Raw genomic sequence first — 228,972 nt, forward strand, 5'->3', positions numbered from 1 at the left:
GCACGCTGTTGAGTTCTCAAGGAACGGACGCTTCCTTTGTACTCACCCTCTCGGGCTTTCCTCCGGGCTTTCGTTCTGTTCTGTTCTTGCGTTTCAGACTCTATCAGAGTCTGTCTCGCTTGTTTTCCGCCTTCCAGGTCATTCGCTTTCGCGTTTTCCCTTTCCGGCGATTCCGACTCTATCAGAAGTTTTCCACCGGATTTCCCGGCTTCAGTTTCCTGAATGAAGAGTTGGATGTGCCCACTCGGAATTCAATTCCTGGGGGGCGAGAAAGACTTTAAACCATCGCTGCCGAACTTGTCCAGTTCGAGGCAACCGTTCGAATCTACCTCCCCGCAGCCACCGTGTCAACAGTGTTTGCGGGACGACGAGGAGACTAGCAGCTCAGCAGGGCCGGACGCACATCAGGCCGCGGTGGGGAGCGTCGCCGTCTGGTCGGCCTGCTCCACGTCGCCCGTGTCGCCGGCTCGGGCCGCGCGGCCGCCCAAGACGTAGACGTAGAGCAGGAAGGCCGCCTCGGCGGCCACGCCGATGCCGATGCGGGCCCAGGTGGGCAGGCCGGAGGGGGTGACGAAGCCTTCGATCAGGCCCGAGAGGAAGAGCACCGCCGCCAGGCCGATGGCCATGCCGAGGGCGGCGCGGCCCTGTTCGGCGAGGGCCACCCGGCGGGTGCGGTGACCCGGGTCGATGACCGTCCAGCCCAGGCGCAGGCCCGTACCGGCGGCGACGAAGACGGCGGTCAGTTCGAGCAGTCCGTGCGGGAGGATCAGGCCGAGGAAGACGTCGAGGCGGTCGGCCGAGGACATCAGGCCGATGCCGACGCCCAGGTTGAGCATGTTCTGCCACAGGATGTACAGGACCGGCAGGCCCAGGAAGCCGCCCAGGACCAGGCAGATCGCGGCGGCCTGGGCATTGTTCGTCCAGACCTGGGCCGCGAAGGATGCCGCGGGGTGGCTGGAGTAGTACGTCTCGTACCCGCCGCCCGGCTTCGTCATCGCCTTCAGGTCCTCCGGAGCCCCGATCGCGCTCTGGATCTCCGGGTGGGTGGCTATCCACCAGCCGACGAGCACGCCCACGGCCGTGGAGATCAGAGCCGTGGGTATCCACCAGCGGCGGCTGAGGTAGACGGCCGCCGGGAAGCCCGACGTGAAGAACCGGGCCGCGTCGCGCCAGCCGGACCGGCGGGTGCCCGTCACCGTGGCGCGGGCGCGGGCGACGAGCTGGGTCAGGCGGCCCGTGAGCATCGGGTCCGGGGTGCTGGACTGGACGAGGGAGAGGTGGGTGGCGGTGCGCTGGTAGAGCGCGACGAGCTCGTCGGCCTCGGCTCCCGTGAGGCGCCGGCCCCGGCCCAGGAGCTGTTCCAGGCGGGCCCACTCGGCCTGGTGAGCCGCAACGAAGACGTCGAGATCCATGCGGTTGGCGCTCCCCTGCCCCTGGTCCCTACCGGTTTCTCCTACTGCTTGCCTCGTCAGCTTGGCAGACTGGAGGCAGATGGGGCGGGGCAGGTCATGTGAAGGGTTGTGCGTCGGTGAGCGATCTGGTGACGGGGGACGCGGTCGTCCTGGGGCTGCGGCCGGCGAGGCTGCCGAGCCGGGCGCTGGCGATCCTGCTCGACCTGCTCGTGTACGTCGCCGGGTACCTGCTCATTTCCATCGGGCTCGTGCTGGCCACCGCTTCGATGGACGGGGCGGCCCGGGCGGCCGTGTCCGTGGCCTCCTTCGTCCTCGTGCTGGTCGGCGTGCCGATCGCGGTGGAGACGCTGAGCCACGGACGCTCGCTGGGCAAGCTCGCGTGCGGGCTGCGCGTGGTGCGTGACGACGGTGGGCCGATCCGCTTCCGGCACGCGCTGGTGCGCGGGGCCTTCGGCGTCTTCGAACTACTGATGACCTTCGGGTCCGTGGCGTGCATCGCCTCGCTGTTCTCCGAGCGGGGAAGGCGGCTCGGGGACGTGTTCGCGGGGACGCTGGTCATCCGGGAGCGGGTGCCGGGGGCGCGGGTGATGCCCGTGCCTCCGCCGCCGCCGTGGCTGGCCGGGCGGTTCGGCGGGCTGGACCTGTCCGCGGTGCCCGACGGGCTGTGGCTGGCGATCCGGCAGTACCTGACGCGCATGAACCAGCTGGATCCGCAGGTGAGTGCCTCGATGGCGGCCCGGCTCGCGGACGATCTGGTGGCGCGTACGGGGGCTCCGCCGCCCGTCGGGGTGCCGGCCGCCGCCTTCCTGATGGCCGTGGTCCACGAACGGCAGTCGCGGGACGCCGCGCGGGCCTTCCGGCAGCAGCCGGCTCCCGGGGCGGCTCCCGTGCCGTACGGGCAGCAGGCGCCGGTGGTGATGCCGGCCGTGGTGGCGCCGGCGGTGGCGCCCGTCGCCGCTCCCGTGGCTCCGGTGGCGCCCGTACCCGTACCCGTATCCGAGCCGCCCCGAGCGACCGGGTTCGCGCCGCCCGCCTAGGTCGGTGCGTCGGTGAAGGCCGACGGCGGGGTCTCCAGGTGTTCGAGTTCGATGCCGGGGGCCGAGAGGACCACGTCGCCGGCGATGTGGACCGTGTGCACCTCGCCGGTGTCCAGGGCCGTGACCCGGTACTCGTCCACCAGGAGCGGGCCGCTGTCCGTGGGGTGCTCGGCGCGGTCCAGGAGCGCCCAGGCCTGGTCGGTCGTACGGGCCGCCAGGACGGGGTCGGTCAGGGCGACCAGGCGGACGCGGGTGGCGGGACCGCCGGGGGTCAGGCGCAGCAGCCGGGCCGTGGCGACGAGGAAGGCCGGGGAGGTCCCGGTGAAGCCGGCGGCCCCGGGGACGTTGCCCTCGGTGGCTTCGGCTCCGGCGGGGTCGGTGCGCACCCAGGTGATCCCGTCGATGGCGGCGCCGCGAACCTGCCAGCTGGAGGCGTTGACCTCCAGGCGGATGGGGCGGCCCAGTTCGTCGACGGCCAGGTCGACGGAGCCGCGGTGCGCGCCGTCGGGCGCCGTGAACTGGGAGACGTAGCGCCAGCCGGAGGGGCCCGGGGCGCAGTGGAAGTGCTCCTCGCCGAGGGGGGTGTGGTCGTGCGGGTCGTGCAGCGCGTAGCGGCCTCGGGGCATGGGGCGTCTTCCTGGGTTCGGGCGGGTACGGGGCAGGCCCCCGGCACGGATGCCGGGGGCCTGACGCGTGGTGCTGCGGGGGTGCCGCTGATCCGTGGGGATCAGTAGCGGTAGTGGTCCGGCTTGTACGGGCCCGCGACGTCCACGCCGATGTACGCGGCCTGCTCGGGGCGCAGCGTGGTCAGGCGGACGCCGAGCGCGGCGAGGTGCAGGCGGGCCACCTTCTCGTCGAGGTGCTTGGGGAGCACGTAGACGTTGGTGGGGTACTCGGCCGGCTTGGTGAAGAGCTCGATCTGGGCCAGGGTCTGGTCCGCGAAGGAGTTCGACATCACGAAGGACGGGTGACCGGTGGCGTTGCCCAGGTTCAGGAGGCGGCCTTCGGACAGGAGGATGAGGACCTTGCCGTCGGGGAACTTCCAGGTGTGGACCTGGGGCTTGACCTCGTCCTTGACGATGCCCTCGATCTTCGCGAGGCCGGCCATGTCGATCTCGTTGTCGAAGTGGCCGATGTTGCCCACGATGGCCTGGTGCTTCATCTTGGCCATGTCGGCGGCCATGATGATGTCCTTGTTGCCCGTGGTCGTGATGAAGATGTCGGCCGTCTCGACGACGTCGTCCAGCGTCGCGACCTGGTAGCCGTCCATGGCCGCCTGGAGGGCGCAGATCGGGTCGATCTCGGTGACGATGACGCGTGCGCCCTGGCCGCGCAGGGACTCGGCGCAGCCCTTGCCGACGTCGCCGTAGCCGAAGACCACGGCCGTCTTGCCGCCGATGAGGACGTCGGTGGCGCGGTTGATGCCGTCGATGAGGGAGTGGCGGCAGCCGTACTTGTTGTCGAACTTCGACTTGGTGACGGCGTCGTTCACGTTGATCGCCGGGAAGAGCAGGGTGCCTTCGGCCATCATCTCGTAGAGGCGGTGGACACCGGTGGTGGTCTCCTCGGTGACGCCGCGGATCTCGGACGCGAGCTGCGTCCACTTCTGCGGGTTCTCGCCCAGGGTGCGGTTGAGCAGGGTGAGGATGTTCGCGTACTCCTCGGAGTCCGCCGTCGACGGGTCCGGGGCGGAGCCGGCCTTCTCGAACTCGACGCCCTTGTGGACGAGGAGGGTGGCGTCGCCACCGTCGTCGAGGATCATGTTCGGGCCGCCGGTGGGGGTGTTCGGCCAGGTCAGCGCCTGCTCCGTGCACCACCAGTACTCTTCCAGCGTCTCGCCCTTCCAGGCGAAGACAGGGACGCCCTGCGGGTTCTCCGCGGTGCCGTTCGGGCCCACCGCGATGGCGGCGGCCGCGTGGTCCTGGGTGGAGAAGATGTTGCAGGAGGCCCAGCGGACGTCGGCGCCGAGGGCGACGAGGGTCTCGATGAGGACGGCCGTCTGCACGGTCATGTGCAGGGAGCCGGTGACGCGGGCGCCGGCGAGCGGCTGGGTGGCCGCGTACTCCCGGCGGATCGACATCAGGCCGGGCATCTCGTGCTCGGCCAGGGTGATCTCCTTGCGCCCGAAGACGGCGAGGGAGAGGTCCGCGACCTTGAAGTCGGTGAATGCGGCAGTCATATGGTGCTGCTCCTCGTGAGGGTGGAGAGGTGGGTACGGCTGAGCCGCGCACCGTCCGCTGGACGGCGCACAAGGCGCTCAGTCCGTCGGGGGTCCTCTCTCCCCTCGGCCGGCCCGAAGACCGCCCGACCGCCATCAGCAGCGACGCCTGACACTGATGACGAATCTACACCGATCGGCCGAGCGGGGCCCAGGCGACTTGAGGCCGCGGTGGGCAAGTCTCGGCCGGGGTTCGGGGCCTCTGGCGGAGAATTAGGGGCCTTTCGGACTTTTGATCAAGCCCTTACATGGACGAGGATGCCGTTGGGACGAGTTGTAGGCGCGATCCCGCAGGACAACGCATGTGTCGTGAGGAGATTCCAGTGACCAGTCCGGCAGGCCCTCCCGAAGGCGGGGACGCGAGCGGGCGCAAGCCCGTGAAGATCGTCGCCGTTACCGCGTGCCCCACCGGTATCGCGCACACGTACATGGCGGCGGAGAAGCTCCAGCAGGCTGGCGACCGCCTCGGCGTCTCGATCAAGGTGGAGACCCAGGGCTCGATCGGGGCCGAGAACGTGCTCTCTGACAACGATGTCAGGGAAGCGGACGCCGTCATCATCGCCGCCGACAAGGAAGTGGACCTCGACCGGTTCGCCGGCAAGCGGGTCCTTTCCACCGGTGTCGCGGACGGCATCCACAAGCCGGAGGAGCTGATCCAGCGCGCGCAGAGCGCGCCGGTGCAGTCCGGGACGGCGGCGGCGTCCGGCGGAGGTGGCGCCGGCGGCGGCCATCAGCGCAGCCAGGCGTACAAGGCGCTGATGAACGGCGTCTCGCACATGATCCCGTTCGTGGTCGTGGGCGGCCTGCTGCTGGCCATCTCCCTGTCCCTCGGCGGGCACGCGGACGCCAAGGGCGGGCTGGTCATTCCCGACGGGACCTTCTGGTTCTACGTCAACAAGCTCGGCGTGACCGGCTTCTCGCTGATGCTGCCGATCTTCTCCGGCTACATCGCCTACGCACTGGGAGACCGGCCGGCCCTCGTACCCGGCATGATCGGCGGCTTCCTCGCCGCGGACGCCGTGCACATCTACGGGGCCGACGCGAACGCCGGCTTCCTGGGCGCCATCGCGACGGGCTTCCTCGCGGGCTATCTGGTCATGTGGATCAAGAAGGTCAAGGTCCCCAAGGTCATCCAGCCGATCATGCCGATCATCGTGATCCCGATCGTGTCGACCGTGGCGTTGGGCCTGTTCTACATCTACGTGATCGGGCAACCGATCTCCTGGGTCTTCACGCACCTGACCAGCTGGCTGAACGGGATGACCGGCTCCAGCGCGATCGTGCTCGGCACCATCATCGGCCTGATGATCGCCTTCGACATGGGCGGTCCGGTCAACAAGACCGCGTTCCTCGTCGCCGTCGGCCTCATCGGTACCAACAACCACGTCATGGGCATGGCCGCCGCGGCCATCCCCGTCATGCCGCTCGGCCAGGGCCTGGCCACGCTGCTGCGCCGCAAGCTCTACAGCGACGAGGAGAAGGAAACCGGCCTCGCCGCCCTGTTCATGGGCTTCTTCGGCATCTCCGAGGGAGCGATCCCCTTCGCCGCGGCCCGGCCGGCCCAGGTCATCCCGGCGAACATGCTCGGTGGTGCGGTGGCCGGTGCGATCGCCGGTGTGGCCGGGGTCCAGGACTCGGTGCCGCACGGCGGTCCGATCGTCTCGCTGTTCGGTGCGATCAGCGGCGTCGCGATGTTCTTCGTGGCCATCGCGGCCGGTGCGGTCGTGACCGCGCTGACCACGAACGCCCTGATCGAGTTCAAGCTGCGCCGAGAGGGCGTGATCGGCGGCAAGTCCGCGGGCCTCGCGCCGGAGCCGGCCCTGGTCGGCGCGGGCGCCCCTGTGGGCGGTGGCGGCGGTGCGGGCGCCGTCGCGACCGCCGCCGCGGGTGCGGGCGCCGGGACGGCCGTACGGACCCAGGCCTCGGCCCCGGCCCCGGTGGCCGCCGGCGGACCGCCCGAGGTGCTCTCCGGGTACCTCACCGAGCGGACCGTGAAGACGGAGTTGTCCTCGGACTCCAAGGAGGCGGCCATCCGCGAGATGGCGGAGATGCTGGCCACGACCGGCAACGTCACCGATGTGGACGAGCTCGTACGGGTCGCCCTGGCCCGTGAGGCGCAGGGCACGACCGGCCTCGGCGAGTCCATCGCCATCCCGCACGCCAAGACGGACGCGGTGACCCGCCCGACGGTGGGCTTCGCCCGGTCCGACGAGGGCATCGAGTGGGGCGCGCTGGACGGGACGAAGGCCCGGCTGGTCTTCATGATCTCCGTGCCGGAGGCCGCGGCCGGGGACGAGCACCTGCGGATCCTGGCGCTGCTGTCGCGCAAGCTGATGGACACCGGTTTCCGGGAGCGGCTGCAGGCCGCGCCCGGCAAGCCCGCGATCCTGGACGTGCTGCGCGAGATCCAGTAGCCGCGCGGATCCTCCGGAACGCCCTTCGGGCCCCGTATCCCACCTCGGTGGTACGGGGCCCGAGGGCGCTGCGTACGCTTCGCCAGCCGACAAGGGGCTTTGGCGAAGGGAACGGACATGGGGCGGGATCAGCGCAGGCCGGGACGGCGAAGAGGGATCTGGGCCGTGGTGCTCATGGTGCTCGGCGCGGTGCTGTTCGTGGGGGCGGGCAGCTGGACCAGGTTCGTCCTCGCGGACGACTACCGGATGTCGATCCTCCCGTCGGAGTCGATGAGGCCCGCCTACTCCGCCGGAGACCAGGTCTGGTTCGACCGGGTCGCTCCGGGGGAGGTCCGGCACGGGGACGCCGTGGTCTTCGCGGCCCCTGCCTCGTGGGTGAACGGGGCAGGGATCCAGGAGGGCCAGCAGGTCTTCAAGCGGGTGGTGGCCCTGGGTGGGGACCGCATCTCATGGGCACCGGGTGAGGCGAGTCTGACGCTGAACGGGAAGCCGCTCGTCGAGCCGTACCTCATGGATGCGGCCGTGCCGGCGACGATGGCCTTCGATGTCACGGTGCCCGAGGGGCGGATGTTCCTGATGGGCGACCACCGCTCGAACTCCTTCGACTCCCATCTGCGGGTCCGCGACGAGGGCCAGGGAACCGTGCCGGTGTCGGCCGTACGGGGGGTCGCGCTGGCCGAGATACCGGACGCGGCGGCCGTCGTCGGGCTCGTGGGCGTGTTCGGCGTGCCGGTCTTCCTCGTCGGTGGCGGGCTCGGCATCGGCTCGCTGGTGGCGCGGCGGCGGGCCGCCAAGGCGGCGCGGAACGCTGCGCCCACCGGTCCGGGGCAGCTGTCGTGGTCGTACGAGGCCGCGTCCTCCGACTGAGTCCGCGCGTGACGCGAGAGAGGCCCCCCTGCGTGCGTGCAGGGGGGCCTCTCTCGCGTCGGGCGCCGGGTCAGTTGCCCGGGTTGGTGCCCTTCGCCGCGGCCTCGGCGTTGAAGATGTCGGGCTCCAGGTAGATCACGCGGGCGATCGGGACGGCCGCGCGGATGCGGGCCTCGGCGGCGTTGATGGCATTGGCCACCTCGGTCGCGGTGTCGTCGCTCTGCACGGAGATCTTGGCGGCGACCAGGAGCTCCTCGGGGCCCAGGTGCAGGGTGCGCATGTGGATGATGCCGGTCACGACGTCCCCGTCGACGACGGCTGCCTTGATCTTCGCGACGTCCTCGGTGCCGGCGGCCTCGCCGAGCAGCAGGGACTTGGTCTCGGCGGCGAGCACGATGGCGATGACGATCAGCAGGATGCCGATGCACAGGGTGCCGATGCCGTCCCAGACGCCGTTGCCGGTCAGCAGGGCGAGGCCGACGCCCGCCAGGGCGAGGACGAGGCCGATGAGGGCGCCGAAGTCCTCGAGGAGGACCACGGGGAGCTCGGGGGCCTTGGCGCGCTTGATGAACTGGCCCCAGGAGAGGTTGCCGCGGACCTCGTTCGACTCCTTGATCGCGGTGCGGAAGGAGAAGGACTCCGCGATGATCGCGAAGAGGAGGACGCCGACCGGCCAGTACCAGTGCGTGATCTCGTGCGGGTCGTGGATCTTCTCGTAGCCCTCGTAGATGGCGAACATGCCACCGACGGTGAACAGCACGATGGAGACGAGGAAGGCGTAGATGTAGCGCTCGCGCCCGTATCCGAACGGGTGCTCCGGAGTCGCTTCGCGCTGGGCCTTCTTGCCGCCCAGCAGGAGCAGGCCCTGGTTTCCGGAGTCCGCCAGCGAGTGGACGCTTTCCGCGAGCATCGAGGACGAGCCACTGAAGACGAAGGCCACGAATTTGGCCACCGCGATGGCCAGATTGGCGGCGAGTGCCGCCACGATCGCCTTGGTACCGCCCGACGCACTCATGGTTGCGATGTATCCCTTCCTCGGTGCGGCGCCCCGGGCCGGGGCGCCGCGCTACGGCCGCAGATTCTCACAGCCACCGAGAGGGACGGTACGTCAGACCACCACGGTGGCGCGGAAGACGGTGCCGGTTCCGGACAGTTCGACCTTTTCGCCCGCCGGTACGAAGACCGATTCGCCTGGGGCCAGGGTCAGTTCACCGGACTTCGTGGAGTTCGCCTTCGGGGAGCCCGCCGTGCACAGCAGGATCTGCGCGGTGGCGTCGGGGAGCACCCGGGGCGCGCCGCCGGGGGCCAGGACGAAGCGGGAGAGCCTGAACTCGTCGATGGGGGTCTCGTAGACCTCTTCGCCGTTGCCCTCCGGGCGCAGGATGCCGGGGTCGCCGGGCTCGAAGAGGACGATCTTCAGCAGCTCCGGCACGTCGACGTGCTTGGGGGTGAGCCCGCAGCGCAGGACGTTGTCGGAGTTGGCCATGAGCTCGACGCCGAGGCCGTCGAGGTAGGCGTGCGGGATGCCGGCGCCGAGGAACATGGCTTCGCCGGGCTGGAGTTGCACGTGGTTGAGGAGCATCGCGGCGATGACGCCCGGGTCGCCCGGGTAGTGGTGGACCAGTCCGGCGTACGGGGCGTACGGGCCGCCGAGCCGCTCGGCGGCGGCCGCGGCCTCGGTGACCGTACGGGCCATCTCGGCGCGGTCGGCGGTCAGGACGGCGGTGAGCACCTCGCGCAGGGCCGCCTCTTCGGGGTGTGCCCGCAGGAGGTCGGCGTAGGGCTTCAGGGAGTTGACCCCGAGGCCCTCCAGCAGGGCGGCGGCCTCCAGCGGCGGGCGGAACCCGGACAGGCCCTCGAAGGGGGTGAGGGCGCAGACCAGCTCGGGCTTGTGGTTGGCGTCCTTGTAGTTGCGGTCCGGTGCGTCGATCGGGACACCGCGCCGCTCCTCGTCCTCGAACCCGGCCTTCGCCTGGGCGAGATCGGGATGGACCTGGAGGGAGAGCGGGGCGCCGGCGGCGAGGAGCTTGAAGAGGAAGGGGAGCCTGGGGCCGAACTTGCGGACGGACGCGACTCCCAGTTCACCTTCGGGGTCGGCCGCGATGACGTCCGAGAGGGCGCGCTCGCCCGCTCCGCGGTCGAGGCGGGAAGGGGCGCCCGGGTGAGCGCCCATCCACAGCTCGGCCTGGGGTTCGCCGGTGGGCGCGACTCCGAGGAGCCCGGGAATCGCGGTGGTCGATCCCCAGGCGTAGGGGCGGATCGTGTTCGTGAGGCGGTCCATCGGTCGTCTTCCTGGGTGAGAGGCGCGCGTGCGTACGCCTCAGCTGTGTCCCCCGGAGGCCAACGCCAGGTAGGCGGTGGCGAAATCCGTGACGGCGAGGAGTTCGGCGAGCTGTTCCAGCTCGGTGCCCTCCTCCGGTTCGAGCTCGCTGATGGCCGTGTCGTGGCTGAGGGCGAGCTCTCGTGCGGCAGGGGCGGCTGTCAGTCCGCCTGCGGGCCTGTCGCGCAACAGGACGATGCGTGCGCGAAGGGCCTGCGGTTCTTCCACTCGGTCGCGGAAGAAGTCGTCGGGGTCGGCGCCGGCGGCGAAATCGCCGGAGAGCAGGACCCCGTGGGCCGGGAGGGCCTCGGGAAGGTCGGCGGCGAGTGCGGGGCGCCCGGCGAGTTCGGCGAGGGTGGCCGCGAAGCGGCGTCCGGCGGGGCCGGCGGCGGCGCCCTCGCTCCAGATGAGCGGGAGGGAGTCGGCCAGCTCCGAGGCCAGGGTCTTGGCCGGGTTGGAGTAGGTGACGATGGCGGGGCCGCAGCGTTCGGCCGTGCGGTCGAGCCGGTCGGCGACGAGCTGCAGGGTCTGCGGGGCGGCGGTGATCAGGCCGACCCGGTCGAGGAGCACCAGCAGCGGGGTCAGCAGGGCCCAGAGGGCGCCGGGGCCCGCCGCGGCCGACTCGTCGTACTCCTGGTACGGGGCCTTGGCCATCGGTACGAGGAGCCCGTGCGCGCCGTCCACCGCTTCGCTCAGCGGCGAGCGCTCGGGGGCGACGGCGACGACGGTGGAGCCGCGCCGGTAGGCCTGCTCGGCGAGGACGGCGAGGCCGGGCTCGGTTCCGTCGGTGGTGGCGATGAGCAGCAGGTCGACGGGGCCGGCCCAGCCGGGCAGGGTCCAGCGCAGGGCCCCGGCGGCGTGCGCGACACCGGTCGGGTGCAGCCGGATCACGGGCGCGGAGGCTCCGGCGAGCGCGCCGAGCAGATCGGCGACCCCGGTGGCGGCGGTGCCCGGCCCGGCGATCAGGACCGCGCGGGGGCGGCCGTCGGGGCGCAGGTCGCCGAGACCGGCCTCGGCGGCGTGCCGGGCCGCGGTGCGTACCCGTGCGCCCGCGTCGGCGGCGCCGCGGAGCAGACCGCGGCGGTCGGCGCGGGCGAGATCGTCAGGTGCGTCGAGGAGCGACTCGTCGAGCATGGCGGCCTCCGGCTCATTCTGTGACGTGTCCAGCGGTGACGGAACCTGTGTGGGACGGAACCAGTCTCAGCGTTTGCGCGGGGTGGCGGTAGGAGGCTCAGGCGGGGCGGCGTGCCTCGTCGACGAGGAGGACCGGGATGCCGTCGCGGACCGGGTAGGCGAGACCGCAGTCCTGGCCTCCGGTGCAGATCAGCTCCGGGGTCTCCGCGTCGGCCGACTTGTCCTCCAGCGGCGAGTGGCAGGCGGGGCAGGCGAGGATCTCCAGGAGGCCGGCTTCGAGCGGCATGTGCGGTTCCCTTCGGGGGTGTGGATCGGGCCTGGTCAGCCTACCGCCGAGTCATCTCTGGTGACGGGTTGAGGACGACCTCTGGTGGGTGGTGGAGCGAGTGCGGGGCCGCTCCGCGGGCCGGACCGGATGCACGGCTCTGCCGGCTGGACGGCCGGCAGGGCCGGACGGGCCGGGGCCCGGCATCAGGCGCGGATCAGCGCCAGGACCTCGTCGCGGACCTTGGCCAGCGTGGCCTCGTCGCGGGCTTCGACATTGAGGCGGAGCAGGGGCTCGGTGTTGGAGGCGCGGACGTTGAACCACCAGTCGGCGCTGGTCGCGGTGAGGCCGTCCAGTTCGTCCAGGGTGACGCCCTCGACGGCGCCGTAGGTCTCCTTGACGGCGGCCAGGCGGGCCTTCTGGTCGGCGACCGTCGAGTTGATCTCGCCGGAGCCCGCGTAGCGGTCGTAGGAGGAGACCAGGTCCGAGAGGGGGCCGTCCTGGCCGCCGAGGGCCGCCAGGACGTGGAGCGCGGCGAGCATGCCGGTGTCCGCGTTCCAGAAGTCCTTGAAGTAGTAGTGCGCCGAGTGCTCGCCGCCGAAGATGGCGCCGGACTTGGCCATCTCCTCCTTGATGAAGGAGTGGCCGACGCGGGTGCGGACGGGGGTGCCGCCGTTCTCGCGGACGACCTCGGGCACGGACCAGGAGGTGATCAGGTTGTGGATCACCGTGCCGGTGCCGCCGTTGCGGGCCAGTTCGCGGGCGGCGACCAGGGCCGTGATGGCGGACGGGGAGACGCCCTCGCCGCGCTCGTCGACGATGAAGCAGCGGTCGGCGTCGCCGTCGAAGGCGATGCCGAGGTCGGCGCCCTCGGCCAGTACGCGGGCCTGGAGGTCGACGATGTTCTTCGGGTCGAGGGGGTTGGCCTCGTGGTGGGGGAAGGTCCCGTCCAGTTCGAAGTACATGGGGACCACGTCCAGCGGGAGGCCCGTGAAGACGGTGGGGACGGTGTGCCCGCCCATGCCGTTGCCCGCGTCGACGACGACCTTCAGCGGGCGGATGGCGGTGAGGTCGACCAGGCCCTTCAGGTGGTCGGCGTAGCCGGTGAGGGTGTCCTGCTCGGTGATGGTGCCCGGGACGGTGCCGGCGGGGATCGCCGGGGCGCCCTCGTCGGTCCACTTCTCCGCGAGCTCGCGGATGGTGGAGAGGCCGGTGTCCTGGCCGACCGGGGCGGCGCCGGCCCGGCAGAGCTTGATGCCGTTGTACTGCGCCGGGTTGTGCGAGGCCGTGAACATCGCGCCGGGCAGGTTCAGCTTGCCGGAGGCGTAGTACAGCTGGTCCGTGGAGCACAGTCCGATGAGGGTGACGTCGACTCCGCGCGCGGCCGCGCCGCGGGCGAAGGCGCCCGACAGACCCGGGGAGGAGGGCCGCATGTCGTGGCCGATGACGATCGCCGAGGCGCCGGTCACCTCGACGAAGGCGGCGCCGAACAGTTCGGCCAGCTGCTCGTCCCACTCGTCCGGCACGACGCCTCGTACGTCGTACGCCTTGACGATGTTCGAAAGATCGGTGGCCACGGCCTGCCCTCCTGAAGGTCATGTGCGGTGAAGCAAACCTACCGTGGACACAGCGCGGCTTTTCAGATCGACTGAATGTCAGGAATCGGGCGAACGCAGGACGCGGAGGTGTCCGCGACGGGTCTCCCCGGTGGTGGGACCGCCCTGACCCGCGCCACCCGCTCCGGCCGCGCGTTCCGGCGGACGGGCCGCCTCGCGCACGGCGTTGGCGAGGGCTTCGAGGTCGTCACCGGTGGGACGCGAGGGCGCCGACCCGTCGGTGAGGCGTACGACGTCCCAGCCGCGCGGAGCGGTCAGGCGCTCCGAGTGCTCGGCGCAGAGGTCGTAGCAATGGGGTTCGGCGTAGGTGGCGAGCGGGCCGAGAACTGCGGTCGAATCGGCGTAGACGTACGTCAGAGTCGCGACGGCAGGGCGGCCGCACGCGGTGCGCGAACAGCGACGTACAAGGCTCACGACGTTGGACCGTACCGCACTCTTGACCGGGCCGCGACGACTCGCCCCCCGACGCTCGCCCGTGTCGCCCGCGTGTCGCCCCCGTGTCGTCCGATCTCCCCCGCCCCGGCGTGGATCCGCGGGCTACCCTGCGGGGGTGACGGACAGCACCCTGCCTCCCCCTCCCGTGCCCCCTGCCGCCTCCCTGCCCGGCGGGTCCCCCGCCGGTGAGCCACGGGTGCGGCGGCGCGACCGGCACGGGCGCGGGATGCGCGGGCCGGTGGCTCCTCCGCAGGTACCGCTGTCGGCGAGCCGGGGGGAGCTCTTCGGGGACCTCGTACGGGACTCCGTGGAGCGGCTCGAACGGCGGTGGCCGCAGCTGTCCGAGGTGGAGTTCATGATCGGCGACGTGCCGGGGGCGCCTGGCGGCGCGGAGACGGGCTGGAACGACGAGGCGGTGCCGCTGGGGGCGCTGGCGGAGGCCGGGAGTGGGCGGCCGGCCCGGATCGTGGTGTTCCGGCGGCCCGTGGAGATTCGGGCGAAGTCTCGGGACGAGCGGGCGATGCTGGTGCACGAGATCGTCGTGGAGCAGGTCGCGGAGCTGCTTGGGCTGTCGCCCGAGACGGTGGATCCGCGGTACGGGTCGGACTAGGGTCCGGGCCCTTGGCGGGGCGGCCCGCCCTCGTCTTTCTGGCCCGGCCTCGTCTTCCTGGCTTGGCCTTGCCGTGATGGCCCGCGCTTGCCGTGACGGCCCGCGTCGGCGGTGCGGGGGGTGGCCCTGCGGGGGCTGTCCCCTACCCGCCCTTCCACCGTTCCCCGGGCTCTGCCCGGACCCGCGCCTCAAACGCCGGCGGGGCTGGGTGGGGCCCCGGCTCTGCCCGGGCCCCCGCCTCAAGCGCCGGCGGGGCCGGGGAGGGGTACCGGGCTGCGCCCGGACCCTCTGGGGCTCCGCCCCGGAACCCGGTCGAGGACCGGGTTCGGCTGGATCGGCTCCGCGCCTGGAGCCCGGTCCTCGACCGCGGACGGCTGGATCGGCTCCGTGCCCGGAACCCGGTCCTCGACCGCGGACGGCTGTTAGCGGGTCAGGACCGTGAGGTCCTGGGTGGCCTTGGGGACCGAGACCGTGGAGTGGTCGTCCGTGAGGGTCTGGATGGTGAACATCGGGATTCCGTCGCGCGGGATCATCAGGGTGCGGGACGCGTGGACGGGGCCGCCGGAGAGGGTTTCCACCGTGAGGGCGTAGGCGCCCTTGCCTCCCGTCGGGGCGAGCGCCACCGTTTGCGTGGTGCCTCCCTTGACCTTGACCTCCTGGGAGGCGGGTTCGCCGCCCTCCGTGCCCGGGGAGGTCGTGACCTTGACCGTGGCGTCGGCGCCGGCCGGGGCCGTCAGGGAGAGCAGGGTGGCGTTGGCCTCGGGGCGGTTGTCCGCGACGGTCGCCCGGGTGCCGACGGGGGCGGACGCCTGGATGAAGGCGACCTCCTGCTTGGCTCCGGTGCCTCGGACCACCCGGAGGGCCGCGACCACGGGGACCTCGGACTTCTTGGGGTCGGCCGGAGAGAGGACCAGGGAGCCCGCCTCGCCACGGGTGACGTCCTTGAGGTCGAGGCTCGCGGTCATGCCGGCCTTGACGTGGAACTGCTCGCTGCCGGCGGGGCTGATCGAGCCGGTCGGCCCGGCCAGCTTCACCTTGAGGTCCGCGTCCTCCTCGCCGGGGACGAAGGCGACCAGCCGTACGGAGGTGGCGTCCGCCGGGATGCCGGGCAGGACCAGGCTCCCCGCCGGGTCCACGGAGGCGGGCAGCCAGTCGGCGCCGACGCCCTCCTCGCCCACCTGGGCGGTGGCTCCGACCCGGCCGGCGCGGGTGGTCACGTGGGCGGTGACGTCCGCGAGCTGCGCGCCGGGGGCGAGGGAGGCCAGGGAGATGGCCTTGCTGGACTTCGGGTCGATGCGGATGTTCTCGCTGATGCCGGCTTCGGCCTTCACCGCGCCGTCCGGGCCGAACAGCTTGATGTCCACCACGGCCGCGGTGTCGTCGGGGTTGGTGAGGTGGACGTAGTCCTCGCGGCCCTTGGCGGTGCTCACGCCGGGGAACCAGAAGTCGGTGCCGGGCGTGGTGCAGCCGACGCCGAGCAGGCCGCGGGTACGGCCCACCGAGACCATGGTGGTCTGCTGCGCGCTCCAGCCGGGGGCGAGGAACCCGTCGGCGACGCCGCTGAGCGCGGGGGCCTCGGCGCCGGAGGCCTTGGCGCCCACGGGCTTGCCGGGCTCCTTGAGTTCCAGGACCGGCTTGGCCTCCTTGGTCGCGCCCAGCAGCCGGGCCGTGCCCTTGCCGCCCGGGGACGCCGCGCCCGGGGTGATCGCCGTGTACAGGGTCTCGGCGATGTCGGAGGTGCTGGGAGCGTGGCACACCAGGAGGGACCGCTCGACCGGCATCCGGGCCGCGGGCTTGCCTCCGGCAGCCGTGGAGGCCCCGTCGGCGGCCGGCGCGGTGAGGGTGGCGAGGCCGGTGACGGCGGCCAGGGCGGCCGTGACGGCGGCGAGCGTGAGGGGGACGCGCTGCTTCACTGCTGGGGGCTCCCGTCCGGACGCGGGGCGTGCTGCCCGTCGTGCTGTCCGTCGTGCTGGCCGTAGGCGTCGTAGCCGGTCTGGGGGTCGGGCTGCTGCTGGTAGGGCGGGTACGGCTGCTGCTCGTACGGCTGGTACGGCTGCTCGTACGGGGTGTCCGTCGGGTGGCCGGTGTACTGCTGCTGCTCGTACGGGTACGGCGCGTACTGCTGCTGGTCCTGGGCGGCGTCATAGGCGTAGCCGCCCTGGCCGCCCTGGTCCCCGTAAGCCGGCTGCTGGTAGGCGTACGCGTCCTCGGCGTACGTCTGCTGCGCCGGGATCTGCGCGTACGGGTCGGCCGCGACGGCCGCGTCGGCCGGGGCGGGCCCGGACTGCGGGTCCGGCTCGGCCTGCTCGCGCAGGCGGCGGGCCCGGCGGCCCCCGCCGGCCTCCTCGGCGGCCGGGGCCTCCTCCTCGGGCAGGTCGTCGTCGAGGCGGGCGCGGCGGCCCGGCAGGGCCATCACCAGGAGCACCAGGGCGAGCAGGCCCTGGGCCCAGTGCCAGGCGGTCCGGGTGAGGGCGTCCTCGTGGACGAGGTCGAGCCGGCCGGCGTCCGCGGGGAGTTCGAAGCCCTGGGCCCAGCCGTCGACGGTCTTGGCCTTGAGCGGCTTGCCGTCGAGGGTGGCCTGCCAGCCGGCGTCGGCCCGGTCGGCGATGCGCAGCACGCGTCCGGCCTGGCCCGCCGGGATCTTGGTGTGCGCCTCGACGGGACCGGAGGCGACGGGGATGGGCGCCTCGCCGGGCTTGCCGGAGACGATGACGGCGCGGGCGACCTGCCGGTCGACGCGCCACAGGGCGCTTCCTTCGAGCTTGCTGAGGCGGCTGAGGCCGGGGGTCGCGTCCAGGACGCGGCCGATTTCCTGCGGGGCGCCGTCGCGGACCAGGACGTAGCGGATGGCGAAGCCGCCGAGCTGGTCGGTCTGGTCGGCGCCGGAGCCGGCGACGAGGCTGGAGACGACCTTGTCGAGGCGGGTGTCGCTGCCGGCCCGGGTGGCGAGTTCGGAGTCGCCGAGGCGGCCGCCGGAGCCGCGGACGAGGCTGTACGAGAGGACGGCCGGGGTGTCCGCGGCGATGACGAGGGTGCGGGCCTGGTCGCGGGTGCCGCTCTCCTCGGCGACGAAGGCGGGGACCTGGACGGGGTCGCGGCGCTCCAGCGGTCCGGCGGCGCCGCTGAGCATCCAGCCGGCCGCGCCGACGACCGGGCCGACGGCGGCGGCGAGCGCGATCAGGGCGGCGAGGGGCTGGCGCCAGCCGAAGCTGCGGGCGGCGACGCGCACCTTGGCCCCGTCGGCGCCGATGAGGGCGGCGGCCAGCAGGGCGAGTCCGTAGACGAGGGTGGCGGGTCCGGCCCAGGTGGTGCGGTTGACCAGGACGGCCAGGACGAGCGCGGCGAGCGCGGTGGCCCAGGCGGTGCGTACGGCGAACTGCCGGTCGGCGCGCAGCAGCGCGGCCAGGGCGGCGAGGACGACGCCGAGGAGGATCAGGCCGCCGGCGGTACGGGGGCCGCCGGGGCTGATGCCGAGCAGGTCCAGGGCGGTGGCCGAGCCGGCTCCGTAGGGCAGTCCGGCCTCGCGCAGGAAGCTCGCGGGGTGCGTGAGCAGGCTCAGCGACCAGGGGGCGAGCACGAGGACGGGGACGCCGAGGGTCGCGAGGAGGCGGGGGCCGTACGTCTTCCACTGCGCGCGGCGCAGGACCAGCGCGGCGACCCCGAGGAGGGCCGCGAGCGGCCAGACGACGGGGGTGAAGGCGGTGGCCAGGGTCAGCAGGAGGGTGTAGGTCCAGGCGGAGCGCCAGCTGCCCCCGCCCTCCCCGTCGGCGAACCCGAAGGCGGAGACGGCGGAGCGGGCGATGAGCGGGAGCAGGATCGCGAGGACGGCGGTGCCGATGCGGCCGCCGGCCAGGGCTCCGGTGACGGCGGGGAGGAAGGCGTAGGCGACGGCGGCCCAGGCGCGCAGCAGCCGGGATTCCACCAGCGGCCGGGAGGCGAAGTAGGCGGTGAGTCCGGCGAGCGGGACCGAGCAGACGAGCAGCAGGGTCAGGGCGGCGTTGGTGGAGCCGAGGAGCAGGGTGGACAGGACACCGAGGACGGCGAGGTAGGGCGGCGCTCCGGCGGTGGTGCCGGTGCCGACGGGCTGCCAGTCGTCGGCGTAGACGCGCCAGAGGTCGAGTCCCCCGTCGGGGGCGGGCAGCAGGGCTCCGCCCATGAGGGAGCCGCCGCCGAGGAGCGAGCGGCAGGCGATGAGGGAGACGAGCAGGAGGAGGCCGAAGAGGACGGGCGCGGGCTTGCGCGCGATCCGCTTGAGGCGCGCGAACTGTTCGATGTCCAGGTAGTCGGCGTCGTCCCCGCCGGGTCCCGATTCGACGGCTCCGCCGTGCCGGCCGGCGGCGCCGCTCTCGGTGTCGCCGCCAGCGCCGAAGTACTCGGCGAGCTGTTCGGCGTTGGCGCGCAGGCTGGCGCCGGGCGGCGGGAAGAGGGGGCGCAGTTCCTTGGCGGTGACGGCCGCGCGGCCCCTGCGGCGGCGGGCTCCGAGGATCCGGCCGGGTCGGAGCAGGGTGGCGAGGAGGCCGGTGACCTCGTCGACGGCCTGTCCGGGGGCCTTGCCGACGAGGTAGGCGAGGGTCCGCAGGACGGTGCCGAGGAGGATGCGCAGCAGGACGTACGGGAGGGCGCGGCCGGGGCTGTTGACCAGCATCGTGTAGACGGCGCCGGCCTTGTCGACGCGGTGCGGGCTGGCGGCCGAGCGGCCGACGCAGTCGACGGTGCGGCGTTCGCGGGCGGAGGCCTCGGCGTGCCGCAGGACGGCGTCGGGGGCGACGAGGACGGCGTGGCCGGCGCTCTGGACGCGCCAGCACAGGTCGACGTCGTCGCGCATGAGGGGCAGGCGGCGGTCGAAGCCGCCGAGGGCGTCGTACACGTCGCGGCGGATCAGCATGCCGGCGCTGGAGACGGAGAGGACGGGCTGGACCTGGTCGTGCTGGCCCTGGTCCTGTTCGCGCCGGTCCAGGCCGGTCCAGCGGCGGCCGCTGCGGGCGATGGTGACGCCGACTTCGAGGAGCTGCTTCTTGTCGTACCAGCCGCGCAGCTTGGGGCCGATGACGGCGGCTTCGGGGTTCTCGTCGGCGACGCGCAGCAGTTCGGCGAGGGCGTCGGGCTCGGGTGCGCAGTCGTCGTGGAGCAGCCAGAGCCACTGGACGGGTTCGCCGTGGGGCAGGTCGGGGAGGTCGTACGTGTCGTCGCGCCAGGTGCGGCTGACGGGATCCCAGCCGGAGGGGCGCTTGAGGTACGGGAGTTCCTCGGGGGTCAGGGTCCCGGCGGTGCGGGCGGCCTCGTCGACGGCGGCGCCGAAGCCGGTGCGGCGGGCCAGGTGCAGGACGCGGGCCTCACCGAGGGCCTCGCCGAGCAGGCGCGCGGAGTCGTCGGCGCTGCCGGTGTCGGCGGCGATGTGGCTCTGTGCGGGGCGTTCCTGGCCGAGGAGACCGGCGAGGGTCCGGGGCAGCCAGCGGGCGCCGTCGTGGGCGACGAGGACCGCGGTGACGACGTGCCGGGGGAACTCTGGTGCGGCGGCAGCCTGATGGGAGGCGCTCGACTGGCTGTGCAGGGACATCGCGGTACGGGCCCTCCGGCCGGGGGTCCGGGGGTGGTGTGCCCTCGGAGGCTGCTGGACAGCGCCCCACCCTAACGGCTGGGAACACAGCGGTCCGCCTCCTGCGGGGAAGGTGCGGGAGGCGGACCGTTTGCTCTGAACATCGCCGTGCGGGTCGTGCCGTTCGTCGTGCTGCGTTTTGTACCGGTGCGTGCACTTCGGCCACTGCCGTGCGTGAGGCCGGGTGCACAGGCGGCTATGCCTTCGGGTGGGCCGGCGGATCCGGGGGATCGGTCGGGTCTGCCGTCGGCTATGCCGTCGGGGCTGCCGCTGGACATCTCGCTGGTCATGTCGCCGGATATGTCGTGGGCCGTGCCGCGGGACCTGCTGTGAGCCCTGCCGCGGGCCCTTCCGTGGGCGCCGTTGTGTGCGCGCCGTGGGCGCTTCAGACGGCGGCCTTCTTCAGGCGGCGCCGCTCGCGCTCGGACAGGCCGCCCCAGATGCCGAATCGCTCGTCGTTGGCGAGTGCGTACTCGAGGCATTCGGAGCGGACCTCGCAGGCGAGGCAGACCTTCTTCGCCTCGCGGGTCGAGCCGCCCTTCTCGGGAAAGAAGGACTCGGGGTCGGTCTGGGCGCAGAGAGCCCGTTCCTGCCAACCGAGCTCTTCGTCCGCCTCCTCGACCAGCAGTTCCTGAACCAGCTCGGTCATGTGCGCCCCTCGCTCTGTCTGTGCGTCCCCGTGGTCATGCCGTCACTCATCGCTACGTAACGACACGAGTGAAATTACAAGTGCGGGGCTCCGGCGCAGTCAAGCCGAGATCTGCTATTGGGCCCCTTATTCACTCTGCGGAACCAAGCCTATGCAGAAAGTGTTCAAATCGCCAAAAATCGTGACACATGCCACAGGCGTCACAACCGGCACTCCCTCCCCCGTAGTCGACGCGTCACTCTGTGGTGGGGTTCCGATCCGGCCGAAGAAGCGGCACAGATCACATTTCAGCCACAGAAGGACGTCGTACGGCTTTGCGGGTTTGAGAGCCGCCACAGCGGGGTGCGGCAGGACTCGCAGCGCCACATCCCCTGGCACCGACTGCACAAACCTTTCTCCGGGCACGGTAACCGGATGAGGTGAAACTTTTCTACCAAATCGGACATTGGGTTGACAGTCCGACCCCCCACCGGGTCTTCTTGTACGCATGTCAGCGCTCTCGGCAGTCACCCGGACCCCCATTCGTGGGTTCCTGTGCGCTGCCCAGGTTCGCTGTTGCTGTTGCAGCTGTTGATGCCTCGGGAGCTTCGGCTCCCCTGAGCTCCAGCTCGCCCCCACAGCAACCGCCGCACGACTGACATCCGTCGAGGAACCCCCCGATGAACAGCACCCTGAACGCCACCCCCACCGCCGCAGCCATCGCCCCGGCGCCCGTCGAGAGCGACCTCCAGATCGCCGGTGACATCCTCTCCGTCCAGCACCTGCTGCAGCCCGCCCGCGAGCACCCGGCCACCGTCGCCGAGTTCGTGGGCCTCGCGCGCTCCATCACCGCCGACCGCTCCGAGTGGGAGCACCTGGTCCGGTACGACGCCACGACCCGCTGGTACCACCGGCTGCGGACCGGCCCCGGCTACGAGGTCTGGCTGCTCAGCTGGGTCCCCGGCCAGGGCAGCGGCCTGCACGACCACGGCGCCTCCTCCGGCGTCCTGACCGTCCTGGACGGCGAACTGACCGAGCACACCGCCCGCGGCCGGCTCGCGCTCGGCGCCGGCTCCCAGCGCGTCTTCGCCCCCGGGTACGCCCACGAGGTGCAGAACGACAGCCTCGAAGGCGCCGTCAGCCTGCACGTGTACTTCCCCGGCCTGACCCAGATGCCGATGCACAGCTGCTCTCCGGCCCGGCCCGAGGCCGCGGCCGTCTGATCCCCGGCGCCCTGTCCGGCTGATCACCGACGCCCTGTCGCCTGATCACCGACGCCCTGTCGTCTGATCCCCGACGCCGCCTGACAGACTTCGCGGTATGCGCATTGTTGTTCTGGCCGGCGGCATCGGCGGCGCCCGTTTCCTCCGAGGTCTCCAGTCCGCGGTTCCCGACGCGGACATCACGGTCATCGGCAACACCGGTGACGACATTCACCTGTTCGGGCTCAAGGTCTGCCCCGATCTGGACACCGTGATGTACACCCTCGGCGGTGGCATCAACGAGGACCAGGGCTGGGGCCGCACCGACGAGTCCTTCACCGTCAAGGAGGAACTCGCCGCGTACGGGGTCGGACCCACCTGGTTCGGCCTCGGTGACCGCGACTTCGCCACCCACATCGTCCGTACGCAGATGCTCGGTGCGGGCTACCCGCTCAGCGCCGTCACCGAGGCCCTCTGCGACCGCTGGCAGCCCGGGGTCCGGCTGCTCCCCATGTCCGACGACCGGGTCGAGACCCACGTCGCGATCACCGACTCCCAGAGCGGCGAGCGCCGGGTCATCCACTTCCAGGAGTACTGGGTCCGCATGCGTGCCGCGGTGGACGCCGAGGCCGTCGTACCCGTGGGCGCCGAGCAGGCCAAGCCCGCGCCCGGCGTCCTGGAGGCCATCGCGGCCGCCGACGTGATCCTCTTCCCGCCGTCGAACCCCGTGGTGTCGGTGGGCACCATCCTCTCCGTACCCGGCATCCGCGAGGCCGTGGCCGCCGCCACGGCGCCCGTGGTGGGGCTCTCCCCCATCGTCGGGGGCGCCCCCGTGCGCGGGATGGCCGACAAGGTGCTGGCCGCCGTGGGCGTGGAGTCCACCGCCGCGGCCGTCGCCCTGCACTACGGCACCGAACTGCTCGACGGCTGGCTCGTCGACACCGCCGACGCGGACGCCGTCACCGAGGTGGAGGCCGCCGGCATCACCTGCCGGGCGGTCCCGCTGATGATGACCGATCTGGCCGCCACGGCGGACATGGCGCGGGCCGCGCTGGAACTGGCCGAGGCCTCCCGGTGACCGCCCCGCACGGGCCCTCGTACGAGGTCCGGGCCATCGGCGGGATCCCCGAGGTACGGCCCGGCGACGATCTGGCGGCACTGATCGCGGCCGCCGGGCCGGAGTTGCGGGACGGCGACATCCTGCTCGTCACCTCGAAGATCGTCTCCAAGGCGGAGGGCCGGATCGTCCGCGCCGATTCGCGCGAGGAGGCGATCGACGCCGAAACCGTACGGGTCGTCGCGCGCCGGGGGACGCTGCGGATCGTGGAGAACCGGCAGGGGCTGGTCATGGCCGCGGCCGGGGTCGACGCCTCGAACACCGAGGCCGGCACCGTCCTGCTGCTGCCCGAGGACCCCGATGCCTCGGCCGTCGCGATCCGGGCCGGGCTGCGGGAGCTGCTCGGCGTGGACGTGGGCGTGATCGTGACGGACACCTTCGGGCGGCCGTGGCGCACCGGGCTCACCGACGTGGCCATCGGCTCGGCCGGCGTCCGGGTCCTGGACGACCTGCGCGGCGGCACCGACGCCCACGGGAACCCGCTGAGCGCGACGGTCGTGGCGACCGCCGACGAGCTGGCCGCCGCGGGCGACCTGGTCAAGGGCAAGGCCCTGGGCCTGCCGGTGGCGATCGTGCGCGGGCTGGACCACGTACGGGGCGAAGGGTCCTCGGCGGCCGACCTGGTCCGCTCGCCGGCCGACGACATGTTCCGGCTGGGCACCTCCGAGGCGGTACGGGAGGCGGTGACGCAGCGGCGTACCGTACGGGCCTTCACGTCCGAGCCGGTGGACCCGGGCGCGGTGCGCCGCGCGGTCGCGGCGGCCGTGACGGCCCCGGCTCCGCACCACACGACGCCCTGGCGGTTCGTGCTGCTGGAGTCGGCGGGCGCGCGGCTGGAGCTGCTGGACGCCATGCGGGACGCCTGGATCGAGGACCTGCGGCGGGACGGGAAGTCCGAGGAGTCCATCGCGAAGCGGGTCCGGCGGGGCGACGTCCTGCGGGCCGCGCCCTATCTGGTGGTGCCCTGCCTGGTCACCGACGGCGCGCACGACTACGGGCACGCGCGGCGGGACGCGGCGGAGCGGGAGATGTTCGTCGTCGCGATGGGCGCGGGCGTGCAGAACTTCCTGGTCGCGCTGGCCGGGGAACGGCTGGGCTCCGCGTGGGTGTCCTCGACGATGTTCTGCCGGGACGTGGTGCGCAAGGTGCTCGGCCTTCCGGAGGACTGGGACCCGATGGGGGCGGTGGCCGTCGGGCACGCCGCGGTCGCTCCGGCGGAGCGGGCGGCGCGGGCCGCGGAGGAGTTCATCGAGGTCCGCTGACCCTGTGGGCCGGGCCCGAGATCCGAAAGAGACGGCCTAGAGCTTCCCGATGTCGCCCCGGGGCATCCGGGGAACCCGGCGGGGCGGGGCGGCGCCGGCCAGGAGGACGAGGCGGGCCGCGCGGTGGCGCTGGCCGGCGTAGGGCGCGAGGAGCTCCAGCATGGCGGCGTCGTCGGCGTCCCGGTTCCCGGCCAGCGCGTAGCCGATGATCCCGGGCAGGTGCAGGTCCCCGGTGGTGACGGCGTCGGGCGCGCCGTTGCTGCGCTGGAGGGTCTCGGCGGAGGTCCACGGGCCGATGCCCGGGATCGCCTCCAGGCGGGCGGCGGCGGCCGGCAGGTCCATGGCGGTCGCCTCTTCGAGGCGGGCGGCGAGGCGGGCCGCGCGGACGATGGTGGCGGAGCGCTTGGAATCGACGCCGGCCTTGTGCCAGTCCCAGGAGGGGATCAGGGTCCAGGTGCGGGGGTCGGGCATGACGTAGAGGCCCGGGCCGTCCGGACCCTGGCCCGGAGCCGGGCCCGGAGCCGGCTCGCCGTACTGGCGTACGAGGCGGCGCCAGGCGCGGTACGCCTCGTCGGTGGTGACCTTCTGCTCCAGGACCGTCGGGATCAGGGACTCCAGGACCAGGCCGGTGCGGGTCAGGCGCAGGCCCGGGCGGCGGCGGTGACTGGCGTGCACGAGCCGGTGGCGGGGGACGAAGGCGGCCGGGTCGTCGGCGGACCCGAGCAGCTCGGGCAGCCCGTCCAGGACCCAGTCGGCACCGGGCCCCCACGCGGTGGCGCTCGCTTCGGCCCCGTCCAGCGTGACGCGGAGGGTGGCCGGGCCGGCGGGGGTCCGGGTGGCCCGCCAGACCGTGCCGGGTGCGGTGCGGAAGGTGGGGTCGGCGGGGCCGCGCCTGAGCGGCCCGAGGGTGAGCCCCAGATCCACCGGGCCGCCGCCGGGTGGGGCCCAGGTGCGGGTCTTGGGGCCGGGCCCGCGGTCGCCTGCGGCTTGGCCGCGCGTCCGGCCTGCGCGCTCGCCTGCGGCCGGGGTGGGGGGCTGGGGCGTGGCCGTGCCGGTGCTTTGGCCTGGCGCCTGGGCCGCGCCCGTGCCGGTGCCGGTGCCTTCGCCCGGAGCCTGGGCCGCGCCCGTGCCGGTGTCTGGGCCCTGGGCCTGCTCCGGTGCCGGTGCCGGTGCCGGTGCCTGGGAGTCGGTGGCTCCGGTGTCTCGGGCGGGGCCCGGGGGTGGTGGGGGCACCGGGGTGCGGCCGCCGCGGATCGCGGTGCGGGTGAGGGGGTCGTAGCGGCCGGCCATGCCTTGAGCGTAGCCCTGCGGGGCTGTCCCCTACCCGCCCTTCCACCGTTCCCCGGGCTCCGCCCGGACCCCTGTCCTCGGACACCGGGCGGCTGGATGGGCCCGGGCGGCCCGGAGGGCAGTACCGGGCTGCGCCCGGACCCCTCTGGGCTGCGCCCGGACCCCTGGGGCTCCGCCCCCGATCCTGGTCCTCGGACACCGGGTGGTTCGATGGGCCCGGGCGGCCCGGAGGGGGGTACCGGGCTGCGCCCGGACCCCTGGGGCTCCGCCCCAGACCCCGGTCCTCAAACGCCGGACGGCTGAAATGGCGCGGGCCTGCCGGAAGGGGGTCCCGGGCTACGCCCGAACACCGGACGGCTGAAATGACGTGGGGTACCGGGCTGCGCCCGGAGGGCCGCTCCGGTCCCGCCGGGTCGTTTCAGCTCGCCGGCGTTTGAGGCGCGGGGGTCCGGGGCCCGCCCCGGCAACGGCGCCGCACGCGGCAGGGGTCCGGGGCTCAGCCCCGGGGAACGGGCGAAGGGCGGGTAGGGGACCCAGCCCCGCAGGGCCAACCCACCCGCACCCGCCCACCAGCCCCGCCACGGCCGGCCATGGCGCCACCGCCGACCAGCCACCGCCGGACGGAGTCCGGCGCAGCGGAGCGAAGCCCGCGCAGCGGTGCGAGCGGCGCGTCGAAAAGGTGCCCGGCGCAGCGGCGCGAAGCCGGGGAGGCCCGCCAGGGCCGAGCCGCGCAAGCGGCGCGTTGAGAAGGAGTGCGGCTGAGCTCAGGGGCGGCCCTGGAGTTTGGCCGAGGCGGTTCGGGTGGGGGGGAGGGCGTTGTAGAGGAGGCGGCCGGGGCATTCCGTGGCGAAGCCGTCGCGGTGGCCCGAGATGACGTTGAGGCGGACGTTGCTGCCCTTCGCGTAGAGGTTGCCGCCGCCCGAGCGCAGCGTGGTCTTCGCGCGGGGGTCCGCGCCGAAGAGGCCCAGCTTCCAGGCCGTGAGGCGGGCCACCGCGTCGACCGCCGCCTTGGGGGTGGCCGTGGAGGTGAAGGTGCCGATGACGGCGACGCCCATGCTGTCCGTGTTGAAGCCCATGGTGTGCGCGCCGAGCACCGCCTTGGCGACGCCGCCCGCCCGGCCCTCGTACACGGTGCCGCACTTGTCGACGGCGAAGTTGTAGCCGATGTCCCGCCAGCCGCTGCTGACGACGTGGTAGCGGTACAGGCTCCGCAGGACCGCCGGGGCGTCCTTGCAGGCGTAGTTGTTGCCGGACGCGGTGTGGTGGACGAAGGCGGCCTTGACCGTGTTCGTGTAGACGAAGCCCTTCTCGCGCAGGCTCTCGTCCGCGCCCCAGCCCAGCCGGGTGACGATCTTCGGGCGCGGCCCGATGTACGGGGCGGCCGCGAGCGCCTCGTCGGCGAGGACCGCGTCGGCGGTGGAGTCGGCCTTGTTGAGGGCGGGGATCTCCTGGGCGCCGAGGGGGGCCATCGGCACGTTGGCGGAGGAGGACTCCGCCATCTCCATCGTCATGCCGGGCAGGAGGGCCAGCTCGCCCTTGTCGTCGTCGTCGACGACGGGTGAGGATTCGGCGTTGCCGTTGCCGTTCTTCGCGTCCGAGTGGGGGCGGGAGGACTCCCCCGGGTCCACCAGTTCGATGCGCATGCCGCTCGGGAGCCCGCTGCTCGCCTCGCGGTCACCGTGTTCCGCCTGGACGCGGACCTCGATGCCGTCGGACTGTCCGACCCACAGGGGGGCGGTGCTGCCGCGGACCCGGCCGGTGCCCCGTTCCGCCGTGTCGGGGTCGGCGGCGTGTTCGCTGTTGTGGGTGTCGACGTCCTGCCATTCGGACCAGTCCGAGGTGGCCACGGAGCGGGTGCGGACCTGGACGCGGCCGTCGAGCCGGGTGCTCGCGTCGTCCCAGACGACGCCGACGAGCGAGAAGGTCTTGACGTCGCGCGCCGACAGGCCGCGGGTCTCGGGCAGCCGGGGCGAGGTGCTCATGCCGGGGACCCCGGAGGCGCGGTTCGCCGCGGGTCCGACGGGGACCAGCGGCAGGGACTGGGTGGATCCGGCGATGGCCGACGGGGCCGCGGAGGCGGACGGGACCGCCCCCGCCGATTGCCGCGCCGCCGCCGGGTGGGCGAGGGCCGTGGAGGGGAGCGCGAGCGGCAGGGCCAGTGCGGCAGCCGTCGCGACGCCGATGGAGGAAGCAAGGAATGCACGCATGGAAAGGATGCTGGGGACTGTCGGAGGCCGGCGCCATCCGAGAACTGACGTGCCGTCCGGTCCCGGTACGGATACCCCTCCTCCGTACGGGGGATCGTGCTGCGGCCGTACGGAGGAGGGGCGCGGGCTCCCCCGCGTAGGCTCTGGTTCGTGAACGCCACTGACCGCACCCCTGCCGACCTGCTGCGATCCGCGCTCGCCGCCGATCCCGGCCGCCCGCTCGTCACCTTCTACGACGACGCCACGGGCGAGCGCGTCGAATTGTCCGTCGCCACCTTCGCCAATTGGGTGGCCAAGACCGCCAATCTGCTCCAGGGCGACCTGGGCGCCGAGCCCGGTGACCGGCTCGCCCTGCTGCTCCCCGCGCACTGGCAGAGCGCCGTGTGGCTGCTCGCCTGTGCCTCGGTCGGGGTCGTGGTGGAGGTCGGCGGGGATCCGGGCGGCGCCGATCTCGTGGTGAGCGGCCCGGACACGCTGGAGGAGGCCGCCGCGTGCTCCGGCGAGCGGGTGGCGCTCGCGCTGCGGCCGCTGGGCGGGCGCTTCCCGCAGCCGCCGGCCGGGTTCGCCGACTACGCCGTGGAGGTGCCGGGGCAGGGCGACCGGTTCGCGCCCTTCCAGCCCGTGGACGCGGACGGCCCGGGCCTGGTGGTCGGCGGCGAGGAGCTCTCGTACGCCCGGATCTGCGAGCGGGCCCGTGAGGACGCGGAGAAGCTCGGCTTCGGCGAGGGCGCCCGGGTGCTGTCCCGGCAGGGCTACGACAGCTGGGAGGGGCTCTCGGCCGGGCTCTACGCGGCCCTGGCCACGGGCGGCTCCGTGGTGCTGTGCCGCAACGCCGAAGGGCTCGCGGACGCGGCCCTGGCGCAGCGGATCGAGAGCGAGCGGGTCACCCACACGGCCTGATCCGGCCCGGCACCGCCGTCACCCACACCGCCCAATGCCGGATCTGGGCGATTTGTCACCCACATGGCCCTGTACACGGCCGTGCCCCCGGGCCGCATCGAGCACCCGGGGGCAGGATCGGCACAGGCCGTACTCACCCGTACGGCCCGTACCGGTTCGGGTGAGGGGACGGAACGCGAGTGAGGGACAGCGCAGGCATACCGGGCGGCACCGATGCGGCCGGAGGCGACAAGCCTCCGAACGTCCGCAGGCGGCGCCGGCTGCTGCGCTGGATCGGGCTCGGGACCGGCCTGCTCGTCGTCGCCGGAGCGGGCACGGGCTGGTGGATCTACTCCAAGCTCGACGGGAACATCGCCGAGGACACCTCGGCCGCCGCCGAGCTGCGGCGCTACGAGAAGGAGCGCCCGGCCCACCTGGCGGGCGGCGCGCAGAACATCCTGCTGATCGGCTCGGACTCGCGCACCGGCGCGGGCAACGCCCCGTACGGGCAGGACGAGGGCACCCAGCGCTCGGACACCACGATCCTGCTGCACCTGCCGGCGGACCGGAAGAGCGCGACGGCGGTATCGGTGCCGCGGGACCTGATGACGGAGATACCGGCGTGCCTGAAGCCGGACGGCAGCCGGACCAGGGAGCAGTTCGCCCAGTTCAACTGGGCCTTCGAGTGGGGCGGGACCGCCTGCACGATCCGTACCGTGGAGGCGATGACCGGGATCCGGGTCGATCACCACATGGTGCTGGACTTCAGCGGCTTCAAGAAGATGGTGGACGCCATAGGCGGGGTCGAGGTGTGCCTGCGGCGGCCGGTGGACGACACCGAGGCCAAGCTGAAGCTGCCGGCGGGCCGGCAGACCTTGCAGGGCGAGCAGGCGCTGGGCTTCGTACGGGCGCGCCACAGCCTGGGCAACGGCAGTGACACCGAGCGGATGGAGCGCCAGCAGGCGTTCCTCGGGTCGCTCGTCAAGAAGGTGCAGAGCAACGGGGTGCTGCTCAATCCGGCCCGGCTCTACCCACTGCTGGACGCGGCGACCTCAGCGGTGACGACCGACCCGGGGCTGGCCTCGCTGCGCGGGCTGTACGAGCTCGTCCGGGGCGTCCGGGACATCCCGACCGAGCAGATCAAGTTCCTCACGGTGCCGCGCCGGCCGTACGCCGCCGACCGCAACCGGGACGAGCTGCGGCAGCCGGACGCGACCCAGCTCTTCCAGCGGCTGCGGTCGGACCAGCCGCTCACCATCGCCCCGCCCGCGGCCACGCCCCCGCCCGCCGCGGCCGCGGCCGACGACGAGGCGGACGGCAACGGGACGGACGGCAACGAGGCCGACGGAAACCAGGCGGACGGCGCTACGAGCGGGACCGGGGGCCGCCCGGGAACCGCGGAGCCCTCCACTCCCGTCCCCACCTTCACCGGCACCACGGCCGGAGTGGCCGACTGCCGGTAAAGCAATCCCAAAAGCCGGTGTCCGGGCCGAGCTTGTTGGGGCGATTGCCCCGTTGTAAGTGCGTGGAATTCATCACCAGCATGGTTTGCGGCGAACCTGTCCGGATAAGGTGAGCGATCCGGCGCCCGGCCAGCACAGAGGCCGTGTGCCAGCAGCCGGATCGTTGACCGTGCGCCTGGGGGAGGCGCGTCGCGAAGCACCGACGGAGGATTCGAGCAAACCGTGGATGCGCAAAGCCGTGGACGGGCCGACGAGATCGACCCCGCAGACCAGTGGGTGCTGAACCCCCGCACCGGCAACTACGAGCTGCGACTGGAGCAATCCGCTCCGCAAGCGCCCTCGCAGCGGCGCGCGCCCGGCACGACACCACCACGCAGAACCCCCGGCTCCCCGGCTTCCCCCGCCGGTCCCGCCGTTCCCGGACCGCGCCGCGGTGACGCCCCGCCCGGAGGCCGGCGCGGCGGACGTCCCCGCAGGGGCGGAGGCGGCGGGGGGCGCAAGAAGATCCTGGTCGTCACCGGCGGAACGCTGGCGTTCCTCCTGGTCGGCGGGTCGATCGCCGGGTACCTCTATTACGACCACCTGAACGGCAACCTCAACGTCACCGACGTCGGTGACGCGGGTACGAGCGGCGGGTTCAAGAAGGACCAGCCGATCAACATCCTCGTCATCGGCACGGACAAGCGCAGCGGCGCGGGCAACGAGGGGTACGGGGACGCGGGCAGCGTCGGGCACGCCGACACCACGATCCTCTTCCACGTCGCGAAGGACCGCTCCAACGCCACCGCGCTGTCCATCCCGCGCGACCTGATCACCGATGTGCCGACCTGTCCGACCAAGCAGCCGGACGGCTCGACGAAGGACATCCCCGGCGAGCGGGGAGCCCGCTTCAACACCAGCCTGGGACAGGCGGGTCGCGACCCGGGCTGCACGATGCGCACGGTCAAGGAGCTCACCGGGATCCAGGTCGACCACTTCATGATGGCCGACTTCAACGCGGTGAAGAACCTGAGCACGGCGGTCGGCGGCGTACCGGTCTGCGTGGCGAAGGACGTGAACGACAAGGACTCCAAGCTCAAGCTGACGGCGGGCGAGCACCGGCTGCAGGGCGAGCAGGCGCTGGCCTTCGTACGGACCCGGCACGCCTTCGGCCAGCGCAGCGACCTCGACCGCATCAAGACCCAGCAGCAGTTCCTGGGTTCGATGATGCGGGAGATGAAGTCGAAGGAGACCCTGACCAGTCCGCAGAAGTTCCTCTCCCTCGCCGAAGCGGCCACCAAGTCGCTGAGCGTGGACTCGGGCATAGGGTCGATCGCCAAACTCACCGATCTCGCGGGCGAGTTGAAGAGCATCGACCTCAAGAACATCACCTTCACCACGCTCCCGGTCATCGACAATCCGGCGGAGCCGGTCGGCTCGAAGGCCACCGTGGTGGTCAAGCAGGCGCAGGCGGAACCCCTGCTCCAGATGATCCGGGGCGACGTCTCGCTGACCGAGGTCGAGAAGAAGGAACAGGCCGCGAAGGACGCTGCCGCCTCGGACGCGAAGGCCAAGCTGGACGCCCTGATGCAGGGTCCCCGCGCGGCGGCCAAGGACGTCCGGGTGGAGGTCTACAACGGCGGCGGACCGGCCGGATCCGCGTCCGGCACACTGACCTGGCTGCAGAACACCAAGGGGGTGCTCAAGTCCACGAACCTGGGCAACGCGCCCGCCAAGGTGGCGGCCACGCAGCTGGAGTACGCGCCCAACCAGGCGGATCAGGCAAGGGCGTTGGCAGACATGATGGGCCTGCCGGCGACGGCGCTGAAGATGGGCACGGCCGACGCCGAGCCCAAGACGGCGATGAAGCTGACGCTCGGTGCGGACTTCAAGGGGGCGGGGGTCTCGTTGACGGCTCCTCAGCAGGCGCCCGACGGCGTCCAGCGGGTGGAGGCGGACAAGTCCGTCTGCGCCAAGTGACCGGACGGGGGGCCGACCGGCGCCCCGCGGTCGCGCAATGACGTACCGGAACCCGTCGGACCGGCACAATACCGAAACAGACTGATCGTGATGATCGTGATGGGGGACGCGTGAGGCACAGCAGCGTGCAAGGGGAGGGGGCGCCGGGCCGGGCCGGCGACGGCATATCCGGCGCCGGCACCCGTCCGACGGCCACCAGTGCCGTACCCGCACCGAGGTCCGGCTCCGGCCGGGGCGCGGGCGGCGGCCAGCGGCCGACCCGCCGCAGGCGCCGCCGCGCACTGCGCTGGGCGGCCTCCATCGTCGCGCTGCTCATACTCGGGACGGCGGCGGCCGGTTACCTCTACTACCGCCACCTCAACGGCAACATCCGCAGCGGACAGCGCCTGAGCGGCGACAGCGGGGTCGCCAGGAGCGAGGCCGACGCATCGGGCCGGCGTCCGATCAACATCCTGATGCTCGGCTCCGACGTCCGTGACGAGGAGAACGCGAAGCTCGGCGGCGGCTGGGACAACATCGGCGACCCCGCCCGGGCCGACGTGCAGATGCTGATCCACATATCGGCCGACCGGAAGAACGCCTCGGTGACTTCCGTTCCGCGCGACACGCTCGTGGACGTCCCGGAGTGCACCGACCCCAAGACGGGCGAGAAGCACAAGGCCTCCAAGATGATGATCAACGAGAGCTTCGCGAACGGGGGTGCGGGCTGCACCCTGGCCACCTGGGAGAAGATGACCAACGTCTACATCGACCACTGGATGACGATCGACTTCGTCGGGGTCGTGAGCATGGCCGACGCGATCGGCGGCGTCGACGTCTGCGTCAACCAGAACGTCTTCGACCAGTCGGCGCCGGGGTCGGGCGAAGGCGGCTCCGGTCTCAAGCTGAAGGCCGGCACCACCAGGATCCAGGGCCAGCAGGCGCTCCAGTGGCTGCGTACCCGGCACTCCTTCGGCAGTGACATCGGCCGGGCCAAGGCGCAGCACATGTACATGAACTCGATGATGCGCGGGCTCAAGAGCCAGAACGCCTTCACCGACCTGCCCCGCCTCACGGGCCTGGCGGAGGCGGCGACCAAGGCGCTGCAGGTGTCGGAGGAGATCGGGACGGTCAAGAAGCTCCTCGACCTCGCCCTGCTGCTCAAGGACGTGCCGATCAACCGCATCACCTCGACCACGATCCCGGTGCTGCAGGCTCCCAGCAACAAGGACCGGCTGATCCTCGATCCCAAGGACGCCCCGAAGGTGTGGGACCTCCTCCGCAAGGACGTCGCCATGGACAAGAACGGCGACCCGGCCCCCGCCGCGAGCGCGTCGACCCCCGCGCCGAGCACGCAGCCGTCCTCCGCGCCGCCGGCCTCCGCCCCCGCGAAGATCGCCGTACAGGTGGTCAACGGCACGGGCGTCGGGGCGCAGCCGGTGCCCAAGCGGGCCACGACCGTCGCGGGCCAGTTGGCCGCCAAGGGGTTCACCCTGGCCAAGGCGGACGGCGCGCTCATCCCGGAGAAGGCCACGGTCGTCCGCTACGCCACCGACGCCCAGGCCGCCGACGCGCAGAGCGTCGCCGCGGCCCTCGGCATCCCGGCCACCTCCGTACAGAAGTCGGCCGCGGCATCCAAGATCACGGTGCTGGTGGGGGCGGACTGGCGGGAGGGCGCCGTCTACCCGCAGCAGGCGCCGCCCACGGCCGGCGACATCCCGGACTCGGCCGACGCGCTCAACGCCACGGACACCAGCTGCATGGACATCTACAAGCCGTACCGCTGGTGACCTGAGAGGCCGGCGGCCTCGAACACCGAAAGGGGTGACCCGGTCCGACGAGGACCGGGTCACCCCTTTCGTGTGTGTTCCGTGCCGCTACGGGAGCTCAGAGCCCCGCGGTGTCCCGGCTCACCGACGGGCGGCGGCTCGCGATGACCTTGGCGGCGAGCGAGCGCGGGCTGGTCAGGAAGCCGTAGCCCCAGCACACGTGCATGGTCGCCAGGGCGACGGGGATGCGCAGCCGGGCCTTGAGGGACAGCCCCTTGCCGGCCGGGACGGAGCCCGCGGTGATCGCCGCGAGGTAGCCCGCCGGGAGGACGAAGGCCCACGGGGTGACGGCCGCGCCGACGACCAGGCCGGCGGCGATCGCGCAGACGGCGGCCGGCGGGGCGAGGTAGCGCAGGTTGATGGAGCCCGCGTGGTAGCGGGCCACCACGTGGCGCCAGCGCCCGTAGTCCTTGTACTGCTTGGCGAGCGCCCGCACCGAGGGGCGCGGCCGGTACTGGACCTTCAGCTCCGGCGAGAACCAGATCAGGCCGCCGGCCTCGCGGATGCGGAAGTTCAGCTCCCAGTCCTGCGCGCGGATGAACTCCACGTTGTATCCGCCGGCGGCCTCCAGGGCCTCCCGCCGGAACACCCCGAGGTAGACGGTGTCGGCGGGGCCGGCCTTGCCACCGGTGTGGAAGGCCGCGTTGCCGACGCCGATCTTGGAGGTCATCGCGGCGGCGACGGCGTCCTCCCAGGGGTTCTCGCCCTCGGCGTGCATGATGCCGCCGACGTTCTGCGCGCCCGTCTCCTCCAGGAGGCGGACCGCGGTGGCGATGTAGTTCGGGGAGAGCATTCCGTGGCCGTCCACGCGCACCACGATCGGGTGCCGGGAGGCCTGGATGGCCGCGTTGAGGGCGGCGGGGGTGCGGCCGGTGGGGTTCGGGACGGTGTGGACGCGCGGGTCTTCCCGTACCAGCTCGGCGGCGATCTCGTCCGTACGGTCCTTGGACGGCCCGAGGGCGATCACCACTTCCATCTCACCCCCGTACTCCTGTCCGAGGATGTGGTGGACCGAGTCGCGCAGATGGCGCTCCTCGTTGAGCACCGGCATGATCACCGAGACTGCGGGCTGCTGGGCGGGCATGTGGTCCTTCAAGGTCGGGTATCGGTGTCACGTTACCGCGTACGGGGGAACCGGGTGCGCGCCGGATGAGCAGTACGGACAGCAGCTGATCGTATGGGCCTACTGTTCTGACGAATCTGCCGATCGTGCGAGGTGTCCCCCGTGCCCCAGCCGCACCGTCCCACCCGACCCGCCCTGCCCGCCCGGTCCGCCCGGCCGTCGCAGCGCGCGCCGCGGCCCGGCGGTCCGGCCGGGCCCCGGAAGGGCGGGGACCGGCCGCAGGACAGACCCCGCTGGGGCGTCCGGCTCGCCGCGGGGCTGTCGGTGCTCGTCCTGGGCTCGGGGGCGCTGGGGCACGCCGTGATGACCGGGCTGGACACCGGTATCCAGCGCGTGGACCCCTTCAAGGACATGAAGAACCGGCCGCAGGCCGGGCACGGGGTGAACTTCCTGCTCGTCGGCACCGACGGCCGCGACAAGATCACCGCCGAGGAGAAGCGCGAGTACCGCCTGGGCGGCGCGCCCTGCCACTGCACCGACACCGTCATGCTCGTCCACCTCTCGGCGGACCGGGCACGGGCCAGCGTGATCAGCCTCCCCCGGGACAGCTTCGTGGAACTGCCCGCGCACGTGGACGGCTCCAGCGGCAAACCGCACGGGGCGCACCCCGTGAAGCTGAACGCCGCCTACGCCGAGGGCGGGCCCCAGCTGACCGTGCGCACCGTCGAGAGCATGACCCGCGTGAAGATCGACCACTACCTGGAGGTCGACTTCACCAGCTTCATGAAGACGGTCGACGCCATGGGCGGCGTGGAGATCTGCACCGCCAAGACCATGAAGGACCCCAACACCGGCCTCGACCTGCTCCCCGGCACCCACCGGCTCAGCGGTGGCCAGGCCCTGCAGTACGTGCGCTCGCGCCATGTCGACGGGGCCTCGGACCTGGGGCGGATGCAGCGCCAGCAGCGGTTCATCGCGGCCCTGATCAAGCAGGCCACGGGCGGCGGGGTGCTGCTCAACCCCGTCAAGTTCAAGCAGGTCAGCTCCACCCTGCTGAGCTCGGTCCGGGCCGACCGGGGCTTCGGCTCCGAGCAGATGCTGGCGCTCGGGCAGGCGATGCGCGATTTCACCCCCTCCTCCTCGGAGTTCGCCTCCGTGCCCGTCGGCAACCCCTCCTTCCCGGTCAAGGGCATCGGCTCCACCGTGAAATGGGACGAGGCGAAGGCCGCGAAGCTCTTCCAGGCACTGCGCGACGACCGGCCGCTGTCCCCGGCCCCCGCCCCCGGCAAGCCGGTGCGCCGGCAGCCGGCGGTGCCGGTGGACGTGCCTCCCGGGCAGGTCCGGGTCCAGGTGGAGAACGGCACCCGGATCGACGGGCTGGGCACCCGGGTGGACTCGGCGCTGCGCGCCACCGGCTTCGACACCACCCGGGCTCCGGGGAACGGCGCGAGCAGGGACGTCAAGCGCACGGTGATCACGTACGACCCGCGCTGGGACCGGTCGGCCCGTACGGTGTCCACCGCGCTGCCCGGCAGTGAGATGCGGGCCGTGCGGGGGCAGGGGCGGACCGTGGTGGTGATCGCGGGCGCGGACTACCGCAAGGTGGTGGCGGTGCGCGCGGAGGATCCGTACCAGGGCGAGTTCGGTGTGGTCACCGGCGACCAGGTGGTCTGCGGCGGCTCCTGAGCTGACCGGCGTACGGGGCGGGGCGGGCGGGACCGCCGGGACGGACCGGATCCGCCGGGACGGACCGGGTCACAGCGGGTCGCCGAGGGGTCCGTACTCCGCCTCCAGGTTCTCCGCCCAGTGCGCGGCGAAGTCCGGCTGGGTGCCGTCGGCATCGGTGAAGCCGTACTCCCGGTACAGGCCCCAGGTGGCCAGGGCCCGTCCCGACTTGGCCATGACGTCGGGGTCGGCGGCCAGCGCGGCCACGGCCCGGCCGAGGTACGCCGGGGTCTCGGAGTGGGCGAAGTTCGGGTCCTGGGCCGCGCCGTCGCGCCAGTTGGCCTCGGTGACGCCGAAGTGCTCCAGCAGGGCCTCCGAGCGCAGGAACCCCGGCGTGACGGACACGGCCGCGACGCCGTGCGGACGCAGCTCGGCGGCCTGGGCGACCGCGAGGCGGATGACCGCCGACTTCGCCAGGTCGTAGAAGAACGTGCCGCGGTAGCGGGCGGTGTTGCCGTCGGTGACCTCCACGACCAGGCCGCTCTTGCGGGCGACCATGAGGGGGAGGGCGAACCGGCTGGTGATGACGTGGGTCTCCACCGCCTGCCGCAGCAGCCGCAGACCGGTCTCCAGATCCTGCTCCCACAGGGGGTGCTCCCAGTCGGTCAGCGGGTCCCCGCCCCAGACGGAGTTCACCAGGATGTCGAGCCGTCCGTCCTGTTCGGCGGCGATCCTGTCGACGAGGACCCGGACCTCGTCGGGACTGCTGTGGTCGGTCCGTACGGGAATGCCCAGGCCGCCGGCCGCGGTGACCTGCTCGGCGGTCTGCTCGATGGTTTCCGGGCGGTCCAGGTCGGAGCGCCCACCGGCGCCGCTGCGGCCGGTGACGTACACCGTCGCCCCGGCGGCGCCGAGCTCGACGGCGATGCCCCGTCCGCCGCCGCGGGTACCGCCGGCGACCAGGGCCACCTTGCCGGCGAGCGGGCGTGCGTCAGCGGTCTTCATGATTCCTCCTGGTCGTGGCCGGCCCGCGGCGGAAGGTGGGGACGGTGCGGACGGTGCGGAAGGTGAGGGGACAGCACGACGTCGAGCTCCTGCCGGAGCCGCTGTGCGAGGGTGCCTTCGCGTTCGAGCGCCCAGGTCAGGCCCGCCCCGGCGGTGATCGCCTGGACGGTGCGGGCCAGCGCCGCGGCATCGGTTCCGGCGCGGAGCTCGCCCTCGCCGACCGCCTCCGTGAGCAGCTCCCCGATCGCCCGCCCGTGCGTGCGGTGAACGGCCAGCGCACGCTCGTAGAGCTCGGGGTCCCCGAGATCCGTGCACAGGAACGCCAGATGGTTGGCGAAGCTCTCCGGCGTGGCCATCACGGCCGCCGACTCCACCGTCAGCGCCACCAGGGCCCCGAGCGCCGAGTCGTGCGACCGGCGCACGCGCTCGGCCGTCTCGCCCGCGTCCTTCTCGGACAGGTCGGCGAGCGCGAGGAGCAGACCGCGCTTGGAACCGAACCGCTGCACCAGGGTCGCCGGAACCAGTCCGACCTCGCGCGCCACGGCGGCCAGCGTGAGACCCGCGGGCCCCACCCGGCCCATGACCTGCGCCGTCGCACGCAGGATCACCGCGTCCTCGACGCCTCGGGGACGTGCCATCACCGCCACCCCTCATTCATAAATGCTCGTTCATTTATTAAAGCACGCAGAGATCGCCCCCCGAAAGGGCGATCCGCTCTCACTTCCCGAACCAGCCGTCCGAGTGGGCCTGCTCCATCGCCTCGAAGAAGGCGTCCGCCACCTTCGCGTACCCGGTGTCGTTCGGGTGCAGACCGTCGGCCAGCTCGGCCGGCGTGGTCGCGTCCGCCCGGTCCGCGGGGGTCAGCCAGGGAGCCTTGACGAAGCGGAAGTGCCGGCCCGCGCCCTGTTCCCGGGTCTCGATCCGCTTGAGGTTCCGGTTGTACGCCGCGATGGCCCCGGAGATGTCCTGGTCCTTCGAGCCAGGGGTCGAGGGGACCAGGCCCTGCATGACGACGGTGATCCCCGGGCGCAGGGTGAAGATCCGGTCGACCAGTTCTCCGGCCTCGTCCGCGGCTTGGTCGGGGTCGCCGCCGCGGTTCAGGTTGTTCAGTCCGATGTGCAGCAGGACCACGTCGGGGTTCGCGGCCTCGATCCACCGGTCGACCCCGGCACGGATGCGGCCGACGGTGTACCCGGGGTGCCCTTCGTGCTGGTTGTCCTCCATGGGGCCCTGGGCCCGGGAGCCCACGAAGTCGATGGCATACCCCGGCCGGGCCGCGACCAGGCGCCCCAGCGGCAGCCGGTAGCCGCCGAAGTCGGAGCTCCCCACGCCGGCGGTCGTCGAGGCCCCGAGGGGCATGACGCGCAGGGTGCGGGGGGCCCGCGTGCCGGAGGAGGCCTCGGGCGAGGCCTCGGAGGAGGCCGTCGGGAACGGCGGGACCATGGCGGCGGGGGCGGCCTTCCCGGAGGACGGCGTCAGCAGCGGAACCGCGACGGCTATTCCTGCGAGGCCTGCGACGCCTGCGACGCCTGCGAACACGGCCGATCGGCGGTTCATGATGCCTTTGCCTTCCGGGTGGGGCGGGGCGGCAGCGAGCGGACGGGCGCGGCCGGACGGGAGCACGGACCCGGACGCACTAGAGGTCGGCGTCCAGCCCCTGCGCGGACCGCTCTTCCCGCAGGTCGCGGATGGCCTGGCGGCGGGCGAGCCGGTGGGTGCGGCGGATCTGGGCCTCCTGGTAGCGCCGCTCGTCCCGCTCGGTCTCGGGGAGGACCGGGGGGACCTGGCGGGGCTTGCCCTCGGCGTCGACCGCGGCGAAGACGAGGTAGGCGCTGCCGACCTGGGTGGCGGGGGTGGACTCGTTCCACCGCTCCGCGAGAACGCGTACGCCGATCTCCATCGAGGAGCGGCCGGTCCAGTTGCACTGGGCCTTGACGTGGACAAGGTCGCCGACGCGGACCGGGGCGAGGAAGGCCATCTCGTCCATGGAGGCGGTGACCGCCGGGCCGCCGGAGTGGCGGCCGGCCACGGCGCCGGCCGCGTCGTCCACCAGCTTCATGATCACTCCGCCGTGCACCGTACCGAGCAGGTTGGTGTCATTGGCGGTCATGATGTGGCTCAGGGTGGTGCGGGAAGCCGAGATCGGCTTTCCCGGCAGCTCGCCCGATATCTCTGTCATGGAGACAGCTTAAAGGCGGCCCGCCGGCATCAGCTCTGCAACAGCACCGGTACGAAGAGCCGCCGGGGGTGTTCCGCGGCCCTCCCGGCCAGGCATTCTTGGGCACATGAGTGACTGGGACGGGTGGAGCGGCGAGCAGGACCAGCGTGGCCGCCGCGATGACGGGTACGGCCGCGGCAGCGGCCAGGCGGAGCCGGAAGGCGCACAGCGGATGAGGCACGTCCAGCGGCCCGGCCCCCAGGCGTCCCGGCAGCCCCAGCAGCCGCCGCAGCCCCGGCAGCCCCCGCGCCGTCCGGCCCAGCCGCCGGCCGGGCCGGCCTACGTGCCTCCGCAGCAGGACGGCTCGTACGACGCCGGCGGCACCTACGACAGCGGCTACAACACCGGTCAGGTCTACGGCGGCGGCCAGCCGCCCGCCGGGCCGCGCGGGCGCGGTCCCGGTGGCCCGGCCCGGCCGGCGGGACCGGCGCCGGACTGGCGCAAGCGGATCAAGATCGGCTCGATCGTGCTGGTCGCCGGCCTGCTCGTGACGGGCATCGGCACCTACTTCTGGGCCGACTCCAACGTGCGCCGCGAGGTCGACCTCTCCAAGGTCATCGAGCGCCCGAAGGAGGGCGACTGCACGACGTACCTGATCGTGGGCTCCGACAGCCGTGAGGGCATGTCCGCCGAGGACAAGAAGAAGCTCCACACGGGCTCTGCCGAGGGCAAGCGCACCGACTCGATGATGATCCTCGCCAAGTGCTCCAGCGGGAACACGATGATCTCCCTGCCCCGCGACTCCGACGTGGAGATCCCCTCCTTCGTCGGCTCGGAGTCGGGCAAGAAGTTCGCGGGCACGGGCAAGCGGACCAAGCTGAACGCGGCGTACGCGCAGGACGGCCCGGAGCTGCTGGTGCGGACGGTGGAGTTCAACACCGGGCTGCGCATCGACCACTACGCGGAGATCGGCTTCGCCGGCTTCGCGAACATCGTGGACGCGCTGGGCGGGGTGGAGCTGAACATCGAGAAGGGGTTCAAGGACGAGAAGTCCGGGGCCGACTTCAAGGAGGGCACCCAGACGCTGAACGGCGAGCAGTCGCTGGCCTACGTACGGACCCGCTACGCCTTCGCCGAGTCGGACCTCCAGCGGACCAAGAACCAGCAGAAGTTCCTGTCGGCGCTGGCCAGCCAGGCGGCGACCCCCTCGACGATCCTGAACCCGTTCGCGCTCTACCCGGTGCTGGGCGCGGGCCTGGACACGCTGATCGTGGACAAGGACATGGGGCTGTACGACATGGGGTCGATGTTCTTCGCGATGAAGGGCATCAGCGGGGGTGACGGCGTGTCCATGAACATGCCGATCTCCGGTCAGCGCGGCGGCAACCTCGTCTGGGACAAGGCGAAGGTGCAGCAGCTGGTGCAGCAGATCCAGAAGGACGAGAAGGTCACCGTCCGCGGGAACTGATCACGCGGGAACTGGTCACGCGGGAGGGCGCCCCTTGTCGGGGCGCCCTGTCCGAGGCGATCGGGTCAGGCGTCGGAGGAGAAGCGGATCGCCGCGTCGGGCAGCCGCGCCCCGCACCAGATCCGGGCGCCGGCGCGGAGCTCGTTGTCGGCCCCCACCTCGGCTCCGTCACCGATGACGGCGCAGTCCAGTACGGTCCGCGCGCCCACCGAGGCGCCGGCGCCGATCAGACTGGCGGACACCTGTGCGTCGGGGCCGACGACCGCGTCCGCCAGCACGATGGAGCCCTGGACCACCGCGCCCGCCTCGACGCGGGCTCCGGCGCCCACGACGGTGCCCCCCGACAGCTTGGCCCCGGCCGCCACGTGGGCGCCGGGCAGGACGAGGGACTCGCCGCGGCGTCCGGGGACGGCCGGGGAGGGGACGACGCCGCGGACCAGGTCGGCGGAGGCCTGGATGATCGCCTCCGGCTTGCCGAGGTCCATCCAGTACGTGTTCTCGGTGACCCCGTGCAGGGTGGCCCCGGCGGCGAGCAGCCCGGGGAAGGTCTCGCGCTCCACGGAAACGGACCGGCCGGCGGGGATGGTGTCGATCACGCTGCGCCGGAAGACGTAGCAGCCGGCGTTGATCTGGTCGGTGATGATCTCCTCGGGCGTCTGCGGCTTCTCCGTGAAGGCCAGCACCCGCCCGTGGGCGTCGGTGGGGACCAGGCCGAAGGCGCGCGGGTCGTCGACCCGGACCAGGTGCAGGGAGACGTCGGCGTCGGCCGCCTTGTGCGATTCGACGAGCCCGGCGATGTCCAGGCCGGTGAGGATGTCCCCGTTGAAGACGAGCACGGAGGAGTCCGGGCCGCCGGTGAGCAGCCGCGCCGCGTTGCGGATGGCGCCGCCGGTGCCCAGCGGCTCGTCCTCGACCACGTACTCCAGGTGGACGCCGAAGTCGGATCCGTCCCCGAAGTAGGGCTCGAAGACCTCGGCGAGGTAGCAGGTGGCCATCACGATGTGCGTGACGCCTGCGGCGGCGGCGCGGGCTATCTGGTGGGCGAGGAAGGGAACGCCTGCCGTGTGCACCATCGGCTTCGGCGTGTTCACCGTGACGGGGCGCAGCCGCGTCCCCTGTCCGCCGACCAGCAGGATCGCTTCCGTCATTTGCGTTCTCCCCAACCGGTTCCGGCGTACGAAGGTCCAAATTTAGCCCATCCGGGGGGTCCCCAGGGAGCTGGTGCCTGATGAGTGTGGCCGTCTGCGCCGCAGGCCAGGGCCTCAGGCGGCGAACGGGTTGGCGTGGCCGGGCAACTGCTGCCCCGGGCGCAGGAACCGCCGGGCGCCCTGATCGTCGCGCACCTCGTGGAACCCGGCGGCCGTCAGCCGCCGTGCGATCGTCGCGCGGCGGATCACGCCCACCTTGAACGCCAGGGTGAGGCACAGCGCGACCGCCCCGGCGGAGATGAGCGCTTCGGCCGGCGACTTGTCGTCCATGAGCAGGAGGACGGGCAGGACCGCGCAGATGAGGTAGCACATCACCTGCCGGCGCCGGTCGGCGACGTACATCGCCATGACGTCGAAGGTGACGAGGTCCTTCAGCACGGCCACGGCGCCGACCGCCTCGGGCAGCGGCTTCAGCGAACCCTGCCCCAGGCCCGGCACCGTCCCGCCGTTGCCCGCCCGCGGATGGGCGGTGATGGTGGCCGCCTCGCGGACGCGCGCGTCGGGCCGCGGGTCCCGGTACATGCGGACCTGGACGAGCGAGTTCTTGAACCCGGTCCGGTACGCCGTGCCGTACGCGTAGCCGTACCGCTCCGCCACGTGCGCCAGGGCGGCCGCCTTCCGCGGAGTGCCCTGCGGGGCGATCTCGACGATCTCCTGCTGCCGGGCGATCTGCTGGAGCATCCCCGCTATGTGACGTTCTACGGACATCCTGTTCCCCGCCCCCGCGACCCCGCGCCTGGGGCCGACCGGCGCACAGCCTAGGGGGTGCGCCGCCGGCCGGAACACGCGAGGTCCCCCGGCCGTGGACCGGGAGACCTCGCGTCCGGCGGGGCCGGGCCGCTACGGCAGGTTGCGCGCCATGACGATGCGCTGGACCTGGTTGGTGCCCTCGTAGATCTGGGTGATCTTCGCGTCGCGCATCATGCGCTCCACCGGGTAGTCCCGGGTGTAGCCGTAGCCGCCGAGGAGCTGGACGGCGTCCGTGGTGACCTCCATGGCCACGTCGGAGGCGAAGCACTTGGCCGCGGCGCCGAAGAAGGTGAGGTCCTCGTGCGGGCCGCCGCCGGAGACGCGCTCCGAGCGGGCCGCGGCCGAGTAGGTCAGCTGGCGGGCGGCCTCGATCTTCATGGCCATGTCCGCGAGCATGAACTGCACGCCTTGGAAGTCGCCGATCGGCTTGCCGAACTGCTTGCGCTCCTGGACGTAGCCCTTGGCGTAGTCCAGGGCACCCTGGGCGATGCCCAGCGCCTGGGCGGCGATGGTGATGCGGGTGTGGTCGAGGGTCTTCATCGCGGTGGCGAATCCGGTGCCCTCGGCGCCGATCATGCGGTCGGCCGGGATGCGGACGTTGTCGAGGTAGACCTCGCGCGTCGGGGAGCCCTTGATGCCGAGCTTCTTCTCCGGGGCGCCGAAGGAGACGCCCTCGTCGGACTTCTCGACCACGAAGGCCGAGATGCCCTTGGAGCGCTTCTCCGGGTCGGTGACGGCCATGACCGTGTAGTACTCGGAGACACCGGCGTTGGTGATCCAGCGCTTGACGCCGTTGAGCACCCAGAAGTCGCCGTCGCGCACCGCGCGGGTCTTCATGCCGGCCGCGTCGGAGCCCGCGTCGGGCTCGGAGAGGGCGTACGAGAACATCGCGTCGCCCTTGGCCAGCGGGCCGAGGTACTTGGCCTTGAGCTCCTCGGAGCCGGAGAGGATCACCGGGAGCGAGCCGAGCTTGTTGACCGCCGGGATGAGGGAGGAGGACGCGCAGACGCGGGCCACCTCCTCGATCACGATGACGGTGGCCAGGGCGTCGGCGCCCGCGCCGCCGTAGGTCTCGGGCACGTGGACGGCGTGCAGGTCGCTGGCGACGAGGGCGTCCAGGGCCTCCTGCGGGAAACGGGACTCCTCGTCGACCGCGGCGGCGAAGGGCATGATCTTCGCCTCGGCGAGCGCGCGGACGGACTCGCGGAGCATGTCGTGCTCCTCGGCCGGGCGGTACAGGTCGAAGTCGGCAGAACCCGCCAAGATCTCTCACTCCCCAGGTGGTGCGTGGTGTTAACTACCGTTAAGTAGCCCAAGCTTAGTGTCCGGCCGCCGACCGCGACACGGCCGTCGGGCGTGAGTTGCGTGACAGCGGGGTGGCCGCCCGGTGGCGGGCTCCGGAATGCATCCCCGGCCACCGGCCCGACTATGCTCGGTTGCCGCGAACGGCCCCGCACCTCCAGGAGCACTCATGGCCCCCCTCAAGATCACTGTGATCGGCACCGGATACCTCGGCGCAACGCACGCCGCGGCGATGGCGGAGCTGGGGTTCGAGGTGCTCGGACTGGACGTGGTGCCGGAGAAGATCGCCATGCTGGCCGCCGGCCGCGTCCCCATGTACGAGCCGGGGCTGGAGGAACTGCTGGCCGCGCACGTGGCCGGACTGCCGGGCTCCACGGGCCGGCTGCGCTTCACCACCTCCTACGAGGAGGCCGGCGCCTTCGGCGACGTCCACTTCGTCTGCGTGAACACCCCGCAGAAGCACGGCGAGTACGCCTGCGACATGAGCTACGTCGACTCCGCCGTCGAATCGCTCGCCCCGCACCTGACCCGGCCCGCCCTGGTCGTCGGCAAGTCCACCGTGCCCGTGGGCTCCGCCGAGCGCCTCGCCGCGAAGCTGACCGCGCTCGCCCCGGCCGGCGAGGAGATCGACCTCGCCTGGAACCCGGAGTTCCTGCGCGAGGGCTTCGCCGTCCAGGACACCCTGCACCCGGACCGGATCGTCATCGGGATCGACGGCGAACGGGGCGAGCGCGCCGAGAAGCTCCTGCGCGAGGTCTACGCGACCCCCATGGGCGAGGGCACCCCGCTGGTGATCACCGACTTCCCCACCGCGGAACTCGTCAAGACCGCCGCCAACTCCTTCCTCGCCACGAAGATCTCCTTCATCAACGCCATGGCCGAGGTGTGCGAGGCCGCCGGCGGCGACGTGGTGAAGCTGGCCGAGGCCATCGGCCACGACGAGCGCATCGGGAAGAAGTTCCTGCGCGCCGGCATCGGTTTCGGCGGCGGCTGCCTGCCCAAGGACATCCGCGCCTTCATGGCGCGGGCCGGCGAGCTCGGTGCCGACCAGGCGCTGACCTTCCTGCGCGAGGTCGACTCCATCAACATGCGGCGCCGCGGCCACATGGTCGAGCTGGCCCGCGACGCCGTCGGCGGCTCCTTCCTCGGCAAGCGGGTCGCCGTCCTCGGCGCCACCTTCAAGCCCGACTCCGACGACGTCCGCGACTCCCCCGCGCTGAACGTGGCCGGCCAGATCCACCTCCAGGGCGGCCAGGTCACCGTCTACGACCCCAAGGGCATGGACAACGCCCGCCGCGTCTTCCCCACCCTCGGGTACGCCGACACCGCCCTGGACGCCGCCCGCGGCGCCGAGGTCGTCCTGCACCTCACCGAATGGCGGGAGTTCCGCGACCTGGACCCCGCCGCCCTCGGCGAGGTCGTCACCGACCGGCTCGTCCTCGACGGCCGCAACGCCCTCGACCCCGCCCTGTGGCGCGCGGCCGGCTGGACCTACCGCGCGATGGGCCGCCCCCGCGCCTGACGCGGCGTCGGCCCGGCGCGGGACCCGGCGGAGGCACGGCGTAGGCGCGGCGGAGGCCCGGCGCCTGACGTGGCGTAAGCCCCGCGTCCGGCCCCCGTCGCGGTCTTGATCCGCTTCGTTGCGGAATGAGCGGTTTCACATCTCGTCACCGGATCGTTGGCCGGACCACCCGGGCCGCACAGGATGGATCGCTAGACTCACGCCCGATGACCAGTACGAGCACGACCATCGACTCCGCACTCCGGGGGCGCGCCGGCCGCCTGGCCATGGCGGGCTTCTGGCTGGCCACCCGGACCCTGATGGTGGTCCTTCTGGTGGTGAACCTGCACGGCACCTCCTCGGTCCGCGCGGAGATCACCGTCACCTACAACAACTGGTACAACGTCCTCGTGACGGGGACCATGCCGCACGGCGACGTCATGTGGCAGTACCCGCCGGCCGCGGCGGCGATCTTCCTGTCGCCCGACCTGCTCCCCTTCCTCAGCTACTTCGAGGCCTTCGTCGCCCTGACGGTGATCTGCGACGCGCTGATCACCGTCGGCCTGGTCCGCGCCGCCCGCCGCTCCGACGGCAGCCTGGCCGGCGCCGTGCTGTGGCTGACCACGCTGCCGCTGCTGCTGTCGCTGCCCTTCGCGCGCTACGACCTCCAGGTCACCCTGCTCGCCGTCGGCTCGCTGCTGTGCCTGCGCTTCCGCCGCAAGCTCGGCGGGGTCCTCGCCGGAATCGGCGCCATGGTCAAGGTCTGGCCGCTGCTCACGCTGATCGGCACCCCGCGCGGCCGCACCACCCGCGACGCCATCCTGTCGGCCGTGGCGGCCGGGGCCGTCCTGCTCGCCGTGCTCGCGCTGTTCTTCCGCGACACCCTCGGCTTCCTGGGCAACCAGGGCAACCGAGGCATCCAGGTCGAGTCCCTCGGCGGCTCCGCCCTGATGTTCGGCAAGCTCGTCGGCGCCTGGTCCGGGAAGTCCGAAGTCCGCTACGGGGCCTACGAGTACGTCGGCCCCTACGTCTCCAGCGTCGCCATGCTCTCCGTCGGCCTCACGGTCGTCGGGTTCGCGTGGCTGCTGCTGTGGCGGATCAAGGCGCGGCGCTGGACGACCGCGACCCCGCTGGACGCCGGGCTGTGCGCCATCCTCGTCTTCACCATCACCAGCCGCGTGCTCAGCCCGCAGTACCTGATGTGGCTGGTCGGTCTCGCGGCCGTGTGCCTGACCTGCAAGCACACCACGCAGCGGCCGGTGGCCTGGCTGATCGTGGCCGCGACCGCGGTCACCACCGTGATCTACCCGCTGACCTACGTCTCGCAGATCCTCGCGGGCAGCGGCGTCGGCACGTTCCTCCTGGTGCTCCGCAACGGCCTGCTGGCCTGGGCCGCCGTCTGGTCCTGCCTGCTCCTGTGGCGGGCGAGCGTGAGCCCCGTACCCGAAACCGGGCACGGGACTGGGAACGGGACCGGGAACGGGAACGCAAACGCCGGGACCGCGGCGGCCCCGGCGTCCAAGGCCGGCTCCGAGCTGCCGGCGCGCGTCTGACTCCCGCTCAGGCGGCGGCCCTGCGGTGCTGGGCCGCGCGGGCCGTGAACTCCGCGTCGCGCACCACCCGCTGGGCGTTGCCCCAGGTGAGCAGGGCGAGGTCGGTCTCCGGCCAGCCCCGCTCCAGGAGTTCCGCGATCAGCCGCGGGTAGCCCGAGGGGTCCGTCAGTCCCGTCGGCCGGCTGATGCCCGGCTCGGCGCCGAAGCCGGCGCCCAGGCCCACGCAGTGGGGGCCCGCGACGGCTCGTACGTGCTCCACGTGGTCCGCGACCGCGTGCAGGGAGTCCCCGGTGAGCGCGGTGTCGAAGCCGACCATCACCAGGCCGTTCGCCGCGCGCAGCGCGAGCAGCACCTCGTCGGTCACGTTGTCCGGGTGCGGATTGAGGGCGGCGGCCCCGGTGTGCGAGATGATCACCGGCGCCTTGGAGGCCGCGGCGAGCTGGCAGGCCGGTGCGGGCGGGCAGCCCCTGAGGTCCAGCAGCATCGCCAGCCGGTTCATCTCCTTGACCACCTCGTGGCCGAAGGCGGTCAGTCCCTCCGTCGCCCAGGGGGCCCCGGCCGGCGCGAGGATCCGTACGCCCAGCGCGTGGAAGGCGCGCAGCGCGCCCAGCGAGTCCGTCAGGGTGCGGCCGGGCACGGGGCCGAGGAAGGAGGCGATGCGGCCCCGGTTCCGGGCGTCCGCCAGGTCGTCGGCGGTCAGCGCGAGGCAGAGGCTGTCGGGGTACCGGCGCATCAGGGCCAGGGCCCCGTCGATCTGTTCGAGGGTGTCGGACACCACCTGATCGGTGGCGGCGGCCTCGCGCGGCATGAGCAGCGACCAGAACTGGGCCCCCACTCCCCCGGCGCGCAGCCGCGGGATGTCGGTGTCGACGCCCGCGTCCGAGGTCTCGATGTCGTGGTACGGACTGGCGCGAAGGGTCCAGACGAGGGTGTTGCTGCCATCCGCGACGGGATGGACGCTGAGCAGTGCGGCGGCCCGGTCCAGGGCGCCCGGGAGCAACGTGCCGGTGGGATCCTCGGCTCCCAGGGAGCCGGGACCCACGGGGGCCACCGGGTTCGTGTGCGGTTCGTCCTGCAGGTCGGCCATGGCGTGCGCTCCGGTCTCGGCGGCTGTGTCGTTGCGAAAAGCAGCGGGAGAGAAGCAGGGAAGATGTTGCCACCGTGACATGTGGGACGCCGGAGGCGCCCGGCGGATGTGGCGTTCGGGTGTAACCGGCGCAGGTGTGCGCTGGTCACGGCCCGTGCGCCGGATCCGCCGGGCGGGCCGGGCGGGAAGCGGCGGGGCTCCTCGGCCTCAGGCCTGGAGCACCGCGTTGGACGGGCCCCGGGAGGCCGACTGCTCGCGCGCCACCGCTTCGGCGTCGCGCAGCGTCCGTACCGCGTTCGACCAGGTCAGCTTGGCCAGGTCGGCCTTCGACCAGCGGCGTGCCAGCAGTTCGGCGACCAGGTTGGGGTACCCGGCCACGTCGTCCAGCCCGGCCGGGGTGAAGGCGGTGCCGTCGTAGTCCCCGCCGATGCCGATGTGGTCGACGCCGGCCACCTCGCGCATGTGGTCGAGGTGGTCGGCGACCGTGGCGGCCGTGGCCACCGGGCGCGGACGGGCCTCCTCGAAGGCCCGGTGCAAGGCCATCGCCGCCGGGGTGGTGTCGAGGTGGTGGTGGCCGTGCGCGCGCAGGTTCTCGTCGGCCGCCAGGGTCCACTCGACGGCTGCCGGGAGGATGAACTTGGGCACGAAGGTGGCCATCGCGATCCCGCCGTTGGCCGGCAGCAGCGCCAGCACGTCGTCGGGGATGTTGCGCACGTGGTCGCAGACCGCCCGCGCCGAGGAGTGCGAGAAGACCACCGGCGCGGCCGTGACCGCGAGCGCGTCGCGCATCGTGGTCGCGGCGACGTGCGAGAGGTCGACCAGCATGCCGATCCGGTTCATCTCGCGGACGACCTCGCGGCCGAAGTCGCTCAGCCCCCCGTGCCGGGGTTCGTCGGTCGCCGAGTCCGCCCAGTCGATGGTGTCGTTGTGCGTGAGCGTCATGTACCGCACGCCGAGCTGGTGCAGGGCGCGCAGGGTGGCGAGCGAGTTGTTGATGGAGTGCCCGCCCTCGGCGCCCATCAGCGAGGCGATCCGGCCCTCCGCGCGCGCCGCCTCCATGTCGTCGGCCGTCAGCGCCCGCACCAGGTCGTGCGGGTAGCGGTCGATCAGCTGGGCGACGACGTCGATCTGCTCCAGGGTGGCGCTGACCGCGTCGTCCCCGGCGTAGTCGGAGCGCACGTAGACCGACCAGAACTGCGCGCCGACCCCGCCGGCGCGCAGCCGGGGGATGTCGGTGTGCAGGTGACCCTTCTGGTCGCGGCCGATGTCGCGCCGGTCCAGGTCGTAGCGCACGGTCTCGCGCAGGGCCCAGGGCAGGTCGTTGTGCCCGTCGACGACCGGGTGCTCGGCGAGCAGTTCGCGCGCCGCGTCCAGGTGCCGGGACGCGTCCGCGGCCCCCGCGGCGCTGCCGGGGGTCACTTGCCGAATCCGAAGGAGTCCTGCCCCGCGACCTTCGTACGCAGCCGCTTGCCCTTCTCGGTGGCCTGGTCGTTCAGGTCCTGGAGGAAGTCGGTCATACGGGCCCGCAGCTCCGGGTCGTGCGCGGCCAGCATCCGTACGGCGAGCAGCCCGGCGTTGCGGGCGCCGGCGATCGAGACGGTGGCGACGGGGATCCCGGCCGGCATCTGGACGATCGACATCAGGGAGTCCATGCCGTCGAGGTACTTCAGCGGGACGGGCACGCCGATGACCGGCAGCGGGGTGACGGAGGCGAGCATCCCGGGCAGGTGGGCGGCGCCGCCCGCGCCCGCGATGATCGCCTTGAGGCCGCGTCCGTCGGCCCGCTCCCCGTACGCGATCATCTCGCGCGGCATCCGGTGCGCGGAGACCACGTCCACCTCGTAGGGGATCTCGAACTCGTCGAGGGCCTGGGCGGCGGCCTCCATGACGGGCCAGTCGGAGTCCGAGCCCATGACGATGCCGATGACGGGAGCTGCTGCGGAGGTGCTCATTCTTGGATGGTTCCTCTGAGGTAGCCGGCTGCGTGACGTGCGCGCTCCAGCACATCGTCCAGATCGTCGCCGTAGGTGTTGACGTGGCCGACCTTGCGGCCTTGTTTCACGTCCTTGCCGTACATGTGGATCTTCAGCTGGGGGTCGTGGGCCATGCAGTGCAGGTACGCCGCGTACATGTCGGGGTAGTCCCCGCCGAGCACGTTGGCCATGACCGTCCAGCGGGCGCGGGGGCGCGGGTCGCCGAGAGGGAGGTCCAGGACGGCCCGCACGTGGTTGGCGAACTGGGAGGTGATGGCACCGTCCTGCGTCCAGTGCCCGCTGTTGTGCGGGCGCATGGCCAGTTCGTTGACCAGGATCCGGCCGTCGGTGGTCTCGAAGAGCTCCACGGCCAGGTGGCCGGTCACGTCGAGTTCCTTGGCGATGCGCAGGGCCAGGGCCTGGGCCTCGCCGGCCAGGTCCTCCGAGAGGTTCGGGGCGGGGGCGATGACCGTGTCGCAGACCCCGTCGACCTGGATGGACTCCACTACGGGATAGGACACGGCCTGGCCGTGCGGGGAGCGGACGATGTTGGCCGCGAGCTCGCGGACGAAGTCCACCTTCTCCTCGGCCAAGACCGGGACGCCCGCCTTGAACGGGGCCTCGGCGTCCGCCGGCGTACGGACGAACCACACGCCCTTTCCGTCGTACCCGCCGCGCACCGTCTTGAGGATGACGGGGAACCCGCCGACCTCTTCGGCGAAGGCGGCCGCGTCCGCCGGATCGCTCACGATCCGGTGGCGGGGGCTGGGCGCGCCGATCGCGTCGAGCTTGGCGCGCATCACCCCCTTGTCCGCGGCGTGCACCAACGCGTCGGGCCCCGGGCGGACGGCGATGCCGTCGGCTTCCAGGGCCCGCAGGTGCGCGATGGGCACGTGCTCGTGGTCGAAGGTGATCACGTCACAGCCGCGCGCGAAGGCGCGCAGGGTCTCCAGATCGCGATAGTCGCCGATGACGACGTCGCTCACGACCTGGGCCGCCGAGTCCTGTGGGGTGTCACTGAGGATCTTGAATCTGATGCCGAGGGGGATACCCGCCTCGTGGGTCATGCGGGCGAGCTGTCCGCCGCCGACCATGCCGACTACCGGGAACGTCACTCCTCCAGGGTATCCGGCGGTATTCCGCCATCCGGACCCACCCGGGGACGGTCCTGGCCGGTACCCGCCGCTCGCGCGCGGCGGGAGCCGGTCGGGAGTCCTGCGGGAGTGCGGCGGCCGGGCGGCGGGTGTGCCGTGTGTCGCACGGTGTCCGAAGGCGCAGACGTACCGATGGGGCGACACTTAGCATGGGCGCGCACGGGTCAAACGTGTGGAGTAGACGTGTGACGCCTCATACGGGGGCCCCGAAGACAGGACTGAGCCTCATATGAGCAAGCCGGAGAACGGATCCGTCCTCGGCCGTGCGCGCGGTCTCGCGCGCGAGATCGCCAGGTTCGGGGCCGTCGGCGGGCTGGGGGTCCTGGTCAACCTGGGCGTCTTCAACCTGATCCGGCAGGTCACCGACCTCCAGGTGGTGCGCGCGAGCGTGATAGCCACTCTGGTCGCCATCGTCACGAACTACCTGGGCTTCCGCTACTTCGCCTACCGGGACCGGGCCGACCGGACCGGTACGGGCCGCACCCGCGAGCTCGGGCTGTTCGTCGCGTTCAGCGCGATCGGGCTCGTGATCGAGAACGGCATCCTCTTCACCGCCACCTACGGCTTCCACTGGGACGGGCCGCTCGCCTCGAACTTCTTCAAGTTCACCGGCATCGGCATCGCCACCGTGTTCCGCTTCTGGTCCTACCGCACCTGGGTCTTCAAGGCCCTGCCGGCGCAGCCCGCGGCCTCGCTGGTCGTCGAGCAGCGTGACGGCCAGACCGCGACCGCGCCGGACGCGCAGGCCGCCCCGCCGGCGCGGACCCCGGAGACCGCGGCCAACTGAGGCCCGCGGCGGCGGCTCCCGCCGCCCCGGCCGCCCGCCGTCCCCGCTGCCCTCAGCGGACCGTCTGCTCCGGCTCCGCGGGCGTGGGCGCGGTCCGGCTCAGGAACAGGGCGAACACCGGCGGCCGGGCCTGGAGCAGCTCCAGGCGGCCGCCGTCGGCCTCCGCGAGGTCCCGGGCCACGGCGAGGCCGATGCCGGTGGAGTTGCGGCCGCTGATGGCCCGCTCGAAGATCCGGTTGCCGAGGTCCGGCGGGACGCCCGGCCCCTCGTCGGTGACCTCCAGTACGGCCTGGTTGCCGATCACACGGGTCCGCAGCGCCACGGTGCCGCCTCCGTGCATGAGGGAGTTCTCCACCAGCGTCGCCAGGACCTGCGAGACCGCCCCGGGGGTGCCCACGGCGCGGATGCCGGTCTTCCCGGAGCGGACGACGGCCCGGCCCGCGCTGCGGTAGGCGGGGCGCCACTCCTCCAGCTGCTGTTTGACGACCTCGTCCAGGTCGAAGGGGACGGCCGAGCCCGTGCGCGGGTCCCTGGAGTTCGTCAGCAGCCGCTGGACCACGTCCGTGAGCCGTTCCACCTGGGTGAGGGCGATCGTCGCCTCCTCCCGCACGGTCTCCAGGTCGTCGGTGACCGTGATCTCCTCCAGCCGCATCGACAGGGCCGTGAGCGGGGTGCGCAGCTGGTGCGAGGCGTCCGCTGCCAGCCGCCGCTCGGCCGTGAGCATGCGGCCGATCCGCTCGGCGCTGGAGTCCAGTACGTCCGCGACCCGGTCCAGCTCGGGGACCCCGTACCGCTTGTGGCGGGGTCGCGGGTCGCCCGATCCGAGGCGCTCGGCCGTCTCGGCGAGGTCGGTCAGCGGGGAGGCCAGCCGGTTGGCCTGGCGTACGGCGAGCAGGACGGCCGCCACGACGGCCAGCAGGGCGACGGCGCCGACCACGGCCAGGGTCCGGCCCACCTCGCGGGTGACGGTGGACCGGGACTCCTCGACGACCACGGTCTCGCCCTGCTCTCCGCGGGCGGTGCCCCGGACGACGCTGTCGGCGATGCGGGTCCCGATCTCGACCGGTTCACGGCCGGGGATCGTGATCCGGGCGTACCGGCCGGCGCCGAGCTGTTCGGCGAGCGCACCGGGGTCGAGCGGCTGCTTCTCCAGGACCTCGCTCTCGACGGTCCCCACCAGCCGCAGCGCCTCGGACTCGATGCGGTCCTGGGCGCTGCTGGTGATGGTGCGGGTCTCGACGATGACGAGGGAGACCCCGAAGACGGCGATGACGACGAGCACCACGGCGAGCGTGGAGTTGATCAGGCGGCGACGCATGACTCCGAGGATGCCCTAGACAGCCGGATATACGGCCCCGGGTGGCTCCCGGGAGGTTCCGGCTTTCCCCGAAGGGGCTCTCAGCTCTTCTCGAAGCGGAAGCCGACCCCGCGGACGGTGGCGATGTAGCGGGGGTTGGCCGCGTCGTCGCCGAGCTTCTTGCGGAGCCAGGAGATGTGCATGTCGAGGGTCTTGGTGGAGGACCACCAGGTGGTGTCCCAGACCTCGCGCATGAGCTGGTCGCGGGTGACGACCCGGCCCGCGTCGCGGACCAGGACCCGGAGCAGGTCGAACTCCTTCGCGGTGAGCTGGAGCTCCTCCTCGCCCATCCACGCGCGGTGCGATTCGACGTCGATCCGCACCCCGTGGGTGGCCGGGGCCTGGGAGGCCTCGGTGGCGCCGCGCCGCAGCAGGGCCCGGACACGGGCGAGCAGCTCGGCGAGCCGGAAGGGCTTGGTCACGTAGTCGTCGGCGCCGGCGTCCAGGCCGACGACCGTGTCGACCTCGTCGGCGCGGGCGGTGAGGACCAGGATCGGGAACCCGTGCCCCTCGGCGCGCAGCCGGCGGGCGACCTCCAGCCCGTCCATGCCCGGCAGCCCCAGGTCCAGCACGACGAGGTCGATGCCGCCCTGCAGTCCCGCGTCCAGGGCGGTGGGGCCGTCCTCCCGGACCTCGACCTCGTACCCTTCCCGGCGCAAGGCGCGGGCCAGGGGTTCCGAGATGGATGCGTCGTCCTCGGCGAGCAGTACACGCGTCATGTGGGTGATGGTAGTCCGCGGCGGGGGAAAGAAGAGGCCCGCCTACAGGCCCCTGTATATCTGCCCTCGCGGACTACTAACGGCCTTCGAATGTAGCCAGTTGGTTCCACCGCAGCCTGTGATCCATATCTCAAGTGCTTTCATATGCGCCACTGTCGTGTCGTATGGTGTCGAGACGCCTGATGCACTACCTCCAAGAGACTTTCGAGCGAAAAACAGCCGAAAGTCTCTATTTCTGCCCTGATCGGGCAGGCATTGTTGTCGCACCGCCCGTTCCGGGCAGCAGATGACAGTGAATGACCTATGGGCCGGGCCCTTCGCGCGATGGAGCGCGAGGGGCGTGGATCCCGGTTGCGGATGTTCCTTCGTCTTCGCCCCCGCGGAGCGAGACCCCCGGGCGTGGGGTCCGGGACACCCGAAGCCGGTACCGGCCACCCCTCACCGGGCGCCGTCGAGCTCACGAAGCCGCGCGTCCCGAGCAAGCAAGGATCGACCATGGCTTCCAGCCTGACGAAGGACTCGGCCGGTACCTCGGCCGAGAAGACCTTCCTCGGACACCCCAGCGGCCTCGCCTTCCTCTTCATGACGGAGATGTGGGAGCGCTACAGCTTCTACGGCATGCGTGCCCTGCTCGTGCTCTTCCTGGCCACCAACGTGGCCGACGGTGGTCTCGGGATGAAGGACGCGACCGCGGTCGCGATCTACTCCGTCTACAACGCGATGGTCTACCTGCTCGCCCTCCCGGGCGGCTGGCTCGGTGACCGCGTGTGGGGCGCCCGCAAGGCCGTGGCCGTCGCCGGTGTCGTGATCATGACGGGTCACTTCCTGCTGGCGGTGCCCTCGTCCATCTCGTTCTTCATCGGCCTGGCGCTCATCGCCGCCGGTTCCGGCGTGCTCAAGGCCAACATCTCCACGATGGTCGGCCAGCTGTACAAGGACAAGAACGACCCCCGCCGTGACGGTGGCTTCACGATCTTCTACATGGGCATCAACCTCGGCGCCTTCTTCGCCCCGCTGACCATCGGCTACGTCGGCCAGGAGATCAACTGGCACCTCGGCTTCGCCATGGCCGGTGTCGGCATGGCCCTGGGCCTCGCCTTCTACTTCTTCGGCTTCCGCCACCTGAACCCGGTCTCCAACACGGTTCCGAGCCCGCTGAGCGCCGCCGAGAAGTCCTCCCTCGTCAAGAAGGGCCTGATCTGGCTCGGCGTCGCCGTGGCCGCCTACGCGATCATCGGCCTGGCCGGCATCTTCACGATCAACTACGCGCTGTGGCCGCTGACCATCGCCGGTCTGGTTCTCCCCGCCTGGGCGATCCTGCGCATCAAGCGCGACAAGGACCTCTCGGGCGTCGAGCGCTCGCGCATGTCGGCGTACGTCTGGTTCTTCGTCGCCGCCGCGATCTTCTGGGCGATCTACGACCAGACCGGCTCCACGCTGGCCCTGTTCGCGAAGGACAGCACGAACAGCACGCTGTTCGGCTTCGACTTCCCGGAGAGCTGGTTCCAGTCGCTCAACCCGCTGTTCGTGATGGCGCTCGCGCCCCTCTTCGCGATGCTGTGGGTGGCGCTGGCCCGTCGCTCCAAGGAGCCCACCACCCTGGCGAAGTTCTCCTTCGCGCTGATCATGATCGGCGTCTCCTTCGGCGTCATGATGGTCGCCCAGGGCCTGGCCGGCGGCGACACGAAGGTCAGCCCGATGTGGCTGGTCGGCGTCTACTTCATCCAGACCGTCGGTGAGCTCACCCTCTCCCCCGTCGGCCTGTCGCTGACGACCAAGCTGGCGCCGCAGAAGTACGCCTCCCAGATGATGGGTGTCTTCTTCCTCGCGGTCACCGCCGGTGACTCCACGATCGCCCTGCTCCAGCTGCTCGGCGCCCCGACGGACACCCAGGGCTGGTTCGCCACCCAGGGCGTGCTCGCGGTGCTCGCCGGTATCGCGATCTACATGTACCGCAAGAAGGTCCAGCCCCTCATGGGCGGCGTGCACTGACGCACCCCCCGACAGGGCGAACGGAACGGCCCGGCACACCGCGAGGTGTGCCGGGCCGTTCCGTTCTGCCGTACGGGCCGTTCCGTGGTGCCGGCGGGCCGGTGTGCCGTTACCGCTGGCCGCGCAGGCGGCGCCACGGGGTGAAGGTGAAGACGGCCGCGCCGAGGAGCATCACCGTGCCGGCGACCAGGGCCAGGGCCTTGATGCCGCCGTCGTCCGAGGCTCCGGTCTGGGCGAGGCCGCCCGAGGTGCTGCCCGAGGAGCCCGCGGCACCCGACGAGCCGGAGGTGCCCGAGCCGCCCGGCTGGGCGGCGGTGTCGAGCGTGAGCGACGCCGTGGCACCGCTCGCGACGCAGGGCACCACGATCGGCTTGCCGCCGGGGGCCATGACCACGTTGATCGTCAGGTTGCCCGGGGTCAGCGTGGTCTTGCCGGTCTTGCCCGGCTTGTAGCTGCCCTTCATGTCACTGAGGCTGACCGGTGCGCCGCCCTTGATCGGGTCGGGGTTGCCCGGTCCGGTGACCTTGACGGTGCCGCTGTCGGCGCCGCCGAGCTTGATGTCCATGGAGGGCTGGAGCGCCCCCGCCGGAAGGTCCATGGGGCTGTTCATCACGCCCTTGGCGGTCGCGGCGGTCAGGTCGTAGCTGCCGCCGTTCTTCTTCGCGCTGATCGTCACCCTGCCCTTCAGGGGGCCGTCGGGCATGAAGGTCCCGCAGTCGAAGGTGACGTCCACGGGCTGACCCGGGAAGTCGGTCTGGCCCCCGCCGGTCGGGGACGGCGCGGGGCTGGTGGGAGGCGCGCTGGTCGGGGGCCGGGTCGTCGGCGGCGCGCTGGTCGGGGGCTGGCTCGTCGGCGACGGGCTCGGGGACGGGCTCGTCGGAGACGGGCTCGTGGGCGGCGTGCTGCCCGCCGGGCTGACCTTGATGGTCGCGCCGGTCGGGACCGCGCCCGTCGGGTCGCACCGGGTGTTGACGTTGAAGCCGCTGACGTTGACGTTGTACCAAGCGGGGGTCACGGTGACGTCCCCCGCCGTGGTCAGCTTGAACGTGCCCTCCATGGGTGACAGCTTCATGGGGGAGTTCTTGGGGATCTTCGGGTTCTTGCGCTCGCCCTCCACCTTGAGCACCCCGGTCTGGGCGCCCGCCAGCTTCATCTCGCCGCTCGGCTTGACCGTGTCCGCGTCCAGGTCGACGAAGCCGGGGTTGTCGGCCGCCGCCTTCACGGTCTCCCAGACCACCTTCACCTCGTCCCCGACCTTGGCGTCCGCCGGTGCGGTGATCTTGGCCGTGGTCGGGCCGACCACGTCCGAACCGACCGGCGGTACGCACTTCACCTCGAAGGTGACTTCCGCGGCCTGGGCGGGCGTCGCCACCATCACAAGGCCCGCACCGCCGAGCAGCAGCGCGATCGCGGCCGCGCTCGCCCTCCGTTGGGTCTTCACGAGTGTCCTTTCGTCGTCGGACTGTTCTCAGACGGTGCGGACGTCTGTGGTGCAGGTGCTTCGGTTTCCTGTGTCCCCGGCGCGCTGTCCGGGGTGAACCACGGCAGTGCCGCCGTGGTGGTCTGTGGGGGTTCGGCCGGTGGGGCGGAGCGGGCCAGCGGTCCTCGTACGGGGACCCGCGCGGGTCCCCGTACCGCCGGGATCCGCGGCAGCCGGGCGGTCACCGCCACCGCCGGGTCCGGCCGGTGGCCGCGGTGGCGGCCTCCGAGCACCGCGAGACCCGCGCGGGGGCGGACCTTGTCCACGACGGCCATGCCGATGCGGAAGACGGCGGCCGGGATCACCAGCAGGAGCAGGCCCCAGAACAGCAGCACCCCGTACGGGCGGTCCACGCCCCAGGGCTGCGTGGCCAGCACCGTCTCCCCGTACTTGAGGGAGAGGGTGTAGTCCCCGTGGGCGCCCGCGGTCAGGGTGGCGTCGAGGGCGACCTCGGCCTTGCCGCCGGGCGGGATGGTGCCCTTCCAGCGGACCTCCTCCCAGGTCGGCGCGAACACCCCGTGGGCGGTGCCGAGCTGGAAGACCGGGTCCTTGACCGCGGCGGAGCCGAGATTGCCCACGGTGACCGTGAACGTGCGGGCGGGCGGGGCCCCGAACCAGGTCAGCACCCCGTCCTCGCCCTTGAGCCGGACCCCGGTGAGCAGCGCCAGCCGGGCCGTGCCGCCCTCGGCGGGCAGGTCGGCGACCGGGTGGTCGGTGATCTTCAGCGGGGCCGCGATGGTGGACTGGTCCCCGTTGACGGAGGTCACGTTGACCACGCAGGGGCAGGGCTTGGGCGGGGCGACCACCGGGAGCTGGGCGGAGAAGTGCCCGTCGTCGGCGACCGAGACGGCCACCCCGTCGGCGTTGGCGCAGCTGTTGGTGCCGCCGATCATGTTCTGCCCGCAGACCAGCAGCATCACCATGGTCTTGGCCCGCCAGCCGGTTCCGGTCACGGCTATCTGCGTGCCCTTGGCCGCTTCCTTGAGCGAGAGGGCCACGGCGGGCTTGGCCCCGTCGTCCGCGGCGGCCGGGGCCGCCGCGAACAGCGCCAGCGCGCACACCGCCAGACCCGCCGCCAGCCCCGCGCGTCCCGCCGCGACCAGGGCCCTGACCTTGCCGCCGTGTCTCCCACCGGCCATGGCGCTCACCTGGGTGCTCCCGTCAACTCGTGTTCCGGCGCTGGGGATTCTTCGGGTACGGCGCTCCCGTGCGGCGCGGGCCCGGGCCCGTCACCGGACCGGATCCGCCGCTTGCGTACGAGGAGCAGCGCGCCCGCGGCCACGGCGCCGAGGCCCAGCAGCCCGAGGCCGGTCGTGCCCGCGATGCCCCAGGGCACGAACCAGGCCGAGGTGCTTCCCGTGGCGCGGGCGCCGCCGGGGGCCGTGACGGTGAGGGTCAGTGCGACCCGGTCGAACACGGGCGCACCGGGCCAGGGTTCGGTCAGCTCGACGCGCTGGCCGGGCAGCACCTCGACGGGCAGGGTGCGGACGCTGCGGCCCGCGACCTTGCCGAGGGTTCCCTCGGCGCTGATGGCGAGCTCGGGGGCGAGGGCCACGTTGCCGCGGTTGACCAGGGTGTAGGCGACGCGCGCGGTCGCGCCCTTGCCCCGTACGGAGACGTCCTCGACCGTGAGCGCCGCCAGCGCCGGGCCGCCGACGCGCAGGTGGACCCGTACGCCCACCTCGCGGCCGGACTCGGTGGCGACGACGGCGGCCGGGTGGTCCCCCGGCGGGGAGCCGGGCGGCACGGTGACGGTGAAGGGGACCACGGCGCGGGTGTGCGCCGGGACCTTGACCGTGGTGCCCGCGCCGAAGCTGATCCAGGGGCCCGCGCCGCCGGCGTGCCCTTCCGAGCCGCCTGCGGCGGCGGGCCCGGCGGGGCGCACGGCGAAGGCGCCGTCCGCCGTGTTGTAGACGTCGGCGCCGCGCAGGGTGATGGTGTGCTCTTGGTCGCTGGTGTTGGCCAGGACGAGGCGGTCCTCCAGCACCGTGCCGGAGGGACCGGCCAGGTAGAAGTACGGGCGGGCCCCGGCCTTCGCCGCCGCCGGCGCGCTCCCGGCGACGGGCTCGGCGGTCCAGCCGGGCCCGTCGGCGGCGGCCGGCGCCGCCACCGCGCAGGGGAGCACGGCGGCGGCCACGGCGGCGATGGTGGCGAGGAGGAGCCCGCCTGGCCTTCGGGGCGAGTGGAGCACGGGCATGACCGGGTGCGCTCCGTTCAGGACCGGGCCCGCTGGCCGCGCCGGGTCAGCCAGAGCACGCCGGCGGCGCCGGAGAGGATCACGGTGGCGCCGAGGGTTCCGAGGGCGATGGCGGAGTCCTCGGGACCGGTCTGCGGGAGGCTGTCCCCGGTGGTGCTGCCGCCCGCGGCGCCCGCCACGTCGAGTTCGAGCGACGGCTTGGGGCTGTTGCCCGGGGTGCAGGTGGTGGTCGTACCCATCGCCTTGATCGTGAGCACGCCCGGCGTGAGGGTGACCTTGCCGGACTTCTTGGGCGTGTACGTGCCCGAGAGATCACTGATCTTGATGGGGGTGTTGGCCGGAACGGCCTCGGAGTTGGGCGCCCCGGAGACCGGGACCGACGCCTTCTCCGCTCCGTCGACCATGATCACGGCGCTGGGCGTCATCGCGCCCTTGCCGAGCTCGATGGGGCTGGAGGAGACGCCCTTCTGGAAGGACATCGTCAGCTTGTACCCGCTGCCTTCCTTGACTCCCTTGATCTCGATCGGCGAGACCGCCGACTTGTCCCCGATGGGGGTCTTGCAGTCGTACTGGACGTCGACAACGGCCGCATGGGCTGCGGGGGCGGCCAGCAGTACCGCCGCCCCCGCCAGCGCGGAGGCCAGCGCGAGCGCGGTGGAACGTTTCCGGTCGGACACCTTCGTCTTCCCCTCGAACCTTGGCCACAAGTTACTGACGGCACATCAGATTGGTGGCTCAAGGTAGCCCCGGGGCCTTACGGAGGGAAGACAAAGGACGACGCCGTATCAACAGCCCGTCCATAGGCCGCGATCCGCGCCCGGCGGCGGATCGCGGCGTCCGGATACCGGCTGTTTCAGGCCGTCTTGAGGCCCTTCTGCCAGACGGCCGAGACCAGCGGAACACCCGGCCGGTAGGCGAGGTGGACGTGGCTGGGGGCGTCGAGCAGGGCCAGGTCCGCGCGGGCGCCGGGGGTCAGGGTGCCGATGTCGGCGCGGCGCAGGGCGCGGGCGCCGCCGGCGGTGGCGGACCACAGGGCCTCGTCCGGGGTCATCCCCATGTCGCGAACGGCGAGGGCGATGCAGAACGGCATCGAGCTCGTGTAGGAGGAGCCCGGGTTGCAGTCGGTCGACAGCGCCACGGTGGCCCCCGCGTCGAGGAGCCGGCGGGCGTCGGGCCACTGCGCGCGGGTGGAGAACTCGGCGCCGGGCAGCAGGGTGGCCACGGTCGTGCCGGACGCCTGGGCGAGGGCGTCCACGTCGGCGTCGGTGAGGTGGGTGCAGTGGTCGGCGGAGGCCGCCTCCAGCTCGACGGCGAGCTGGACGCCGGGGCCGTGGGACAGCTGGTTGGCGTGGACGCGCGGGATCAGCCCGGCGGCGGCGCCGGCGGTGAGGATCGCCCGCGCCTGGTCGCCGTCGAAGGCGCCCTTCTCGCAGAACACGTCCACCCACCGGGCGTACGGGGCGCAGGCGGTCAGCATCTCGCCGGTGACGAGGGCCACGTAGCCCGCCGGGTCGTCGGCGTAGTCCGGGGAGACGATGTGCGCGCCGAGGTAGGTGACCTCCTCGGTGTGCGCGGCGGCGATGCGGAGGGCTCGTGCCTCGTCCTGGACCGTGAGGCCGTAGCCGGACTTGGTCTCGAAGGTGGTGGTGCCCTGGCGGCGGGCCTCGTGGAGGTGGCGCACCAGGTTCGCTTCGAGCGCGGCGTCGGAGGCGGCGCGGGTGGCGGCGACGGTGGTGCGGATGCCTCCGGCGGAGTAGGCGCGGCCGGACATCCGGGCGTTGAACTCCGCGGTGCGGTCGCCCGCGAAGACGAGGTGGGAGTGGGAGTCGACGAAGCCGGGGATCACGGCGCGGCCCTGGGCGTCGTACGCCGTGTCCGTGGCGGGGGCCTTGTCGGCGGGGCCGACCCAGGCGATGCGGTCGCCGTCGATCACCACGGCCGCGTTCTGGATGAGGCCGAGGGGGGTGCCGTCGCCGAGGGCGGGGTCGTTGGTGACGAGGCTGCCGATGTTGGTGATGGCTGTGGTGGTCATGATCCCTCGGGGTCGTCGAGTTGTTTGTTCCCCCACCCCGCCCCTTCCCGAAACCGGGGCTCCGCCCCGGACCCCGATCCGGGGCGGAGCCCCGAGGCGGGCGCTGGCGGCGGCAGCCCCCGGTTTCGGGAAGGGGCGGGGTGGGGGAAGGCCCGCCGCGGGCGGAGTCGTCAGCCGCGGAGGGCGGCGATGGTGGTGGCCAGGGCCGTCGGGACGTCGGGGACCAGGGTGTGGGCGCCGTCGCGGACGATGTGGCGGCCGCCTACCACCGTGTGGCGGACGTCCGCGGCCGAGGCGGCGAAGACGGCCGTCTCCGCGCCGAGGCGGGGAAGCGCTCCCGCCGTGCGGACGGAGTCCAGGGCGATGGTGGTGAAGTCGGCGAGGGCGCCCGCCTCCAGTCGGCCCGCATCGGACCAGCCGAGGGCCGCGTGCCCGTCCTCCGTGGCGGCGGTGAGCAGGGCGTTCGCCGTCCAGTGGCCCCGCGTACGGCTGCTCAGGCGCTCGTTCAGTTCCATCGCCCGCGCCTCTTCGAGCAGGTCGATCACCGCATGGCTGTCGCTGCCCAGCGAGAGCGGACTGCCCGCGCGCTGGAGGCGGACGGCCGGGCCGATGCCGTCGGCGAGGTCGCGTTCGGTGGTGGGGCACATGCAGGTGCCGGTGGTGGTGGAGCCCAGGAGCGCGATGTCCGCGTCGGTGAGGTGCGTGTTGTGCACCCCGGTGGTGCGCGGGCCGAGCACCCCGTGGTCGGCGAGCAGTTGGGTCGGGGTGCGGCCGTGGGCCGCCAGGCAGGCGTCGTTCTCGGCGGTCTGCTCCGAGAGGTGGACGTGGAGCGGGGCCCGGCGTGCGGACGCCCAGCCGGCGACGGTGGCCAGCTCCCCGGCCGGTACCGCGCGCACCGAGTGGATCGCGGCGCCGATCAGGGCGTGCTCGCGGGACTTGAGCGCCGAGACCCGCTCGGCCCAGGCGTCCGCGGTGCCGTCGGAGAAGCGCAGCTGGTGGGGGTTCGGGGCTTCGCCGAAGCCCGCCGACAGGTACGCCGTGTCGAGGAGCGTGATGCGGATGCCGGCCTCGGCGGCGGCCGCGATCAGGGCCTCGCCCATGGCGTTGGGGTCGGCGTACGGGACCCCGCCGGGGGCGTGGTGGACGTAGTGGAACTCGCCCACCGCGGTGATGCCGGCCAGCGCCATCTCGGCGTAGACGGCGCGGGCGAGCGCGAAGTAGCTGTCGGGGGTGAGGTTCTGGGCGACCTTGTACATGAAGTCGCGCCAGGTCCAGAAGGTGCCCGAGCCGACCTGCACGGTCGAGCGCAGGGCCCGGTGGAAGGCGTGGCTGTGCGCGTTGGCCAGGCCCGGGAGGGTCAGTCCGCGCAGGACCTCGGCGCCCGGGGGCGGGGTCTCGACCCCGATGCGCAGGGCGGAGATCCGCCCGTCGTCCGTTGCGTCCAGGGCGACGCCCGGCTCGACATGGGTGCCGAGCCAGGCGTGCTCCAGCCAGTACGTCTTCAGCGGCACGCGAGGCCTTCCAGTACGTCGGCGAGGGCGAGGACGCCTGCCACGCAGTCGTCCTCGGCGGCGAACTCCCGCGGGGAGTGCGAGACCCCGGTGGGGTTGCGCACGAACAGCATGGCGGTCGGGACGGCCGCCGAGAGGATTCCGGCGTCGTGTCCCGCGCCCGTGCCGAGCACGGGGACGGCTCCGCCGAGGATGCGGTTCATCTCCTCGCGCAGGGCGTGCTCGAACTCGACGACCGGGGTGAAGGACTCCCGGACGACGTCCAGGTCGATGCCCTCCGCGTCCGCCCGCTCGCGGGCGGCCTTCTCGATCGCGGTCACGACCGTGTCGAGGGTCGCCTGGTCCGCGGCGCGGGAGTCGAGCCAGCCGCGCACGAGCGAGGGGATCGCGTTGACCCCGTTGGGCTCGACGGCGATCTTCCCGAAGGTGGCCACGGCCCCGGCGAGGGCCGCCTCGGCGCGGGCCGCGAGCACGGTCTGCGCGTAGGTGAGCATCGGGTCGCGGCGGTCGGCCAGCCGGGTGGTGCCGGCGTGGTTGGCCTCGCCGCGGAAATCGAAGCGCCAGCGGCCGTGCGGCCAGATCGCGGAGGCGATGCCGACGCGGTCCCCGGACAGGTCCAGGGCGCGGCCCTGTTCCACGTGCAGTTCGACGAAGGCGCCGATGCGGGCGAGCCGTTCGGGGTCGGCGCCGATGGCGGCGGGGTCGTACCCGGCCGCCTCCATGGCCTGCGGGAGGCTCACGCCGTCCGCGTCGCGGAGCTCGTACGCCTTCTCCTTGGTCAGCTGCCCGGCGGCCAGCCGGGAGCCGACGCAGGCCAGCCCGAAGCGGGCCCCTTCCTCGTCGCCGAAGTTGGTGATGGCCAGGGGCCTGGAGAACTCTGCTCCCCTCCTGCGGAGTTCGTCCAGGGCCGCGAAGGAGGACACCACCCCGAGGGGGCCGTCGAAGGCCCCGCCGTCGGGGACGGAGTCCAGGTGGGAGCCGGTGACGACGGCGTCACCGGCCAGGGGGTCGCCGAGCCAGGCCCACTGGTTGCCGTTGCGGTCGGTCTCGTACGCGAGTCCGCGCGCCTCGGCCTGTGCCTGGAACCACGTACGGCAGTCGGCATCGGCGGCGGTCCACGCGTAGCGGCGGTAGCCGCCGGAGTCCGCGTGGCGGCCGATGGGCCGGAGCTCGTCCCACATCGTGTGGAACGAGGCTCCGGCGGCGGCGTGCTCGCTCACGCGTCGTCGCCCTCGCGCATCGGGATGCGGACGTCGCGCTCGTCGGCGACCGTCTCGGCGATGTCGTAGCCGGCGTCGACGTGGCGGATGACGCCCATGCCGGGGTCGTTGGTCAGGACGCGGCGGATCTTCTCGCCCGCGAGCTTCGTGCCGTCGGCGACCGTGACCTGGCCCGCGTGGATGGAACGGCCCATGCCGACGCCGCCGCCGTGGTGGATGGAGACCCAGGACGCGCCGGAGGCCACGTTGACCATGGCGTTGAGCAGCGGCCAGTCGGCGATCGCGTCGGAGCCGTCGAGCATGGCCTCGGTCTCGCGGTACGGGGAGGCCACCGAGCCGCAGTCGAGGTGGTCGCGGCCGATGACCAGCGGCGCGGCGAGGGTGCCGTCGGCGACCATCTCGTTGAAGCGCTCGCCGGCCTTGTCGCGCTCGCCGTAGCCGAGCCAGCAGATGCGCGCGGGCAGGCCCTGGAAGTGGACGCGCTCGCCGGCCATCTTGATCCAGCGGTGCAGGGACTCGTTCTCGGGGAAGAGTTCCAGCATCGCCTTGTCGGTCTTGTGGATGTCCGAGGCCTCGCCGGACAGCGCCGCCCAGCGGAAGGGGCCCTTGCCCTCGCAGAACAGCGGCCGGATGTAGGCGGGGACGAAGCCGGGGAAGGCGAACGCGCGGTCGTAGCCGGCCAGCTGGGCCTCGCCGCGGATGGAGTTGCCGTAGTCGAAGACCTCGGCGCCCGCGTCCATGAAGCCGACCATGGCCTCGACGTGCGTGGCCATGGACTCGCGGGCACGGGTGGTGAAGCCGGCCGGGTCCTTGGCCGCGTAGGCCGCCATGTCGTCGAAGTCGACGCCCACGGGCAGGTACGCGAGCGGGTCGTGGGCCGAGGTCTGGTCGGTCACGATGTCGATCGGCGCGCCCTCGGCCAGCATCTGCGGGAGCAGGTCGGCGGCGTTGCCGAGCAGGCCGATGGAGAGCGGCTTGCGGGCGTCGCGGGCCTCGACGGCGAGCTGCAGCGCGTGCCGCAGGTCGTTCGCCTTGACGTCCAGGTAGCGGTGCTCGATGCGGCGGTCGATGGCGCGCGGGTCCACGTCGATGCAGATGGCGACGCCGTCGTTCATCGTCACGGCCAGCGGCTGGGCGCCGCCCATGCCGCCGAGGCCGGCGGTGAGGGTGATGGTGCCGGCGAGGGTCCCGTTGAACTTCTTGGCGGCGACGGCCGCGAAGGTCTCGTAGGTCCCCTGCAGGATCCCCTGGGTGCCGATGTAGATCCACGAGCCGGCCGTCATCTGGCCGTACATGGTCAGGCCCAGGTTCTCCAGGCGGCGGAACTCCTCCCAGTTGGCCCAGTCGCCGACCAGGTTGGAGTTGGCGAGGAGCACGCGCGGCGCCCACTCGTGCGTCTGCATGACACCGACCGGGCGGCCGGACTGGACGAGCATCGTCTCGTCCTGCTTGAGGGTCTGGAGGGTGCGGACCATCGCGTCGTACGAGCGCCAGTCGCGGGCGGCCTTGCCGGTGCCGCCGTAGACGACGAGCTTGTCGGGGTGCTCGGCCACCTCGGGGTCGAGGTTGTTCTGGAGCATCCGCAGCGCGGCCTCCTGCTGCCATCCCAGGGTGCTCAGCTCGGTACCTCGCGCGGCACGTACGGGGCGGGGTCCTGACATGGCGGTGCCTCCTCCGTTGTTGGTCAATCTATTCACATCTTCACTCCCTGAATAGGTTCAGTCAACAGCTGCGGGCGGACGCGCCGGATGATGGGATGGCGGACATGGCAGCCGACGCACCAGCGCACGCCACCGAGGACTCCGCCGAGGACTCCACCCGGGAGGCGGCCCGCCGACGGGACCTGGCCGTACGGGCCGCCGTCGAACAGGGCCTGATCGACGAGGACGCTCCCGTCCTCTGCCTGCTCGACACGGCGGGCATCCGCGCCTCCGCCGCCGCCCTGACCGGCGCCTTCGCCCGCGCCCTCGCCCCCGGCACCCCCGTCCTGCACGCCTTCGCCGTCAAGGCCGCCCCGCTCGTCCCCGTACTGCGGCTGCTCGCCGACGCCGGACTGGGCTGCGAGGTCGCCAGCCCCGGCGAGCTGGCCCTGGCCCGCGCGGCCGGGGTCGCGCCGGAGCGCATCGTCCTCGACTCCCCCGCGAAGACGGCCGCCGAGCTGCGGGAGGCCCTCGCCCTGGGCGTCGCGGTGAACGCCGACAACCGCCAGGAACTGGAACGCCTCGATATCCTCGTCGCCCGGGCGGCCACCACCTCCCCGATCGGCGTACGGATCAACCCGCAGACCGGCGCGGGCAGCATCGACGCCCTCTCCACCGCCACGGCCACCTCGAAGTTCGGCATCGCGCTGCGCGATCCGGGCGCGCGCGAGCGGCTCGTACGGGCGTACCTGGACCGGCCGTGGCTCACCCGGCTGCACACCCACTCGGGCTCGCAGGGAGTTCCGCTCCAGCTGATCGCCGAAGGGGTACGGGAGCTGTACGCCCTGGCCGAGGAGATCAACGCGGCGGCCGGGCGGCGGCAGGTCGACACCCTGGACATCGGCGGCGGGCTGCCGGTGAACTTCGCCTCGGACACCGTCACCCCCACCCACGCGGAGTACGTGAGCGTGCTGCGCTCGGCCGTCCCCGGACTCTTCTCCGGGGCGTACGGGCTGGTCACGGAGTTCGGCCGGTCCCTCACGGCCAAGCACGGGCTGGTGCTGACCCGCGTCGAGTACACGAAGACCACCGGCGGGCGGCCGATCGCGCTCACGCACGCGGGGGTCCAGCTGGCGACCCGCACGGTGTACGCCCCGGCGGCCTGGCCGCTGCGCATCCTCCCCTACTCCGCGAAGGGGGCTCCGCTGACGGGGCCGCCCGTCGCCCAGGACGTCGCCGGACCGGCGTGCTTCGCGGGTGACCTCCTCGCCGCCGCGCGGGAACTGCCCCTGCTGGCTCCGGGGGACCTGGTCTGCGTGCCCGACACGGGGGCGTACGCCTTCACCGCGCACTACGGCTACAACAGCCTGCCCCGCCCGGCGATCCACGGCTTCGCGGTGACCCCCTCGGGGGTCCGCTTCACCCTGGCCCGCGCCCCACAACCCCTGTCCGCCATCACCGCAGAGGCGGGCGCGGCCACCCCGAACGCCCTCCTCTGACCCCGGTACGGCGCGGGCGGACTTGATCTCGGCCCGACCTCGTCACCGCGGTCAGCTCTGCGTCTCCTCGCGGCGTCCGAGAGCGGCCGCATCGGGTATGACGAGCAGCTTGCCGGTGGTACGCCGAGCCTCCAGATCACTGTGGGCCCGGGCCGCCTCGGACAATGCGTAGCGGCCCGTCACGGCGACCTCGAGCGCCTTGGAACGCACCCACTCGAACACATCGGCGGCCCGTCGGAGCAGTTCGGACCGATCGGCGATGAAGTCCCCGAGGCTGGGCCGGATCAGGGTCAGCGAACCGCCGTGGGCGAGCCGAATCGGATCGAACGGCGGCACGGCACCACTCGCCGCGCCGAAGAGCACCAGATGGCCGCGGGTTCGCAGGCTGGCGAGGCTCGCATCGAAGGTGTGCGCGCCGACGCCGTCGAAGACGACCGGCAGCCCCTGACCGCCGTTGAGCCGCCTCACCTCGGCTGCGAGATCGTCGACCGTGGAGGACAGGATCACCTCGGCGGCCCCGGCACGCTTCGCCAGCTCGGCCTTCGCCGTGGTCGACGTCGTGCCGATCACCCTGCCGCCGAGATGGGTGATGAGCTGGGTCAAAAGCAGCCCCATGCCGCCGGCAGCCGCATGCACGAGCACGGTGTCGCCCCCCTGAACCGGGTAGGCGTCCTTGATGAGATAGTGCGCGGTCATGCCTTGGAGGAGCACGGCGGCGGCCGTCTCGAAGCCGATGTCGTCGGGCAGCGGCACCAGCCGGGAGGAGTCCACGACGGCCCGCTCGGCATACGTGCCGAGAATCTCCACCCAACCGACCCGGTCCCCGACTGCGACGTCAACGACCCCGGGTCCGACTTCGACGACCGTGCCGGCGCCCTCAGCGCCCGGGGTGAAGGGCAGCGGGAAGCTGTACCGGCCTTCGCGGTAATAGACGTCGAGGAAGTTGACCCCGGACGCGGCGACCTCCACGACCGCCTCACCCGGACCCGGCCGCGGCTGGTCCACCTCGACCTCCCGCAGCACCTCGGGACCGCCCACTTCGTACACCTGAATAGCTCGCATGATCGTCCAACCCCGTTGATGGGGGATCTGATTCCCACAAACGCCGAGGCCGGAGGCCGCGTGCCGGGTCGGTGCCGGGGGCGGGGTGGGGTGTTGGCCTGGACGTAAAACGTGATTTGTGGCGCTGGAGCACGCCGGGCCCTGTCGGAGTAGGTCACAGGGCGCCTAAATCATGCAGTCCAGGCCAACACCCCACCCCGCCCCCGGCACCGACCCCCACCGCAGCAAGCCCCACACCGGCACAACCCCAGCCCCGCCGGCGCTTGAGGCGCAGGGGCACGGGGACAGCGTCCCCGGCAACGGCGCCGCACGAAGGACCCGCCAGGGCTACAGCACCGCAGCCACCCCCGGCGAAACCGCCGCGATCACCTCCTCCGGCGAGAGCCCCGCCATCGGGGGCAGCCGGAGCAGATACCGCGTCAGCGCCAGCCCCAGCAGCTGCGTGGCCACCAGCCCCGCCACCCGCTCCCCCCGGTCGGGGCCCAGCGCCGGCGCGACCTGGGCCGCGAAGACCTCCCGCATCCGGGCCGCCGCCGCCTCGTGCGTCACCGCGGAGCGCAACAGCACGAGCAGCGCGTCATCCGCCGGATCCCCCTCCCACCGCTCCACGAAGTGCCGTACGAGCGCCTGCGCCAACTCCCCCGCCGGTACCGCCGCCAGGTCCGGCAGCCGCAGGTCCACCGCGAGGGCCGCGTCGAAGAGGCCCTCCTTGTTCCCGAAGTACCGCATCACCATCGACGGGTCGATCCCCGCGTCCGCCGCGACACCGCGGATCGTCGTCCGCTCGTACCCCTGCGCGGCGAATCGTTCCCGCGCCGCCCGCAGAATCGCCGCCTTGGTCTGCCCGCCCCGGGTCTCACCCGTCGCCACTCCATCCCTCTTCATGCCAACAACCGTAGGCCAACAACCGTTGACACACCACCCCGCCCGCCCCCATCCTGAGGTCAACAGCCGTTGGCCAACAACCGTTGGCATCCAGGAGGAGACCCCAGATGTCGCTCCCCGCCACCACCCGCGTCGCCATCGTCGGAGCCGGTCCCACCGGCCTCACCCTCGCCCTGACCCTCGCCGAGGCGGGCATCGACTTCGTGCTCCTGGACCGGCAGGCCGAGGGCGCCAACACCTCCCGCGCCGCCGTGGTCCACGCCCGCACCCTGGAGGTCCTCGACGAGCTCGACCCGGCCGCCTCCGCCGAGCTGGTCCGGCGCGGCACCCCCGTCACCCGGTTCCGGATCCGCGACGGCGCCCGCCCGCTCGCCGCCGTCACCTTCGACGGCCTGCCCACGGCCCACGCGTACGCCCTGATGGTTCCCCAGGACCAGACGGAGGCCGTGCTCCTCGCCCGGCTCCGCGCCCTCGGCGGCGACGTCCACCGCCCGTACGAGGTCACCGCCGTCACCCAGGACGCCACCGGGGTCGTCCTCACCACCGCCACCGGCGAGACCCTGCGGGCCGCCTACGCCGTCGGCGCCGACGGGATGCACAGCACGGTCCGCGAGGCCGCCGGGATCGGCTTCACCGGCAGCGCCTACGAGGAGTCCTTCGTCCTCGCCGACGTGACGATGGACTGGGCTCCGGGCCCCCAGGAGGTCTCCCTCACCTTCGGAGCGGCCGGCCCCACCGTGGTGGCCCCGCTCCCCGGGGGCCGCTACCGCGTGGTCACCACCGTCGCCGACGCCCCCGCCGAGCCGGACCTGCCCTTCGTCCAGGCGCTGCTGGACACCCGCGCCCCCGGCCAGGCCACCGTCACCGACGTCGTCTGGTCCTCGCGGTTCCGGGTCCACCACCGGGTCGCGGACCGGTACCGCGCCGGCCGCCTGCTGCTCGCGGGCGACGCCGCGCACGTGCACAGCCCGGCCGGCGGCCAGGGCATGAACACCGGCATCCAGGACGGCCACGCCCTCGGCCGCGCCCTCGCCACCGCCCTGACCACCTCCCTCATCACCGGCACGGACGAGGCCCTCGACGCCTACGAGGCCACCCGGCGGCCCGTAGCCCTGCGCGTGATCGCGCTGACCGACCGGATGACCCGGATCGCCGCCACCCGCAACCACGCCGTGCGCGCCGTACGCAACACCCTGCTCCCGCTCTTGGCCCGCATCCCGGCGCTCAACAAGCGCCTGGCGACCGAACTGGCGGAACTGAACTACCGCTAGACAACCCAGCGGGGACAGGGGCCCATCCACCCGGCGAGCCCTACTCCACGAACAGCCCCCGCGCCGCGGCCCGTGTGTCGAAGGCCTCCAGCCGGGCCTGCGCGTCCGGCAGCCCGTCCGCCATCGCCTCCAGCAGCACCCGGCCCAGCAGCATCGGCGCGCACGCCGTGTCGAAGGCCAGGCCCGTGCCGACGGGCGCCGGGATCAGCAGGTCGGAGTGGCGGGCCACCGGCGCGAAGGCCGAGTCGGCGACCGTGACCACGGTCAGCCCGGCCCCCCGCGCGTGCTCCAGGGCCTCGGCGACCTCCTTCGGATGGCGGGGCAGCGCGAAGCACAACAGGGCCGAGGCTCCCGCGCCCGCGGCCGCGTCGATCCGGTCGGCGAGCATGGAGCCGCCCTCGTCGAACAGACGCACGTCCGGATGGACCTTCGCCGCGAAGTACGCGAACCCGCGCGCCTGCGAGGACGCCGCGCGCAGCCCCAGGACGGGCAGCGGGCTCGACCCGGCCAGCAGCCGGCCCGCCTCGCGCACCGGCTCCGGGTCGGCGAGCATCGCGGAGAGCTGCCGCAGGTTCTCGATCTCGCCCTGGACGGCCTGCTGGTACTCGTTGTACGTGTCCTGCTCCCCGCCCCCGGCCCGCTCGGCGGGGGCCACTTCCCGCAGGTGCCGGCGCAGCGCGGGATAGCCGTCGAAGCCCAGCGCCACCGCGAACCGGGTCACCGACGGCTGGCTCACCCCGGCCAGCTCGGCGAGCTCCACGCTCGACAGGAACGGCACCTCGGCCGCCCCGCGCACCATGCAGTGGGCGATGCGCCGCTGCGTGGGCGTCAGCCGGTGCCCTTCGAACAGCTTCTGCAGCCGGGCCGCAGGGCTCTCGCTCATCCCGTTCCCCTCCGTCCCGTCCCTCGGGCGGCCGGGCGGCCACCGACGGGATATTCAGTCTCCGAGCACTCTGCATGCGGCTATGCAGGACGGCAACCCGATCCCGTAATCCGAGACCTCCCGGCGACCCTCCGGAGGCCCTCCGACGGCCCTCCGACGGTCCTTCACGAGCCCCCCCGGCCGGCCTCCCCGCGAGCCGCCCCGGCAGCCGCCCGGACCCGGATCAATTCCCTTGACCGACCCGAGGCCGGCACTTGATCCTCAAGGGCCGGCCACCCCCATCCACCGGCCAACCCCCACCGAATTCAAGCGAATTGGCCCCCATGGTGTCTTCGTCCGTCTCCGCCCCGCCCCTGCCCGGAACCCGCCTCTGGACCAGGAACTTCGGTCTGTTCTTCACCGCCCGCGTCGTGTCGATGCTGGGCGACATGATGATGCCGGTCGCCCTGGCCGTCGCCGTGCTCTCGCTCGGCTACGGGGTGAGCGGCATCGGGTACGCGCTGGGCGCCTGGATGGGGTCCTTCGCCCTCTTCATCGTCTTCGGCGGGGTGATCGCGGACCGCTTCCATCCCCTCCCGCAGATGATCGGCGCCGACGCGGTCCGCTGCGCGGCCCAGGGCTCCTTCGCCGTCTACCTCTGGACGGGCCACCCCACCCTCTGGTTCGTCATCGGCGGATCGGTCCTCGGCGGCATCGCGACCGCGATGTTCCAGCCGGGCACCGCCAGCCTCGTTCCCCAGGTCTCCGCCGACCCCACCCAGGCCAACGGGGTCCTGCGGGTGAGCCAGGGGATGGCCACGATGGCCGGTCCGGCGCTCGCCGGCGTCCTCGTCGCCGCCACCTCCACGGCCTGGGTGTTCGTGATCGACGCCGCCACCTTCGCCATCAGCGGGGTCTGCCTGCTCGCGCTGCGGCTCCCCCGCCTCGCACCCGACCGGTCCCAGTCCATGCTCACGAACCTGCGGGAGGGCTGGGAGGAGTTCCGCTCCAGGTCCTGGCTGTGGGCCGTGATCCTGATCTGGTGGGTGCTCGGCGTCTTCGTCTGGGGCCCGCTCACCCCGCTCGGCGCGGCCTCGATCATCGCCGAGCACGGCAAGGCCGCCTTCGGGTACGCGGAGGGCGCCTTCGGGGCCGGCTGCGTACTCGGCGGGCTCGTCGCGATCCGGCTCCGCCCGGCCCGCCCGCTGTTCGGCGGCGGCGTCGCCATGTTCCTGTTCCCGATGATGCCGCTGGCCGCGGCCCTGGTCCCGGCCCTGCCGCTGCTCATGCTCGGCTACGCGATCAGCGGCGTGGGCTGGGCGTTCTGGGGCGTCCAGTGGTCCACCACGATGCAGACCCAGATACCCGAGGACCGGCTCAACCGCGTGACCGCGTACGAGGTGGGCGGTTCGATCCTCGCCATCCCCCTCGGCCAGGTCCTGGCGGGCCCGGCGAGCGGCCTCTTCGGCATCCGCCCGCTCCTGCTGGCCGGCGCCGCGATCAGCCTCGGCTGCGCCCTGGCCCTCCTCCTCGTCCGACCCGTCCGGGAGCTCGTCCGACGCGATACGGGGGCTAACCCCCGTGCCGGCAAGGACGCCGGATCCTAGGGTGGCGGGATGGAGTCCCAAGAGCTGAAGAAGGAATTCTCCGCCACCCTCGACGCCCGGCGGGAGCTCGGGGCGGAGTACGAGGCCGAGCTGGTCGACTCGTTCGTGGAGAAGGTGGACACGCAGGTCCGGCGGCACCTCGCGGAGGAGCGGCTCTCCGCCGCCCGCGGCACCCGGCCCGGCGCGGCGGACTCCCGGGACGGCGGCTTCGGCGAGCGCTTCGGCTTCGCGATCATCACCCTGGTGCTGGCGATCCCGCTCTCCGCGATCGGCGCCGCCCAGGCGGATCTCAGCGGCCTGGTCGTGGTCTGGCTCGGCATCCTGGGCGTCAACTACGCCCACGCGGCGAAGTTCTCCCGCCTCCGCCTCTGGGGCGAGCGCCGTACCGATCAGCTGAACTGACGGCCAGGCGGCCGGGGCGTCGCGGGCGGCCCGCGCACATGTTTATGCGCGGGGACCGCCGCACCCCGGTTTCCCGGGGGCGGGACGACGGCGGTCCCCGCGCAGGACACGGGCCGGGTCAGGGCCGTCCGCGCGTCCGTGGCGTCCAACGCGGTCCGGGAGCCGCTCCGGAAGTGCGCCGACGCCGTTCGTGGTGCCGGCCGGGTCCCGGTTTCCCGGGCTTCCCTGCCGACAACCACCACTGTGCCGGAGCCGTGTTAAGCCGGTGCTGCCACCACGTGTCGGGCCCGTACCGTTTGCGCGTCGCCCGCGCGCAGCCCCGTACGCGAACTCGTGCGGGGCCCCGTACCCGAACCCGTACGGGCTACTTCGCGCCCTTGGCCAGGAACGCCAGCAGGTCCTGACGGCTCACCACACCGGTCGGCTTGCCCTCGACCAGCACGATCGCCGCGTCGGCCTCGCCGAGCACCGCCATCAGTTCGGAGACCGGCTCGCCCGAGCCGACCTGCGGCAGCGGCGAGCTCATGTGCTTCTCCAGCGGGTCGCCCAGCGAGGCGCCGCCCGCGAACAGCGCCGCCAGCAGCTCCTTCTCGACGACGGAGCCGATGACCTCGGCGGCCATCACGTCGGGGTGGCCGGCGCCCGGCTTGACGATCGGCATCTGCGAGACGCCGTACTCGCGCAGCACCTCGATGGCCTCGCCGACGGTCTCCTCGGGGTGCATGTGGACCAGCGAGGGGATGCCGCCCGCCTTGTCCGCGAGCACGTCCCGGATGCGGGCGGAGGGGCCCGCGTCCTCCAGGAAGCCGTGTCCGGCCATCCACTCGTCGTTGAAGATCTTGCTGATGTAGCCGCGGCCGCTGTCCGGGAGCAGGACGACGACCACGTCGTCCGGGCCGAGGCCCTCGGCCGCCCGCAGCGCGGCGACGACCGCCATGCCGCAGGAGCCGCCGACGAGCAGGCCCTCCTCCTTCGCGAGGCGACGGGTCATCTGGAAGGAGTCCTTGTCGGACACCGCGATGATCTCGTCGGCCACCTCCGCGTCGTAGGCGGTCGGCCAGAAGTCCTCGCCGACGCCCTCGACGAGGTACGGACGGCCGGAGCCTCCGGAGTAGACCGAGCCCTCGGGGTCGGCGCCGATGACCTTCACGCTGCCGCCGGAGGCCTCCTTGAGGTACCGGCCGGTGCCCGAGATCGTGCCGCCCGTGCCGACGCCCGCGACGAAGTGGGTGATCTTCCCGTCCGTCTGCTCCCAGAGCTCGGGGCCGGTGGTCTCGTAGTGCGAGCGCGGGTTGTTCGGGTTGCTGTACTGGTCGGGCTTCCAGGCTCCCGGGGTCTCGCGCACGAGGCGGTCGGACACGTTGTAGTACGAGTCCGGGTGCTCGGGGTCGACGGCGGTCGGGCAGACCACGACCTCGGCGCCGTACGCGCGCATGACGTTGATCTTGTCAGCCGAGACCTTGTCGGGGCAGACGAAGATGCACTTGTAGCCCTTCTCCTGGGCCACGATGGCGAGTCCTACGCCCGTGTTGCCGCTCGTGGGCTCCACGATGGTGCCGCCGGGCTTGAGTGCTCCGCTCTGTTCGGCGGCCTCGATCATCCGTACGGCGATCCGGTCCTTCGCGGATCCGCCGGGATTGAAGTACTCGACCTTGGCAAGGACGGTGGCCTGGAGGCCTTCGGTCACACGGTTGAGCTTCACCAGCGGGGTGTTGCCGACGAGGCTGATCATCGAGTCGTGGAATTGCACCATGTTCTCCAAGGAGGGGACTCCACGGGTTCTCCGGGAGGCACCGCCAGACTATGCGGAAAGGGATTGGCCGACCGTCCCTACGGGGCAGGAAGGTCAACAGGACGGCGGGGTCGAGCAGGCACGGCGCAGGGATCCGGCCAAGGGACCGAGAAGGTGGCTTGAAGGGTGTCCAGGGCGAGGACGGCCCGCCGCATCGCGGCGGGGGCGGCGTACGGCGGTGGCGGGCTCGGGCTCGTCGGGGCCGCCGCGGTCGGGCTGGTGGTCGCGGAGATGCAGTTCGCGAAGCGGACGGTCGGCACCGGGCTCCCGGATCCGCCGCGCGCGGACGGGCTGTACGGGAGCGAGTTCGGCGGGCCCGAGCTGAGTCCGGGCCCGCTGCGGTTCGGCGTGCTGGGCGATTCCACGGCGGCCGGGCTGGGCGTGCGGCGGGCCCGGCAGACGCCGGGCGCCCTGCTGGCCTCGGGGCTGGCGGCGGTGGCCGAGCGGCCGGTCGAGCTGCGCAACGTAGCCCTTTCGGGTGCGATGTCGGACGACCTGGACCGCCAGACGGGGCTGCTGCTGGACGGTGACGAACCGCCCCCCGACGTGTGCGTGATCATGATCGGCGCCAATGACGTGACCCGCCGGATGCCGCCCACCCAGTCGGTGCGGCTGCTGACCGCGGCCGTACGCCGGCTGCGGCTCGCGGGCTCCGAGGTGGTGGTCGGCACCTGTCCGGACCTCGGCACCATCGAGCCCGTGTACCAGCCGCTGCGGTGGCTGGCCCGCCGGGTCTCGCGCCAGCTGGCGGCCGCCCAGACGATCGGGGTGCTCGCGCTGGGCGCCCGTACCGTCTCGATCGGTGACCTGATGGGGACCGAGTTCGCGGCGAACCCCCGCGAGATGTTCGGTCCGGACTCCTACCACCCGTCGGCGGAGGGGTACGCGACCGCGGCGATGGCCATACTGCCCACCCTGTGCGCGGCCCTGGGCGTCTGGCCCGAGTCGGACCGGCTGGACGTGTCGCGCAACGAGGACATGCTCCCGCTGGCCAAGGCCGCCTCGGCGGCGGCGGGACAGGCCGGCACGGAGGTGACCGGGGCCCGGGGCGCCTGGGCCCTGCTCAAGTACCGGCGCAGGCGCCGGGTGCCGGGCGAGGACCTCACGGAGCAGACGGGGCAGACCGGGCGGACGGAGCAGACTGGAGGTGCCGCGCCGGACGGTGCGCCGGACGCGCCCAGAGCGACCGGAGTCACATCGCAAGGGCAGTGACCTCGACGGTACGGGGCGGTAACTTCGCATGCGGTCCCGGTACGACACCACTTCCCTTGGAGCCCCGATGCCCGAAGCCGTCATCGTTTCCACCGCCCGTTCGCCGATCGGGCGCGCTTTCAAGGGATCCCTCAAGGACGTCCGCCCGGACGACCTGACCGCCACGGTCATCCAGGCCGCCCTCGCCAAGGTCCCCGGGCTGGACCCGCGCGAGATCGACGACCTGATGCTGGGCTGCGGCCTCCCGGGCGGCGAGCAGGGCCACAACCTCGGCCGGATCGTCGCGGTGCAGATGGGCATGGACCACCTGCCCGCGACCACGATCACCCGCTACTGCGCCTCCTCGCTGCAGACCTCCCGGATGGCGCTGCACGCCATCAAGGCGGGCGAGGGCGACGTCTTCATCTCCGCGGGCGTCGAGATGGTCTCCCGGTCCGTGAACGGCTCCTCCGACGGCATCCCGGGCACCCACAACCCGCTCTTCGCCGACTCCGAGGCCCGCACCAAGGAGGTCGCCGAGTCCACCGGGTCCTCCTGGCACGACCCGCGCGAGGACGGCCGCACCCCCGACGCGTACATCGGCATGGGGCAGACCGCGGAGAACCTGGCCCGGCTCAAGGGCGTGACCCGCGCCGACATGGACGAGTTCGGCGTGCGTTCGCAGAACCTGGCCGAGGAAGCCATCAAGAACGGCTTCTGGGCCCGCGAGATCACCCCGGTCACCACCCCGGACGGCACGGTCGTCTCCCAGGACGACGGCCCGCGCGCCGGGGTCACCCTGGAGGCCGTCCAGGGCCTCAAGCCCGTCTTCCGCCCCGACGGCCTGATCACGGCCGGCAACTGCTGTCCGCTGAACGACGGCGCCGCGGCGCTGGTCGTCATGAGCGACACCAAGGCGCGCGAGCTGGGCCTGACCCCGCTGGCCCGGATCGTCTCCACCGGCGTCACCGGCCTCTCCCCCGAGATCATGGGCCTGGGCCCGGTCGAGGCCTCCAAGCAGGCCCTGAAGCGGGCGGGCCTGACCGTCGGCGACATCGACCTGTTCGAGATCAACGAGGCCTTCGCGGCCCAGGTGATCCCCTCCTACCGGGACCTGGAGATCCCGCTGGAGAAGCTGAACGTCAACGGCGGGGCCATCGCCATCGGTCACCCCTTCGGGATGACCGGCGCGCGCATCACCGGCACGCTGATCAACAGCCTGCAGTTCCACGACAAGCAGTTCGGCCTCGAAACCATGTGCGTCGGCGGCGGTCAGGGCATGGCCATGATCATCGAGCGTCTCAGCTAGGTCTCGATCGAGCGGGGCCATCGGGATCAAGAGCCGAGGCCAGACGCCGTAAGGGATCCGCTTGATCCCATACGCCGTACTGACGCCGAATCTAATCCTGTCGCGGCCATTCTGTGACCAAATGTCCCCCAGGATGTGACCTTAGTCCTGGGGGATCATTGTTTCCCCAGGTCAGGCCTGGTTCGGGAGGGGCTCCCGGGACGAAAGGCCTGTCCAATTCATGACGTAATGCACTGCAAGCCATTCCCAGGTCAGGACAAGCTGATGTAGGAAGTCGGGGGATCGAATCAATCAGGAGTTAGTCAGTGAGCGTCATGCCTCTTGCCCTACTGCTGACCACGGCCGCTGCCACGGCCGTCGGCGCTGCTGCGCTGCACGCCGTCCACGGCCTGCGCAAGCAGGTCACCGCACTCCGCGGTGAGCTGACGGTTTCGCACCCCCGTGGCGCCGCCGCAACCGTTCCGCACGCCCGCAGCGCCGTGGAGTCCCCCGCCGCCGAGATACGAGCCGCCGTCGCCGAGGCCCTGGCCGAGGAGCGCGAGCGCGAGCTCGCCGAGGCGCGTGCCTTCTGGGCCGCTCAGGAGGCCCGTGACGCCGCCGACGCCCCCTCGCTGCTGGGCGGCCTGTCCGGCCTCGGCGAGGAGAGCCCCGTCTTCCTGCCCCGGCAGGCGGACATGGTGGGCCTCGAGCCGCTCCTGGGCGACGACGCCGAGGACTACCCGGCCTACCCGGAGGACTCGGCCGAGCTGGCCGCCGCCCGCCGGCGCCACCCCTCGCACCCGGACTTCGTCCCCGTGCAGGCCTCGCACCCCGGCGCCGACCACGAGCGCACGGTCAACCGCCTGGAGGAGCTCGCGGAGGCCCGTACGGCCCTCGCGGACGTCCGCCCCGGCCCGCTGGGCACCCTGGACGTGTACGTCTTCACGGACGGCACCACGCTCTGCATGACCCCGGGCCACCGGGAGACCGCCGAGCGGCTCGCCGACGCCCTGCGCTCGGGCAGCGCCCCGGTCCTGCTGGGTGGCTCGGGCATCTCCGGCGCCTACGCCCTGACCTTCTCCTGCGGCGACTCCGAGGACCCGGACAGCAACGTCTACATCCTCGCCGACCGCGTCATCGCCTCGCTCTGAGCCCCTCGCTCTGAGCCCGCGCGGCGATCCGCGTCACCGCAGCGCCCCGGCTTCCGCCTGATCGACCAGCCGAACGGCCTCGTCCAGCATCTCGGACGGGGCCTTCGCCACGTCCCGGCCCGGTGCGTCCTGTGCGTCCGTCGCGCCCGGGGAGCCCACCGCGCCGGCCGCGCCGGCCGACGCTGCGTACAGGGCCTCGGCGAGGTCCAGCCCGGCCACGGCGAGCTGGTCGCCCACCACGAAGATGCCGGCGTCGGGCATCGTCCGCGCCGGAGCCGCCCCCGCGCCGTCCCTGCCGTCCCCGGAGCCCGCGGAGGCCGCCTCCAGCCGCTGTGCGCGCAGCGAGAGCTCCCGGGCCAGGTCCAGCGCCACCTCGGCGGCTCCCTGCTGGAGCCGGCTCTGCGGAGCCGCCCGCAGCCGGTCGGCGAAACGTTCCACGGCGGCGGTCAAGGGTGAGGTATCGAGCACCCGGCCGACCTTACGCGCCGCCCCGGCGCCATTGCCAACGGGCGAACTCTCCGGCACGGTGGCGTGAAGAGAGCAGCACGGCGATACCTCCGGAGGCGCCCATGTCCGTCGAGTTCTCCGAGCAGACCCACCGCAACATGATCGACAGAATCCCCCGCTCCACCGGTCGTGAACTCTCCGACTGGCTGCGGACCGTGGAGGACGGCCCCTCCCTCGTCCGGTTCGAAGAGAAGGTCAGCTGGCTGCTCGGCGCGCACGAGCTGTCGTACGGCCAGGCCAAGGCGATCATCCACGAGCACGACCTGCGCAGGGCCGCCCGCAAGTTCGGCTGAGCCGGCCCCTGCCCCCGTCCCGAGCCCCCGACTTCCCGTCCGCCCCGATCACCCGATCCGCTGACCCCCGACATGCGGGAAGGCCCCGCGAGCGCGTGCTCGCGGGGCCTTCCTCGGCTCTACGGGTGGAGCCGGTGGTGCTAGTCGCCCTTGAGGATGGAGATCAGGCGCAGCATCTCCATGTAGATCCACACCAGGGTCATGGTGAGGCCGAAGGCCGCCAGCCAGGACTCCTCGCGGGGGGCGCCGTAGGCCACGCCGTCCTCGACCATCTTGAAGTCCATGGCGAGGAAGGCGGCACCCAGGAGGATGCCGATGACGCCGAACAGGATGCCCAGGGGGCCGCTGCGGAAGCCGAGGCCGTCGCCGCCCGCGAAGACGGAGAACAGCAGGTTGACGACCATCAGGAGCATGAAGCCCACGGCGGCGGCCATCACGAAGCCGACGAAGCGCCGGTTCACCCTGATCCAGCGCATCTTGTACGCGAACAGCACGCCGGCGAAGACGCACATCGTGCCCATGACGGCCTGGACGACCGTGCCCGGGCCGGTGTAGGTGCTGACGGCCGAGCTGATGACGCCGAGGAAGACGCCCTCGAAGGCGGCGTACGCCAGGATCAGCGCCGGGACCGGCTTGGCCTTGAACGACTGGATCATCGCGAACACGAACGCGATGAGCGCGGCGCCGATGGCGATGCCGTACGACTTGTTGATGTTGGCCGAGTCGACCGGAAGAACGATCCAGGAGATCGCCGCCGTCAGGATGACCGTGCCGAGCGTCAGAGCCGTACGGCTCACGACGTCGTCGATGGTCATCGCGTTGCCGCGGACCGGCGCCTGCGGCATACCCGTGGCCGGGTCGGTCGCGTAGGGGTTGGTCGCGTACGGGTTGGTGGCGGTCCCGGCCTGGGCCTGGGGCTGCTGCGTACCGAAGCCCGCATAAGCACCGTTGTCGCGGCTGAATCCCCGTCGCGAGAAGACCGGGTTGCTGCTCCTCATCTCACTCCTCCATGGCCACCGTGCGCGGCCTTGGAGTCAAGAGTAATGCGAACGCAAAGGAATCGCCCTACTGCTGGAGGAGGATCTTTCCCCTGGGGTCTCGGGTGTGAGGGGCGGCTCTGGCGTGACGGGCGGGGGTACCCGTGGCGCCCCCGCCGTCCGCGCGTTCCGGCCTGAATCGGAACGTCCTCAACATCATCGTGCCCGAAGCCGGACTTGAACCGGCACGACCCGAGGGTCAGCGAGGTTTAAGCTCGCCGTGTCTGCATTCCACCATCCGGGCAGGGCGTAGCGGCCCCGTAGGAAAAGCCTTGAACGCTGCGCCGAGCCTATCCGGAACACTTGCGCCCCCACCTGGGCATCTCGCCGATGTTGTCTGATTTTATTGGTGATTGATGGCCCGTCAGGGGACAGAAGGCGCGGTCGGCACGTTCCGGGCGTCGATCATGGCCGCCACGGGATTGACGGGATTTCGATGGCCCCGCGCCACCCCGCACGCCACCCCGTGCGCCACCCCCTCGGGCCGGCTCCGCTTCCGGTCCCCCGCCGTTCCGCTTCCGTCCCCGGTCCCGGCTCCGCTTCCGCCCCCGGTGCGGGCTCCGTTCCCACCCCCGGCGGGGGCTCCGATCCGGCCCGCGCGCGGCTCCCGTTTCCCGTTCCGGGCCCCGCCGGACCGGCTGCCTCCCCGAGTCCGCCCCGCCCCGCTGTCATACCAAAGGAGGAGGCCCGGCCCTCCGTGGTCAGTCTCCAGGGGACCGGAGAAGGGGCATCACGGCTGATCCGGAGCGGGGGTAGGCGCCACGAGGATGGAGGAGTCCCGCCCACCGCGGACCGTGAGCCCGGTCCGTCCTTCGAGGAGCCGCCCCCGTGACCACCATGAACTACGCCCCGCACACCGCCCAGGCCGTCGCCGCGCGCGCCTCCGGCCTCTCCAAGGTGTACGGCCAGGGCGAGACCCAGGTGGTCGCTCTGGACAACGTCTCCGTGGACTTCGCGCAGGGCCAGTTCACCGCGATCATGGGCCCCTCCGGATCCGGCAAGTCCACGCTGATGCACTGCGTCGCCGGCCTGGACACCTTCTCCGCCGGGTCCGTCCGCATCGGCGAGACCGAGCTGTCCACCCTGAAGGACAAGCAGCTGACGCAGCTGCGCCGGGACAAGATCGGCTTCATCTTCCAGGCCTTCAACCTGCTGCCGACCCTGACGGCCCTGGAGAACATCACGCTCCCCATGGACATCGCCGGCCGCAAGCCCGACAAGCAGTGGCTGGACTCGGTGATCAACATGGTCGGCCTCTCCGACCGCCTCTCCCACCGCCCCACCCAGCTCTCCGGCGGCCAGCAGCAGCGCGTGGCCGTGGCCCGCGCCCTGGCCTCCCGCCCCGAGATCATCTTCGGTGACGAGCCCACCGGAAACCTCGACTCGCGCTCCGGCGCCGAGGTCCTCGGCTTCCTGCGCAACTCCGTGCGCGAGCTCGGCCAGACCGTCGTGATGGTCACCCACGACCCGGTGGCCGCCTCCTACGCGGACCGCGTCATCTTCCTCGCCGACGGCCGCATCGTCGACGAGATGATCCAGCCCACCGCGGACGGCGTGCTCGACCGCATGAAGGCCTTCGACGCCAAGGGCCGCACCAGCTGACGGACGCCCGCGCCCCTCGCAGACGTCCGTCCCCGCTGACCTCCTAGACCTGGATTCCTCCACCATGTTCCGTACCGCCCTGCGCAACGTGCTCGCGCACAAGGCCCGGCTGCTGATGACGGTGCTCGCCGTCGTCCTCGGCGTCGCCTTCGTCTCCGGCACGCTCGTCTTCACCGACACCGTCGGCAAGGCGATGTCGAACCAGTCCGCCAAGAGCTTCGACGGCGTCGCCGTCTCGGTCACCTCCTACGGCGCCTCCCGCAACGACGAGGGCGTCAAGGAGGGCGAGCCGGGCATCAGCCAGAAGACCCTCGACAAGGTCAAGGCCCTCGACGGCGTCGACTCCGCCTCCGGCCGCGTCCACGGCTTCGCCGCGGTGGGTGACCAGGACGGCAAGCTGATCGGCAACGGCTGGTCCAACACCGGCGCCAACTTCGTCCCCCTCAAGGACGGCAAGGACCCCCGCTACACCTTCTCTGAGGGCAACGGCCCGGCCAAGGCCGGCGAGATCGCCCTCGACAAGGAGACCGCCAAGCGCGGCAAGTACACGGTGGGCGACAAGGTCCGGGTGGCCGACAACGGCCCGGCCAAGGAGTACACGCTCGCCGGCGTCTTCACCACCGAGGACGGCGCGGTCAACGCGGGCGGCTCGCTCGTCCTGTTCGACACCCCGACCGCCCAGCAGCTCTACCTGAAGCAGGGCTTCTACGACGAGCTCGCGGTCAGCGCCAAGGCCGGCGCCTCCGCCGACCGGCTGCTGACCGAGATCAAGCCGCTCGTCGGCAAGGACGCCAAGGCCCAGACCGGCGCGGCGCTCGCGGCCGAGCAGGCCAAGGACATCGAGCGCGGCATGAGCAGCATGAACCAGATGCTGCTGACCTTCGCGCTGATCTCGCTCTTCGTCGGCGTCTTCCTGATCTACAACACCTTCACCATGCTGGTCGCCCAGCGCACCAAGGAACTGGCCCTGCTGCGCGCCGTCGGCGCCAACCGCGGCCAGGTCAAGCGCTCGGTCCTGGCCGAGGCCCTGGTCGTCGGCGTGATCTCCTCCGCCATCGGCCTGATCGGCGGCATCGGCCTCGCGGTCGCCATGCGCTCCGCCATGGGCCTCTTCGACGCCAAGATCCCGGCCGGCCCGGTGGTCGTCGCCCCCCTCACCGTCGCCGCCGCGATCGGCATCGGCGTCCTCGTCACGATGCTCGCCGCCTGGCTGCCGGCCCGCCGCACCGCCAAGATCTCCCCGGTCGCCGCGATGGGCAGCGCCCACCTGCCGGCCTCCTCCAAGTCCCTGGTGCTGCGCAACAGCATCGGCGGCGCCGTCACCCTGCTCGGTCTGCTCGCCATCCTCGGCGGCGCCATGACCGGCAAGGACGGCAAGATGATGATCGGCGCCGGTGCCTTCCTCACGATGATCGGCATCATCATCCTGCTGCCGGCGCTCTCCCGGCCGGTCATCGCGGCCGTCCGCCCGCTGCTGGAGAAGGTCTTCGGCGTCGCCGGCAAGCTCGCCGCGCAGAACGCGGTGCGCAACCCGCGCCGCACCGCCGTCACCGCGGCCTCGCTGGCCATCGGCCTGACCCTGGTCACCGCCCTGTCCGTGCTCGGCATCACGATGGGCAAGGCCATCGACCGCATGACGACGGACAACCTCAAGGCCGACTACAAGGTGTCCATGGGCGACACCTTCGGCAACATGGACCCCTCCGTGCTCCCGGCCCTGCAGAAGGCCCCGGGCGTCAAGGCGGTCTCCCCGCTGCAGACCGGCTTCGTCCAGCTCGGCGAGGGCAAGGAGTACCAGGACGTCTCCGGGGTCGACCCGGCCACCATCGGCCAGCTCCTCAACTTCGACCTGGTCGGCGGACAGCTCGGCAGCCTCGCCAAGGGCGAGGTGGCGGTGTCCGACAAGGCCGCGAAGAAGGACGGCCTGTCGGTCGGCTCCACCCTGAAGGTCACCTTCGACGACCGGAAGAAGGCGGACCTCAAGGTCGGCGCGGTCTACAAGGACATGGAGGGCATGCTCTCCCCCTACGTGATGGACTACGGCGTCCTCGCCGGGCACAGCGCGGACGGCGAGAAGCCGAGCATGCGCGAGGTCTACGTCAAGATGGACGGCGGCGCCTCCGACAAGGCCGAGCAGTCCCTCGTCGACGCCCTCGGCAAGAACCCGGCGATCACCTTCGCCACCCAGCAGGACATCCGCAACGAGATGGGCGGCCTCATCAACACCGCCCTGAACATCATGTACGGCCTGCTCGGCATGGCCCTGATCATCTCGGTCCTCGGCGTCGTCAACACCCTGGCGATGTCCGTGTACGAGCGGACCCAGGAGATCGGCATGCTGCGGGCGATCGGCCTGGACCGCGGCCGGGTCAAGAACATGATCCGGCTGGAAGCCATCGTGATCGCGCTCTTCGGCGCGGTGATCGGCGTGGCGCTGGGCACCTTCATCGCCTGGGCCGTCGGCGAGACCATCAAGGCCTCGATCCCGAACTACGCCCTGGTGATCCCCTTCGACCGGATCGCGATCTTCATGCTGCTGGCCGGCATCGTCGGCGCCCTGGCGGCCATGTGGCCCGCCCGCAGCGCGGCCCGGCTGAACATGCTGACCGCGATCAAGACGGAATAGCCGCGGCAGCCGTACGACGGCACCCGTACGAAGCCGCAGGGCCCCGCGACATCACGTCGCGGGGCCCTGCCGCCGTTCCCCGCCGTACGGGGCTACGCGGGCCACTCCCGGGCCCGCAGCGGCATCCCGGAGGCCGACCGCTTCCCGGTGCGCACCGCGAGCACCTGGTTGACGCCGAGCCGGTTGTGCTCGAAGGCGAGCGCCGAGGCGGCCATGTACAGCTGCCAGACCCGGGCCCGCCCGGGCGAGGTCAGCCGCTGCGCCTCCTCCCAGTGGTCCTCCAGCCGGGCCACCCAGGCCCGCAGGGTGAGCGCGTAGTGCTCGCGCAGCGCCTCCACGTCGCGGACCTCGAAGCCGGCCCGCTCGAGCTCGCCTACGGTGGTGCCCAGTGGGGACAGCTCGCCGTCGGGGAAGACGTAGGCGTCTATGAACGCGTCGATCCGGTAGGCCTCCTCGTCCGGTTCGGGACGCCGCGCGATCTGGTGGTTCAGCAGCCTCCCGCCCGGCCGCAGCAGGCCGTACAGCGTGTGGGCGTACGTGCGGTAGCGCTCGGCGCCGACGTGTTCGGCCATCCCGATGGAGGAGACGGCGTCGTACGGGCCGTCCTTGACGTCCCGGTAGTCCTGGACCCGGATCTCCACGAGGTCCGCCAGGCCCTCCTCCGCGACCCGCTTGCGGGCGTAGGCGGCCTGTTCGCCGGAGAGGGTGATCCCGGTGACCTTGACCCCGTACTCCCGGGCCGCGTGCAGGGCCATCGAGCCCCAGCCGCAGCCGACGTCCAGGAGCCGGTCCCCCGGGCCCAGGGCGAGCTTGCGGCAGACCAGGTCCAGCTTGTCCCGCTGGGCGTCCTCCAGGCTCCCGCCGGGGGTCCAGTAGGCGCAGGAGTACACCATCGACGGGCCGAGCACCCGCTCGTAGAAGGTGTTGCCCACGTCGTAGTGGTGGCTGATGGCCCGCCGGTCGCTGCCCTTCGTGTGCCGGGGGCCGCCGCGGCGGACAGCCTCCTCGGGCGGCGGGGCGGGCTTGGTCCACGGCCGCGCCAGGCCCACGAGGCCCCGTACGGCGGCCCGGGAGCGCGGATCGCGCAGCAGGGCGGCGGGCCCGGCGCCCTTGCCGGCGGACGGCTCGGGAGCGGGCTCGCGGTCCCGCTCCCAGAGCAGTCCGCCGACCCGGTCCAGCAGCTCGAACAGGTCCCCGTCGACGGTGAGGTCCCCGGCCACCCAGGCGCGGGCCAGGCCGAGCTCGCCGGGCTTCCACAGGATCCGGCGCAGGGCGCGCCGGTTGTTCAGGACCAGGATGGGACCGCCGAGCGGACCGGCCTCGCTGCCGTCCCAGACCCGGATCCGGACGGGGAGGGGGGCTCCCATCAGGGTTTCGGCTAAAGCGGCCAGCCGCGGCGCGGCGTCGTTCATGCGGGATCCTCCAACAAGCACCGACGAGTTCGACAAGTTCCGACCGCACGGCATACCCGGATCCGGTCCCGAATATGCCGAAGGGGCCGCCCGCACCACGGATGGCGGGCGGCCCCTTCGGGACGCACTGGGTCGTACTGGTACTGCCGGTCCTGCTGGTCCTGCCGGGGCCCTACGGGGTCAGGAGGCCTTGGCCTTCTCGGCCGGGGCCGTGACGGCGGCCGGAGCCGGCGCCGGCTTGGCGGCCTCGTAGAACTCCTCGCGGGGGCTCTCCAGGGCGCCGAGGGAGACGACCTCGCGCTTGAGGAACATGGCGAGGGTCCAGTCGGCGAAGACGCGGATCTTGCGGTTCCAGGTCGGCATGGCCATGCCGTGGTAGCCACGGTGCATGTACCAGGCGAGCCGGCCCTTGAGCTTGATCTTCATCTTGCCCATGACGATCATCGCCACGCCCTTGTGGAGGCCGAGGCCCGCCACCGCACCCTTGTTGGAGTGCGAGTACTCGGCCTGCGGGAAGCCCCGCATGCCCGAGATGACGTTGTCGCCGAGGACCTTGGCCTGGCGCAGCGCGTGCTGGGCGTTCGGCGGGCACCAGGCGTTCTCCACGCCGGCCTTGCGGGCGGCGAGGTCGGGCACCTGGGCGTTGTCGCCGGCGGTCCAGATGTAGTCCGTGCCCTTGACCTGGAGGGTCGGCTCGGCGTCCACGTGGCCGCGGGGGCCCAGGGGCAGGCCGTAGCGGGCCAGCACCGGGTTGGGCTTGACGCCGGCGGTCCACACGAGGGTGTTGGAGTCGACCTCGAGGCCGTTCTTCAGCACCACGTGGCCGTCCACGCAGGAGTCCATGGAGGTGTTCAGGTAGATCTCGATGCCGCGCGACTCGAGGTGCTCCTTGCCCCAGGTGCCGAGCTTGGGCCCGACCTCGGGAAGGATCTTGTCGGCCGCGTCGACCAGGATGAAGCGCATGTCCTCGCGCTTGATGCTGGAGTAGTACTTCGCGGCGTCGCGGGCCATGTCCTCGACCTCGCCGATCGTCTCGGCACCGGCGAAGCCGCCGCCGACGAAGACGAAGGTGAGGGCCTTGCGGCGGACGTCCTCGTCCGTCGTGGACTCGGCCTTGTCGAGCTGCTCGAGTACGTGGTTGCGCAGGCCGATGCCCTCTTCCACGCCCTTCATGCCGATGCCCTGTTCGGCGAGGCCGGGGATCGGGAAGGTGCGGGAGACGGCGCCGAGCGCGATCACCAGGTAGTCGAAGGGCAGCTCGTACGCCTCGCCGACCAGCGGCGTGACGACGGCGACCTTGCGGTCCTGGTCGATGTTCGTGACACGGCCGGTGAGGACCTCAGCCTTCGGAAGCACGCGTCGCAGCGGTACGACGACGTGCCGAGGCGAGATGCTGCCTGCGGCCACTTCGGGGAGGAAGGGCTGGTAGGTCATGTACGAGCGCGGGTCGACGACCGTGACGGTCGCCTCGCCGTAACGCATCTTCTTCATGATGCGCTTGGCTGCGTACAGGCCTACGTACCCACCTCCTACAACGAGGATCCTGGGACGCTCCGTGGTGCTCATGAGGAAAAGTATCCAGCACCCCAAGGGATGACGCTCGTGAGCCCCTTCACAAGGACCTCCGGACCCTCTGCTACACTCCGCCGCCCACGTGACCGAGGTCATGGCGCGGAGCGGGAACCAGGGTGTAACGGGAGTCGTTGAACACCAGTCCTGAACTGGCCTCCAAGCCCCTAAGCGGAGTAGACCACCGCCTTCGTGGATACCTACCGCCAGAGGTGCGCCGCGACCTTCAATCGCACGAACGCGAGCAAAAAGAAGGCCCAGGAGGCTCCGGACTCACCCAAAAGGCTCCTCCAGAGCCCTCATAGGCACCTTTTCCTTGTGAAGAACTTCACGAAGTTCATGTGGACGACGGGACCAAAGGCCCCCGAACAGCCCTCCGGGAGCCCTTCTTGACCCTCGACCTGGTCGAGGGACCAGGGTTCGGGGCGTGGAGAACGAGATGCGCAGTATCGGCGAGACGGCCCTCGACAGCGGCCTGAGCGTGAGTGCCCTGCGGTTCTACGACGGGGCCGGCGTGCTGGTTCCCGTCCGGGTGGACCCGGCGAGCGGGTACCGCTGGTACGGACCCGAGCAGGTCGAGGAGGCCCGGCTGCTGGCCCGCCTCCGGCGGACCGGGATGCCCTTGGCGGACATCCGGCTCGTGCTGGCCGGCTGGGCCGGCGCGGACACCGATCTGGTCCGCGGCCTGCTCCGGGCGCACCTGCTCCGGCTGGAAGAGGGCCTGTCCGACGCCCGCACCGAGCTCTCCGCGATCCGCGCCCTACTCGACCGCAGGGAGAACCCGATGACGACCACGAACACGACCGCCCCCACGACCGCCCAGGCCACCGCCCACGCCGCCGCCGGCACGACCGCCCGGCTCACCGTCTGGGGGCCCGAGCTGGCCGCCGCCCTGGACTCGGTCCGGTTCGCCGTCTCGGCCGATCCCGGGCTGCCCGTGCTCGGCGGCATCCTGTTCGACATCGAGGACGGGGCGCTGCGCGTCGTGGCCACCGACCGGTACCGCCTGGCCGTGGCCCGCGCCGGGGTCACCGGCCACACCGGGCCCCGCGTCAGGCTCCTCGTACCCGCCCCGCTCGCGGACGCGATGCGGGCGCTGTTGAGCGACGACGCCCCGGTCCTGCTGACCGTGGACGGCGACCGCGTGGCCCTGGAGACGGAGGCGGCGGACCGCCAGGCGGCCGGCCGCTGCCTGGACCACGAGTTCCCCGACTACCGCCGCCTGGTCAGCCTGCCCGCGGGGCGCCGGGTCCTGGTCGACGTACCGGCCTTCCGCGAGGCGCTGGAGAACGGCCCCGTCCGGCCGGCCGTGCGCGAGCAGGACGGTGCGACCGGCGAGCTCAGTGTGCTCAGGGTGACCGGCGAGGGCACGGTGTCCCTCGGCGCGGATGGGGACGACGAACCGGCCGACGTCGGCCTGAACCGCGCGTTCCTGCTGGACGCGCTCGCCGCCGGAGCCCGCGACCGGCTGATCCTGGAGCTAGGCGCCCCCAAGGCCCCCGTGGCGATCCGCCGCCCCGACGACGAGGAGTCCTTCTCCCTCCTGATGCCGGTCCGGCTGGACGGGTAGCCGTCCGGACGTGACGGTGCCCCCGGCGGGATCCGCCGGGGGCACCGTCACGTGCGTGTCGAAACGGGCCGTCAGGCGATGGACCAGGCGATGCCGTCGAGGATGTCGTGCTCCGAGACGACGACCTCCGTGGCGCCGATCCGCTCCATGATCGCCAGCAGGACCAGGGCGCCCGCGCCGATCACGTCGACCCGTCCCGGGTGCATCACCGGGATGGCCGCGCGCTCGGCGTGCGTCAGCGTCAGCATCCGCTCGCTGATCTCGCGGACCGTCCCGTACGGGATCCGGGAGTGGTGGATCCGCGCCGAGTCGTACGCCTCCAGGCCCAGTGCGATCGCGGCGACCGTGGTCACCGAACCGGCCAGGCCCACCAGGGTGCGCGCCTCGGCCAGCGGGACCGTCTCGGAGGCCAGGTCCAGGGCCGCCTCGATGTCGGCCCGTATCGCGGCGATCTGCCCGGCGGTCGGCGGGTCGGTGACTACCCCGTCCACCGTCAGGTGACGCTCGGTCATCCGGACACAGCCCACGTCGACGGAGCGGGCCGCCCCGACGTGCTCGGTGCCGACCACGAACTCCGTGGAGCCGCCGCCGATGTCCACCACCAGGAAGGGCCGCTCCAGATCGGTGCGGCCGGTCAGCTCGCCGGTGGCGCCGGTGAAGGAGAACTCGGCCTCCTGGTCCCCGCTGATCACCTCGGGCTCGACGCCCAGGATGTCCAGGACGCCCCGGACGAACTCGTCCCGGTTCTCGGCGTCCCGGGAGGCCGAGGTCGCCACGAAGCGCACCCGTTCGGCGCCGAGCTCCTTGATGACCGCCGCGTACGCGCGGCACGCCGCGAAGGTGCGCTCCAGCGCCTCCGGGGCCAGCCGGCCGGTCTTGTCGACGCCCTGGCCGAGCCGGACGACGGTCATCCGGCGGTCCAGGTCGGTCAGCTCGCCGGTGGCGCGGTCGAGGTCCGCGACGAGGAGCCGGATGGAGTTCGTACCGCAGTCGACGGCCGCGACCCGGGTCACGCGCCCGCCTCCCCGTCCGTGGCCGTCGCGTTCTCGTCGGCCTTCTTCTCGCCGCACGGGGTGACGCAGGCGCCCTTGGCCCACCACTCGGGCAGCATCGCCAGGGCCTCGTCGCCGAACGGGTTCACGCCCGGGCCCGCGGCCAGGGAGTGGCCGACCAGCACGTGCAGGCACTTCACCCGGTCCGGCATGCCGCCGGCGCTCGGGAAGCCCTGGAGCACCTCGATGGCGTCGCGGCGGGTGATGTAGTCCTCGTGCGCGGCCCGGTAGGCCGCGGCCAGCTCCGGGTCCACGGCGAGGCGGGCCTGCATCTCCTTCATCACGCCGTTGGCCTCCAGCGTGCCGATCGCACCGGCGGCCCGCGGGCAGGTCAAGTAGTACAGCGTCGGGAAGGGGGTGCCGTCGGGGAGCCGCGGGGCGGTCTCCACCACGTCCGGCTGCCCGCAGGGGCAGCGGTGCGCGATGGCGCGGAGCCCGCGCGGGGGGCGGCCGAGCTGCTGTTCGAACGCCTCGATGTCGGCGGCGGTCGGCTCGGTCCGGTCGGTCTGGGGCGGGGGCGTCTGCATGCCTGGAGGAAGTCTTTTCGTTCTCGTGGATGGGTGGGACTCAGTCGCCCGGGCGGTCGGCCTTGTCGACGCCGTCCCAGACGTTGGAGTACCAGGGCCGGTCGGTGGCGGCCTGTCCGCCGCGGCGCTGCTCTCCCGCGGCGGCTCCGGGGTCGGTCATGATGTAGCTGACCTCACCCGGCCGGACGAAGTGCAGGTGCTTGCGCGCCTGCTGCTCGGCGTACGCGTTGTCCTGCCAGCGGGCCTTCTCGTCGCGCAGCCGTTCCAGCCGGTCCCGCGCGGAGACCGCCTCCTTCTGCTGCTGCGCGATCTCCGAGCGCTGGGAGACGTACTGGCGCATCGGATACGCGAGGGCGACGACCAGGGTACAGAGGACGAGCACGAGCAGGGCGGCCCGGCCGGTGAGCCGGCTGCGGCGGACCTGCCGGCGGGACTGCGAGCGGTACACGTGTGCCGCGGTCCGCTCACCGAGCTGCTTGAGCCTGGTCGCGGTCGAGAACGTGGCGAACCGGTCCCGGTTCCCGGCCATTGATCCGCCTCCCCTATATGCGCACGACGCACTACGTCCCCGCACACGGTACGGGACCGAGTGCGGGGACGTAGGGAGGCTTGCGCCCCTAAGGACCGATCAGGGTGTTCAGCCCTTGAAGCGCGGGAAGGCGCTGCGGCCGGCGTACACCGCGGCGTCGTCGAGGATCTCCTCGATGCGCAGCAGCTGGTTGTACTTGGCGACGCGGTCCGAGCGGGCCGGGGCGCCGGTCTTGATCTGGCCGCAGTTCACGGCGACCGCGAGGTCGGCGATCGTGACGTCCTCGGTCTCACCGGAACGGTGGGACATCATGCACTTGAAACCGTTGCGCTGGGCCATCTCGACGGCGTCCAGGGTCTCGGTCAGCGAACCGATCTGGTTCACCTTGACGAGCAGGGCGTTCGCCGAGCCCTCTTCGATGCCGCGGGCGAGACGCTCGGGGTTGGTGACGAAGAGGTCGTCGCCGACGATCTGGACCTTGGAGCCCAGGCGGTCGGTGAGGGTCTTCCAGCCGGCCCAGTCGTCCTCGAACAGCGGGTCCTCGATGGAGACCAGCGGGTACGCGTCGACGAGCTCGGCGTAGTAGTCGGTCATCTCGGCGGCCGAGCGGGACTTGCCCTCGAACTCGTAGTTGCCGTCCTTGTAGAACTCGGACGCGGCGACGTCGAGCGCGAGCGCGATCTGGGTGCCCGGGACGTAGCCGGCCTGCTTGATGGCCTCGACGATGAGGTCGAGCGCGGCGCGGTTCGACTCGAGGTTCGGCGCGAAGCCGCCCTCGTCGCCCAGACCGGTGGAGAGGCCCTTGGTGTGCAGGACCTTCTTGAGGGTGTGGTAGACCTCGGCACCCCAGCGAAGGGCCTCGGAGAAGGACTCCGCGCCGATCGGGGCGATCATGAACTCCTGGATGTCGACGTTGGAGTCGGCGTGCGACCCACCGTTCAGGATGTTCATCATCGGAACGGGCAGCAGGTGCGCGTTCGGGCCGCCGAGGTAGCGGAACAGCGGGAGGTCCGAGGCCTCGGACGCGGCGTGCGCGACGGCGAGGGAGACGCCCAGGATGGCGTTGGCGCCGAGGGAGCCCTTGTTCTCGGTGGCGTCCAGGTCGATCATCGCCTGGTCGATCAGGCGCTGCTCGGTGGCGTCGTAGCCGACGAGCTCCGGGCCGAGCTGCTCGATGACGGCGAGGACGGCCTTCTCTACGCCCTTGCCGAAGTAACGGTTGGGGTCACCGTCACGGAGCTCTACGGCTTCGAACGCTCCGGTGGAGGCGCCGGACGGGACTGCAGCACGGCCGGTGCTGCCATCGTCGAGGCCCACCTCGACCTCGACCGTGGGGTTGCCTCGGGAGTCCAGGATTTCCCGGGCTACGACGACGTCGATGGACGGCACGAGCATCTCCTTCTGGGATGTGACGCTGGGTGTGCGGTGGCGTGTCAGGCCGTGGGATGGCCTTGCCGCTTAGAGCCTAACCGCCTCCGGGCACTCGGCCAGCCGACCGCCCGGGGGCTGGGACGAAAAAGGGCCTGAATGCCCCTCTTACAGGACATAGGACCCTTGATCATCGGCCTTTCGGAGGCTTCGTCAGGCCGGAGACATCCGCACACAGCACCGCCCGGCGCGAAGGGGGTTACGCGCCGGGCGGTGGAATCGCTGGTGGAACTACGCGGTGGAACTACTGCGCGTCGCGGAAGCGGACACGAGCGTTCTCACGGCTTTCAGCTGAGGTTCAGCTTCTGGCCGGGGTAGATCAGGTTGGCGTCCGACACGATCTCCTTGTTGAGCTCGAAGAGCTTCTCCCAGCCACCGGACACGTTGTTCGCGTCGGCGATCGCACCCAGCGTGTCGCCGGACTTGACCTCGTAGGAGCCGTTGCCCGTCTTCGGGGCGGCGGCCGGACGCTCGGAGCGGGTCGTCGGAGCCTCGACGCGCTTGGTCTCCTTCTTCGGAGCCTCGGCCTTCGGCTTCGGCTTCACCTTCGGCGCGGCCGGCTTCGGCTGCGTCTTCGGCTTGGAGGGGGTGGTCGTCCCCGAGCCGCCGCCGGTGTAGGAGGAGTTCGACAGGCCGACGCCGCAGGACGGCCAGGCGCCCTTGCCCTGGCCCTTGAGGACCTTCTCGGCGATGGCTATCTGCTGGCCCTTGGAGGCCTGGTTGGCCTGCGCGGCGTACGCCTTGCCGCCGTACGCGGCCCAGGTGGAGGACGAGAACTGCAGGCCGCCGTAGTAGCCGTTGCCCGTGTTGATGGACCAGTTGCCGCCGGACTCGCACGAGGCGACCCGGTCCCACTCGGCGCCGGTCGCGGCGGAAGCGGTGCCCGCGGCCATCAGCGGCGCGGCCACGGCGACACCGGCGACACCGGCGAGCGTGACGATGCGGACGGCCTTGGAGCCGCGACGGTGCTTGCCCTTGCCCGAAAGCAGCATGGAGTTCTCCTCACCGACGCCTACGAGGTGAGCTGTCGGGTTCGGGCGAGTGAGTGCCCGGCCGAGCGACCTAGCGCTCGTCTTAACCCCTAGCCGGCGATGTGACCGTCTCTCAACGGCCGCTACCGGCGCCTACCTTGGTTCCCCCGCTCCTGCCTTCGGCGCTTTACGCGACGAGTGTTCCCTCCGTCCGCCGGCAGGATTCGGCGATGCGGTCGAAGGAGCCCGCGGTGGCGAGCGATTCAGAAGGTAGACAGGTCTCCCCCCGATGTTCAACGAGGAACATCGGGGGGAACCGGTGCCTACTTGCGCTCCCCGGAAGGGTGTTTGCGCAGGTGAGGGCGGGGTTTGCGGAACCCGCCGGACCGGACACGCCAGTTGACCTGAAGAGACACATGTCTCACTTACAGAAAACGGACAATCAGCTGGTTCCGGGCGACTTAAGTGCCCCTATTGATCCGTTAGATCCAGATTCTGGCCGGGCTTGATCAGGTCCGCATCGCCGCCGATGACCTGCTCGTTGGCCTCGTAGAGACCCTTCCAGCCACCCTTCACTCCGTTGGCGTCCGCGATCTCGATGAGGCTGTCGCCCGCCTTCACGGTGTACGTCGACTCCGACGCGGCATCAGACGCGGAGGCCGTCTCGACCGCGGCCGGGCCGCGGTGCTTGCCGCCGCCCTCGGTCGAACCGGAAGCCGAACCGGAGGCCGCACCGGGGGTCGGCGTCGCGCCCGGAGCGGTGGACGCACCGGGTGCGGCCGGAGTCGTCGGGGCCGTGGGATCAACCGGGTTGACCGTATTTGCCGGGTTCGTCGGGTCCCCCGGATTGGACGGGGACACCGGAGTCGTCAGGTCCCCCGACGGCGGAGCCACCGGCGTGGTGGGGCCGACCGGAGCGGTCGGGTCCCCGGACGGCGGCGCCACCGGGGTGGTGGGGTCCACCGGGCTCGTGGGAGCCGTCGGGTCGCCCGGGAGTCCCGGGGGCGTCTCCAGGTCCGGCGCGGGCATGACGGGCAGTTCGCCGGGCACGCCGATCGGGTAGTCGGGCTGCGTCGAGGCCGACGGGGCCTCGGGAGCCGGGGTCTTCGGCGTAGGGGCTCCGAAGTCCGTGGACGGCTTGCCCGAGCCGGTGTGGGGCACGGAGTCGTCCGGGCGGGAGGGCGCCGGGGAGGCGGATCCGGAACCGCTGGGCAGGCCCGGGTCCACCTCGGCGGCGGGCGCGTCCTGGGTCAGACCGGCCGGCACTCCGCACAGCGGCCACGCCTGCGGGCCCTGGGAAGCCAGCACGCGCTCGGCGACCGCGATCTGCTGGGAGCGGCTGGCCAGGTCGGCGCGCTCGGCGAAGTCGAGCCCGCCGGCCCTCTTCCACTGCTCCTGGGTGAACTGCAGCCCGCCGTACGCGCCGCCGCCGAAGTTGGCACTCCACGTGCCGCCGCTCTCGCATTCGGCGACCTTGTCCCATGTGGAGGTCTCCGCCGCGCTCGCGCCCGTGGCGGCGAGCAGCGGCAGGGCGAGTGCGGTGCCGGTGACTCCGGCGGTGACGACAAGTGCGGGCACTTGTCGGGGGCGTCTGTGGCGGCCGTTCCCGGAACGCATGAGGCTGCACCTTTCGCATAACGGCGGGGTAACGGCAGAACCTAGCGGCCTTCGAACGCCTGTCACAAGTTTGGGCAGTGAACTGACTTCGGATCAGGCTGGTTTCAGGTGTTTTGGGGCTTCGATTCGGCGCTGAAGCGGACCGGCAGCGTCCGCAGCCCCCGCATGATGAGCCCACCGCGCCAGCGCAGCTCTTCGGGTGCCACGGCGAGTTCCAGATCGGGCAGCCGCGTCAGCAGGGTCGCGAGGGCGGTCTGCCCTTCGAGCCGGGCGAGCGGGGCACCCAGGCAGTAGTGGATGCCGTGCCCGTACCCGAGGTGCTGGTTGTCCGTCCGGGACAGGTCCAGGGTGTCCGGGTCGGCGAACCGTTCGGGGTCCCGGTCGGCCGCCGCCAAGACCACCAGGACCGGATCTCCCGCCGCGATGTCCCGGCCGCCGAGGGTGAAGGACTCGGTGGCGAACCGCCAGGTGGCCAGCTCCACCGGGCCGTCGTAGCGCAGCAGCTCCTCCACGCCGGTCTCCAGCAGTCCGGTCTCGCCCGCGGCCAGGGAGAGCTGGAGCCGCTCGCGCTGCTCCGGGTTCATGAAGAGGGAGTGGACCCCGTTGCCGATGAGGTTGACCGTGGTCTCGAACCCCGCGAACAAGAGGATGAAGGCCATGGCGGTGGCCTCGGCCTCCGTCAGGTGGTCGCCGTGGTCGCTCGCCCGGATCAGATCGGAGATCAGGTCGTCGCCGAGGTCGTCGCGCTTGCGGTGGATGAGCTCCCCGAGATAGGTGCGCATCTGCTTCACGGACCGGGCCACGCCGCCGCGCGGCCCGCCGCCGTGGCGGATCATCATTCCCGCCCAGTCGCGGAAGTCGTCCTGGTCCTCTCGCGGTACGCCGAGCATCTCGCAGATGGCGTAGATGGGGAGCGGGAAGGCGAACTCGTGGATGAGGTCCGCCTCCCCCTTCTCCGCGAACCGGTCGATGAGGTGGTCGGTCAGCTCCTGCACCCTCGGAGTGAACTCGGCCACCCTGCGCGGGGTGAACGCCTTCGACACCAGCCGGCGCAGCCGGGTGTGGTCCGGGGGGTCGATGTTGAGGAGGTGCGTCATCAGCTCCGCCTTGCGCTCCCCGGGGATCCCGGTGCGGCCCTTGGCGTGTGCGGAGCCCTCGTGGTGTGCCGGGTTCTTGCTGAGCCGCTGGTCGGCGAGGGCCTGGCGGGCGTCGGCGTACCGGGTGACGAGCCAGGCCTCGACCCCGCTGGGGAGCGTGGTGCGGTGCACGGGGGCGTGCTCGCGCAGCCAGGCGTACGCCGGGTACGGGTCGGTCGCGAACTCCCAGTCGAACAGGGTCGGAGGGGAGGCGGAGGCGGGTGTGGAGAGGGGCGCGGTTCCGTCCACGGACTGGTCGGCGGCGGGCTCTTCGGGGGCTGCGGGGGTCTGCTCGTGCACCCGGAGACCGTATCCCGCCCGCCACCCGTCACCCCATATGGACCAGTTGTCGCGGCTGTCCGTAGATCGGCTCTGGCTTGACCTCACGTTCCCCGGCGTTCCTACTTTCGGTTTTGTGGATGTGAGGATCTTGAAAAGCAGCTTCGCGGTGGTGGAGAGACGGGCCGAGCACGCGGTCAAGTTCTTCTACTCCCACCTCTTCTGGCACAACCCCGGAGTCCGTGATCTCTTCCCGGCCTCCCTCGAAGACATGGAACGGCAACGGGACCGGCTCTTCGCCGCGCTCACCCATGTCATCGCCCACCTGGAGAACGAGACGCTCGTCCCCTATCTGCGCGACCTCGGCCGCGACCACCGCAAGTTCCTGGCGGGGCCCGAGCACTACGCGGCCGTGGGCACCAGCCTCATCGCCGCGCTCGCCGAGGCCTCCGGGTCCGCCTGGCACCCCCAGGTGGAGAAGGCCTGGTCAGAGGCGTACCAGGTGATCGCGGACGCCATGATGGCCGGCGCCGCCGAGAGCACGGACCCGCCCTGGTGGGACGCGGAAGTCGTACGCCACCTGCTGTACGGGGAGGACATCGGCGTCCTGACCCTCCGCCCGCACGTGCACTTCCCCCACGTCCCCGGCCAGTACGCGAGCGTGAGCAGCGACCGGGTGCCGACGACCTGGCGCACGTACTCCCTGGGCAACGCGCCCCGCACCGACGGCACGCTCGACCTGCACGTCAGCCGGATCGAGGGCGGCCGCCTCAGCACCGCCCTGATCCGCGAGACCCAGCCCGGGGACGTGCTGCGGCTGGGCGCGGCCGGCGGGCAGATGACCTTCCGCCGCGAGGACCGCCCGGTCAGCTTCATAGCCGCCGGCACCGGCTGGGCCCCGGTCCGCGCGATGCTGGAGGACCTGGCGGAACACCCTCCCGATCAGGACGCGCGGCTCTTCGTGGTCGCACGGGACGCCGCACACCTCTACGACCGCCCGCTCATCGACGCGTACGCGGACTCCCTCGACTGGCTGAGCGTCACCTACATCACCCCCGCCCCCGGCCAGCACCGCAACCAGGCCACCGACCGGCTGGCGACCGCGCTCAGCAACCGCGGGCTGTGGCCCGACCAGAACGTCTACCTGAGCGGTCCGCCGCAGTTCATCCGGGAGACCTCGAACCTCCTGGAGGAACTCGGCGCGCGCCCCGAAGGGATCTTCTACGACTCCGTACCCGCCAGTGGCAGGAGCCAGGAGGACGGAAGCCGACCGATGGGCTTCGGCGAGTGGTTCCTGAACCGCCCCGACCCGCACTGGCACAACCCGTCCGGCCGGGCTCCCCGGGAGCATTGAGGACACCGCTGCCTGACGCCGCCGCGGGTGCCACCCGCCGCTGAGGGCTACCGCCGCCGATGGCTACTCGCCGACGCCCTCGGCCCTGCGGATCGCGTCCCGGTAGGTCCGGGCCGCCGCGCGCAGCGCGGTCTCGGGGTCGGTCCCCGCCGCCTCGGCACGCGCCGCCAGTTCCAGCAGTTCGTACCCGACGCCCTCTCCGCGGGGCAGTTCCACGGGCACCGCCCCCGCACGGGCGCGGCCCGCCAGCTTGGCCGCGAGCGCGAGACCGGGCTGTCCGACCGGAATCCCGTCGGTCACCGACTCCCGCTGCTTCTCCTCCTGCTTGGTGCGCTGCCAGTGCGCGTGCACGTCCTGCGGGGTCAGCGCCGTCGCGTCGCCGAAGACGTGCGGGTGCCGGTGGATCAGCTTCTCGACGAGGGCCCCGGCCACGTCGTCGATGGAGAACGGCTCGTCCTCTTCACCGGGGCCGCCCTCCTCCGCGATGCGCGCGTGGAAGACCACCTGGAGCAGGACGTCCCCGAGCTCCTCGCGCAGTTCCTCCCGGTCCCCGGCCTCGATGGCCTCGACCAGCTCGTAGGCCTCTTCGATGGCGTACTTCGCCAGTCCCTCGTGGGTCTGCTCCGAGGTCCAGGGGCATTCGCGCCGGACCCGGTCCATGACCTGGACGAGGTCGAGCAGGCGTGCGCCGGGCAGGTCGTACGAGCCCGGCAGCAGCTCCAGGTCCGGTACGGCGACCCGGCCCGAGCCGGCGAAGCGGGCCAGCCCGTCGGTGAGGCGCCGGTCCCCCTCACCGCTGAGCAGGACGACGACGGTGTGCCCGCCGGCGCACTCCTCGATCAGCGCCTGGGCGTCGGGGGCCTCCAGGGCCACGTCGACGCCGGCCTCGCGCAAGTAGGGGAGCTGGACGTGGCCCGGGTCGGCGCACAGCACCCGGTCCGCGGCGTGCAGGGTCTGCCAGGCGGGCCAGGACAGCATGCCGGGGGCCACCCGGTGGCTGGTGGTCAGCAGCACGATGCGGCCGGTGGGCTCGGAGGACACGTCGTCAGTCACCCTCCGAACCTACCTCCCCCGGGCGAGCGCCTAGGCGCCGGCCGGGGGCTGCTCGGGCCGGGTGACCTGGGTGATCCACGGGGTCGAGTGCTCGCCGAGGGTGACCCGCTGGGGGTCCCAGACTCCGTAGCGCGGGTTGACCTCGATGCCGAGCTTGGCCGCGGCCTTCGCGGCGGGCTCGGCGAGCTTGCCCTCGCCGTACTTGGCGTTCAGCTTCTCGAAGAGCACCTGGTCGCGGACCCAGCGCTCGATCTGGTCGGGGGCGACGGCGGCCTTCTGCAAGATCGCCTCCTCGAAGGCCGCGGCCCCGCGGTTGCCCTCGTCGTACGCCTTGCGGGCGTCCTGGAGCTCCTTGGGGGTGACGTCGATCCCGGCGTCCTTCGCCATCCGGTCGAGGATCCGGCTCTGCAGCATCGTGCTGAGCTTGACCCGGTCGAGCTGCGGGACGGCCGCGATGAGCTCGGCCGCGTGTTCGGAGCTGTTCTGTGCGGTGCGGACGTCGTTCACCTGGGCCTGGAGCGCGGAGGTGGTGATCCGTTCGCCGCCGATCACGGCCGCGGTGCCGGGGCGGGCTTCGCCCGAGCACGCGGACAGCAGTGGGGCCGCCAGGAGCAGGGCGGCGGAAACGGAGAGCGCTGTGCGACGGTGCAAAGGAGCCTCCAGGGCCGGGAGATTGTGCTTCGGTGCACAAGGGCCGTGCGGTGATCGATGTTATGCAGTCGGGGTGATCAGAGCCACTGGTTCGACCAACGATTCCGGGGGTGTTGGGGTTCGCGTCCCTCAATGGCCACCCTTCGGCCCACCCGGGGTGCCACGGTCGGCCCACCATGTCGACACCGCACCGCTCCCCGCGCCGCCCGTCCCTGTTCGGCTCGGCGCTCGCCGCCCTGGTCACGGTGGTGGCCGTGGTCGCCGGAGACGCCGTGGCGCGCGTCTTCCCGTACGGGCCGCGCCACCGCAGCATCAACGACCTCGGCAATCAGTTCGTCCCCTTCCACGCACACCTGTGGGACCTGTTGCACGGGCGCGCCGCGGGCGGGCTGCTGCTGAACTGGCAGTCCGGGTACGGGACCAGCTTCCTGCCCGATTTCGGGACCTACCTGACCAGCCCGTTCGCCGTCCTGGTGGGGCTGTTCCCGCGCCAGGACATCGACCTCGCGGTGTACGTGGTCACCGTGCTCAAGGCGGCGGCCGCGGCGGCGGCGATGGCCTGGGTGCTGCGCACCCAGCGGCGCGGGCCGGGGTGGGCGGCGGGGCTGCTCGGGGCCTCGTACGCGCTGTGCGGCTGGTCGGTGATCGAGGCCTCGTACAACCCGATGTGGATGGACGGGCTGATCGCCTTTCCGCTCCTGTGTCTGACGGGTGAGTGGGCGCTGCGCGGGCGCCGGCCCGTGGCGGCCGTCGTGGTGGTGGCGCTCTGCTGGACGGCGAACTTCTACACCGCCTACATGGCGACGCTGGGCGCGGCCCTGGTGCTGCTGGTCCGGCTGCTCCTCGCCCGGGAGGGTGCGGCGGATCGGCTACGCGTCCTCGCGCGGGCGGCGTTGGCCACCGTGCTGGGCGTCGCCCTGTCGGCGCCGGTGCTCGTGCCCCTCTTCCTGAGCTCGAAGCAGGCCTACCCGGGGTGGTTCAAGCCCTTCGTGCCGGTGCCGGCCGAGGACCTGCTGGCCCGGCTGCTGCCCGCCACCTACTCCTTCTCCTCCCCCGCCCTGTTCATCGGCACCGGGACCCTGCTGCTCGCGGCGGCCCTGCCCTTCCACCGGGCCGCGGCCGGGCGGGAGCGGCTGCTGTGGACGGGGCTCGTCCTGCTGGTGCTGCTGTCCTTCCAGTGGATGCCGACGCACCTGGCCTGGCACCTCTTCGCGACGCCCAACGGCAGCCCGTACCGGCAGACCTTCGTGCTGGCCGGGATCGTGGTGATGGCCGCCTGGGCGGGGCTGTCGGCCGGCCCGCCCGGGCCGTGGGCACTGGCGGGCGGCGCCGGAGTGCTGGGGGCCGTCCTGCTCGGGGCGAGCGGGAGCGGGCGGGCGACCCCGTGGGGCCTCGCCCTCTTCGGCGGCGGCCTGGTCCTGGCGGGGGCCGCCTGGTGGGCGCTGCGCCACCGGCGGCTGGTCCTGCCGGCGGTGGCCGTACTGGCGCTGGTGCTGGTGGTCCAGGCGGCGGCGACCACCGCCAACGGGCAGCGGGGCAAGCTGGCGGGCCTGGACGACTACCCGGTGTGGGGCGCGGCGCACACCGCGCGGGCCGACGCCCTGAAGGGCGCCGAGGGCTGGCCCGCGTACCGCACGGACGCCGGGCGGCCGGCGCTGACCGGCAACGACCCGATGCTGCTGGGCGGGGAGGGCGGCGCGTACTACAGCAGCCACACCCCGGACCTGTTCACGCGGACCATGGTGGCCCTCGGGGCGGGCTGGACCTCGCGCGGGCGCAACGTGCAGAGCCTCGACAACCCGGTGACGGACGCCGTGTTCTCCGTCGGCGCCCGGCTGCGGCCGGACGGCACGGTGGCGCGGGCGGAGGTCCCGCCGCTGGTCACCGTCCGCCCGCCGGGCGTGGAACCGGCTTACGGGGCCTCGCCCTTCGCCAACCAGGAACTCCTGCTGGGCGCGCGGGTGTACGAGGATCCGCTCTCCCCCGGGGTCTGCCGGGCGGGGACCGAGGCCTTCCTGTGGGCCCCGGAGTACAACGGGACGGCCCGCCTCGCGGACGGGGCGGCCTTCCGGCTGAACGCCAACCCGCCGCGCAACAGGGCGGCCCTGCAGCCCCTGGGGCCCTCCCACGGCCCGGCCTCGGCGCTGCTCTTCGAGGGGGCGGCGCCGGCGCACCGGCAGCTGTCCTGCCTGGACCGCTCGCTGCTGACCGCGGCCGTCGCCCGGCTGCGGGCCACGGCGGCGGTGTCCGTACGGGTCGGCTCCTCGGGCGTCCACGCGGTGCTCCCGCCGGGCAGCACGGGGACGGCGGTGCTCTCCGTCCCCGCGATCGCGGGCTGGACCTGCAACGGGCGCCCGGCCTCCGCCCGGCTGGGCCTGGTCGCGATCCCGCTGGACGGCCGCACCACCGGCATCGCCTGTACCTTCCGCCCCCCGGGCCTCGTCCCGGGCGCGGCCGTGGCGGCCGGGGCCCTGCTGGTCCTGACGGCCCTGGTGGCCCTGCCGGCCCTGCGGCGGCGGACCCGGCCGGAGCCTCAGCGGACCTGACCCAGCCACAGCAGGGTGCGGCGGACCTCCTCGGTGAAGGGGTGGTTCGGGCCGTGCAGGCGTTCCGCGTCGAAGAGGAGGCGGGCCAGGGTGTCGTGGGCCGCCGGGCGGTCGCCGAGGGAGAGCAGCAGGTGCGCTATCCGGCGGCGGACCTCCAGCGGGAGGCCCGGGTCCGGGTTCGCGTAGTGGTTCTCGAAGAGCGGCAGCAGCGCCCGGTACTCGGCCAGGGCGGCCGCCGGTTCGCCCAGCTGCTCCAGGCACTGCGCCGCGTCGTAGCGGAAGCGCAGGGACTGCGGGTCGCCGGCCGGGAACTCCTCCGCGAGCCGCCGCAGTTCGGGCAGGGCGCGGCGGTACTGGCCGTCGTCCATCAGGGTGGCGGCGTACTGCTTGCGCAGGGAGCGGACCACCGGCGAGTGCGCGCCGTGCTGCTCGGCCGCCGCCGGGAGGATGCCACCGAGGATGTCCACGGCCTGGGTGAGCCTGCCCTGGTCGAGGAGCTTCTTGGCCTCCTCCACGGCCGCCGGGACGTCCGGCCGCGGCGGCGGGGGCGGGGTCGCGGGCCGGGGCGGGATCACGGTGGCGCGGTCGGGCCAGGGGGCCTGCGGGCGCAGGAAGGGGCGGGTCGGGTCGAGGGGGCCGGTCGGGGCGCCCGAGCCGTGGTGGGGCAGCAGCGGGGCGAGGGCCGCGTACACCGCCTGCGCGGAGGCGGGCCGGTCCTGCGGGTCCTTGGCCAGCAGCTTCAGCAGCAGGGCTTCCAGCTGCTGCGGGACCTCGGGACGCAACTGGCGCACCGGCAGCGGGGGTTCGTACAGGTGCCGGTGGAGCACCCCGAGCGCCGTGGAGCCGGCGAAGGGGACGTTGCCGGACAGCAGCTCGTACAGGACCACGCCGAGCGCGTAGAGGTCGGTGTGCGGGCCCACGGCTCCGCCCATGGCCTGTTCGGGGGCCATGTACGCGGGGCTGCCGATGGGCGAACCGGTGCTGGTGAGGCGGGTGGTGTCGGTGTCCATCACCGAGGCGACGCCGAGGTCCAGGACCAGCACGGTCCCGTCGGGGCGGACCATGACGTTGCGCGGCTTCAGGTCCCGGTGGACGATCGGCACCGCGTGCACGGCCGACAGCACCGAACACAGCTGCGCGATCACCGAGACCGCCCAGGGCCACGGATAGGGGTCGTGCTCGGCGAGGTGGTCGGCGAGGTCGGCGCCCTCGACGTAGCCCATGACGAGGTACAGCTCGTCGCCGTCGCTGCCCGCGTCGTGCACGGTGACCAGCCCGGGGTGGTCGACCTGGGCCGTGACCCGGCATTCGCGCACGAAGCGGCGGCGCAGCTCCTCGGCCACGGAGCCGGGGCCCGCGACCTTGTCGGGGCGCAGCAGTTTGACCGCGACGCGGCGGTCCAGGCGCCGGTCATAGGCCGTCCAGACCTGGCCCATGCCGCCCTGGCCGAGGATGGTGGCGAGCTGGTAGCGGTCGCCGATGAGCCGGTCCGTCACGGGCGGGGGTCCTCGTCGCGGGGCGGCTGCTGGCGGCGCAGGAGCTCGCTGAGCTCGTCGAGTTCGGCGCGGACCTGCCCGATGCGCGGGGGCGGGGTCGGGGCGGGCGTGGGCTCGGGGGCCTGCTGCGGGGGCTGGTGCGGCTGGGTCTGGTGGGGCTGCTGGTGCTGCTGCGGGCCGGTCTGGCCCACCGGCGGGTAGCCGTAGGCGGGCCTGGTCTGCTGCTGGGGCGGTACGTAGGAGGAGGCGGGCGGCGGGTACCAGCCGGCCGCGGCGGGCCCGGCCTTGAGCGCCTCGAAGTGCCGGATCTCGGCGACGAGGTAGTAGATGCACACCGCGAGGCCGGTCAGGAGGATGCCGAAGGCCCCCGCATTGCCCTGCCAGCCGCTGGTGTCGGGAGTCGGGTCCGCGCCGATCAGCGCGAGCGAGACGACCTCGGCCGCGATGGAGCCTCCCATCAGCCACCAGTCCCGGGGCTTGCGGGTGACCAGCGCGAGCCGCAGCATCGTCCCCCAGGCGAGGAACCCGCAGCTCAGGATGGGCAGCAGCGCGAACAGCACGCGCAGGGCCACCACGCCCCCGGTGCTGGGCTGGTGACCGTGGGGCGGCGGAGTGCCGGGGCCGTGCATCGCTGCTCCTGACGGGCCGTGCGGAGGAAGGGCGGAGGAAGGACGGAGAAAAGGCGGAAGGACGAGGAAACCGCGGAGGATTCCGGGTCAGAGCGTATACAGCGTTCCCGGCCGGGAGTGAGGGGATGCGCTCAACCGTTGTACGGTCGCAGCCCCGGGCGGTCGCCCGCCCCGGCCGGAGACGGCCCGAGGGCTCATTCCGGCCGGACCGTGCCGTCCGACAGCCCGTCGTACAGCCCCTGTACGAGCTGCTCCCCGAGCCGGGCGGCCAGCCTCAGGGCGTCCTCGAACTCGGCCAGCGCCCGGAACCGCGCCCCGTAGACCTCCTGCTCCGTCCGCGGCAGCCGGGGCAGTTCGAGGCGGCGCACGTCGAGCCGGGTCGTGGTGGAGGCGTGGCTGCTGGCGCGCCGGTTGTTGGCGGTGGCGCGCAGGAAGCCGGCCAGGAACCAGGGGTCCAGCGCGGCCGGGTCGGGCCGCAGCAGCTGCAGGCCCCGGCCGAGCGCCGCCCCGGCGGTGGCGGCGTCGACCACGCGGGCCACGCCGGCGCCACCGGTGAGGGGGACGACCACATCGCCGGGCGCGGTCAGCAGCGGCTGTTCCGCGGCGTCGGCCAGGGTGCCGGAGGGGCCGGTGCCGGCGCTCACGTCGTACTCGGTCAGGACGGGGGCACCGCCCGCGCCGCTGCCGGTGCCCGTGTACAGCAGCAGGGCTCCGGCGCGGGCGAGTTCGCCGACGGTGGTCAGCGGCAGCCGGGCCGGCGCGGCGGCGGGACGGTCCGGGGAGGCGGCGGGCGGGGCCGGCGGGGTGAGCCGGGCCGCGCGGGTCAGCGTCGAGTCCAGCCGGTCCCGTACGGCGGTCAGCTCGGCCACACCGCCGCCCGCGGCGGGCGGCGGCAGGTGGCGGGCCGGGGTCAGGTCCACGTCGTCGTCGAGCAGCTCCACGACCGGCACCACGCGGCGCACGCCGGGAACGTCCGGTACCTCCGGGGCCGGGCCGCCGCGCTCGTACGCCGCCCAGGCCTCCTCCACCGCGCCGTGCACGGCGGCCCACCCGGCCCGCCCGGTACCCGGTCCGGGACCGTCGGCGAGTGCGGCGGTGTCCACGAGGAGCAGCCCGGAGGGGGCCGCCGCGTGCGGGGCGGGCCTGCGCAGCACCCACAGGTGCAGCGGGATCCCGTACGGCGGCGCGGCGCCGGCCGGGAGGGCCACGACGGCCCGCAGCGCGCCCCGGCGCAGCAGATCGGCGCGGATGCGGCGGCCGGAGCGGCGGGCGGCGGCGGCGGGCGGCATCAGCATGACGGCGGTGCCGCCCTCCCGCAGGTGGGCCAGGGCGTGCTGGACCCAGGCGAGTTCGGACTCCGCGCGGGCCGGCAGCCCGTACTCCCAGCGCGGGTCGTAGGACAGCTCCTCGTGGCCCCAGTTGCGTTCGTTGAACGGCGGGTGGCAGAGCACGGCGTCGACCGGCTCGGCGGCGGGGCGCGCGAAGGCGTCGGCGCGCAGGCTGTCGGCGGCCGCCGCGCGGACCGGGGCGTCCGACTGGAGGGCGAGGCGCAGGGCGGCGAGGGAGGCGAGTTCCGGCGAACTGTCCTGGGCGTAGCGGGTAATGGCTCCGGGGACGGCCCGTAGCAGGGTGCCGGTGCCGCAGGCGGGGTCCAGGACGGTCTGGGGGGAGGGCCCGGCGAGGGCGGCCATGAGGGCGGCGAGGCCGTCCGGAGTGAGCGTGTACTGGCGGGGGTTGGCCTCGAGGTGTCGGCCGAGCAGGAACTCGAAGGCGCCCTTGGTGCCGAGTTCGGCGGCGAGTTCGGCGGCGGCTCGCAGGAAGGGCACGGAGGCGGGCGCCAGGGGGGCGCCGGCTCCGAGCGGGTGCACGGGCCCGAACCGCAGGGCGAGCACCCGGTCGATGGCGGGCGCGAGCAGGGTGGCCATCCGCTCGTCGGAGACGGCCGCGGCCTCCAGCCACTCCCTGGGCCGGTCGCGTACGAGGAGCAGCGCGCTCCCGGCCTTGACGAGCGCGGCCACGGAGCCGCCGGGGTGGGCCGCGACGTACTGCCAGACGCGCTCGCGCAGCGGGACCTCGGCCAGCTTGCCCTGGGCCCGGAGCCAGTCGGTGACCTCGGCCAGCGCGAAGGAGGGGCTGGTCTCGGTGCCGCCGACGGGGCGGGGGAAGTCGGCGTGCCTGCGGCGCCAGTTGCTCACGGCGGCGCGGCCGACTCCCGCGAGGCGGGCGATGTCGGCGGCGGTGACTTCGGGGGCGGCTTCGACGGGGGCTTCGACGGCGGCTTCGGTGGGGGCTTCGGTGGGGGGCTTCTGCTCCGGCATGCGCGCGAGCATACAGCTGCAAAGAGGAGAGACCCATTCACAGTGTGAATTTAACAATCTCTCAGAAACTCGTTGACTCGGTTCACAGGCTCTGTTGTGATGATCCCACCGAACAGGCCGTCAGATCAGGCAGGAGCCACACACATGTCCCACACCACGCGCACCAGTTGGATCGCCCGCGCCGCTCGCACCGAGGTCCTGGCGGGATGCGGCGCGGCCGTCGCCCTCGTGACGCTCACCGCATGCGGCGGCGACACCACCACCGACAAGGGCGCCGACGCGGCCGCCTCGAAGCCGGCGGCGAAGAGCAGCGCCCCGGCCGCGGCCCCCGCCGCGGGCAAGGCGAAGTCGGCCATCAAGGGCAGCGGCACCTTCCAGGTCGGCTCCGACGTCCAGCCCGGCCTGTACCGCTCGGCGGGCAACAAGGCCGACGGCAACTGCTACTGGGAGCGCGCCAAGGACTCCAAGGGCGAGCCGGAGTCGATCCTCGACAACGCCAACGTCGTGGGCCTCTCCTACGTGGCCATCGGCGCCACCGACAAGATCTTCAAGACCGAGGGCTGCAAGGGCTGGGAGCTCGTGGACCCGAAGGCCAAGGGCACTCCGAAGGCCGACGTCTCTGGCAAGGGCGGCATGCTCAAGGTCGGCGTCGACATCGCCCCGGGCACCTACAAGTCCGCCGGCTCCACCGAGGACGGCAGCGGCTGCTACTGGGAGCGCACCAAGGACGCGACCGGCAGCCTCGACACGGTCATCGCCAACGAGAACCCCGAGGGCCAGGCCGTCGTGACGATCGCCGCCGGGGACGGCTTCTTCACGACGGTCGACTGCCAGGACTGGAAGAAGAGCTGATCGAGGCCCGCTCCAGCAGGGGCTCGGAGGGGCCGAACCAGGGGGCGGATCCAAGGGGCGGATCCAAAGGGCGGGACCAGGGGGCGGATCCGGGGGCGGATCAGCGCAGCCGCTCCGGCGGGCGGGTGGAATTGCCGCCGGTCGGCAGGCGCTCCCCCGGGCAGCCGGTCAGGACCCGCTTCATCGCGTCGCGCTCGCCGGCCGTGACCCACAGACCGTACTTCCGCTTGACCGCGATCTGGGCCGCGACGTAGCGGCAGCGGTACCCGCGGTCGGGTGGAAGCCAGGTGGCCGCGTCACCGTCCCCCTTCTTGCGGTTCGCCGCGGCGTCGACCGCGAGGAGGTTCAGCGGATCATTGGCGAAGGCGATCCGCTTGCCCTTGTCCCAGCCCCCGGCCCCCTTCTGCCAGGCGTCGGAGAGGGCCACGATGTGGTCGATGTCCACGCCGGTGCGGCCCCGCTCGTGCGGAATGCGGGCACCGGTGTAGGGGTCCTTCTCCAGCACCCCGGTCAGCACCTTGCAGCCGTCCTTGAAGGTGGTCCGGGCCAGGTCCCGCTTGAGGATGTCCTCGCGGGTCCCGCAGCCGCTGCCGTCGGTGTCCAGCCAGCCCTTGCCGAACCGCTCGCGCCCGTACCCCGTCTTCGGCGCCCGCCCCTTGACCGCGAGCCCGTCCACCGAGGCCAGGGCCACCGGCCCGTTGGCCGGGCCGGGTGCGTTCGCACTCGCACCGGCCCCGGCCCCGGGGGGCGCCGCACAGCCGGGGACGGCGGCGGCGGAGGCGAGCAGGAGGGCGGAGAACAGCAGGCGGGGACGCATAGGACAAGATCATAAACTCCCTGCCTTTACGGGACGTTCCGACTCTCCAGCGGGCGAACCGCCCCAAACCGGCGTAGCGTCGCAGACGGGATTACGGAAGGAGCCCGAGCATGGGGATTTTCGACAGGTTCAAGGACAAGGGCAAGGACATCTCCGACAACCTCGAACAAGAGGCCAACGAGAAGACCGGCAACAAGTACGCGGACCAGATCGACAAGGCCCAGCAGACGATGGAAGAGAAGCTCGGCATCGACGACGACCCGAACAAGTAACCCCCGCGGAACGCGAACGGCCGCGACCGGGGACCGGAAGGTCCCCGACGCGGCCGTCGCCGTACCCACACCCGTCGCTACGGGCGCCCCGCCTACGAACCGAGGATCGTGGCGAGGAACTCCCCGGTCCAGCCGAGCAGTTCCCGTCCGACCAGCGGCTTCCCGCCCACCCTGGCCGTCTTCGGCCGCGGCACCAGCACCTGCGACGCGGCCGGCTTGATGACCGACCCCGGGTAGAGCCGCTTCAGCCGCAGCTCCTGCGATTCGCGCAACTCCACCGGCCCGAAGCGGATGTTGGGGCCCTGGAGGGTGATGTCGCCGACCCCGCAGGCACGGGCGAGCATCCGCAGTCCGGCCACCAGCAGCAGGTTCTCCACCGGCTCCGGCAGCTTGCCGTAGCGGTCGGTGAGCTCCTCGCGGACCGCCTTGACGTCCTCCTCGGAGTTGGCCGCCGCGATGGACCGGTACGCCTGGAGGCGCAGCCGCTCGCCCGGCGCGTAGTCGTGCGGGACGTGCGCGTCGACCGGCAGCTCGATCTTGACCTCCAGCGGCGGCTCCTCCTCGACCGATCCGTCGACGGCCGACCGGTAGTCCGCCACGGCCTCGCCGACCATCCGGATGTAGAGGTCGAAGCCGACGCCCGCGATGTGGCCGGACTGCTCGCCGCCGAGCAGGTTGCCCGCGCCGCGGATCTCCAGGTCCTTCATCGCCACGTACATGCCGGCGCCCATCTCGGTGTGCTGGGCGATCGTCGCGAGCCGCTCGTGCGCGGTCTCGGTCAGCGGCTTCTCCGGCGGGTAGAGGAAGTACGCGTACCCGCGCTCGCGGCCACGGCCCACGCGGCCGCGCAGCTGGTGCAGCTGGGAGAGGCCGAAGTTGTCGCCGCGCTCGACGATGAGGGTGTTGGCGTTGGAGATGTCGATGCCGGATTCGACGATCGTCGTGGAGACGAGGACGTCGAACTTCTTCTCCCAGAAGTCCACCACGACCTGTTCCAGGGCCTGTTCGGACATCTGGCCGTGCGCCGTCGCGATGCGCGCCTCGGGCACGATCTCGCGCAGCTTGGCGGCCGCCCGGTCGATGGACTCGACCCGGTTGTGGATGTAGAAGCACTGGCCCTCGCGGAGCAGCTCGCGGCGGATCGCGGCGCCGATCTGCTTCTCCTCGTAGGGGCCGACGAAGGTCAGGACCGGGTGGCGCTCCTCGGGCGGGGTGGTGATCGTGGACATCTCGCGGATGCCGGTGACGGCCATCTCCAAGGTGCGCGGGATCGGGGTCGCCGACATCGTCAGCACGTCCACGTTGGCGCGCAGCTTCTTCAGCTGCTCCTTGTGCTCGACTCCGAACCGCTGCTCCTCGTCGACGATGACCAGGCCCAGGTCCTTGAACTTCGTCTCCTGCGAGAACAGCCGGTGCGTGCCGATGACGATGTCGACCGAGCCCTCCTTGAGGCCCTCCAGCGTCGCCTTGGACTCGCTGTCGCTCTGGAAGCGCGACAGCGCCTTCACCTTGACGGGGAACTGCGCGTACCGCTCGGAGAAGGTCCCGAAGTGCTGCTGCACCAGCAGGGTGGTCGGGACGAGCACGGCGACCTGCTTGCCGTCCTGGACCGCCTTGAAGGCGGCGCGGACCGCGATCTCGGTCTTTCCGTAGCCGACGTCTCCGCAGATCAGCCGGTCCATGGGGACCGACTTCTCCATGTCTTCCTTGACCTCGGCGATGGTGGTGAGCTGGTCGGGGGTCTCCGCGTACGGGAAGGCGTCCTCCAGCTCGCGCTGCCAGGGGGTGTCGGGGCCGAAGGTGTGGCCGGGGGCCGCCATGCGGGCGCTGTAGAGCTTGATGAGGTCGGCGGCGATCTCCTTGACCGCCTTCTTCGCGCGCGCCTTGGTCTTGGTCCAGTCGGCTCCGCCGAGCCGGTGCAGCGTCGGGGCCTCGCCGCCGACGTACTTGGTGACCTGCTCCAGCTGGTCGGTGGGGATGTAGAGGCGGTCGCCGGGCTGCCCGCGCTTGGCCGGCGCGTACTCGACGAGCAGGTACTCGCGGGTGGCGCCCTGCACGGTGCGCTGGACCATCTCGATGTAGCGGCCGACGCCGTGCTGCTCGTGGACGATGTAGTCGCCGACCTCCAGGGTGAGGGGGTCGATCGTCTTGCGGCGCCGGGTCGGCATCCGGCCGAGGTCCTTGGTGGCGGTGCGCTGACCGGTCAGGTCGGTCTCGGTGAGGACGGCGAGCTTGAGGACCGGGTCGACGAAGCCGTTGTCGAGGGAGCCGCACGAGACGTGGACCAGCGAGGGCTCCAGGACGTTGACGTCCGCCTCCAGGCGGGCCGCGATGCCCTCGCCGCCGAGCACCTCGACGGTGCGGGCGGCCGGGCCGTGGCCCTCGGTGAGGTAGACGGTGCGCCAGCCGTCGGCGAGCCAGGCCTTGGTGTCGGCGAGCGCGCGGGAGGTGTCGCCGCGGTAGGCCTCGGGGGCGTGCATGCCGAGGCTGAGGGTGTCGCGGCCGGTCGCGCCCGCCTCATCGGCGGCGAAGGGGGACACCGACCACCACATCATGCCGAGCTCGCGCGCGTGCTCCCGTACGTCGGCGATCCCGCGGAGCGAGGCCGCGCCCACGTCGATGGGGGCCTCGCCGCCGCCGGCCGTGGCGGCCCAGGAGGCCATCAGGAACTCCTGCGAGGTCGCCACCAGGTCCGAGGCCCGTGTCCGCACCCGCTCCGGATCGCACACGACGGCCATCGAACCGGCCGGCAGTACGTCGATCAGCAGCTCCATGTCGTCGACCAGGACCGGCGCCAGGGACTCCATGCCCTCGACGGCGATGCCTTCGGCGATCTTGTGGAGCAGTTCGCCCAGCTCGGGGTGGAGCTCGGCGAGGGCCGCGGCGCGCCCGCGCACCTCGTCGGTCAGCAGCAGTTCCCGGCAGGGCGGGGCCCACAGGCCGTGCTCGGCGATCTCCAGGGAGCGCTGGTCGGCGACCTTGAAGTAGCGGATCTCCTCGACCTCGTCGCCCCAGAACTCCACGCGCAGCGGGTGCTCCTCGGTGGGCGGGAACACGTCGAGGATGCCGCCGCGCACCGCGAACTCGCCGCGCTTCTCGACGAGCTCCACCCGGGCGTACGCGGCTGCGGCGAGTGCCTGCGTCACCGCGCCGAGGTCCACGCTCTCGCCCTGGCGCAGGCTCACCGGGACCAGGTCCCCGAGCCCCTTGACCTGCGGCTGGAGCACGGAGCGGATCGGCGCGACGACCACGGAGACCGGGCCTGCGGCGGGATCGTCCTTGCTGGGGTGCGCGAGGCGGCGCAGTACGGCGATCCGGCGGCCCACGGTGTCGCTGCGCGGGCTCAGCCGTTCGTGCGGCAGCGTCTCCCAGGAGGGGTACTCCGCGACCTCGTCGGGGTTGAGCATCGAGCGCAGCGCGGCGGCCAGGTCCTCCGCCTCCCGGCCGGTGGCGGTGACGGCGAGCACGGTGCGCCCGGTACGGGCGGCCAGCGCGGCGATGGCGAAGGGCCGCGCGGCGGCCGGGCCGACGAGGTCCACGTGCATGCGGTTGCCGTCACCGGCCGCGGTGATCGCCTCTGCGAGTGCGGGGTCCCGGGTGACGGCGTCGAGCAGTCCGTGCAGGCTCATGAAGGCGGCTTTCCGTCCGGTGAGGTGCGGCGCGTCCCCGCGAGGCGGCAACGCGAAGGACCCGACACGTCGAACGGGCCGGGGGTTCCCACCCTACGACGCGGCTCCGACACCCGCGCGTGGGATCCGGGTCCCCCGTGGGGGTGACGGCGAGCACCCGGTGCCCTCCGGAACGACCCCGGCCCCGCCCCACCCGAAAGGGCGGGGCGGGGCCAGGGCTCCCCCGAACGACCGACCGGTGACTACTCGCTGGCGATCGCGTTCAGGACGTTCATCCGGCCCGCCCGGAAGGCCGGGACCAGGGCGGCCAGCAGGCCGACCAGGGCGGAGCCGGCGAACACACCGAGGATGGTGGGCCACGGGATCTCGAGGATCTTCATGCCCTGCAGTGCGAGGAGCTGGTGGGCGGTGGCGCCCCAGCCCATGCCCAGACCGAGGCCCAGCAGGGCTCCGAAGAGGGCGATGACCACGGACTCCAGGCGGATCATGCGGCGCAGCTGGCGGCGGGAGAGACCGATGGCGCGCATCAGGCCGATCTCGCGGGTCCGCTCGACCACCGAGAGGGCCAGGGTGTTCACCACACCCAGGACCGCGACGATGATCGCGAGGGCGAGGAGGGCGTAGACCACGTTCAGCAGCTGGCCGACCTGGTCCTTCAGCGCCTGCTTGTAGTCCGTCTGGTTGAGCACCTGGTACTGCGGGTACTCGGCCAGCGCCGACTTGACCGCCGCGTAGGCGGCGTCGTCCTGGCCGTCCTTCGCGGTGGCCAGCACCATGAAGGGCCGGGGCATCTTGTCGGCGGGCAGGTTCGCCTCGGCGACGGCGGTGCTGACGTACTTCATGCCCTTGTCGAGGTTGCCCTCGTCGCTGGTGATCGCCGCGACCTTGAGCTTGGTGGTCTTGCCGCCGGTGAAGGCGACCGTCAGCTCGTCACCGAGCTTCACCCGGTGCTTCGTGGCGAACTCGGAGCCCACCGACATCGAGCCCGGCTTGTACGCGTCCGCGTGCTCGCCGGCGATCATCTTGCGGCGGATGTCCTTGGCGTAGGTGGGGTCCTGGACCCCGAGCCCGTAGATCTCGGAGCTGCCGTCGGGGGCGGTGATCTTGGCGTCGACCTCCCGGTAGGCGGTGACGTGCGCCAGGCCCTGTGTGGCCCGCAGCGCTTCCTCGGCCTGCGGTACGACCGGCTGCCCGGTCTGGGACTGGACGATGAAGTCCGCGCCGACCGACTTGTCGAGCTCGTCGGTGGCCGAGGCCACCATCGAGGAGCCGACCACCGACAGGCAGGCGACCAGCGCCAGGCCGATCATCAGCGCGGCGGCGGTGGCACCGGTGCGGCGCGGGTTGCGCAGCGCGTTGCGCTCGGCGAGGCGGCCTATGGAGCCGAAGGGCCGCAGCACCGGGGCGGACAGGGCCCGGACCACGACGCCCGCGAGGAGCGGGCCGATCACGATGAAGCCGATGAGGGTGAACAGGACACCCAGCCCCAGCCACTGCGCTCCGGTGCCGGCGGCGTCGGCGGTGCCGGCGAGGTACAGGGCCGCGGCGCCGATGCCGGTGAGGCCGAGGCCCAGGGCGGCGCGGATCCGTCCGGCCTTCTTGTCGCCGGGGGTGCCGGACTCGCGCAGGGCGGCCATCGGGGAGACCTTGCCGGCCCGGCGGGCGGGTATGAAGGCGGAGACGACGGTGACGACGACGCCGAGGACGATGCCGATGACCGGGGTGGTCCAGGCGATGGTGAGGTCGTCGGTGGACATGCTCATGCCCATCTGATTCATGAGCTGCATCAGGCCGACGGCCAGGCCGACGCCGGCGCCGACGCCGAGGATCGAGCCGACCACGCCGAGGAGCAGGGCCTCGATGACCACCGACTTGAGGACCTGGCCGCTGTTCGCCCCGATGGCCCGCATCAGGCCGATCTCACGGGTGCGCTGGGCGACCAGCATCGAGAAGGTGTTGAAGATCAGGAAGATCCCGACGAGGAAGGCGATCGCGGCGAAGCCGAGCATCACCCACTTCATGATGTCGAGGAAGTCCATGTTCTTCTTGTTCGCGTCCGCGGCTTCCTTCGCGGTCTGCAGCTTGTAGGTGTCGGCGCCGAGGGCGGCGGCGACATTCGCCTTGAGCTGCGCGTCGCTCACCCCGTCCTTGGCGGCGACGTTCACGTGGGTGAAGACGTCGGGGGCGCCGAGCAGCTTCTGCTGCGAGGTGGCGGTGTCGAAGTAGACGACGGTCGCGCCCGGGTTGGTCACGGTGAAGGCGGCGATACCGGTGATCTTGGAGCGGATGTCACCGGTGACGGTGATCGTGCGGATGTCGTCACCGAGCTTCAGGTGGTGCTTCTTCGCGGTGTCGCTGTCGATCATCACGTCGGTGGGGCCGCGCGGGGCCTGCCCCTCGATGATCTTCATCGACTTCAGTTCGTTCTCGGTCCAGTTGCCCGACAGCGTCGGGGCTCCGCTGGTCGAGCCGAGGTTCTCGTTCTTGGAGTTGACGACGGTGACCGCCATCGAGAAGACGCCGCCCTCGACGGACTTCACGCCCTCGGCCTTCTCCACCTGGCCGACGACGGAGGCGGGCAGCGACAGCGGCTTGCCGGTGTCGGGGGTCTCCCCGCTGCTCTCGACCTCCTTCGGGCTGACCGTGACATTGGAGTTGGTGACCGCGAACAGCTTGTCGAAGGTCGTGTTCATGGTGTCCGTGAACACCAGCGTCCCGCAGACGAAGGCGACGGACAGCAGGACGGCCACGGCGGAGAGCGCCATCCGCCCCTTGTGCGCGAAGAAATTGCGCCGCGCGGTCTTCATGACGGTCATGACGTCCGCCCACGGGCATCGAAGTCCTTCATGCGGTCCAGGACCTGGTCGGCGGTGGGCCGGTGCATCTCGTCCACGATCCGGCCGTCCGCGAGGAAGATGACGCGGTCCGCGTAGGAGGCGGCGACCGGGTCGTGGGTGACCATGACGATGGTCTGGCCCAGCTCGTTCACCGAACGGCGCAGGAAGCCGAGGACTTCCGCGCCGGCCCGGGAGTCGAGGTTTCCGGTCGGCTCGTCGCCGAAGATGATCTGGGGCCGGGAGGCCAGGGCGCGGGCGACCGCCACACGCTGCTGCTGGCCGCCGGAGAGCTCGGTCGGGCGGTGCTTGAGGCGGCCCGCCAGGCCCACCGTCTCCACGACCCGGTTCAGCCACTCCCGGTCGGCCTTGCGGCCGGCGATGTCCATGGGGAGCGTGATGTTCTCCAGGGCGTTGAGCGTCGGCAGCAGGTTGAAGGCCTGGAAGATGAAGCCGATCCGGTCCCGGCGCAGCTGCGTGAGCTTCTTGTCCTTCAGCCCGGTGATCTCGGTGTCGTCCAGGAAGATCTGGCCGCTGGTCACCGTGTCCAGGCCGGCCAGGCAGTGCATCAGCGTGGACTTGCCGGAGCCCGAGGGCCCCATGATCGCGGTGAACCGGCCGCGGTGGATGTCCACGTCCACCGCGTCGAGGGCAACCACCCGCGTCTCGCCGGAGCCGTAGGCCTTGACGACCTTCCGCGCCCGCGCCGCGACGGCCTCATGCCCTCCAGTACCCCCGTGCCTGGTTTCGGTCATAGCCGTTGTCACGGTGTTTCCCCTCGTTCTGCCGCGTACGGTCGTCGGTTCGATGTCACTCGGCGCGCTGTGACGCGCTTCATTCGAAGTCTGCTGGGCGGGGTGCCGCGGCGCGCTGGTGCCAATCGCCGTATCCATAGGGGTGCTAGCCCTACCCCCCGGACTCCCGCCCTGTAGACACCAGTTAAGGACCCCCGCGCGCTTTCCTCCTCCTCCCCTGGGACGAAGCGCCCCTGGATCCTTATGAGGACCAACCCCTAGGGGATCTCGCCCGTTGGGACGAGGCGCACTGAGGGGATACCGCCCCGCAATGCCGCAGTGAGATGGTGTCCGCGCAGGTACGCACGGGGGGAAGGGTTTTTCATGGGCTCAGGGGAGAGCGCGGGCGCGAGTACCGGCGACAGTGCCGGAGGCATACCCCGGGGCGGAGCCGCCGGATCCGGAGACCAAGCCTCCGCCAAGAAGGGTGCCACGCCGGGTCCGCCCACGACCCCGGCCACGACCCCGGCTCCAGCCCCAGCCCCCGGGGCTCAGCCCCCGCCCGAGCGACCCCGTACGGCCGTCGTCGCCGCCCTGATGCTGACCATGGGCCTCGTCGCCCTGGACGCCGCCATCGTCGCCACCGCCGTCCCGCAGATCGTCGGCGACCTCGGCGGCTTCGCCGTCTTCTCGTGGATCTTCTCGGGCTACGTCCTGGCCGGAACCGTCACCCTGCCCGTCTACGGCAAGCTCTCCGACACCTACGGCCGCAAGCCCGTCCTGCTCCTCGGCATCAGCCTCTTCCTGTTCGGCTCGCTGCTGTGCGCGGCCGCCTGGAACATGGCCGCCCTCATCGCCTTCCGGATCCTCCAGGGCCTGGGCGGCGGCGCCCTGCAGGGCACCGTCCAGACCCTGGCCGCCGATCTCTACCCGCTCAGGGAACGGCCGCGCATCCAGGCCCGGATGTCCGCGGTCTGGGCCACCTCGGCACTGGCCGGCCCCGCGCTCGGCGGGCTGATCGCCACGTACACCGACTGGCGCTGGATCTTCCTGCTCAACCTGCCGCTGGCCGCCGCCGCCCTGTGGATCATCAGCCGCCACCTGGTCGAGCCCACCCTGCCCCCCGGCCGCACCGGCCCGGTCGACTGGCGGGGGGCCGTCGCCGTCTTCGCCTGCGGGGGGCTGCTGCTCTTCGCGCTGGTGCAGGGCGGAGTCGCCTGGCCCTGGCTGTCGGCACCCTCGCTGGGGCTGCTGGGCGCCAGCGCCGCGCTGGGCGCGCTCGTCGTCCGGATCGAACGCCGGGCCGAGCAGCCCATCCTGCCCGGCTGGGTGTGGCGCCGGCGCACCATCGCCGCCGTGAACCTGGCCATGGCCGGGCTCGGGCTGCTGATGGTCGCCCCGATGGTCTTCATGCCGACGTACGCCCAGAGCGTCCTGGGCCTCGGCCCGACCGGCGCCGGCCTGGTCACCTCCGCGATGACCCTGAGCTGGCCGATCAGCGCCGCCCTCGCCCAGCACGTCTACCGGCGCATCGGCTTCCGCGACACCGCCGCCACCGGGGTCGCCCTGGCCGCCGCCGTCCTCGGCGCCTTCACCCTGCTCCCCTACCCCCCGCCGGTCTGGCAGCCCGTCCTGATCATGCTGCTGCTGGGCGGGGCCCTCGGCCTCTTCCAGCTCCCGCTGATCGTCGGGGTCCAGTCCACGGTGGGCTGGCAGGAGCGCGGAACCACCACGGCCTCGGTGCTGTTCTGCCGCAACGTCGGGCAGAGCGTCGGAGCCGCTCTCCTGGGGGCCGTGGCCAACGCCACCATCGCCGGCCGGCTGGCCGACGCCCCGGTGGCGGGTCTCCCCTCGAACCTGGACGACGTCTCCAAGGCCCTGGCCCACCCCGGCCTCCTCGCCCCCGAGGCCGCCGAGTACCTGCGCCGGGCCGTGGCCGCCGCCGGGGACCACATCTTCCTCGGCGCGACCCTGGCGGCGGCCGCGTCGGCGCTGGTGCTGCTGCTGGTGGCGCCGCGGCGGTTCCCGGTGCTGCCGGAGCAGCGCGAGGGCTGAAACCGGGCAACTTGTCATGCCCGGACCGAACCGGTAACCCTCTTCGGAGACGCCGCACTCCCGGGGGGACCACACATGACGTCCGCGCTCTTCGCACTCGCCTTACTCGCCGCCCTGGCGGGCCCGATCGTCCTGCGCCTGCTCCGCCACCCCGGGTTCGTCACCGGCCGCGACGGACGCCTCTCCACCTCGACCACGCTCGCCCTGGCCTGGACCGTGATCCTGCTCTGGCTGCTCCTGGCCACCCTCGGCTACGGACTCACCGCGGGCGGCGGCGTCGACTGGTTCCAGGGCCCCGAGGGCCCCCTGTCCTCCCTGACCACCGTCTACCTCCCGCTGCTCGGGGGCCCGTACGCCGCCCTCATCGCGGCGAAGGCCGTGGTCGGCATGCGGGTGGAGCGGGGCTCCATGGCCAAACCCGCGCCCAAGGGCACGGGGCGGCGGCCGATCCACGACCTGATCGCGAACGACGGCGGCCGGACCGACCTGGTCGACCTGCAGTACGTCGCCCTGAGCGCGGTCACGATGCTCTACGTCGTCACGTTCTTCCTGTCGGACGTGGGCGGCGGGCTGCCGAAACTGCCCTCCGAGATGTGGGCGCTGACGGGGGCGCCGGCCGGCGCGTACCTGTTGAACAAGGTGGCGGTCCGAGGCAATCCGGTGATCACCCGGGTCTCCGTCGCGGACGGCCTCCTTTCGGTCGAGGGCGGCGGCTTCGGGGACGCCCCCCGGATCGAACTGGACGGCACGCCCCTCCCGACCACCGTCACCCCGCGGGGGGCCCTGTCGGCCCCCCTCCCCCCTTCGGCGCCGCCCGCCTTCACGGTGATGGTCACCACCCACGGCCTCCGCAGCGACCCGTCCCCGTACGGCCCACCGCCCACTCAACCGTCCTGACGCACCCACACCGCTGCGCGGGGCCTCCGCGCGGATGCGGCCGGGTGGGCCCTGCGGGGCGGAGTTCCCCTACCCACCCTTCCACCGTTCCCCGGGCGCTGCCCGGACCCCTCTGGGGCTCCGCCCCAGACCCCGGTCCTCAAACGCCGGACGGCTGAAATGGCACGGGGTACCGGGGTCGGGGACGGGGGCGGGGTGGGGTGTTGGCCTGGACGTAAAACGTGATTTGTGGCGCTAGAGCACGCCGCACCCTGTCGGAGTCGGAGGCAGGGCGCCTAAATCATGCAGTCCAGGCCAACACCCCACCCCGCCCCCGGCACCGACCCCACCCGCAGCAACCAAGCCCCGCCGATCGAGGCGCCCCAGGCCTAGCCCTCCGCCGGCGCACGCCCCGTCAGCGCCGCAAGGCTGGAGCGGACGTGGTTCATGTGGGCCCGCATCTCGTCCTGGGACTCCCCGTGTTCCCGAAGGATCCGCTCCGTCTCCCGACCGACCCTCTCCTCCCGCACCCGCGCCTCCGCGATCAGCTCCGCCGCCCTCGCCTCCGCGTCCTCCTGCCCGTGCCGCGCCGTCTCCTGGGTCTGCGCGAACGCCCGCTTCGCCTCCGCCAGCCGGGACTCCGCGTACCGTTCCAGCTCCGCCTCCCGCGCCGCCATCTCCGCCTCCCGCGCCGCCAGCTCCCGCTCCGCCGCGTCCCAGCGCTCCCCGTGTTCCTGCTCGCGCTCGGCGAGCATCGCCTCCGCCCGGCGCGCCGTGTCCGCCAGCACGGCAGCCGCCTCGGCCCGCCACGCCGCCGCGTCGTCCCGCGCCTCCGTCCGCGCGTCGTCCGCCTCGCGCCCCGCCCGCAGCAGCGCCTGCCGGGCCCGGACCTCGGTCTGCTCGCGCACCGCCTCCGCGTCGCCGCGCGCCAGCTCCGTCACCCGGTCCGCGTGCGCCTCGGCGGCGCCCGCCGTCGCCAGGGCGTCCGCCCGCGCGTCACCCCGGAGGCTCTCGGACTCCTCCTCGGCCAGCAGCAGGATCCGGCGGGCCCGCTCGCCGAGTTCGTCGTACGTCTGCGGGGCCAGTCCGGAGACCACCACGCGCAGCCGCTCCGCCTCCGCCTCCATGTCCCTGGCCAGCACGGTCAGACGGGCCACCCGCTCCCAGGCGTCGTCCCGGCCGCCCGACAGCCGGGCGAGGTACCGGTCCACCTCTTCCGCCCGGTAGCCACGGCCACGCACGGTCGTAAAGGGTGCACTCATCCTGGAAGCGCCTCTCTCGCGGGGGTTCCTGCCAAGGATGCGTCATTTGCTCCCGGAAGCCCGAATGGCCGGGCCGAGACCCCGTTCGAGGGTCACGACCCGGCCATCCGGATCAGCCGAGGATCAGAGGAGGCCGTCCCACATCTGCTCCAGCAGCACCGACCACCAGTTCTCCGGCGACGCGAGCGCCGCACTGTCCAGCCCCGCCAGATTCGCCTGGAAATCGACGGTCCAGCGGCCCGCCTGCTCCGGCGTCAGATGCTGGCGCAGCCGCCACATGTGACCCAGCATCGCCAGGGACCGTACGAACTGCGGCAGCGAGGAGTTGACGAACTGCGGGGGCACCGGCGCCCCGCCGGGTCCGCTCTCCACCGGTACCGCGACGATGTGCGCGGTCCCGTACTGCACGCACAGCGCCTTGCCGAAGTCGCTGCCCACCACCAGGTACGAGCCCGCGTCCGAGGCCGGCTGCACCTGCCGCTGCGCGGCCAGTTCGGCCAGCGTCGGCAGCGGGGCACCCGGTACGGCCTGGGCCCAGAAGAACGGCCCGAAGTCGACGGGCAGACCCGACCACATCAGCGTCTGCGCCACGATCTCCGGTACGCCTTGGCGGGACACCGCGCGCTGCTCGAAGCGGAACACCCCCTGCGGGCCGAACGCCCCCGCCAGTTCCTGCGCGATCGCGTCCAGCGGGATCGCCGGCTGCAGGGGCACCTGCGGCAGCGGTGCGCGCACCGGCGCGGGGCGCGCCGGGCCGTCCGCCACCTGGTGCAGTTCGCCCTGGTGGGTCAGCAGGTGCCGCATGCCCTGCTGCCGGCCCGCGTGGTCCGTTCCGTACGGGGCCACGTTCGTGATCCGGACCTGCGGCCAGGTCTCCCGGATCATGCGGGCGCAGTAGCCGCCGGGCAGCTCGCACGAGGCCAGCTCCGTGTGCAGCTCCAGCACCTGCTGCGGAGGCACGTTCATCGCCCGCAGCTCGTACAGGATCTGCCACTCGGGGTGCGGGGTGCCGGGCGCGGAACGGCGGATGAGCTGCTGCTCGGAGCCGTCGGGCGCGCGGTAGCGCAGCACAGCCTGGTAGCCGGGGCCGACGGTGGGCACCCCGGGGTTGGGTGCGGGTGCCTGCGGCGCCGGTACGGGTGCCTGCGGCGCGGGACCGGGCGGACCGGGCTGCTGCGGCCCGCCGGGACCGGCCAGCATCGTCGCGGCGTACGCGTCCCCGCGCCCACCCGACGACCCCGCCGACCCCGGAGCCCCGGGAGCCCCCGGCGGACCGGGAGGCGCGAGCGGCTGCCCCGTCACGGCCGGACCCGCCAGCATCGTCGCGGCATGATCCAGCCCGCCACCGGGCACGCCAGGGGGGCCGGGCGGCGCCGGCGGCTGCCCGGCGCCCGGCGGAACACCGGGCCGGCCGGGAGGACCGGGCGGGCCGGGAGGCTGCGGACCACCGGGACCGGCCAGCATCGTCGCGGCGTACGCGTCCCCGCGCCCACCCGACGACCCCGCCGACCCCGGAGCCCCGGGAGCCCCGGGAGCCCCCGGCGGACCGGGAGGCGCGGGCGGCTGCCCCGTCACGGCCGGACCCGCCAGCATCGTCGCGGCATGATCCAGCCCGCCACCGGGCGCACCGGGCACGCCGGGCGCCCCCGGAGCTCCGGGCGGACCGGGCTGCCGCGGACCACCGGGGCCCGCCAGCATGGTCGCGGCGTACGAGGGCGACTCGGCGGCCCCGCCCGGCGCACCGGGCGGCCCCGGCGGAGTCACGGGCGAGGGGGCCGCGGACCGGTTGACCCGGGCCTTGCTCGTCGGCGCGTCGGCGATATCGCCGCCGGACGCCGGCCCCCGCCCCGGCCCGGACTCCGGGTCGAGCGCGGGCACGACGGCGGTCTTCGGCAGTTCACTGCCGCGGGGCATCAGGGTCGTGCGCGCCTCCGGGCCCGGCCCCGAGGACGCCGGGGCGTCGTCCAGGTCCGATCCGGACAGCGGCGGCGCGAACACCGTCGCCGGCAGCGGTACGGACACGGAGTCCGCACCGGGGTTCACGTCGGTCCCGGCCCAGGGCGTGGCCCCGGTCGGGACCTCGGCGGGCACCCCGTCGTTGGCGGTCGGCTCGTAGGGGACCTCTCCCCCGCGCCGCAGGGGCACGGGCTCCGCCACCGGCTCCGCGGAAGCGGCCACCGCCACCGGAGCGGCCGGGCTCACGGGGGCGGCCGGGGCCGCCGGGATGCCCGCCCGGTCCGCCGCCTCCTGGAGCCACTCCGGCGGACTCAGCATGAACGAGGTCTGCTCCGAGTCGATGCGCGGCACCGGCACCGAAGCCTCGGCCTGCACGGCCGACGCCCCGTACTCCTCCTCGTAGCGGCGGATCACCTCACCCACCGGCAGGCCGGGCCAGAGCGTCACCTCCCCGCTGTCCCGCGCGATGACCAGCCGCTGCCGGCCGCCCCCCGACACCGGGCCCGCGGGGCGGTCCTCCGCCCACACCACGAAACCGAGTCCGAACTCCCGTACGCGCACCTCGCGGTGCTGGTACGCGGGCACGTCCCCGTTGATCCATTCCTCGGCGCGCTCCTGCGCCTGCGCAAACGTCACCATCGCGCCGTCACCTCTCCACCGGTGCCGCTGCCTGACCGGCACCCGGAACCGAACGCTCCGCCGAACCCGCGCCCGCACCCGTACCCGTCACGGGAACCGAGCGCGCGAATCCGCCGTCCACCATCAGACCGGCCACCGTTTCCAGTTCCGGCGGATTGCCCGCCAGCCGTTCCAGGAAGGCGTCGAAATCCGTACCGCACGGCAGCAGCAGCCGCTCCACGCGTTCCTGCACCGACCAGCCGTCCTGGTCGCGCGCATCGTCGTACGGGGAGAACCAGACCGAGCCGATCCCCTCCCCGCGCACCTTCACCGCGAGCAGCCCGCCCTGCACGAAGGCCACGCACAGGTAGTCCTTCGTCAGGTGGTCCCGCAGGCACTTGTTCATGTAGACGAGGTCGTTGACCGCCGCCTCCTCGCGCACCGTGAAGAACGGCTGGTCCACCAGCAGCCCCAGCTCCACGTCGAGCCCCGTGCCCACGGGCGCGCAGCCGCCCGCCGCCTTCAGGAAGGAGCGGTAGGCCTCCGGGAGCCGGTAGCCGAGGTCCTCCTCGACGCCCTGGACCTGCTGCTCGGTCACCGAGACCACCGTCTTGGGCAGTCCCAGGTGCACCGGGCGCACCTCCTGCAACGGCCGAGACCCGCGCTTGACGTGGTCGACCGCGGCCGTCGCCAGACCGGCGTGGTGCCTCAGCAGCGACTTCACCTCGACCGGTACCAGTTCCATGCGGCGCGTGCCGGACACGTGGTGCCAGGTCCAGCCGTGCGGGGTCGACACCGGGCCGACCGTGTCCCACAGTTCGTGGCCGGTCGCGCGCATGGCCGCGTTCGCGGACACGCAGTCCGTCAGACGCAGCTCGTCCACGCCGAAGCCCTCCGGGGGCTCGGCGATCTCGACGGCCGCGCGCGCGTACAGCGCGAAGTCGGGATGTCCGTTCGCGTCGATGCGGACTCCGTGGGGATGGCGCGCGGCCCGGACGGGGTCCGGGAAATGCACGACCTGCCCCGAATAAGCGGCGTTGGGTGGCGCGGCCTGATGCCCGAGCCGACCTGTCGTCATGGCGGTAGCCCCCTGCTGGATCCGGCTGGTTCACCACAGCCTATGTGCTCCGGCGAGGACGTCACCCGCACGTGCGCGGGGACCCCGCGGGAGGGCCGGGAAGTTCCGAATTGATACGAATATTCGACCCCGCTTCCACATGCCACGGGACATTTGACAGGCTGTCCCCACAGCACGGGGGCGTGCGCGACAGCGGTCAGCACCGCGGCCACGGGAGGGAAAGCGCAACCATGCACGACACGGCGACACGTACAGAACCGGCCGACGCCCACTCAGGAGGCGCGGGAGCCCGGGGATCCGCGGATCCCTCGGACGCCCGCGGCCCCGCGGACTCCCGCGACCCCGCGGCCCTTACGGGGACCAGCGGCCCGGCGGCCGTCCCGGCGCAGGCCCGCGCCGCGGCCGACCAGGGCCCCGGCGACCCCCGCCTGCGCTGGGGCGGCGGCGGTGACGGCCGCCCCGCCGTGCCCGTGCTCCGCTTCCGCCGCGACGGGATCCTGCCCACCGTGGCCGCCGCCCTGTCCGTACGCGGGGAAACCCTCACCGGCACCGCCGGCAAGGCCGACCTGCCGCCCGTACTGCACGCGCTCGTCCAGGATTTCCTCGACACCCTCACGAGCGGCCAGCGCGAACGTTTCACCGGCCGATGTCCGGAGGCGATCCTGCTCTCCCGGCACCTCGCCACCGTCGAGGGCGCCCGCAGCAAGCGCGCCTCGCGCAAGCCGCTCACCCCGAGCGAGGCCCGCCGTTCGCTGAAGCACTCCAAGATCACCGCCCGCCGCATCCGCGAGGACGGCGACCCGCTCCACGGCAGCTACGCACCTCCCTGCCGCTCCTGCGAGGCCCTCCTCGCCCACTTCGGCGTACGCCCCGTCGACCTCTCCCACCCCGAGTAGCCGCCATGACCACCTCCGCTTCGTACGCCCGCTCCTCGGCCACCCGCTTCCCCGTCGCCGTGGACTCCGCCCTGCGCACCGCGGGCTGGGAACCGGGCCGATGGGACATCAAGCAGGCCGAGTACTGGGCCGACGCCCTGCGCGACCACACCACCCCCGCCGGGCACCGGCACACCGTCTTCCCGGCGGCGGTCGAAGCCTGGGCGGAGTTCGGGAACCTCACCGTCACCGCCCCGGGCCCCGGCCGCCAGATCGCGCCCACCGCGATACGCCTGGACCCCCTCACGGGCCTCCACCTCGCCCGCACCTTCGCGGACCTCGGCCGCGCCCTGTCCACCCAGCTCTGCCCGCTGGGCGTCGAGGCCGACGGAACGTCCCACCTCGCCCTGGACCGCGAGGGCCGCGTCTACTGCGTGGACCACACCGGCGACTGGTACCTCGGGGCGACCCTCGACGAGGCCCTCACCCTCCTCCTCACCGGCCTCCAGCCGACCCGCTTGACGACGGGCCAGACCGAGGGCCCCGCCTAACCGGGGCCCCGCCCTCTCCCCCTACGCCTCCAGCCCGGGGAGCCGCTCCCCTTCCCCCGGGTAGCGGCCCTCCTCCAGCCGGAAGAGGTACGCCCGCAGATCGGCGGCGAGCCCGCCCTCCAGATAGGCCCGGAACTCCCGGGCCCCCACGGCGGCGTCCCGGTCGGCGGGATGGACGCTGTCCCCGTACTCGGCCAGCGTGAGCGCCAGGTGCTCCTCGACCCGGCCCCGTCCGGCCCACCAGCGGCGCACCGCCTCCGGGGTCCACCAGCGGTCCCCGTCGTACGCGTACTCCTGGAAGGGCTCCTCGTCCGCCGCGTTCACCACCTCGCGCACCTCGCCCGGGTTCCGCGGCTGCCGGAAGACGTACTCGAGGCTGCCCTCGGTGCTCGCCGCGTACATCACGTTGCTCGGCGCGTTCAGCCGCCCGGTCCAGCACGTGTCCGTCTCGCCCGTGTAGAAGGGCCCCGGCACGTTCAGCCAGAGCCGCTTCTCCCACCGCCCCTGGAACAGCTTCCGGTCCTCGTCCGTCAGCCCCGCCACCGGATCCCAGCCCACCGTCATCGACTCTCCCCCTGTTCGCCGCCACACCCTCACAGCTCCGGCAGCCGCTCCCCGGCCTCCGGATACCGGCCTTCCTCCAGCCGGAAAAGATACGCCCGCACATCACCGACGACCCCGCCGGACAGGCACCTCCGGACGCCGGATCCCACGGCCGCTCCTACCCCCGCGCGCCCGGCAGGACCGCCGAGACCTTGAAGCCGCCCTCGTCCGTCGGGCCGGACACGAACACCCCGCCCAGGGCGAGCACCCGCTCGCGCATGCCGACCAGGCCGTTCCCGCCGCTCGGCAGCCCCGGCTCGGCCGCCTTGCCGTCGCAGGGGCCGTTCTCCACCTGCATCGCCACCTCGCCCTCCCGGTGCGCCAGCCGTACGACGACCCGGGCGCCCGCGGCGTGCTTGTGGCAGTTGGTCAGCGCCTCCTGGACCACCCGGTAGGCGGTCTGCTCCACCTCCGCCACGTACGCGGAGTACGCGCCGCGCACGTCCAGCTCCACGGCCATCCCGGCCGCCCGCGACTGTCCGACCAGCGCCTCCAGCTCGCCCAGCGTCGGCCCGTCGTCGAAGCTCCCGATCAGCGCCACCGGGGCGGTCGGGGCCGTCGGCCTCGGGGCCTGGGCGCGCAGCACCCCGAGCATCTCGCGCAGCTCCGTCAGCGCCTGCCGCCCCATGTCCCCGACCAGCGCCGCGTTCTTCGCCGCCTTCACCGGGTCCTTGGCGGCGATCGCCTGGAGCGCCGCCGCGTGCACCACCATGAGCGACACCCGGTGCGCCACGACGTCGTGCATCTCCCGGGCGATCCGGGTCCGCTCCTCCGTACGGGCCCACTCGGCCCGTTCCTCCGCCCGGTCCGCGAGCAGCGACAGCTCCCGCTCCAGCGAGTCCGCCCGCTCCTGCAGGCTCTCCATCAGCCGTCTGCGGGCCGCCGTGTACAGCCCGAACAGCACCGGCGGCACGGTCAGCGCCACCGCCACGAACACGGACAGGGTGATGACGATGGTCAGGGTGACATCGGGCTGGTGCCGGGTCCTCATGTACATCACCACGAAGGTCGCGGCCAGCGACATGGACGTCAGGGTCGCGGTGATCCGCCGGGGCACCTCGGAGGCGGCCAGCGTGTACAGCCCGACCACCCCGAGCAGGAACCCCATGGCCGCCGGCGACACCGCGATGCCGACGAGCACCACGAGGATCGGCCAGCGCCGCCGCAGGACCAGCACGGTCCCGATCAGCAGCCCGAACAGCACCCCGGCGAAGACCGGGATCCCCGCCTCGCGGGCGAACCCGACGCCCTCCACCCCGCACTCGACGGCGGACACCGCGCCGAGCCCCACGTCCAACACGGCCGACCTGCGGTCGTCCCACCACAGGGGCCCGTCCCGCCCGGCCCCCGCCTCTCCCTGCTCTTCCCCCGTACTGGTCATACCGTCCAGCCTACGCAGCGGGTACGGCCGGGAGGCGAGCGGAAATCCCGCTGAAGGGCACGGATTTGTACCGTCGCATTCAGGGCGCCCGGTGCGGCATAGTAGGTCCCGTCGGCTCGACCACCAGGGCGCAATGTCCGGTTAAGTCGATTAATCCCCTGTGGTGTAATTGGCAGCACTGAGGCTTTTGGTGCCTTATGTTCGGGTTCGAGTCCTGACAGGGGAGCTCCACGGTCCGGGTCCTGACGTGCACAGTCGGGACCCACCCTCGTTTAGGGCCTCAAACCCACCGGTATCCTTCACGGGTCCACCACCCGAAGCCGAAGGGCACACCCGTGAGCGCCAACCGCCCGGCAGCCGTCGTCGTACTCGCAGCGGGTGAAGGCACCCGCATGAAGTCGGCCACACCCAAGGTTCTGCACGAGATCAGCGGGCGCTCGCTCGTCGGTCACGTCGTCGCCGCCTCCCGCGAACTGGACCCCACCCACCTCGTCGTCGTCGTCGGGCACGCCCGCGAGCAGGTCACCGCGCACCTCGCCGCGATCGACGCCGACGTCCGCACCGCGGTCCAGTACGAGCAGAACGGCACCGGGCACGCCGTCCGGATGGCCCTCGAAGAGCTCGGCACCGACCGTCCCGCCGGCACCGTGGTCGTCGTCTGCGGCGACACCCCGCTGCTGACCGGCGAGACCCTGGCCGCGCTGACGGCCACGCACGAGGCCGACGGCAACGCCGTCACCGTGCTGACCGCCGAGGTCCCCGACTCCACCGGATACGGCCGGATCATCCGCGGCGCCGACGGGGCGGTCACCGCCATCGTCGAGCACAAGGACGCCACCGACGCCCAGCGCGCCATCGCCGAGATCAACTCCGGCGTCTTCGCCTTCGACGGCGCCCTCCTCGCCGACGCCCTCGGCAAGGTCCGCACCGACAACAGCCAGGGCGAGGAGTACCTCACCGACGTGCTCGGCATCCTGCGCGAGGCCGGCCACCGCGTCGGCGCGGCCGTGGGCGCGGACCACCGGCAGATCCTCGGGATCAACAACCGGGTCCAGCTCGCCGAGGCCCGCGCCCTGCTGAACGCCCGCCTGCTGGAGCGCGCCATGCTCGCCGGCGTGACGATCGTCGACCCGGCGACCACGCTCGTCGACGTGACGGTGACTTTCGGCCAGGACGCGATCGTGCACCCCGGCACCCAGCTGCTCGGCACCACCCACGTCGCCGAGCTGGCCGAGGTCGGCCCCAACACCCGTCTGAAGGACACCCACGTCGGCGCCGGCGCCCGGGTGGACAACACCGTGGCGGACACCGCCGTCGTCGGCCCCTCGGCGAGCGTCGGCCCCTTCGCGTACCTGCGTCCGGGCACCAACCTGGGCGCCAAGGCCAAGGCCGGCACGTACGTGGAGATGAAGAACGCCACGATCGGCGAGGGCACCAAGGTCCCGCACCTGTCCTACGTCGGCGACGCGACGATCGGCGAGTACACGAACATCGGCGCGGCCAGCGTGTTCGTGAACTACGACGGTGAGCACAAGCACCACACGACCGTCGGCTCACACTGCAAGACGGGCTCGGACAACATGTTTGTGGCTCCCGTCACCATCGGGGACGGCGCCTACACCGCCGCCGGCTCGGTGATCACGAAGGACGTGCCGCCCGGCGCCCTGGCCGTGGCCCGTGGCCAGCAGCGGAATATCGAGGGTTGGGTGGCCCGCAAGCGTCCGGGAAGTGCCGCCGCGACAGCGGCTCAGTCGGCGGTCCGCGAGGACTCCGACGAACGCTGAGGTGAACTGACCGGAAACGGCTACGCCCGATACGGCGTACCGTGATAGGTGAACGCAATTCGGCTGGCTCACCGTGTGCGGGACGGACGCACATGGGGGCAAGCAGCTTTCCCACGTCTGAGGAGACAGTGCTGTGACCGGGATCAAGACGACCGGCGAGAAGAAGCTGATGCTCTTCTCCGGCCGCGCCCACCCCGAGCTGGCCGAGGAGGTCGCGCACCAGCTCGGTGTCGGCCTCGTGCCGACCAAGGCTTTCGACTTCGCGAACGGCGAGATCTACGTCCGCTTCCAGGAGTCGGCGCGTGGCGCGGACTGCTTCCTGATCCAGAGCCACACGGCTCCGATCAACAAGTGGATCATGGAGCAGCTGATCATGATCGACGCGCTCAAGCGCGCGTCGGCACGCTCCATCACCGTGATCGTCCCGTCCTACGGGTACGCCCGCCAGGACAAGAAGCACAAGGGCCGCGAGCCGATCTCGGCCCGCCTGGTCGCGGACCTGCTGAAGACCGCGGGTGCGGACCGCATCCTCACGGTCGATCTGCACACCGACCAGATCCAGGGCTTCTTCGACGGCCCGGTCGACCACCTTTCGGCCCTGTCGGTCCTCGCGGACTACGTCGGCGCCAAGGTCGACCGCTCCAAGCTGACGATCGTCTCCCCGGACGCCGGCCGCGTACGCGTCGCCGACCGCTGGTGCGACCGCCTGGACGCCCCCCTGGCGATCGTGCACAAGCGCCGCGACAAGGACGTCGCCAACCAGGTGACCGTCCACGAGGTCGTCGGTGAGGTCAAGGGCCGCGTCTGCGTCCTGGTCGACGACATGATCGACACGGGTGGCACCATCTGCGCCGCCGCCGACGCGCTCTTCGCGCACGGCGCCGAGGACGTCATCGTGACGGCCACGCACGGCATCCTGTCGGGCCCGGCCGCCGACCGCCTGAAGAACTCCAAGGTCAGCGAGTTCGTGTTCACGAACACCCTGCCGGACCCGTCCGACCTGGAACTCGACAAGATCACGGTGCTCTCCATCGCCCCGATGATCGCCCGCGCCGTGCGCGAGGTCTTCGAGGACGGCTCGGTCACCAGCCTGTTCGAAGAGCAGCAGTAAGCACCACCGAGGTGCGCTAGATCATTTTTGGGTACGGCCTCCCCGCCGGGTACACTCCTCGAGTTGCTCGGCGAGGGAGGCCGTACCTGTTTCAGACGGGTATCGGTGCTCCGTTATCGACGCGCTCTTCGTAGCAGGCCGTGTTCCGGCCGGGTGACTGTCGTCCATTTCCGTCACCCCACGAGGAGTGAGCATGTCCGAGATCAAGCTTGCCGCGAAGGTCCGCGAAAACTTCGGCAAGGGCTCTGCCCGCCAGGCCCGCCGTGACGCCCTGACCCCCGCGGTCATCTACGGCCACGGCACCGACCCGAAGCACGTCAACGTGGACGCCCACGCGCTCCAGCTGGCGCTGCGCACCCCGAACGTCCTGCTCTCCCTGGACATCGAGGGCGCCGGCACCGAGCTGGTCATCCCGAAGGCCGTTCAGAAGCACCCGCTGAAGCGCTCGATCTCCCACGTCGACTTCCTGATCGTCAAGAAGGGCGAGAAGGTCACCGTCGACGTCGCGATCGTCACCGAGGGCGAGCTGGCCCCGGGCGGCAACATGCTGGAGACCCTCCAGAACACCATCTCCGTCGAGGCCGAGGCCACGCACATCCCGACCGAGGTCACCGTCTCGATCGCGGGCCTGGAGGCCGGTGCCACCATCACCGCCTCCGACCTGGTCCTGCCGGCCGGCACCACGCTGGCCGTCGACGGCGACATCGCCGTCCTGCAGGTCATCGGTGCGGGCACCGAGGAGCCGGCCGCCGAGGGCACCGAGGCCTGAGCCTCGCGCCTCCCCCTCAGCACTTGCTGAACGACCGCCGTCCGGCTCCACTGGAGCGGGACGGCGGTCGTCTTCGTATAAGGAGCTTTTGATGTCGGACGACGCGGCGCCCTGGCTGATCGTGGGTCTCGGGAACCCGGGTGCGGAGTACGCGGGCAACCGCCACAACATCGGTTTCATGGTCGCCGACCTGCTGGCGGACCGGATGCGCGGCAAGTTCAAGGCGCACAAGGCCCGCGCCCAGGTGGTCGAGGGCCGGATGGGCCCGCCGGGACCGCTGAACCGGCGCGTGGTGCTGGCCAAGCCCATGTCGTTCATGAACCTGTCCGGCGGCCCGGTGACGGCGCTGCGGGACTTCTACAAGGTGCCGCTGGACCGGATCGTCGCGGTCCACGACGAGCTGGACATCGACTACCCGACGCTCCGGCTGAAGCTGGGCGGCGGGGACAACGGCCACAACGGCCTCAAGTCGATGACGAAGTCGATGGGCCCCGACTACCACCGGGTGCGCTGCGGCATCGGCCGCCCGCCCGGCCGGATGCAGGTCGCGGACTTCGTGCTGAAGGACTTCTCCTCCACGGAGCGCAAGGAGCTGGACTGGTTCGTCGACCGTTCGGCGGACGCCGTGGAGTGCCTCATCCAGGAGGGCCTGGAGCGCGCGCAGTCCACGTACAACAGCTAAAGGGGCCAACAGCTAGAGAGGCCAACAGCTAGAGAGGCCAACAGCCAGAAGTACGTGCAGAGGGCCCGCACACCGTCCGGTGTGCGGGCCCTCTGCCGTGCCGTACGAAACCTCAGCCGGTGTTGCGCAGACCGGCCGCGACGCCGTTGACGGTCAGGAGCAGCGCCCGGGACAGGATCGGGTCCGCCTCCTCGCCGCGCTCGGCGGCCGCCCGCTGGCGGGCCAGCAGGGAGACCTGGAGGTAGGAGATCGGGTCCAGGTAGGCGTCACGGACCGAGAAGGTCTGCTGGAGGACCGGGTTGGAGTCGAGGAGCTTCTCGCCCCCGGTGATCCGCAGGACCTCGCGGACGGTCAGCTCGTGCTCGGCCTCGATGCGGGCGAACACGTGCTTGAGCTCGTCGGGCACCAGGGTGTCGACGTAGTGGCGGGCGATCCGCAGGTCCGTCTTGGCCAGCGTCATCTCGACGTTGGACAGGAAGTTGCGGAAGAAGTGCCAGCGCTCGCCCATCTCGGTCAGCGCGTCGCCCTGGCCCGCCTCGCGCAGGGCCTTCAGGCCCGAGCCGACCCCGTACCAGCCGGGGACGATCTGGCGGGACTGGGTCCAGCCGAAGACCCACGGGATGGCGCGCAGGCCGTCGAGGCCGGCGCCCGAGTCGGGGCGGCGCGAGGGGCGCGAGCCCAGGTGCAGGTCGGCGAGCTGGTCCACGGGGGTGGCCTTGAAGAAGTACGCCGGCAGGTCCGGGTCCTCGACGAGCGCGCGGTACGCGTCGTGCGCGGCGTCGGAGACGACGTCCATGGCCGCGTCCCAGCGGGCCAGGTCCTCGTCGGACTGGCGCGGGGCGGTGTGCAGGGCGGAGGCCTGGAGGGTGGCCGCGACGGTCAGCTCCAGGTTCTCGCGGGCCAGCGACGGTACGAGGTACTTGTCGGAGATGACCTCGCCCTGCTCGGTGACCTTGATCTCGCCCTCCAGGGTGCCCCAGGGCTGCGCGAGGATCGCGTCGTGCGAGGGGCCGCCGCCACGGCCGACGGTGCCGCCGCGGCCGTGGAAGAGGCGCAGGCGCACGCCGTAGCGGTGGGCCACGTCGCGCAGTCGGCGCTGAGCGCGGTGGATCTCCCACTGGGAGGTGGTGATGCCGCCGAACTTGGAGGAGTCGGAGTAGCCGAGCATGACCTCCTGGACGTCGCCGCGCAGCGAGACCAAGCGCCGGTAGGAGGGGTCGGCGAGCATCTCGTCGAGGATGACGTCGGCGGCCTTGAGCTCGTCGGTGGTCTCCAGGAGCGGGACGATGCCGATCTTGGCCCAGCCGCCGTGCAGGTCGATGAGGCCAGCCTCGCGGGCGAGGACGGCGGCGGCGAAGACGTCGTCGGCGCCCTGGCACATCGAGATGATGTAGGACTCGATGACCTCGGGGCCGAACTTCTCGAAGGCGTCCTTGATGGCGCCGAACACGCCGAGGGTCTTCTGGCCGGCCGCGTCGAGCGGGGCCGGGGTGGGCGCCAGCGGGCGGCGCGAGCGCAGCTCCTTGGCCAGGAGCCGACCGCGGTAGTCGCGGGGCATGTCCGCGTAGCGCCAGGACTCCTCGCCGAGCCGGTCGAAGAGCTGACCCAGCGCGTGGTGGTGGGCGTCCGCGTGCTCGCGCACGTCCATCGTGGCGAGCTGGAGGCCGAAGGCGGCCAGCGTGCGGATGGTGCGGTCCATGCGGCCGTCGGCGAACAGCGCGCCGCGGTGCTCGCGCAGGGAGGTCTGGATGAGGGTGAGGTCGGTGAGCAGCTCGGCGGTGCCGAGGTAGTCGCGGCCGTCCTCGTGCGGGGTGCCCTTGGCGAGGCGCTCGCGGGTGTTGAGGAGCTTCTGCCGGATGCAGGTGGCCTTGAGGCGGTACGGCTCCTCGGCGTTCAGCCGCTTGTAGCGCGGGCTGATCTCCGGGAGGCGCTCCAGGTCACCCTGGAGGGAGGTCAGGAGCTCCTCGGTGGCACCGGTGTAGCGGATGGAGTTCGACAGCAGTCCGCGCAGGAAGTCGATGAGTTCCAGGGCGTCGGTGATGCCGTGCTCGTGCTGGAGGATCAGCACGTCCCGGGTCACCTCGGGCGTGACGTTGGGGTTGCCGTCGCGGTCGCCGCCGATCCAGGTGCCGAAGGTGAGCGGGCGGGTGCCGGCCGGGATCTCGATGCCGACGCGCTGGAGCTCGGCGGCCAGGTCCTCGAGGACGTCGCCGACGGCGCCGGCGTGCAGCTCGTCGAGGTAGTAGATCGCGTTGCGGGCCTCGTCGGCGGGCTCGGGGCGGACCACGCGCAGTTCGTCGGTCTGCCAGACGAGGTCGATGTTCTCCGCGAGGCGCAGGTCGTGGCGGCGGCGCTCGCCGGCGCCCGAGACGGGCTCCTCCAGGAGGGCCGCGATGCGGCGCAGCTTGTTCAGGACGCTGCGGCGGGCCGCCTCGGTGGGGTGCGCGGTGAAGACGGGGCGGACGTTGAGGTTCTTGACCGTCTCGCGCAGGTGCTCGGGGTCCGCGTCCTTGAGCATGTCGGCGGTGCGGGCCAGCAGGCCCCCCTCGGCGGCGCGGTGGGCGCGCAGCTCCTTGCCGCGGTGCACCTGCTCGGTGACGTTGGCGAGGTGGAAGTAGGTGGAGAAGGCGCGCACCAGCTTGGCGGCGGTCAACAGGTCGGTGTCGCCGAGCAGCTCGGCGGCCGCGATGCCGTCGGTGCGCGTGAGGGCTCGGACGCGTTCGACCAGGTCGAGGAGGTCCTGGCCCTCCTGACGTACGAGGGTCTCGCCGAGGAGGTCGCCGAGGCGGCGGATGTCCGCGCGCAGCTCGGCGTTGGCGGCGCCGGCGGGGGACGTCGCCGGGGCGGTGGTCGAGTGGGCCTGGTCGGCACTGCTCACAGGTGCGGCTCCTTGCAGTGTTTCGAGCGCTACTGGGAGGTGGGCTCCGGTTGCGCGCGGTGGTGCCCGCCCGGACCTTCGTCCGGCGGTGCCACCGCTCCTGATGCGCAGCTCGGGCTGCCCGTGCGGACCGCGCTGTCCGACGACACCAGGATAGGTGGCCCGTACCGGTGACCAGGTCCCTGTGTCACCTAGCGGGACGGCGGCCCCGCGGCCCGGGGCCGATCGGCCCCTCGGCGGGCGTCCCGCGGCAGGGACCAAAGCACCGCGGGACAGGGCCCGCGACACGGTGCGCCGGCCCCGCGCACACCGCTAGGGCGCGCTCCTATTGCCGCTCGAGCGGGCTTTGCCATACTTACGTTGCCGTAGGTTACGCACCCGTAGGGATGTGTGGCCGGACGGCGCGCCTGCCGACTCCCTCACCCTCAGGGGACACACCTATGACCATCAGTCCCGACGTGATCGAGGACGCCCCGGCGTCTTCCGGCGCGTCCGTGCCGTCCGCGACCCTCGGCGGTGAGAACAAGCGGTCGGTCGAGCAGATCGCGCTGCTGCTGTTCATCACCGTCCCCTTCCTCGCCCTGCTGGTGGCCCTTCCGCTTGCGTGGGGCTGGGGGGTGAGCTGGCTGGACGTGGGCCTGATGGTGTTCATGTACTTCCTCGCCTGCCACGGCATCACCATCGGCTTCCACCGCTACTTCACGCACGGCTCCTTCAAGGCGAAGCGGCCGCTGCGCATCGCCCTGGCGATCATGGGGTCGATGGCGGTCGAGGGGCCGCTGGTGCGCTGGGTGGCCGACCACCGCAAGCACCACAAGTACTCCGACCACGAGGGCGACCCGCATTCGCCGTGGCGCTTCGGCGAGACGCTGCCGGCCCTGATGAAGGGCCTGTGGTGGGCGCACATCGGGTGGCTCTTCGACGAGGAGCAGACCGACCAGCAGAAGTACGCCCCGGACCTGATCAAGGACCCGGCGATCCGCCGCATCTCGCGCGACTTCATCTACTGGACGATGTTCTCGCTGGCGCTGCCCCCGCTGGTCGGCGGTCTGGTGACCATGTCGTGGTGGGGCGCCTTCACCGCGTTCTTCTGGGGCTCCCTGGTCCGGGTCGCGCTGCTGCACCACGTGACGTGGTCGATCAACTCGATCTGCCACGCGGTGGGCAAGCGCCCCTTCAAGTCCCGCGACCGCTCCGGCAACGTGTGGTGGCTCGCGGTGCTGTCCTGCGGCGAGTCCTGGCACAACCTGCACCACGCCGACCCGACCTCGGCCCGGCACGGTGTGCTGCGCGGCCAGGTCGACTCCAGTGCGCGGCTGATCCGCTGGTTCGAACAGCTGGGCTGGGCGTCCGACGTCCGCTGGCCCTCCGAGGCCCGGCTCGACGCCCGGCGCAAGGAAGAAGTGTCGAACGCGGCATGATGGGGGGCGTGGGAAACGACGGCAGCAGTTCCAGCAGCGAGAAGCCCAGGCGCACCCGCCGGGTCCGGATGACGGGCGCCGAACGGCGTCAGCAACTGCTGGACATCGGCCGCACCCTGTTCGCCGAGAAGGGGTTCGAGGGCACGTCGGTGGAGGAGATCGCGGCCAAGGCCGGAGTCTCCAAGCCCGTGGTCTACGAGCACTTCGGCGGCAAGGAGGGCCTCTACGCGGTCGTCGTGGACCGCGAGATGCGCCAGCTGCTGGACGGGGTGACGGGCGCGCTGACGGCCGGGCACCCGCGGGAGCTCCTGGAGCAGGCGGCGTTCGCGCTCCTGGACTACATCGAGAACTACACGGACGGTTTCCGGATCCTGGTCCGCGACTCCCCCGTGGCCCAGTCGACGGGCACCTTCGCCTCGCTGATCAGCGATATCGCCACGCAGGTCGAGGACATCCTGGGCCTGGAGTTCAAGGCCCGCGGCTTCGACCCGAAGCTGGCCCCGCTGTACGCGCAGGCGCTGGTCGGAATGGTCGCGCTGACCGGGCAGTGGTGGCTGGAGACGCGCCAGCCGAAGAAGGCCGAGGTGGCGGCGCACCTGGTGAACCTGTCCTGGCACGGACTGGAGAACCTGGAGGCGAAGCCGCGACTGGTGGGCCACCGCAAGAAGTGAGCCCCCGTACCGCGTGTGCGTACGACGGCGCCCCGTCACCGGAGATCCGGTGACGGGGCGCCGTCGTGTGTGGCATCGGAGCATCAGGCGTCTTGCGGGCCGTGCCGCTCCAAGCCGTGCTTCTCCAAGCTGTGCTTCTCCAAGAACTCGATCCGGTTCCCGACCGGGTCCTGCGAGTAGAAGCGGCGGTGTCCCGGCAGGCCGTCGTCCCAGACGACGGTGGCGCCGCGCGCCCGGAGCCTGTCCGCGTAGGCCTCGATGCCCTCGACCCTGAGTCCCGGGTGCGCCTTGCGGGCGGGGCGGAAGTCCTCCTCTATGCCCAGGTGGAGCTGGACCGGCCCGGCGGCGAACCAGCAGCCGCCGCGCGCCGCGAGCAGGGGCGGCTTGGGGATCTCGGTCATGCCGAGGACCTCGGTGTAATAGGCGCGGAGCCGGTCCTCCGAGCCGGGCGGGGCCGCGAGCTGTACGTGGTCGACTCCGGCGAGCATGGTCAGGCCTCCTTGCGGGCGACGGCGAAGATCCGGCGGAACGGGAAGACGGTGCCGCGGGGGCCCGTGGGATAGGCCGCGCGCAGCAGCGTGCGGTACTCGGCGAGGAAGGCCTCGACGGCCTCCTCGTCATCGGCCAGCGCGGTGAGCACGGGCCGCAGTGCGGTGCCCTTCACCCAGTCCAGTACCGGATCGGGGCCCTGGAGCAGCTGGTGGTAGGTGGTCTCCCACACGTCGGCGGCGCAGCCGAGCTCGGTGAAGCGCTCCAGGTATCCGGAGGGTTCGAGGATGTGGACGTAGCGGGCCCCGTGTCCGGCGAGCCGGCTGCGCCAGCGCGGGGTGTCGCACAGGTCGGCGAGGATCCGGTGGCTGGGGGCGGTGAAGTTGCCGGGGATCTGGAACGCGAAGGTGCCGCCGGGGCGCAGTCCGTTGATCCAGGGGGCGAAGGATCCGGCGTGGCCGGGGACCCACTGGAAGGCGGCGTTGGAGACGATCAGGTCGTACGGCTCCTCCGGGAGCCAGTCGGCCAGGTTTCCGTGGCGGAAGTCGAGCCTGCCCCCGCCACCGGTGGGACCGGCGTATTCGGCGTCGGCGCGGTGGAGCATCTCCGGGGAGAGGTCGTAGCCGGTGATGTGGGCTTCGGGCCAGCGGTCCGAGAGGAGCGCGGTGACGTTGCCCGGGCCGCAGCCGAGGTCGGCGATGCGGGCGGCCCGGGAAGGGAGCTCGGGTATCCGGGCGAGGAGGTCGAGGAAGGGCCTGGCCCGGTGACCGGCGTGCCTGAGGTACTGCTGCGGGTCCCAGGTGGGCGCGGCGGGGGTCGTGGCTTCGTCACCCGTGGGGGATGTCGCCGGGATCCTGGCCGGCGCGGTATCGGAATGCATGTTCGAGCCTCCTTGCTGGCAGTACGGACGGAATCGGAAGCCGCTTCGGAAGCTGCTCCGGCCCCCTCCATGCCCCATGGTGGCGGAAAATATATCTCGACGTCAAGATACTTGATGGCGAGATGCTCGATTTAAAGAGACTTCACGTCGACAGACCCTTTACACTGATCGGCATGGAGGACGAGGTCGACCGACTGGTCGCGGCATGGCGGCGGGAACGCCCTGACCTCGACGTGGAACCGCTCGAGGTACTCAGCCGCGTCAGCAGGCTCGCGCGGCACCTCGACCGCGCCCGCCGGCTGGCCTTTTCCGAGCACGGCCTGGAGCCCTGGGAGTTCGACGTCCTGACCTCGCTGCGGCGGGCCGGCGCGCCCTACCAGCTCTCCCCCGGCCAGTTGCTGACGCAGACCCTGGTGACCTCCGGGACCATGACCAACCGCATCGACCGGCTCGCCAAGAAGGGCCTCGTCGAACGGCTCCCGGACCCCAACGACCGCCGGGGGGTCCTCGTGCGCCTCAGCCCCGAGGGCCGTGACCGCGCCGACCAGGCGCTCGCCGGGCTGCTGGCCCAGGAACGGGCGATCCTGGCCCAGCTCTCGCGTACGGAGCGCGGCGATCTCGCCGGGCTGCTACGCCAGTTGACCGCTCCGTTCGACAACATCCCCGGCTAGTCCCTGCCCCGGCAGTCCGGGCAGGTCTGCGGGGCGCACGCCGGCCCGCCGGGCCAGGGCGACCGCCGCGAGCGTGGAGTGCACGCCCAGCTTGCCCAGCACGTTCTGCATGTGGGTGCGGACCGTGTGCGGGGAGAGGAACAGCCGCGCGGCCACGTCCTTGCGGCCCAGCCCCGCCACCATGCAGCGCAGCACCTCGTGCTCCCTGGGCGTGAGGGACTCCACCAGCCGTTCGCTGTCGGTACGGTGCTTGCGCGCCGCGGTCAGCTCGCGGAGAACTCCGGTGAGCAGCGCGGGCGGAAGGTGCGTCTCCTCGCGCAGGACTCCGCGGACGACGGCCAGGAGCCGCGAGAGCGAGCAGTCCTTGGCCACCCAGCCCGAGGCTCCCGCCTGGAGCGCGAGCGCGGCACGGCGTGCGTCGTCCCGCTCGGCGAGGACGACCGTACGGACCGCGGGATGGGACACCCGTACGCCCGCCACCAGCGCGATCCCGTCGGCGGCGAGCGGGGCGGAGCCGGACTCCCGCTGGGCGGGAACGCCCGCGGGCACGGCGGCCAGGTCGGCGTCGACCAGCAGCACGTCGAAGCGGCGCCCTTCGGCCACCGCGCGTTCGAGGCAGCGCAGCGCGGCGGGGCCGCTGCCGGCCGCGGAGACGTCCACGTCCGGTTCGGCCGCGAGCGCGGCGGCGAGAGATTCGGCGAAGATGCGGTGATCGTCGACCACGAGTACCCGGATACGGACCACAAAACCCCCAAGGGTCGGGGAACGGACGACGGCGGGTACGACGCCCGGACCGGGTGATCCGCAGGCGCCTCGGCCGCCGCCGTGACATCTCTGCACTACCCCGGACCGGACGTCGTACCCGACTTGTCTCGACCCCTGAATCAACACCGGCCCCCACCGGTGTCACGCATCAGCGTAGGGCCGGGGTCGGCTCGTGGTTGGCCGAATTGCAGAAGTTTTCCGAGCGATTTTCCGGCGAGGCGGTTCCGGAACCGCTCCGAGGTGGCTTGAAATCGACCGCACACCGCCGGGGCGGTGGCCCGTTCCACCCGATCGCGTGCCATGGGCAGTTGCACGGGGGGTATTTCACTCGGCGTGCGCACGCCGGGCGCCCGCGCGCAGCGCCCGAGAACGGCGCGCCCCGAACGCATGCGCGCCCCCGCCCTGATCGGGCGGGGACGCGTGGGCCAGGGGCTGGCGGTGGGTACCGGTGGCTGCAGGTGGGCTCAGCCGCGCCGGGCGCGGGTGAAGTTCCAGGCGTCCGTCACGATGCCCGTGAGGTCCGAGCGGGTCGGGGCCCAGCCGAGCCGCTCGTGGGCCCTGCGGGCGGAGGCGACGAGGAAGGCCGGGTCGCCCACCCTGCGGGGAGCCACCACCTCGGGAATCTCCTTCCCGGTGACCTTGCGGACGGTCTCGATGACCTCCCGGACCGAAAACCCGCTGCCGTTGCCGAGGTTGCACACCAGGTGCTCCCCCTCGGCGGCGACCCGGAGCGCGGCCAAGTGGGCCTCGGCCAGGTCGGCGACGTGGATGTAGTCCCGCACGCAGGTGCCGTCCGGGGTGGGGTAGTCCTCGCCGAACACCGAGATCGACTCCCGCTCACCGAGGGCCACTTGCAGGACCAGCGGAATCAGGTGGGTCTCGGGGTCGTGCAGCTCGCCGAACTGCCCGTAGGCGCCCGCCACGTTGAAGTAGCGCAGCGAGACCGCCGCGAGGCCGTGCGCCGCGCACTCCCCCGCGATCATATGGTCGACGGCCAGCTTCGAGGCCCCGTACGGGTTGGTGGGGGCGGTCACCGAGGACTCGGTCAGCGGCCCGTCGCCGGGCTCCCCGTAGGTCGCCGCGGTGGAGGAGAACACCAGCCGGCGCACGCCCGCCCCGCGCATCGCCGCCAGCAGGGCCAGGGTGCCGCCGACGTTGTTCTCCCAGTACTTGCCGGGATTCACCACGGACTCGCCGACCTGCGAGGAGGCCGCGAAGTGCAGGACCCCGTCGTAGGAGGGGTCCAGGTGCTCGGCGGCGTCCTGGATGCGGCCCTCGATGAACGCGGCGCCGGCCGGCACCCCCGAACGGAAGCCGGTGGAGAGGTCGTCGAGGACGGTGACCTCGTGGCCCGCCCGAAGGAGGTGGGCCGCGACCACCCCGCCCACGTATCCGGCTCCGCCGGTGACCAAGTACTTGGAGGTCTTGGAACGCTGGGAAGTCTTGGAAGCTGGGGAAGACGCCGTCTCGCTCACGTGCCTACTGCCTCTCGCCGGGAACGCACGCGCCGTGCGCGTGCTGGTGACCGGCATACCGGAATCCGCGCCGCCGGGGAAATCCGGCCCGGCCCCGGTCAGAGCCGGGCGCCCCCGGACGGCGGCGGTCCGGCCCGGTCCAGCAACCCCGTACGGGCGGCCAGCGCGGCCGCCTCCAGCCGCGACCCCACACCCAGCTTCATCAGGACCCGCTGGACGTGCGTGCGCGCGGTGCTCGGCGCGATGGCCATGCCGGCGGCGATGAGCCGGGTGTCCTCGCCCTCGGCGACCCGGACGAGCACCTCCACCTCGCGCGGCGTGAGCAGCCGCAGCAGCCGGCTGCCCTCGTCGTCGGGCTGGGCGGCGGGATTGAGCAGTTCCGCGAAGGCCCCCTGCAACAGCTGCGGCGAGATGGCCACTTCTCCCGCCCGCGCCTTGGCCAGGGCCCGCTCCACGCCCTCGATCCGCTCGTCGTGGCGTACGTACCCCGAGGCGCCGGCCGCGAAGGCGGCGGCGATCCCGCGCGGGCTGGGCACCGGGCCGAGCACGACCACGGCGATCTGCGGACGCTCCCGCTTGATCCGGACGATCGGCTCGAAGACCCCGGGCTCGGCGGGCGTGGCCGTGCCCAGCAGGCAGACCTCCGGGGCGCGGCTGATGACCAGCTCGGCGGCGCCCGCGGCCGGCGCGGCGGCCGCCAGCACCCGGTGGCCGCGCAGTTTCAGGGCCGAGGCGAGCGCCTCGGCCAGCAGCCGGTGCTCGTCGACCACCATGACCCGTACGCCCATTGAGGCACCCACCCCCGCCCTTCTGACCCGGCAAGCTACACGCTTGTTCGACGGCGCGGTGCGGTAACCGCGCAGAAGCCCCCGGAAGGACGGACCTTCCGGGGGCTTCGGGGCTTTCCCGACGTGCTGCGCGGGTGCCGCTGCCGGTCAGCCCGTCGTGAAGGAGACGAAGGTGTAGTACGGGTCGCTGGACACGGTGGACTTGCGGTGCACGGCGGTGCGGGCGATGAAGTACCTCCCGTTGCCGTAGAGGAACTCGGCGGACTCCGCCAGGAACTGGGTCTCGGCGCGCTGCGATTCCTTGGTCGCCGGGTTCTGCATGAGCAGGGTCTCCTTCATCGTCTTGCCGTCGATGGAGACGACCTGGCCGCCGCCGTCGTAGGGCGGGACCTTGTGGGCGATGAGGTTGGAGCCGTCCATGCGCAGCGGGTAGATGCTGTAGCGCTCGCCGGCGTCGGCGCGGTCGGTGGTCAGCTTGCCGGTCTCCAGGTCGAAGGAGACGATCTCGTTGGTCCGGCCGTAGTCGGCCGTGCCGCCCTGGTGCTCCTCGGTCGGCAGGTAGAGCTTGCCGTTGCCGACGACCATGTTGACGCAGTCCTCGACCTCGGTGCCGCACTCGGGGTTGTAGTTGCCCGAGGTGAGCGGGATGCGGGTCTTGAGCTGGCCCCCGTCGTCGAGGACGAAGAGGTCGCTGACGCCGATGGCGTTCTTGGAGGTGTGGTTGATGTCCACCGCGATGATCAGCGGCTTGGTGGAGACGATCCCGGCGTCCTCCACACCCGGGGGCAGCTTGTACGAGGACTTCTGTGCGCCGGTGACCGGGTCGAGGGACTGGGCGGACACCGTGTAGCTCCCGTACTGGCCGCACTTGCGGATCACGGCGAGGGCCGGGCCGCCGCCGTAGCCCTGGTCCTTGCAGTCGTCCGCGTCGACCTTGGGCGTCCACAGGGGCTTGCCGTCGGCGAGGTTCCAGGCGGAGCCGCCGTTCAGTCCGCCCGCGGCCACGGTCTGGCCGCTGACGGTCACCTCGTCGTATTCGATCGGCTTCTCGCCGCCGCCCTGGACCTTGGTGGAGGCCTTCCACAGGAGCTTGCCGGAGTTCAGGTCGATGACGCCGACCTGGTTGCACGGCTGGTACTTCTTCTCGGCCGTCGGCAGGGCCGCGTCGAAGAGGATCGCCGTCTTGTTGTCCGAGACCCAGCGGCTCGCGGCGCAGACGTTGGCGCCGAGCGGGATCTCCCACTTCTTGGCGCCGTCGGCCACGTTGTAGCCGACGATCTTGCCCATGTCGGACTTGGCGTAGGTGGTGTCGGTGAGCCAGGAGCCGGGGATCTGGACGATCTCCTTCGACTCCGGCATCGGGAGGTTGACCAGGGTCTTCGACTTGGTCTTGGACGGCACCTTCTCGCTGCCGCCGCCGCCCGGTGCCTTGTCGCCGCCGGTGCCGGGGCTCGCGCCGCCGTCGGCCACGGCCGGGTCGGCGGAGCCCTTGTCGTCGCCGACGTACCAGAAGCCGCCGCCGACGATGAGGACGATGGCCAGGAGGGCCGCGCCGACGATCATCAGCTGGGTACGGACGTCGTTGCCGCCGCCGCCGGCGGGCGCCGCCGGGCTCGGGGCCGCGTACATGGGCGCGGTGACGGGCTGCGGCTGCTGCTGCGGGTAGCCGTACGGCTCCTGCGGATAGCCGTACGAGGCCTGCCCCGCGGGCGGTCCGGCCGGGACCGTCGGCGGCATGGCCGGAGGCGGGGGCGGGGGGCCGGCCGGCATGGCCGGGGGCATCTGCGGGGACACCGGCGGCGGCCCGCCGAATCCACCGGACGGCTGGTCCTCGGGCGCGCCGAACCCGCCGGAGGGCGGCTGGCTGGGGGGCGGCGGGGTACTCATCGGTGCTACTGCCTCTCGGTGGGCGGTTCGGCGGACTGCTCGGCGGACTGCTCGTGCGCTGTGGGGCGGGCTCTCACTTGCCGAAGACCATCAGGAACTTCTCGCTCTTGTTCTTGGCCTCCAGGTGGGAGGACGAGATGAACAGCCGGCCGTCCACGTAGTCCACGTTCGGGGAGTAGAAGGAGCTCTCCACCGGGGCCGCGGCCCCGGACGGGTTGCGCAGGACCGCGGTGGGCGTGCCTCCGGCGGCCGGGATCGTGAGGACCTCGCCGCCCTTGTCGCTCTCCGCCTCGCGGTAGACGAAGACCTGGCCGCCCGCCGCCTTCAGCGGGGTGAGGGTGCGTCCTTCGCCCGCCGGGGTGCGCCACTTCACCTTGCCGGTGCCGAGGTCGAAGGCGACGATCTCGTTCGCCTTGCCGATGTCGGCCTTGGTGGGCAGGTAGAGGGTGTTCGCGTCCACGTAGGAGGAACCGCAGCTCTGGAGCGAGCGGTTGAAGCTGAAGAGGCCGCCGCAGCCGACCGGGAAGGTGCCTTCGCCGGCGACGGTGGCGCGCTGCTTGCCGTCGGGTCCGAGGACCACGATGGAGCGCTCCTTGGTCTCGCTGTTGCCGAGGTCGAGGACGATCGGGTCGAGCGAGTAGACGTTCTCGACGTCGAAGCCCTTGGGGAGCTTGTAGATCCAGGTGTTCTTGCCGGTGGCCGGGTCGGCGTCCATGACCTGGACGGTCTTGTCCGCGTCATTGCACGTGGCGACGGCGAGCATCTTCCCGTTCATCGCGACGAAGTCGCCGGGCTGGCAGCCCTGATCCCGCTTGTTGGTGAAGAGCTTGTCCCCGGTGCTGACCTTGAACGCGCTGCTCGTGCCCGTCCGGTTGACGACGAGGGCGTCACCGGTGAGGGCGAGGTCCGGGGAGGTCATGATGTCGAAGAGGTTTTCCTTCGGCACCTCCTTCGTCCATCCCTCCTTGCCGGACTTGAGGTCGATCATCCGCATCATGTTGCAGTCGGCGCCGCTGGAGTCGCCGTTCTCGTACATGACGACGGTCTTGCCGTCCGCGGTCATGTCGGTGACCCCGCAGATCACGGCGGGGAGGGCGAGGGTCCACTTCTCCTTGCCGTCCTTGACGCCGTAGCCGGTGACCGACTTCCAGACGGTCTTGACGACGGTGTCCCCGACGATCCACTGCCCCTTGGAGTCGACGCCCGAGCCGGGGCCGTCGATCTTGCTCGTCTTGAGCCAGAGGACCTTGCTCTCGCCCTGCTTGCGGCCGGCGTTGAGGTCCTCTTCCTCCTCGCCGCCGTTGCCGCTGCCGTCGCCCTTGTCCACGGAGGCGGAGGGCGAGGCCTTGTCGTCGACGGGCGGCGGCGTGGTGTCCTGCCCGATGACCTTGTCGTTGCCCTTGTCGTCTCCGGAGAAGAGGAAGTAGCCGCCGGTTCCCAGGACGAGCACGCCGGCGACGGCGGCCGCGATCAGCACGGCGAGGTTCTTCTTCTTCGGCCCGCCGGGCGGCGCCGGCGGCATGCCGGGCCCGCCGGGGAAGCCGGGGGCCGTGTGCGGGGGCGGCGGGAAGCCGTAACCCCCGGGCGGCTGCTGGCCGTACGGACCCTGCGGCTGCTGCCCGTACGGACCCTGCGGCTGGGGCGGCTGCTGGGGCTGCTGGGGCTGCTGCGCGTACGGGTTCTCGGCCTGCGGCGGGAACCCGTAACCGGGCTGCGGGGGCCCGGGGAGGTGCCCGTAACCTGAAGGGTTCGGCGGCTGGTTCGGCGGCTGGGGCGGCTCGGTCATCAGCGCATACCTTCGGCTTCGGGTGTGGGAGGAAGCCCTTTCTATCACTGCGGGCCGGAACCGCCCGGGCCGGTCCGTCCCCTGTACCCAAGGGAGGACCGGCCCGTGATGCCGCTGTTATCCGCCAGTTGGGGCACGTGGGCCCCGGGGACTACGCGTCCTCGGCGAGCTCCAGCCAGCGCATCTCCAACTCGTCCCGGCCCGAGATGAGTTCGCGCAGCTCCGCGTCGAGCTTGGCGACCTTGTCGAAGTCGGTGGAGTTCTCGGCGATCTGGGCGTGCAGGCTGCTCTCGCGGTCCGTCATCTTGTTGAGCTGCCGCTCGATCTTCTGCAGCTCCTTCTTCGCGGCGCGCGCGTCCCCGGAGGCCGAGGACTTTCCGGCGGCGGCCGCGGCGGGCGCCGGGGAGGCCGCGTCGATCATCTTCTGGCGGCGCTCCAGGTACTCGTCGAGGCCGCGCGGCAGCATCCGCAGGCTCGCGTCGCCCAGCAGGGCCATGACCGTGTCGGTGGTGCGCTCGATGAAGAACCGGTCGTGCGAGATCACGATCATCGACCCGGGCCAGCCGTCGAGGAGGTCCTCCAGCTGGGTCAGGGTCTCGATGTCGAGGTCGTTGGTGGGCTCGTCGAGGAACAGGACGTTGGGCTCGTCCATCAGCAGGCGCAGGATCTGCAGCCGGCGCCGCTCACCACCGGAGAGGTCGCCGACGGGCGTCCACTGCTTCTCCTTGGTGAAGCCGAACTGCTCGCACAGCTGGCCGGCCGTCATCTCGCGGCCCTGGCCGAGGTCGACCCGGTCGCGCACGCGCTGCACGGCCTCCAGGACGCGCAGGGACGGGTCGAGTTCGCCGACCTCCTGGGAGAGGTAGGCCAGCTTGACGGTCTTGCCGACGGTCACCGTGCCGGCGGCGGGCTGGACCTCGCCCTGGGTGCGGGCGGCCTCGCCGAGGGCGCGCAGCAGGGAGGTCTTGCCGGCGCCGTTGACGCCGACGAGACCGACGCGGTCGCCGGGGCCCAGGTGCCAGGTGAGGTGCTTGAGGAGGGTCTTGGGGCCGGCCTGGACGGTCACGTCCTCCAGGTCGAACACCGTCTTGCCGAGGCGGGCGTTCGCGAACTTCATCAGCGCGGACTTGTCGCGCGGCGGCGGCACGTCGGCGATCAGCTCGTTGGCGGCCTCGATGCGGTAGCGCGGCTTGGAGGTACGGGCCGGGGCGCCGCGGCGCAGCCAGGCGAGCTCCTTGCGCATCAGGTTCTGCCGCTTGGACTCCTCGGTCGCGGCGATGCGGTCGCGCTCGGCGCGGGCGAAGACGTAGTCGCTGTAGCCGCCCTCGTACTCGTGGACGTCACCGCGCTGCACGTCCCACATGCGGGTGCAGACCTGGTCGAGGAACCACCGGTCGTGGGTGACGCAGACGAGTGCGGAGCGGCGTTCCTGGAGGTGCTTGGCCAGCCAGGAGATGCCCTCGACGTCCAGGTGGTTGGTGGGCTCGTCGAGTACGAGGAGGTCCTGGTCGGCGATGAGCAGCTTGGCGAGCGCGATGCGGCGCCGCTCGCCACCGGACAGCGGGCCGATGACGGTGTCCAGGCCCTGCCCGAAGCCGGGCAGGTCGAGCCCGCCGAACAGGCCGGTCAGGACGTCGCGGATCTTGGAGTTGCCGGCCCACTCGTGGTCGGCCATGTCCCCGATGATCTCGTGCCGGACGGTGGCCTTGGGGTCGAGGGAGTCGTGCTGGGTGAGCACGCCCATGTGCAGGCCGCTGTTCTGGGTGACCCGGCCGGTGTCGGGCTCCTCCAGCTTGGCGAGCATGCGGATGAGGGTGGTCTTGCCGTCGCCGTTGCGGCCTACGACACCGATCCGGTCCCCCTCGGATACGCCGAGGGAGATGCCGTCGAGCAGGGTACGGGTGCCGTACACCTTGCTGACTGCCTCGACATTGACCAGGTTGACGGCCATCAGGAGCGCTCCAGGGAAGGGGTGTGGATCAGCCCCTCAGCCTAACCCTCCGCGAAGTGCCGGACCGTTCCACCAGCAGCCAGCCGCCCAGCGCCATGCCGATCGCGGCGGGCGCGGTGACCGGGAGGGCGATCAGGGTGGCGCTGTGGCCTTCCAGGAGCCCGCCGAGGCCGGTCGTGGAGAGCCCGAGGACGCCGAGCAGGCACAGCGCGGTGCCGAGGGCGGCGCGGGGGCCGGAACCGGGGTGCGTTCCGCTCGCACCGGGTGCCTCGAAGCGCCGGAAGACCGCGACGAGTACGCAGGTCAGCGCGGCGGCGGCGAGGAACCGGACCGGGACCTGGGCCCACCAGGCCGGCCCTGCGGGCTCGGGCAGGGCGATGCCGAGGCCCAGCTGGGCGGCGTAGACGGCGAGCATCGCGGTGAGGTGCCAGAGGAAGGCCGTCATGGCGACCCCGTTGGCGGCGACCACCCCGCGCCAGACCCGGGGCCGGGCCAGCCACGCGGCGGCGGGGCCCCGGAGCAGCTCCACGGCGCCCACCAGCCAGATCCCGTGCGCGAGCAGGGCGAGGGTGGGCGGTGCCATGTTGGAGACCTTCTCCCCGGGCATCCCGACCATGGACAGCGGGTACGGCCCGTACGCCACCAGCGCCACGGCCCCGGCGAGCCCGGCGGCGGCGAGGGCGCCGGGGCGGCGGATGCGCCCGTCGGCGCGCAGGAAGCCCAGCTGGTGGACGGCGAGCCAGACGAAGGCGAAGTTCAGGAACTCGGCGTACGGGACACCGCCCGCGAAGCGCAGCAGGTCGACGGCGGCCGCGGCCCCGGCCAGGGCCCCGAAGGCGGCCCAGCCGTGGCGCTCGTGCAGCTTCAGCAGGGGCGGGGTCAGGGCGACCATCGCGAGGTAGATCCCGATGAACCACAGCGGCTGCGTGACCAGCCGCAGCGCCGCCCCGGACAGCCGCCCGCCGCCCCCGCCGAGGAGCTGCGCGACGAGGGCGACGGCGGTCCAGACGGCGACGAACACGAGGGTGGGCCGCACCAGCCGGCGCAGCCGGGCCCGCAGGAAGGCGGCGTAGACGGGGCCGTCGGCGCGGCGGGCGAGGGACCGGTAGGACAGGGCGTGCGAGAACCCGCCGACGAAGAAGAACACCGGCATCACCTGCAGCGCCCAGGTGAGCACCTGGAGCGGCGGCACGACGGCGAGCAGGTTCCCTATGCCGTCGGTGCTGACGGCGGCCATCAGCCAGTGCCCCGCGATGACGGTCCCGAGCGAGGCGACCCGGAGCAGGTCGACGTAACGGTCCCGCGTGGCGGGGGTGGCATTGGCGATGTCACTTGCGCTGGCTCCCATGGGGCCCACGCTCCCGCGCGGGCCCGCCGGGCAACAGGGCGCGGGTACTCATTCCCGCCTAGGTACCTCGAGGCCCGCGCCCCGGGCCCGGGGCGAGCCGTGCGTCAGAGAAGGGTCGCGCCCGGGGACGGGCTCGTGGCCAGGTGGGTGCTGCGGCAGGTGCCGGAGGCGTCGAGGGCGGCCGCGACCTTGGCCGCGGACTCGGCGTCACGGACCAGGAAGGCCGTCGTGGGGCCGGAGCCGGAGACCAGCCCGGCCAGGGCCCCGGCCGCCGTACCGGCCGCGAGGGTGTCGGCGAGCGACGGGCGCAGCGAGAGGGCCGCGGGCTGGAGCCCGTTGGCGAGGTTCGCGGCCAGCTCCGAGGGGTCCCCGGAGGCCAGCGCCGCGAGGAGGGGCGGCGAGGCCTGCGGCACGGGCACCTCCGTACCTGCGGTGAGCCGGTCGAACTCGCGGAACACCGCCGGGGTGGAGAGGCCGCCGTCGGCCACCGCGAACACCCAGTGGAAGGTGCCCGCCTCGACCGGGGTCAGGATCTCCCCGCGCCCGGTGCCGAGCGCCGCCCCGCCGACCAGGCTGAACGGCACGTCGCTGCCCAGCTCGGCGCACAGGGCGAGGAGTTCCTCCACCGGGGTCTTCAGCCCCCAGAGGGCGTCGCAGGCGAGCAGGGCGCCCGCCCCGTCGGCGCTGCCGCCGGCCATGCCGCCCGCCACCGGGATCCGCTTCTCGATGTGGAGGTGCACGTCGGGGCTCAGTCCGGCCCGCTCCGCGAGGATCTCCGCCGCCCGGGCCACCAGGTTGGTGCGGTCGAGCGGCACCTTGTCGGCGTCCGGGCCGGCGCAGGTCACGGTCAGCTCGCCGGCGCCGGCGGCGGTCGCGGTGACCTCGTCGTAGAGGGAGACCGCGAGGAAGACGTTCGCCAGGTCGTGGAAGCCGTCGGGCCGGGCCGCGCCCACCGCCAGCTGGACGTTGACCTTGGCGGGGACCCGTACGGTGACCGACCCGCTCACAGCGCGGGCCTCTCCGCGGCGGGCTTGTGCTCGGCGATCGCCGCGAACTCCTCGACGGTGAGGGATTCGCCGCGGGCCTGCGGGGAGACCCCGGCCGCGACCAGCGCCGCCTCGGCGCCGGCCGCCGACCCGGCCCAGCCGGCCAGCGCCGCGCGCAGCGTCTTGCGGCGCTGCGCGAAGGCCGCGTCGACGACCGCGAAGACCTCGGCCTTGGTCGCGGTGGTCTTGACCGGCTCCGCGCGGCGGACCAGGGAGACGAGCCCGGAGTCGACGTTCGGCGCGGGCCAGAAGACCTTGCGGCCGATGGCGCCGGCCCGCTTGACGTCCGCGTACCAGTTGGCCTTGACCGAGGGGACTCCGTAGACCTTGTTGCCGGGCTCGGCGGCGAGCCGGTCGGCGACCTCGGCCTGCACCATGACCAGGGTCCGCTCGATGCTCGGGAAGCGGTCGAGCATGGTGAGCAGGACCGGCACGGCCACGTTGTAGGGGAGGTTCGCGACGAGCGCGGTCGGCGGCGGTCCGGGCAGCTCCTTGACCAGCATCGCGTCGGAGTGGACCAGCGTGAAGCGGTCCTTGCGCTCCGGCATCCGCGCCTCGATGGTGGCGGGCAGCGCGGCGGCCAGGATGTCGTCGATCTCGACGGCGACGACCCGGTCGGCGGCCTCCAGCAGTGCGAGCGTCAGCGAGCCCAGCCCCGGCCCGACCTCGACGACCACGTCGTCCGGCCGGACCTCGGCGGTGCGCACGATGCGGCGCACCGTGTTGGCGTCGATGACGAAGTTCTGGCCCTTCTGCTTCGTCGGCCGTACGCCGAGTACGGCGGCCAGCTCCCGGATGTCGGCCGCTCCGAGGAGGGCGGACGTTTCGGGGGCGGCGGTCTCGGTCGGGGCGGTCTCCGGCGCGGAGGATTCGGGCTGCTGCTCTGCGGTGCTCACCGATAAAGGGTACGGCCGCAGTGTGGCCAGGGACTCGCCCCCCGCTGTACGTACAGCTTCTTGGCGCGGTACGTCTGTTCCGGGCCCGGAGCGTCCTGCGGGCGGCCGCTGCCGCCGAGGGCCTGCCAGGTCTGTACGTCGAACTGGTAGAGCCCCCCGTACGTCCCCGAGGGGTCCGTGGCACCGGGCCGGCCGCCGGACTCGCAGCGGGCCAGCGCGCCCCAGTCGAGGCCGTCCGCGCCCTGGACGGAGGACGGCAGCGGCTTGGTGCCGACCTTGACGAGCTGGCTGACGGGCTCGCGGACGGTCTCCTCGGCGATCCGGCGGGGCTTTTGCCGGACCCCGTTGACGGTGCGCAGGCCGTACGTGACCCTGCGCGCCCCGGGCCGCCCCGAGCGCTCGACGACTTCGGTGCCGGCGAAGAGGGAGGGGTCCTTGACCCGCTCGGTCGCGTAGGGGATGCGTTCCTCGCGGATCTCGCGGGTGCCGGTGATGCGGAGCACGGTGACGGTCTGGCCGTCGCGCGGGAAGGAGTCGGCGGGCACGGAGGTGGTGTCCTGGCCGTGGAGGGTGATCCCGGCTTCGTCGAGGGCCTCCCGCACGGTGGCGGCGTTGGTGCGGATCGGCCGCTCGCGGCCGTCGGCCATGAAGGTGATGCTGCGTTCGGTGCGGACGGCCAGGGTCAGGCCGGTCCGGGGGACGGGGGCCGTGCGGGGTGCGGAGAGGTAGGCGCCCTCGGCGCGGATGCCGAACTGGCGCAGGGCGCCGTCCACGGTGCGGGCGGTGGTCCACACCTCGCGCCGCTGTCCGTCGAGGGTCAGGTTCAGCGGGCGGCCGTAGCGCAGGACGATCTCGTCCCCGTCGCCGAGGACCTGCGCCCCGGCGGGGGCGACGAGGTCGTGGGGGCCGATGCCGAGTCCTTCGGCGGCGAGCAGCTCGTCCACGTCGTCGGCGAAGGTGTGCAGGGTCCGCGGGACTCCGTCGACGGTGAGGCGTACGGCCTTGTCGGCGGCGACGAAGGCGGTGGTGCCGCCCGCCAGGAACGCGACGACCAGGGCCTGCGGCACGATGCGCCGCCAGGTGTCGCGGGGAGCGGGGGCGGCGCCGCGACGCCGCCTCGGAGCGGGGGCCGGGGCCGGGGATGGGGCCGGGGCGGCCGGGGCGGGCACCGTGCCGAGGCCGCCACGGCGGCGACCGGTCCCCGCGGGGGCCGGCCCCGCCGGGGCGGAGGCGGTGTCCGAGGACGCGGCCGGCGCGCTGCGCCGCCGACGGCCGGTGGCCGGGGCTTCCGCCTCCGGGGCGGGGTCCGGAGCGAGGCCCTGGGCAGCGCCGGCCCCCGGGGCCGCCGCGGGGGCGGGGGTCCGGCCGCGGGCCCGGCGGCCCGCCCCGGGCTCGGCCGCCGTCCGCCGCCGCCCACCGGCGCGGGGCGCCGGCACCCCGGGCTCGAGGTGCGGGGCCGCCCCCGGACCCGCGTACACGTCGACGTCCGGACCCTCGTACGGTCCCGGGTCCCGGAAGGGTTCCGCTCCGGCATCGGGGTCCGGGTTCGCCGTCCCCGGGCCCCCGTAGGGGTGAGGGTCCCCGTAGAGCCCCGGTCCGGCGGCGGGGCCGGCATCCGTCGCCGCCGGCCCCGGGGCCGGGTACGGGTCCGCGTACGGTCCCGGATCCCGGTCCGCGCCCGCCCCCGGCCCCGCGGCCAGGTCCGTGCCCACCGCCCCGGGCCGCTCGTACCGGTCCGGGGCCGGGTCCGACCCTGGTCCCGCGTCCGGGTCCGGGGCCGTGGCCCAGGGGTCGCGTCCACCGGCCGGCCAGGCCACATCGCTCATCGCGCTCGCTCCACTGGTCCGTCCGGCTGCTTCGGGCACGGCACCCTAGCGGAGCGACCGTCACGCTACAAAGCGGAACGACTACGGAACGTGGCGAACGGGTGAGGGGGTGAGCGGCGGGCGCGCGGCGGGTGCGCGGCGGGCGCGCTCAGTAGTCGAAGGCGCGCGCCGTGTTGGCCGCGAGGGCCGTCGCCATGGCGTCCTCGTCGATGCCGCGGACCGCGGCCATGGCCCGTACGGTCAGCGGAATGAGGTACGGCGCGTTGGGCCTGCCGCGGTACGGGGCCGGGGTGAGGTAGGGGGCGTCCGTCTCCACCAGGACCAGTTCCAGCGGGGCCACCGCCAGGGCCTCGCGCAGCGGCGCCGCGTTCTTGAAGGTGACGGTCCCGGCGAAGGACATGTAGTAGCCGGCGGCGGCGCACTCCCGGGCCATCTCCGCGTCGCCGGAGTAGCAGTGGAAGACGGTCCGCTCGGGGGCGCCCTCCTCGCGCAGGACCCGCAGCACGTCCGCGTGCGCCTCGCGGTCGTGGATGACGAGGGCCTTGCCCTGGCGCTTGGCGATCTCGATGTGCGCGCGGAAGGACCGCTCCTGCGCGGCCATGCCCTCCGGGCCGGTCCGGAAGTAGTCGAGGCCGGTCTCGCCGACGGCCTTCACGTGCGCCAGGGCCGCCAGGGCCTCGATCTCGGCGAGCGCGTCGTCGAGCGCGGCCTCGCCCCCGCCCGTCCGGGCGCCTTGGCGCGACCAGCCGTCGGGGTCCCCGTGCACGATCCGGGGGGCTTCGTTGGGGTGCAGGGCCACGGCCGCGTGGACGTTCTCGTACGCGGCGGCGGTCTCGGCGGCCCAACGGGACCCCTTCACGTCGCAGCCCACCTGGACGACGGTCGTCACCCCGACGGAGGCGGCCTTGGCGAGGCCCTCCTCGACGGTGCCGGACTGCATGTCCAGGTGGGTGTGGGAGTCGGCGACCGCCACCCGGAGCGGCTGCGGCAGCGGGGGCGGTGCGTCGTTCGGCGTACTACGGCTCATGCGGCCGATCTTATGACCGGCGGAAGAACCCCAGCAGCCGGGCCATCAGGCCGGGCCGTTCCACCGGGACCGGCCCGGGGGCGTCGTGCAGGGCGGCCTTGCGGGGCTTGGGGGTCTTCGCGGTGTACCCGGCGGGCACCGGGCCGGCGATCCCCGGGGCCGCGCGGTGGTGGTAGAGCTGGTCGAGCATGCCGATGACGGACTTGACCTGGCCCTCCCGCATGATCCGCACCACGTGGCCGCCGCAGTTCATGCAGGTCGGGTTGGACAGCGGGGAGGGGACGCGCTCGCCGTCCGCCGTGTAGACGATGAACGGCATGCCCCTGCCGTCGGTGTGGTGCTCGATCTCGTACCCCTGCTCCCAGCCGTAGCCGCACTTCATGCAGGCGAAGGAGTACGCCTCGTGCACGGTCGGCACGGCGGCGGGAGCGGGAACCGCGGCAGCGGCGGCCGGGGCGGTGACGGTAGAAGCGGTGGGTACGGAGACGGGTTGGGGTTCGGCGATCTCACTCATGCCAGCTCCTCTTGTTCCACTGGTGCCATTGCCAGTGGACGCCTCTTCGGGCGGGAGCGCATCAGGCCCTGTCTACTGTTGGACGGTCCTTGGGCGAGTCATGCCCAAAGCGCCCGGTGCGCGGTCTGAGCTTTGCTTTTCAGGTTAGCTCTTTACCGACTCACGGCGACTTTTGTGCCGCGTTCTTTGCCGCGACCACCGCGTCGAAGACCTCGCGCTTGGGTACCCCGGCCTCGGCGGCGACCGCCGCGATGGCCTCCTTGCGTCGCTCCCCCGCCTCCTCGCGCACCCGTACCCGGTTCACCAGCTCCTCGGCGTCCACATCGCCGGGGACCGCGGCCGGGGCGCCCTCGACGACCACGGTGATCTCCCCGCGCACGCCTTCGGCGGCCCAGGCGGCCAGTTCGCCGAGCCCGCCGCGCTTGATCTCCTCGTAGGTCTTGGTCAGCTCGCGGCAGACGGCGGCGCGCCGGTCGGCGCCGAAGACCTCGGCCATGGCGGCCAGGGTGTCGTCGAGCCGGTGCGGGGCCTCGAAGTAGACGAGGGTGCGGCGCTCGGCGGCGAGCTCGCGGAGCTTGCCGAGACGCTCGCCGGCCTTGCGCGGCAGGAAGCCCTCGAAGCAGAAGCGGTCGACGGGCAGCCCGGAGAGGGCGAGCGCGGTGAGGACGGCGGAGGGCCCGGGTACGGCCGTGACCTTGATGTCCTTCTCCACGGCGGCGGCGACGAGCCGGTAGCCGGGGTCGGAGACCGAGGGCATGCCGGCGTCCGTGACCAGCAGGACGCGCTTGCCGGCCTCCAGGGCCTCGACCAGCTCGGGGGTGCGCGCGGACTCGTTGCCCTCGAAGTAGGACAGGACGCGACCGGTGGTGTACACGCCGAGCCCCTGGGTCAGCCTGCGCAGCCGCCGGGTGTCCTCGGCGGCGATCACATCGGCCCGCTCCAGCTCGGAGGCGAGCCGCGGCGGTGCGTCGGCGAGGTCTCCGATGGGGGTCCCGGCGAGGACGAGGACGCCGACCCCCGGCACGCCGGAAGACGCCGTGGAAGACGCCGTGGAGGGGGCCGGGGAGGGGGCTTCGGCGGTGCGGGGCTGCTCAGTGGTCACCGCCCCATCCTCTCAGCCGCCCCAACCGCCGCGCCCCACACTCCCGTCCCCCTGGGTCCGGCACAGGGTCGTTCCCTACGATGTGCCGGTGACCAGTACCGCGACGCCGCCGCCCAGCCCTGCGGGGGCCCCGCCCGCCACCGAGGCCGGGCCCGGCCCCGACCCCGCCGACCAGCCGTCCGCTTGGCTGCGCCGGCTGCGCGGCTTCGGCTACGTGCAGCCCGCCGGGGCCAAACGGCAGTCGGACGTCGGCACCCGCCTGGTGCCCCCGTACGCACGGCCGTCCGCCCAGCTGTGGGCGCAGATCGGGATCGGGCCGGCCGCGGCGGTGCGCTGGGAGCGGGTGCTGGCGTGGGCCGGGCCGCTGCTGGTCGCGCTGGTCGCGGGGGTGCTGCGGTTCGCCCATCTGGGCACCCCGAAGGCGGTGATATTCGACGAGACGTACTACGCCAAGGACGCCTGGGCCACGATCCAGCAGGGCTACGAGGCGAGCTGGCCCAAGGACATCGACAAGTCGATCCTCGCCAACCCGAACGGCGTGCCCCTCCCCCTGGACCCGGGCTACGTCGTGCACCCGCCGGTCGGCAAATGGGTGATCGGCCTGGGCGAGTGGATGTTCGGCTTCGACCCCTTCGGCTGGCGGTTCATGACCGCGCTGCTCGGCACCCTGTCGGTGCTGATGCTGTGCCGCATCGGCCGCCGCCTCTTCCGCTCCACCTTCCTGGGCTGCCTGGCCGGCCTCCTGCTGGCCGTGGACGGCCTGCACCTGGTGATGAGCCGGACCGCCCTGCTCGACCTGGTGCTGATGTTCTTCGTGCTGGGCGCCTTCGGGGCGCTCGTCGTCGACCGGGACAAGGCGCGGGCCCGGCTCGCCGCCGCGCTCCCGGTGGACGAGGAGGGGCGGACCCGGCCGGACGCCCACATCGCGGAGACGCTGAAGCTGGGCTGGCGCCCGTACCGGCTCCTGGCCGGGATCAGCCTCGGCCTGGCCTTCGGCACGAAGTGGAACGGCCTGATCGTGCTCGCCTTCTTCGGCGTGCTGACCGTCCTGTGGGACGCGGCGGCCCGCCGCACGGCGGGCGCGGGCACCCCGTACCTGGCGATGCTGCGCCGCGACAGCTGGGGCGCCTTCCTCTCCCTCGTCCCCGTGGCGATCTCCGTCTACGTGGCCTCGTGGCTGGGCTGGATCCTCTCCCCCGACAACGGCAAGGGCGGCTACTTCCGCGACTGGGCCGCCAAGAACGACCAGCACAGCTCGTGGTCCTTCGTACCGGAGTGGCTGCGCAGCCTGTGGCACTACGAGACGGAGGTCTACAAGTTCCACGTGGGCCTGACCTCGGGCCACACCTACGAGTCGAACCCGTGGAGCTGGCTGGTCCTGGGCCGTCCCGTCTCGTACTTCTACGAGTCCCCCTCGCCCGGCACCGACGGCTGCCCGGCGACGGAGACGGCCAAGTGCGCCCGCGAGGTGCTGGCGCTCGGCACGCCGCTGCTGTGGTGGGCGGGCTGCTTCGCGCTGCTGTACGTGCTGTGGCGGTGGTTCTTCCGCCGCGACTGGCGGGCGGGCGCGATCGCCTGCGCGCTCGGCGCGGGCCTGCTGCCCTGGTTCAACTACCAGGAGCGGACCATCTTCTTCTTCTACGCGGTGGTCTTCGTCCCGTACCTGTGCCTGGCGGTGGCCATGATGATCGGCGCCCTGCTCGGCCCGGCCGGCTCTTCGGAACGCCGCCGCGCCCTGGGCGCGGTGGCGGCGGGCGTCCTGGTGCTCCTGATCGTGTGGAACTTCATCTACTTCTGGCCCATCTACACGGGCCAGTCCATCCCGATGGACTCCTGGCAGAACCGGATGTGGCTGGACACCTGGGTGTAGCGGGGCGGCTGTGGTCCCGGTCGCCCCGGGCAAGCAACCAAACCCCTGAATCGCGTGTCTGTTCGGCGTAAGGTCTACTCCACAGGGTTCTTGAACGCGTTCAGCATCCAAGGGCCGGGGTAGGGGACACGGGAACGGGGAGCGGGAATGAACGGGGCTGCAAAGGGAGCCGTCGTCGGCGGGGCCTTCCTCGCGATGCTGGGCGGGGCCGTCTACGGGGTGTACGCGCTGGTGGGGGACACCGGCGACGGGGACGTCAAGAGCACGAGCGCGACCGGACCGGCGGTGCCCGCCAAGGGCACCGGGCCGGTCAGCGACAAGGACGCCGCCGAGACCGCCCGGGCCTTCTTCACCGCGTGGGCGGCCGGCGACGCCCGGGCCGGTGCCGATCTCACGAACAACCCGGCGGAGGCGCAGGTCGCCCTCGCAGATCTCACGGCCAAGGCCTACGTCTCCAAGGTCGCGATCACCCCCGGCGCGCAGACCGGGACCACGGTGGCGTACTCCGTCGCGGCGGAGGTCACCTACGAGGGCGTCACCAAGCCCCTCGCCTACGAGTCCAAGCTGACCGTGGTCCGCGGCAACACCACGGGGCTGCCGCTCGTCGACTGGCAGCCCTCGGTGCTCCACCCGCAGCTCCAGAAGGGCGAGAGGCTGCGCGGCGGCGCCCCGGCCAGCCCGCCGGTCAAGGCCGTCGACCGCAAGGGCAGGGAGCTGACGGCCGAGAAGTACCCCTCGCTGCGCCCGGTGCTCGACAGCCTGCGCACGAAGTACGGGGAGCGGCTGGGCGGCACGGTCGGCGCCGAGCTGTGGATCGAGCCGGTCGCCCAGGAGGCCCCCCGGCGGACCCTGCTGACGCTGGTCGAGGGGAAGGCCGGGCAGATCCAGACCGTCCTGGACGCGGACGTCCAGGCCGCCGCCGAGAAGGCGGTCCTGAAGTTCCCGCAGGCCTCGGTGGTCGCCGTCCAGCCGAGCACCGGCAACGTCCTGGCCGTCGCGGACCACCGCTCGGACGGCTTCCCCGCGTCCCTCAGCGGGGCCCGCGCACCCGGCTCCACGATGAAGATCGTGACCGGCGCGATGCTGCTGGACCGCGGCCTGGTGGCGGCGGACAAGGTCGCCCCGTGTCCGGCGGAGGTGCAGTGGGGCGGCAAGACCTTCAAGAACCTGAAGGGCTTCAAGCTCGAGGGCGAGACCTTCGCGACGAGCTTCGCCCAGTCCTGCAACACCGCCTTCATCAAGCAGATCCTGCCGGTCGACGACGACGACGCGCTCCCGAAGGAGGCCCGTGAGGTCTTCGGCATCGGCGAGGGCGTCGAGTGGAAGGTCGGCGTGCCCACCGTCGACGGCAAGGTCCCGGCCGCCACCGGGCCGGCGGCGGCCGCCGCGTACATCGGCCAGGGCCAGATCCAGATGAACCCGCTGACCATGGCCTCGATCACGGCGACCGCCCGCACCGGGGTGTTCCGCCAGCCGGTCGTCGTCAAGGCCTCGCTGGACGACCGCGAGCTCGCCAGGGCCACCCGGCGGATGAAGCCCTCGGTGGCGGCGCAGCTGGTGCGGATGATGAAGCTGACGGCCACCGCGGGCACCGCCCAGGGCGCGATGTCCGCGGTCCACGGCTCCGACAAGGGCGCGAAGACCGGATCGGCGGAGGTCGACGGGGCGCAGAACCCGGACAGCTGGTTCACCGGCTTCAGCGGCGACGTGGCGGCCGCGGCGATGGTCGAGGGCGGCGGCCACGGCGGCGACGCGGCGGGCCCGATCGTGGCGGCCGTCCTGAACGCGGGCTGACCCCGGGGATCCGGGGGCTCGCCCGGGGGTCAGTTCTCCCGTACGTCGGCCAGCGCGGCGCCCGCGTGCCGGATCAGCTCGCGCGGCTCCATCGGGAACACCGTGTGCGGGGTCCCCGCGGCCGCCCAGACCACGTCGTGGGCCAGCAGGGAGCGGTCCGCGAGGACCCGGGTGCGGGTGCGGTGGCCGAAGGGCGGCACCCCTCCGATGGCGTAGCCCGTGGTCTCCCGGACCAGGGCCGCGTCCGCCCGGGTCACCGCGCCCGCGCCGAGCTCGCGGCGCACCGCCTCCACGTCGACCCGGGAGGCCCCGTCCATGAGGACCAGTACGGGAACCCCGTCGGCGGCGAAGATCAGCGACTTCACGATCTGGCTGAGCTCGCAGCCGATCGCGGCGGCCGCGTCGGCGGCGGTCCGGGTCCCGTCGGGGAAGCTCCGTACGCCCGGCTCCAGACCCAGTGCGGCGAGGGCTTCGGCGAAGAGGGGATGTGTGGTCGTCGTCATGACGGCACGCTAGCGCTCCCCGCCCCGCCCGTGCGACGCCCTTTCGCGGGCCGGGCTACAGCGCCGAGCGGACGGCCCGGACCAGGGCCTGGGCGCGCGGGTCGGCGGTGACCGACTTGGCGTGGGCGTTGGTGACGTAGCCGAAGCCGATGCCCGCCTCCGGGTCCGCGAAGGCCAGCGAGCCGCCGCGGCCCGGGTGCCCGAAGGAGGCCGGGGACAGCAGCGGGGAGGCCGGGCCGTGCAGCATGTAGCCGGGGCCGAAGCGGGTGTTGACCACCAGCACGCGGTCGGGGCCCGAGGAGAACTCCTTGCCGGCCAGCGCGGTGGTGGCCGGGGTGAAGATCCGCGCGCCGTCCTCCACCACGCCGATGGTGGCCGCGTAGAAGCGGGCCAGGGCGCGGGCCGTGCCGATGCCCGCGGAGGCCGGCAGCTCGGCCGCCCGGTAGGCGGGGTCGTTCTCGTCCGGCAGCGGATGGATGGCCGCGAAGGCGCGGCGGGTGAGGGAGTCCGGATCGGCGTAGGCCGCGGAAACGTTTCGCTTCGGCCGGGTCCTGAGCGTGCCCGCACTCTCCGGCGGATCGACCGGCGCCACCCGGCCCACCCGGTGCTCCTCGGACTCCGGCAGGCCGATCCAGAAGTCCAGGCCCAGCGGCTCCGCGATCTCCTCGGCCAGGATGCCCCCCAGCGTGCGGCCGGTCGCCCGCAGCACCAGCTCGGACAGCAGCCAGCTGAAGGTCTGCGCGTGGTAGCCGTGCTCGGTGCCGGGCTCCCAGAAGGCCTGCTGGGCGGCGACCGCGCGCGCTCCGGAGACCCCGTCAGCGGCCTCGGCCACCGTCAGCCCCCGGTCCAGGGCCGGAACGCCCGCGCGGTGCGCGAGCAGGTCGCGCACCCTGGTCCGCTCCTTGCCGCCCGCCTTGAACTCCGGCCAGTACGAGCTCACCGGCGCGTCCAGGTCCAGCAGTCCGCGCTGCTGGAGCAGCAGGGGGACGGCCGCGGCCACGCCCTTGGTCGCGGAGCGGACGATCTGCACGGTGTCCTCGCCCCAGGGCTCGGTGCCCTCGGCGTCCTTGGTGCCGGCCCACAGGTCCACGACCTTGTGCCCGTCGCGGTAGACGGCCACGGCCGCGCCCCGGTCGCCGAGCACCTGGAAGTTGCGTTCGAACGCGTCCCTGACGGGCTCGAAGCCCTCCGCCACCACACCCTTGATGTCCACGCGGTGTGCAACAACCTCCGACCGGCGCTTATGCCACCGCTGGGCTCATCCCACCACTGTGCTCATCCCACCGCTGTGCTCATCCCACCGATACCGAGCGCGGGTCGAAGCCGAAGGGCAGCTCCAGGCGGTGCGCCCGCATCAGCGCCTCGTCGCACAGCACGTCCTGGGTGCGGCCGTCCGCCACGATGGTCCCCTCGCTGAGGATCACCGCGCGCGGGCAGAGCTCCAACGCGTAGGGCAGGTCGTGCGTGACCATCAGCACGGTGACGTCCAGCGAGCGCAGGATGTCCGCGAGCTCGCGGCGCGAGGCGGGGTCCAGGTTGGAGGACGGCTCGTCCAGTACGAGGATCTCGGGCCGCATGGCCAGTACGGTCGCCACCGCGACCCGGCGGCGCTGACCGAAGGACAGGTGGTGCGGGGGCCGGTCCGCGAAGGCCGCCATCCCGACCTGCTCCAGGGCGCCGCGCACCCGCTCCTCCAGCTCGGCGCCGCGCAGCCCCGCGGCGGCCGGGCCGAAGGCCACGTCCTCCCGGACGGTCGGCATGAACAGCTGGTCGTCGGGGTCCTGGAAGACGATCCCGACCCGGCGGCGGATCTCGGCGAAGTTGCGCTTCTCCACGGGCAGCCCGGCCACGCTCACGGTGCCGACGCCGCCGGTGAGGATGCCGTTGAGGTGCAGCACCAGGGTGGTCTTGCCGGCGCCGTTGGGACCGAGCAGCGCCACCCGCTCCCCGTGCCCGACCGTGAGGTCGACCCCGAAGAGGGCCTGGTGGCCGTCGGGGTAGGCGTAGGCGAGGCCGGAGACTTCCAGCGAGGGCGGGGTGGGGGCCGGGGCCGGGGCTGCGTTCACAGAGACCATCCCATCAGACAGACGGCGAGTGCCGTCACCGGGAGCGCGGCCGCGTACGCCCACTGCGTGCGGGTGGCCGCCACCTCGTCGATCACCGGCATGGAGCCGGCGTAGCCGCGGCTGACCATCGCGAGGTAGACCCGCTCGCCGCGCTCGTAGGAGCGGATGAACAGGGCCCCGGCGGTCTTCGCGAGGACCCCCCAGTGCCGGATGCCGCGCGCCTCGAAGCCGCGGGAGCGGCGGGCGATGGACATCCGGCGCAGCTCGTCGCTGATGACGTCCCCGTACCGGATCATGAAGGAGGCGATCTGGACGAGCAGCGGCGGCAGCTTGAGCCGCTGCAGGCCCAGCAGCAGGGCGCGCAGTTCGGTGGTGGAGGCCAGGAGCACGGACGCGGCCACGCCGAGGGTGCCCTTGGCCAGGACGTTCCAGGCACCCCAGAGGCCGGAGACGCTGAGCGACATGCCGAGGACCTCCACCCGCTCCCCCTGCGCCACGAAGGGCATCAGGACGGCGAAGGCGACGAAGGGCACCTCGATCAGGAGGCGGCGCAGCAGGAAGCCGAGCGGGATCCGGGCCACGGCGGTGGCCACCGCGATGAGGACGGCGTACAGCCCGAAGGCCCAGACCGCCTCGCGGGGCGTGGACACGACGACGGCCACGAAACCGAAGGTCGCGGCGAGCTTGCAGTGCGGCGGCAGGTCGTGGACCGGGGAGTTCCCCGGCCGGTAGAGCTTGTGGGCGTGGCCCGCGCCCATGTCAGGCGGCCGGTACGGAAGTGGAGGCGGCCGTCAGGTCGGCAGCGCGGCGGCGGCGCACGGTCCAGAACACGCCGGTGCCGACGAGGACGGTCGCGCCCACGCCGATGACTCCGGCGAGGCCGCCGGACAGGCGGGCGTCGGAGACGTCCTTGACGCTGTAGTCGGCGAGCGGGGAGTCGGCGGCCGCGTGCTCGGTGACCTTCTGGTCGATGCCCTTGTCCGCGGCGACCTTCTCCAGTCCGTCCGGGCTGGAGGAGGCGTAGAAGGAGACGATGCCGGCGAGCGCCAGCGCGGCGACGAGGCCGGTGATCCACACGGGCTTGGTGGAGCGGGCGGCGACCGGCACGGCCGCGGAGGCGGCCGGGGCGTCGACCAGTTCGCCGCCGACGCGCAGCTTCAGCGGGGCCGACAGGCCGCGGGCGCCGTGGACCAGGTCGGGGCGGACGGCGATCACGGCGCCGACGGTGGCGGCGGTGATGACGGCCTCGCCGATGCCGATGAGGACGTGGACGCCGACCATGGCACCGAACACCTTGGCGATGGGGACGTCGGTGGTGCCGCCGAGGGCGTAGAGGAGGGTGAAGAAGGCGGCCGCGGCGGGCACGGAGAGCAGGGCTCCGGCGAAGGCGGCGACGGTGATCGAGCGGCGGCTGTCGGGCAGCAGCTTGACCAGGGCGCGGAAGACGGCGTAGGCGACGACCACGGTGACGACGCCCATGGTGACGATGTTGACGCCGAGGGCGGTCAGGCCGCCGTCGGCGAACAGGAGGCCCTGCATGAGCAGGACCACGGACACGCACAGCACACCCGTATAGGGGCCGACGAGGATCGCGGCGAGCGCGCCTCCCAGCAGGTGGCCGCTTGTTCCGGCCGCGACGGGGAAGTTGAGCATTTGCACGGCGAAGATGAAGGCGGCCACGAGGCCGGCGAGCGGTGCGGTGCGCTCGTCGAGCTCCCGGCGGGCGCCCCGGAGGCTGACCGCCACGGCTCCGGCGGCGGCGACACCTGCGGCAATGGAGACGGGGGCATCGATGAAGCCGTCGGGCACATGCATGGTTCTGCTCCGCTTCCTGCGGTCCGGCGAACGGTCCGGCGACCGGTCCGTTGAGCTGACAAAGTCTTTAACCGTTCAAGAATAGGGCCTTCTTGCGAACGATTGGCAAGAGCGGTCACGTCACAAATAGCCCCGTGCGGATTCGTGGGAATGTGCGAGGCTGGGGGCAATACGGACGCAAATGTTCCGATTAGAGGAGTCTTGTCGATGTCAGCCGCCGCCGAGAATCCATCCGCAGGTGCCACCGCCACCCGGGCCTCGACCGCCACGGCACCCCTCGTCGAGGAGCGGGTTCGGGCCCGAGTGATCACCGACGATCCCCTCTACCGGGCCATCCCGGTCGTCCTGCGCTTCGTCCCCGACGAGCCGCTGGCCGTGCGGATCGTCTTCCCCGCCGACCTCTCCCCCGAGGGCACCGACAACGAGTGGGTCTTCCCCCGCGCCCTCCTGGAGGCCGGCCTCCAGGCCCCGACCGGGACCGGCGACGTACGCGTGTGGCCCTGCGGGCGCGTGCAGGCCGTCGTCGAGTTCCACTCCCCGGAGGGCGTCGCGGTGGTCCAGTTCGACATCGCCGTCCTGCGCCGCTTCCTGCGCCGTACGTACGCGCCCTCGCCCGCGGCCACCCGTTAGGCCCAGCCGGACCCGCCCGATCCGGACCCACCCGATCCGGACGGGTCCGATCCGAACGGCGGCCGGGCACGCGGAACGGCCCCGCACCTTTGGGTGCGGGGCCGTTCTGCGTACGTAGCTCCTGCCGACCGAAGGTCAGGCGTTGGCCAGCTCGCGGTCCTTGTCGGGACCGGAGCCGTCCGCGGAGTCGCCGAGGTGCTTGCGCAGGCTCTCGCCCTCCACGTCCACGTTCGGCAGGATCCGGTCGAGCCACTTCGGCAGCCACCAGGCCTTGTGGCCGAGCAGCGCGAGGACGGCCGGGACGATGGTCATGCGGACGACGAAGGCGTCGAAGAAGACGGCGATGGCCAGGCCGAAGCCGATCATCTTCACCATCTGGTCGCTGGCGCCCATGAAGCCGGAGAACACCGCGATCATGATGACGGCCGCGGCCACGACCACCCGGGCGCTGTACTGGAACCCGGTGACGACGGCCTGACCCGGCCGCTCCCCGTGGACGTACGCCTCACGCATGCGGGTGACCAGGAAGACCTCGTAGTCCATGGCCAGACCGAAGACCACGCCGACCATGAAGATCGGCATCATCGACATGATCGGACCGGTCTGCTCCACCCCGAAGAGCGAGCCGAGCCAGCCCCACTGGAAGACCGCCACGACGGCGCCGAGGGCGGCGACCACCGAGAGCAGGAACCCGAGCGCCGCCTTGAGCGGAACCAGGATCGAGCGGAAGACGAGCATCAGCAGCAGGAAGGCGAGGCCGACGACGAGTGCCAGGTAGGGCAGCAGCGCGTCGTTCATCTTCTGCGAGAAGTCGATGTTCATCGCGGTCGCGCCGGTGACGAACACCTTGCCGCTGTCGCTGCCCTCGCGGATCTCGTGGACCAGGTCCTCGGTCTGCACGGAGGACGGCCGGTCCTTCGGGACGACCGTGATGACGGCGGCGTCCTTGGCCTCGTTCTGGGTGGCCGGCATGACCGCGGCCACGCCGTCCAGGCCCTTGATCCGCTCGACCGTCGCGTCGGCGAGCGCCTTGTCCCCGTTCACGACGACCATCAGCGGGCCGTTGAAGCCGGGGCCGAAGCCGTCGGAGAGCATGTCGTACGCCTGGCGCTGGGTGGTGGACACCGGCTGGGCGCCGTCGTCCGGCAGGCCCATCTCCAGCTTGCTCGCCGGGACGGCGACGATGCCGAGGCCGATCACGCCCGCGAGCAGCACCATGACGGGGCGGCGCAGGATGAAGCGGGCCCAGCGGGTGCCGCCGTTGGGCTTGGCCTCGGCACCTTCGGCGGCCGTCTTGCCCTTGCCCTTGCCCAGGAAGCGGGACTTGGTGCCGGCGGGCAGCACCTTCTTGCCGGCGAATCCGAGCATGGCCGGGACCAGCGTCAGGGCGACGAGGACGGCGATGACCACGGTGCCGGCGGCGGCGAAGCCCATCTTGCTGAGCATGGGGATGTTGACGACGGCCAGGCCCACGAGGGCGATGACCACGGTCAGACCGGCGAAGACGACGGCGGAGCCGGCGGTTCCGACGGCGCGGCCGGCGGCCTCGTCGCGCTCGCGGCCCTCGGCGAGCTCCGCGCGGTAGCGGGAGACGATGAAGAGGGCGTAGTCGATGCCGACGGCGAGGCCGATCATCATCGCGAGGGTGGAGGTGGTGGAGCCGAGGTCCAGCACGTTGGCGAGCGCGGTGATGGAGGAGATGCCGATGCCCACGCCGATGAGCGCGGTCAGCAGCGGCAGGCCCGCGGCGATGAGCGAGCCGAAGGTGATGACGAGGACGATCGCGGCGATCGCGATGCCGATGATCTCGCCGGAGCCCGTCTCGGGGGCGGCCTGCAGGGCGTCGCCGCCGATCTGGACGTTCAGTCCGTCGGCCTTGGCGGCCGTGGTGGACTCCGTGAGGGCCTCGCGGGTGGCGTCCGTCAGCTCCATGCCGCTGACCTTGTACTTGACGCTCACGTAGGCGGTGGAGCCGTCCTCGCTGACGGCCTTGGCCTCGTACGGGCTGGTGACCGAGGAGATCTGGTCCTTGCCCGGACCGTCCTTCAGCTCACTGACGATCTTCTCGACCTGCGGCTTGACGGCCGCGGAGTCGACCTTCTCGCCGGCCGGGGCCTTGATCACGATGCGGGCGGTGGCGCCGTCGGCGGCCATCCCCGGGAAGCGCTGGTCCAGCAGGTCGAAGGCCTTCTGCGCCTCGGTGCCGGGTATGGAGAACGAGCCTGAGGTGGGTGCGGACGCGGATGCCGCGCCGAAGCCGGCGACGAACAGCAGCGCCACCCAGACGAGGGCGACGAATCGGCGGCGCCGGAAGGCACCCCTGCCGAGTCGGTAAAGGAAGGTGGCCACGTCGGTGGTTCTCCCGTTCGGGTCGTGGGATGGATCAGGGCATGGAATGCCGTACCGACGACGAGAGCGGCGTGTCAGGGCAGGCAGGAATTCGAGCGCGGGGACAGCGCGGGCGGGCGGCTGCCTGGGTGGGCAGCCGGGCAGGTGAGCGGCCGGGCGGGATCAGACGCCGAGGGCGGGGAAGACCACGGCGTCGATGAAGTCACCGAGGAACGTCCGGTCGACGGACCGGTCCTCGATGAGCGGAAGGGCGATGAACGCCCCGATGAGCATGTGCGGAACGAAGGCCAGGGCCGGACAGTCCGGGGCGATCTCACCCCGGGCGACCGCTCTTTGCAGCATCTCCTGCAGACCGTTGATCTCCGGATCGACCAGCAGGTCCCGTAGCGCCTTGTGGAGCTCGGGGCTCTCGTGCACCGCGTGGGTCAGGCCCCGCATCAGCGCGGTGTCCTTCGCCATCTGGGCGTCGTCGGAGTTCTCGATCATGACCCCGAAGTCCCCGCGGATGCTGCCCGTGTCGATCTCCCGGAGGGAGACCGGCTGGGTGCAGCGCAGGGCCTTCGCGACCAGCTCGGGCTTGCTCCCCCACTGGCGGTAGAGGGTGGCCTTGCTGGACTTCGTACGGGCGGCGACCGCGTCCATGGTCAGCGCCTCGTAGCCGACCTCGCGGAGCAGGTCGAGGACCGCTCCGTGCAGTTCGGCTTCCCGTTCGGGGGTGATCCGGCTGCGACGCGACATGACCTCTTCGACCATCCCGGCGTCTCCTCCCGACCTTGCCCAACCGAACGAAACCGTTTCGTACGGATCGACCATACCCCGAACTCCAAGCGAAACGAAACCGTTCCGTTTCGCTTGTGGAGTGGTGTCGGTCACGCCCCCAAGGCCTCGCGCCGCCCTCGCGGAAGGCCGCATGGATCACCTGTACGAGTTGCCAGCCCCCCTCCGCGCGGAAAGCATTGGGGGGTGAGTCACGACGCGGCGTACCTCCGGTTCCCCCATCTCCACGACGATCTGCTGTGCTTCGCCACCGAGGACGACCTCTGGGTGGCACCCCTGGTACCTCCCGGAGAGCCCGCGGGCCGGGCCTGGCGGATCACCGTCGACCGGACCCGGGTGGGCCACCCCCGGTTCTCCCCCGACGGCAAGCACATCGCCTTCACCACCTGGCGCAGCCTCGACCCCGAGATCCACCTCGCCCCCGTCTCCGGCGGCCCGGCCCGCCGCCTCAGCTACTGGGGCGCCACCGACACCCGGGTCTGCGGCTGGACCCCGCCCGACAAGGACGGCCGCAGCGACATCCTGGCCGTCTCCTCGCACGGCCAGCCCTTCTCCTACTTCGCCTGGGCGTACACCCTCCCCACCGACGGCAGCCCCGGCGGCCGGCTCCCCTGGGGGCCCGTCTCCGACATCGCCGTCCACGACGAGGCACCACACCGTGACGGGGGCGCAGAGGAGCCGGGCGAGCGCCGCACCCTGCTGCTGACCGGCAAGCCCCCGCACGAGCCCGCCGCGTGGAAGCGCTACCGCGGCGGCGCCACCGGCCGGCTGTGGCTGCACGGCGAGCGGCTGCTGGAGGGCGTCGAAGGCCACCTGGACTCCCCGATGTTCGTGGACGGCCGGATCGCCTTCCTCTCCGACCACGAGGGCATCGGCAACGTCTACTCCTGCCTGCCCGACGGCACGGACCTGCGCCGGCACACCGACCACGAGGACTTCTACGCCCGGCACGCCTCCAGCGACGGCTCCCGGATCGTCTACCAGTGCGCCGGCGACCTGTGGATCGTGGAGTCGCTGGCCCCCGGCGCCACCCCGCGCAAGCTGGAGGTCCGCCTCGGCGGCCCCCGCGCGGGCCGCCGCAGCTACCAGGTCCCGGCCGCCAGCCACGTCGACTCCCTCTCCGTGGACGCCACCGGGCGGGCCAGCGCCGTCGTCGTGCGCGGCAGCCTGTACTGGCTCACGCACCGCGACGGGCCCGCCCGCACCATCGCCGACACCCCGGGCGTACGGGTCCGGCTGCCCGAGATGCTCGGCAGCGGCGGGCAGGTGGCGTACGTGACCGACGCCGAGGGCGAGGACGCGATCGAGATCGCCTACCTGCCCCGCGCCTCGGGCGACCGCGAGCCCCGCCGGCTCGCCTCCGGCGCGGTGGGCCGCGTACTGGAACTGCTCTCCGATCCGGACGGGGAGCGGCTCGCGATCGCCTCCAACGACGGGCGGCTGCTCCTCATCGACGCCACGGAGGAGTCCAACGGGGAGGCCAGCGAGCTGATCCGGTCCGAGAACGGGCCCGTCACCGACCTCGCCTTCTCCCCCGACGGCTGCTGGCTGACCTGGTCGCACCCCGGCATCGGCCGTTCGCTGCGCCAGATCAAGATGGCCCGGATCTCCGGACCCGGCGCGCACACGGTCATCGACGTCACCAACGGCCGCTTCGAGGACGAGAGTCCGGTCTTCACCCGGGACGGCCGCTACCTCGCCTTCCTGTCCTGGCGCGGTTTCGACCCCGTCTACGACGTCCACACCGGCGACCTGTCCTTCCCGCTGGGCTGCCGCCCCTACCTGGTGCCGCTGTCCTCGGCCACCCCCTCCCCCTTCGCCTTCTCCCCCGACGGCCGCCCCGCGGCGGGCGGACTCGACCCGGTCGAGGGGGACTCGGAGTCCGGCGACGGCGCGGTCACCGTCGAGGTGGAGGGTCTGGAGAGCCGGGTGACGCCCTTCCCGGTGTCGGCCTCCAAGTACTCGGCCCTCTACCCGGTGAGCGGCGGCGGGCTGGTGTGGCTGCGCTGGCCGATCTCGGGCGCGCTCGGCGAGACCTTCGCCAATCCGGCCGACACCAGCGGCAAGCCCACCCTGGAGTACTTCGACCTCACCAAGGCCCGCAAGACGGAGCTGGCCTCCGGCCTGGACTGGTTCGCGGTCAGCGGCGACGGCACCCGGCTCGTGGTCAACGACGACGGCGACCTGCGCGCCGTCCCGGCGACCGAGTCCGGCGACTCCGACTCCACCGTCTACCTGGACCTGCGGCGCATCCTGCACGAGGTGGACCCGGCGGCCGAGTGGCGCCAGGCCTTCGAGGAGGCGGGGCGGCTGATCCGCGCCTACTTCTGGGAGCCGAAGATGTGCGGCATCGACTGGGACGGGGTGCTGCGCCAGTACCGCTTCCTCGTCGAACGGGTCGCCTCCCCCGACGAGTTCGCCGACCTGATGCGGGAGGTCCTCGGCGAGCTCGGCACCTCGCACGCGTACGTGTCCCCGGCCCGCCGCAACGAAGGCCCCCCGCACTACCAGCGGGCCATCGGCCTGCTCGGCGCCAACCTCTTCCCCCGCGACGGCTCCTGGGTCGTCGGCCGGATCCTGCCCGGCGAGTCCTCCGACTCCAAGGCCCGCTCCCCGCTCGCGGGCACCGGCATCCGCGAGGGCGCGGTCCTCACCCACGTCGACGGCCGCCCGGTGGACCCGGTCACCGGGCCGTACCCGCTGCTCTCGGCGGCCGGCGGCACCACCGTGGAGCTCACCTTCGAGCCCGCCGAGGGGCAGGGCCGCTCGCGCCGGGTCGCGGTCGTCCCGCTGATCGACGAACGGCCGCTGCGCTACCAGGACTGGGTGGCCAAACGCCGCGCGGTGGTCCAGGAGATCAGCGGCGGGAAGTGCGGCTACCTGCACATCCCCGACATGGGCGGCTCGGGCTGGGCGCAGTTCAACCGCGACCTGCGCGCCGAGATGTCCAAGCCGGCCCTCCTCGTGGACGTGCGCGGCAACGCCGGCGGGCACATCAGCGAGCTGGTGGTGGAGAAGCTGACCCGCTCCATCCTCGGCTGGGACCTGACCCGCAACGCGCAGCCCGTCTCCTACGCCTCCAACGCGCCCCGGGGCCCGATCGTGGCCCTGGCCGACGAGGCGACCTCCTCCGACGGGGACATGATCACGGCCGCCTTCAAGCTGCTGGGCCTCGGCCCGGTCGTCGGCCAGCGCACCTGGGGCGGGGTCGTCGGCATGACCGGCCGGCACACCCTGGGCGACGGCACGGTGATCACGGTGCCGATGAACGCGGCCTGGTTCCCCGAGTACGGCTGGTCCGTGGAGAACCACGGGGTGGAGCCCGACCTGGCGATCCTGCGCACCCCGCTCGACTGGGCGGAGGGGCGGCACGCTCAGCTCGACGACGCCGTGTTCCTGGCGGTGGAGCTGCTGCAACAGGACCCGGCGGCGGTGCCGCCCGGCTACACGGACGTACCGGACCGCCGCCGGCCGCGGCTGCCTCCGCGGGGGTGAGCCCGCAGGGCCCGCAGGGCTCGTAGGGCATGCGAAAGGGGTGCGACCCGGGACGGCGGGTCGCACCCCTCGGTGCGCAAGGCGGGGTATCGCTACGTGTCGCTACTTCTCGAAATTCTCGGCGGTCCCGTCGAACGTGTCGCGGTTCCTGCCCTTGGCCTGGTCGACGGCCTCCGAGGCGCGCTCGGACACCTCGTCCTGCTTGCCGGAGGCCTTCGCCCGCTCCGCGAGTTCCCTGGCCTTGTCCTGGAACTGGTCCTTGATGCCCATGTGTCCTCACTCCTGTGGCGGTGTTCGGTAAGGGGAACCCGACCAGTCTCACCCAGGTGGACATTCAGCGCATTCCGGTCAGTGGCTCTGGCTGCGCTCCTGCTCGTCCGCGGCTCCGCCGGCCCCCACAAGTCCCTTGGAGACACTGGCGAGTCGCGGTTCGAACCGCTTCATCTCGCGCTGTCCGACTGCCGAGATGATCCCGGGCAGGTACCCGCGGACCCCCTGCATGCCCCGCAGCCACCACTGCGCGTACACGTGCGCGGAGCGCCGCTCGATGCCCGCGACGATCCGGTCGACGGCCGGCCCCAGCGGGTACGTCTGGTTCGACGGCCACGGCAGCCGCTGGCGCAGCTCCCGCATGACCTCGTCCTGGTCGGCGCCGCGCACCATGTCGGTGTCGGTCCAGGACAGGTAGCCGACGCCCACCTTGACCCCCTTGTAGCCGACCTCCGAGCGCAGGCAGTGCGCGAAGGCCTCGACCCCGGACTTGGAGGCGCAGTAGGCGGTCATCATCGGCGCCGGGGTGATCGCCGCGAGGGAGGCGATCTGCAGGAAGTACCCGCGGCTCTCCATCAGGACGGGCAGGAAGGCGCGGGCGGTGACGGCGCCGCCGATGAGGTTGACCTCGATGACCCGGCGCCAGGCGTCGGGGTCGGAGTCGGCGAAGGGCCCGCCGGAGGCGACTCCGGCGTTGGCGACGACGATGTCCACCTTGCCGAACCGCTGCTTGACCTCCTGCGCGACCCGGGCCATGGCCACGTGGTCGGTGACGTCGGCGTACCAGTGGTCGCTGTCGGTGTGCAGCCGCGCGGAGACCTCCTTGAGGGCCTCGGGCTCCAGGCCCACGAGGGCCACCTTCGCGCCGCGGGCGGACAGTTTGCGGGCGAGCAGTTCGCCGACCCCGCGCGCGGCCCCCGTGACGACGGCGACCTGGCCTTCCAGACTCCTACGAGCACTCACGCGGTCTTCTCCTTCGCGGGACGATCGGTGTCGATGTCGATGTCGGAGCCGCGGACGGCGGAGCGTCCGAGATACGCCCCGGCGAGCTCGCGCACGGCGGCGGTGACGGCCTCCGGAGCCTCGATCGGGCTCATGTGCCCGACTCCGGTCAGCTCGGTGAGACCCACGCAGTTCGGCAGCGCGGCCGCCAGCCCCCGGGCGTGCACGATCGGCGTCAGCCGGTCGCTCTTGCCGCCGATCACGGCGGTGGGCACGGTGAGCGCGGCCAGCCGCGCGTCGAGGTCCAGCGCGGCCAGCACCCCGGACCAGGCGTGCCGCACCAGGGTGGGGCACGCGTGCACGATCCGCGCGCAGGCCTCGACCTTGTCGGGGGCGGAGCCGGGGCCCATCGTGGCGTACTTGAGCACCTTGCGGGCGACGGGGGTCACGGGCCCGATCGGGGCCCGGGATCCCAGGACCGCCCCGGTGATGCGGGTCCTCGCGCGGCCGGCCCGCCACGGCAGGACCTGCGCCTCCTCGACCAGCCGGCCGCTGCCCGTGCTGCACAGCAGCGCGGCCGCGGCGTGTTCGGCGAACTCCGGCCGGGCGGCGGCGGCCATGACCGTCATCCCGCCCATGGAGTGGCCGGCGACGACGGCCTTCTCGCCGGGGGCGAGGGTGGCCCCCAGCACCGCGACGAGGTCGTCGGCGAGGGCTTCGGTGCCGTATCCGGAGCGGACACCGGCGGGGCTGCGGCCGTGGCCCCGCTGGTCGTAGGCGATGACCCGGTGCCCGGTGGACAGGGCCCGTATCTGCGCGGCCCAGAAGGCGGTGGAACAGGTCCAGCCGTGCGCGAGCACGATGGCCGGAGCCCCGTCCTCGCCGTGCACCTCGACGTGCAGGCGCGCACCGTCGGCGGAGGTGGCGACCAGCTCCCGGCGGGCCACCGGCGGGGCGTACGGCCCGGCGGTCACGTGCGTCAGGCGGCTCACGCGGCCCCCTCCCGCACCGCTTCGGTCCCGCCGGCCGCCGGGACCGGTTCCCGCCCGCGCTCGCGGCCCCGTACGACCTCGTACTCGCCCAAGTCCACGCCCAGGGTCTCCTTGCGGAACTCCCCGGTGGTGCCCGGCCAGACCGTGGTGTTGCGGCCCTGCGCGTCCAGGTACCAGCTGGTGCAGCCGCCGGTGTTCCACACCGTCCGCTCCATCCGGGTCTGGACCTGCCGGTTCCAGGCGTTGACCGCGGACGGCCGGGCGGCGAGGGCGACCTTGCCGCCCAAGACGCCGAGCTGGCGCATGTAGTCCGCCATGTAGTTCAGCTGCGACTCGATCATCAGGATCATCGAGCTGTTCCCGAGACCGGTGTTCGGCCCGATGATCGTCATCCAGTTCGGGAAGCCCGCCGCGGTGGCCCCGCGCAGGGACTGCATCCCGTCCTTCCAGACCTCCGCGAGGGTCTTGCCGTCCACGCCCACCACCCGGTCGGCGATCGGCATGTCCGTGACGTGGAAGCCGGTGCCGAAGACGATCGCGTCGACCTCGGTCTCGGTCCCGTCGGCCGCCACCAGCACCGAACCCCGGATCTCCTTGAGCCCGGAGGCCACGAGGTCCACGTTGGGCCGGGCCAGCGCCGGGTAGTACTCGCTCGACAGCAGGATCCGCTTGCAGCCGATGCGGTACGAGGGCGTCAGCTTGGCCCGCAGCGCCGGGTCCTTGATCGAGCGCGCCATGTTGGCCTTGGCCAGGGACTCGATCAGCCCGAGCTGGTTCGGCCGCTTGGTGAAGGCGCTGACCTGGAGCTCGCGTATCCCCCACAGCAGCCCGCGGCGGGCCGCCCGGGTGAAGGGGAGCTGGCGGTGCAGCCAGCGCTCCACCGAGGTGATCGCCCGGTCGGTGCGCGGCATCACCCACGGCGGGGTGCGCTGGAAGAGGGTGAGGCGCTCCACCTCGGGGGCGATCGCGGGCACGATCTGGATGGCGGAGGCACCCGTACCGATCATGGCGACGCGCTTGCCGCGCAGGTCGTACTCGTGGTCCCAGCGGGCCGAGTGGAAGACCTTGCCGGGGAAGCCGGCGAGTCCGGGTATCTCCGGCATCTTCGGGTCCGACAGCGGCCCGGTGGCGGAGACGACCACGTCGGCGGTGAAGTCGCCGCCCGCGGTCTCGATCTCCCACCGCATCCCGTCCGCGTCCCAGCGCATCATCCGGACCTCGTGGTTCAGCCGGATGTGGCGGCGCAGCCCGAAGGTGTCGGCGACGTGCTCCAGGTACTCCCTGATCGCGGGCTGCCCGGAGAAGGTCCGGGGCCAGTCGGGATTGGGGGCGAAGGAGAAGGAGTACAGGTGCGAGGGCACGTCGCAGGCGCACCCGGGGTAGTTGTTGTCCCGCCAGGTGCCACCGACGGAGTCGGCGCGCTCCAGGACGACGAAGTCCGTGATCCCCTCGCGCCGCAGCCGCACCGCGGCGCCCAGCCCGCCGAACCCGGAGCCGATCACCGCCACGCGTACGTGCTCGCGTTCCTGCTCGCGCCCGTCCATGCCACCGCCCACGCCCATGCCAGCCACCTTCGGATGCCGATGCCAACGCCCATTCAGATGCTGCCAGCAATCACTGGCACAATCGGGAGAGTAGAGCAGCTCCGTACTCATGGGTAGGGGTCGCGCCGGGAAAGTTACCGGGAGTACGCCCTAGGCTGCCCACGTGCCGCACAATGCGACGCAGGACGCGGCGCCACCCACCCACGCCACAGAAGCAAGGACCACAGTGCGCGAATACCGCACGGAAGAGCTGGCCGAGGCCGCCGGCATACCCGTACGCACCCTGCGCTTCTACCGTGAGCGCAAGCTCCTGCCGCCGCCCCGCCGCGAGGGCCGCATCGCCTGGTACGACGACCACCACCTGTCCCGGCTGCGCACCATCGCCGCCCTGCTGGAGCGCGGCCACACCCTCGGCGGGATAGCCGAGCTGACGGTCGCCTTCGAGAACGGCCGCGACGTGGGCCAACTGGGTGAGCTGCTCGGCATCGGCTGGTCGGAGGAGACCCCGGTCCGCCTCACGCCCGAGGCCCTCGCCGACTACTTCGAGGGCGAGGTCACCCCGGAGAACCTGGCCGCCTCGCTCGACCTCGGCTACCTCGCCACCGACGGCGAGGAGATCGTCCACGTCAGCCGCCGGCTCCTGGACGTCTCCTCGGCGCTGGTCCGCGAGGGCGTACCGCTCTCGGCCGTCCTGGAGGCGGGCCGCCGGGTCCGCGAGCACACGGACGCGATGGCGGCCCTGTTCACGGAGCTCATCTCCGCCCACATCTCGGAGGAAGCCGTCCCGCGCCTGCGCCCCCTGGCCAAGAGCGTGGTCGAGGCGGAACTCACGATGTCCATGGACCGCCTGCGCCCACCGGGCCCCGCGCTCCCCCCGTCGGGTCAGACGCCGAGCTCGTAGACCACGGTCACGGGCGCGTGGTCGGACCACCGCTCGGGGTGCGTCTCGGCCCGCTCCACGAAGGCCTTGACGGCCTTGGCCGCCAGCCCCGGCGTGGCCACCTGCAGGTCGATCCGCCAGCCGGCGTCGTTGTCGAAGGCCCGCCCGCGGTAGGACCACCAGGAGTACGGCCCCTCGGTGTCCGGGTGCAGGCTGCGCACCACGTCCACGTACCCGGCGATGTCGTACACCTGCCCGAGCCACTCGCGCTCCTCGGGCAGGAAGCCGGCGTTCTTCCGGTTGGTCTTCCAGTTCTTCAGGTCGGCTTCCTGGTGGCAGATGTTCCAGTCACCGCAGACGACGACCTCGCGCCCGTCCGCGGCGGCCCGCACCTTGAGCTCCTGCAAATACAGGAGGAACTCCCCCATGAACCGGTACTTCTCGTCCTGCTTCTCGGTCCCCGCCTCCCCGGAGGGCAGGTAAAGACTGGCGACGGTCACACCCGGCAGGTCGATCTCCAGGTACCGCCCGCTGGTGTCGAACTCGTCACTCCCGAAGCCGACCTGCACCCGCTCCGGCTCCCGCCGCGTGTACACCGCGACCCCGGCCCGCCCCTTGGCGGCGGCCGGCGCGAACTCGGTGTGCCACCCCTCGGGCGCCCGCACCTCGTCCGGAATCTGCCCCTCCTCGGCCCGCACTTCCTGCAGGCAGACGACGTCGGCGTCCGACCCGGCCAGCCAGGGTGAAAACCCCTTCTTGGCGGCGGCGCGGATCCCATTCACATTCACGGAGGTCACAGAGAACATCCCTGCACGATAGCCGGAGCGTTCCGTAGGCTGTTCGGATGTCTCAGGAGATCCAGCTCCGCGCCGTGTCGTACGACCACCCGGACGCGGTCAAGCTCAACGACCAAGTGCAGATCGAATACCAGGAGCGCTACGAGGGCGAGGGCGACGAAACCTTCCTCGACCCGGCGATGTTCGACCCGCCGAGTGGCCTCTACCTCCTCGCCTACGACGCTTCGGGCACGCCGGTGGCCAGCGGCGGGTGGCGCAGCCACGAGGCGAACGACGAGGGCTACTCCGACGGCGACGCCGAGCTGAAGCGCATGTACGTGATCCCCGAGGCCCGCGGCCTGGGCCTGGCCCGCCGCATCCTCGCCGCCCTCGAAGCGGACGCCCGCGCGGCCGGCCGCCTGCGCATGGCCCTGGAAACCGGCGACCAGCAGCCCGAGGCCATCGCCCTCTACCTCTCCGAGGGCTACACCCTGACGGACGCCAAATTCGGCCACTACCGCTTCCACGACTCCAGCCGCTGCATGACGAAGCCCCTGAACCCGGCCTGACCGGAGCCCGAGTCGGGCGCGGGCGTACCCCGGCCCGCACCCGACCTCGATCCGGCCCCGGCCCCGGCCCCGGCTGGACCCGAACGCAAAAGATCCCGCCCGGTCTTCCGACCGGACGGGATCTCGTGACGTTCTCGGGAGCAACCCGTGAACTGTCGTTTGTGGACCTGTGGGGATTTGAACCCCAGACCCCCTCGATGCGAACGAGGTGCGCTACCAGACTGCGCCACAGGCCCTTGCGACGTGTGAAACATTAGCATCCCCTCGCGGGTGCTCCAAAACCGGTATCGGGGAGCGTCCGCGCAGGTCATCGATCACTCGTTCGCGGCGCGCGGGCGTTCGTCGCCCTCGTACTGGTCGAAGAGCGGCGTACGGGCCGCGTCGCGCGGGCGGGGGCGCGGCGACGGGGTGGACGGCTGGGCGCGCAGGCGGGGTTCGGTCGGCTCGGCCGTGCTGGAGCGGGTCGCGCTCCAGGGGTCCGGGGTCGCCGGGCCGGTGGCGCGGGGGGCGACCGGGGCCGTCACGTACGTGGGCAGCGGCACCGGGACGGGCTCCCAGCTGTCACCTCGGGCGGGGCCGCGCTCGCGCTCGCGCTGCTGGTCCACCCACTCCGCGTGGTCGGTCTGCTCGACCAGGGCGCGCCGGCCGGCCTCCTGCGGGGAGACGGGTGGCGCGGGGTCCGGGTCGGAGCCGGCCGACGCCTCGGACTCCCGGCGGCGCGGGCGGTTCTCGCGCAGGTGGCGGGCGGCCGCCTCGGCGCGCCGCCGGTCCATGGTGAACTCGTAGCGGCGTCGCTCCTGGACCCGCAGGTGCACGATGTACGTGCTCAGCAGCAGGGCGGGGACGGCCGGGGCCCACAGGTACTGGAGTCCGCCGACGGCGGCGGCGACCGCGCCGAAGGTGAAGATCAGGAAGAGCAGCGCGGTGGTGCGCCGGCGGCGGGCCAGGACGACGAGCCGCTGTTCGCGGCGGGCCCGCTCCGCGCGGTCGGCCCGATCGGAGGCGGCCGATCTCGGCTCGGCGCGGGTCGGCGGGGGCACGACGACCGCCCGGGCGTCGGCGGCGTCCACGGGTTTCACCGTTTCCGTCGCGGCGTCCGGGTCCGCGGGGGGCTGGGGCTGCGCCTCCTCGTCACCGCGCTCACGCAGTCCCTTGGCGTAACGGCGCTCCATTCCCGCCCGGCCGGAAAGCAGCCGGATGGCGGTGGAGAAGCGTTCCGTCGGACGGGCTTCGTTCAGCTCGTCCTGCCTCCGGAGCCACATGGGCACCAAGTAGGCGGCCCAGGCCCCGACAATGACTGCGTAGATGAGGCCGCTGCTGCTCACACCCCACACCGTAGAGGGGCGCGGCCGGGCGGATCCGCCAATTGGGACGGCGTGTCGCACGATCTCGCTGATATCACGGACTTTTTTTGTGATTCTTCGGATCAGGTTATGGGCGAATCGGTCATTGCGCGAAAGAATTCGAACAGATATCGGATTTCTTTTATCCGGGCGGCGTGGCCGGCCCGGACGGATGACGTTCGCGGTGCCAGCGGCGCAGCAGCCCCTCGCGCGCCTCCTCCGCCGTCAGCGCGTACACGAGGTGATCGCGCCAGGCCCCGTCGATGTGCAGGTACCGCGGGCGCAGTCCCTCCTCGCGGAAGCCGAGCTTCTCCACCACCCGCCGGCTCGGACCGTTCTCCGGGCGGATGCACACCTCGATCCGGTGCAGACCGACCTTCGCGAAGCAGTGGTCCACCGCCAGCGCGACCGCCGTGGGCATCACCCCGCGGCCCGCCACGTCCCGGTCCACCCAGTAGCCCACGTGGCCCGCGCACATCGAGCCCCAGGTGATCCCGGCGACCGTCAACTGGCCGACCAGCCGGCCCTGGTACTCGATGACGAAGGGCAGCATGCGCCCCGCGTTCGCCTCCGCCCGCAGGTGGCGCACCATCTGACGGTAGGTCGGCCGCTGGATCACCGGCCCCCAGGGCGCGGGCGGCGGGATCGTCGCCTCCCAGGGCCGCAGCCAGTCGCGGTTGCGGCGGTTGACCTCGCGCCAGGCGGCCTGGTCCCGCAGTTTTATCGGCCGGAGCGTGACATCGCCATCCGCCAGCACCACCGGCCAGGAGGGGCCGTTCAGCTCGCGCTCCCCGGCGGTCTGCCCTCGGGACGAGGGTGGTCGCCGCCGCGGATCTGGTCCACGGCGTGCAGCAGGACGCGGGACAGGACCGCGATCCCGTCGCGGACCCCGCCGGTGGAACCGGGCAGGTTCACGATCAGGGTGTGTCCGGCCACTCCCGCAAGCCCCCGGGACAGGGCCGCGGTGGGCACCTTCGCCAGGGACTCGGCGCGGATCGCCTGCGGGATGCCCGGGATCTCGTAGTCCAGTACCCGGGCGGTGGCGTCGGGGGTCCGGTCGGTCGGCGAGATGCCGGTGCCGCCGGTGGTCAGGATGACGTCGTACCCGGCGGCCACGCCCTCGCGCAGGGCCGCCTCCACGGGGTCCCCGTCGGGGACCACGCGCGGGCCGTCCACCGCGAAGCCGAGCGCGCTCAGGCCCTCGGCGAGCACGGGGCCGCCCTTGTCCGCGTAGACGCCCTGGGAGGCCCGGTTCGAGGCCGTGACCACCAGCGCGCGCAGCTCCGGGGCGGCGGGCGCCGCGGGGGCCGCCTCGGGGGCGTGTGCGTGGCTGTGGACCTCGCCGCCGCGCGGGGCGTTCACGAGCGCGCCCAGTCGCCGGACTTGCCGCCCGTCTTCTCCTCGACCCGGACGTCGGTGATGACCGCGCCCTTGTCGACGGCCTTGACCATGTCGATGACGGTGAGCCCGGCGACCGCGACGGCGGTCAGCGCCTCCATCTCGACGCCCGTACGGTCCGTGGTCTTGACGGTGGCGAGGATCTCGACGGCGTCGTCGGTGACCTTCAGGTCCACCTTCACCCCGGAGACGGCCAGCGGGTGGCACAGCGGAATCAGGTCGGGGGTCTTCTTGGCCCCCATGATCCCGGCGATCCGCGCGGTGGCGAGGGCGTCGCCCTTGGGCACGCCCTCGCCCCGCAGCAGTTCGATGACCCGGGGAGAGACGAGCACGCGGCCGCTGGCCCGCGCCGTCCGGGTGGTGACGTCCTTCGCCGAGACGTCGACCATCCGGGCCGCGCCGGCCTCGTCGATGTGCGTCAGCCTGGTGCCGGCGGCGCCGTCGGCGCCGCTCTGCTGAGGGGTTCCGGGGGTTTCCCCCCGGGAAGTCGCTGCCATATCTGCGTGCCGCTCCCGTCCGGGCCCCGCAAGGGCCTGTGTGGTGCAACACGCTACCCGCATCGGCCCGACCTCAGCCGAGCAGGACCACTTCCAGCTCGGCCCCGGGCTCCACCGAGGTCACGTCCTCCGGTACGACCATCAGCGAGTCGGCGTGCGCCAGCGCGGCGATCAGGTGCGAGCCCGCTCCGCCGACCGGGCTGACCGTGCCGCTCTGGGCGTCGTACTTGCCGCGCAGGAACTGCCGGCGGCCGGCCGGGGAGCCGATCGCCTTGTCCGCCTTGAGCACCGCGCGCACGCTCGGCCGGCTGACCTCGGAGGCGGGCAGGCCCATGAGGGCGCGGATCGCGGGGCGCACGAACAGCTCGAAGGAGACGTAGGAGGAGACCGGGTTGCCGGGCAGGGCCAGCAGCGGGGTGTGGTCGGGGCCGATGGTGCCGAACCCCTGGGGCTTGCCGGGCTGCATGGCGAGCTTGCGGAAGTCGATCCCGGCGCCGTCCACATCGTCGTCACCCGTGGAGAGGTCCGTGAGGGCCTCCTTGACCACGTCGTACGCGCCGACGCTGACCCCGCCCGTGGTGACGAGCAGGTCGGCCCGGATGAGCTGGTCCTCGATGGTGGAGCGCAGGGTGTCGGCGTCGTCGGCGACGGCTCCGACCCGGTAGGCGATGGCTCCGGCGTCCCGCGCCGCGGCGGCGAGGGCGAAGCTGTTGGAGTCGTAGATCGTGCCGGGTGCCAGGGCCTCGCCGGGCTGCACCAGCTCGCTGCCGGTGGACAGGACGACCACGCGCGGGCGCGGCCGCACCCGTACGGTGCCCCGCCCGATGGCGGCCAGCAGGGCGATCTGCGGAGGCCCGAGGACCGTGCCCGCGGCGAGCGCGAGGTCCCCGGCCTGTACGTCGCTGCCGCGCGAGCGGACGTGCGCCCGCGCCTCGGCGGGGCGGTGGACCCGCACCTCGCCCGCGGCGCCTTCGGGCGACTCGCTGGCGGGGGTCATCCCCGAGGCGGCGCCGCCGCCCGTGCCGCCGTCGGTCCACTCGACCGGTACGACGGCCTCCGCGCCGGGGGGCAGCGGAGCGCCGGTCATGATGCGGGCGGCCTCGCCGGGGCCCACGGTCGGCAGCTCGCCGCTGCCGGCCGCCACGTCCCCGATGACCGTCAGCACCGCCGGGAACTCCTCGCTGGCCCCCTGGACGTCGGCGGTCCGGACGGCGTACCCGTCCATCGAGCTGTTGTCGAAGGGCGGCAGGGCGACGGGCACGGTGACGTCCTCGACCAGGACACAGCCCTGGGCGTCCAGCAGCTGGAGCTCGATGGGCTCCAGGGGCCGGACGGTGCCGAGGACGTCCGCCAGGTGCTCGTCCACCGACCAGAGGCGCTGGGAGCCTGTGTCCTGCGGTGCGTCGGGCTTGCTCAAGGTCCTACATCTCCTCCGTGACGTAATGGTGAAGCCAGGTGCGGAACTCCGGGCCCAGGTCCTCACGCTCGCACGCGAGTCGGACGATGGCCCGCAGGTAGTCCCCGCGGTCCCCGGTGTCGTAGCGGCGGCCCCGGAAGACCACGCCGTGCACCGGGCCGCCGACGGTCTCGTCCGCGGCCAGCTTCTGCAGGGCGTCGGTCAGCTGGATCTCGTTGCCGCGGCCCGGCTCGGTCTCACGCAGTATGCCGAAGATCGCCGGATCGAGTACGTATCGTCCGATGACCGCGTAATTGCTGGGCGCGTCCGCGGCGTCCGGCTTCTCCACGAGACCGGTGATGCGGACCACGTCCGCCTCGTCGGTGGGCTCGACCGCGGCGCAGCCGTAGAGGTGCACCTGGGAGGGGTCGACCTCCATCAGCGCGACGACGGTGCCGCCGGCGCGCTGCTGGATCTCCGTCATCCGGCGCAGCAGCGGGTCGCGGGGGTCGATGAGGTCGTCGCCGAGGAGGACGGCGAAGGGCTCGTCGCCGACGTGCGGCTCGGCGCACAGCACGGCGTGGCCCAGACCCCGGGGGTCGCCCTGGCGGACGTAGTGCATGGTGGCCAGGTCGCTGGACTCCTGGACCTTCTTGAGCTTGTCGTCGTCGCCCTTGGCGATGAGCGCCGACTCCAGCTCGTAGTTGCGGTCGAAGTGGTCTTCGAGGGCGCGCTTGTTACGGCCCGTGATCATGAGAATGTCGTCGAGGCCGGCCGACACGGCCTCCTCGACGACGTACTGAATGGCCGGCTTGTCCACCACAGGGAGCATTTCCTTGGGTGTCGCCTTGGTTGCGGGAAGGAACCGAGTGCCGAGGCCCGCGGCCGGGATGACGGCCTTTTTGATCACGGGGTGCAACTGAGTCATGGGCGGAACGATAGTGCCTCGCGATGAGAGCCATGTGAGGTTCAGATGAACATGATCAGATTTACCCGGACAGAGAGGGATACGAGCCAGCCATGACGGAGAACCAGCCTTCGGGGGCCAAGACGGAGCTGCGCCGGCAACTCCTGTCGGCCCGCCGCGCCTTGTCCGCCGACACCCTGCGCACCGCGGCCGACGCCCTCTCCCGCACCGCCCTGCGCCTGCCCGAACTCGGCTCCGCCCGAACCGTGGCCGCCTACGTCTCCATCGGCTCCGAACCCGGCACCCACGAGCTGCTCGACGCCCTCCGGGCGGCCGGCACCCGCGTGCTGCTGCCCGTCCTGCTGCCCGACAACGATCTCGACTGGGCCGCGTACGAAGGCCCGGAGAGCCTGGCCGAGGCCGCGCACCCGGGGAAGATGCGGCTCCTGGAGCCCGCCGGGCCCCGCCTCGGGCCGGACGCGGTGACCGGCGCCGACACCGTCCTGCTGCCCGGACTGGCCGTGGACCGGCGGGGGATGCGGCTCGGCCGGGGCGGAGGCTCGTACGACCGGGTGCTGGAGCGGCTGGAGCGCGCCGGGGCGCATCCCGCGCTGGTCGTGCTGCTCTACGACGACGAGGTGGTCGCGCGGGTCCCGGAGGAACCGCACGACCACCCCGTTCAGGCGGTGGCCACCCCGTCGGGGGTGCTCCGCTTCACCTCGTGAGCGCGGCCGTCACGAACCCTCGGGCCGGAGGGTCAGGGTGTCGACCGTGGCCTTGTCCACGGCGTCCTTCCCGAAGGGCCAGTCGAGCAGTTCGCCCTTGGCCCATAGCGAGGTCTGGTCCGTGTAGTGGTCGTGGTACGCGTGCCCCGAGGCGCCCGTCAGGTTGATCCAGCGGGACTTGTCGAAGTCGGCGAGGTTCACGACCATCCGCATCGACGGCACCCAGGTGACCCCGTACCCGCTGGAGGCGTTCCAGCCGGTCGCGTTGACGGTGGCCTCGCCGCCGCCCAGGTTCCAGGGGCCGCGGTTGAGGAGCCACTGGAGGTAGCCGGGGCCCTCGGTGCCGATCGTCTGGTTCTTCAGCATCAGCTGGTGCATGCGGCCCCAGCTCCAGGTCGACTGGTCCTTGCCGAGCTTGGCGGTCAGTTCCCAGCGGGCGTCCGTCATGGCCCGCGCGAAGAGCTGGTCGCGGGTGGTGGTGGCGGCCACGGTGCGGCCGACGGCGGGCGCCTGCCACCAGGCCGAGTCCTCGTCCTTGACCAGGCGGCGGACCACCTCGAACCAGCGGTCCCCGCCGTCCGGCTGCGCCGAGTCGGAGGCGCGCTCACCGCATTCGCGGACCATCTTCACGAGGTCGTCGGCCGGGCCGGTCGTCGACTCGGGGACGTTCATGCAGCTGCCCTCGACCCGCAGCTCCTTGGGCATCTTGTCGCCGAAGGCCAGCTTGAGGATGTTGCGCCAGACCGCGTTGAAGTACGCGGCGGCCGCCGAGTCGGGCTCCTGGGTGTAGTTCCAGCCCTCCAGCAGCTTCTGCGCGGAGCGGACGTCCGGGTCCGAGACGTCGATCTTGGCCAGCATCGGGGTCAGCAGCGCGGCGATCTCGCTGCTGTTGTCCATCTGCATGGTGCGCATGTCGTCGGTGGAGATCTTCCCGCTGTCCTTGATCTTCGCCTCGATGAGGTCGTTGATCCGCTGACTGCGGGCGCCGTAGCCCCAGTCGGTGGTCAGCAGGTAGGGGTACTTGCCCTGACCGGTCTCGGTGACGGCCTGGTTGGCGGTCACGATGAAGCCGCGGTCCGGGTTGAGCGCCCACGGCATCTCGTCCTGCGGGACGTAGCCGGCGTTGCCGTCCTTGCCGCCCTTCCAGGCGTACTTGGAGTCCCAGCCGGGGGCCGGCATCTTGCCGTCGCCGCTGGTGCGCATCGGGATGCGGCCGGGGGCCTGGTAGCCGATGTTGCCGTTGACGCCCTTGTTGTCGGCGTAGATCAGGTTCTGCGAGGGGACCTCGAAGTCGCGGGCCGCGGTGCGGAACTCCTGGAAGTTCTTGGCCCGGTCGAGCTTGAAGACGGCGTCCATCGACTTGCCGGGGTCCAGCGCGGTCCAGCGCAGGGAGACCCCGTAGCCGTTGCCGCGGTCGGGGGCGGCGCTGCTCACGGGGGCGCGGGAGCCGACCGTGGCGATCTCGTCGCTGCGGTCGGAGATCAGCGGGCCGTTGTTGGTGGACCGCACGGTGATCTTCTTCTCACCGCCGCCGGCGATCTTGATGACCTCTTCGCGGGTGGTGAAGGGGAGCGTCTTGCCGTCGTAGACGTAGCCCTCGGGCTTGACCTGCTCCAGGTAGAGGTCGGTCACGTCGGCGCCGAGGTTGGTCATGCCCCAGGCGATGTCGGCGTTGTGGCCGATGATCACGCCCGGCATGCCGGAGAAGGTGTAGCCCGCCACGTCGTACTGGCATGCGGCCGAGGCCGCCCGGCAGTGCAGGCCCATCTGGTACCAGACCGAGGGCAGCTGCGGGGAGAGGTGCGGGTCGTTCGCGAGCAGCGGCTTGCCGGTGGTCGTGTACTTGCCGGCGACGACCCAGGAGTTCGAGCCGATGCCGCTGCCGGCCGGGCCGAGGATCGCGGGGATGGTGTCGAGGGTGCTCGCCAGCGCGCTGAGCGAGCTGCGCAGGCCCACGGTGGCGCCCTGGGCGGTGGCGTTGCCGGCCAGGCCGGTCTCGCCGGTGGTGCCGGTGGTCCCCGTGGACACCTGGGAGCCGCTCGTGGAGCCCTGACCGCCGGAGCTCACCGGGCTGCCGGAGCCGGGGGCGGCCGCGGGGGTGTACTTGCCGCCCTTGACGGTGCCGCCCTCGACGATCGGACGGTTCCGGTCGAAGGGGTACGGCGGGTAGAGGTCGTTGATCTGCGCCTGCGAGAGCTTGCCCGTCATCAGCGCGCGGTCGATCTCGTCCTGCATGTTGCCGCGCAGGTCCCAGGCCATCGCCTTGAGCCAGGCCACCGAGTCGACCGGGGTCCACTGCTCGGGCCGGTAGTCGTCGCTGAGCTTGAGGGCGGCGTGCTCGACGGAGAGGTCCTTGCCGGACTTGTCCTTGAGGTACGCGTTGACCCCGTCGGCGTAGGCCTGCAGGTACTTCTTGGTGTCGGCCGACAGCTTGGTGTCGTACTCCTGCTGCGCGACCTGGCGCCAGCCGAGCGTGCGCAGGAAGGCGTCCGTCTCGACCTGGCCGGAGCCGAACATCTCGGAGAGCCGCCCCGAGGTCATGTGGCGGCGTACGTCCATCTCCCAGAACCGGTCCTGCGCGTGCACGAAGCCCTGCGCGCGGAAGAGGTCCTGGTCCGAGTCGGCGTACAGCTGGGGGATTCCGTTGGCGTCGCGCTTGACGTCGACGGTCCCGGTCAGGCCGGGCACCTTCAGGGAGCCGGTGGTCTGCGGGAACGAGGCCCGCACGCTGTCCACGCTCCAGTACGCCCCGTACCCGAGGCCAGCGAAGAGCGCCAGGACCAGGACGAGCACGATCAGACGGGCGCGTCGTCCCTTCTTCTTGACGGAAGGGGCGGTTTCGTTGGCGGGCATCGCTGTCCTTAGAGGGGCAGGGTGGTCCTGGGAGTGCTGGGAGCAACCATAGGCGCAGGACCGGGTGCGTTGATCCGCCAGGGGTCGAGGTCATGACGACAGGTCATGAGGACAGAGCCCCTCAGGCGTTTCACAATGTGGCTATCGAGTAAAGGGCGCGTCAAAGATTAGGTAAGGTAACGAAGTACTTGCCGTCCGTGCCCCTGCCGGAACGATCCGTCCGTCCGACGTCCCTCGTTCCGTCATCGTCAGGCACGTCGAGGAAAGGGCCGCCCGCTGACTGTCCACACGCTCAATGAGCTCCTGCTGGTCTGCTCGCTCGTGCTGCTCGTCGCCGTGGCGGCGGTGCGCGTCTCCTCGCGCAGCGGACTCCCCAGCCTGCTCATTTACCTCGGCATAGGTGTCGCGATAGGCCAGGACGGCATCGGCAACGTCGTGTTCGACAACGCCGAGCTGACCCAGGTGATCGGCTACGCCGCGCTCGTCGTGATCCTCGCCGAGGGCGGTCTGGGCACCAAGTGGAAAGAGATCAAGCCGGCCCTGCCGGCCGCGATCGTGCTGTCGCTGGTCGGCGTCGCCGTCAGCGTGAGCGTGACCGCGGCGGGCGCGCACTACCTGGTCGGACTCGAATGGCGCCAAGCCCTGCTGATCGGCGCGGTCGTCTCCTCGACCGACGCGGCGGCCGTCTTCTCGGTCCTGCGCAAGGTCCCGCTCCCCTCCCGGATCACGGGTGTGCTGGAGGCCGAGTCCGGCTTCAACGACGCCCCCGTCGTCATTCTGGTCGTGGCCTTCGCGACCGTCGGACCGGTCGACCAGTGGTACGTCCTCATAGGCAAGATCGCGCTGGAGCTGGCGATCGGCGTAGCGATCGGCCTGACGGTGGGCTTCCTGGGCTCGTACGGGCTGCGGCACGTGGCCCTGCCCGCCTCGGGCCTCTACCCGATCGCCGTGATGGCGATCGCGATCACCGCGTACGCGGCCGGCGCGATGGCGCACGGCTCCGGCTTCCTCGCGGTGTACCTGGCGGCGATGGTGCTCGGGAACGCGAAGCTCCCCCACTGGCCCGCCACCCGGGGATTCGCCGACGGGCTCGGCTGGATCGCCCAGATCGGCATGTTCGTGCTGCTGGGCCTGCTGGTCACCCCGCACGAGCTGGTCCACGACTTCTGGCCGGCGGTGATCATCGGGCTGGTGCTGACGATGGTGGCCCGGCCGCTGGAGGTCTTCGTCTCCCTGCTGCCCTTCCGGCTGCCCTGGCAGGAGCAGGCGCTGATGTCCTGGGCGGGCCTGCGCGGGGCCGTGCCCATCATCCTGGCGACCATCCCGATGGTGTCCGGGATCGAGGGCAGCGAGCGGGTCTTCAACATCGTCTTCGTCCTGGTCGTCGTCTACACCCTGGTCCAGGGCCCGACCCTGCCCTGGCTGGCGCGCAAGCTGAAGCTCGGCAACAGCGACGAGACCGCCTCCGACCTGGGCATCGAGTCGGCGCCGCTCGAGAAGCTGCGCGGGCACCTGCTGTCCTTCGCGATCCCGCCCGCCTCGCGGATGCACGGGGTCGAGGTGAGCGAGCTGCGGCTGCCGCCGGGGGCTTCCGTGACGCTGGTCGTCCGGGACGCGCGGAGCTTCGTACCGGCGCCGTCGACCGTGCTGCGGCGCGGGGACGAGCTCCTGGTGGTGGCCACGGACCCGGTACGGGACGCGGCCGAGGCGCGGCTGCGCGCGGTGGCCCGGGGCGGCAAGCTCGCGGGCTGGCTGGGGACCGGCGGGGAGGCCGACGGGGCCGGGTCCGCGGGCGGGAAGGCGAAGGCCAGGGGCTCTGCCAAGGGGTCCGCCAAGGGTCCTGCCAAGGGGTCCGGAAAGCGCTCCGGCACGGGTTAGAGCGGCGCTCTAATTCAACATTTTCGAGGCCCTATGTCCACATTCACCCCTGTTTAGGTGGGGCTTGAATGCGAAGTTCCAGTTAATCGCAGGTGAAGACACGCCCTGTAGCCCTAATCACAGGGCGTATCGGTCGATCTGCCTGTACCATTAAGGAACACACATCGAACCAACTCTGCCTGACGCAGAGCTGGCGCGACCGCAAAGCGGCCGCGGTGCCCTCCCGCAGTGGGCGCCCAGGTATCACTCGGTTTTGCGCAAGAGGACAGCTCTCGGGGCTCCCACATGTACGGGTGCGATCGCTCACAAGGCGCCGCATCGTCCGCAGACGGGGAGTTCTACCAGGCAGCGGAAAGGCCAGGCCGTGACATCCGCGGTCACGACCGACAAGTCCGCCACGTCCACCCGACCCGGCTACGGGCAGCTCCTGCGCACACCCGGCGCCCTCGGCTTCGTTCTCCCGGGATTCGCCGCGCGACTCCCCTTCGGCATGCTGACGATCAGCATCCTGCTGCTGGTCCAGCACACCACCGGTTCCTACGGAAGCGCCGGCATCGTCGCCGCCTTCACCGGTATCTCCATGGCCGTGTTCGCCCCGGTCATGGGCAAGCTCATCGACCGCCACGGCCAGAGCGCCGTCCTGGTCCCGGTGGCCCTCGTACACGCCACCGCCGTCAGCTCCCTGGTGGCGTTCGCGCTGCTGGGCGCGCCCGTCTGGGCGCTCGCACTGGCGGCCGTCCCCGCCGGTGCATCCGTCCCGCAGGTCGGACCCATGGTCCGGTCCCGCTGGGCGGCCAAGCTCGAGGGCTCCCCGCTGCTGCCCACGGCCGCCGCGTTCGAGTCCGTCACCGACGAGTTCACCTTCGTCGTCGGCCCGGTGCTCGCCACCGCGCTGTGCACCGGCATCAACCCGGCGGCCGGTCTGGTCACCGAGGCCGCGCTGACCCTGATCGGCGGCCTGCTCTTCGCCGCGCAGCGCGCCACGCAGCCCAAGCCCGTCGCCCGCCCGGCGCACGGTGAGAAGCACGCCCCGGCCCTGTCGTTCCACGGCCTGCGCGTCCTGATCGTCGCCTTCATCGGCATCGGCGCCGTCTTCGGCGGCATGCAGGTCTCGCTCGCCGCCTTCTCCGAGGAGATCGGCAACCCGGGAGCCAACGGTCTGCTCTACGGCGTCTTCGCCGCGGGCAACATGATCGCCGGCATCGCCTGCGGCGCCATCGCCTGGAAGATCGGCCCGCGCCGCCGCCTGATCCTCGGCTACATCGGTCTCACCGCGGCCGCCTCGGTCCTGTGGGCCGCGAACTCGATGATCCTGCTGGGCGCGCTCGGCCTGGTCGTCGGTCTGTGCATCGCCCCGGCGCTGATCACCGGCTACACCATGATCGAGCAGCTGGTCCCGGCCACCTCGCGGACCGAGGCCTTCACCTGGCTCACCGGTGGCGTCGCCTTCGGACAGGCCGGAGCCGTGACCCTGGCCGGCCGTCTGACGGACGCGCACGGGTCCTCGTACGGGTTCCTCGTGCCGATGGTCGCCACCGTGCTCGCTCTGGCGATCCTGCTGGCGCTGCGTGCGAAGCTGGCCCCGAAGGCCCCGAGCCGGATCGTCAGCTCGTCCAAGCCGGCCGCGCAGGCCGCGCCCACCGCACCGTCCACGAAGGTGAACGAGCGTGGGATGGGTCACCGAGTCCCGGTGACGGTGGACTGATCCGCCGGAATACGTCACCATGAAGCGTCGTTAGCACTCATTGAGCCAGAGTGCCAGGAGGAAATTCGTGCCGACCTACCAGTACCAGTGCACCGAGTGCGGTGAGGGCCTTGAGGCCGTGCAGAAGTTCACCGATGACGCACTGACCGTGTGCCCGAGCTGTGACGGACGCCTGAAGAAGGTGTTCTCCGCGGTCGGCATCGTCTTCAAGGGCTCCGGTTTCTACCGGAACGACAGCCGCGGCGCTTCGTCGAGCAGCACCCCTGCCTCGAAGCCGGCTTCGACGCCCGCCGCCACCCCGGCCGCGTCGTCGTCCAGCACGTCGACGTCCTCGAGCTCTGCGTCTTCGTCGTCTTCCTCGTCTTCGTCGTCGAGCACCTCGGCCGCCTGACCTGCCCGACGCTTCATGCTTCGCCCGAGGCCCCGCCGGTCCCCACGGACCGCGGGGCCTTCGGCATGCCCCGTTAGGGTGGCCGCATGGCGAATGCAGAGATCGGTGTCATCGGCGGATCGGGCTTCTACTCCTTCCTGGAGGACGTCTCCGAGATCCAGGTGGAGACGCCTTACGGGCCCCCCAGCGACTCCCTCTACCTCGGCGAGCTCGCCGGCCGGACCGTGGCCTTCCTGCCCCGGCACGGGCGCAGCCACACCGTGCCCCCGCACAAGATCAACTACCGGGCCAACCTGTGGGCGCTGCGCTCCGTAGGCGTCCGCCAGGTGCTGGGCCCCTGCGCGGTGGGCGGCCTGCGCCCCGAGTACGGCCCGGGCACCCTGCTCGTCCCCGACCAGCTGGTCGACCGTACGAAGTCCCGCGCCCAGACCTTCTTCGACGGTGAGCCGCTCCCCGACGGCTCGGTCCCCAACGTCGTGCACACCACCTTCGCCGACCCGTACTGCCCGGTGGGCCGCTCGGTGGCGCTCGCGGCGGCGCGCGGGCGGGAGTGGGAGCCCGTGGACGGCGGCACCATGGTCGTCATCGAGGGGCCGCGCTTCTCCACGCGCGCCGAATCGCGGTGGCACGCCGCGGCCGGCTGGTCGGTGGTCGGCATGACGGGCCACCCCGAGGCGGTCCTCGCGCGCGAGCTGGGGCTCTGCTACACCTCGATGGCGCTGGTCACGGACCTGGACGCGGGCGCGGAGACGGGCGAAGGGGTCTCCCACACCGAGGTCCTCAAGGTCTTCGGCGAGAACGTCGGGCGGCTGCGCGAGGTCCTCTTCGACGCGGTGGCCGCCCTGCCCCCGACGGAATCCCGCGCCTGCCTGTGCACCCACGCCCACGACGGCTGGGACCTGGGCATCGAGCTGCCGTAGGAAGGGATCCCGGGGTCCTGTCACGTTTCGCGGGGCCGTGCGGTCTCAGTGGGTGAAGGCCGGGCGAACAGCGCCCGGCCCGGCCCGGCCCGGCCCCAGGAGGCACCCGCCATGGCACGCATCTCGCTCTCCCCGCCCCGCACCCTCCTCAACCGCTTCGGTGCCTGGTACTCGCGCCGCGCCTACGGCAAGGTCCTCGAACCCGGCCTGGCCTACGGACACAACGCGCGCGTGCTGTTCACCTACGTACGCCTCGAGCAGCAGGCGGCGAAGTGGAACGCCCTCGACGGCGGCCTGAAGCACCTCGCGGTCATGGCCGCCGCCGCCCGCATGAACTGCTCGTGGTGCATGGACTTCGGCTACTGGGAGGGCCAGGCGAAGGGGATCGCCCCGGAGAAGGCCGAGAAGGTGCCGACGTGGCGCGAGGCCCGGGAGGCGTTCACGGAGCTGGAACTGCTCGTCATGGAGTACGCCGAGGCCATGACCGTGACCGAGCCGGCCGTCACGGACGAGCTCGCCGCCGAACTGATCGCACGCCTCGGCGAGGCAGCCTTCGTCGAACTCACCGCCATGGTCGCGCTGGAGAACATGCGCTCGCGCGTCAACAGCGCCTTCGGCCTGACCAGCCAGGGCTTCAAGGAGTCCTGCGAGATCCCCGCCAAGGGCTGACCGGCGCCCGCACCCGCACCCGCACAATGGCGGGCATGGACAACCGAGTGATCGTCGCCCTCGACTTCGACGACCGGCGGGCCGCCGAGGCCCTCGTGGCACGCCTCGGGGACGCCTGCGGCTTCTACAAGGTCGGGCTGGAGCTGCTGACCGCCGCCGGGCCGGACCTCGTGCGCGGCCTCGTCGACCAGGGCCACGAGGTCTTCCTCGACCTGAAGCTCTTCGAGATCCCGAACTCCGTGGCCGGCGCCGTCCGCGCCGCGGGCGCCCTGGGCGCGTCCATGGTCACCGTGCACTCCATGGGCGGTACGGGCATCATGGCGGCCGCCGTGGAGGCCGCGCGGGAGTTCCCCGGGCTCCGGGTGCTCGCGCTGACGGTGGTCACGAGCATGACCGGGAGCGACCTCGCCGACATCGGGATCCGCGCGGGCACCGACGAGCAGGTGCTGCGGCTGGCCCGGCTGGCGGCGGAGGCCGGCTGCGACGGGGTCGTCGGATCGCCCAGGGAGGCCGGGGCGCTGCGGGAGCTGCTGGGGCCGGAGCGGCTGATCGTCACGCCGGGGGTGACGCTGACGCTGCCGGGAGCACCGGGGGCGGGTGCGGGGACGAGCGGGGCGACGGGCGGGACGACAGGCGGGGAGACGGGCGGACACGCCCGCGCCGGCACCCCGTGGGCGGCCTTCGCCGCCGGGGCCTCGCACGTCGTGGTCGGGCGGTCGGTGACCCGGGCCCCGGATCCGGTGGCGGCGCTGCGGCGGATCGGGGCGGGCGGCTCCCGGTAGCTCCTGCGGGTGACGGGGATATCCACAAGCTGGGGACGGTCCACAGGTCCGAGCGGGATCCGGCGGGGCGGCGGATCGTGTGGGGTGTCCGGGCGTTGGGTCCGGGCTTCGGATCCCTCCCCGTCTGGTGGTGGCCTTCATGACCGCGAACTCCCGCGTCCCGTCGCTCTCCTCGCCTCACGTCCACACCCCGGTACGCCCCTCCCCCGTCCCCCGGCACCCCTCCTCCGCCACGTGTCCCCCCGCGCGCTCCGTTCCCCTCTTCGCCCCGCTCCGCGTGGGGCGGGCCGGGGACCGGCTGCGCAGAGCGGTGCGGCGCCGGCGGCGCGGGGCCGCGGCCGGGCTGGCGGTCGTCGCGGCCGTGCTCGTGGTGGGCGGCACCGAGGCTCGGGCCTCGCGGGGCTCGTCACCGCCCGCGGCGCAGCCCCCTCCGGCGGCGGTGCGGCTGGTGTCGGCTCCGGTGCGCATCGCGGACGCGGCGACGGTGCGGCTGCTGCGTCCCGGGGACCGGGTGGACGTGGTCGCCGCGGAGCGCGGCGGGCCGCCACGGGTGGTGGCGGCGGGTGCCCGGGTCTCCGAAGTGCCAGCTCCGGAAGCGGGTGTTGGGGACGGTGGGGCCCTGGTGGTGCTGTCGGTCCCCCGGGACACCGCGCGGGCGCTCGTGGGCGTGGGGAGCGTTTCCCGACTGGCGGTGACCTTGTGTTGAATCGTACGAACGTGCGGTCAAGTCACCGTGAGGTGAGGGTCGATTGGACACCCCCGACCCAAACTGCCGTAGCTTTCGGAACCGTTGGCTCCGTGTTCGGCAGATACGAAGAAAGGCTCAGTGGTGAGCGAGAAGAAGAAGGAGAGCATCCTGGCGGGCTTCAAGGCCTTCCTGATGCGCGGCAACGTGGTCGACCTGGCGGTCGCGGTCGTCATCGGTGCCGCGTTCACGAACATCGTGAACTCCGTCGTGAAGGGCCTCATCAGCCCGGTGATCGGCCTCATCGGCACGCAGAGCCTGGATGCCTACAAGAGCTGCATCAAGGATCCCTGCGGGATCGGCCCGGACGGCAAGCCGACCGGCGTGGAGCTCCTCTGGGGCTCGGTGCTCAACGCGGCGCTCAGCTTCCTGATCACCGCCGCGGTCGTCTACTTCCTGATGGTCCTGCCGATGGCGAAGTACCTGGCCAAGGTGGAGCAGCGCCGCAAGGCGAAGGAAGGCGTCAAGGAGACCATGGAGATCACCGAGCTGGTGGTCCTCAAGGAAATCCGCGACGAGCTGGTCGCCCAGCGCGGGGCGAACGGCGGGCACGGTGGGAACGGCGGGGCCCAGCCCGGCCAGTACGGCGCCCCGGGGCCCCGGCTCTAGGCAGGGCCTGCGCTCAGACGTGGTGCGGAGGCTTCTCGTCGAGGAAGCGGGCCAGGTCGGCCGCGCTTCCGCCGGCGGGCGGCCGCTCGCCCCAGCCCCGGTCGGTGTCGTCCGAGGACTGCTGGTCCAGCGGGTCTCCGAAGTCCAGTCGCGGCTTCGGCCGGGCCTTCGGGCGGGATTCCGCCTCGGATGCCGGCGGGGACTTCGGGGCGTGCGGGTCGGTGGCGGGGGCGTCGCTCATGCCTCCAGGGTACGGCCGCCCCCGCCACCGGCCCCGCTCAGCTGGGAGCCTCGGCGCCCTTGCGGGCGTAGAACCAGTAGCAGACCACCAGGCACGTGGCATAGAAGCCGATGAAGATCCACAGTGCGTTGGTGACGGCCATGGCCGCGAACATCGCCGGGATGAAGAAGAAGCCGTAGGCCGCGATGGCCGAGGAGAAGCCGGTGACGGCGCCCGACTCCATCTCCGACTGCTTGAGCGCCGCGGCCTGCGCCTCGGGGCCCTTGCCCTCGGCCGCCTTCATGTGGTGGTCCCGGAAGATCACCGGGATCTGCCGGAAGGTCGAGCCGTTGCCCAGGCCGGAGAAGGCGAAGGCCACCAGGAAGCCGATGTAGAAGGGCCAGAAGTTGCCCTCCTGGCCGCCGGACGGCAGCGCGAAGATCACCACGACGAGGGCCGCGGCCATGCCGATGAAGGACAGGATGGTGACCCTGGCCCCGCCGATCTTGTCCGAGAGCCAGCCGCCGCCCCAGCGCGTGAGGGCCCCGATGAACGGGCCGATCCAGGCGTAGGTGGTGGCCTGGTAGCCCTGCCCCTCGAAGTTGTTCTTGATCAGCAGCGGCAGGGCGGCCGCGAAGCCGATGAAGGAGCCGAAGGTTCCGACGTACAGCCAGGTCATCAGCCAGTTGTGCTTGCGCTTGAAGATGATCTTCTGCTGGCTGAAGGGGGCCGCGGCCACCTTCAGGTCGTTCATCAGGAACCAGGCGGCCAGCGCCATGATGACCAGCAGCGGCACCCAGAGGAAGGCGCCGTTCTGCAGCCAGATGTCGGTGTTCTTCTTCGCGTCGTGCTGGGGTCCGCCCGCCGGGGCGCCGAGGACGGCCGCGGTGACCACCAGCGGGGCGACCAGCTGGACCACGCTCACGCCGAGGTTGCCGAGGCCGCCGTTGAGGCCGTTGGCGCTGCCCTTCTCCCGCTTGGGGAAGAAGAAGCCGATGTTCGCCATCGAGGAGGCGAAGTTCGCGCCGCCGATGCCGCAGACGGCCGCGATCAGCGCCAGCTCCCAGTACGGCGTCCCGGTGTCCTGGAGCGCGAAGCCCAGCCACAGCATCGGCGCGATCAGGATGATCGTGCTGAAGGCGGTGAACTTCCGCTCACCGAACATCGGCCCGATGAAGGTGTAGAGGATCCGGAAGGTGCCGCCTGTGATCCCGGGGATGGCGGTCAGCCAGAACAGCTGGGACTTCGAGAAACCGAAGCCGACGTCGTTCAGCCTGACCACGGTCACCGACCAGACCTGCCAGACCACGAAGCCGAGCATCAGGGCCGGAATCGAGACCCACAGGTTGCGCTGGGCGACCCGGTGGCCCTTGGAATTCCAGAAGCCCTCGTCCTCGGGCCGCCAGTCGGCGATGGTGGCCCCGGGCTTGTAGCTCTCCGCACGGTGACTGCGGGGTGCCGACGAAGTCGGCGTGGGCATCGACATGGTCATCGGTCCTTCGGGTCGAGGAGCCACAGTCCGATCACGACGAGGAAGGACAGGATCAGGAACCCCGCTCCCCACCAGGCCGTGCCGGTGTTTCCCTTCATCCACTCGTTGACGGTCACGGTGAGCGCCCAGAGCTGGCCGATCACGACCGTGAGCGCCAGGGCGAGGCGCGCGTTGAGGCGGGAGGAGCGCTCGGGCTCCTGCTCGGTGCCGGCTCCCGGGCCCGGGCCCGTGTGCCGGATCCGGGGGTCCCCGTACCCGCTGGTGGAGCGGATCTGCGGGTATCTCTCGCGCACCGGGCGGTTGAGCCGCGGCTGGGCACTGCCCGGGTGGTACTCCGGGCGGGGCGGCAGCGGGGGTGGCGCCGGGGTCTCGCTCATGTGGGCCTCCTCTCGGTGGTACCGGCCCGGGCCGCGCCGGGGCAGCCCAGGCGGGCGGACTCCTGCGGGTGCGAGTCGCCGAACTGCCGGCAGAGCGCGTCCTTCACCGGTTCTCCCGACCGGGCGGTCGCCACGGCCCAGACGCTGCCGTCGGCCTGTTCGGTCAGGTAGATCCGAGGCAGCGGGCGCGGCGGCGGACCGGCCGTCACCTCGCCGGTGCGGGCGTCGAAGACACCCTCGTGGCAGGGGCAGTACAGCTCCCCGTCGGGGCCCCGGTCCTCGCGCCACAGCACCCCGCAGGCCAGGTGGGTGCAGACGGCGGAGTAGCCCACGAGAGAGCCGTCCCCGAGGCGCACGGCCAGTGCCCGGTCGTCCTCGCCGGGGAACCGGAAGGCCACGGACTGGCCGGGGGGCAGCAGGTCGGCGACCTTCTTCGGGTCGGGCAGGCCCTCGTTGTCCCCGTGCCGGTGCAGGATGCCCGCGGCGACGCCGACACCGCCGATGGCCAGGCCTCCGGAGACGGTGGCGACGATCCGCAGGTAGTCACGGCGGGTGGTGAGGGAGTCGGCACTGATCCGGTCGCGCAGTTGCTCGATCGCGGCGTCGGCGGCCGCACCGCCGTCCGCGGGGCCGTCGCCCCGGTTGCCTGGGTGCGGAGGGGGCTGTTCGGTGACGCTCACCGGACGTCCTTTCCGTTGATCTCGACGACGGGGAGGCCGCCCGGGACGGGCCATTGGACCTTGTCGGCGGGAACGACCATGGCCACACCGGTCTGGACGACGACGTCTCCGAAGACGAAGGAGTCGGCCACCTGGACCCCGGGGCGCTCCGCCTGGAGCTCTTCGAGGGTTCCGTAGAAGAGGGCCCCGGTCGGGCAGACGGTCGCGCACATCGGGGCGAGGCCGTAGGCGGTGCGGTCGTAGCAGAGGTTGCACTTCATCTGCAGCTTCGCCTGGAGGTCGATCTTCGGGATCCCGAAGGGACAGGCGTTGACGCAGTTGGAGCAGCCGATGCAGCGGGTGGTGTCGGCCTGCTGGACCACCCCGTCGGCGGTCACCAGGATCGCGTCGGCGGGACAGACCTCGGCGCAGGGCGCGACCGGGTCCTCACAGTGCATGCAGACGCTCGGGAGGGAGGCGACGGACATGCCGGGTTCGGTGTAGTCCAGGTGGATCATCGACTTCCCGCGGTGCGAATCGCACTCGCGGCAGGCCGAGACGCACGCCTGGCAGCCGATGCAGCGACCCGGGTCGATGAAGATCGTGCGGCCCATCATGGCGGGTCAGCTCCTCTCCGCCGTGCCACGGCCCTGAGGGGACGTGGGGGGCAGGGGGTCGGTGCGGGAGGCCTGGGCCTCCGGGTAGGCCTCGCGACCCGGAGGGGTGGGCGGCGCGGGCACCTCGTCGACCCGCTCGGCGGCCTCGATCCGGGCGGCGCAGACCTTGTACTCGGGGATCTTCGAGCGGGGGTCGAGGGCGTCGATGGTCAGGGCGTTCGCTGACGTCGGGACCGGCCAGTGGTACGGGATGAAGACGGTGTCGGGGCGGATGGCCTCGGTGACCAGGGCCGGGAACACCTCGCTGCCGCGCCGGGTGACCACCCGTACCGGGTCGCCGTTGCGGAACCCGTGCGAGGGGTGGACCTCCACCCAGGGCCGGGGGGTCTGCTCGACGAGGGCGCCGAGCCGACGGGTCTGGTTGCCGGAGAGGAAGTGCGCGACGGTGCGGCCGGTGGTGAGGGAGAGGGGGTACTCCTCGGTGTAGGCGTCCATGGGCGGATGCCATTCCACGACCTGCATGTGGATCTTGCCGTCGGGGTGGTAGGTCCTGCCGTCCTCGAACAGCCGGGGGGTGCCCGGGTGCTCGGTGGAGGGGCAGGGCCAGGCGATCCCGCCGGTCTCGTCGAGGCGGTCGTAGGTGATGCCGTAGTAGTCGTTGACCGTGCCGGCGGAGGCGACGCGCAGCTCCTCGAACACCTCGCGGGAGCCGGGGAACTCGAAGTGCTTCCCGGCGCCGAGCCGCCTGGCGAGTTCGCAGATGACCCAGGTGTCGGTGCGCACCCCGGCGGGGGGCTCCTGAGCCTTGTTGTGCTTGACCACGCGGGCCTCGGCGTTGGCCATCACGCCCTCGTCCTCGGCCCAGGTGGTGACGGGGAAGACCACGTGGGCGTTGGCCGCGGTCTCGGAGAGGAAGAAGTCGAACTGGGCGTGGAACTCGGCGGTGTCGTAGCCGTCCTTGACCACCGCGTAGTTGGGGAGGGAGACGAAGGGGTTGTTGCAGATGCCGATGAGGCCGCGGATCTCCTTGCGCTGCATCTGCCAGACCATCTCCATCATGGAGGTGCCGGCGCCGGGGAGTTCGGACTCCTCGATGCCCCAGATCTGGCAGATCTGCTTGCGGTGCTCCGGGTTGGTGATGGAGCGGCCGCCGGGCAGCAGGTCGGACTTCTGGCCGTGCTCGCGGCCGCCCTGTCCGTTGCCCTGCCCGGTGATGGTGCCGTAGCCGGCGCCGGGCTTGCCGATGTGCCCGGTGGCCACGCACAGGTTGATCACGGACAGGCAGTTCTCGACGCCCTGGGAGTGGTGCTCGATGCCGCGCGCGTGCCAGGCCATGGCCTTGTCCGCGCCGGCGAAGACGCGTGCCACCTGGACGATCTGCGAGGCGGGCACCCCGCAGATCTCCGCGGAGCGCGACGGCGGGTACTCGGCGACGGTCCTCTTGACCTCTTCCCAGCCGGTGGTGTGCGCGGCGATGTAGGCCTCGTCGGTGAGGCCTTCGGCGATGACCACGTTCAGCACGGCGTTGAAGAAGGCCGAGTCGGTGCCGGGCTTGAGCGCGACGTGGATGTCGGCGGTGCGGGCGATGGCCGTCTCGCGCGGGTCGATCACGATCAGCGAGGCGCCGCGGTCCCGCGCGCCCCACAGGTACTGGGTCATCACGGGGAAGCACTCCCCCACGTTCGACCCGGCGATGAGCAGGCAGTCGGAGAGGAGGATGTCGGAGAAGGGGTTGCCGGCCCGGTCGATGCCGAAGGCGAGCTTGTTGGCTCCGGCGGCGCTGACCATGCACAGGCGGCCGTTGTAGTCGACGTGCTTGGTCTTCAGCGCGACCCGGGCGAACTTGCCGACCAGGTAGGTCTTCTCGGAGAACAGGCTGGCTCCGCCGAGCAGCCCGAAGGCGTCGTTGCCGTGGGCCTCCTGGATGCGCCGGATCTCGGAGACGGTGAAGTCCAGGGCCTCGTCCCAGGAGCACTCCTTGAACTCCTCGTCCCGGGAGCGCCGCATCAAGGGGGCGGTCAGCCGGTCGGGGTGGTTGACCTGCTGGTAGGCGTTGATGCCCTTGGGGCACAGCCGCATCCGGTTGATGTCGTGGTTGCGGGGTTCCACGCCGAAGACCTTGCCGCCCTTGTCCACGCGCAGGTACATCCCGCACTGCACCCCGCAGAAGCAGCAGTGGGTGGGGACCAGGGTTTCGCCGTTCTGGTCGGCGTGCCACTGGTCGGCGGGGATGCCGCCGGCGTCGCGGAAGTTGCGGGTGCCGGGCGGGGCGATGGAGGGATCGATGGAGACGGGCACGGGTGCGGGCCGGGCCGCGGCCCTGCCCGGGTCGGTCGCGGTCACTTGAAGCCCTTCTTGACGTGGGTCAGGTAGGCACTGCCGCGCAGGACCCGCTTGCAGCGCGGGCAGTACTCGGCCCAGGCGTCGAAGTCGAGCTTCAGGTCCTTCATCGTGCCGCGCAGGTTCTCCACGTAGGGCGCGGTGTCGATGGGCTCCTCGCAGCGCTTGCAGAGGAAGACCTGCTCGTCCTGGCGGGCCGTGTACTTGAAGAGCTGCATGCCGACGGCGGCCGGGCGCTGGACGATGTGGAAGAACTTCCCGAACGGGATGTAGATGAGGGTGAACACCACCGACACCATGTGCAGGATCGCGAGGAACTCGTATCCGCCGCCGTGCAGGAAGATCGAGGAGAAGGTCAGCAGCAGACCCGTCACGGAGATGACGATCAGGCAGATCAGCGGCAGCAGGTCGTAGGCGAAGCGCTGGCCGGTCATGGCGCCGCGGTCCTTCATCCGCCGGTACAGGAAGTACGAGGCGCCGGGGATGACCAGGACGGCGGCGATGTCCAGGCCGTGGAACATCAGCCAGCCCAGGACGCTGAGCGCGTCGAAGCCGAGGACCTTGATGCCCCAGATCCGCATGTCGTAGCCCGGGCCCGCGCCGCTGTCCGCGGTGAAGGTGAACCAGCCCCAGGTCAGCGGGAAGGTGATGGCCGCGGCGAGGAGGCAGCCCCAGAACATCAGCTGGTGCGCGATCCAGCGGGGGCGCGAGCGGGCGCCGAGGAACTTCTGGAAGCCGAGGTAGGTGGCGATCATCTTCGGCAGGGCGGTGGGCGCCTTGCGGAAGTTCTCCACCGACCAGAAGCTGCCGATGCCCTTCTTGAAGAGGCGCCGCGCACCGGGGGCCGAGACCCACACGGTGTACCGGTAGGCCACGCCGAAGGCCAGGAAGACGGTGGCGACGGCGTACGGCAGCAGGGCCGAGTCGAAGTCCCGCAGCAGTCGGCTGCCGAGCACGATCGCGAGGATGAGCAGGAGCGAGACGACGGTGCCGGCCAGGGTGGCCCGTGCGGTGACGGACCGCCCGGCCGGCGGCGGGGTCTCGGGCGCCGGTGGGGGCGGCGCGGCGTCGATGACATCTGAGGGCTCGGACACAGCACCACGCTAGGTGGTATGTACTGATTCGGCCCGTTATACGGAGCTTATGGGTGCGCCGTTCGAGTGAGGCGCGGGCGGACCCGTAGGGAGGTCACGCAGGGAGGTCACGTAGGGAGTTCCTGCCCTCAGACCGCGTTCAGTCCCTGCGCGGCGAAGATCGCCTTCGCCTCGGCGACCTGTGCGGCGGTCGGCGACGGCGTGTCGTGGAGGGTGAACTTCATGTCGAGCGCCTCCCACTTGCTCTCGCCCAGCTTGTGGAAGGGCAGTACGTCGACCCGCGAGATGTTGTCGAGGGCGCCCGCGAAGGCGGCGACGCCCTCGATGTTCTCCCGGGCGTCGGTCAGTCCCGGGACGAGCACGAACCGCAGGTGCACCTCCTTGCCGAGGTCGGCGAGGCGGCGGGCGAAGTCCAGGGTCGGCTCCAGCGGGCGGCCGGTCACCTTCTTGTACGTCTCGCGGTCCCAGGACTTGATGTCCAGGAGCACCAGGTCCACGTCGCGCAGCAGCGCGTCGGTGGCGCGGGCCCCGAGGAAGCCGGAGGTGTCCAGCGCGGTGTGCAGCCCGAGGTCGTTCTTCATCCGGTGCAGCAGTTCGCCCGCGAAGACGGGCTGGAGCAGCGGTTCGCCGCCGGAGATGGTGGCTCCGCCCCCGGAGGCGGAGATGAACTTGGTGTACTTGCGGGCTTCGGCGATGACGTCGTCGGCCGAGGTGCGCTTGCCGTTGCGCATCCGCATGGTGTCGGGGTTGTGGCAGTACAGGCAGGTCAGCGGGCAGCCGGACAGGAAGGTCACGAACCGGGTCCCGGGGCCGTCGACCCCGGTGGACAGGTCCCAGGAGTGCACCGTGCCCTCGCTCGGCCGCTGCGTCGCGGCGGCGGCGGGCGTCTGGCCGGCGCTCACGCTGATCGCGTTGGCGTGGCCGACGGGGAGGCTCGTACCGAAGAGGACGGTCATGGCAGGTGCTCCAGCTTCCAGATTCCGTGGGCTGATCTGGTGACGCGCGGTCCCGGGGCCGGGTGAGGGCCGGCCCCGGGCCGCGCGTGCTCGTGGGCTCTCGTAAGGGTCAGAGAGAGCCGTGGAAGGTGCGGTTCAGCACGTCGAGCTGCTGAGCGCGCGTGAGGCGGACGAAGTTCACCGCGTATCCGCTGACGCGGATGGTGAGCTGCGGGTAGTTCTCCGGGTGCTCCATGGCGTCCATGAGCGTGTCGCGGTTGAGCACGTTCACGTTCATGTGGAAGCCGTCGACCGCCATGTAGCCGTCGAGGACACCGGCCAGGTTCTTGATCCGCTCCTCGGGAGTGCGGCCCAGGCCGTCGGGGGTGACGGTGTTGGTCAGCGAGATGCCGTCCTCGGCGTCCTCGTACGGGAGCTTCGCGACCGACAGCGCCGAGGTGACGTAGCCGTGGGTGTCGCGGCCGTTCATCGGGTTGGCGCCCGGGGAGAAGGGCTCGCCGGCGCGGCGTCCGTCCGGCGTGTTGCCGGTCTTCTTGCCGTAGACCACGTTCGAGGTGATGGTCAGCACCGACTGGGTGTGCTCGGCCTCGCGGTACGTGGGGTGCTTGCGGATCTTCTTCATGAACTCCTCGACCAGCCAGACGGCGATCGAGTCGACACGGTCGTCGTTGTTGCCGTACGCCGGGTAGTCGCCCTCGATGGTGTAGTCGGTGGCGAGGCCGGTCTCGTCGCGCACGGCGGTGACCTTGGCGTACTTGATGGCGGCCAGCGAGTCGGCGGCGACCGAGAGGCCGGCGATGCCGCAGGCCATGGTGCGGCGCACGTCGCGGTCGTGGAGCGCCATCTCGATGCGCTCGTAGGCGTACTTGTCGTGCATGTAGTGGATGACGTTCAGGGCGTGGACGTAGGTGTCGGCGAGCCATTCCATCTGCTCGTCGAACTTGGCCATGACCTCGTCGTAGTCCAGCACGTCGGAGGTGAGGGCGCCGGTGGACGGGCCGACCTGGGCACCGGACTTCTCGTCACGGCCGCCGTTGATCGCGTACAGCAGCGTCTTGGCGACGTTCACGCGGGCGCCGAAGAACTGCATCTGCTTGCCGACCGGCATGGCCGAGACGCAGCAGGCGATGGCGGTGTCGTCGCCGAAGCGCGGGCGCATCAGCTCGTCGGACTCGTACTGCACCGAGGAGGTGTCGATCGAGACCCGGGCGCAGAACTCCTTGAAGCCCTGCGGCAGCTGGGGCGACCAGAAGACGGTCATGTTCGGCTCGGGGGCCGGGCCGAGGTTGTAGAGGGTGTGGAGGTAGCGGAACGAGGTCTTGGTGACCAGCGGACGGCCGTCCTCGCCCATGCCGGCGATCGACTCGGTGACCCAGGTGGGGTCGCCGGAGAAGAGCTCGTCGTACTCCGGGGTGCGCAGGAAGCGGACGATGCGGAGCTTGATGATGAAGTCGTCGACCAGCTCCTGGGCCTGCTCCTCGGTGAGGATGCCGGCCTCGATGTCGCGCTGGAGGTAGACGTCGATGAAGGTGGAGGTGCGGCCGAGCGACATGGCCGCGCCGTTCTGCTCCTTCACGGCGGCCAGGTACGCGAAGTACAGCCACTGGATGGCCTCGCGGCCGGTGGTGGCCGGGCCGGAGATGTCGTACCCGTAGGAGGCGGCCATCGCCTTGAGCTCGGCGAGGGCGCGGATCTGCTCGGAGAGCTCCTCGCGCAGGCGGATCGTCTCCTCCAGCGAGCGGTTGCCCGCGGGGAGGGAGTTGATCTCCTCCTTCTCCTCCTTCTTGACGGCGATGAGGCGGTCGACACCGTAGAGCGACACGCGGCGGTAGTCGCCGATGATGCGGCCGCGGCCGTACGCGTCCGGCAGGCCGGTCACGATGCCGGCCTTGCGGGCGGCGCGGATGTCGGGGGTGTACGCGTCGAAGACACCGGCGTTGTGGGTCTTGCGGTACTCCGTGAAGACCTTCTCCAGGTCGTCGGAGACCGGGTAGCCGTAGGTCTCCAGCGCGCCGGCGACCATGCGCCAGCCGCCGTAGGGCATGATCGCGCGCTTGAGCGGGGCGTCCGTCTGGAGGCCGACGATCAGGTCCTTGTCGCGGTCGATGTAGCCGGGGGCGTGCGCGGTGATCGACGACGGGATGTCGTACGCGACGTCGTAGACGCCCTTCTCGCGCTCCTCCGGGAACTTGTCCGTGATCGCCTTCCACACGGCGGTGGTGCGCTCGGTGGGGCCGGCGAGGAAGGTGTCGTCACCCTCGTACGGCGTGTAGTTCTGCTGGATGAAGTCGCGGACGTCGACGGCGTCGCGCCACAGACCGCCCTTGAAGCCGTTCCAGGCCTCGCCGTTCTTCGTGGTTTCCGCAGGGGTGGCAGTCATCGCCCGCACCTTCCGATCGCCTCATTGCTTGCTTCCATTGCACGCCTTTTGATCGATCATTTGGCGCCGCGTTGGTCCTGAGCTGGGGCCCGAAAGTCCCCTGATCCCCAGCCCCAAGGGTCTCCCATCCCGGCTGACCTGGCACTTTGAGCAGGTCAAAGGTCCATCGTGCGCTTGTGAAAACTTTCACAAGATTCTCGAAAAGTCTGGCTTAGCAAGCGGAAGGAGAGTGGAGGGCGAGCGGACCCGGTCAGACAATCTGAACCAGAGCGAAGCCTGTGGATACCGCGACGCACGTGGTGATCAGGCCGGGCAGCATGAAGGAGTGGTTGACGACGAAGCGGCCGACGCGGGTGGTGCCGGTCCTGTCGAAGTTGATCGCCGCGATGAAGGTGCCGTAGGTGGGGAGGAGGAAATAGCCGTTCACGGCGGGCCACATCGCGATGAGGAGGGGGGCCGGGATACCGAGGGCGAGCCCGAGGGGCATCAGCGCCTTGGTGGTCGTGGCCTGGCTGAACAGCAGCGCGGAGAGGAGCAGCAGCATGATCGCGAAGAACCAGGGATGGTCCTGTGCGACCCCGCCGAGGGCGCCGGTGATCCGGGTCTCGTTGGCGCCGATGAAGGACAGCCCCAGCCACGACAGCCCGAAGACCCCGATGACGGCGACGAGCCCGGACTTGGCCACGTCCGTGCCGGGTATCCGCTTGGCGTCGACCTTGCACAGGAGCAGGATCAGCGCGGCCACGGCCATCATCAGGATCTCGATGGTGGCGGGCATCGAGAGCGGTCCCTTGCCCGTCTCGGGGCGCAGCGCCGGGAAGAGTCCGCTGAGGACGACGGCGACGGTCCCGCCGAGGAAGAGGTACGCGGACCAGCGCGCCCGCGGCCGCAGCGGCGGGGCGGCTTCGGCCGGGGCCGGAGCCTCGATCTCGCCGGCCGCCAGCCGGCGCAGGTACTCGGCGTCCTGCCCGAGCTCCTTGCCGATCCGGGACTGCACGGTGGCCGCGACGAGCACGCCGAGCAGCGTGGACGGCACGGCGACGGCCATGATCCGCGGCAGGTTCCAGCCGTCGCCGTCGAACATCACGATCATGGCGGCCATGGCCGCGGAGACGGGCGAGGCGGTGATACCGAAGGTGGCCGCGATGGAGGCGACCGCGATGGGCCGCTCGGGCCGGACGCCGCCTTCGCGGGCCACGTCGTGGATCACGGGGAGCAGCGGGTAGAAGACGTGGGCGGTGCCGGCGCCCAGGGTGAAGGCCCAGGAAACGAGGGGAGCCACGTAGACCACCCGGCTGGGCTTGCGGCGGATCGCCTTCTCGGCCAGTCCGACGAGGTAGTCGATACCGCCGGCCGCCTCCATCGCGGCGGCCGCCATGATCACCGCGAGGATGATCAGCATGACGTCGACGATGCCCGAGGTGTCGGCGGGGGTGACCCCGAAGAACGTCGCGAGCACGAAGACGCCGACGGCTCCCCAGAGCCCCATGGCCACCCCGCCCTTGCGGGACCCGAGGGCGATGGCCGCCACCATGACACCGAGTTGCAGGAACATGCCGAGCACGGACGTGGCCTTTCAGTCTGTGTGCGTCCCGGCCCGCTTCGGGGCCCGGGCGCAGGCGTGGCCGGGGAACCGGGGCAGGACACCGAGAGGCCCGGGCGGGGTCGGGTTCCGCCGGCGCGGCGTCCCCTCACCCACACCCGGGCCGGCCCGGCCGGGGAACCGGCCGGGCAGGGTCAGGAAGGGACGGTCTAGCTGGGGGCCTCCGCGCCCTTGCGGGCGTAGAACCACCAGGCCACGACCACGCAGCTGGCGTAGAAGGCGACGAAGCCCCACATCGCGCTGGTCACGGCGAAGTTGGCGAACATCGCCGGGATGAAGAAGAAGCCGTAGGCGGCGATGGCCGCGGTGAAACCGGTCACCGCGCCCGACTCGATCTCGGCCTGCTTCAGGGCCTTCGCGTACTCGGGGGTGCCCTCGGTCAGGCCCGCGAGGTGCTGGCCGCGGAAGATGACCGGGATCTGACGGAAGGTCGAGCCGTTGCCGATGCCCGAGAAGAAGAACGCCGACAGGAAGCAGAAGAAGAAGCCGTAGAAGGAGCCCTGGTCGGAGCCCGCCGGAAGGAAGGTGATCACGCCGATGATCGACGCGCCCATGCCCACGAAGGACAGGATCGTCACCCGCGCGCCGCCGAACTTGTCGGCGATCCAGCCGCCGGCCCAGCGGGCCAGCGCGCCGAGCGCCGGGCCCATCCAGGCGTAGGTGGCCACGGAGTACGCGGGGAAGGTGGTCTTGATCAGGAGGGGGAGGGCCGCCGCGAAGCCGATGAAGGAGCCGAAGGTGCCGACGTAGAGCCAGGTCATCAGCCAGTTGTGCTTGCGCTTGAAGATGATCTTCTGCTGGCTGAAGGGGGTGGAGGCCACCTTCAGGTCGTTCTGGCCGAACCAGGCGATGGCCGCGAGGACGATCAGGACCGGCACCCAGACGAACGCGGCGTTCTGGAGGTAGATCTCCGAGCCGTCGGCCTTCTTCTGGCCCGAGCCGATCGCAAGCACCGAGGTGGTGATCAGGATCGGGGTGAGCAGCTGGACCACCGAGACGCCGAGGTTGCCCAGGCCGCCGTTGATTCCGGTCGCGTTGCCCTTCTCCTGCTTCGGGTAGAAGAAGCCGATGTTGGCCAGGGAGGAGGAGAAGTTGGCGCCGCCGATGCCGCAGAGCGCGGCGATGGCGACCAGCGTGCTGTACGAGGTGGTGGGGTCCTGCACCGCGAAGCCCAGCCACAGCAGCGGCACGATCAGGATGACCGTGGAGACCGCGGTGAAGCGGCGCTGGCCGATCATCGGGCCGATGAAGGTGTACAGGATGCGGGCGGTACCGCCCGTGATGCCGGGGACCGCCGTCAGCCAGAACAGCTGGGACTGCGAGAAGCCGAAGCCGACGTCCTTGAGGTTGGTCGCCGTGATGCTCCAGACCTGCCAGACCACGAAGGCCACGAGCAGGGCGGGCACCGCGATCCACAGGTTGCGGGTGGCTACCTTCTTGCCGGTGGTCTGCCAGAAGGACGGGTCCTCCGGCGTCCACTCGGTGATGGTGCGACCGGGGCGGTACTGCGCCGGATCCGGCGCCTGCACCCGGGCGGTCGCCGCGCGCGCGTCCTGCTTGGCGGAACTCATGGCATGTCCTGAATGTTTGAGGGGGTTGAGAAAAATGAAGCTGAAAGCCCTGACCTTCTTAGGGTCCGCCTACAGGGGCGCCCCGCATCAGGGGAGAACGTCGTGTGGGCGACAGGACAAGGTCCCATCGCCCACAGTGCGTTGGTACGGCCGCCGCAGAGCCCTAAGGCTTGAGCTCCACCAGCGGCAGGGACACCTCGGGGTCGTCCAGACAGATGCCGGTCCGCAGGTCGAAGACCTGCTTGTGCATCGGCGAGGCGACGACGGGCACCCCGTCGCGCGAGCCCATGATGCCGTTGGCGATCACGTCGGCGCCCGAGAAGGGGTCCCGGTTGCCGACCGCGTAGACCTCGCCCGCACGGTCCTTGAAGACCGCGGCCTCCGTGCCGTCCGGCAGCACCGCGGTGCGGCCGCGGCCCGGCTCCAGCGCCCGCGCCGCGCCTTCGGCGCCTTCGGCCGCTCCGAAGTCCACGGTCCCGAAGCGCTCCAGCGCCGCCGGGTCCTCCAGGACCGCCGACCACTCGTCCTCGTACGCCGACACGTGGCGCTCCATCTGCGCCTCCAGCTCCGCGCAGAGGCCGAGCGAGTCCTCGATCAGGACGGCCTTCAGATGGTCCAGGCCCGCGCCGCTGCCGCCGAGCCGCTCCAGCCAGGCGGACGTCCGCTCCAGGCGCTCGCCGGTGCGGATGTAGTACATGAGGAACCGGTCGATCAGCGCGAAGAGTTCGGCGGTGTTCAGGTCCGAGGCCAGCAGGTCGGCGTGGCGCGGGGTCGCGCCGCCGTTGCCGCTGACATAGAGGTTCCAGCCGTTGGCTGTGGCGATGACGCCGATGTCCTTGCCGCGCGCCTCCGCGCACTCGCGCAGGCAGCCCGAGACGCCGCCCTTGAACTTGTGCGGGGTGCGCAGACCCCGGTAGCGCAGCTCCAGGTCGATCGCGAGCTGGATGGAGTCGCCCTGGCCGAAGCGGCAGAAGCGGGCTCCCACGCAGGACTTCACCGCGCGCAGGGACTTCCCGTACGCCTGCCCGGACTCGAATCCGGCGCCGCCGAGGCGCCGCCAGATGTCGGGCAGCTGCTCCTTCTCGACCCCGAAGAGGCCGATGCGCTGGGCTCCGGTGATCTTCGTGTAGAGGCCGTAGTCCCGGGCCACTTCGCCCAGCGCGATGACCTGCTCGGCCGTGATCTCGCCGCCGGCGACGCGCGGGATGACCGAGTAGGTGCCGTCCTTCTGGAGGTTGGCGAGGAAGAGGTCGTTGGAGTCCTGCAGGGCCGCCTGCTCGCCCGCCAGGATGTGTCCGATGCCGAGGTCGGGGGCGAGGGTTCCGAGCACGTTCGCGACGACCGGCTTGCAGACGGCGCAGCCCTCGCCGCCCTCGCCGTAGGACTCCAGCAGCTCGCTGAAGCTGCGGATGCGCTCGGTGCGGATCTTCTCGTAGATCTCCGCCCGGGTCAGGGTGAAGTGCTCGCACAGCCCGCGCGGCTTCTCGATGCCCGCGGCGGCCAGTTCGGCGTCCAGGACCGCCTGCAGGGTGCCGATGCACCCGCCGCAGCCCGTCCCCGCCTTGGTGCACTTCTTGATGCCGCCGATGTCGGTGAGGGACTCCGCGACGACCGCCTCGCGCACCCGCCCCTTGGTGATGTTGTGGCAGCTGCACACGACCGCGTCATCGGGCAGCGCGTCCGCGCCGGGCAGCGCCACGCCCTCGCTCGACGGCAGGATGAAGGCCTCCGGCGGGGCGGGGAGCTGCCGGCCGGCGTGCGGCTTCAGCGAGCCGTAGGCCTCCGCGTCGCCGACCAGGATGCCGCCGAGCAGGGCACCGTCGGGGCCCAGGAGCAGCTTCTTGTAGACGCCCTCGCGGGCGTCGGAGAAGACCACCGAGACGGCTCCGTCGCGGCCCTCGGGGGCGAAGGGGTCTCCGAAGGAGGCCACGTCGGCGCCCATCAGCTTGAGCTTGGTGGAGGTGTCGGCCCCGGTGAAGGTCAGCTCGCCGGCGCCCGCGAGGGCCTCGGCGACGGTCTCGGCCATCTGGTAGCCGGGCGCGACCAGGCCGTAGACCTTGCCGTCGACGGTCTGCGCGCACTCGCCGATCGCGTAGACGTACGGGTCGCTGGTGCGGCAGTGGCCGTCCACGACGACCCCGCCGCGGTCGCCCACCGCCAGGCCGCACTCGCGGGCGAGGCGGTCGCGCGGGCGCACACCGGCCGAGAAGACGACGACGTCGGATCCGATCTCCTCGCCGCTGGTCAGCCGGAGCGCCTGGGCCCGACCGTCGGGGTGGATCTGCACGCCGGCCGCGCCGACGCCCGTGTGGACGGCGACGCCCATGGACTCGATGGTGGCCCGCAGGGCGGCCGCGCCGCCGTCGTCCACCTGCAGCGGCATCAGCCGGGGCGCGAACTCCACTACGTGCGTGGCCAGCCCGAGGGTGCGCAGGGCTCCCGCCGCCTCCAGGCCGAGGAGCCCGCCGCCGATGACGACACCGGTACGGACCCCGGGGTCCGCGGCGTAGGCGGTCAGGGCCTCGACGTCGTCGAGCGTGCGGTAGGTGAAGCAGCCCTCGGCGTCGGCGCCGTCGATCGGCGGCACGAAGGGGTAGGAGCCGGTCGCCAGCACGAGGGCGTCGTAGCGGAGCACGTCGCCGGAGCTGGCGGTGACCGTGCGGGCGGCGGTGTCGATCAGTTCCGCCGGGTCGCCGAGGCGCAGGTCGATGCCGTACTTCTCCAGGAAGCCGGGCTCCACCAGGGACAGCTCCTCGCCGGTGGACCCGGTGAAGGCCGCCGACAGGTGCACGCGGTCATAGGCCGGGCGCTGCTCCTCCGCGAGGACGGTGACCTGCCAGCCGCCGCGCTCGGGGCGGGTCGGGTCGGCGAGCGCGTCACGCTCGGCGAGCGCCTCCAGCAGGCGGTGCCCCACCATGCCGTGGCCGATGACAACCAGCGTCTGCCCCATGGATCTCACTCCGTGTGTCCCTGTGCCGCGCGGTCCCAGGGCGGCCAGGGCGGCCGGGCCAAGACGTCACGCGTGCATGCGTTCCGACTCTTCGACGGTAGGTCGCCGCCCCGGCCCCGAACGCCCGAAAAGGACCCCTGGGGACGGGGAAACGACCCTTTCCGCACAGGACCTCCGGCCTGCCGCGCGGGCCCTTGGCCAGGCTGCCGACGGCCCGTACCGCGCCTAGCGTGGGAAGGGGACCCACGGGGTGGATCAGGGAGGCAGACCACATGCTCGTCATCGCCGTCCACGGCAGCGCGGTCCCGGAGGCCGCGGCCACCATCGACCGGCTCGTCGCCGCCGTCGAGGCGATCAGCGGGGTGCACGCGCTGGTCGGCCACCTCGACGTGCAGCGCCCCTCCCTCGCCGAGGTCGTACGGGAACACCCGCGCGCCGTGGTCGTCCCGCTGCTGCTCGGCGACGGTTTCCACCGCCGCGTCGACATCCCCGCCGTCCTGGAGGGCACCGGCTGCGTGCTCACCGAGGGCCTCAGCGGCGAACGCGACGTCGCCCGCGCCCTGCACGGCCGGCTCCGCGAGGCCGAGCGGCGCCGCGGCCCGTACACCCGGGCCGACGCGGTGGTCGTGGCCGGCGCCGGCTCCTCCCGCCCGGGCGGGAACACCGGTACGGAGGCCTGCGCGGCCCAGCTGTCCGCCCTGCTGGAGTTCGAGGGCAGCGGAGACCCCGTCCCCGTACTGCCCGCCTACCTCACCTCGGCCGGGCCGACCGTGCCCGAAGCCCTGGCCGCGTTCCAGAACGCCGGCTACCGCCGGATCGCGGTGGCCACGCACCTGCTGGCCCCGGGCCGCTTCACCCGCGCCCTGAACGCCTCGGCCGCCTGGACGGTCTCGGAGCCGCTGGCCGACCACCCGCGCCTCGCCCGGCTCGTCCTGGGCCGGTACGAGTCCGCCCGGGGCACACGGGCCCTGAGGGCCGCGCGCCTCGCCTGCTGAACCCCGTAGGGCTGCTGTCCTGGGCGGTATGGCTCTGGTTTACGTACCCATGACCGCCCGCAGCCGGGACGAGGGCCACCGCGCCTCGACCCCGCTGGAGCTGTTCTTCGACCTGTGCTTCGTCGTCGCCATCGCGCAGGCGGGCGCCCAGCTCGTCCACGCGCTGGCCGAGGGGCATCCCGGCACCGGCGTGATCAACTATTTCTTCGTCTTCTTCGGCGTGTGGTGGGCGTGGATGAACTTCACGTGGTTCGCCTCCGCCTACGACTGCGACGACGTGCCGTACCGGATCGCGACGCTCGTCCAGATCGCCGGCGTGCTCGTCTACGCGGCCGGCGTGGGCCAGGCGTTCAACGAGAACGACTGGACGACGGCCGTCATCGGCTATCTGATCATGCGCGTCGCGCTCACCGCCCAATGGCTGCGGGCCGCCTCCGGCGAGAGCGGCGAGGCCCGCACCGCGGCCCTGAAGTACGCGGCCGGGCTGGTTCTGTGCCAGGCCGGCTGGGTGGTCCTGCTGTTCGTCCCGGACGACATGAAGCACTGGCTGTTCCTGGTCGTGGCCGCCGCCGAGCTGCTGGTTCCGGTGGTGGCCGAGCGCGGCCACCAGACACCGTGGCACGCCCACCACATCGTCGAGCGCTACGGCCTGTTCACCATCATCGTGCTCGGCGAGACGATCTCGGCGAGCACCGTGGCCGTGAAGTCGGCGCTGGACGAGCACGAGGCCCTGGGCGAGCTGCTGCCGATCGCCGCCGGCGGGCTGCTCATCGTCTTCGCCGCCTGGTGGATCTACTTCGCGGTGCCGATGCACGAGCGCCTGACCTCCAACCGGGAAGCGATCCCGTGGGGGTACGGACACCTGCTGATCTTCGCCTCGGGCGCGGCGATCGGCGCGGGCATCGAGGTGGCGGTCGAGCACGCGGTCGGCAAGGCCCACATCTCGCAGCTCGCCGCGAACGCGGCCGTCACCGTCCCGACCGCGCTCTTCCTGCTGATGGTCTGGCTGCTGCACTCCCGCCACTTCAAGCGGGGCCTCGCCCAGCAGCTGACCCTCCCGGTCTCCGCCCTCGCGATGCTGGCCTGCTCGTGGACGGGCACGTACGCCGTCCTGTACGCGGGCCTGGTCGCGGTGGCCACGGTGGTCATCGGGATGGCCCTGGCGGACCGCGCCCCCTCCGGCCCGGCCGGGGTGTGAGGCGATCCTCGGCCCCGCCGGCGTTCGAGGCGCGGGGGTCCGGGGGCGGAGCCCGCCGCGACGGCGCCGCGCCGGACCCGTCACCCCCGCACCCCCGGCACCGTTTTCAGCCCATGACACTCCCCGCACAACGCCCCGGCCAAGACCCCGGCAAGGACCTCGCCGACCCGGCCTTCTGGCAGGCGCCCCCCGCCCACCGGCTGGCCGCCTTCGCCCGCCTGCGGGCCCTGGACTCCCCCGTGTTCGTCCCCGAAGGCGCCGGGCACTGGGCCCTCGTACGGCACGCGGACGTGCAGGAGGCGAGCCGGCTGCCCAAGGTGTTCGCCAGCGCGCCCGGGGTGACGACGCCCGAGCCGGCCCGCTGGGTGCGGGCGCTGTTCGGGGACTCGATGGTCAACCTGGACGGCGCCGAGCACGCGCAGCTGCGCAAGATCGTGCAACGGGCCTTCACCCCGAGGCTGCTGGCGGCGGCCGAGGAGGACATCCACGCGGTGGCGGCACGCATCGTGGACGACGTACTGGACCGGCGGCCGGAGGAGTTCGTCGAGGCGGTGGCCTCGAAGCTGCCCCTGGAGGTCATCTGCAACATGATGGGCATCCCGGAGCGCTACCGCGCCGAGATCGCCGACCGCGTCAACCACGCCTCCGAGAACATCGGCGTCGAACGGGGGCTGACCGCCCGGCTGCGGATGCCCGGACGCGGACTGCGGGCCCTGGCCCGGATGCAGCGGATGGTGGCGGGGATCGGGCGGGATCGGCGCGAGAACCCGACCGACGACCTGATCTCGGCCCTGGTCTGCGCGAACGTGGACGGCGAGGCGCTCGGAGCCCGTCAACTCGGCGCGTTCTTTTCCCTGTTGATGGTGGCCGGAGTGGAGACCACCCGCAACGCCATCACCCACGGCCTGACCCTGCTGACCGACCACCCGGACCAACGCGAGCTGCTGGTCGCGGACTTCGAGGCGCACGCGGACGGCGCGGTGGACGAGATGATCCGCCACTCCACGCCGATCATCCAGTTCCGCCGGACCGTGGTCGCCGAACACACCCTGAGCGGCCACACGTTCGCCCCCGGCGACAAGGTGGTGCTGTACTACGCCTCCGCCAACCGCGACGAGGCCGTCTTCCCCGATCCGGACGCCTTCGACATCACCCGCTCCCCCAATCCCCACCTGGGGTTCGGCGGCGGCGGGCCGCACTTCTGTCTGGGCGCGCACCTGGCCCGGGTGGAGATGAAGGCCCTCTTCCGCGAGCTGCTGACCCGCCCGGTGGGACTGCGCGCGGTGGGCCTGCCGGATCTGGCCGGCTCCAGCTTCGACAACCGGGTCCGCTCGCTGCGCTTCGCCTTCGAACAGGCTTAGCTTCGAACGGCCCACAGGCGGACGGTTCCGCCGTCGAGTCCCGCCGCAAGGGTCTTCCCGTCCGGGCTGAACGCCACCGCGTCGACCGCGCCGTCACCGGTGAAGGTGGCGGTGGTCGATCCCGAGGCCGTGTCCCACAGGTAGGTCTTCCCGTCCGAATCCGCACTGGCCAGGAGCCGGCCCCCGGGGTGGAACGCGAGCGCGAGGATCTCGGCGCCGTGGCGGTCCAAGGACGCGAGGTCCTGGCGGGAACCGGCGCTCCACAGCCGTACCGAGTAGTCCGCCTGCGCGATGGCCAGGATCCGGCCGTCGGGGCTGAACACCGCGCGCCGCGCGTCCTTGTTCTGCCCGCCGGAAAGGGTGGCCACGAGCTGGTCGGCGGGCATCTGCCGCACCTGGACGGGAAAACCGCCGACCAGCAGGCCGCCGTCCGGGCTGAAGGCAGCGGGACCGCTCTTCGCGTCCTCGTGGACGGTGGGGGCGCGGCCCGAGGGCACGTCCCAGACGTGCAGCCCCTCACCGCTGCTCGCGGCCACCGTCTTGCCGTCCGGGCTCAGGCCGACGGAATGGAGGAAGCCCTCCTGGGCCGGCCCCGTGGGGGCCCCGGTGAACGTGGCGACGGAGCGACCGGTGCCCACGTCCCACAGCCGGACCTTGTTCTCCTCCGCTCGCGCCAGGAGCGCGAGGTCCCGGCTGAACACGGTGGCCTGCATGTACTGGGGGGTCTCGACGCGGGTGACGGTGCTCTGCCGGGTGGACAGCTCCCACCGCCAGATCTTCCCGTCCGTACTGGAGGCGGCCAGCGTCTTCCCGTCCGGGCTGAAGGCGAGCGCAGCGATGCCGCTGGGGCCCTCCAGGGAGGTGCCGTCGTCCCGGTTCAGGAGGAGGGCACCTCCGGCCGCCGCGGTCGCGGCGGCCGCGAGGCCGCCGAAGAGGAGCGTGCGCCGCGACACCCGCGCCGTGGCCGGCTCAGGGGCGGACGGTACGGGCGCTGAGGACCGTACGGGCGCTGCGGGCGCCGCCGGGACAGGGCCCGTCCGCGTGGCGGCGTACGGATCCGCGTCGGCGTCGGCTTCCACACGCCCGCCCGGGTCCCGCACCGTAGCGGGCCGCGACTGCTCCGCCCGGGGCGGGGCCGGGGCAGGCCGCGCCGGGGTCAGGGCCACCGTCGGCTCCGGCCTGGGCGGAGGGACCACGGCAGTCCCGCTCCCGGCAGCGCCCACGAACCGGGCGGGAAGGTCCGAGACGGAGGGCCGGTCGGCCGGGTCCTTGGCGAGGCAGGAGTCCAGGAGGCTTCGGAGCCGACCGTCCATGCCGTCGAGCGCGGGCGGCTCGTCCAGGATCCGCTGGACGACCGTCAGGAGGGTGGGCGCGTCGAAGGGGCTGTGGCCGGTGGCCGCGAAGGCCACGACCGAGCCGAGCGCGAACACGTCGCTGGCGGGCCCGGCCCGGTCGGCCCGGATCTGCTCGGGCGACATGTAGGCGTACGTACCGATGACCGAGCCGGTGGCGGTGAGCGAACTGGCGTCCACGGCGCGGGCGATGCCGAAGTCGATGATGCGGGGACCGTCTTCGGCGAGGATGACGTTGCCCGGCTTCAGGTCCCGGTGCACCAGACCGCACCCGTGAATGGCGGCGAGCCCCTCGGCCAGACCGGCCCCGAGGCGCCGGACTTCCTCAGGGAGGAGCGGACCGCGCTGAGCGACGACCTGCTGCAGCGTCGGCCCGGGGATGTACGCGGTGACGAGCCACGGAGCAGACGCCTCCGGGTCCGCGTCGACGACCTGGGCCGTGTGGAACCCACCCACCTGCCGCGCCGCGTCGACCTCACGGGCGAACCGGATCCGGAACTGGGGGGTGGCGGCCAGCTCGGGCCGGATGAGCTTCACCGCGACCTTGCGGCCGCCCGGCGACGTGGCGAGGTAGACCTGGCCCATGCCGCCCGCGCCCAACCGGCCCTCCAGCCGATAGGGACCGACCCACTGGGGATCGCCGGGCAACAACGCGTCCATGAGTACCGTCCGTTGGAGAGGTGGGGCGGGCCGGGGAGCCGACGGAACCAGAGAGATCCAGCGCAGCCGGGGAAGCCGGGGAGGCTAGGGAAACTAGGAAATCTTCCAGAGCTGGATCGAGTGGCCCGCCTCGTCGGTCGCACCGACCTGGTCGAGACTGGCCGCCAGCGTCTTGCCGTCCGGGCTGAAGGCCACCGCGGAGGTGTAGGTGTCCATCGGGGACTTCGGCATGGTGCCGGTCAGGGTCCTGGTGACGCGACCGGCCGCCAGGTCCCAGAGACTGACGGTCTTGCCCGTGTCGTCCTGGATGTTGGGCTCGCGCACCCCTCCGGCCCCCGCGATCATCGCGCCCCCCGGGCGGTACGCCGCCGTGGAGACGTACGGATGGGTGTCGGTGAGGGTCGCCGTCTGCTGCTCGGTGGACAGGTCCCACACCTGGATGCCGGGTCCGGCGCCGGCGACGGACTTGCCGTCCGGGCTGAACAGCACCGCGTTGAAGTGGTCCTTCCCCACTCCGGTGAGGGTCTTGAGGTGGCGGCCGGTGTCGGCCGCCCAGAGCCAGATCTTGGCACTGCCTTCGGATCCCACACCGGCCACGAGCTTGCCGTCCGGGCTGAACGCGACACCGTTCACGCCTCCCGGCCCGTCGAGCGTGGCGATGGCCCGGCCCGTGGACGGGGTGATGAGCTCGAACCTGCCCGCGACGCCCACGGCAAGGACCTCGCCGTCCGGACGGAAGGCCAGACAGCTGACGTAGTCCTGATCGCCGTCGTACGAGGCGGCGACGCTCATCGGCTTGCCGGTGCGCAGGTCCCAGCGCCGCAAGGTCTTGTCGAAGCCACCGGAGTACAGCGTCCGGCCGTCCGGACTGCAGGCCAGGGACATGACGTTGTCGGTGTGCCCCCTGAACGTCGTCGTCGTGCGGCCGGTGGCCACGTCCCACAGCCGCACGGTGCCGTCGCGGCTGCCGCTGGCCAGGGCCTTGCCGTCCGGGGCGAAGGCGAGGCAGCCGACTTCGCCGGTGTGGCCGGCGAGGCGCGCGACGGGCTTGCCGGGATCCGCGTCCTTGCCCGGCCCTCGCCACAGGAAGTACGCGGGAACGGCGGCAGCGGTCACACCGACGGCCAGTCCGCCGAACAGCAGCGTGCGCCGCGACGGCGCCCTGGCGGAGACCTCGGCACCGACGGGCGAGGTGCTGGGCAGAGCACCAGGCGGGGCTCCGGGCGGGGCGCCCGGTGCGGCGGCGGACTCGGACCCCGGCGCGGTGGGCAGGTCGTGGAACGGGACACGGGGTGCCGCGCCGGCGCCGCCGGCTCCGGTGACCGAAAGCCGGGTCAGGACCTCGGCGGTGGCCGGCCGGCCGGCCGGGTCCTTGGACAGGCACGCGGCGACCAGGTCGCGCAGGGGGCCGAAGAGCCCGTCGAGCAGGGGCGGTTCGCTGGTGACCCGGTGGACGATGGCCGGCACGCTCGTCGCGTCGAAGGGGCTGTGGCCGGTGGCGGCGAAGGCCAGGACCGAGCCGAGTGCGAACACGTCACTGGCGGGCGAGACCCGGTCGGCCCGGATCTGCTCGGGCGACATGTAGGCGTAGGTGCCGATGACCGTGCCGGTACGGGTCATCGCCTCGGCTCCCGGGGCGTGCGCGACACCGAAGTCGATGATGCGGGGGCCGTCTTCGGCGAGGATCACGTTGCCGGGCTTCAGGTCCCGGTGGACCAGGCCGCAGCGGTGGATGGCTTCGAGCCCCTCGGCGAGACCGGCACCGATCCGCAGCACCGCGTCCGGCACGAGCGGGCCGTTCTCGGCGACGACCTGCTGCAAGGTCGGCCCCGGTATGTACGCGGTGACCAGCCAGGGGGAGTCCGCCTCGGGATCGGCGTCGACGACCTGCGCCGTGTGGAACCCGCCGACCTGACGCGCGGCATCGACCTCACGGGCGAACCGGACCCGGAACTGGGGACTGTCGGCCAACTCGGGCCGGATCACCTTCACCGCGACCTTGCGGCCGCCCGGCGAGGTCGCGAGATAGACCTGTCCCATGCCGCCCGCGCCCAACCGGCCTTCCAGCCGGTACGGTCCGACGCTTCGGGGATCTCCGGGACCCACGGGCTCGACCATGCGCGCTACTCGAATCTGCCGGGGATCACGGGCTGCGTCTCGCACGGCATTGAACCATGATCCAGCACGCCGGAGGATGAGATCTGCATCTCGCCCCCCTTCCCCCACCACCACACGCCGCGCCCAAACCCGTTGCGGACAAAGAGATTTGGAGCAGATCCCGCCGGCACTGCCGGAAAGCTCGGACCGGCCACCGAGCGGGCTGGGAGCCCGGCGGCCGGAGCGGGGGCCGACGCGCGACGCGCGGCGTCGGCAGGCGGCGTGCCGCGTGCGACGTACCGCGTGCGGCGTGCGCGCGAGGGGGTGCCTGCCGCAGGTCCTAGCGCTGCAGGCGCCGCACCGCGAGGACGGCGTGGGCGCTGTGGTTGAGCACCTCGGTGTCCCCCGCGAACGCCTGCAGCGTCTCGGCCTCGACCGGCTGTCCGGGAACCGCCTCGGGCCAGGCGCGGGTGGCGAAGAGGAAGTACGCCTGCCCGCTGTCGGACGCCGCCTTGACCCACTCCGGCGGGGCGATGCACTTCGCGTTCATGCCCGGCAGGGTCAGCGCGATCTGGTTGCCCTCCAGGAGGATCTGCACCGGGAAGGAGGCCGGGTTGCGGACTCCGTCCATCACCACGTCGCCGATGGGCAGGCCGATCTCCTCCAGCAGCCCGCGGGCCGCCGCCTCGCTCGCCTCGGGACCGTCGGGACCGTCCCCGAGGATGTAGGCGAGGAGATAGGGAATGTCGTGGGCCTCTTCGGGGTCGCCGATCCACGCGAGCACCGAAAGGGTGCCGAGCTTGGAGCGGTCGAGTTCGGCCTGGGTAGAAGTCATGCGCCGCACCTTAGTGGCCGACGGCCCGGCCCTTTGACGCCGTTTCACCCGGGCGGGCTAGACCGCCCAGAATCCACCTCCGGAATTCGCCAGCATGTTCGCGTCCTGGTACTGGAGCCGCACGATGCGCGCGTTTTCCGGAATTTCGAACACCACCCATCCTTCGGCCCGCTCACCGACCGAGAGCGAATCGAAGACGAGTGGTTTGCCGGTCGTGAGCTCGCCCGTGGGCACCACCGGGTGGCGCTGCCCCGCGCCGTCGAGCGCCCACATGCGCCCGAGAGCCCCGTACGAGGCTCCACCGACGTTGACGAACGACATCGAGGCGGCCACCCAGCGCTTGCCCGCCGCCGGGGCGAAATTCTTCTCGACGCTGACCGCCGGATCGACGTAGGCGCCCAGCACCACCTGGAGGTGGCGGCCGACCTCCCGGCCCCTGACCCGTACGGAGTCACCCACATGGGCGTCCTTCGAGGCGGCCCGCGTCACCCCGTCGCGCTCGGCCGCGGGATCGTCCCCGACCCCCGGCACACCGTCGTCCACGGGCACGGCGGGCACCGCGGCCGGGGCGAGCGCGGCCCCTTCGGGGGCGCCGGAGCAGGCCGTGACACCGAGGAGCAGGAGCGGGAGGAGGGCTGCCGTGACAAGAGCGGACTGACGCATGCGGGATCCCTTCGGGGATCTTCGGGGACGTATTCCGGTCAGTCTCACGCGCCCGGGCGGGAAATTGCACACACCGACACGATCGCGCGGAACCCATTGACCTCCATATGCCAGCACAATGCGTTCCGGCGGAATTCCGCAACCCCTTGCACCCCTCGTCCAACAGGAGGAACGATGGCCACGACCGGCCCCCGCATGGCCTTGGCCGCACTCGCCGCACTGGGCGCCACGGCGGTATTCACCGCCCCGGCGAATGCCGCGCCCCACGGCAGTGAAATGCGCGGCAGTGACATTTACGTATCTTCGGAAGCGCACATCGCCGCCGACGGCACGATCCACCTTTTCGGTGAGTACCACTGCGCCGCCCCGTCACCCTCTGGGGCGGTTCAGATCAAGGCGACCGTCGAGCAGGAGGACGTCCGCCTCAGCATCGGCGGCGGCGACGCCCAGTGCGACGGCGAAGTGCACGACTGGGCGGCCCACGGCACGCTCCGGCTCACCCCGACCGTGCACGCCGGCGAGGCGCTGGCCAAGGCCGAGCTGCAGGAGATCCGCTTCGGCGGCGGGCTGCTGCCCCGGTCGATCGACACGGTCGCGCAGGACGTCCGTCCGGTCCGGGTGATCGACCACCGGTAGACACCGCCCGCGGTGCGCGCGTACGCCCTTCCGGTAGCCGCCGCTACCGGGAGCCGGGCGCCGCCGCCGACCGGAGCCGGCCGGGACCCGTCAGCGGCACGCGGGCGCCTCGCCCGTCATCGACATGAAGGCCACCGTCTGACACCCGGGGTCCGTGTCCGGACGCCCGGTCGACCAGTCCACCGCCGTCGCCGCCCCGGCCGCGCACAGCAGCAGCGCCAGGACTCCCGTCACCGCGCGCTTGCTCAGCCGGCGCACGGCAGGTTCCACGCAATCCGTTCCATGGCGGCATCATCACCCCGCCCCCACCGCTCCACAACTCGACGTGAACGCCCGGTCACGGGGCGTTCCGCGCCGCGCTGCCCGCCGCGGAGAACTCGCACCACACCGCCTTGCCGTCGCCCCGGGACTCCACGCCCCAGTGCGTGGCCAGCGCGTCCACCAGCAGCAGCCCGCGCCCCGTGGTCGCCGACTCCCCCGGGGTGCGCCGCCGCGGCCACACGCTGGAGCGGTCCTTGACCCACAGCCGGATGCGCCGGACCGGCTCCGGCAGCACCTCCATCGTCAGCACCGCTCCGCCTTCGGTGTGCAGCAGGGCGTTGACCAGCAGCTCTCCCGCCGCCAGCTCCACGTCGTCGGCGAGCTCCGGCATGCCCCAGTCGCGCAGCGCCTGCCGCAGGGCGTAGCGGGCCTCGGAGAGCCCCTCCGGGTCCGCCTGGTGGACGTACTGGTGGATGCGCGGTGCCCGGTGCGTGCCCGGGTCGGGCGCCCGGCGCAGCACCAGCAGGGCCACGTCGTCGCCGGAGCCCCAGCGCTCCCACAGCCGGTCCGAGAGGTGGTCGGCGAGCGCTCCGGCCTCCTGGGGGCCGCTGCGGACCGCGTGGGCGAGGGCCTCCATGCCCTGGGTGATCGCGGTGCCGGGTTCCTCGACGAGCCCGTCGGTGCACAGCACCAGGGTCTCGCCGGGGACCAGGTCGAGCCGGGTCTCGGGGAACTCCTCCTGCTCGAAGACCGTGGCCAGCCCGAGCGGCAGGCCGCCGCGCACGTTGGGCCAGCCCGTTCGCCCGTCCGTGTGCCGGATCAGCGGTCCGAGGTGGCCCGCGCGGACCGCCCGTACGCCTCCGGTCTCCAGGTCCACCTGTGCGTACATGCAGGTCGCGAACCGTTCGGTGTCCAGCTCGGCCAGGAAGCGGGAGGCGCGCGCCAGCACCGTGGAGGGCGGATGGCCCTCGCCGGCGTAGGCCCGCAGGGCGATGCGGAGCTGGCCCATGATGGCGGCGGCGTGCGTGTCGTGGCCCTGTACGTCGCCCACGACGATGCCGACGCGGTCGCGGGGCAGGGCGATGACGTCGTACCAGTCCCCGCCGACCTCGCGGCCGCTCCAGGCCGAGTGGTAGCGCACCGCGATCTCCCCGCCGGTGATCTCGGGGATCCGCCGCGGCAGCATGGCGGCCTGGAGCATGGTGGCGAACTCGCGCTCCTGGTCGAAGAGGAGCGCCCGCTGGAGCGACTGGGCGACGATGCCCGCCAGGCCCAGGCAGAGGTTGCGCTCCTCGGGGCTGAAGTCGGTGCGGCGCCGGTAGAACAGCACCAGTCCGCCGATGGCCTCGGCCTGCGCGATGAGCGGGAGGTAGGCGGCCGCGTCGTACTGGATGCGGCTCAGGTAGTCGGCGAGCAGCGGGAACTCGCCCGCGAGCTCCGTCAGCGAGGTGACGAAACGCGCCTTCCGGGTGAGCACCGCCTGCGACAGCGGCAGCGTGCCGTCCAGCCGCGTGAACTTGCGCTCGCTGAGGATCTCCAGGGACTCCCCGCTGAGCGCGATGATCTTGATGTGGCCGCCCTCGACCAGCCCCAGCGCCATCCCGTCGACGCCGAGCCGCTCCAGCGCCCCCGCGCCCGTCAGGGTGGCCGTCACGTCGTCGACGGTCACCGCCCGCGACAGGGCCTCCGTGGTCCGCTGCACGATGGTCGCCTGCTGGGCGCGCGCCGACTCCAGCTTGCGCAGCACCGTGAGGTGGGCGAGCTCGGCCGTCGCGTCCCGGACGATGCCGACGATGCGCACCGCGCGCCCCTGCGCGTCCCTCAGGACCCGGCCCTGGGTGTGCGTCCACTGGTCGCGGCCGTCGCGCCGCTGCACCGTGAAGTACTGGCCGTACGTCTCCTCACCGCCGTCCAGGACGCCCTGGACGGTGTCCCGGAGCCGCGCGGAGTCGTCGAGCGGGATCCGCAGCCCCAGGCTGTCGGGGGTGCCGTCGAAGTCCTCCGGGTCCAGGTCGAAGACCGCCCTCCCGGCCTCGTCCATGTCCAGGGTCCCGGCGCCGAGGTCCCACTCGAAGCTGCCCATGCTGTTGAGCGCGAGCCGCTCGCCCGGGCCGATGAGGGGGTCCCCGGCGGCCCCCGTGCTTCCGGGGCCCTCCGGTCTCTTGTCGCGTCGCTCCGCCGCTGCCACGAGACTCACACCACCTAACGGCCGGGCCAGCACGGCTGGGAAATGAGCCGCTCCCACTCCTCGTCAGGATGCCCCGGAAGGGTGCGTCCGGCCTCCTGCCAGCGCCTGACGAGGGAGAGGTAGATCGTCGAGGGGTCGTACGGGGCCTGCGGATACGGGTACGGGCCCTGCGGATACGGATCCTGCGGGTACGGGCCCTGCGGGTACGAATCCTGCGCGTACGGGTCCTGCGGCGAGGAGGCCCGCCCGTACGGCGACTGCCCGTAAGGCGGCTGCGCGTACGGTTGCGCGGGCGCCGCCCTCGTCGCACCGGGCTGCTCCGCACGGCTGGCCGGAATCCTCACCCAGCCCCGGCCCTGTGCGCGCTCCTCGCTCATCGCGACACCTCTCACGTCGTGTGACCGGCTCTCACGCTCTATGCCCGGCAGCCGGAGCCCGGTCGTCCCGGGGCGTGCCGGTGGATCCCGTCAGCGGGCTCCGGGCCCCCAGACGCTTGCGGACTCCTGACACCAGTCTCCCCGCCGTGAAGCCGGCACCGTGCACGAATCGCATGGAAGGGCCGAATGAGGGAGCGGTCAGCAGCCCCGCGAAGAACAGCCCGGGCCACGAGGACTCGAAGCCGGGACTCAGCTCCGGCGTCCCGCTCTCCCCTACGGTGACCAGCGCGGCCCGCAGCCCCGCGTCGAGCAGCTCCAGCCGGGCCAGGTCCGGGGTGAAGCCGGTCGCCGCGATCACGTGCGCGGTGTCCAGGACGACGGACTCCCCGGTGGCGGTGGAGAGCCCGAGCCGGGTCCGCCCGCCCGCCGGGACGGCCCGCCGCAGCCGGTGCCCGAGCAGGACCGGGACCCGGCGCTCGAAGCGCTCCCGCAGCCACCAGGCTCCGGCCGGTCCCAGCGCGGTGGCCGCGATCCGCTCCCGGGTCGGCGCGGGCAGCCGGCGCACCGCCCAGGGCAGCTCCGACCAGGCCCAGCTGCGCCAGCCGGTGCCCAGGCCGCTGTGCGGATCGCGCAGGGCGCGCAGCGGGGGCCGCCGCAGCGGCTGCGGGACGGTGTTCCAGTTCAGCCGGGAGCGCCGGGCCACGAGGCACGGCCGGGCCCCGCTCTCCGCGAGCAGGGCCGCGGTCTCCAGGGCCGCCTGCCCGGCGCCGAGCACGGCGACCTCGCGGCCGGCGAAGCGGGTCAGGTCGCGGTGGCCGCTGCTGTGCGAGTAGTCCGCCGCGGGCAGCTCCCGTAGCGCCTCGGGGTACCGGACGAACGGCATCACGCCCACGGCCAGCGCGACGGTCCGGGCGAGCAGCGGCGGCCCTTCGGCGGTGCGGATCAGGAAACCCCCGCCCTGCGGGGTGACTTCGGTGACGGTCGCCTCCTCCACCGGGGGTACTGCCTGCCGGGCGAACCAGAGCCCGTACGCGCTGAACGTCCCGATGGGCAGCGGAGTTCCGTGTTCGGCGGCGATCCCGCGGCCCGCGCAGTACTCGGCCAGCGTGTAACGCCCGCCGGGAGCCGACAGGTTGGAGGACCACGGCTCCGACTTGAGGTACATGCCCTCGGGCATGTGGTCCCGCCAGGAGGCCATGGGCCGCCCGAGGATCCGCACGCCGAGCCCCGCCCCGGCCGCGTGGGCCGCGATCGACAGCCCGTAGGGCCCCGCTCCGACCACCACGAGGTCGTCCATCCGTGTCACCGCAGTCCCTCCAGCCTCATGGTTCGCCCACTGCCACCCGCACCGCACCGCGTGACGCGGCGCGCCCCGCGCCCTACCGCGTCACCAGCTCGTCCGGCTCCGCCGGGGCCTCCGGCGGAGCGGACCGGGGACCGGACCCCGCGGCGGCCGGGGGCAGCTCCCGGCCCCGCTGACGCGGGGCGCGGACCACCGCCCGGGCCGTCCGGCGGCCCTGCTCGGGGACCCCGCGCAGCACCCGCAGCCCCTTGAACGCACCGCGCCCCAGGAAGGCGGCGAGCATCCCCAGGAAGGGCATCGGGTCGTCGGCGGCGAACCACGCCGCCTCCACCTGCCCCCGCTCCCGGCCCCGGCGCGCGGGGGCGGTCGCGGCGGGCGGAGCCGGGGGGCGGCGCGGGAGCGAGCGGCCCCGTACCGCCGCGAGCAGGGCGTAGTTCTCCGCCACGAAGACCCGGCCCGGTCCGCCGGACGGCTCCGGGACCCGCTGGCCCGTCAGGTCCAGGTACATCGCCTGGATCACGTCCAGGCCGCCCGCGTCGGTGAAGAGCCGGAACTGCGCCCCGGGGCGCGGGTTGAAGTCCACCAGGCGGAAGACGCCCTCCTCGTCCCGGCGGAAGTCCAGGTCCAGGATCCCCTGGTAGCCGAGCCGCTCGGCGAGCCGCAGGCCCGCCTCCTCCACCGCCGGATCCGGCAGCCAGCGCCCGACCGCCGTCAGCCCCGTGCGCACCGGCCAGGACAGCTCCTTGCGGCCGGACCCGGTGATCAGCGGACGACCGCCCCGGGCGAACGCGCCGTGGAAGAACCAGTCCGTGTCCGGTCCGGCCGGCAGGTACCGCTGGAGCAGCAGCCTGCTGCCCGCCTCCGCCGAGCGCTCGTACAGCCGCCGCGCCTCGGCGGCCGACTGGAGCAGGGTGGTGCTGCGCAGGCCGGCGCCCGGGGGCAGCAGCCAGGGCCGGCTCCACTTGGCGATCACCGGGAGACCGAGCCGCCACGCGGCCTCCGCCGCCTCGGCCCCGCTCGCCGGGATCACGGTCTCCGGGTGCGGTACGTCCCACCGGGCGCAGAGCCGCGACAGCTCCGCCTTGTCCGCCACCCGCGCCGGCAGGTCGTCGGGCTGATGGGGGATCCGGAAACGGTCCGTCAGCATCGGCGCGACCCGTGACACGGCGATCGCGCTGAGGTCGTCCATGGCGATGAGCACCGCCGGACGGCCGATCAGTTCGGAGACCCCGGTCAGGCACTCCAGCAGTGCCTCGGGGGCCTCGGGGTCGAGCCCGCCGACGGGTCCGGGATGCACGGCGTGCAGGTAGCGCGAACGCCCCATGGGACCTCCCCCGGCCTCGACGACGGCATGGACCTCCACACCCGCGCGCCCAAGGGATCTGACGGCGCCGAGGGTTCCGTGGTGGAACGGATTCCGATCGAGTCTGAGCAGAACTGCGGGCACTTGGCTGGGATGCGCGTGCATGGGAACGGTGTCTTTCACCTAGTCGGACCAAGCGGGGAGGGTGCGCACGTGCGAATGGCCTAGGAAGTGGTCACCGGACAGGCCATTCGTCAGATGTGATGCCTAACGTCTTTGGTAAGCACACCGATTCAGGAAAGCTCGGGAGACGCCATGCCCAGACCACGCCGCCGACTGGCGAGCACCTGCATCGGAACGGTGACGGCCGGACTGCTCGCCACCGGGGCCGCGCTCGCGGCTCCCGAGGAGCAGAGCACCGGATCCGACGTCGCCATGGGCGCCTACCTCGACTACGGGCCGCCCGGAGTGGCCCGCATCCCGTTCCTGTCGAACTGGCTGGGCGGCAAGGAGATCCGGGTCGGGCACACCTATCTGCCCGGTGACCAGTGGGCCGGCATCGAGGGCGGCGTCAGCTTCCTCGACGACTGGGCTCAGTGGCGGCGCCAGCGGGACGACCGGATGTTCGTCCTCAACGTGCCCATGCAGGAGCGGAACGAGGACCGGATCCCCGACCGCCAGGTGGCCCAGCTGATCCGGGCGGGCGCGGAGGGCCAGTACGACCGGCACTTCAAGAAGCTCGCCGAACGGCTGGTGGCGCTGGGCGTCCCGGACACCGTGATCGTGCTCGGCTGGGAGATGAACGGCACCACGTACACCCACCGCTGCGGGCCGGACCCGGAGAACTGGAAGGCGTACTGGAAGCGCGTCGTCAACACGATGCGGTCCGTGCCCGGCCAGAAGTTCAAGTTCGATTTCACCCCGAACCGCGGCACGGACGCGATCGGCTGGACCAAGTGCTACCCGGGCGACGACGTGGTCGACATCGTCGGGATGGACTCGTACGACCAGGCTCCCGGCCGGACCTTCGACGACCAGATCAGCCAGCCGTACGGGCTCCAGCAGCACGTGGACTTCGCGCGCGCACACGGCAAAGAGATCTCGTACCCGGAGTGGGGGCTGTTCCGCAACGGGGACAACCCGGAGTACGTGCGGCGCATGCTGCAGTGGATCGACAAGCAGAAGCCGCTCTACCACACCATCACCGACTACTGCCCGCACGGTGTCTGGCAGTGCAAGCAGAACCCGGCCTCGACGAAGGTCTTCCGCGAGGCGCTGACCCCGCAGCGGCCCGACCCGGTCATCCCGACCCCGGTCGTCCCGACCCCCGTGGTGCCCACGCCGGTCATCCCGACCCCGCAGGTCCCCACGCCCGAGATCCCGACGCCGGTGGTCACCCCGCCGGTCGTGCTCCCCAGCCCGGAGGTGCCGAGCCCGGTCGCGCCGAGCCCCGTCGCACCGAGCCCGGTCGCCCCGAGCCCCGTCGAGCCCAGCCCGGTCGAGCCCAGCCCGCTGGTCCCGAGCCCCGAGGTCACTCCGAGCCCGGTCGTCCCCAGTCCTGCCGTCCCGAGCCCGGTCGTCCCGAGCCCGGTCGTCCCGACGCCCTCGCCCGTGGTCCCGAGCCCGGAGGTCCCGGTCGAGCCCAGCCCGGTCGTACCGAGCCCCGCCGAGCCGAGCCCTGTCGAGCCCAGCCCGGTCGAGCCCAGCCCGCTGGTCCCGTCCCCCGAGGTCAGCCCGAGCCCGGTCGTGCCCAAGCCGAGCCCCGAGGTCCCGTCCCCGACGCCCTCGCCGCTCGTCCCGAAGCCGGAGCCGTCCCAGCCGCCCAAGCCGACGACGCCGCCCGTTCCGACCGCTCCGCCCGTCAACAGCACGGAGTGGTGCGTGCCGATCAACTTCGGCGAGTGGCTCTCCAAGCTGGTCGGCAAGCAGTCGGTCTGCGTCAAGGTCGACTGGGGCAAGGAGTCCGGCTTCTGGCCCTTCTAGGCGGGGCGTCCGGGTCATCGGACCCGCAGTTCGTTGAGCCGCGCCCGCCAGTCCCTGGCGGCCGGCAACGCCTCCCGCAGTACGTCCACCGCCCGCTCGCGCCCCGTCACCTGCGACTCGTGCAGTCGCAGCAGGGGCGCGAGCGCGGCCGTGGCCAGCAGGAAGCGCTGGTTGACCACCGTCCGCGGCCGCCAGTGGTTCTTGTACGGTTCGTTCCCGCGCAGGAAGCTCACCACCGGGCGTCCCTCGGCGAGCGCGCGGGTGGCCTCGTAGCGCAGCAGCAGCGTGGCCACGTCCACCTTCCGGTCCCGCAGGTCGGGATCGGCGCCGTAGAGGTAGCCACCGCTGAGCGCGCCCGAGAGCAGCGTCAGGTTGGCTGCCACGACCTTCCCGTCGAGCCGGAACTCGGCCAGCCGGCCCTCCCCGGCACGCACCATCCGCCGCGTGGCCCGGGTCAGGTGTTCGGCGAAGCGGGGCTTGAGGTGTTCGGGGGTCACCCCGCGGCCGCGCCACTGCTTCTCGTGCAGCCGCAGCAAGGTCCTTACGGCGCGCGGCACTTCCTGCTCGGTGACCTCGTGCTCCTCGATCCCGGCCGCGTCGGTCTTGCGGAGCTTGGCCCGCACCCGCTGGGCGCCGGAGGCCGGCATCCGCTTGACCAGCTCGTCGAAGGGCATGGCGGGCAGCTCCATGCAGGTGGAGTCGGTGAGCTTGCTGGCGATCCCCGGCCAGGCCGCGTACACGGCTTCGACCGCGGCCCCGGGCCGCACCTCGCGCAGGTCGACGACCGCGCCCCGGGCGGCCCGGTACAGGCCGTTGGCCAGGGCCGGCACGACCTGGTCGGCGTACCGCTCCGCGACGAGCACGTCGAAGTAGTCGGTGATGCCTCCTCCGAGGGGCACGAGCAGCGGCATCGGCCGGTGTACGAGCATCAGCGCGGCCGCGCCGACCAGCTCCTCCCCGCGCCGCACCAGGACGATGCGGAGCCGGCCGTCCTTGCCGTAGGACAGCCACCAGGAGTGCAGCCAGGCATGGCTCTGGAAGGGAGTGGCGGTGGGACAGGCGCGGACGAGCCGGTTCCACTGCTCCTCCAGCGCGGCGAACTGCCGGGGATCGCGGCACAGCGTCACCGACAGGGCCCCGGCGGAGCCGGAGGTCATCGCACCGACTCCTTCTCCTTGGCCGCGGCCGGCTCGCCCTGCGCGGGCAGCGAGGCGTACTCCTCCGCGGCGGGCTCCGTGATGATCTCCACCGCGTCCGAGGCGGTCTCCTCGCCGCGCCGCCGGGCGGCCGTCGGCCGGGCCAGCAGCCACAGCCCGCCCAGCAGCCCGCCCGCGCAGAGCCCGACCGCCCCGCTGAGGGCGGGCGACGCGGAGGCGGGGTCGCTGGGCGCGACGGCCTGGTTGAAGAGGAGCAGCTGCACGCCGGTGTTCTTGGCGGCCGTGTTGCTGCTCAGCGACAGGGCGTCGGCCACGGCGTTG

187 protein-coding genes, 3 tRNA genes and 1 riboswitch (1 of these 191 only partly in view) are annotated in these 228,972 nt (G+C 72.2%); of the genes, 65 read left to right on the top strand and 125 right to left on the bottom strand.

Features of this window, described 5'->3' with window-relative positions; genetic code table 11:
* Nucleotides 1-404 precede the first annotated feature (404 nt).
* Nucleotides 405-1,412, bottom strand: coding sequence for a stage II sporulation protein M (locus tag ACFYYB_RS31210; RefSeq protein ID WP_389439479.1), 1,008 nt, complete (start codon nt 1,410-1,412; stop codon nt 405-407).
* 116 nt (nt 1,413-1,528) lie between these two features.
* Between ACFYYB_RS31210 and ACFYYB_RS31215 the strand changes: the two genes are divergently transcribed.
* Nucleotides 1,529-2,449, top strand: coding sequence for an RDD family protein (locus tag ACFYYB_RS31215; RefSeq protein ID WP_389439481.1), 921 nt, complete (start codon nt 1,529-1,531; stop codon nt 2,447-2,449).
* Here ACFYYB_RS31215 and ACFYYB_RS31220 read toward each other — a convergent pair.
* Nucleotides 2,446-3,075 (bottom strand): hypothetical protein, encoded by a 630-nt coding sequence (locus ACFYYB_RS31220; RefSeq protein ID WP_389439483.1) that lies wholly within the window; start codon nt 3,073-3,075, stop codon nt 2,446-2,448. The genes ACFYYB_RS31215 and ACFYYB_RS31220 overlap by 4 nt on opposite strands.
* 101 nt (nt 3,076-3,176) lie before the next feature.
* Nucleotides 3,177-4,628: an adenosylhomocysteinase gene (gene ahcY, locus ACFYYB_RS31225; RefSeq protein ID WP_389439485.1), complete on the bottom strand. Its 1,452-nt coding sequence runs from the start codon at nt 4,626-4,628 to the stop codon at nt 3,177-3,179.
* Between the two features lie 29 nt (nt 4,629-4,657).
* Between ahcY and ACFYYB_RS31230 the strand changes: the two genes are divergently transcribed.
* The 3 genes from ACFYYB_RS31230 (at nt 4,658) to lepB (ending at nt 7,948) form a co-directional block, all read left to right on the top strand.
* Nucleotides 4,658-4,780 (top strand): hypothetical protein, encoded by a 123-nt coding sequence (locus ACFYYB_RS31230; protein ID WP_389439488.1) that lies wholly within the window; start codon nt 4,658-4,660, stop codon nt 4,778-4,780.
* Nucleotides 4,781-4,990: 210 nt separating this feature from the next.
* Nucleotides 4,991-7,081, top strand: a complete 2,091-nt coding sequence (locus ACFYYB_RS31235; protein ID WP_389439490.1) for a fructose-specific PTS transporter subunit EIIC — start codon at nt 4,991-4,993, stop codon at nt 7,079-7,081.
* Between the two features lie 174 nt (nt 7,082-7,255).
* A complete protein-coding gene (gene lepB, locus ACFYYB_RS31240; protein ID WP_389439944.1) occupies nt 7,256-7,948 on the top strand; it encodes a signal peptidase I in 693 nt (230 codons plus the stop codon).
* Nucleotides 7,949-8,018: 70 nt separating this feature from the next.
* Here lepB and ACFYYB_RS31245 read toward each other — a convergent pair whose 3' ends face one another.
* The 6 genes from ACFYYB_RS31245 to ACFYYB_RS31270 all read right to left on the bottom strand — a co-directional run bounded on the left by ACFYYB_RS31245 (nt 8,019) and on the right by ACFYYB_RS31270 (nt 13,697).
* Nucleotides 8,019-8,963, bottom strand: a complete 945-nt coding sequence (locus tag ACFYYB_RS31245; protein ID WP_389439492.1) for a cation diffusion facilitator family transporter — start codon at nt 8,961-8,963, stop codon at nt 8,019-8,021.
* Nucleotides 8,964-9,056: 93 nt separating this feature from the next.
* Nucleotides 9,057-10,229 carry a mannose-6-phosphate isomerase, class I gene (gene manA, locus ACFYYB_RS31250; RefSeq protein ID WP_389439494.1) on the bottom strand — a complete coding sequence of 391 codons (1,173 nt, stop codon included), beginning with the start codon at nt 10,227-10,229 and terminating at the stop codon, nt 9,057-9,059.
* Between the two features lie 39 nt (nt 10,230-10,268).
* The gene (locus ACFYYB_RS31255) at nt 10,269-11,402 is read right to left on the bottom strand and encodes an SIS domain-containing protein (RefSeq protein ID WP_327306445.1); all 1,134 of its coding nucleotides are present in this window, start codon (nt 11,400-11,402) and stop codon (nt 10,269-10,271) included.
* A 97-nt stretch (nt 11,403-11,499) separates the two neighbouring features.
* The gene (locus ACFYYB_RS31260) at nt 11,500-11,688 is read right to left on the bottom strand and encodes a Trm112 family protein (RefSeq protein WP_274552984.1); all 189 of its coding nucleotides are present in this window, start codon (nt 11,686-11,688) and stop codon (nt 11,500-11,502) included.
* Nucleotides 11,689-11,873: 185 nt separating this feature from the next.
* A complete protein-coding gene (locus ACFYYB_RS31265) occupies nt 11,874-13,244 on the bottom strand; it encodes a phosphomannomutase/phosphoglucomutase (protein WP_389439497.1) in 1,371 nt (456 codons plus the stop codon).
* Nucleotides 13,245-13,322: 78 nt separating this feature from the next.
* Nucleotides 13,323-13,697, bottom strand: coding sequence for a DUF3499 domain-containing protein (locus tag ACFYYB_RS31270; protein WP_266878044.1), 375 nt, complete (start codon nt 13,695-13,697; stop codon nt 13,323-13,325).
* Between the two features lie 136 nt (nt 13,698-13,833).
* Here ACFYYB_RS31270 and ACFYYB_RS31275 point away from each other — a divergent pair, with 136 nt between their 5' ends.
* Complete coding sequence (locus tag ACFYYB_RS31275; RefSeq protein ID WP_389439499.1) at nt 13,834-14,328, top strand: metallopeptidase family protein; 495 nt, start codon at nt 13,834-13,836, stop codon at nt 14,326-14,328.
* A gap of 422 nt (nt 14,329-14,750) precedes the next feature.
* On the opposite strand, the gene ACFYYB_RS31280 is transcribed toward ACFYYB_RS31275, so the two are convergent.
* The 3 genes from ACFYYB_RS31280 to ACFYYB_RS31290 form a co-directional block, all read right to left on the bottom strand.
* Complete coding sequence (locus tag ACFYYB_RS31280) at nt 14,751-16,241, bottom strand: DUF5719 family protein (protein ID WP_389439501.1); 1,491 nt, start codon at nt 16,239-16,241, stop codon at nt 14,751-14,753.
* Nucleotides 16,238-19,885: a glycosyltransferase family 2 protein gene (locus ACFYYB_RS31285; protein ID WP_389439503.1), complete on the bottom strand. Its 3,648-nt coding sequence runs from the start codon at nt 19,883-19,885 to the stop codon at nt 16,238-16,240. Before ACFYYB_RS31285 ends, ACFYYB_RS31280 begins: the two co-directional genes overlap by 4 nt.
* Nucleotides 19,886-20,309: 424 nt before the next feature.
* A complete protein-coding gene (locus ACFYYB_RS31290) occupies nt 20,310-20,573 on the bottom strand; it encodes a WhiB family transcriptional regulator (RefSeq protein ID WP_112450237.1) in 264 nt (87 codons plus the stop codon).
* 659 nt (nt 20,574-21,232) lie between these two features.
* Here ACFYYB_RS31290 and ACFYYB_RS31295 point away from each other — a divergent pair.
* The 3 genes from ACFYYB_RS31295 to ACFYYB_RS31305 all read left to right on the top strand — a co-directional run bounded on the left by ACFYYB_RS31295 (nt 21,233) and on the right by ACFYYB_RS31305 (nt 24,133).
* Entirely contained in the window at nt 21,233-21,775 is a 543-nt protein-coding gene (locus ACFYYB_RS31295) for a cysteine dioxygenase (protein ID WP_389439505.1), read from the top strand.
* Between the two features lie 97 nt (nt 21,776-21,872).
* On the top strand, nt 21,873-22,832 hold the full coding sequence (gene cofD / locus ACFYYB_RS31300) for a 2-phospho-L-lactate transferase (RefSeq protein ID WP_389439507.1): 960 nt from the start codon (nt 21,873-21,875) through the stop codon (nt 22,830-22,832).
* A complete protein-coding gene (locus ACFYYB_RS31305) occupies nt 22,829-24,133 on the top strand; it encodes a coenzyme F420-0:L-glutamate ligase (RefSeq protein WP_389439509.1) in 1,305 nt (434 codons plus the stop codon). Before cofD ends, ACFYYB_RS31305 begins: the two co-directional genes overlap by 4 nt.
* A 36-nt stretch (nt 24,134-24,169) precedes the next feature.
* Here ACFYYB_RS31305 and ACFYYB_RS31310 read toward each other — a convergent pair whose 3' ends face one another.
* Both ACFYYB_RS31310 and ACFYYB_RS31315 read right to left on the bottom strand, forming a co-directional pair.
* Nucleotides 24,170-25,057, bottom strand: a complete 888-nt coding sequence (locus tag ACFYYB_RS31310; protein WP_389439946.1) for a DNA-3-methyladenine glycosylase family protein — start codon at nt 25,055-25,057, stop codon at nt 24,170-24,172.
* A gap of 1,130 nt (nt 25,058-26,187) precedes the next feature.
* Complete coding sequence (locus ACFYYB_RS31315; protein WP_389439511.1) at nt 26,188-27,630, bottom strand: peptidoglycan recognition protein; 1,443 nt, start codon at nt 27,628-27,630, stop codon at nt 26,188-26,190.
* 150 nt (nt 27,631-27,780) lie between these two features.
* Here ACFYYB_RS31315 and ACFYYB_RS31320 point away from each other — a divergent pair, with 150 nt between their 5' ends.
* From ACFYYB_RS31320 to ACFYYB_RS31335, 4 genes are all read left to right on the top strand, one after another.
* On the top strand, nt 27,781-28,530 hold the full coding sequence (locus ACFYYB_RS31320; RefSeq protein WP_389439513.1) for a TIGR03089 family protein: 750 nt from the start codon (nt 27,781-27,783) through the stop codon (nt 28,528-28,530).
* Nucleotides 28,531-28,709: 179 nt separating this feature from the next.
* Complete coding sequence (locus ACFYYB_RS31325) at nt 28,710-29,972, top strand: LCP family protein (protein ID WP_389439515.1); 1,263 nt, start codon at nt 28,710-28,712, stop codon at nt 29,970-29,972.
* A 222-nt stretch (nt 29,973-30,194) separates the two neighbouring features.
* Nucleotides 30,195-31,931, top strand: a complete 1,737-nt coding sequence (locus ACFYYB_RS31330; protein WP_389439517.1) for an LCP family protein — start codon at nt 30,195-30,197, stop codon at nt 31,929-31,931.
* 110 nt (nt 31,932-32,041) lie between these two features.
* Nucleotides 32,042-33,700 carry an LCP family protein gene (locus ACFYYB_RS31335; RefSeq protein ID WP_389439519.1) on the top strand — a complete coding sequence of 553 codons (1,659 nt, stop codon included), beginning with the start codon at nt 32,042-32,044 and terminating at the stop codon, nt 33,698-33,700.
* 97 nt (nt 33,701-33,797) lie between these two features.
* Here the strand turns inward: ACFYYB_RS31335 and ACFYYB_RS31340 are convergent, their stop codons facing one another.
* Nucleotides 33,798-34,823, bottom strand: a complete 1,026-nt coding sequence (locus ACFYYB_RS31340) for a glycosyltransferase family 2 protein (protein WP_389439521.1) — start codon at nt 34,821-34,823, stop codon at nt 33,798-33,800.
* A gap of 141 nt (nt 34,824-34,964) precedes the next feature.
* Here ACFYYB_RS31340 and ACFYYB_RS31345 point away from each other — a divergent pair, with 141 nt between their 5' ends.
* On the top strand, nt 34,965-36,488 hold the full coding sequence (locus ACFYYB_RS31345; protein WP_327306430.1) for an LCP family protein: 1,524 nt from the start codon (nt 34,965-34,967) through the stop codon (nt 36,486-36,488).
* A 69-nt stretch (nt 36,489-36,557) separates the two neighbouring features.
* Here the strand turns inward: ACFYYB_RS31345 and ACFYYB_RS31350 are convergent, their stop codons facing one another.
* The 4 genes from ACFYYB_RS31350 to ACFYYB_RS31365 all read right to left on the bottom strand — a co-directional run bounded on the left by ACFYYB_RS31350 (nt 36,558) and on the right by ACFYYB_RS31365 (nt 39,651).
* A complete protein-coding gene (locus ACFYYB_RS31350) occupies nt 36,558-37,472 on the bottom strand; it encodes an SDR family oxidoreductase (protein WP_389439524.1) in 915 nt (304 codons plus the stop codon).
* Entirely contained in the window at nt 37,469-38,110 is a 642-nt protein-coding gene (locus ACFYYB_RS31355; protein ID WP_389439526.1) for a TetR/AcrR family transcriptional regulator, read from the bottom strand. The genes ACFYYB_RS31350 and ACFYYB_RS31355 overlap by 4 nt, the downstream gene beginning before the upstream one ends.
* A 79-nt stretch (nt 38,111-38,189) precedes the next feature.
* The gene (locus ACFYYB_RS31360; protein ID WP_389439528.1) at nt 38,190-39,029 is read right to left on the bottom strand and encodes an SGNH/GDSL hydrolase family protein; all 840 of its coding nucleotides are present in this window, start codon (nt 39,027-39,029) and stop codon (nt 38,190-38,192) included.
* Between the two features lie 79 nt (nt 39,030-39,108).
* Complete coding sequence (locus tag ACFYYB_RS31365; protein WP_389439530.1) at nt 39,109-39,651, bottom strand: acyl-CoA thioesterase; 543 nt, start codon at nt 39,649-39,651, stop codon at nt 39,109-39,111.
* 106 nt (nt 39,652-39,757) lie between these two features.
* Between ACFYYB_RS31365 and ACFYYB_RS31370 the strand changes: the two genes are divergently transcribed.
* The gene (locus ACFYYB_RS31370; protein WP_389439532.1) at nt 39,758-41,098 is read left to right on the top strand and encodes an LCP family protein; all 1,341 of its coding nucleotides are present in this window, start codon (nt 39,758-39,760) and stop codon (nt 41,096-41,098) included.
* A gap of 65 nt (nt 41,099-41,163) precedes the next feature.
* On the opposite strand, the gene ACFYYB_RS31375 is transcribed toward ACFYYB_RS31370, so the two are convergent.
* The 3 genes from ACFYYB_RS31375 to ACFYYB_RS31385 all read right to left on the bottom strand — a co-directional run bounded on the left by ACFYYB_RS31375 (nt 41,164) and on the right by ACFYYB_RS31385 (nt 44,319).
* A complete protein-coding gene (locus ACFYYB_RS31375; protein ID WP_389439534.1) occupies nt 41,164-42,246 on the bottom strand; it encodes a sugar phosphate nucleotidyltransferase in 1,083 nt (360 codons plus the stop codon).
* Nucleotides 42,247-42,360: 114 nt separating this feature from the next.
* Nucleotides 42,361-43,014, bottom strand: a complete 654-nt coding sequence (locus ACFYYB_RS31380) for a hypothetical protein (protein ID WP_389439536.1) — start codon at nt 43,012-43,014, stop codon at nt 42,361-42,363.
* 132 nt (nt 43,015-43,146) lie between these two features.
* Entirely contained in the window at nt 43,147-44,319 is a 1,173-nt protein-coding gene (locus ACFYYB_RS31385) for an acyl-CoA dehydrogenase family protein (RefSeq protein ID WP_266878075.1), read from the bottom strand.
* A gap of 208 nt (nt 44,320-44,527) precedes the next feature.
* Between ACFYYB_RS31385 and ACFYYB_RS31390 the strand changes: the two genes are divergently transcribed.
* Complete coding sequence (locus ACFYYB_RS31390) at nt 44,528-45,880, top strand: UDP-glucose dehydrogenase family protein (protein ID WP_389439538.1); 1,353 nt, start codon at nt 44,528-44,530, stop codon at nt 45,878-45,880.
* Between the two features lie 206 nt (nt 45,881-46,086).
* Nucleotides 46,087-47,412 (top strand): glycosyltransferase 87 family protein, encoded by a 1,326-nt coding sequence (locus ACFYYB_RS31395; protein WP_389439540.1) that lies wholly within the window; start codon nt 46,087-46,089, stop codon nt 47,410-47,412.
* A gap of 7 nt (nt 47,413-47,419) precedes the next feature.
* On the opposite strand, the gene ACFYYB_RS31400 is transcribed toward ACFYYB_RS31395, so the two are convergent.
* The 4 genes from ACFYYB_RS31400 to ACFYYB_RS31415 all read right to left on the bottom strand — a co-directional run bounded on the left by ACFYYB_RS31400 (nt 47,420) and on the right by ACFYYB_RS31415 (nt 51,587).
* Nucleotides 47,420-48,499 (bottom strand): membrane dipeptidase, encoded by a 1,080-nt coding sequence (locus ACFYYB_RS31400; protein ID WP_389439542.1) that lies wholly within the window; start codon nt 48,497-48,499, stop codon nt 47,420-47,422.
* 207 nt (nt 48,500-48,706) lie between these two features.
* Entirely contained in the window at nt 48,707-49,918 is a 1,212-nt protein-coding gene (locus tag ACFYYB_RS31405; protein WP_389439544.1) for a dipeptidase, read from the bottom strand.
* The gene (gene purE / locus ACFYYB_RS31410) at nt 49,915-50,451 is read right to left on the bottom strand and encodes a 5-(carboxyamino)imidazole ribonucleotide mutase (protein WP_389439546.1); all 537 of its coding nucleotides are present in this window, start codon (nt 50,449-50,451) and stop codon (nt 49,915-49,917) included. Before purE ends, ACFYYB_RS31405 begins: the two co-directional genes overlap by 4 nt.
* Entirely contained in the window at nt 50,448-51,587 is a 1,140-nt protein-coding gene (locus ACFYYB_RS31415; protein ID WP_389439548.1) for a 5-(carboxyamino)imidazole ribonucleotide synthase, read from the bottom strand. The genes purE and ACFYYB_RS31415 overlap by 4 nt, the downstream gene beginning before the upstream one ends.
* A gap of 268 nt (nt 51,588-51,855) precedes the next feature.
* Between ACFYYB_RS31415 and ACFYYB_RS31420 the strand changes: the two genes are divergently transcribed.
* Nucleotides 51,856-52,413 carry a GtrA family protein gene (locus ACFYYB_RS31420; RefSeq protein WP_389439550.1) on the top strand — a complete coding sequence of 186 codons (558 nt, stop codon included), beginning with the start codon at nt 51,856-51,858 and terminating at the stop codon, nt 52,411-52,413.
* A gap of 52 nt (nt 52,414-52,465) precedes the next feature.
* On the opposite strand, the gene ACFYYB_RS31425 is transcribed toward ACFYYB_RS31420, so the two are convergent.
* Both ACFYYB_RS31425 and ACFYYB_RS31430 read right to left on the bottom strand, forming a co-directional pair.
* Nucleotides 52,466-53,731, bottom strand: coding sequence for an ATP-binding protein (locus tag ACFYYB_RS31425; protein WP_389439552.1), 1,266 nt, complete (start codon nt 53,729-53,731; stop codon nt 52,466-52,468).
* Between the two features lie 80 nt (nt 53,732-53,811).
* Entirely contained in the window at nt 53,812-54,489 is a 678-nt protein-coding gene (locus tag ACFYYB_RS31430; RefSeq protein ID WP_243335168.1) for a response regulator transcription factor, read from the bottom strand.
* A 495-nt stretch (nt 54,490-54,984) separates the two neighbouring features.
* Between ACFYYB_RS31430 and ACFYYB_RS31435 the strand changes: the two genes are divergently transcribed.
* Nucleotides 54,985-56,481, top strand: coding sequence for a peptide MFS transporter (locus ACFYYB_RS31435; RefSeq protein WP_389439554.1), 1,497 nt, complete (start codon nt 54,985-54,987; stop codon nt 56,479-56,481).
* Nucleotides 56,482-56,590: 109 nt separating this feature from the next.
* On the opposite strand, the gene ACFYYB_RS31440 is transcribed toward ACFYYB_RS31435, so the two are convergent.
* The 8 genes from ACFYYB_RS31440 to hutU all read right to left on the bottom strand — a co-directional run bounded on the left by ACFYYB_RS31440 (nt 56,591) and on the right by hutU (nt 66,582).
* Complete coding sequence (locus tag ACFYYB_RS31440) at nt 56,591-57,922, bottom strand: hypothetical protein (protein WP_389439556.1); 1,332 nt, start codon at nt 57,920-57,922, stop codon at nt 56,591-56,593.
* On the bottom strand, nt 57,919-59,100 hold the full coding sequence (locus tag ACFYYB_RS31445) for a hypothetical protein (RefSeq protein WP_389439558.1): 1,182 nt from the start codon (nt 59,098-59,100) through the stop codon (nt 57,919-57,921). The genes ACFYYB_RS31440 and ACFYYB_RS31445 overlap by 4 nt, the downstream gene beginning before the upstream one ends.
* A 5-nt stretch (nt 59,101-59,105) precedes the next feature.
* On the bottom strand, nt 59,106-60,158 hold the full coding sequence (locus ACFYYB_RS31450; RefSeq protein ID WP_389439560.1) for a hypothetical protein: 1,053 nt from the start codon (nt 60,156-60,158) through the stop codon (nt 59,106-59,108).
* Nucleotides 60,159-60,175: 17 nt separating this feature from the next.
* Entirely contained in the window at nt 60,176-60,835 is a 660-nt protein-coding gene (locus ACFYYB_RS31455; protein WP_327306411.1) for an LPXTG cell wall anchor domain-containing protein, read from the bottom strand.
* Between the two features lie 176 nt (nt 60,836-61,011).
* Nucleotides 61,012-62,190: an imidazolonepropionase gene (gene hutI, locus ACFYYB_RS31460; protein WP_389439562.1), complete on the bottom strand. Its 1,179-nt coding sequence runs from the start codon at nt 62,188-62,190 to the stop codon at nt 61,012-61,014.
* A gap of 170 nt (nt 62,191-62,360) precedes the next feature.
* A complete protein-coding gene (locus tag ACFYYB_RS31465) occupies nt 62,361-63,701 on the bottom strand; it encodes a formimidoylglutamate deiminase (protein ID WP_389439564.1) in 1,341 nt (446 codons plus the stop codon).
* Nucleotides 63,692-64,882, bottom strand: a complete 1,191-nt coding sequence (locus ACFYYB_RS31470; protein ID WP_389439948.1) for an allantoate amidohydrolase — start codon at nt 64,880-64,882, stop codon at nt 63,692-63,694. The genes ACFYYB_RS31465 and ACFYYB_RS31470 overlap by 10 nt, the downstream gene beginning before the upstream one ends.
* Before the next feature lie 35 nt (nt 64,883-64,917).
* Nucleotides 64,918-66,582: a urocanate hydratase gene (gene hutU / locus ACFYYB_RS31475; RefSeq protein ID WP_389439566.1), complete on the bottom strand. Its 1,665-nt coding sequence runs from the start codon at nt 66,580-66,582 to the stop codon at nt 64,918-64,920.
* Nucleotides 66,583-66,686: 104 nt separating this feature from the next.
* Between hutU and ACFYYB_RS31480 the strand changes: the two genes are divergently transcribed.
* Nucleotides 66,687-68,060 carry a diaminopimelate decarboxylase gene (locus ACFYYB_RS31480; protein WP_389439568.1) on the top strand — a complete coding sequence of 458 codons (1,374 nt, stop codon included), beginning with the start codon at nt 66,687-66,689 and terminating at the stop codon, nt 68,058-68,060.
* A gap of 51 nt (nt 68,061-68,111) precedes the next feature.
* Here the strand turns inward: ACFYYB_RS31480 and ACFYYB_RS31485 are convergent, their stop codons facing one another.
* Both ACFYYB_RS31485 and ACFYYB_RS31490 read right to left on the bottom strand, forming a co-directional pair.
* On the bottom strand, nt 68,112-69,122 hold the full coding sequence (locus ACFYYB_RS31485; RefSeq protein WP_389439570.1) for a quinone oxidoreductase family protein: 1,011 nt from the start codon (nt 69,120-69,122) through the stop codon (nt 68,112-68,114).
* 327 nt (nt 69,123-69,449) lie between these two features.
* The gene (locus tag ACFYYB_RS31490) at nt 69,450-70,007 is read right to left on the bottom strand and encodes a TetR family transcriptional regulator (RefSeq protein ID WP_389439572.1); all 558 of its coding nucleotides are present in this window, start codon (nt 70,005-70,007) and stop codon (nt 69,450-69,452) included.
* A gap of 107 nt (nt 70,008-70,114) precedes the next feature.
* On the opposite strand from ACFYYB_RS31490, the gene ACFYYB_RS31495 reads away from it, so the two are divergent.
* Nucleotides 70,115-71,278 (top strand): FAD-dependent oxidoreductase, encoded by a 1,164-nt coding sequence (locus ACFYYB_RS31495; RefSeq protein ID WP_389439574.1) that lies wholly within the window; start codon nt 70,115-70,117, stop codon nt 71,276-71,278.
* Between the two features lie 40 nt (nt 71,279-71,318).
* On the opposite strand, the gene ACFYYB_RS31500 is transcribed toward ACFYYB_RS31495, so the two are convergent.
* Nucleotides 71,319-72,161, bottom strand: coding sequence for a MurR/RpiR family transcriptional regulator (locus ACFYYB_RS31500; protein WP_389439576.1), 843 nt, complete (start codon nt 72,159-72,161; stop codon nt 71,319-71,321).
* Between the two features lie 323 nt (nt 72,162-72,484).
* Between ACFYYB_RS31500 and ACFYYB_RS31505 the strand changes: the two genes are divergently transcribed.
* Nucleotides 72,485-73,747, top strand: a complete 1,263-nt coding sequence (locus ACFYYB_RS31505; protein WP_389439578.1) for an MFS transporter — start codon at nt 72,485-72,487, stop codon at nt 73,745-73,747.
* Between the two features lie 9 nt (nt 73,748-73,756).
* Nucleotides 73,757-74,149, top strand: a complete 393-nt coding sequence (locus ACFYYB_RS31510; RefSeq protein WP_389439580.1) for a hypothetical protein — start codon at nt 73,757-73,759, stop codon at nt 74,147-74,149.
* Nucleotides 74,150-74,513: 364 nt separating this feature from the next.
* Here ACFYYB_RS31510 and ACFYYB_RS31515 read toward each other — a convergent pair whose 3' ends face one another.
* The gene (locus ACFYYB_RS31515; RefSeq protein WP_389439950.1) at nt 74,514-75,899 is read right to left on the bottom strand and encodes a cystathionine beta-synthase; all 1,386 of its coding nucleotides are present in this window, start codon (nt 75,897-75,899) and stop codon (nt 74,514-74,516) included.
* A 168-nt stretch (nt 75,900-76,067) separates the two neighbouring features.
* On the opposite strand from ACFYYB_RS31515, the gene ACFYYB_RS31520 reads away from it, so the two are divergent.
* The 3 genes from ACFYYB_RS31520 (at nt 76,068) to ACFYYB_RS31530 (ending at nt 79,571) form a co-directional block, all read left to right on the top strand.
* On the top strand, nt 76,068-77,153 hold the full coding sequence (locus ACFYYB_RS31520; protein WP_389439582.1) for an SGNH/GDSL hydrolase family protein: 1,086 nt from the start codon (nt 76,068-76,070) through the stop codon (nt 77,151-77,153).
* Nucleotides 77,154-77,220: 67 nt separating this feature from the next.
* Complete coding sequence (locus ACFYYB_RS31525) at nt 77,221-78,441, top strand: acetyl-CoA C-acetyltransferase (protein ID WP_327306400.1); 1,221 nt, start codon at nt 77,221-77,223, stop codon at nt 78,439-78,441.
* Nucleotides 78,442-78,755: 314 nt separating this feature from the next.
* Nucleotides 78,756-79,571: a hypothetical protein gene (locus ACFYYB_RS31530; RefSeq protein ID WP_389439584.1), complete on the top strand. Its 816-nt coding sequence runs from the start codon at nt 78,756-78,758 to the stop codon at nt 79,569-79,571.
* Nucleotides 79,572-79,604: 33 nt separating this feature from the next.
* Here the strand turns inward: ACFYYB_RS31530 and ACFYYB_RS31535 are convergent, their stop codons facing one another.
* A complete protein-coding gene (locus tag ACFYYB_RS31535; RefSeq protein ID WP_389439586.1) occupies nt 79,605-80,039 on the bottom strand; it encodes a hypothetical protein in 435 nt (144 codons plus the stop codon).
* A 101-nt stretch (nt 80,040-80,140) separates the two neighbouring features.
* Between ACFYYB_RS31535 and ACFYYB_RS31540 the strand changes: the two genes are divergently transcribed.
* A complete protein-coding gene (locus tag ACFYYB_RS31540) occupies nt 80,141-80,371 on the top strand; it encodes a DUF4287 domain-containing protein (protein ID WP_389439588.1) in 231 nt (76 codons plus the stop codon).
* Nucleotides 80,372-80,511: 140 nt separating this feature from the next.
* Here the strand turns inward: ACFYYB_RS31540 and ACFYYB_RS31545 are convergent, their stop codons facing one another.
* Nucleotides 80,512-81,369 (bottom strand): Bax inhibitor-1/YccA family protein, encoded by an 858-nt coding sequence (locus tag ACFYYB_RS31545; RefSeq protein WP_266957629.1) that lies wholly within the window; start codon nt 81,367-81,369, stop codon nt 80,512-80,514.
* Nucleotides 81,370-81,570: 201 nt separating this feature from the next.
* Nucleotides 81,571-81,652: transfer RNA gene (locus ACFYYB_RS31550), tRNA-Leu, on the bottom strand.
* A gap of 593 nt (nt 81,653-82,245) precedes the next feature.
* Between ACFYYB_RS31550 and ACFYYB_RS31555 the strand changes: the two genes are divergently transcribed.
* Nucleotides 82,246-83,010 carry an ABC transporter ATP-binding protein gene (locus tag ACFYYB_RS31555; RefSeq protein ID WP_389439952.1) on the top strand — a complete coding sequence of 255 codons (765 nt, stop codon included), beginning with the start codon at nt 82,246-82,248 and terminating at the stop codon, nt 83,008-83,010.
* A gap of 64 nt (nt 83,011-83,074) precedes the next feature.
* Nucleotides 83,075-85,636: an ABC transporter permease gene (locus ACFYYB_RS31560; protein WP_389439590.1), complete on the top strand. Its 2,562-nt coding sequence runs from the start codon at nt 83,075-83,077 to the stop codon at nt 85,634-85,636.
* 92 nt (nt 85,637-85,728) lie between these two features.
* Here the strand turns inward: ACFYYB_RS31560 and ACFYYB_RS31565 are convergent, their stop codons facing one another.
* Together ACFYYB_RS31565 and ACFYYB_RS31570 are read right to left on the bottom strand one after the other, a co-directional pair.
* Nucleotides 85,729-87,048, bottom strand: coding sequence for a class I SAM-dependent methyltransferase (locus ACFYYB_RS31565; RefSeq protein WP_389439592.1), 1,320 nt, complete (start codon nt 87,046-87,048; stop codon nt 85,729-85,731).
* A 180-nt stretch (nt 87,049-87,228) separates the two neighbouring features.
* Nucleotides 87,229-88,614, bottom strand: coding sequence for an NAD(P)/FAD-dependent oxidoreductase (locus ACFYYB_RS31570; RefSeq protein ID WP_389439594.1), 1,386 nt, complete (start codon nt 88,612-88,614; stop codon nt 87,229-87,231).
* Nucleotides 88,615-89,056: 442 nt separating this feature from the next.
* Here ACFYYB_RS31570 and ACFYYB_RS31575 point away from each other — a divergent pair, with 442 nt between their 5' ends.
* Nucleotides 89,057-90,187 (top strand): MerR family transcriptional regulator, encoded by a 1,131-nt coding sequence (locus ACFYYB_RS31575; protein ID WP_389439596.1) that lies wholly within the window; start codon nt 89,057-89,059, stop codon nt 90,185-90,187.
* A 71-nt stretch (nt 90,188-90,258) separates the two neighbouring features.
* On the opposite strand, the gene ACFYYB_RS31580 is transcribed toward ACFYYB_RS31575, so the two are convergent.
* The 7 genes from ACFYYB_RS31580 to ACFYYB_RS31610 form a co-directional block, all read right to left on the bottom strand.
* On the bottom strand, nt 90,259-91,200 hold the full coding sequence (locus ACFYYB_RS31580; protein ID WP_389439598.1) for an exopolyphosphatase: 942 nt from the start codon (nt 91,198-91,200) through the stop codon (nt 90,259-90,261).
* The gene (locus ACFYYB_RS31585) at nt 91,197-91,766 is read right to left on the bottom strand and encodes a DUF501 domain-containing protein (RefSeq protein WP_389439600.1); all 570 of its coding nucleotides are present in this window, start codon (nt 91,764-91,766) and stop codon (nt 91,197-91,199) included. The genes ACFYYB_RS31580 and ACFYYB_RS31585 overlap by 4 nt, the downstream gene beginning before the upstream one ends.
* A 40-nt stretch (nt 91,767-91,806) precedes the next feature.
* Entirely contained in the window at nt 91,807-92,295 is a 489-nt protein-coding gene (locus ACFYYB_RS31590) for a septum formation initiator family protein (RefSeq protein WP_327306392.1), read from the bottom strand.
* 108 nt (nt 92,296-92,403) lie between these two features.
* A complete protein-coding gene (gene eno, locus ACFYYB_RS31595) occupies nt 92,404-93,690 on the bottom strand; it encodes a phosphopyruvate hydratase (RefSeq protein WP_389439603.1) in 1,287 nt (428 codons plus the stop codon).
* Nucleotides 93,691-94,010: 320 nt separating this feature from the next.
* Nucleotides 94,011-94,715, bottom strand: coding sequence for a transglycosylase family protein (locus ACFYYB_RS31600; protein ID WP_389439605.1), 705 nt, complete (start codon nt 94,713-94,715; stop codon nt 94,011-94,013).
* 2 nt (nt 94,716-94,717) lie between these two features.
* Nucleotides 94,718-94,889: riboswitch (cyclic di-AMP (ydaO/yuaA leader) on the bottom strand.
* 276 nt (nt 94,890-95,165) lie between these two features.
* Nucleotides 95,166-96,272 (bottom strand): transglycosylase family protein, encoded by a 1,107-nt coding sequence (locus ACFYYB_RS31605; RefSeq protein ID WP_389439607.1) that lies wholly within the window; start codon nt 96,270-96,272, stop codon nt 95,166-95,168.
* Between the two features lie 143 nt (nt 96,273-96,415).
* Nucleotides 96,416-97,747, bottom strand: coding sequence for a cytochrome P450 (locus tag ACFYYB_RS31610; RefSeq protein WP_389439609.1), 1,332 nt, complete (start codon nt 97,745-97,747; stop codon nt 96,416-96,418).
* A 148-nt stretch (nt 97,748-97,895) separates the two neighbouring features.
* Between ACFYYB_RS31610 and ACFYYB_RS31615 the strand changes: the two genes are divergently transcribed.
* The gene (locus ACFYYB_RS31615; RefSeq protein WP_389439611.1) at nt 97,896-99,080 is read left to right on the top strand and encodes a globin domain-containing protein; all 1,185 of its coding nucleotides are present in this window, start codon (nt 97,896-97,898) and stop codon (nt 99,078-99,080) included.
* 63 nt (nt 99,081-99,143) lie between these two features.
* On the opposite strand, the gene ACFYYB_RS31620 is transcribed toward ACFYYB_RS31615, so the two are convergent.
* Both ACFYYB_RS31620 and ACFYYB_RS31625 read right to left on the bottom strand, forming a co-directional pair.
* Nucleotides 99,144-100,133 carry a nucleoside triphosphate pyrophosphohydrolase gene (locus tag ACFYYB_RS31620; RefSeq protein WP_389439613.1) on the bottom strand — a complete coding sequence of 330 codons (990 nt, stop codon included), beginning with the start codon at nt 100,131-100,133 and terminating at the stop codon, nt 99,144-99,146.
* Between the two features lie 30 nt (nt 100,134-100,163).
* Nucleotides 100,164-100,784, bottom strand: coding sequence for a SurA N-terminal domain-containing protein (locus tag ACFYYB_RS31625; RefSeq protein ID WP_389439616.1), 621 nt, complete (start codon nt 100,782-100,784; stop codon nt 100,164-100,166).
* 176 nt (nt 100,785-100,960) lie between these two features.
* Here ACFYYB_RS31625 and ACFYYB_RS31630 point away from each other — a divergent pair, with 176 nt between their 5' ends.
* Nucleotides 100,961-103,330 carry a YfhO family protein gene (locus tag ACFYYB_RS31630; protein ID WP_389439618.1) on the top strand — a complete coding sequence of 790 codons (2,370 nt, stop codon included), beginning with the start codon at nt 100,961-100,963 and terminating at the stop codon, nt 103,328-103,330.
* Here the strand turns inward: ACFYYB_RS31630 and ACFYYB_RS31635 are convergent.
* From ACFYYB_RS31635 to ACFYYB_RS31645, 3 genes are all read right to left on the bottom strand, one after another.
* Nucleotides 103,318-104,826, bottom strand: coding sequence for a serine/threonine-protein kinase (locus ACFYYB_RS31635; protein ID WP_327306385.1), 1,509 nt, complete (start codon nt 104,824-104,826; stop codon nt 103,318-103,320). The two genes, ACFYYB_RS31630 and ACFYYB_RS31635, sit on opposite strands and share 13 nt — an antisense overlap.
* A complete protein-coding gene (locus tag ACFYYB_RS31640) occupies nt 104,823-105,455 on the bottom strand; it encodes a hypothetical protein (RefSeq protein WP_389439620.1) in 633 nt (210 codons plus the stop codon). The genes ACFYYB_RS31635 and ACFYYB_RS31640 overlap by 4 nt, the downstream gene beginning before the upstream one ends.
* Before the next feature lie 194 nt (nt 105,456-105,649).
* Entirely contained in the window at nt 105,650-107,773 is a 2,124-nt protein-coding gene (locus ACFYYB_RS31645; RefSeq protein WP_389439622.1) for an N-6 DNA methylase, read from the bottom strand.
* A 144-nt stretch (nt 107,774-107,917) separates the two neighbouring features.
* Between ACFYYB_RS31645 and ACFYYB_RS31650 the strand changes: the two genes are divergently transcribed.
* Entirely contained in the window at nt 107,918-108,625 is a 708-nt protein-coding gene (locus ACFYYB_RS31650; RefSeq protein ID WP_389439624.1) for a hypothetical protein, read from the top strand.
* A 100-nt stretch (nt 108,626-108,725) separates the two neighbouring features.
* Here the strand turns inward: ACFYYB_RS31650 and ACFYYB_RS31655 are convergent, their stop codons facing one another.
* The gene (locus tag ACFYYB_RS31655; RefSeq protein ID WP_389439626.1) at nt 108,726-109,442 is read right to left on the bottom strand and encodes an HNH endonuclease family protein; all 717 of its coding nucleotides are present in this window, start codon (nt 109,440-109,442) and stop codon (nt 108,726-108,728) included.
* Between the two features lie 110 nt (nt 109,443-109,552).
* Here ACFYYB_RS31655 and ACFYYB_RS31660 point away from each other — a divergent pair, with 110 nt between their 5' ends.
* Nucleotides 109,553-109,714: an Rv0909 family putative TA system antitoxin gene (locus ACFYYB_RS31660; RefSeq protein ID WP_327306380.1), complete on the top strand. Its 162-nt coding sequence runs from the start codon at nt 109,553-109,555 to the stop codon at nt 109,712-109,714.
* A 92-nt stretch (nt 109,715-109,806) separates the two neighbouring features.
* Here the strand turns inward: ACFYYB_RS31660 and mfd are convergent, their stop codons facing one another.
* The 3 genes from mfd to ACFYYB_RS31675 all read right to left on the bottom strand — a co-directional run bounded on the left by mfd (nt 109,807) and on the right by ACFYYB_RS31675 (nt 116,932).
* A complete protein-coding gene (mfd, locus tag ACFYYB_RS31665; RefSeq protein WP_389439628.1) occupies nt 109,807-113,343 on the bottom strand; it encodes a transcription-repair coupling factor in 3,537 nt (1,178 codons plus the stop codon).
* A gap of 242 nt (nt 113,344-113,585) precedes the next feature.
* Nucleotides 113,586-116,159 carry an ABC transporter permease gene (locus tag ACFYYB_RS31670; protein ID WP_389439630.1) on the bottom strand — a complete coding sequence of 858 codons (2,574 nt, stop codon included), beginning with the start codon at nt 116,157-116,159 and terminating at the stop codon, nt 113,586-113,588.
* Nucleotides 116,156-116,932 carry an ABC transporter ATP-binding protein gene (locus tag ACFYYB_RS31675; RefSeq protein WP_389439632.1) on the bottom strand — a complete coding sequence of 259 codons (777 nt, stop codon included), beginning with the start codon at nt 116,930-116,932 and terminating at the stop codon, nt 116,156-116,158. Before ACFYYB_RS31675 ends, ACFYYB_RS31670 begins: the two co-directional genes overlap by 4 nt.
* A 363-nt stretch (nt 116,933-117,295) precedes the next feature.
* Between ACFYYB_RS31675 and ACFYYB_RS31680 the strand changes: the two genes are divergently transcribed.
* Together ACFYYB_RS31680 and ACFYYB_RS31685 are read left to right on the top strand one after the other, a co-directional pair.
* The gene (locus ACFYYB_RS31680; protein WP_389439634.1) at nt 117,296-118,966 is read left to right on the top strand and encodes an MFS transporter; all 1,671 of its coding nucleotides are present in this window, start codon (nt 117,296-117,298) and stop codon (nt 118,964-118,966) included.
* 75 nt (nt 118,967-119,041) lie between these two features.
* On the top strand, nt 119,042-119,863 hold the full coding sequence (locus tag ACFYYB_RS31685; RefSeq protein ID WP_389439637.1) for a hypothetical protein: 822 nt from the start codon (nt 119,042-119,044) through the stop codon (nt 119,861-119,863).
* Nucleotides 119,864-120,231: 368 nt separating this feature from the next.
* Here ACFYYB_RS31685 and ACFYYB_RS31690 read toward each other — a convergent pair whose 3' ends face one another.
* The 3 genes from ACFYYB_RS31690 to ACFYYB_RS31700 form a co-directional block, all read right to left on the bottom strand.
* Nucleotides 120,232-121,104 carry a DivIVA domain-containing protein gene (locus ACFYYB_RS31690; RefSeq protein WP_389439639.1) on the bottom strand — a complete coding sequence of 291 codons (873 nt, stop codon included), beginning with the start codon at nt 121,102-121,104 and terminating at the stop codon, nt 120,232-120,234.
* 123 nt (nt 121,105-121,227) lie between these two features.
* Complete coding sequence (locus ACFYYB_RS31695; RefSeq protein ID WP_389439641.1) at nt 121,228-123,699, bottom strand: SUKH-4 family immunity protein; 2,472 nt, start codon at nt 123,697-123,699, stop codon at nt 121,228-121,230.
* Nucleotides 123,700-123,706: 7 nt separating this feature from the next.
* Nucleotides 123,707-124,756, bottom strand: coding sequence for an SMI1/KNR4 family protein (locus ACFYYB_RS31700; protein WP_389439643.1), 1,050 nt, complete (start codon nt 124,754-124,756; stop codon nt 123,707-123,709).
* A 428-nt stretch (nt 124,757-125,184) separates the two neighbouring features.
* Between ACFYYB_RS31700 and ACFYYB_RS31705 the strand changes: the two genes are divergently transcribed.
* On the top strand, nt 125,185-125,652 hold the full coding sequence (locus ACFYYB_RS31705; RefSeq protein ID WP_389439954.1) for a YwqJ-related putative deaminase: 468 nt from the start codon (nt 125,185-125,187) through the stop codon (nt 125,650-125,652).
* A 5-nt stretch (nt 125,653-125,657) separates the two neighbouring features.
* Entirely contained in the window at nt 125,658-126,182 is a 525-nt protein-coding gene (locus tag ACFYYB_RS31710) for an SUKH-3 domain-containing protein (RefSeq protein ID WP_389439645.1), read from the top strand.
* Between the two features lie 21 nt (nt 126,183-126,203).
* On the opposite strand, the gene ACFYYB_RS31715 is transcribed toward ACFYYB_RS31710, so the two are convergent.
* Together ACFYYB_RS31715 and ACFYYB_RS31720 are read right to left on the bottom strand one after the other, a co-directional pair.
* The gene (locus tag ACFYYB_RS31715) at nt 126,204-126,746 is read right to left on the bottom strand and encodes a hypothetical protein (protein WP_389439647.1); all 543 of its coding nucleotides are present in this window, start codon (nt 126,744-126,746) and stop codon (nt 126,204-126,206) included.
* Nucleotides 126,747-126,903: 157 nt separating this feature from the next.
* Complete coding sequence (locus ACFYYB_RS31720) at nt 126,904-128,166, bottom strand: sensor histidine kinase (RefSeq protein ID WP_389439649.1); 1,263 nt, start codon at nt 128,164-128,166, stop codon at nt 126,904-126,906.
* A gap of 154 nt (nt 128,167-128,320) precedes the next feature.
* Between ACFYYB_RS31720 and ACFYYB_RS31725 the strand changes: the two genes are divergently transcribed.
* From ACFYYB_RS31725 to pth, 5 genes are all read left to right on the top strand, one after another.
* Nucleotides 128,321-128,392: transfer RNA gene (locus ACFYYB_RS31725), tRNA-Gln, on the top strand.
* Between the two features lie 109 nt (nt 128,393-128,501).
* Nucleotides 128,502-129,950 carry a bifunctional UDP-N-acetylglucosamine diphosphorylase/glucosamine-1-phosphate N-acetyltransferase GlmU gene (gene glmU / locus ACFYYB_RS31730; RefSeq protein WP_389439651.1) on the top strand — a complete coding sequence of 483 codons (1,449 nt, stop codon included), beginning with the start codon at nt 128,502-128,504 and terminating at the stop codon, nt 129,948-129,950.
* A 133-nt stretch (nt 129,951-130,083) separates the two neighbouring features.
* Complete coding sequence (locus tag ACFYYB_RS31735) at nt 130,084-131,061, top strand: ribose-phosphate diphosphokinase (protein WP_112451977.1); 978 nt, start codon at nt 130,084-130,086, stop codon at nt 131,059-131,061.
* Nucleotides 131,062-131,254: 193 nt separating this feature from the next.
* The gene (locus ACFYYB_RS31740; protein ID WP_385380100.1) at nt 131,255-131,830 is read left to right on the top strand and encodes a 50S ribosomal protein L25/general stress protein Ctc; all 576 of its coding nucleotides are present in this window, start codon (nt 131,255-131,257) and stop codon (nt 131,828-131,830) included.
* A gap of 91 nt (nt 131,831-131,921) precedes the next feature.
* Complete coding sequence (pth, locus tag ACFYYB_RS31745; RefSeq protein ID WP_327306362.1) at nt 131,922-132,512, top strand: aminoacyl-tRNA hydrolase; 591 nt, start codon at nt 131,922-131,924, stop codon at nt 132,510-132,512.
* Nucleotides 132,513-132,624: 112 nt separating this feature from the next.
* On the opposite strand, the gene ppc is transcribed toward pth, so the two are convergent.
* A complete protein-coding gene (ppc, locus tag ACFYYB_RS31750; protein WP_389439654.1) occupies nt 132,625-135,390 on the bottom strand; it encodes a phosphoenolpyruvate carboxylase in 2,766 nt (921 codons plus the stop codon).
* 440 nt (nt 135,391-135,830) lie between these two features.
* Here ppc and ACFYYB_RS31755 point away from each other — a divergent pair, with 440 nt between their 5' ends.
* A complete protein-coding gene (locus ACFYYB_RS31755; RefSeq protein ID WP_389439656.1) occupies nt 135,831-136,811 on the top strand; it encodes an acyl-CoA desaturase in 981 nt (326 codons plus the stop codon).
* Nucleotides 136,811-137,482 carry a TetR/AcrR family transcriptional regulator gene (locus ACFYYB_RS31760; protein ID WP_266881878.1) on the top strand — a complete coding sequence of 224 codons (672 nt, stop codon included), beginning with the start codon at nt 136,811-136,813 and terminating at the stop codon, nt 137,480-137,482. Before ACFYYB_RS31755 ends, ACFYYB_RS31760 begins: the two co-directional genes overlap by 1 nt.
* Nucleotides 137,483-137,565: 83 nt before the next feature.
* On the opposite strand, the gene ACFYYB_RS31765 is transcribed toward ACFYYB_RS31760, so the two are convergent.
* Both ACFYYB_RS31765 and ACFYYB_RS31770 read right to left on the bottom strand, forming a co-directional pair.
* Complete coding sequence (locus tag ACFYYB_RS31765) at nt 137,566-137,970, bottom strand: VOC family protein (RefSeq protein ID WP_389439658.1); 405 nt, start codon at nt 137,968-137,970, stop codon at nt 137,566-137,568.
* A 2-nt stretch (nt 137,971-137,972) separates the two neighbouring features.
* A complete protein-coding gene (locus ACFYYB_RS31770; RefSeq protein WP_389439660.1) occupies nt 137,973-138,851 on the bottom strand; it encodes a trans-aconitate 2-methyltransferase in 879 nt (292 codons plus the stop codon).
* 173 nt (nt 138,852-139,024) lie between these two features.
* Between ACFYYB_RS31770 and ACFYYB_RS31775 the strand changes: the two genes are divergently transcribed.
* Nucleotides 139,025-139,522, top strand: a complete 498-nt coding sequence (locus ACFYYB_RS31775; protein ID WP_389439662.1) for a MarR family winged helix-turn-helix transcriptional regulator — start codon at nt 139,025-139,027, stop codon at nt 139,520-139,522.
* Here the strand turns inward: ACFYYB_RS31775 and ACFYYB_RS31780 are convergent.
* The 13 genes from ACFYYB_RS31780 to rsmI form a co-directional block, all read right to left on the bottom strand.
* Nucleotides 139,481-140,266 (bottom strand): LuxR C-terminal-related transcriptional regulator, encoded by a 786-nt coding sequence (locus ACFYYB_RS31780; RefSeq protein ID WP_389439664.1) that lies wholly within the window; start codon nt 140,264-140,266, stop codon nt 139,481-139,483. The genes ACFYYB_RS31775 and ACFYYB_RS31780 overlap by 42 nt on opposite strands.
* A gap of 485 nt (nt 140,267-140,751) precedes the next feature.
* Complete coding sequence (gene galE, locus ACFYYB_RS31785) at nt 140,752-141,762, bottom strand: UDP-glucose 4-epimerase GalE (protein ID WP_389439666.1); 1,011 nt, start codon at nt 141,760-141,762, stop codon at nt 140,752-140,754.
* Nucleotides 141,763-141,860: 98 nt separating this feature from the next.
* Nucleotides 141,861-142,550: a response regulator transcription factor gene (locus ACFYYB_RS31790; protein WP_389439957.1), complete on the bottom strand. Its 690-nt coding sequence runs from the start codon at nt 142,548-142,550 to the stop codon at nt 141,861-141,863.
* A 147-nt stretch (nt 142,551-142,697) separates the two neighbouring features.
* Nucleotides 142,698-144,437 (bottom strand): PQQ-binding-like beta-propeller repeat protein, encoded by a 1,740-nt coding sequence (locus ACFYYB_RS31795; protein ID WP_389439668.1) that lies wholly within the window; start codon nt 144,435-144,437, stop codon nt 142,698-142,700.
* A gap of 73 nt (nt 144,438-144,510) precedes the next feature.
* Nucleotides 144,511-146,223, bottom strand: coding sequence for a PQQ-binding-like beta-propeller repeat protein (locus tag ACFYYB_RS31800; RefSeq protein ID WP_389439670.1), 1,713 nt, complete (start codon nt 146,221-146,223; stop codon nt 144,511-144,513).
* Between the two features lie 151 nt (nt 146,224-146,374).
* Nucleotides 146,375-148,174, bottom strand: coding sequence for an ABC-F family ATP-binding cassette domain-containing protein (locus tag ACFYYB_RS31805; protein WP_389439672.1), 1,800 nt, complete (start codon nt 148,172-148,174; stop codon nt 146,375-146,377).
* Nucleotides 148,175-148,202: 28 nt separating this feature from the next.
* Complete coding sequence (locus ACFYYB_RS31810; protein ID WP_389439674.1) at nt 148,203-149,522, bottom strand: acyltransferase family protein; 1,320 nt, start codon at nt 149,520-149,522, stop codon at nt 148,203-148,205.
* Between the two features lie 104 nt (nt 149,523-149,626).
* Nucleotides 149,627-150,529, bottom strand: a complete 903-nt coding sequence (locus tag ACFYYB_RS31815; RefSeq protein WP_389439676.1) for a 4-(cytidine 5'-diphospho)-2-C-methyl-D-erythritol kinase — start codon at nt 150,527-150,529, stop codon at nt 149,627-149,629.
* The gene (rsmA, locus tag ACFYYB_RS31820; protein ID WP_389439959.1) at nt 150,526-151,365 is read right to left on the bottom strand and encodes a 16S rRNA (adenine(1518)-N(6)/adenine(1519)-N(6))-dimethyltransferase RsmA; all 840 of its coding nucleotides are present in this window, start codon (nt 151,363-151,365) and stop codon (nt 150,526-150,528) included. Before rsmA ends, ACFYYB_RS31815 begins: the two co-directional genes overlap by 4 nt.
* 95 nt (nt 151,366-151,460) lie before the next feature.
* Nucleotides 151,461-152,633: a ubiquitin-like domain-containing protein gene (locus tag ACFYYB_RS31825; RefSeq protein ID WP_389439961.1), complete on the bottom strand. Its 1,173-nt coding sequence runs from the start codon at nt 152,631-152,633 to the stop codon at nt 151,461-151,463.
* 805 nt (nt 152,634-153,438) lie between these two features.
* On the bottom strand, nt 153,439-154,317 hold the full coding sequence (locus tag ACFYYB_RS31830) for a TatD family hydrolase (protein WP_389439678.1): 879 nt from the start codon (nt 154,315-154,317) through the stop codon (nt 153,439-153,441).
* 10 nt (nt 154,318-154,327) lie between these two features.
* On the bottom strand, nt 154,328-154,699 hold the full coding sequence (locus tag ACFYYB_RS31835; protein WP_327309404.1) for a hypothetical protein: 372 nt from the start codon (nt 154,697-154,699) through the stop codon (nt 154,328-154,330).
* Between the two features lie 292 nt (nt 154,700-154,991).
* Nucleotides 154,992-155,855, bottom strand: a complete 864-nt coding sequence (gene rsmI, locus ACFYYB_RS31840) for a 16S rRNA (cytidine(1402)-2'-O)-methyltransferase (protein WP_389439963.1) — start codon at nt 155,853-155,855, stop codon at nt 154,992-154,994.
* A gap of 166 nt (nt 155,856-156,021) precedes the next feature.
* On the opposite strand from rsmI, the gene ACFYYB_RS31845 reads away from it, so the two are divergent.
* Nucleotides 156,022-157,803: a dolichyl-phosphate-mannose--protein mannosyltransferase gene (locus ACFYYB_RS31845; protein ID WP_389439680.1), complete on the top strand. Its 1,782-nt coding sequence runs from the start codon at nt 156,022-156,024 to the stop codon at nt 157,801-157,803.
* Nucleotides 157,804-157,950: 147 nt separating this feature from the next.
* Nucleotides 157,951-159,597: a penicillin-binding transpeptidase domain-containing protein gene (locus tag ACFYYB_RS31850; RefSeq protein WP_389439682.1), complete on the top strand. Its 1,647-nt coding sequence runs from the start codon at nt 157,951-157,953 to the stop codon at nt 159,595-159,597.
* Between the two features lie 29 nt (nt 159,598-159,626).
* Here the strand turns inward: ACFYYB_RS31850 and ACFYYB_RS31855 are convergent, their stop codons facing one another.
* The 5 genes from ACFYYB_RS31855 to ACFYYB_RS31875 all read right to left on the bottom strand — a co-directional run bounded on the left by ACFYYB_RS31855 (nt 159,627) and on the right by ACFYYB_RS31875 (nt 163,981).
* Nucleotides 159,627-160,100 carry a YbaK/EbsC family protein gene (locus tag ACFYYB_RS31855; RefSeq protein ID WP_389439684.1) on the bottom strand — a complete coding sequence of 158 codons (474 nt, stop codon included), beginning with the start codon at nt 160,098-160,100 and terminating at the stop codon, nt 159,627-159,629.
* A gap of 55 nt (nt 160,101-160,155) precedes the next feature.
* The gene (locus tag ACFYYB_RS31860) at nt 160,156-161,313 is read right to left on the bottom strand and encodes a serine hydrolase domain-containing protein (RefSeq protein ID WP_389439686.1); all 1,158 of its coding nucleotides are present in this window, start codon (nt 161,311-161,313) and stop codon (nt 160,156-160,158) included.
* Between the two features lie 79 nt (nt 161,314-161,392).
* A complete protein-coding gene (locus tag ACFYYB_RS31865; protein ID WP_389439688.1) occupies nt 161,393-162,175 on the bottom strand; it encodes an energy-coupling factor ABC transporter ATP-binding protein in 783 nt (260 codons plus the stop codon).
* Nucleotides 162,163-162,924, bottom strand: a complete 762-nt coding sequence (gene cbiQ, locus ACFYYB_RS31870; protein WP_389439690.1) for a cobalt ECF transporter T component CbiQ — start codon at nt 162,922-162,924, stop codon at nt 162,163-162,165. Before cbiQ ends, ACFYYB_RS31865 begins: the two co-directional genes overlap by 13 nt.
* A gap of 1 nt (nt 162,925) precedes the next feature.
* On the bottom strand, nt 162,926-163,981 hold the full coding sequence (locus ACFYYB_RS31875) for an energy-coupling factor ABC transporter permease (RefSeq protein ID WP_389439692.1): 1,056 nt from the start codon (nt 163,979-163,981) through the stop codon (nt 162,926-162,928).
* Nucleotides 163,982-164,188: 207 nt separating this feature from the next.
* On the opposite strand from ACFYYB_RS31875, the gene ACFYYB_RS31880 reads away from it, so the two are divergent.
* Nucleotides 164,189-164,611 carry an SsgA family sporulation/cell division regulator gene (locus ACFYYB_RS31880; RefSeq protein WP_389439694.1) on the top strand — a complete coding sequence of 141 codons (423 nt, stop codon included), beginning with the start codon at nt 164,189-164,191 and terminating at the stop codon, nt 164,609-164,611.
* Nucleotides 164,612-164,746: 135 nt separating this feature from the next.
* Here the strand turns inward: ACFYYB_RS31880 and ACFYYB_RS31885 are convergent, their stop codons facing one another.
* Both ACFYYB_RS31885 and ACFYYB_RS31890 read right to left on the bottom strand, forming a co-directional pair.
* A complete protein-coding gene (locus ACFYYB_RS31885) occupies nt 164,747-166,960 on the bottom strand; it encodes an MMPL family transporter (protein ID WP_389439696.1) in 2,214 nt (737 codons plus the stop codon).
* 162 nt (nt 166,961-167,122) lie between these two features.
* Nucleotides 167,123-167,713 (bottom strand): TetR/AcrR family transcriptional regulator, encoded by a 591-nt coding sequence (locus ACFYYB_RS31890; RefSeq protein WP_383952766.1) that lies wholly within the window; start codon nt 167,711-167,713, stop codon nt 167,123-167,125.
* A gap of 210 nt (nt 167,714-167,923) precedes the next feature.
* Between ACFYYB_RS31890 and ACFYYB_RS31895 the strand changes: the two genes are divergently transcribed.
* The gene (locus ACFYYB_RS31895) at nt 167,924-171,232 is read left to right on the top strand and encodes a S41 family peptidase (RefSeq protein WP_389439699.1); all 3,309 of its coding nucleotides are present in this window, start codon (nt 167,924-167,926) and stop codon (nt 171,230-171,232) included.
* Between the two features lie 102 nt (nt 171,233-171,334).
* Here ACFYYB_RS31895 and ACFYYB_RS31900 read toward each other — a convergent pair whose 3' ends face one another.
* The 4 genes from ACFYYB_RS31900 to ACFYYB_RS31915 all read right to left on the bottom strand — a co-directional run bounded on the left by ACFYYB_RS31900 (nt 171,335) and on the right by ACFYYB_RS31915 (nt 174,998).
* Nucleotides 171,335-171,502 carry a hypothetical protein gene (locus tag ACFYYB_RS31900; protein ID WP_389439701.1) on the bottom strand — a complete coding sequence of 56 codons (168 nt, stop codon included), beginning with the start codon at nt 171,500-171,502 and terminating at the stop codon, nt 171,335-171,337.
* Nucleotides 171,503-171,580: 78 nt separating this feature from the next.
* A complete protein-coding gene (locus ACFYYB_RS31905; RefSeq protein ID WP_389439703.1) occupies nt 171,581-172,465 on the bottom strand; it encodes an SDR family oxidoreductase in 885 nt (294 codons plus the stop codon).
* Nucleotides 172,462-173,436, bottom strand: a complete 975-nt coding sequence (locus ACFYYB_RS31910; RefSeq protein ID WP_389439705.1) for an alpha/beta fold hydrolase — start codon at nt 173,434-173,436, stop codon at nt 172,462-172,464. The genes ACFYYB_RS31905 and ACFYYB_RS31910 overlap by 4 nt, the downstream gene beginning before the upstream one ends.
* Nucleotides 173,433-174,998, bottom strand: coding sequence for a flavin-containing monooxygenase (locus tag ACFYYB_RS31915; protein ID WP_389439707.1), 1,566 nt, complete (start codon nt 174,996-174,998; stop codon nt 173,433-173,435). The genes ACFYYB_RS31910 and ACFYYB_RS31915 overlap by 4 nt, the downstream gene beginning before the upstream one ends.
* A 145-nt stretch (nt 174,999-175,143) precedes the next feature.
* On the opposite strand from ACFYYB_RS31915, the gene ACFYYB_RS31920 reads away from it, so the two are divergent.
* Nucleotides 175,144-175,881: a MerR family transcriptional regulator gene (locus ACFYYB_RS31920; protein ID WP_389439709.1), complete on the top strand. Its 738-nt coding sequence runs from the start codon at nt 175,144-175,146 to the stop codon at nt 175,879-175,881.
* Here the strand turns inward: ACFYYB_RS31920 and ACFYYB_RS31925 are convergent.
* The gene (locus ACFYYB_RS31925) at nt 175,863-176,666 is read right to left on the bottom strand and encodes an exodeoxyribonuclease III (protein ID WP_389439711.1); all 804 of its coding nucleotides are present in this window, start codon (nt 176,664-176,666) and stop codon (nt 175,863-175,865) included. The genes ACFYYB_RS31920 and ACFYYB_RS31925 overlap by 19 nt on opposite strands.
* Nucleotides 176,667-176,704: 38 nt before the next feature.
* Here ACFYYB_RS31925 and ACFYYB_RS31930 point away from each other — a divergent pair, with 38 nt between their 5' ends.
* On the top strand, nt 176,705-177,205 hold the full coding sequence (locus ACFYYB_RS31930; RefSeq protein WP_389439713.1) for a GNAT family N-acetyltransferase: 501 nt from the start codon (nt 176,705-176,707) through the stop codon (nt 177,203-177,205).
* A gap of 162 nt (nt 177,206-177,367) precedes the next feature.
* On the opposite strand, the gene ACFYYB_RS31935 is transcribed toward ACFYYB_RS31930, so the two are convergent.
* The 7 genes from ACFYYB_RS31935 to galU all read right to left on the bottom strand — a co-directional run bounded on the left by ACFYYB_RS31935 (nt 177,368) and on the right by galU (nt 182,767).
* Nucleotides 177,368-177,441: transfer RNA gene (locus ACFYYB_RS31935), tRNA-Ala, on the bottom strand.
* Nucleotides 177,442-177,519: 78 nt separating this feature from the next.
* Complete coding sequence (locus ACFYYB_RS31940) at nt 177,520-178,530, bottom strand: hypothetical protein (RefSeq protein WP_389439715.1); 1,011 nt, start codon at nt 178,528-178,530, stop codon at nt 177,520-177,522.
* Between the two features lie 160 nt (nt 178,531-178,690).
* Nucleotides 178,691-179,308 carry a GNAT family N-acetyltransferase gene (locus tag ACFYYB_RS31945; RefSeq protein ID WP_389439717.1) on the bottom strand — a complete coding sequence of 206 codons (618 nt, stop codon included), beginning with the start codon at nt 179,306-179,308 and terminating at the stop codon, nt 178,691-178,693.
* A 17-nt stretch (nt 179,309-179,325) separates the two neighbouring features.
* Nucleotides 179,326-179,910: a molybdenum cofactor biosynthesis protein B gene (locus ACFYYB_RS31950; protein ID WP_389439719.1), complete on the bottom strand. Its 585-nt coding sequence runs from the start codon at nt 179,908-179,910 to the stop codon at nt 179,326-179,328.
* Nucleotides 179,907-180,443: a cyclic pyranopterin monophosphate synthase MoaC gene (gene moaC, locus ACFYYB_RS31955; protein ID WP_389439721.1), complete on the bottom strand. Its 537-nt coding sequence runs from the start codon at nt 180,441-180,443 to the stop codon at nt 179,907-179,909. Before moaC ends, ACFYYB_RS31950 begins: the two co-directional genes overlap by 4 nt.
* Before the next feature lie 73 nt (nt 180,444-180,516).
* Nucleotides 180,517-181,860, bottom strand: coding sequence for a gephyrin-like molybdotransferase Glp (gene glp, locus ACFYYB_RS31960; protein WP_389439723.1), 1,344 nt, complete (start codon nt 181,858-181,860; stop codon nt 180,517-180,519).
* Nucleotides 181,861-181,864: 4 nt separating this feature from the next.
* A complete protein-coding gene (gene galU / locus ACFYYB_RS31965; RefSeq protein WP_327306327.1) occupies nt 181,865-182,767 on the bottom strand; it encodes a UTP--glucose-1-phosphate uridylyltransferase GalU in 903 nt (300 codons plus the stop codon).
* A 92-nt stretch (nt 182,768-182,859) separates the two neighbouring features.
* Here galU and ACFYYB_RS31970 point away from each other — a divergent pair, with 92 nt between their 5' ends.
* Nucleotides 182,860-183,471 (top strand): 5-formyltetrahydrofolate cyclo-ligase, encoded by a 612-nt coding sequence (locus ACFYYB_RS31970; RefSeq protein ID WP_389439726.1) that lies wholly within the window; start codon nt 182,860-182,862, stop codon nt 183,469-183,471.
* A gap of 9 nt (nt 183,472-183,480) precedes the next feature.
* Here ACFYYB_RS31970 and ACFYYB_RS31975 read toward each other — a convergent pair whose 3' ends face one another.
* Nucleotides 183,481-186,324, bottom strand: a complete 2,844-nt coding sequence (locus tag ACFYYB_RS31975; protein ID WP_389439728.1) for a penicillin acylase family protein — start codon at nt 186,322-186,324, stop codon at nt 183,481-183,483.
* A gap of 321 nt (nt 186,325-186,645) precedes the next feature.
* On the opposite strand from ACFYYB_RS31975, the gene ACFYYB_RS31980 reads away from it, so the two are divergent.
* The 8 genes from ACFYYB_RS31980 (at nt 186,646) to mscL (ending at nt 194,023) form a co-directional block, all read left to right on the top strand.
* On the top strand, nt 186,646-188,202 hold the full coding sequence (locus ACFYYB_RS31980; RefSeq protein WP_389439730.1) for a potassium/proton antiporter: 1,557 nt from the start codon (nt 186,646-186,648) through the stop codon (nt 188,200-188,202).
* Nucleotides 188,203-188,566: 364 nt separating this feature from the next.
* Entirely contained in the window at nt 188,567-189,907 is a 1,341-nt protein-coding gene (locus ACFYYB_RS31985; RefSeq protein ID WP_389439732.1) for an MFS transporter, read from the top strand.
* Between the two features lie 67 nt (nt 189,908-189,974).
* Nucleotides 189,975-190,298, top strand: a complete 324-nt coding sequence (locus ACFYYB_RS31990) for an FmdB family zinc ribbon protein (RefSeq protein WP_389439734.1) — start codon at nt 189,975-189,977, stop codon at nt 190,296-190,298.
* Between the two features lie 86 nt (nt 190,299-190,384).
* Nucleotides 190,385-191,218 (top strand): S-methyl-5'-thioadenosine phosphorylase, encoded by an 834-nt coding sequence (locus ACFYYB_RS31995; protein ID WP_254385936.1) that lies wholly within the window; start codon nt 190,385-190,387, stop codon nt 191,216-191,218.
* Between the two features lie 111 nt (nt 191,219-191,329).
* Nucleotides 191,330-191,887 (top strand): carboxymuconolactone decarboxylase family protein, encoded by a 558-nt coding sequence (locus ACFYYB_RS32000; protein ID WP_389439736.1) that lies wholly within the window; start codon nt 191,330-191,332, stop codon nt 191,885-191,887.
* Nucleotides 191,888-191,922: 35 nt separating this feature from the next.
* Nucleotides 191,923-192,669, top strand: coding sequence for an orotidine-5'-phosphate decarboxylase (gene pyrF, locus ACFYYB_RS32005; RefSeq protein WP_389439738.1), 747 nt, complete (start codon nt 191,923-191,925; stop codon nt 192,667-192,669).
* A gap of 139 nt (nt 192,670-192,808) precedes the next feature.
* Nucleotides 192,809-193,375, top strand: coding sequence for a hypothetical protein (locus tag ACFYYB_RS32010; RefSeq protein ID WP_389439740.1), 567 nt, complete (start codon nt 192,809-192,811; stop codon nt 193,373-193,375).
* Between the two features lie 120 nt (nt 193,376-193,495).
* Nucleotides 193,496-194,023 (top strand): large conductance mechanosensitive channel protein MscL, encoded by a 528-nt coding sequence (mscL, locus tag ACFYYB_RS32015; RefSeq protein ID WP_389439742.1) that lies wholly within the window; start codon nt 193,496-193,498, stop codon nt 194,021-194,023.
* A 13-nt stretch (nt 194,024-194,036) separates the two neighbouring features.
* Here mscL and ACFYYB_RS32020 read toward each other — a convergent pair whose 3' ends face one another.
* From ACFYYB_RS32020 to nirB, 12 genes are all read right to left on the bottom strand, one after another.
* A complete protein-coding gene (locus ACFYYB_RS32020) occupies nt 194,037-194,264 on the bottom strand; it encodes a hypothetical protein (protein WP_389439744.1) in 228 nt (75 codons plus the stop codon).
* Between the two features lie 37 nt (nt 194,265-194,301).
* A complete protein-coding gene (locus ACFYYB_RS32025; RefSeq protein WP_389439746.1) occupies nt 194,302-195,729 on the bottom strand; it encodes a NarK family nitrate/nitrite MFS transporter in 1,428 nt (475 codons plus the stop codon).
* 2 nt (nt 195,730-195,731) lie between these two features.
* Nucleotides 195,732-196,112 carry a hypothetical protein gene (locus ACFYYB_RS32030; RefSeq protein WP_389439748.1) on the bottom strand — a complete coding sequence of 127 codons (381 nt, stop codon included), beginning with the start codon at nt 196,110-196,112 and terminating at the stop codon, nt 195,732-195,734.
* Nucleotides 196,109-196,792 (bottom strand): ubiquinol-cytochrome c reductase iron-sulfur subunit, encoded by a 684-nt coding sequence (locus ACFYYB_RS32035; protein WP_389439750.1) that lies wholly within the window; start codon nt 196,790-196,792, stop codon nt 196,109-196,111. Before ACFYYB_RS32035 ends, ACFYYB_RS32030 begins: the two co-directional genes overlap by 4 nt.
* Nucleotides 196,789-197,388: a 4Fe-4S dicluster domain-containing protein gene (locus ACFYYB_RS32040; RefSeq protein WP_327253148.1), complete on the bottom strand. Its 600-nt coding sequence runs from the start codon at nt 197,386-197,388 to the stop codon at nt 196,789-196,791. Before ACFYYB_RS32040 ends, ACFYYB_RS32035 begins: the two co-directional genes overlap by 4 nt.
* Nucleotides 197,389-197,394: 6 nt before the next feature.
* The gene (locus ACFYYB_RS32045; RefSeq protein WP_389439752.1) at nt 197,395-199,731 is read right to left on the bottom strand and encodes a molybdopterin oxidoreductase family protein; all 2,337 of its coding nucleotides are present in this window, start codon (nt 199,729-199,731) and stop codon (nt 197,395-197,397) included.
* Complete coding sequence (locus ACFYYB_RS32050) at nt 199,728-200,822, bottom strand: MFS transporter (protein ID WP_389439754.1); 1,095 nt, start codon at nt 200,820-200,822, stop codon at nt 199,728-199,730. Before ACFYYB_RS32050 ends, ACFYYB_RS32045 begins: the two co-directional genes overlap by 4 nt.
* 128 nt (nt 200,823-200,950) lie before the next feature.
* Complete coding sequence (gene pflA / locus ACFYYB_RS32055) at nt 200,951-201,778, bottom strand: pyruvate formate-lyase-activating protein (protein ID WP_327306313.1); 828 nt, start codon at nt 201,776-201,778, stop codon at nt 200,951-200,953.
* A gap of 109 nt (nt 201,779-201,887) precedes the next feature.
* Nucleotides 201,888-204,158, bottom strand: a complete 2,271-nt coding sequence (gene pflB / locus ACFYYB_RS32060) for a formate C-acetyltransferase (RefSeq protein ID WP_389439757.1) — start codon at nt 204,156-204,158, stop codon at nt 201,888-201,890.
* Between the two features lie 250 nt (nt 204,159-204,408).
* Nucleotides 204,409-205,713 (bottom strand): anaerobic C4-dicarboxylate transporter family protein, encoded by a 1,305-nt coding sequence (locus tag ACFYYB_RS32065; protein WP_389439965.1) that lies wholly within the window; start codon nt 205,711-205,713, stop codon nt 204,409-204,411.
* Between the two features lie 197 nt (nt 205,714-205,910).
* On the bottom strand, nt 205,911-207,332 hold the full coding sequence (locus tag ACFYYB_RS32070) for a NarK family nitrate/nitrite MFS transporter (RefSeq protein ID WP_389439759.1): 1,422 nt from the start codon (nt 207,330-207,332) through the stop codon (nt 205,911-205,913).
* A gap of 163 nt (nt 207,333-207,495) precedes the next feature.
* On the bottom strand, nt 207,496-210,282 hold the full coding sequence (gene nirB / locus ACFYYB_RS32075) for a nitrite reductase large subunit NirB (protein WP_389439761.1): 2,787 nt from the start codon (nt 210,280-210,282) through the stop codon (nt 207,496-207,498).
* Nucleotides 210,283-210,554: 272 nt separating this feature from the next.
* Here nirB and ACFYYB_RS32080 point away from each other — a divergent pair, with 272 nt between their 5' ends.
* The 3 genes from ACFYYB_RS32080 to ACFYYB_RS32090 all read left to right on the top strand — a co-directional run bounded on the left by ACFYYB_RS32080 (nt 210,555) and on the right by ACFYYB_RS32090 (nt 213,836).
* Nucleotides 210,555-211,277 carry a sirohydrochlorin chelatase gene (locus ACFYYB_RS32080; RefSeq protein WP_389439763.1) on the top strand — a complete coding sequence of 241 codons (723 nt, stop codon included), beginning with the start codon at nt 210,555-210,557 and terminating at the stop codon, nt 211,275-211,277.
* A 28-nt stretch (nt 211,278-211,305) separates the two neighbouring features.
* Nucleotides 211,306-212,475 (top strand): low temperature requirement protein A, encoded by a 1,170-nt coding sequence (locus ACFYYB_RS32085; protein WP_389439765.1) that lies wholly within the window; start codon nt 211,306-211,308, stop codon nt 212,473-212,475.
* Nucleotides 212,476-212,588: 113 nt separating this feature from the next.
* A complete protein-coding gene (locus tag ACFYYB_RS32090; protein ID WP_389439767.1) occupies nt 212,589-213,836 on the top strand; it encodes a cytochrome P450 in 1,248 nt (415 codons plus the stop codon).
* Here ACFYYB_RS32090 and ACFYYB_RS32095 read toward each other — a convergent pair.
* From ACFYYB_RS32095 to ACFYYB_RS32110, 4 genes are all read right to left on the bottom strand, one after another.
* Nucleotides 213,833-215,848 carry a WD40 repeat domain-containing serine/threonine protein kinase gene (locus ACFYYB_RS32095; protein ID WP_389439769.1) on the bottom strand — a complete coding sequence of 672 codons (2,016 nt, stop codon included), beginning with the start codon at nt 215,846-215,848 and terminating at the stop codon, nt 213,833-213,835. The genes ACFYYB_RS32090 and ACFYYB_RS32095 overlap by 4 nt on opposite strands.
* A 93-nt stretch (nt 215,849-215,941) precedes the next feature.
* The gene (locus ACFYYB_RS32100; protein ID WP_389439771.1) at nt 215,942-217,966 is read right to left on the bottom strand and encodes a WD40 repeat domain-containing serine/threonine protein kinase; all 2,025 of its coding nucleotides are present in this window, start codon (nt 217,964-217,966) and stop codon (nt 215,942-215,944) included.
* Between the two features lie 319 nt (nt 217,967-218,285).
* Nucleotides 218,286-218,780, bottom strand: a complete 495-nt coding sequence (locus ACFYYB_RS32105; protein WP_389439773.1) for a DUF5949 family protein — start codon at nt 218,778-218,780, stop codon at nt 218,286-218,288.
* Between the two features lie 57 nt (nt 218,781-218,837).
* The gene (locus ACFYYB_RS32110; RefSeq protein ID WP_389439775.1) at nt 218,838-219,443 is read right to left on the bottom strand and encodes a DUF4352 domain-containing protein; all 606 of its coding nucleotides are present in this window, start codon (nt 219,441-219,443) and stop codon (nt 218,838-218,840) included.
* Between the two features lie 174 nt (nt 219,444-219,617).
* Here ACFYYB_RS32110 and ACFYYB_RS32115 point away from each other — a divergent pair, with 174 nt between their 5' ends.
* Nucleotides 219,618-220,079, top strand: coding sequence for a DUF6299 family protein (locus ACFYYB_RS32115; protein ID WP_389439777.1), 462 nt, complete (start codon nt 219,618-219,620; stop codon nt 220,077-220,079).
* Nucleotides 220,080-220,169: 90 nt separating this feature from the next.
* Here ACFYYB_RS32115 and ACFYYB_RS32120 read toward each other — a convergent pair whose 3' ends face one another.
* The 5 genes from ACFYYB_RS32120 to ACFYYB_RS32140 all read right to left on the bottom strand — a co-directional run bounded on the left by ACFYYB_RS32120 (nt 220,170) and on the right by ACFYYB_RS32140 (nt 225,532).
* Nucleotides 220,170-220,349, bottom strand: coding sequence for a hypothetical protein (locus ACFYYB_RS32120; RefSeq protein WP_243335422.1), 180 nt, complete (start codon nt 220,347-220,349; stop codon nt 220,170-220,172).
* Nucleotides 220,350-220,416: 67 nt separating this feature from the next.
* Nucleotides 220,417-222,528, bottom strand: coding sequence for a SpoIIE family protein phosphatase (locus tag ACFYYB_RS32125; RefSeq protein ID WP_389439967.1), 2,112 nt, complete (start codon nt 222,526-222,528; stop codon nt 220,417-220,419).
* 14 nt (nt 222,529-222,542) lie between these two features.
* Entirely contained in the window at nt 222,543-222,905 is a 363-nt protein-coding gene (locus ACFYYB_RS32130) for a hypothetical protein (protein ID WP_389439779.1), read from the bottom strand.
* Nucleotides 222,906-222,936: 31 nt separating this feature from the next.
* Nucleotides 222,937-224,202: an NAD(P)-binding domain-containing protein gene (locus ACFYYB_RS32135; RefSeq protein ID WP_389439969.1), complete on the bottom strand. Its 1,266-nt coding sequence runs from the start codon at nt 224,200-224,202 to the stop codon at nt 222,937-222,939.
* A gap of 82 nt (nt 224,203-224,284) precedes the next feature.
* Nucleotides 224,285-225,532: an ATP-grasp domain-containing protein gene (locus ACFYYB_RS32140; protein ID WP_389439781.1), complete on the bottom strand. Its 1,248-nt coding sequence runs from the start codon at nt 225,530-225,532 to the stop codon at nt 224,285-224,287.
* Nucleotides 225,533-225,826: 294 nt separating this feature from the next.
* Between ACFYYB_RS32140 and ACFYYB_RS32145 the strand changes: the two genes are divergently transcribed.
* On the top strand, nt 225,827-227,494 hold the full coding sequence (locus ACFYYB_RS32145) for a glycosyl hydrolase (RefSeq protein WP_389439783.1): 1,668 nt from the start codon (nt 225,827-225,829) through the stop codon (nt 227,492-227,494).
* Between the two features lie 14 nt (nt 227,495-227,508).
* Here ACFYYB_RS32145 and ACFYYB_RS32150 read toward each other — a convergent pair whose 3' ends face one another.
* Both ACFYYB_RS32150 and ACFYYB_RS32155 read right to left on the bottom strand, forming a co-directional pair.
* Nucleotides 227,509-228,651, bottom strand: a complete 1,143-nt coding sequence (locus tag ACFYYB_RS32150) for a GNAT family N-acetyltransferase (RefSeq protein WP_389439785.1) — start codon at nt 228,649-228,651, stop codon at nt 227,509-227,511.
* Nucleotides 228,648-228,972 carry the final stretch of a lipopolysaccharide biosynthesis protein gene (locus ACFYYB_RS32155; protein ID WP_389439787.1) on the bottom strand. It continues 389 nt past the right edge of the window, so 325 of the gene's 714 nt are visible here — the last part of the coding sequence; its start codon lies off the right edge, out of view; the stop codon is at nt 228,648-228,650. Before ACFYYB_RS32155 ends, ACFYYB_RS32150 begins: the two co-directional genes overlap by 4 nt.

The sequence above is a fragment of the Streptomyces sp. NPDC002886 genome, assembly GCF_042888445.1.
Taxonomy (GTDB): domain Bacteria; phylum Actinomycetota; class Actinomycetes; order Streptomycetales; family Streptomycetaceae; genus Streptomyces.

What these genes read in the sequence shown, in the direction of transcription:
- ACFYYB_RS31210 (WP_389439479.1), bottom strand. Translation starts at nt 1,412, where the DNA reads ATGGATCTCGACGTCTTCGTTGCGGCTCACCAGGCCGAGTGGGCCCGC.
- ACFYYB_RS31220 (WP_389439483.1), bottom strand. Translation starts at nt 3,075, where the DNA reads ATGCCCCGAGGCCGCTACGCGCTGCACGACCCGCACGACCACACCCCC.
- ahcY (WP_389439485.1), bottom strand. Translation starts at nt 4,628, where the DNA reads ATGACTGCCGCATTCACCGACTTCAAGGTCGCGGACCTCTCCCTCGCC.
- lepB (WP_389439944.1), top strand. Translation starts at nt 7,256, where the DNA reads ATGGTGCTCGGCGCGGTGCTGTTCGTGGGGGCGGGCAGCTGGACCAGG.
- ACFYYB_RS31245 (WP_389439492.1), bottom strand. Translation starts at nt 8,963, where the DNA reads ATGAGTGCGTCGGGCGGTACCAAGGCGATCGTGGCGGCACTCGCCGCC.
- manA (WP_389439494.1), bottom strand. Translation starts at nt 10,229, where the DNA reads ATGGACCGCCTCACGAACACGATCCGCCCCTACGCCTGGGGATCGACC.
- ACFYYB_RS31255 (WP_327306445.1), bottom strand. Translation starts at nt 11,402, where the DNA reads ATGCTCGACGAGTCGCTCCTCGACGCACCTGACGATCTCGCCCGCGCC.
- ACFYYB_RS31260 (WP_274552984.1), bottom strand. Translation starts at nt 11,688, where the DNA reads ATGCCGCTCGAAGCCGGCCTCCTGGAGATCCTCGCCTGCCCCGCCTGC.
- ACFYYB_RS31285 (WP_389439503.1), bottom strand. Translation starts at nt 19,885, where the DNA reads ATGTCCCTGCACAGCCAGTCGAGCGCCTCCCATCAGGCTGCCGCCGCA.
- ACFYYB_RS31290 (WP_112450237.1), bottom strand. Translation starts at nt 20,573, where the DNA reads ATGACCGAGCTGGTTCAGGAACTGCTGGTCGAGGAGGCGGACGAAGAG.
- ACFYYB_RS31295 (WP_389439505.1), top strand. Translation starts at nt 21,233, where the DNA reads ATGAACAGCACCCTGAACGCCACCCCCACCGCCGCAGCCATCGCCCCG.
- cofD (WP_389439507.1), top strand. Translation starts at nt 21,873, where the DNA reads ATGCGCATTGTTGTTCTGGCCGGCGGCATCGGCGGCGCCCGTTTCCTC.
- ACFYYB_RS31315 (WP_389439511.1), bottom strand. Translation starts at nt 27,630, where the DNA reads ATGCGTGCATTCCTTGCTTCCTCCATCGGCGTCGCGACGGCTGCCGCA.
- ACFYYB_RS31340 (WP_389439521.1), bottom strand. Translation starts at nt 34,823, where the DNA reads ATGCCCGCCCAGCAGCCCGCAGTCTCGGTGATCATGCCGGTGCTCAAC.
- ACFYYB_RS31350 (WP_389439524.1), bottom strand. Translation starts at nt 37,472, where the DNA reads ATGAAGACCGCTGACGCACGCCCGCTCGCCGGCAAGGTGGCCCTGGTC.
- ACFYYB_RS31355 (WP_389439526.1), bottom strand. Translation starts at nt 38,110, where the DNA reads ATGGCACGTCCCCGAGGCGTCGAGGACGCGGTGATCCTGCGTGCGACG.
- ACFYYB_RS31360 (WP_389439528.1), bottom strand. Translation starts at nt 39,029, where the DNA reads ATGAACCGCCGATCGGCCGTGTTCGCAGGCGTCGCAGGCGTCGCAGGC.
- ACFYYB_RS31365 (WP_389439530.1), bottom strand. Translation starts at nt 39,651, where the DNA reads ATGACAGAGATATCGGGCGAGCTGCCGGGAAAGCCGATCTCGGCTTCC.
- ACFYYB_RS31370 (WP_389439532.1), top strand. Translation starts at nt 39,758, where the DNA reads ATGAGTGACTGGGACGGGTGGAGCGGCGAGCAGGACCAGCGTGGCCGC.
- ACFYYB_RS31375 (WP_389439534.1), bottom strand. Translation starts at nt 42,246, where the DNA reads ATGACGGAAGCGATCCTGCTGGTCGGCGGACAGGGGACGCGGCTGCGC.
- ACFYYB_RS31380 (WP_389439536.1), bottom strand. Translation starts at nt 43,014, where the DNA reads ATGTCCGTAGAACGTCACATAGCGGGGATGCTCCAGCAGATCGCCCGG.
- ACFYYB_RS31390 (WP_389439538.1), top strand. Translation starts at nt 44,528, where the DNA reads ATGGCCCCCCTCAAGATCACTGTGATCGGCACCGGATACCTCGGCGCA.
- ACFYYB_RS31395 (WP_389439540.1), top strand. Translation starts at nt 46,087, where the DNA reads ATGACCAGTACGAGCACGACCATCGACTCCGCACTCCGGGGGCGCGCC.
- ACFYYB_RS31400 (WP_389439542.1), bottom strand. Translation starts at nt 48,499, where the DNA reads ATGGCCGACCTGCAGGACGAACCGCACACGAACCCGGTGGCCCCCGTG.
- purE (WP_389439546.1), bottom strand. Translation starts at nt 50,451, where the DNA reads ATGAGCACCTCCGCAGCAGCTCCCGTCATCGGCATCGTCATGGGCTCG.
- ACFYYB_RS31420 (WP_389439550.1), top strand. Translation starts at nt 51,856, where the DNA reads ATGAGCAAGCCGGAGAACGGATCCGTCCTCGGCCGTGCGCGCGGTCTC.
- ACFYYB_RS31425 (WP_389439552.1), bottom strand. Translation starts at nt 53,731, where the DNA reads ATGCGTCGCCGCCTGATCAACTCCACGCTCGCCGTGGTGCTCGTCGTC.
- ACFYYB_RS31430 (WP_243335168.1), bottom strand. Translation starts at nt 54,489, where the DNA reads ATGACGCGTGTACTGCTCGCCGAGGACGACGCATCCATCTCGGAACCC.
- ACFYYB_RS31435 (WP_389439554.1), top strand. Translation starts at nt 54,985, where the DNA reads ATGGCTTCCAGCCTGACGAAGGACTCGGCCGGTACCTCGGCCGAGAAG.
- ACFYYB_RS31445 (WP_389439558.1), bottom strand. Translation starts at nt 59,100, where the DNA reads ATGGCCGGTGGGAGACACGGCGGCAAGGTCAGGGCCCTGGTCGCGGCG.
- ACFYYB_RS31450 (WP_389439560.1), bottom strand. Translation starts at nt 60,158, where the DNA reads ATGCCCGTGCTCCACTCGCCCCGAAGGCCAGGCGGGCTCCTCCTCGCC.
- hutI (WP_389439562.1), bottom strand. Translation starts at nt 62,190, where the DNA reads ATGACCACCACAGCCATCACCAACATCGGCAGCCTCGTCACCAACGAC.
- ACFYYB_RS31470 (WP_389439948.1), bottom strand. Translation starts at nt 64,882, where the DNA reads ATGTGGGACGAGCTCCGGCCCATCGGCCGCCACGCGGACTCCGGCGGC.
- hutU (WP_389439566.1), bottom strand. Translation starts at nt 66,582, where the DNA reads ATGTCAGGACCCCGCCCCGTACGTGCCGCGCGAGGTACCGAGCTGAGC.
- ACFYYB_RS31480 (WP_389439568.1), top strand. Translation starts at nt 66,687, where the DNA reads ATGGCAGCCGACGCACCAGCGCACGCCACCGAGGACTCCGCCGAGGAC.
- ACFYYB_RS31485 (WP_389439570.1), bottom strand. Translation starts at nt 69,122, where the DNA reads ATGCGAGCTATTCAGGTGTACGAAGTGGGCGGTCCCGAGGTGCTGCGG.
- ACFYYB_RS31490 (WP_389439572.1), bottom strand. Translation starts at nt 70,007, where the DNA reads ATGAAGAGGGATGGAGTGGCGACGGGTGAGACCCGGGGCGGGCAGACC.
- ACFYYB_RS31495 (WP_389439574.1), top strand. Translation starts at nt 70,115, where the DNA reads ATGTCGCTCCCCGCCACCACCCGCGTCGCCATCGTCGGAGCCGGTCCC.
- ACFYYB_RS31500 (WP_389439576.1), bottom strand. Translation starts at nt 72,161, where the DNA reads ATGAGCGAGAGCCCTGCGGCCCGGCTGCAGAAGCTGTTCGAAGGGCAC.
- ACFYYB_RS31505 (WP_389439578.1), top strand. Translation starts at nt 72,485, where the DNA reads ATGGTGTCTTCGTCCGTCTCCGCCCCGCCCCTGCCCGGAACCCGCCTC.
- ACFYYB_RS31510 (WP_389439580.1), top strand. Translation starts at nt 73,757, where the DNA reads ATGGAGTCCCAAGAGCTGAAGAAGGAATTCTCCGCCACCCTCGACGCC.
- ACFYYB_RS31525 (WP_327306400.1), top strand. Translation starts at nt 77,221, where the DNA reads ATGCCCGAAGCCGTCATCGTTTCCACCGCCCGTTCGCCGATCGGGCGC.
- ACFYYB_RS31530 (WP_389439584.1), top strand. Translation starts at nt 78,756, where the DNA reads ATGCCTCTTGCCCTACTGCTGACCACGGCCGCTGCCACGGCCGTCGGC.
- ACFYYB_RS31540 (WP_389439588.1), top strand. Translation starts at nt 80,141, where the DNA reads ATGTCCGTCGAGTTCTCCGAGCAGACCCACCGCAACATGATCGACAGA.
- ACFYYB_RS31545 (WP_266957629.1), bottom strand. Translation starts at nt 81,369, where the DNA reads ATGAGGAGCAGCAACCCGGTCTTCTCGCGACGGGGATTCAGCCGCGAC.
- ACFYYB_RS31555 (WP_389439952.1), top strand. Translation starts at nt 82,246, where the DNA reads ATGAACTACGCCCCGCACACCGCCCAGGCCGTCGCCGCGCGCGCCTCC.
- ACFYYB_RS31560 (WP_389439590.1), top strand. Translation starts at nt 83,075, where the DNA reads ATGTTCCGTACCGCCCTGCGCAACGTGCTCGCGCACAAGGCCCGGCTG.
- ACFYYB_RS31565 (WP_389439592.1), bottom strand. Translation starts at nt 87,048, where the DNA reads ATGAACGACGCCGCGCCGCGGCTGGCCGCTTTAGCCGAAACCCTGATG.
- ACFYYB_RS31570 (WP_389439594.1), bottom strand. Translation starts at nt 88,614, where the DNA reads ATGAGCACCACGGAGCGTCCCAGGATCCTCGTTGTAGGAGGTGGGTAC.
- ACFYYB_RS31575 (WP_389439596.1), top strand. Translation starts at nt 89,057, where the DNA reads ATGCGCAGTATCGGCGAGACGGCCCTCGACAGCGGCCTGAGCGTGAGT.
- ACFYYB_RS31585 (WP_389439600.1), bottom strand. Translation starts at nt 91,766, where the DNA reads ATGCAGACGCCCCCGCCCCAGACCGACCGGACCGAGCCGACCGCCGCC.
- ACFYYB_RS31590 (WP_327306392.1), bottom strand. Translation starts at nt 92,295, where the DNA reads ATGGCCGGGAACCGGGACCGGTTCGCCACGTTCTCGACCGCGACCAGG.
- eno (WP_389439603.1), bottom strand. Translation starts at nt 93,690, where the DNA reads ATGCTCGTGCCGTCCATCGACGTCGTCGTAGCCCGGGAAATCCTGGAC.
- ACFYYB_RS31600 (WP_389439605.1), bottom strand. Translation starts at nt 94,715, where the DNA reads ATGCTGCTTTCGGGCAAGGGCAAGCACCGTCGCGGCTCCAAGGCCGTC.
- ACFYYB_RS31630 (WP_389439618.1), top strand. Translation starts at nt 100,961, where the DNA reads ATGTCGACACCGCACCGCTCCCCGCGCCGCCCGTCCCTGTTCGGCTCG.
- ACFYYB_RS31640 (WP_389439620.1), bottom strand. Translation starts at nt 105,455, where the DNA reads ATGCACGGCCCCGGCACTCCGCCGCCCCACGGTCACCAGCCCAGCACC.
- ACFYYB_RS31645 (WP_389439622.1), bottom strand. Translation starts at nt 107,773, where the DNA reads ATGCCGGAGCAGAAGCCCCCCACCGAAGCCCCCACCGAAGCCGCCGTC.
- ACFYYB_RS31650 (WP_389439624.1), top strand. Translation starts at nt 107,918, where the DNA reads ATGTCCCACACCACGCGCACCAGTTGGATCGCCCGCGCCGCTCGCACC.
- ACFYYB_RS31655 (WP_389439626.1), bottom strand. Translation starts at nt 109,442, where the DNA reads ATGCGTCCCCGCCTGCTGTTCTCCGCCCTCCTGCTCGCCTCCGCCGCC.
- ACFYYB_RS31660 (WP_327306380.1), top strand. Translation starts at nt 109,553, where the DNA reads ATGGGGATTTTCGACAGGTTCAAGGACAAGGGCAAGGACATCTCCGAC.
- mfd (WP_389439628.1), bottom strand. Translation starts at nt 113,343, where the DNA reads ATGAGCCTGCACGGACTGCTCGACGCCGTCACCCGGGACCCCGCACTC.
- ACFYYB_RS31670 (WP_389439630.1), bottom strand. Translation starts at nt 116,159, where the DNA reads ATGACCGTCATGAAGACCGCGCGGCGCAATTTCTTCGCGCACAAGGGG.
- ACFYYB_RS31675 (WP_389439632.1), bottom strand. Translation starts at nt 116,932, where the DNA reads ATGACCGAAACCAGGCACGGGGGTACTGGAGGGCATGAGGCCGTCGCG.
- ACFYYB_RS31680 (WP_389439634.1), top strand. Translation starts at nt 117,296, where the DNA reads ATGGGCTCAGGGGAGAGCGCGGGCGCGAGTACCGGCGACAGTGCCGGA.
- ACFYYB_RS31685 (WP_389439637.1), top strand. Translation starts at nt 119,042, where the DNA reads ATGACGTCCGCGCTCTTCGCACTCGCCTTACTCGCCGCCCTGGCGGGC.
- ACFYYB_RS31690 (WP_389439639.1), bottom strand. Translation starts at nt 121,104, where the DNA reads ATGAGTGCACCCTTTACGACCGTGCGTGGCCGTGGCTACCGGGCGGAA.
- ACFYYB_RS31695 (WP_389439641.1), bottom strand. Translation starts at nt 123,699, where the DNA reads ATGGTGACGTTTGCGCAGGCGCAGGAGCGCGCCGAGGAATGGATCAAC.
- ACFYYB_RS31700 (WP_389439643.1), bottom strand. Translation starts at nt 124,756, where the DNA reads ATGACGACAGGTCGGCTCGGGCATCAGGCCGCGCCACCCAACGCCGCT.
- ACFYYB_RS31710 (WP_389439645.1), top strand. Translation starts at nt 125,658, where the DNA reads ATGACCACCTCCGCTTCGTACGCCCGCTCCTCGGCCACCCGCTTCCCC.
- ACFYYB_RS31715 (WP_389439647.1), bottom strand. Translation starts at nt 126,746, where the DNA reads ATGACGGTGGGCTGGGATCCGGTGGCGGGGCTGACGGACGAGGACCGG.
- ACFYYB_RS31720 (WP_389439649.1), bottom strand. Translation starts at nt 128,166, where the DNA reads ATGACCAGTACGGGGGAAGAGCAGGGAGAGGCGGGGGCCGGGCGGGAC.
- ACFYYB_RS31740 (WP_385380100.1), top strand. Translation starts at nt 131,255, where the DNA reads ATGTCCGAGATCAAGCTTGCCGCGAAGGTCCGCGAAAACTTCGGCAAG.
- pth (WP_327306362.1), top strand. Translation starts at nt 131,922, where the DNA reads ATGTCGGACGACGCGGCGCCCTGGCTGATCGTGGGTCTCGGGAACCCG.
- ACFYYB_RS31755 (WP_389439656.1), top strand. Translation starts at nt 135,831, where the DNA reads ATGACCATCAGTCCCGACGTGATCGAGGACGCCCCGGCGTCTTCCGGC.
- ACFYYB_RS31760 (WP_266881878.1), top strand. Translation starts at nt 136,811, where the DNA reads ATGGGGGGCGTGGGAAACGACGGCAGCAGTTCCAGCAGCGAGAAGCCC.
- ACFYYB_RS31765 (WP_389439658.1), bottom strand. Translation starts at nt 137,970, where the DNA reads ATGCTCGCCGGAGTCGACCACGTACAGCTCGCGGCCCCGCCCGGCTCG.
- ACFYYB_RS31770 (WP_389439660.1), bottom strand. Translation starts at nt 138,851, where the DNA reads ATGCATTCCGATACCGCGCCGGCCAGGATCCCGGCGACATCCCCCACG.
- ACFYYB_RS31775 (WP_389439662.1), top strand. Translation starts at nt 139,025, where the DNA reads ATGGAGGACGAGGTCGACCGACTGGTCGCGGCATGGCGGCGGGAACGC.
- ACFYYB_RS31790 (WP_389439957.1), bottom strand. Translation starts at nt 142,550, where the DNA reads ATGGGCGTACGGGTCATGGTGGTCGACGAGCACCGGCTGCTGGCCGAG.
- ACFYYB_RS31795 (WP_389439668.1), bottom strand. Translation starts at nt 144,437, where the DNA reads ATGAGTACCCCGCCGCCCCCCAGCCAGCCGCCCTCCGGCGGGTTCGGC.
- ACFYYB_RS31800 (WP_389439670.1), bottom strand. Translation starts at nt 146,223, where the DNA reads ATGACCGAGCCGCCCCAGCCGCCGAACCAGCCGCCGAACCCTTCAGGT.
- ACFYYB_RS31805 (WP_389439672.1), bottom strand. Translation starts at nt 148,174, where the DNA reads ATGGCCGTCAACCTGGTCAATGTCGAGGCAGTCAGCAAGGTGTACGGC.
- ACFYYB_RS31810 (WP_389439674.1), bottom strand. Translation starts at nt 149,522, where the DNA reads ATGGGAGCCAGCGCAAGTGACATCGCCAATGCCACCCCCGCCACGCGG.
- ACFYYB_RS31830 (WP_389439678.1), bottom strand. Translation starts at nt 154,317, where the DNA reads ATGAGCCGTAGTACGCCGAACGACGCACCGCCCCCGCTGCCGCAGCCG.
- ACFYYB_RS31835 (WP_327309404.1), bottom strand. Translation starts at nt 154,699, where the DNA reads ATGAAGTGCGGCTACGGCTGGGAGCAGGGGTACGAGATCGAGCACCAC.
- ACFYYB_RS31850 (WP_389439682.1), top strand. Translation starts at nt 157,951, where the DNA reads ATGAACGGGGCTGCAAAGGGAGCCGTCGTCGGCGGGGCCTTCCTCGCG.
- ACFYYB_RS31855 (WP_389439684.1), bottom strand. Translation starts at nt 160,100, where the DNA reads ATGACGACGACCACACATCCCCTCTTCGCCGAAGCCCTCGCCGCACTG.
- ACFYYB_RS31865 (WP_389439688.1), bottom strand. Translation starts at nt 162,175, where the DNA reads ATGGTCTCTGTGAACGCAGCCCCGGCCCCGGCCCCCACCCCGCCCTCG.
- cbiQ (WP_389439690.1), bottom strand. Translation starts at nt 162,924, where the DNA reads ATGGGCGCGGGCCACGCCCACAAGCTCTACCGGCCGGGGAACTCCCCG.
- ACFYYB_RS31875 (WP_389439692.1), bottom strand. Translation starts at nt 163,981, where the DNA reads ATGCATGTGCCCGACGGCTTCATCGATGCCCCCGTCTCCATTGCCGCA.
- ACFYYB_RS31880 (WP_389439694.1), top strand. Translation starts at nt 164,189, where the DNA reads ATGTCAGCCGCCGCCGAGAATCCATCCGCAGGTGCCACCGCCACCCGG.
- ACFYYB_RS31890 (WP_383952766.1), bottom strand. Translation starts at nt 167,713, where the DNA reads ATGGTCGAAGAGGTCATGTCGCGTCGCAGCCGGATCACCCCCGAACGG.
- ACFYYB_RS31900 (WP_389439701.1), bottom strand. Translation starts at nt 171,502, where the DNA reads ATGGGCATCAAGGACCAGTTCCAGGACAAGGCCAGGGAACTCGCGGAG.
- ACFYYB_RS31915 (WP_389439707.1), bottom strand. Translation starts at nt 174,998, where the DNA reads ATGGGCGTGGGCGGTGGCATGGACGGGCGCGAGCAGGAACGCGAGCAC.
- ACFYYB_RS31925 (WP_389439711.1), bottom strand. Translation starts at nt 176,666, where the DNA reads ATGTTCTCTGTGACCTCCGTGAATGTGAATGGGATCCGCGCCGCCGCC.
- ACFYYB_RS31930 (WP_389439713.1), top strand. Translation starts at nt 176,705, where the DNA reads ATGTCTCAGGAGATCCAGCTCCGCGCCGTGTCGTACGACCACCCGGAC.
- moaC (WP_389439721.1), bottom strand. Translation starts at nt 180,443, where the DNA reads ATGGCAGCGACTTCCCGGGGGGAAACCCCCGGAACCCCTCAGCAGAGC.
- galU (WP_327306327.1), bottom strand. Translation starts at nt 182,767, where the DNA reads ATGACTCAGTTGCACCCCGTGATCAAAAAGGCCGTCATCCCGGCCGCG.
- ACFYYB_RS31970 (WP_389439726.1), top strand. Translation starts at nt 182,860, where the DNA reads ATGACGGAGAACCAGCCTTCGGGGGCCAAGACGGAGCTGCGCCGGCAA.
- ACFYYB_RS31975 (WP_389439728.1), bottom strand. Translation starts at nt 186,324, where the DNA reads ATGCCCGCCAACGAAACCGCCCCTTCCGTCAAGAAGAAGGGACGACGC.
- ACFYYB_RS31995 (WP_254385936.1), top strand. Translation starts at nt 190,385, where the DNA reads ATGGCGAATGCAGAGATCGGTGTCATCGGCGGATCGGGCTTCTACTCC.
- ACFYYB_RS32000 (WP_389439736.1), top strand. Translation starts at nt 191,330, where the DNA reads ATGGCACGCATCTCGCTCTCCCCGCCCCGCACCCTCCTCAACCGCTTC.
- pyrF (WP_389439738.1), top strand. Translation starts at nt 191,923, where the DNA reads ATGGACAACCGAGTGATCGTCGCCCTCGACTTCGACGACCGGCGGGCC.
- ACFYYB_RS32010 (WP_389439740.1), top strand. Translation starts at nt 192,809, where the DNA reads ATGACCGCGAACTCCCGCGTCCCGTCGCTCTCCTCGCCTCACGTCCAC.
- ACFYYB_RS32020 (WP_389439744.1), bottom strand. Translation starts at nt 194,264, where the DNA reads ATGAGCGACGCCCCCGCCACCGACCCGCACGCCCCGAAGTCCCCGCCG.
- ACFYYB_RS32025 (WP_389439746.1), bottom strand. Translation starts at nt 195,729, where the DNA reads ATGTCGATGCCCACGCCGACTTCGTCGGCACCCCGCAGTCACCGTGCG.
- ACFYYB_RS32030 (WP_389439748.1), bottom strand. Translation starts at nt 196,112, where the DNA reads ATGAGCGAGACCCCGGCGCCACCCCCGCTGCCGCCCCGCCCGGAGTAC.
- ACFYYB_RS32040 (WP_327253148.1), bottom strand. Translation starts at nt 197,388, where the DNA reads ATGATGGGCCGCACGATCTTCATCGACCCGGGTCGCTGCATCGGCTGC.
- pflA (WP_327306313.1), bottom strand. Translation starts at nt 201,778, where the DNA reads ATGACCGTCCTCTTCGGTACGAGCCTCCCCGTCGGCCACGCCAACGCG.
- pflB (WP_389439757.1), bottom strand. Translation starts at nt 204,158, where the DNA reads ATGACTGCCACCCCTGCGGAAACCACGAAGAACGGCGAGGCCTGGAAC.
- ACFYYB_RS32065 (WP_389439965.1), bottom strand. Translation starts at nt 205,713, where the DNA reads ATGTTCCTGCAACTCGGTGTCATGGTGGCGGCCATCGCCCTCGGGTCC.
- ACFYYB_RS32070 (WP_389439759.1), bottom strand. Translation starts at nt 207,332, where the DNA reads ATGAGTTCCGCCAAGCAGGACGCGCGCGCGGCGACCGCCCGGGTGCAG.
- nirB (WP_389439761.1), bottom strand. Translation starts at nt 210,282, where the DNA reads ATGGGGCAGACGCTGGTTGTCATCGGCCACGGCATGGTGGGGCACCGC.
- ACFYYB_RS32080 (WP_389439763.1), top strand. Translation starts at nt 210,555, where the DNA reads ATGCTCGTCATCGCCGTCCACGGCAGCGCGGTCCCGGAGGCCGCGGCC.
- ACFYYB_RS32085 (WP_389439765.1), top strand. Translation starts at nt 211,306, where the DNA reads ATGGCTCTGGTTTACGTACCCATGACCGCCCGCAGCCGGGACGAGGGC.
- ACFYYB_RS32090 (WP_389439767.1), top strand. Translation starts at nt 212,589, where the DNA reads ATGACACTCCCCGCACAACGCCCCGGCCAAGACCCCGGCAAGGACCTC.
- ACFYYB_RS32095 (WP_389439769.1), bottom strand. Translation starts at nt 215,848, where the DNA reads ATGGACGCGTTGTTGCCCGGCGATCCCCAGTGGGTCGGTCCCTATCGG.
- ACFYYB_RS32100 (WP_389439771.1), bottom strand. Translation starts at nt 217,966, where the DNA reads ATGGTCGAGCCCGTGGGTCCCGGAGATCCCCGAAGCGTCGGACCGTAC.
- ACFYYB_RS32105 (WP_389439773.1), bottom strand. Translation starts at nt 218,780, where the DNA reads ATGACTTCTACCCAGGCCGAACTCGACCGCTCCAAGCTCGGCACCCTT.
- ACFYYB_RS32110 (WP_389439775.1), bottom strand. Translation starts at nt 219,443, where the DNA reads ATGCGTCAGTCCGCTCTTGTCACGGCAGCCCTCCTCCCGCTCCTGCTC.
- ACFYYB_RS32115 (WP_389439777.1), top strand. Translation starts at nt 219,618, where the DNA reads ATGGCCACGACCGGCCCCCGCATGGCCTTGGCCGCACTCGCCGCACTG.
- ACFYYB_RS32130 (WP_389439779.1), bottom strand. Translation starts at nt 222,905, where the DNA reads ATGAGCGAGGAGCGCGCACAGGGCCGGGGCTGGGTGAGGATTCCGGCC.
- ACFYYB_RS32135 (WP_389439969.1), bottom strand. Translation starts at nt 224,202, where the DNA reads ATGGACGACCTCGTGGTGGTCGGAGCGGGGCCCTACGGGCTGTCGATC.
- ACFYYB_RS32140 (WP_389439781.1), bottom strand. Translation starts at nt 225,532, where the DNA reads ATGGGGCGTTCGCGCTACCTGCACGCCGTGCATCCCGGACCCGTCGGC.
- ACFYYB_RS32145 (WP_389439783.1), top strand. Translation starts at nt 225,827, where the DNA reads ATGCCCAGACCACGCCGCCGACTGGCGAGCACCTGCATCGGAACGGTG.
- ACFYYB_RS32150 (WP_389439785.1), bottom strand. Translation starts at nt 228,651, where the DNA reads ATGACCTCCGGCTCCGCCGGGGCCCTGTCGGTGACGCTGTGCCGCGAT.